The sequence below is a fragment of the Olsenella sp. An285 genome (assembly GCF_002159625.1).
GTDB lineage: Bacteria > Actinomycetota > Coriobacteriia > Coriobacteriales > Atopobiaceae > Thermophilibacter > Thermophilibacter avicola.
The window spans coordinates 56,663-252,214 of the sequence record NZ_NFIZ01000002.1 but is presented as its reverse complement, the minus strand read 5'-3'; the positions used below and the strand labels follow the sequence as shown (position 1 = coordinate 252,214).

Here is a 195,552-nt window from a genome sequence, read left to right as displayed (position 1 = left end):
CCCCCTGCTGCGCGTTGACGCGCATGTCCACCGTGGCGGCGTCGAGCTCGTCCGCCATCTCGGCGATGACGTCGGAGATTCGCTCGGCGCCGTCATCCGGGGAGGCGTCGTCACCATACGACAGGAGCTCCTCGCGCAGCTCGGTGGCAAGCGAGGCCAGGCGGTCCGCCCGCTGCGCCCTGAAGGCCGTGAAGGCCCCCGCAAGCTGAACGGAGAGGTAGTGGGCCACCGAGTCCAGGAGGCGCGCGTCCTCGCGCGAGAGCGGGTGCAGGCGGCGCCAGCCCACCTCGATGATGGAGATCACGTGCCCGCCAAACCACACGGGAACGGGGACGAAGCTCGTGAACGGCGGAAGCATCGAGCTCCTCATGCGCAGGACCTCGTGGGTGTCCTCGTTCACGACGTCGCGCATGGTGAGCCTGCCCTGGCGCAGGGCCTCGTTCGTGGGCGCACAGACGCGCAGCCGCACGGCGCGGCCCTCCCTGATGGCCAGGCGCTCGACGCTGCGCCCGAAGGGCATGAAGCGCGCGATCTTCTCGCCCACCAGACCGCTCGAGACGCCGCGCAGGTGAAAGCCGTCCGCCTCGGCGAGGTAGACGATGGTGCCGTCCGCCTCCATGGTGTCCGTGAGCTCCTCGAGCACGCGCTCGAAGAGGGCGGCGATGTCGGTCGAGTCCAGCGTGTCGAGGACGATCTTGAGCGTTCCGGAGAGTCGGTGGTTGGCGCGGCGCAGGTCGTCGAGGGCGCGCTCGCCCTCCCTGTCTATGCGCGTCTCGCGCTCGGCGGGAAGGGCCACGAGGAGATAGGTCTCGCCGGGCGCGTTGACCGCGTCGCAGCGAACGCGAACGGTGGCCTGGCGCCCTCCCGCCGCGACGCAGCTCACGAGCGAGACCGAGCCGTCGACGGCAAACGAGAGGCTCGCGGCCTGAAAGGGCCCGGATACCGCCGAGGGGTCGTCCGACGAGGGGAAGAGCAGGCGAACGTCCTCCCCCACCAGGGCGCGCTCGGAGCCAAAGAGCTCAGATGCCTCGTCGTTTGCCAGAAGGACCCTGCCCGCGCCGTCAAAGACGAGAACCGCCTCGCTGGTGAGCTGCAGGAGACGGGAGAGCGTCCCCACGAGGCTGCCCTCGCCGATACCCTCCACGCGTCTGACGCTGAGTGCGGACCTGGTCATGGCGCTCCCCCGTAGCAATGATCGGCATATATACGAAAAGCGGGTCCCCGTGGGGACCCGCGTCATTTCGTGGTGTCGGAGGCGGGACTTGAACCCGCACGACCTTTTAGTCAGTCACTAGCACCTCAAGCTAGCGCGTCTGCCAATTCCGCCACTCCGACTTGTCACTGCGCGCCTTTGCTCTCGCTCATTCGCGCAAGGAGTAGTATGCACCAGTCTCAGGGTCGACGCAACCCCCATTTTTGACTTTTTTCTCGCACCGCGACGCGACTCCTGCGGGCGGGCACAAGAAAGGCGGCCCCGGAGGGCCGCCAGGCAAAAGCGCGATGCGGGCGGAGCTAGTAGGTGACCAGGGTGCCCGTGGGGAACGTGATGGCCATCACGAAGATGCACGCCACAAAGACGAGGGAGGTGATGACCGTCAGACGGTTGAGGTTCTTCTCGAGAATGCCCGAGCCGGTGCCGGAGTTGTAGATCGAGGAGGCGATCATGTCAGAGACGCCCGTGCCCTTGCCGGAGTGCATGAGCACCAGGATGACGGTGAGGATTCCGGAGAGGAACAGGAGGACGGTGAGGACGATGTTGAGGGCGTTCACGAGATGGACTCCTTCTGGACAGATTCATAACAGCCTGTAATGGTAGCACAACGGGGCCCGCATCTCTGCGGGCCCCGCAAGCTACACATGCCGAGAAGAACCTCGGGCCGTATGGGGTCTTCCCTACGCCATCGCGCTCTTCACCATGGCGGCGAAGCTGTCGGCCTTGAGGGAGGCACCGCCGACGAGGGCGCCGTCGACGTCCTCCTTCTCCAGGAAGCCGGCGATGTTCTCGGGCTTGGCGGAGCCGCCGTAGAGGACGCGGATGCCGGAGGCGATCTCCTCGCCGAAGATCTCGACGAGGGTGGCGCGGATGGCGCCGCAGACCTCCTGAGCGTCATCGGCCGTGGCGGTCTTGCCGGTGCCGATGGCCCAGATGGGCTCGTAGGCGATTACGTACTTGGACGGATCGGTGATCTCGAGGCCCTCGGTGTCCTTCTTGATCTGGTCGACGACGAACTCGACGTGCTTGCCGGCCTCGCGGATCTCGAGGGACTCGCCGCAGCAGGAGATGGGCACGATGCCGTGAGCCATGAGGGCCTTGGCCTTCTTGTTCACGTCCTCGTCCGTCTCGCCGAAGTAGTCGCGGCGCTCGGAGTGACCGATGATGCAGTGGGTGGCGCCCACGGCCTCGAGCATGTTGGGAGCGGTCTCGCCGGTGTAGGCGCCGGACTCCTCCCAGTAGACGTTCTGGGCGCCGAGCGCGAACGGGGCGGACGTCTGGTCGATGACCTCGGAGACGCCCTTGAGGTCGACGGCGGGCGGGCAGACGACGACGTCGACGTCGCCGGTGCCGTCCTTGAGCTCGTCGGCCAGGCCCTGGGCCAGGACGACACCCTCGCCCCAGGTCTTGTTCATCTTCCAGTTGCCAGCGATCATCCTCTTACGCATCGAGAAGCGCCTCCACTCCAGGAAGGGCCTTGCCCTCGACGAGCTCCATGGAGGCGCCGCCGCCCGTGGAGATCCAGCTCATCTTGTCGGCAAGGTCAAACTTGTTGATGGCCGCGACGGAGTCGCCGCCGCCGATGATCGAGGTGCAGTCGGAGTCGGCAACGGCGCGGGCGACGGCCTCGGTGCCGGCGGCGAACTGATCCATCTCGAAGACGCCCATGGGGCCGTTCCAGAAGACGGTCTTGGCGCCCTTGATGGCCTCGCAGTAGAGCTCGCGGGTCTTGGGGCCGATGTCCATGCCCATGCGGTCGTCGGGGATGTTGTCGGAGTCGACGACCTCGCCCACGGCGTCCTCGCCAAAGTGGTCGGCGACGACGTTGTCGACCGGAAGGAGGATCTTGACGCCCTTCTCCTCGGCCTTCTTCAGCATCTCGCCAGCGCGCTCGACCCAGTCCTCCTCCTTGAGGGAGGTGCCCACGGTGTAGCCCTGGGCGAGGAAGAAGGTATAGGCCATGCCGCCACCGATGATGAGGGTGTCAGCGGAGTCGATCAGGTGATCGAGGACGCCGATCTTGGAGGACACCTTGGAGCCGCCGACGATGGCGACGAAGGGGCGCTCGGGCTCGGCGAAGATGGAGGTCAGGGTGTCGACCTCCTTCTCCAGCAGGAAGCCGGCGTAGGCGGGCAGGTACGCGGCGGGGCCCACGACGGAGCCCTGGGCGCGGTGCGCGGTGCCGAAGGCGTCGAGCACGAAGATGTCGCCGTAGGAGGCGAGGGTCTTGGCGATCTCCGGGTCGTTCTTCTTCTCGCGCTTGTCAAAGCGGACGTTCTCGAGAACGAGGATGTCGCCGTCCTGGAGGGCGTCGACGGCGGCCTTGGCCTTCTCGCCATAGGTGTCGTCAACGAACTTCACGTCGTAGCCGGTGAGCTCGGCAAGCTTGTCGGCAGCCGGCTTGAGGGAGAACGCGGGCTCGGGACCGTCGCCCTTGGGGCGGCCGAGGTGGCTCATGAGGATGATCTTGGCGCCCTTGTCCTTGAGGTACTCGATGGTGGGGATGGCGGCGCGCACGCGCGTGTCGTCGGTGACGACGCCGTCCTTCAGGGGCACGTTGAAGTCAACGCGCATGAGGACGCGCTTGCCCGCGACGTCCGCGTCGCGAACGGTCTTCTTGGTGAATGCCATGCTTTCACTCCTTGACTCGCTGCTAATGAAAGAGGGGCGCGGCCGCGGCCCTGTGAGCTGCGACCGCACCCCCTGCGAAAAGCCTCTGCGAAGCGTCTGCTACGCGACGAACTTCTCGAAGTACTTGATGGTGCGGACCATCTGGGAGGTGTAGGAGTTCTCGTTGTCGTACCAAGAGGTGACCTGAACGAGGCTCTGGCCGTTGCCGAGGTCGCAGACCATGGTCTGGGTGGCATCGAAGATGGAGCCGTGAGTCTCGCCGATGATGTCGGAGGAGACGATGTCGTCCTCGTTGTAGGCGAAGGTCTCGGGGATGGTCTCGGCATAGGCCTTCATGGCAGCGTTGACCTCGTCCTTGGTGACGACCTTGTCAACGACGCAGTAGAGGTTGGTGATGGAGCCGGTGGGCGTGGGAACGCGCTGGGCGGCACCGATCAGCTTGCCGTTGAGCTCGGGGAGAACGAGGCCGATGGCCTTGGCGGCACCGGTGGAGTTGGGGACGATGTTCTGCGCGCAGGCGCGGGAACGACGCTTGTTGCCCTTGCGCTGCGGGCCGTCGAGCGGCATCTGGTCGCCGGTGTAGGCGTGGATGGTGGTCATGATGCCGGAGACGATGGGCGCGAAGTCGTTGAGGCCCTTGGCCATCGGGGCGAGGCAGTTGGTGGTGCAGGAGGCAGCGGAGATGATGTTGTCATCAGCGGTCAGCTGCTCGTGGTTGACGTTGTAGACGATCGTGGGGAGGTCGTTGCCCGCGGGAGCGGAGATGACGACCTTCTTGGCGCCGGCGTCGATGTGAGCCTGGGCCTTGGCCTTGGAGGTGTAGAAGCCGGTGCACTCGAGGACGACGTCAACGCCGAGCTCGCCCCAGGGGAGCTTGGAGGCGTCGGCCTCCTTGTAGATGGTGATCTGCTTGCCGTCGACGGTGATGGAGTCCTCGCCGGCAACGACCTCGTGGTCGCGGGCGTAGTTGCCCTGCGTGGTGTCATACTTCAGGAGGTACGCGAGCATGTCGGGGGAGGTGAGGTCGTTGATAGCGACGATCTCGGAGCCCTCGTGACCGAACATCTGACGGAACGCCAGACGGCCGATGCGACCAAAGCCGTTGATAGCAACCTTTACTGCCATGCTTTCTCCTTTCACGGGGCCGTCGGGGACCCTCCCCGGCGGACCAAAGCACACACGGGCATGACGCCCTTGCCACCCGATAGTGTACCCCACACGCAACGCCGCATACCGCCAAAACTGAAACGCGGCCGGGATTTGAGCGGTGGGCGCTCAGATTTTGTCCGCCGACGCGAGATGCATCCCGGCGCGCATCGACATAACGCGTGCCGCGCAAGCTGGGAAGGAGCCCCCGATCCCGTTACTTCGCGGCCTGCTCGGCGATCTCCTGGAGGCGCAGGAGGCGATGGTACATGGCGGACTTGGAGACCGGGGGGTCGAGCTCGGCGCCCAGTGCGGCGAGGGAGAGCTCCGGGTGGGCCCGGCGCGCGCGACAGAAGGAGCGCAGCGCCGGCGAGAGCGCGGCGAGGCCGGGGTTCTTCTCGATGCGGTCTATGAGCTCGAGCTGCTCCGCCGCGGCGCCCGTGGAGCGGGCCTGGTTGGCCATCTCGGCGTTGACGCGGCGGTTGACGTCGTTCTTGACGGACTTCTTGGCGCGCGCGAGCTCCACGACGCGGGCCATGCGACCCGCGCCCATCGCGCGCAGAAGCGCAATGACGTCGTCGAAGCTCTTGAGGTAGATGGCATAGGCGCCACGGCGGCGGTTGAGGCGCGCGGAGACGCCAAAGGAGCCCACGATCGCCACGAGGCCGCGGGCGAAGTCCTCCCCCGTCACGGCTATCTCCAGGTGAAAGTCCCCGCGCGGATCGGCGATGAAGCCGCCCGCCATGAACGCTCCCCGGACGAAGGCTGCGCGTGCCGCGGGCGTCCCCAGGAGGCACGCGGGCACCCCGGTGGCCAGGCCGCGCCCCGGCACCAGGATGCCGAGCGTCACGAGGTCCTCCGCGAGCTCGTCTTGCTCTGGCATCTCTATGAGGTAGTTGCGCGTCTTGTGCAGGACCGAGCGGCGCACCGTGAGCGGGGTCTCCAGGTCGAAGAGCTTGTGCGTGAGCTTGATGATCGTGCGCGCCACGGCGCCCGTCTCGGTGGCTATGCGGATGGAGTAGCGCCCCGAGCCGCGGAAGGAGAGGGTGCCGCACACGCGGATGAGGGCGGAGAGCTGCGCGAGCTCGGCGGCGGGCGTGGGCCCGTCCACGCGCGCGAGCTCGTCTTTCACCTGCGCCGTGAAGGACATGCTAGCTCGTCCTCACGTTGGCGAGCGCGAGGTCGCGGTGCGAGAGGGTCACGTGGTAGCCGCTCTTCTCGAGGTAGGAGGCCGTTGCCGCGGCTATGGCCACGCTCCTGTGCTGGCCCCCCGTGCAGCCCACGGCGATGGAGAGGTGGCTCTTGCCCTCGGCCACGTAGCCAGGCATCGCGACGTCGAGCAGGCGGTACCACGCGTCGAGGAACTTCTCGGTGGTGGGGTTGTTGAGGACGAAGTCTGCCACCAGGCGGTCGTTGCCCGTGAGGGTGCGCATCTGGGGGTCGTAGAAGGGATTAGGCAGGAAGCGCACGTCTATCATGAGGTCCGCCTCGACGGGCATGCCGTGCTTGAACCCAAAGGAGAAGACCGACACCTCCATGAGCTGCTGGTCCGTGAGCTCGGAGTAGGCACGGCGCAGACGGGCGCGAAGCTCCTTGGTCTTGAGGCGACTCGTGTCTATCACAAGGTCAGCGGCGTCGCGCACGGTATCGAGCTGAGAGCGCTCGCGCGAGATGGCGCTCGTGAGCGCCTCTCCGGGGGCGGCGAGCGGATGACGGCGGCGATTCTCGTCGTAGCGGCGCATGAGGACGTCGTCTGCCGTGTCGAGGAAGACCACGCTCACCGTGAGCTCGTGCTCGCGCAGCTGCGTGACGGAGTCGGAGAACTCGTCAAAGAGCCCCTGGCTGCGCAGGTCGCAGGTGACGGCGAGGTGCCTCCCCACGCCCGAGTTGATGCCCACGAGCTCGGCGAGCTGCAGGAGCAGGCGCGGCGGGAGGTTGTCGATGCAGAAGTAGCCCATGTCCTCGAAGACGTGCAGGGCCTGCGTGCGCCCCGAGCCGGACATGCCCGTGATCACCACGACGTCCGGCACGCGCGCCGCGCTCTCCGCCGCCCTCATCTGCTGACCCGCGTCCGCCATGGGTCCTCCCTCCGTCGTTCTTCTCGCCAGTATACGGCAGGCGCCGGACAACAATCGCCGACGGGGTGCGAGGAACCGGAGGCGGGCTCAGGCTGCCGTTGCTACCCTCCCGGAAGGGGAGCAACGAGCAGATTCCAGCCGGTCTTGGATAGTTCGTCCAAGTTGCTACACCCTCGAGAGGGGAACAACGCGGCGGAGAGGACGCATGAGTCACCGATTCGCGAGTTGTTACACCCTCGAGAGTGTAGGGACGGCATCCAAATCAGCGAATCGGCCAAGTTTGCCCCCGTTGTTACACTCCCAACGGGGGAATCTCAGAGGGGGCCAAGGCGAGCAGCGCCTCCACCTCGGGCCTCGTGGCCAGGTGGTCGGAGAACGCGCTGGCAGAGCCGGCCGCGAGCGCCATGCGGAAGGCGTCCTCGTAGCTGCCGGTCTCCATGAGGCCCGCGAGGAATCCCGCCACGGAGGAGTCTCCTGCGCCCACGGAGTTCACCACGGTGCCGCGGGCGGCAGGGCTCTGGTGAACGGCGCCCGTCTCGTCCACGAGCACGCCGCCCTCCCCCGCCATGGAGACGAGCACGTTCGCGGCACCCATCTCCTGGAGGCGGCGCGCATAGGGCACGACCTCGCCGCGGGCGCGCAGCTCCACGCCGAAGATGTCCCCGAGCTCGTGGTTGTTGGGCTTCACGAGGAAGGGGCGGTACGGCAGGACGCGCGTGAGCAGGTCGCGCTCGGCGTCCACGACGATGCGGACGCCGCGGCCGGAAAGGCGTGCCATGATGCGCTCGTACAGGTCGTGCGGGAGCGTCGAGGGCACGGAGCCGGAGATGACGAGCGTGTCGCCGTCTCCCAGCGCGTCCAGCTTGGATAGAAGAACATCGACGTCCTTCTCGGCAATCTTGGGCCCCATGCCGTTGAGCTCGGTCTCCTCGGCGGACTTGACCTTGACGTTGATGCGGGTCATGCCCTCGGCAACGCGAATGAAGTCGGCGTCGACCCCTGCCTCGGAGCAGCGTCGGCAGAGCTCGTCGCCCGTGAAGCCGGCCACGAAGCCGAGCGCGCGGCTCTTGTGCCCGAGGTTTCCGAGCACGATGGAGACGTTCACGCCCTTGCCGCCCGGGAGCACCTGCTCGTAGGTGGTGCGGTTGATGGCGCCCAGGCGCATGTCGTCCACGCGGACGATGTAGTCGAGCGACGGGTTGAACGTGACAGTTGCGATCACAGCGACACCTCCGTGACGTTGTCGAAGCTCCGGTACTCCTCGGGGACGTCCCCGCAGGTGACGATCGTGGCGTCGCAGAAGTCCGCGAACGTGACGAGGCTCGTGCGGCCGAGCTTTGAGGCGTCGGCGAGCACGTAGCGCCGCGTGGCGCGCGCCATCGACTCCCGCTTGACCATGGCCTCGTTGGGCTCGGGCGTGGTGAGGCCCGCCTCCGGCGTGATGCCGTTGGAGCCCCAGAACCCCAGCGTGAAGTGGAGGCGCGCGAGGGCGTCGAGGGCGCCGGGCCCCACGAGCGCCTCGGTCGCGCTCTTGAGCTCCCCGCCGAGGACCATCACGGAGAGCCCGCGCGCCGCCAGGCGGATGGCATGGGAGACCGAGTCGGTCACGTAGCCGGCGCGCGTGGGGGGCAGCAGGTCGAGCAGGATCTCCGTGGTGGAGCCGGCGTCGAGGTAGACGAAGTCGTCAGGCTGGACCAGCGAGGCGGCGCGCGTGCAGACGGCACGCTTCTCCTCGTCGTGCAGGCCGTGGCGCTCCCCCAGCGTGAGGTCGCGCGTGAGGTGGGCGGACTCGCGGGTGGTGGCGCCGCCGTGAACCTTGACCAGCTGGTGGGCCTGGTCGAGCTTGTCGAGGTCACGACGGATGGTGGACTCGGAGGTCTCGAGCGCGGCGGCCAGCTCCGGCACGGTGACGGTCCCGCGCAGGCGCACCATCTCGACGATGCGCGCGTGGCGCTCTGCGGTCAGCATGGCGCTTACGCCTCCTCGGGGTAGGTGACGCCCCAGGAGCGGCGCACGTCGGTCATGAGGCGCATGACGTCGGAGGCCGTGTCGATGAGGCCCGCGGCCTGCGTGTCGCCGGCGACGGCGCACTCGAGGTCGGCCATCTCGTAGCAGAGCGCGTAGCCCTCCACGCCGGCGGTCACGGTCTCGCGGCGGCCGTCGGCGGTCCACACGATCGTGGCGGTGTCCGCGCGCGGGTACTCCATGATCTCGACGTAGCACTTGTCGAAGCTGAGCACGGCGCGCTTGGGCTGCTTGGAGTGGAGCGTGAGCGAGACCACGCCGATCTGGCCCTCCTGGTTGCGACAGACGATGCCGCCCGCCACGTCCACGCCCGTCTCGCAGAGGTTGCCGAGGGAGAGGACCTCGGTCGGCTGGCTCTCCATGAAGAGGCGCATAATCGTGAGCGCGTAGACGCCGATGTCGAGCATCGCGCCGCCCGCGAGGTTGATGTTGTAGAAGCGGTTGGTAAGGTCGCCGTACTCCTTGTAGGAGCCAAAGTTGACCTGCGCGAGGTTCATGCGACCGAACTCGCCCGCGTCCGCGCGGCGACGCAGCTCGCGGTAGAGCGGCATGTGCAGGATCGTAGTGGCGTCCATGAGCACGACGCCGTTGGCGTCCGCGAGGGCGCGGGCCTCGTCGAGCTCCTCGGAGTTGAGGGTGATGGACTTCTCGCAGAGCACGTGCTTGCCCGCCGCGAGCGCAGCGCGCAGGTAGGTGATGTGCGTGTTGTGCGGAGTGGTGATGTAGACGGCGTCGACGTCGGGGTCCGCGTAGAGCTCCTCGAAGCTGTCGTAGACGCGCGGCACGTGGTACTTCTCGGCAAAGGCGACGGCCTTCTCGCGGGTGCGGTTGGCAACGCCGTGCAGGTGGCGGCCCGCGAGCGCGAGCGAGGCGGCCATCTGGTTGGCGATGACGCCGCAGCCGATGACGGCCCAGCGGAGCTCGGGCGCGGTGAAGATGTCATCGGGGAACGGGCGGTTCTCGATGGCCTCGAAGGCGGCGGCCGCCGCGGCGGCGGAGTCGAGCGGGGTGCTCTTTTCGGTGTCTGACATTGGCTCCCTCCTTTGTGGGCTCTTGGCTGATCTCATTTTTACGCAGGTTCAGTCAGTTTTGCGCATGTATGCGCACTCTGCCGACGAACGGTAGCATATCACGCGTAAATGGTCATTTCTGCGCAATTTTACGCAGTTTTATGCAACCAGGTTCATGAGGGGTGCGAAACTGCGACAGTCTGACGTCCGGAAACGTCGAGATTCCGCACGCCAGTGGAATCGGTGCAAATTCGCGACAGTCCAGGGGCACATTCCGTCGAATTTCCGCACGCCAGGCGGTGAGGTGCGGCAACGCGACAGTCTGGGCGAGAAGAACGTCGAGTTCCCGCACGTCAAAAGGGCCGCAAGTCCCAGACGAGACCTGCGGCCCTGCATAACATGACAAAGTGACTGTCCCTCTGTCAAGAAGACTCCCCTACTCCTCGATCGCGGCCTTGAACCACTTGGTGAGCGAGGTGGGGTGGGTGATGCCGGTGCCCACCACGACGGCCCAGGCGCCGGCGTCAATGGCGGTCTTGCCGTCGGCGGGAGTGTGGACGTGGCCCTCGCAGATGATCGGGTAGTCGGGGAACTCCGAGGTTGCCTGCTTGAGCAGCGGCACGTCGGGGCCGTCGTCCATCGTGGTGTCGATGGCGGCCTTGTTGTGGGAGAGCGTGGTAGACACGAGGTCGCAGCCGCAGGCCACGGCGTTGCGGATGTCGTCGATGGTCATGCAGTCGGCCATGATGAGGACGTCGGACTGCTCGCGGATGGCCTTGACCGTCTCAGCGAAGGTGCGGCCGTCCGGGCGCGGGCGATCGGTGGCGTCGAGGGCCACCACGTCGGCGCCGGCATGGACGCACGCCATCGCGTGACGCAGGGTCGGGGTGATGTAGACGCCCTCGTGCCCCTCCTTCCATAGGCCGATGACGGGGATGTCCACGCGGCCCTTGATGGCTGCGATGTCGGAGAGGCCCTGGCAGCGGATGGCGGCCGCACCGCCGAGCTCGCAGGCGCGAGCCATCTGCGCCATGGTCTCGGGGTGACGGAGCGGCTCGCCGGGATAGGCCTGGACGGAGACGATGAGCTTGCCCTTGAGGGACTGGACGAGCGGTGAGATGGGCATGGGTGCCTCCTATTTCACGGGGAGCCGGCGGGGACGGGTCCCCGCCGGCCAGGAGTGACGAGAAGAACGGGCTAGTCCGCGACCTCGGCGTAGCCAGACTTCACGAAGTTCTCTGCGGCGCCGACGAGCGGGGCGTCGCCGCCGAGCTCGCCGCCCACGATGGGCGTGGTGGCGACCGGCGGCATGGCCTGGCCCTTGAAGGCCTCGGCCATGGCGTCGGACCAGTTGGGCCCGCACTGCGCGACGGAGCCGGAGAGGATCACGACGTCCGGGTCGAGCATGTTGCACATGCTGCCCAGGACCTCGCCCAGCGCGCGGCCCGCTCGGGCCTCGGCGGACTTGGCGGCCTCGTCGCCGGCGGCGGCGCGACGGTCGATCTCCGCACCGTCCATGGGGGTGCCGTCATCCTTGGTCTCGGCGCCGCCCAGGCGCACGTACTCGCGGATGATGCCCGGGCCCGCGGCGATGGGCTCGAGATGGCCGGTGGCTCCGCAGGAGCAGGGCACGCCCGCGGCAGCAGGGCAGCAGACGTGGCCGATGTGGCCTGCCTCGTCGTGCGCGCCGAGCATGATCTTGCCGTACTCGACGAAGGCGCCGCCGATGCCAGTGCCCACGGCCGCCACGAGGCAGCTCTTCTTGTCGCGGCCGCCGCCCCAGCGGGCCTCGCCCAGGGCATGGGCGTGAACGTCGTTGAGGACGCGGCACGGCAGGCCGGTGGCAGCGGTGACCTCGGCGCCCAGGTGGGTGCCGCCCCAGCCGGGCATGAGCTCGTTGGCGAAGGTGATGTCACCGTTCCTGGGGTTGACCACGCCGGCAGAGGAGATGCCCACGCCCACGGGCTTCTGGTCGGCGCGCTCGATGGCGGCCTTGACCTGAGTCAGGACGGTGGCAAGAACGTGCTCGCCGCCCTTCATGGCCTCGGTGGGGACCTTCTCGACCTTCTCGATGACGGGGCTCTCCCCTCCCAGGGTGACGAGCCCGCACGCGATCTTGGTGCCGCCGATGTCAACGGCGACGATGGTCTGGCTCATGTGGATCCCTCCTAGAGAAGGCCGGTGTCCTCGAGGACCTTCTTGATGGCCTCGACGTTGGCGCCCTCGAGGGCCTTGACCGGGCGCGGCATGGTATTGGAATCAAAGACGCCGAGCAGCATGAGGGCGGTCTTGAAGGCGCCCACGCCGCCAGCGTAGCCCTGCACGCCGGAGGTGACGTCGAAGATGTGGCTGATCTCGTTCAGGCGGTCCTGCTCGGCCTTGACGGTGGCCCAGTCACCGGCCTCGGCGGCCTTCCACATGCGGACGTAGCCCTCGGGCTCGACGTTGGCGAGGCCCGGGACGGAGCCGTCGGCGCCGGAGAGGTACGCACCGTCCACGACGATCTCGTGGCCGGTGAGCAGGGAGAGCGGGTGGCCCGCCTTCTCGTTCTCCTGGCAGAGGTAGCGGAAGGAGATGTCGTCGCCGGAGGAGTCCTTGACGCCGGCGAGGACGCCGTCCTTGCCGAGCTTCACGAGGAGCGGCCACGGGAGCTTGGTGTGCACGCACACCGGGATGTCATAGGCAAAGATGGGCAGGTCGAGCTCCTCGTGGAGGATGCGGAAGTGCTCCTCGACCTCAGTCATGCCGCCGAGGGCGTAGAAGGGCGCGGTGGCCACGAGGGCGTCGGCGCCGAGCTCCTGGGCGACCTTGCCGTGCTCGATCACGCGCTCGGTCTCGGTGTCGATGATGCCAACGAGCACCGGCACGCGGTGGTCGACGATGCGGATGGCCTCGGAGATGATCTGGCGACGGCGCTCGTCGGTGGAGAAGACGACCTCGCCGGAGGAGCCCAGGAAGAACAGGCCGTCGACGCCGGCGTCGATCATGCGGTTGATGAGGCGCTCGAAAGAGGGAACGTCGAGCTCGTGGTCGGGGGTGTCGGGGACGACGACGGGGGGAACGACGCCCTTGATCTTGAAGTCTGCCATGCTGATCCTTTCTCGTGGGCGGCGGGGGGTGTCCGCCACAGCTTGGATGGAGCACTCAGATGCTATGCCAGGGACGGCGAGAAGAACGCGCCGCTGGCCGATTCTGCAAAGCGGGCGCGCCCGGAGGCGCGCCCGCGGTCGAACGGGTGGGGCCTACTTGCCCAGGTTGGGGTGAAGCAGCGACGGGGCGGCGCCGAGGAGCGTCTTGGTGTAGGCGTCCTTGGGATCCTCGAAGATCTGCTGCGCCGGGCCCTGCTCCATGATCTGGCCGTGGTTCATGACGACGATGCGGTCGGAGATGTAGCGCTCCGTCTGGATGTCGTGGCTGATGAAGACCATGGCCAGGCCGAGCTCCTTCTTGAGGTCCGTGAGCAGGTTGAGGATCTGCGCGCGGACGGAGACGTCGAGGGCCGACGTGGGCTCGTCGGCGATGATGACGTCGGGCTGGAGGGAGAGGGCGCGGGCGATGGCGACGCGCTGGCGCTGGCCGCCGGAGAGCTGGCCGGGCAGGGCGTACATGGCCGAGGACGGCAGGCCCACGATGCCGAGGAGCTCGCGGACGCGCGCCTCGCGCTCGTCCTCGTTGCCCACCTTGTGCACGATCAGCGGATCGAGCAGCTGGTCGTGGACGGACATGCGCGGGTTCAGGGCCGTGGCGGGGTTCTGGAACACGACAGAGACCACGCGGCCGATCTTCTTGCGGAGCTCGGCGGTGCGCTTGGTGACGTCGTCGCCCTTGAAGTAGACGTGGCCGTCCGTGGGCGACTGCAGGCCGCACATGACGTTGGCGGTGGTGGACTTGCCGCAGCCGGACTCGCCCACGATGCCGATGGTCTCGCCCGGCATGAGCTTGAGCGTGAGGCCGTTCACGGCGTGCACGAGGTTGGGGTGGAAGAGAGAGCCCGTGCGAGACTTGAACGTGACCGAGATGTTGTCAAGGAAGATGATGGGGGTCTGCTCAGCCATCTACCTCACCTCCAGTCGAGAAACGAGACCGTTCTTCGCGAGCTCCTCGTCGGGGATCTCCGAGACGAGATGGTGGTCGGCGCCGGGAACGGGCTTGAGGATGGGATGGACATCGAGGCCCACCGTCGGGTGGCTCGAGCGCGGCGCGAAGCGGTCGCCCTTGGGGAAGTCCGCGGGGCTCGGGACGGAGCCGGGCACCTGGTGCAGGCGGCTGCCGTCGTGTGCCTCGATGGAGAGGACGGCACCGAGCAGGCCCTGGGTGTACTCGTGGATCGGGTTGGTGAGCAGCTCCTTGGTGGGGGCGGACTCGATGACCTGGCCGGCGTACATGACGGTGATCTCGGAGGCGACCTCGGCCACGAGCGCGAGGTCGTGGGACACGAAGATCATGGCAAAGCCGAGCTGCTTCTGAAGGTCGTTCAGGAGCTTGATGACCTGCTTCTGGACCGTCACGTCGAGGGCCGTAGTGGGCTCGTCGCAGATGACGAGGGACGGGTCCCTCGTGAGCGCCATGGCGATGATGACGCGCTGGCACTGGCCGCCGGAGAGCTCGTGCGGGTAGGACTCGAGCGTGCGCTTGGGGTCGAGGCCGACGAGCTCGAGGAGCTCCTCGGCGCTGCGGGTGCCGCCGCGGCTCGTGAGCTGCTTCATCTGCTCGGAGATGAGCATCGACGGGTTGAGCGAGGACAGGGAGTCCTGGTAGACCATCGCGAGCTCGTGGCCCAGCAGCTTGCGGTGCTCCTCCTTGGTGAGCTTGAGGAGGTCCTGGCCCTTGTAGAGGATCTGGCCCTCGATGCGGGCGCTGCTCGGCAGCAGGTTCATGATGGTCTTGGTGGTGATGGACTTGCCGCAGCCGGACTCGCCCACGAGGGCCATGCACTGGCCGGGGCGCACGTCGAAGGAGACGTTGTCCACCACGTGGACGTCACCGTGGCGCGGGAAGCCGATCGAGAGGTTCTTGACCTGGAGGATGGGCTCGACCGAGTAGTCGGGAACGCGACGGTCGGTGCGGGCGAGCTCGACCTCGCGCAGGGCGCCAAGGCGACGGGCGAGGGAGTCGGCCTGCTCCTTGTAGGCGCGCACGGGGTCGGCGACGAGGAGGTCGGCCTCGCGGCGGCTGTCGGCGTTCTCGTTGGAGACGGGGGCGGACGGAGCAGCCGCCATGGCGTCGGTCAGGCCCTCGGAGAGGATGTTGAGGGCGAGGCACGTGACCATGATCGCGATGCCCGGGAAGAGCGCCTGCCACCAGCGGCCCAGAAGGACGCCGTCGCGCGCGGAGGACAGGATGTTGCCCCACGTGGGCGTGGGCTCCGCGATGCCGGCGCCGATGAAGGTCAGGGACGCCTCGAAGATGATGGCGTCAGCCACGAGGGTGACCGTGAAGACCATGATCGGGGCGATGCAGTTGCGCAGGACGTGCTTCATGAGGATCCACGGGGCGCGGGCGCCGGAGACGATGACCGCGCGGACGTAGTCCTCGCCGTACTCGGACACCACGTTGGCGCGGACGATGCGCGCGATCTGCGGCGTGTACATGAAGCCGATCGAGAAGATGATGGCCGGGACGGAGTTGCCCAGGATGAGGACCAGGATGGCCGCGAGGGCGATGCCCGGGATGGACATGATGACGTCGAGGACGCGCATGATGACCTCGGAGACGGCCTTGCGCGCGACGGCGGCGATGGCACCGATGACCGAGCCGAGCACGAGCGCGAACGCGGTGGCGCCGAAGCCGATCACGAGCGAGTACTGGCCGCCGTAGAGCATGCGGGAGAGGATGTCTCGGCCGGCGTTGTCCGTACCAAAGAGGTAGGTCCCGTTGGGCGGCTGGTAGGCCTTCGTGATCTCGAGCGGGTCGTGCGGCGCGATGACGGGCGCCAGGATGGCGGAGAGCGCCACCAGGACGAGAAGGACGAGCGAGATCTTGCTCGGGGTGCTCATCTTCTTGAGGCCGCCGAGCTTCAGGCCCTTGGACGCGGCCTTCTCGAGCTGGGCGGTCTTGTTTTCCCTAATCTTAGTCATGGGGCCTACACCGTCCTAATGCGCGGGTTGATCAGCAGGTAGAGCATGTCAACCACGATGTTGATGATGACGAAGGCCAGAGCCACGACAACGACGACGCCCTGGACGAGCGTGATCTCGCCGCCGGTGATGCCCTGCTGGATGAGGGTGCCCATGCCGGGGAGGGCGAAGATGACCTCGATGACGACCGCGCCGCCCATGAGGTAGCCGATCTTGAGGCCGAGCGTGGTGACCGGGGTGATGAGGGCGTTGCGCAGGACGTTCTTGGCGATGACGACGTTCTCGGGGATGCCCGAGCCGCGGGCCGTCTGCACGTAGTCCTTGTCGAGCTCCTCGACCATGGCGGTACGCACGATACGCGTCATCTGACCGATGACCGGGAAGGCCAGGGCGATGGCGGGCATGATCATGCGGCCGAAGTAACCACCCGGGTTGGTGAAGAGGTTCGGAAGCGCGCCGGAGGACGGGAAGACGCGCGTGAGGCCGCCCAGGGTGACGGCGAGGATGAGCAGGACCGCCAGCCAGAAGGACGGCGTCGCGATTCCCGCGATTGATATCACTCGAATCAGTTGGTCCGGCCACTTGTCACGATACAGGGCCGAGATGACGCCGAGCGTAAACGAGAAGATCGCGGCCAGGAGCAGGCCGAAGAACGTGAGCTGCATCGTGATCGGCAGGGCCGAGGCGATGGCGTCGGAGACGGGGGTCTGGCGGCTGCCGTAGGTTCCCAGGTCGCCCTGGACGAGGCCGCCGATGTAGTCGACGTAGCGGACGGGCCACGGGTCGTTCATGCCATGCTCGTCCATGTACTCAGCGACCGCCTCCGGGGACGCGCCCTCGCCGAGGACGGTGCGCGCGGGGATGGAGGGGTCGGTGAAGGACATGAGGAAGAACACGAGCAGGGTGACGCCCAGGGCCATGATCGGCAGCGCGATGATGCGCCGGCCGACGAGGCGCAGAAGGTTGTTCATACCCTCTCCTCTCTCTAGGCCTTATGGATAAAGAGGGGCCCGAGCGATCCTTGCCCGGGCCCCTCGAACGTCTGTGTCCCCAGCCTTTCAGTGGGAAGCGAGAACGTGCTTGAGGCTACGCGCTGACCGTCTTGCAGCCGATGAAGTTCATGCCCGTGGTGCCGATGCCCGCGAAGCCCTCGATGGCGGTGCCGGTCGGGGAGGCGGAGGCGTCAGCCCAGGAGGCGGTCACGGTCTGGACGTGAATCAGCGGGTAGAGGACGGCGTTGTCGGCGATGATGTCGTAGACCTGCTTCCAGGTGGCCTGCTGCTCGTCACCGGACTGGCCGAGGGCGGCGGTCATGAGCTCGCGGATCTGAGCGAACTCGGCGGAGCTGCCCCAGCCGGTGCGGGTCTGCTGCCAGACGTTGTCGCCGTACCACCAGTTGAGGAGCAGGTCAGGGTCGGCGCCCCAGCAGGACGGATCGCCCGGGGCGATGAGGATGTCGAAGTCATCCGTGCCGCCGTCGATGGCAGCGTAGGTGGCAGCGGAGGTCTCCTCGGCAATCTCGCAGGTGAAGCCGAGGGCGTCGAGGTCCTGCTTGGCCTGGGTGGCCATGCCGGAGGCCTGGGTGTTGTCCGTGCAGCGGATCTTGAGGGCGCTCGGGGTCACGCCGGCCTCGTCGAGCAGGGACTTGGCCTTCTCCTGGTCGTAGGTGTAGACCGTGGCGGCCTCCTGGTAGTTCGGGAAGTCCTTGGGGATGTAGGAGGACGCGGTGGCGGCGAGGCCGTTGAAGATGTTGTCGATCATCTGGTCGGTGTTGATCGCGTACATCACGGCCTGGCGGGCGACCTTGTTGTCCCACGGAGCCTTGGCGGTGTTGAACATGATGAAGCGGGTGCCGAAGCCCTGGACCTGGTCGACCTTGCAGCCGGCGGACTCGATCATCTCGATGGCGTCGGCGGTGACGGACTCCATGACGAGCGTGGTGCCCTGCTGCTGAGCGGTCATGCGCGCGGTGGCGTCGACGAGGATGTCGTAGTGCAGGCCGGCGTCCTCGGCGGGATAGGAGCCGTTGTAGTTGGGGTTGGGCAGGAGGTCGACGGTGTTGTCCGTGATGGCGTCGTACATCCAGGGGCCGGAGCCAACCGGCTTGCTGGAGAGGCCCTCGTCGGAGGTGCCGGCGGGGAAGACGCGGACGAGCGCCAGGCGCTCCTTGAGGAGCGAGAAGTTGGCGATGGCCGTCTTGATGGTGACGGTGGTGTCGTCGGTGGCCTCGAGAGAGTCGATCGGGGCGAGGAAGGCGCCGTAGGTGGCGTCGGCCTTGGTGCGGTCGAAGGCCTCGACCACGTCGGCGGCGGTCACGGGGTTGCCGTCGGAGAAGGCAGCGCCATCGCGGATGGTGACGGTGAAGGTGGTGTCGTCAACCTGCTCCGGGTCGCCGGTGGCGAGCTCGGGGAAGGTGGAGTAGTCGTGCGGGTCGGTGCCGTAGAGGCCCTCGAGGACGTGCCAGTTGGAGCCCAGGCAGAAGGCCGAGGAGGTCTTCGTCGGGTTGTACTCGGACGGCGCGTACGCGGAGCCGGCGGTGATGGTTCCGCCGCCAGAGGTGGTCTCGCCGCCCTCGTCGCCAGTGGTCTCGCCGCCGGTGTCGCCGCCGCACGCGGCAAGCGCGAGCGCGGACGCCGCAGCGGTCCCACCAAGGAACGCACGACGAGACACGGCGCTGTTCATGAGCTTCTTCATAGTCTCTTCCTTTTCTCCTCCTGCGACCGCCTCGTGGCAGCGGTCGTCCCTTCTCTGTTTACATTACGAACATTCTTCTGAACTCCTCCTGACAAACAGGCAAACGGCACCAACGGGCACCCCAGACGGTTACCAACAGGTAAACTGAGACCCTAACTGGTATTCTGGTCATAGTTAGTTTTCGACCGACGTCGTGCCGGTAATCAAACTGGTCGTTTTGAATGAACTGCAGATAACTAACTTATTACCGCTTTAGCGCACTAATGTGAGATTGATTCCATTTCAGCCAGTGGTATTATCTTTCCGACACAAGATGGAACCAGTTCGCAGCCCGGCCAGCTCAGGACGAGGCCTTCTCGTCCCTCCAGGCGCGCAGTGCCTGCCACACCGCGGCTGCCACCTCGGCAGGGACGCCCGGGGTCTGCGCGATCTCCTCCTCGCTCGCCTCGCGCATGCGCCTGAGCGAGCCAAAGCGCCTCATGAGCGCGCGCTTGCGCTTGGGCCCCACGCCCGGCACGTCGTCCAGCACGGAGACCGTCATCGCCTTGTCGCGGAGCTCGCGGTGGAACGTGATGGCAAAGCGGTGGGACTCGTCGCGCACCTGCTTGATGAGGTAGAGGGAGGGCGAACCGGAGGGCAGCACGACAGGCGTGTCGTCCCAGGGGACGAAGATCTCCTCGTCGGACTTGGCGAGCCCGCAGACCGGAATGTCCAGCCCCAGGCTCTCCAGCTGCTCGATCGCCGCCGTGAGCTGGGGCTTTCCGCCGTCCACCACAAGGAGGTCCGGGCGCGAGCCAAAGCGGCCGTCGGCCATGCGCTCCGGGGAGTAGCGCCTGCCCAGGACCTCTGACATGGAGACGAAGTCGTTTGCCTCCTCGAGGGGAGTCTGGATCTTGAAGCGGCGGTACTGGGACTTGTCCGGCCGCCCGTTGGTGAAGACCACCATGGAGGCCACCGTGAAGTGGCCGTGCAGCGTGGAGATGTCGAAGCACTCTATGCGCATCGGCGGGGCGTCGAGCGCAAGGGCGCTCTCCAGCTGAAGGAGCGCCTTGTTCGTGCGGTCGTCCGCATAGCCCGTGCGCACCATGTAGCGCATGAGCGCGTGCCGGGCGTTCTCTGAGGCCATGTCCAGCAGATGGCGCTTCTCGCCGCGCTGCGGGCGGTGGAGGCGCACCACATGCCCGCGCTTCTCGGTGAGCCAGCCCTCCACCACCTCGGCGTCCGAGAGCCCGACCGGCAGGTCGACCTCGGCGGGAACGTCCGCCGTCTCGTCGTAGTAGCGCTTGACGAAGCCGCCCACGAGCTCCTCCTCGGAGACGTCGAGCCCCTTGTCCAGCACGAACTCAACCGAGCGGACGGTCCTACCCTCGCGCACGGCGAAGACGCAGGCGCAGCTGATGGTCTCCTCGCGGTAGACCCCCACGAGGTCGAGGCTCACGCTCGACGAGAAGACCACCTGCTGGCGGTCGTCCAGGGCGGAGATGCCGTCCAGGCGCGCCTTGATGCGCCCCGCCCGCTCGAAGTCGAGGTCGGCGGCGGCGGCGCGCATCTGCTCGGTGAGCTCCCCCACCACCTGCGAGCGATGCCCCTGCAGGAAGCTCTCCACCTGGCGCACGTGACGGGCGTACTCGACGGTGTCTATCATGCCGGCGCACACGCCCGGCCCGCGCCCCACGTGGTAGTCGAAGCACGGGCGGCACCTCTCGGCCAGCATGAGGTTGGCCACGGCCGCCTGGTCCGGGTTCTTCTCGAGCAGGCGCCGGGCGCGCTTCCACTCCACGCAGGTGGCCATGCAGATGGGGATGACCTTGCGCAGGGTGTCTATGGTCTCGCGGGCGGCACGAGCGTCGGTGTACGGGCCAAAGTAGCGCGTGCCCTTGCGGTGCTTCTCGCGCGTGTACTTTATGGCCGGAAAGACGTCGGACTCCGTGATGGCGATGTAGGGATAGGACTTGTCGTCCTTGAAGTCGACGTTGAAGTAGGGGTGATACTGCGCGATGAGGTTGCGCTCCAGCACCAGCGCCTCGTGCTCGGAGCCCACCACCACGTAGTCGAAGGACCTGACGACCTGCATCATGAGCGGGATCTTCTCGCGCTCGTCCTGCAGGGTCACGTACTGGCGCATGCGGGCGCGCAGGTTCTTGGCCTTGCCCACGTAGACCACCGTGCCCTGCCCGTCCTTCCAGAGGTAGCAGCCGGGATCGGTGGGGACCTTGGCAACCTGCTCGGCGAGCGTGGGCATGCGCTGGTGATCAGCCGGCCCCTGTTCGCGTCTGTCCACCAGTGCCCCCCTTCGACCGAACCCACCTTCAGACCGCTATCCCAGCATACCCAACAGATGGCCGCTCGGCACGACGTCAAGAAATCTTGCACGCCCGTCGCGCTCCGCATCGCGGGCTGCCCAACATCGCGTTGCAAGAATCGCGGCTGGGGCACGAGCGGGAGACGGAGAGTTGTGAAAAACAGAGCCAGGGCACAAGAGTAACTCGCAACGCACGTCATGCTCATCATGCAGCTTAATGCGGCTTGATAATTTTAACGTGGAGAATAATCTATGAGAGAGATGGACGGAAAGAGCGAGCCGCATACCGTCAGCCATCGTGCCCTCGCCCCGCTTTTCGAAGCGCTGCGAAGCAGACTTGTGCCCCAGCCCGCGATTGCGCAACGCGCAACCGCGTCAGCGGACCATCGCGAGCAAGAAAGTGCCGAGAAGAGCTACCGTCCCGCGACGCGGACCACGATGCCGGCGATGCGCTCCGCGTCCTCGGGCGAGACGTCCGTGGGAAGCATGACCGCGCCCGCGGAGCAGCGCTCCGTGAGCGGCAGCGCGCCCGCGGCGGGCAGCTCGTAGGCGCCGGCATCCAGCGCGCCGGGATAGAGCAGAGGCCGGTACCAGGGACGAGCATAGAATCCGGCAGCCAGGACCTCCGCCACCGCGCGGTCCGCCCCATCGGCGTCCGCGAGGAACACAGGATAGGTCAGGAGCGGCTGCGAGAACTCGGGCACGAGGGCGCGGGGGACCTCCAGGGGCGACGCGGCGCCCGTGCCCAGCGGCGAGGCTGCGAGTGCGCGGGTGTAGGCACGAACGGCCTCCGAGCGCTGGGCGAGCTGGGCGTCCTCCGAGGAGAGCGCCTCAAGGGCTCGCGAGCAGACCCACTCGTCCGGACGCGCCGGCGTGCCCGAGACCCTGCCCGAGCGCTCGGCGTCCGTGACGGCGGGCTCGAAGAGACCCGTACGCTCGAGGGCGCCGCGCAGCGCGCGGGCGGCGGGGCGCGGCAGGCGGTTGAGGACGCGAATCTCGTTTCTATAGAGGCGGGTTGCCCTCTGGCGCGAGGGCGTCATCTCGGGCAGGGCGTCGAGCGCGGACTCGAGGGCCGCGCGCAGCGAGGCGTCCGCCATGCGCGGGTTCACCCAGATGGCCCCGCCAAAGCTCGTGCGGAGCATCTTCTCCACGCCGAAGGAGTGCACCGAGACGTCCGCGAGGGGCTCGCCCGCGGCGTCGCGGGCCATGCGGCCCACGCAATGCGCGCAGTCCTCCACGAGGATCGCACCGGCCCCGTACGCCGCGAGCGCAAGGGCGGAGGCGTCCCCCTCGTGGATGATGCCGCAGGTGTTCTGGAGCACCACGGCCCGCACGTCCCCCGGGAGCGAGAGGCCCTCGGGATCCACGGCGAGCGAGCGGGGCGAGAGCTCGGCGTAGACGGGACGAAGGTCGGCAGAGACTATGGGGTCGACCGCCGTGCAGCAGGTGAAGGGCTGCGTGACCACGGAGCCCTCCCCTCCCCGCGCGCGCAGGACCTCGAAGGCCGCCAGCATTCCGTAGCGGGCCTTGAGGACGAGGTGCCACTCCCCCGCGCGCGTGCCCGTGCGACGCGCGAGCTCCGCGCGCAGCTCCTCGGCCGCGGGCCCGAGGTTCTTCTCGCCCGCGCCCATCAGGCGTCCAGCTCTCGGTCACCGAAGTAGCGGCGATAGTCGTCGACGTAGCGAAGCCAGAGCTTGCCCATGGCAACCAGGCGGCGCGGGTCGCGGTCCCCCGCCCCAAAGAGCGTGGTGCCCACCTTGCCCTGGGAGATGAGCTCGAGCGCGCGGCGCTTGTCGGCGGAGTCCGGCGTGTAGCGCCTGAAGACGCTCCGGGGGATGCCGAGCCAGAGCACCTCGTCGAAGGCGCGGACGGGCTCGAGGCGACCGCCGTCCACGAAGTCGTCCACCGCGTACTGGGAGAGGTTGTGCCCGGCAAGGGTGGCGAAGAAGCTGCTGCGCCCGGCGCGCGGGTTGACCTCGAAGAGGCGGTACGAGCCGTCGCGCTCGTCGTACTTCATGTCTATGTTGAAGAAGCCACGGTACGGGATGCCGCGCATGAACTTCTCCACCATGTCGTAGATGCCGTCGTCACCATAGGAGAGGATGGCGGCGTAGTTGCCGATGGCCATGGGCGAGTAGTCCTCGAGGAGCGGGTGGCCCAGGGCTATGAGCGTGACGGTGCCGTCCTCGCGAACGTAGCCGTTGACCACGCGCATGCGGTCGTCGTCGCCGGGGACGAAGTCCTGGACGATCATCTGCCCGGGGTAGCCGGCCTCGTACACGAGACGCGCCGTGCGCTCGAGCTGCGCGCGGTCGGAGAGGACGTAGGCCTTCTTCTGGCCCTCGAAGGGGTGGGCGCGGTAGGCAGCGGGATCGGCCGGCTTGAGCACGTACGGGGAGCCAAACGGCAGCTCGGGCACCTCGGGCCCGGAGATGGCCACCGTGGCGGGGTGGCTCACGCCGGTCTTCTCGCACTGTCGGTAGAAGGCCGCCTTGTCGAGAAGCGCCTCGATGACCTCGGGCTCGGGGCACACGCAGGCGTAGACGGGGTCGAGTCGGTGCTTCACGCGCGCAAGGAGCAGGGCGTAGTCGTCCCCGCAGGGCACCACGAGCGCAACCTTGCCGCGGTAGCGCTCGGCGTCGGCGTTGAGCACCTCGACGAAGCGGTCGGGGTCCGAGAACTCGGGGTCTATGCGGACCTCGATGAACTTGGAGTGCGAGGTGGGCGTGAGCGGGAAGGTGCCGTAGACCACGCTCCTTGCGCCGTAGCGCTCGTAGAAGGCGCGGGCCATGCCGTAGCCCGCGATCTCCGTGCCCAGGAGAATGGGCACGAAGGGACGGGAGGCGGGAGTCTTGGGGGCGTTCGCAGACATGCGGGTAACCTCTCTACTTTGAGAAGCGCCGGGTGACCGAGGAGATCATGGCCGCCTCGGGCAGGCGCAGTACGACGGCGGGCACGAAGGTGACCAGGAGCGAGACCGTGCCCGCAACGGCAACATAGGCAAAGGACTGGGCAAGCGACCCCGTCACGGGACCGATCACGGCCTCGAGCAGGGCGTAGACGCCACCGCCCGCGGCGGCGCCGAGGCCGCCGAGCAGAAGCCCGAAGAAGACGCCGTGCAGGATGGTCCTGAGCTGGATGCCGTGGAGCCGGCCGCGCATCCAGACGAGCGCGCCGATGTCCGAGGCGATGTAGGACACGGCGGTGGAGGCGGCGATGGCGGGCATGCCCGCTCCCAGCCCCACGCCCACGCCCAGGACCACGGCGATCTGCCCCACGGCTCCGAGGATGCACGCCACCGCGTAGGGCTTCATGTTCATGAGGGCAGAGCAGCTCTTCTGCATGAGGGCGAACATGCCGTAGAACGGCAGGGCCACCGCGAGGAAGCGCAGGTACTCGCTCACGAGCGCCACGCCCTCGAGGGAGAACTTGCCCGCGCAGTAGATCATGTTGAGCGGTGTGCTGAACACCATGAGGTAGAGGGCAAAGGGAATGAGGTAGAACATCATCTGGCCTATGCCCGTGGAGACCCCGCGGCGTACGGCCGGGAGGTCGTCGCGCGCGGCGTCGCGAGCGAGCTCGGTGTAGAGGGCCGTGGTGAGGGAGACGGCGAGAAGGGCGTAGGGCAGCGTGTACCACAGGCGCGCGTAGGAGATGACCGAGGCACCGGTCTCGGGCTGCACCACGAGGGCCGCGGCGTTCTGCACCGAGGTGGTGAGGAAGGTGCAGACGGTGGCAACGAGCGTGGGGATGCCCAGGGAGAGCGTCTGGCGCAGGGCGGGGTCGTGGAAGTCCACGTGCACGCGCGGGTGGATGCCGTGGCGGTGCAGCGCCGGTATCTGGCAGGCCATCTGCACGAACACGCCCAAAGTGGCGGACACGGCGAGCACGATGACGGCAAGGAGCTCGTTCACGTGCTCGAGCACCGGGAAGAGCGCGAACCCCGTGATGACAACGACGTTGTTGAGGATGGGCCCGAGGTTGCTCCAGAAGTAGTCGCGGTGCGCGTTGAGCACGCCCGAGAAGACCGAGGAGAGCCCGTAGAAGAGGATCTGGAACGCGAAGAAGCGGAAGAAGAGGACCGCCGTGTCCATGCCGTCTGCGTCGCCGCTCATGAACGACTGCGTCCAGATGAAGGCCGGGGCAAAGACCGAGGCGGCGAGCGAGAGCACCCCCAAGAGGAGGAGCAGGATGCCGAGGAGGTTGCCGATGTACTCCTCCGCCCCGCGCTTTCCGCGCCTGCGGCGCACGTCCATGTAGACGGGCAGGAAGGCGGTGACGAGCATGCCGCCCATCACGAGGTCGTAGAGCATCGCGGGAAGGTTCTGCGCCACCTGGTAGGAGGTGGAGAGGAGCGAGACGCCGAGCGCCACGCCCATGACCCACGTGCGCACGAAGCCCGTGACGCGGCTCACCACGATGAGGCCGGTCATCAGGCGCGCGGAGCGGCCCACGCTCTCGTAGTCGCCCGAGGAGGAGAAGTCATCGTCGTCGCTCGCGACCGGCTCGACGTCCTTATCAGCGTCCCCCTCGGCGCTCGCCGGGACCTCGTCGCCCCCCTTGGCGCCCTGAGCGGAGGCGGAGAAGTGCTTTCCCGAGCCGCCGTCGCGTCGCGCGCGCCCGGCCTCGCTCGCAAAGTGGGCGCCGCGCGGACCCTCCCCGCGGCTCACGCGTCCTTCTCCCCGCTCGCATGGGAGCGCGCCTTGGCGCGCAGCTTCTTGGCCGCGACGAGCGCGCCGTAGAAGCGCGGGCAGAGCGGGAGGTCTCGGTCCGGCGCGACGGGCGCCGTCTCCTTGGAGAACTTGGTCTTGAACTTGTTGAGCGTCAGCATCTCGGGGAAGCGGTCGGAGCCGATGCCCATGAGGTCGAAGGCGGTCACGCCCCTCTCGGCGAGGGCGCAGCACTCGAAGAACACGAGCTTGTCCGTGGCGTAGGCACGGACGGAACCGCTCTTGGAAGCGGCGTAGTAGTGCACGGAGACGCCCTCGTAGACGGTGTCGATGGCCCAGGTCACGAGCTCGCCGTCGATGCGGCCGGCAAAGACGCGGCAGTGCTCGGGCCCGAGGGTGCGAATCATGTTCTGGAAGTAGTCGACGGGCGCGCAGGAGAAGCCGTCGCGCTCCGCGGTCTCGCGCATGAGCGCGTGGTACTCCTCGAAGGACTCGGTGGCGCGCTCGGTCTCGTCCGCGCACTCCACGGGGCTCTCGCGCAGGGCCTTGCGCACGTCGCGGCGGCCGCGCGGCTTCATGCGGGCGAGGATCTCGTCCTCCCCTCCCGTGAGGTCCACCACGACGGTGGTGTCGTACGGCAGCGTGGAGAGGGTCTCGCAGCAGCGGTCGAGCTCAGCGGAAACGGCCAGGCGCACGAAGACCTGCTTCCTGTCGCGCGCGTGCAGGTGCGCCGCAAGGGCGGCGAGGGCCTCGTCCTCCTGCTCGGGGGAGGGCTCCCCCACCCAGACCGGCGCATGGTGCGCGCGCAGGTAGCGGTAGCCGTGGGTCTCGTACTCGATGAGCGAGACGAAGCCCATGGGGTCACCGTCCCTCACGATCTCGCAGGCGCCCCAGGGGGTGCGCCCGGGCACCGTGGCCTCGAAGCGCGACCAGAGCTCGGTCTGCTCGATGGGAAGGGTCGTCCCGGCCTCCCGGGCACGCTGCTCCATCTGCTCAAACGTTAGGTCGCGAACCTCGATCATTGGGCGCACGCTCCGTTTCCGCTCGTCACACATGACACATGCGTACCCCAAGCCGGGCGGGCTCGGGGTACGCATGCGAGTTCTCGCCGGCGCTCCGGCGAACGTCTTTGCTACAGGATCGACCCGCCGCCGATGAAGCCGGTGTCGTAGTACACGCCGGTGATGCACACGTCGATGCCGTTGGCGTGGATGACCTGGCCGCCGCCGATGTACATGGCAACGTGGTAGGTGGAGGCCCCGCCGTTGTAGGAGTAGAAGACGAGGTCGCCCACGGAGAGGCTGTACGGGTCGGTGGTCCAGGTGCCGCTGTTGAGGACGGTGGGATACATGCCGCTGCCCTGGGAGCGCGGGATGCTCACGCCCGCCTGCTGGTAGGCCCACCAGACCAGGCCGGAGCAGTCAAAGCCCTCGCTGGGGTAGCTGCCGTTGGTGACGTAGGGGTAGCCCAGGACCGTCATGGCGGCGCTCACGGCAGCCTGCTTGACGCTGCTCGGCTGGGAGGGGATGGAGGGGGTGCTGGGCTCGGGGTCGGGCTTGGCGACAGACCCGCCGGTGTTGCCGGTGTTGGAGCCGCCGTCGTTGGAGGTGGAGCCACCGTTGGAGGTGGACCCGCCGTTGGAGGCGCCGCCGTTGCTCGTGGACCCGCCGTCGTTGCCGGCGGCGTCATCGGAGCCGGACGCGGAGCCGTTGCTGCCGCCGTCGGAGGAGGTGGAGCCGCCCTGCTGCTGGTTCTCCATGGCCTCCTGCTCCTGGCGCAGGGCCTCCTCGGCCTCCTGGCGCTGGCGCTCGAGCTCGGCCTGGCGCTCCTGCTCGAGGGCGGCCTGAACGTCGGCGGAGAGCCCGTTCACGTAGCTGGCCTGCTGGTTGCGCGCGTCCTGGAAGGACTGGGCGTTCGCGGCGAGCTGCTGCGTCTGGGCCTCCTGGTCGGAGCGCTTCTGCTCGAGCTCGGCCTTCTCGCTGTCGAGCTGCGACTGGAGCGTCACGACCTCGCTGATGGCGCTGGAGAGCGTGTCGGACATCTTGTTGGCGTAGAAGACGCGGGAGACGAGCTCCTCGAAGTCGGTGGCGCCCAGGACGAACGAGAGGACGTTGTCCGCCGTCTTGTAGTTGTCGGACATCATGCCGGAGAGCGTGGAGCGCTTCTCGGCGAGCTTGGCCTCGTTCTCCTGGATGCTGGCGGTGACCGCCTCGATGTCCGCCTCGGTCTGCTCGAGGTCGGACTGCGCGATCTCGAGCTCGCGCGTGGCGGTCAAGATCTGGCTGTCGAGGACGTCGAGCTCGGCACGTGCGGAGTCGAGCTCGGACTGGAGCTCGGCGGAGGTGGCGGCGGAGGCCACCACGGGCGAGATCACCGGAGGGATGGCAAGAGCCGCCGTGAGCACGGCGGCGACGCCGAAGGAGAACCTCGGAAGAGTATGATTGCGATGCACCGCGTTCCTTCCTTCTGCTTACAGATTCGTCAGATAAAGCTGCTCGCCATTCTATTTGACTCGTAGGTGGGGCGCAAACGGGCGCGCTGGCACGTTCATCTGCCTTACACACTGCCAAAGGAGGCGCAGGAAGGCCGCTACCTGTTACCTGTGTCGGGCGTCGAGCTCCCCCGCGAGCTCGGCCACGGAGACCCCGTAGCGCTCGAGCGTGACCATGAGGTGATAGACGAGGTCGGCCGCCTCATAGCGGATGTGATCGTGATCGTTGTCCTTGCACGCCATGATGACCTCGGAGGCCTCCTCGGCGAGCTTCTTCAGGAGCTCGTCCTCGACGTCCGTGAGCAGGCGGGCCGTGTAGGAGCTCTCAGGAGACGCCTCGCGGCGGGAGTGAATCACCTCGGCGAGGCCCGTGAGGGTCCTCCCGATGTCCCCGTCCTGCACGTTTGCGGTGCGCACGCCCATGATCGCCCTCGCTTCCCTCTTCGCGGCCCTGCGTGACCACCCTATCACATGCCGGGCCCGGCCGCCGCGCCGGGTCGGGCCCACGTTCACAGGGCCTTGACACCCTCGGGGTATAGTGTCCCGTCAGCAGTAGGTGCGAGATCGGCAGAGGAGGCAGCATGGAGAGGCTCGGCGTGATCGGGGGAATGGGACCCGAGGCAACGTCATACTTCTATGACCAGGTCATCGCCCACACCGCCGCCGAGCGGGACCAGGACCACATAGACATGGTCGTTCTGAGCCACGCCTCCATGCCCGACCGCACCCGCGCCATCCTCACCGGCGAGACGGGCCCCCTGCTCGACGCCATGCGCGCGGACACCCATGCCCTCGAGGCGCTGGGGTGCGCGCACATCGCCATCCCGTGCAACACCTCCCACTACTTCTACGACACGATCCAGTCCTTCACCTCGGTCCCCATCATCCACATGCCCCGCGAGGCCGTGCTCGAGGCGGTCCGCGGGCGCGGCGCCCGGCGCGTGGGCATCATGGGGACGGACGGCACCGTGCGCGCGGGCGTCTATGCGCGCGAGTGCGAGGCGCTCGGCGTGGAGGCCGTGGCTCCCTCGCCCGAGCGCCAGGCAGACGTGATGTCGCTCATCTACGACGACGTCAAGGCCGGCCGCGAGGCGGACCTCTCCAAGTTCGGGCGCGTGGTGGACGAGCTCGCGGAACGTGGCTGCGACGCCGTCATCCTTGCCTGCACGGAGCTCTCCGTCGTCAAGCGCAACCACGGCGCCGGCGACATCTGCCTCGACGCCATGGACGTCCTCGTGCGCGAGTCCATCGTGCGCTCGGGCGCGCGCTACCAGGAGGTCGCCGCCGAGGGAGACATCAGCTCTCGGTAGAGAGCTCCCGGTAGAAGCAGCTGCGGTGCCCCGTGTGACACGCGGGTCCCGGGGAGTCCACCACCACGAGCAGCGTGTCGGCGTCACAGTCCACGAGCACGCGGCGCACGCGCTGGACGTTTCCGCTCGTGGCGCCCTTGTTCCAGAGCTCCTGGCGGCTGCGGCTCCAGAACCACGTGGTCCCGGTCTCGAGCGTGAGGCCGAGCGACTCCTCGCTCATCCACGCGACCATGAGGACCTCTCCCGTCCCCTCCTGCTGCACCACGGCCGGCACCAGGCCGCGCTCGTCAAAGCGGACGTTCGCGGCGGAGCGGCTCACGAGCTCCACCTGCTCTCCGGCATAGGTGCAATCGGCTACACTTTGCGTCATTCGGAACCTCCTTCATAGCCCCACCCAGTCTATCCCGCCCAGAGGAAGGGTTGACGCCATGTGCCAGACGCGTAACACCCGCCGGACGCACGGTCCCCAGGATTTCGACGTGCTGGTCGTGGGATCCGGCATCGCGGGCTGCGAGGCGGCGCTCGCGGCGGCCGAGTCGGGAGCGCGCGTTGCCCTGGCGAGCACGGGCGAGACGTTCTCCGGCTCGAGCTTCTTTCCCGGCACGTGGGGTCTCGGCCTCGTGGGCCCGGCAGACGAGAGGGACGTGGACGACTTCGTCTCCACGATTCTCGAGGTGGGCCGTGGGATGGCGCTGCCCAAGCTCGTGAAAGGGCTCGTTCGCGGAATCGCGCCCGCCGTGGCCAGGCTCGAGGGGCGCGGCGTGGGGCTCCGGGGGGCCGAGCGCCCTGACGAGCGCGACTTCATCCCCTGCTTCGACCGCCGCTGCCGCAGCTGGCACGGGCTCGAGCGCGCATCGTACCGCGCCGCGACCTCCGCCGCGCTCGAGCGAGCCGGCGTGACGGCGCTCCCCCGCCACGAGCTGCTCGACCTTCTCGAGAAGGACGGGCGGGTCTGCGGCGGCGAGCTCGCCAACCTGCGGTCGGGCGAGACGCTCCCCGTGACGGCAGGGGCCGTGGTCCTGGCGACGGGCGGCTTCGGCGGGCTCTTCTCGCGCACGCTCACGATGCCCGACGTCGCCGGCACCGCCGCCGCGGTGGCGCTGCGCCACGGGGCGCGCCTGGTGAACGTCGAGTTCATCCAGATCATGCCCGGGCTCGTGGAGCCGGTGAGAAACGTGGTCTTCAACGAGCGCACCTTCCGCTACGCGCACGTGGAGGGGCTCGACGTCCCAGACGCGGCCGAGCTCCTGGACGAGCGTGGCGGGCATGGGCCCTTCACCGCGAGCCTCCCGGACCGCGCGGTGGACTTCGCGTTTTCCGCAGCCGGCGCGCGCGGCGCCGCGGTGGCCTACGACCTGCCCGACGAGCTGCCCGAGTTCATGCAGACGTACTTCTCCTGGTTCGAGGGGGAGTTCGGGCGCAGCCCCGCGAGCGGCGTGCGCATCGCGCCCTACGCGCACGCCTCCAACGGCGGCATCCTCGTGGACGAGTGCGGCTGGACCGGGGTCGAGGGGCTCTACGCCTGCGGCGAGGCCACGGGCGGCATGCACGGGGCGGACCGCATCGGCGGGCTCTCGAGCGCAAACGGCCTGGTCTTCGGCCATGCCGCCGGAGAGGCGGCCGCCCCACGGCCGTGCCCAAGGTGGAGGCAGGCGACCGCGCGGCCCTTCTCGGCCTGCGGAGCGCCATGGACGAGCGCTGCCTGCTCGGGCGCACGGACGAGGGCCTGCGCGAGATGGGTTGCCTGCTCGATCAGCTGGACGAGAAGAACGCGCGGATCGGCTCCGCGCGCCTGGCAAACGCCACCCTCTCGGCACGGGCGCTCGTGACCGCGATGCTCGCGCGCACGGAGAGCCGCGGCGCGCACCACCGCGCCGACTTCCCGGACGAGGACCCGTCGCAGGCGCGCCCGCTCGCGGTGACGCTGGATGGCGACGGTAGCCCCCTGGCCGAGCCGCTCACGCTCGACTGACCCCGCGGCGTTGCGAAAAGCGGGGGCACGGCACGGGAGGGCGAGAGAGGAGTTGCGGCTTTTCCGTCCAGGGCACGCGACCGGTTGTCGCAGCAGTCCGATGCGCCGGCGCCGTTGCTGCTTTGGGGGCTGTGGCACGGGTTTCGCCGTTCTTCTCGCCCATGGGCGGCTCGGCGCGGGTCCGCACCGTGCCCTGGCTCGAATTGCCTCAACGCCGTTTCGCGAATCCGTGCCCTGGCCGGCTTTTTCACCACGCAGCACGGAGCGAGAGCGACGCCCGCCCCTAGAAGTCCAGCCTCACGGGGATGCCCTGGCTGGCCATGTACTCCTTGACCTGGCGGATGGTGAACGTGCCAAAGTGGAAGACGCTCGCGGCGAGCACGGCGTCGGCCTCGCCCTCGATGATGCCCTCGGCAAAGTGCTCGAGCGTGCCCACGCCGCCCGACGCGATCACCGGGATGGGCACGGCGCGCGCGACCGCGCGGGTGAGCGCGAGGTCGAAGCCGTCCTTGGTGCCGTCGCGGTCCATGCTCGTGAGGAGGATCTCCCCGGCGCCGCGGCGCGCGGCCTCCTCGGCCCAGGAGACGGCGTCGATGCCCGTGGCAACGCGTCCGCCCGCGAGATAGACCTCCCACTTGTCCGCCTCGCCCACGCGCTTGGCATCGATGGCGCAGATGACGGCCTGGGAGCCAAAGGCAGCCGCGGCGGCGGTGATGAGGCTCGGGTCCTTGACCGCGGCGGAGTTGAGCGAGACCTTGTCCGCGCCGGCGGCGATCATCTCGCGGCAGGACGCCACGTCACGGAAGCCCCCGCCCACCGTGTAGGGAATGCGAAGCTCGGCCGAGGCGCGGCTCGCGAGGTCGATCTTGGTGGCTCGGTCGTCCGAGGTGGCGGTGATGTCCAGGAAGACCACCTCGTCGGCGCCCTCCTTGTCGTAGCGGCGCGCGAGCTCGACCGGGTCGCCCGCGTCGCGCAGGCCCACGAAGTTGACGCCCTTCACCACGCGGCCGTCCTTCACGTCCAGGCACGGTATGACTCGCTTGGTCAGCATGGGGGTCCTTTCGACGCACGGGGTCCCGGCTCGCCGGGCCCGTCCCACGCGGCTCGGCGCTCGCTTCGCTCGCTCACCGCGTGACTCGCCGCGTGGGACGGGCCCGGCGAGCCTCGCACGAGCGAAGGACGCTGCAATCATAACGGCTCGCAGAGGCATCCCAGAGCTCGTGGTTCTTCTCGCCCTGAGGTGTTTACACTTCGTACGTGGCAAGGGCTTCGGAGCTCATGGTCATGCTCGGCGACGCCCCCCCAGATGCCACGTAGATTGGCGGGACGGTCTTTGTTGCCCCCTCCTTTGTTACCCCCCTAGAAGTGTAACGACGGGATGCAAGTCCTCAAAAAGCAGCTCGATGCATCGATTCCTACACCTTCGAGAGGGTAGCAAGGAGCTCCGGCACCACGAAGCCGCGCCCGCGGACCAGCGTCGCGGCGCCATCACCCCCGGTGCGACCACGCGCGCAGGGCCCAGCCCACGGGACCGGGCTGGAAGCGGCGCGCCACCTCCTCCAGGCGGGCCGGGATGTCGATGTGCTGGGGGCAGTGGCGCGCGCACGCCCCGCAGCGGACGCAGTTGCTCACGAGCTTGGGCTCGGACGTGCGGATGGCGCTCGCGGTGAAGTACTGCGAGAGGCCCGTGAACCAGCCGTGCGCGTAGCTCGCGTTGTAGGCCGAGAAGCACCCGGGGATGTTGATCCCCTGCGGGCAGGGCATGCAGTAGTTGCACCCCGTGCAGGGGACGCGGTTCGTGCGCTCGAACTCCTCCACCACGCGGGCGATGACCTCGTGCTGGGCGGGCGCGAGGGACCCCGGGAGCGCGCGCTCGGCCAGTGCGGCGTTCTCGTCTATCTGCTCGGGGGCGTTCATGCCGGAGAGGAGCATCGTCACCTCCGGGTGGTCCCACACCCAGGAGAGCCCCCAGGCGGCGGGTGTGGCCAGCTCGGGCGTGGCCGCGGCGTCGATGATGCGCCGCGCGCGGTCCGGCAGCCTGTCCGCCAGGCGCCCTCCCAGCAGGGGCTCCATCACAAAGACGGCGAGGCCGCGCGCGGCGGCCGCGCGAAGGCCCGCCGTACCCGCCTGGTACGTCTCTCCCGCGTAGTTGTACTGGATCTGGCAGAAGTCCCAGTCATAGGCGTCCAGCACCACGGGGAAGTCTCCCGCGCTGCCGTGGTAGGAGAACCCCATCTGCCGGATGCGCCCCGCCGCGCGCTGTCGGGCGATCCAGTCCTCGATGCCCAGCTCGCACAGGCGCTCCCACTGGGCGGGGCTCGTGACGTTGTGGACGAGGTAGTAGTCAACGTGGTCCGTGCGCAGGCGACGGAGCTGCTCGTCGAAGATGCGGTCGAGGTCCTGCCGGGCTCGAACGGAGCCGTGCGGGAGCTTGGTGGCAAGAAGCACCTGGTCGCGCAGGCCCAGCTCCTCGAGCGTGGCGCCCACGCAGGCCTCGTTCCCGGGATAGAGGTAGGCGGTGTCCAGGTAGTTTATGCCACGCTCCACAGCACGGGCGGTGAGCTCGCGCGCCCGCACGGGGTCGGGGCGACCGGGCGGGCCGGGAAAGCGCATGCACCCCAGGCCGAGCGCGGAGATGCGGTCCCCATTGCGCGGGTTGGTGCGGTACTGCATGTTCCCCTCCTCCTCGGCTGACATAACGTGACAAAGGGACTGTCCCTTTGTCATGTTACGCGCGGGCGGCGGCGAGCGCGTCCTCGAGCGAGAAGGACCCCTCGTAGAGGGCTCGCCCGGTGATGGCGCCCTCCACCACGCCCGGCCCCAGGGCGACCAGGGCGCGCAGGTCGTCCAGGCTCGCGATGCCGCCCGAGGCCACCACGGGAAAGCCCGCGACCTCTGCCACGTGACGGTACACCTCCGCGTCCACGCCGCAGCGCATGCCGTCGCGCGCCACATCCGTGAACACCAGGTGCCGGTAGCCCAGCCCCGCGAGGCGCGCCACGAGCTCGTCTGCGGAGAGCGAGGCGCCCTCGCGCCAGCCGTTCACGCGCACCTCTCCCCCGCGCGCCGCCACGTCCGCCACCACGAGCTCGCCAAAGCTGCGGGCGGCCTCAGCGGCGAACGCGGGGTCGCGCACGAGCGCCGTGCCGATGGCGATGCGGCGCACGCCCAGCTCCGCCAGGCGCTCCACCGCCGCGAGGTCGCGCACGCCGCCGCCGGCGTCCACGGAGATGCCGGGGACAGAGCAGATCGCACGGATGGCCGCAGCATTTGCGGCGCGGGCGGCGTCGTCCTCCTCCAGCGTGGCCGAGAGGTCGACCACGTGGACCCACTCCGCACCGGCGTCGCGGAAGGACTCCGCAACGGCGGCGGGGTCGTCGGAGTAGACGTCCATGTGGGCGCGCTCGCCGCGCGCGAGGCGCACCACGCGGCCGCCCACCAGGTCGATTGCGGGAAAGAGGATCATGCCGCACCTCCAGATAACACGCACAGATTGTTTTCACTTTATATAACAGCAGATACCCAGGCGGCAAAAGTCAAGCCGCGAGTGTTATCCCAACGCGCTCGGGTGTCCGCCGGCCGCGCCGCCGACCACCGCCACGAAACCCCGGAGCATGGCGAGCCCCACCGCGGAGGACTTCTCCGGGTGGAACTGCACGCCAAAGACGTTGTCGCGCCACACGGCGGAGGCAAAGCTGCGCACGTAGTGCGTGCGGGCCGCCACCACCTCGTCGGGAACGTCGTCCGCAAGGGCGAAGGAGTGCGTGAAGTAGACGTTGGCGCCCTCGGGCACGGCCGAGAAGAGCGGGCACGCGCGACCGCGCTCCGTCAGGTGGAGCTGGTCCCAGCCCACGTGCGGAACCTTGAGGCGGTCGGACTCCAGGCGCGTGGCAGAGCCGGGGAGCACGCCCAGGCCCTCGGCCCACGAGCCGTCGTCCGTCTCGTTGCCGCGCTCGAAGAGGAGCTGGAGGCCCAGGCAGATGCCGAGGAAGGGCACGCCGCGACCGATCGCGTCCAGCACGGCGTCCGCCTCTCCGCTCTTGCGAAGGTAGCCCATCGCGTCCCCGAAGCTCCCCACACCGGGCAGCACCACGCCGGAGGCGGCGCGGATCTCGTCGGGGACGTCGGAGACCGCCGCGGTGCCGCCCGCCTCCACCAGGCCGCGCACCACGGAGCTGATGTTGCCCTTGTGGTAGTCGACGACGACGATGCGGCCCGCGCCCGCGGGGCCCGTCATCACAGGCTCCCCTTGGTGGACGGCACGCCCTCGACGCGCGGGTCCGGCTCCACGGCCTCGCGCAGAGCCCGCGCCGCGGCCTTGAAGGTAGCCTCGAGGATGTGGTGGGCGTTCTCGCCGCACACGAGGCGCAGATGAAGCGTGACGCCCGCCTCGCGCGCCAGGCCGCAGAAGAACTCGTGGCCGAGCTCGGTGTCGAAGGTCCCCACCTTGGCGGGGCCGATCGGCACGTCCCAGTAGAGCTCGCCGCGGCCGGAGACGTCCACGGCGGCCATCACGAGCGCCTCGTCCAGCGGCACCATGACAGAGCCAAAGCGCCGGATGCCGCGCTTGTCCCCCAGCGCCTCGCGCAGGGCCTGGCCCAGCACGATGCCCGTGTCCTCCACGGTGTGGTGGTCGTCCACCTGGGTGTCGCCCTTCACGCGGACGGTGAGGTCCACGAGCGAGTGCCGGGAGAACGCGGCGAGCATGTGGTCGAAGAAGCCCACGCCGGTCTCGATGTCGTAGGCGCCCGTCCCGTCGAGGTCGACGGACAGTCCGATGTCGGTCTCTGCGGTGGCGCGGACGGCCTTGGCGGTCCTGGTCATGCTTCCTCCCTCAAAAGCGTCGCGAGCGCGTCGAGAAGAACGTCGTTCTCCTCGCGCGTGCCCACGGAGATCCTGAGACACCCCTCAAGCCCCGGCGCAGACGAGAAGTCGCGCACCAGGACGGAGTGCTCGTCGCGCAGACGCTCCCACACGCGGTGGGCGCCTGCCACCCGCACGAGCACGAAGTTGCCGGCGGATGGCCACGTGCGCACCCCGGGGAGCGCAGAGAGGCCGGCCGAGAGGCGCTCCCGCTCGGCCACCACGTCCGCCACGACGGGCGCGAGGGCGTCCCGGTGCGTGACCGCGGCGAGCGCGGCGGCCTGTGCGAGCACGTCAACGGAGTATATCTGACGCACGGCCCCCAGGACGTCCACGACCGTCGGGTCCGCCACGAGGTAGCCCGCGCGCACGCCTGCGAGACCAAAGGCCTTGGAGAGCGTGCGCAACACCACGAGGCGCGGCTCGGAGGCAACGAGGCCCACGACGCTCGTGCCCTCCGGGGCGAACTCCACGTATGCCTCGTCCACGAGCACGAGGGCGTCCGTCTCGTCCAGAAGGCGACGCAGGACAGCACGGTCGAGGAGGCCGCCCGTGGGGTTGTTGGGCGAGGTGAGGATCACGAGCGCCGCGCCCGCGGCGGCCGCCACGAGCGCGGCGGCGTCAACCGAGAAGTCCTCGGCGTCGCGCGGGACCGCCACGTGCGGGGTCTCGGTCATCTGCGCGAAGAGCGCGTACTCCGAGAAGTCCGGCGGGCAGGTGACGAGCGTGCGCCCCGGGCCTCCAAACGCCATCAGCAGGTTGAAGAGCACCTCATCGCCGCCGTTGCCCACCACAATGCTGCCGCGGGAGACGCCGTGGCGCTTTGCCAGGGCGTTGCGCAGGGCGTTGGCCATCGGGTCCGGATAGCGGTTGAGCGGCGTCGCGGCCAGCGCGGCGCGCACGGCGTCCGCGTACTCCTCCGGCATCTCGTGCGTGTTCTCGTTCGCCGAGAGGTTCACCCTGCACGGCGTGAAGGCGGGGTCGTAGGGCTCGAACGAGGCGAGCGAGGGACGCACCCTGCCCGCGAGGCCCCGGCCCTTCTCGCCACGCGCGCCGCGGCTCTCCCCGCCCATGTCAGGCCTCCTCGCGCGGCAGCCGCACGCCGGCGGGGGCGGGCAGGTCCTCCGGCCAGGCAACGCGACGCACGTCGTCCACGTCATAGGTGCCGCCCTCGGCAAGGCGCCGGCGCAGGCCCACGGAGAGCGCGTGCGCCCAGAGGCCCTCGGACTGCGCGAGCGTCTGGGCGGACGGGGCGTCCGCGAGAAGCCCCTCGGGCGTGTAGGAGATGACGCTCGAGCGCTTCTGGAAGTCGTAGACGCCCAGCGGGTTGGCCCAGCGCGCGGTTCCGCCCGTGGGCAGCGTGTGGTTGGGGCCGGCCACGTAGTCCCCCAGCGGCTCGGAGCTCCAGGCGCCCACGAAGATGGCGCCGGCGTTCCTGATCTTGCCCAGGAGCCCCATGGCGCCCTCGCAGTGGAGCTCCAGGTGCTCAGGGGCGACCACGTTCACGGCGTCGGCGGCGGCATCCAGGCCCTCGGCCACCACGATCACGCCGCGCTCGTCGAGGCTCGCGCGCGTGATGTCCTCGCGCGGGCTCTGGGAGACCAGGCGCTCCGCCGCGGCGAGCACGCGCCCCGGCAGGTCCGCGTCGCAGGTCACGAGGTAGCAGCTTGCCATGGGGTCGTGCTCGGCCTGGGCCATGAGGTCGGCGGCCACCACCACGGGGTCCGCCGTGGCGTCCGCCAGCACGCAGACCTCGGATGGGCCCGCCACCATGTCTATGCCCACGTCCCCCGAGACGTAGCGCTTGGCGGCCGCCACGTAGGCGTTGCCGGGGCCCACGATCTTCTCGACCGCGGGGATGGACTCGGTGCCGTACGCCACGGCTGCCACGGCCTGGGCGCCGCCCACGGCGTAGACCTCGTCCACGCCGGCGAGCGCCGCGGCGGCGAGCGTGTAGGCGGAGAGGGTGCCGTCCGCCTGCGGAGGGGTCACCATCACCACGCGCCCCACGCCCGCGACCTTGGCCGGGACCGTGTCCATGAGGACGGTCGAGGGGTACTGGGCGCGCCCGCCGGGCACGTAGACCGCCGCGGAGGCCACGGGCGTCACCTGCACGCCCAGGAGCGTCCCGTCCGGGCGCGTGGTGAACCAGGACTGCTCGCGCTCGCGCTCGTGAAACGCGAGGATCTGGTCGCGAGCGCGGGTGAGCGACGCCAGGAACTCGGGGCTCACGAGGTCGAGCGCGCCTCGCACCAGCTCGTCGGGCACGCGGAAGCTCTCCGGGCACGCGCGGTCGAAGCGCAGGCAGTACTCGCGCACGGCCTCGTCGCCGCGGGCGCGCACGTCGTCCACGATCTTCTCGGCCGCGGCGCACACGTCCGCGGGCAGGGCACCCGTGCGGTTGAGGTCCGCCTGCGTGAGGCGCCTCCCGCCCGTGAGCGTGACCGTCCTCATTGCCTTCCCCCTTCGTGCGAGACCTCGGCGAGCCTTCGCGCGAGGTCGCGGATCCTTCTGTCGCAGCGGTAGGCCGCCGGCCCCGCAAAGAACCGCGCGGTGCACGGCAGCACCTCGTCAACGATCACGAGGTCGTTCTCGGCGAGCGTGGTGCCCGTGGCCGTGATGTCCACGATGCGGTCGGCCATGCCCACGATGGGCCCGAGCTCGATGTTGCCGTGGAGCGTGACGATGTCCACCTGCTGCCCGATGGAATCGTAGTACTGCTGGGTGATGCGCGGATACTTGGTGGCCACGCGCACCGTGCCGCGCCACTCGTAGTTGCTCTCGGCCTCCCCGGCCTTATCGCGCGGCTCCGCCACCACGAAGCGGCACCCCCCAAAGCCCAGGTCGACGAGCTGCAGGAGGTCGAGGTCCGCCTCCACGAGCGAGTCGCGCCCGCAGATGCCGCAGTCGGCGCCGCCGTGCCCCACGAAGGCCGGCGCGTCCTGGGCGCGAACGATGACGTACTCCACGTCGCCGTCGCGCACGATGAGCTTGCGCCCCAGGTCGCGGAGCTCGGCGGTGGGCAGCCCCGCCGCCTCGAGCGCCGCCACGCACGGCTTGAAGAGCGAGCCCTTGGGAACGGCGATGCGGATGGGCCGCGCCGCCACGCGCACGCCGGGCGTCACCACGCCAGACTCGCCGGGCTCGCCCAGGACCTCCTGGAGGCGCTCGAGCGAGAGCGCAAAGCCGCAGGCGGCGAGCCCAGGCCGGCCCAGGTTGGCGAGCACCGCGTCGTAGCGGCCGCCCGAGGCGAGGCTCGCGGCGATGCCCTCGGCGTAGCCCTTGAAGATGATGCCCGTATAGTAGTCGAACGAGTTGATGATGGAGAAGTCGAAGGAGAGGCGCCCCGCCCTGAAGAGGTCCTCGAGGGCGCGCGCGAGCTCGGCGAGCTCGTCCGTTCCGCGCTCCCCCGCGGGCACGCCCGCCTCGGCGAGAAGAACGTCCAGCCTGTCGATGACCTCCGCGCCGCCGCAGAGGCGCGGCACCTCGCGCAGGGCGCGCGCCTGCTCCGGGGCGAGCGCGGGCTCGGAGGCGATGGCCTCGTTCAGGGTCACGAGGTCGGAGTCGTGCACGAGCGAGAGCACGCGCTCCCGGAACGCCGGCGTGGGGGCGCAGGCGTCGAGCAGCGCCTTGAGCGGGGTCACCGAGCCAAAGACGATGCGCCAGTCGGGCACCTCCAGCGCGGCGAGGGCGTCGCCGAGCAGGCGCACGACCTCCACCTCCGCCGCCGCGCCGTCCTCGCCCACGAGCTCCACGCCCAGCTGCGTGAACTGGCGCGGCTGGCCGCGCAGGCTCGGCTCCTCGCGCACGACGGGCGCCTCGTATCGAAAGCGCGCCGGGAGCCGGTCCGCTCCCACGCGCCCGGCCACGAGCCGCGCGACGGGCAGCGTGAGGTCCGGGCGGAGCATGAGGAGCGTGCCGTCCGAGTCAAAGAGCTGGAAGGCGGAGTCCTTGATGCGGGCCCCGCGCTCGAGGACTGAGCGGTCCTCGAGAAGTGGGGTCTCGACGGGAAGGTAGCCCGCGGCGGAGAAGCGCTCGCGCACGACGGCGGTGATCCGCTCGCGCGCGAGCGCCTCCCGCGGGAGGATGTCGCGAAAGCCCCGAGGGGTTCTTGCTATCACGTTCAGGTCCTTTCGGTTGGTGTCGCGGGCATGACTTTAGCACAGTAAAGTAGCTGCCGCGCCGGGGCCGGGGCGGCGTTGCAGAGGCGAAACATCGGACGCCGGCGACCAAGGGGAACGCCCGGGCGGCAGGGCCCTCGGATGGCCGCCGTCCGGGGGCGAGATCCGGCCGTCGACCGAACAAACTTTAAATCAGTCTTGCCGGACGCCGCCCCTGGCCAGCGCCGCAAGAACCGTGTCAGCGCCTGGGAAGACAACCCTCCCCACTCCCCTGCTAGGCTCTGTCCCCACACACGGCGACGGAAAGGAGAGCGAGATGGCACTGTACTGGTCTGGGGCAAGGGTGAAGGTGCGCTACGAGGACGAGTTCAGGGAGGACGAGAGGGACTGCCCGGAGGACACGATCGTCATCGTGATGAAGCCGGGGCAGGCGGACGACCCCTCCTTCGTGCGCGCGGTGAGGCACGTGGTCGCGCTTCGCACCCTCGAGAACGAGATGGACAGGGGCGAGGGGCGGGCGCACGACGAAAAAGCGGCGGGCGAGAAGGACACAGGGGACGCGCGCCGCGAGGACCAGGCCGCCTTCGAGGCGGAGCGGCGCTTTGTCGAAGCGTTCATGGCCGAGGAGGAGCGCGGCATGGACGAGGCGCTCTTTGGGCGCGCCGGCGACGGCGAGTACGAGGAGGACCCCTTCTCCCTGCGCGACCTCTTCGAGCGCGAGGCGTGCGGGGGCTGCGGCGACTGGCCTGCGCACCACCCGGTGCAGATCGTCATCGAGCACTGTGACGAGATGGTCATAGGAGGCTGATAACGGCGGGGGCACGCGCCCCCGCCCATCCCCTAGCCCCGGACGATGTCGGCGTAGGTGGCGTCGCAGAAGCGAACCAGGTCGTCCGGCGCGAGCACGAGGGAGAGGCCGCGCCGCCCGCCGGAGACGTGAATCTCCTCGAAGAGCTGCGCGGTCTCGTCCACGAGCGTGGGGAAGCGCCGCTTCATGCCCACCGGGGAGCAGCCACCGCGCACGTATCCCGTGGTGGGCTCGAGGTCGCGAACGTGCATGAGGCTGAGGCTCTTCTCGCCCGCCGCGGCTGCTGCCTTCTTGAGGTCGAGCTCGTCTGCCACCGGAATGCAGCAGACCACGTGCTCGCCTGCCGGCGTCACGCAGACGAGGGTCTTGAAGCTCGCCGCAGGGTCCTCGCCCAGGCGCAGCGCGATGTGCAGACCGAGCTCGTTGGAGGTGTCCGTCTCGTCCACCTCGTACGTCTCGTAGGAGAAGGGCACGCCGGCGGCCTCGAGCTCGCGCATGGCGTTGGTCTTCTGGAACTTCTCCCGCCGGGCCATCTCCTGCTACTCCCCCTCGTGGCGGGCGCGGTCGCGCGCCAGGATCTGCCTCAGGAACTGGCCGGTGTAGCTCTCGGGGACCTCGGCGACCTTCTCGGGCGTGCCGTAGGCCACCACCGTGCCGCCGCCGTCGCCCCCCTCGGGTCCCATGTCCAGCACGCGGTCGGCCATCTTGATGACGTCGAGGTTGTGCTCGATCACCAGCACCGTGTTGCCGGCGTCCACGAGCTTCTCGAGCACCTCCACGAGCTGGCGCACGTCCTCGAAGTGCAGGCCCGTGGTGGGCTCGTCCAGGATGTAGAAGGTCTTGCCGGTCTGCTGGCGGTGCAGCTCCTTGGCGAGCTTCACGCGCTGGGCCTCGCCGCCGGAGAGCGTGGTGGCGGGCTGCCCCAGGTGGATGTAGCCCAGGCCCACGTCATAGAGGGTCTGGAGCTTGTTCTTGATGCGCGGGATGTTGGAGAAGAACGCCAGGGCCTCGTGCACCGTCATATCCAGCACGTCCGAGATGGACTTGCCGTGGTAGAGGACCTCCAGGGTCTCGCGGTTGTAGCGCTTGCCGTGGCAGACCTCGCAGGGCACGTAGACGTCCGGCAGAAAGTTCATCTCGATCTTGATCTGGCCGTCGCCCTTGCAGGCCTCGCAGCGGCCGCCCGGCACGTTGAACGAGAAGCGCCCGGGGCTGTAGCCGCGCGCGCGGCTCTCCGGCAGCGACGCAAAGAGGGCGCGCAGGTCGTCCCAGAGCCCGATGTAGGTGGCGGGGTTGGAGCGCGGGGTGCGCCCGATGGGCGACTGGTCGATGTCGATGACCTTGTCCACGAGCTCCACGCCCTCGAGCTTCTTATACGGGCCCACGGGGCGCTTGGAGCGGTGCACGGCGTTGGTGAGCGCGGGCGCCAGCGTGTCCGTGACGAGCGAGCTCTTGCCCGAGCCGGAGACGCCCGTCACCACCGTGAGGGTTCCCAGCTCCACCTTGGCGGTGACGTTTCGCAGGTTGTTGGCGCTGGCGCCGGTGACCTTGATGGCACCCTTGCGCGGGTTGCGGCGCTTCTGGGGCAGGCGGATCTCGCGCTCTCCCGTGAGGTAGGCGCCGGTGACGGAATCCGGGCAGGCGGCTATCTCCTCCGGCGTGCCCGCGGCCACCACCTTGCCGCCCAGCTCTCCCGCACCGGGACCCATGTCTATGACGTAGTCCGCGGCACGGATGGTGTCCTCGTCGTGCTCGACCACGATGACGGTGTTGCCCTGGTCGCGCAGGCGCTTGAGGGTCTCTATCAGGCGGTTGTTGTCACGCTGGTGCAGGCCGATCGAGGGCTCGTCCAGGATGTAGAGCACGCCCATGAGGCCGGCGCCGATCTGCGTGGCCAGGCGGATGCGCTGGGCCTCGCCGCCGGAGAGCGTGGCGGCGGCACGGGAGAGCGTGAGGTAGTCCAGGCCCACGTTCACGAGGAAGCGCAGGCGCGCGAGGATCTCCTTCACCACGGCGCCGGCGATGAAGCGCTGCCGATCCGTGAGCTCCAGCCCCTCGAAGAAGCCCAGGCACTCGCGACAGGAGAGCTCGCAGACCTGCCAGATGTTCTTCTCGCCCACCGTGACGGCAAGGATCTCGGGCTTGAGGCGCGCGCCGTGACACGTGGTGCACGGGACCTCGCGGATGTACTTCTCGAGGTGCGTGCGCATGGTCTCGGACGTGGTCTCCTGGTACTTGTCAAAGAGGATCTTGCGCACGCCGGCGAAGGTGGTGAACCAGTGGGTGTTGCGGCCGTCCCGCGTGAGGTAGTCGACGCGCACCTTGGTGGTGCCCAGACCGTCCAGAAGCGCATCCTGGACCTTCTTGGGGAGCTCGCCCCAGGGCGTGTCCTCCGAGGCGCCGAGGTGGCGGCACACGGCCGCGAGCACCTGCGGGTAGTAGTTGGAGTGGCCGAAGAGGCTGCCAAAGACGCCGCCCGCCACGGAGAGCGACGGGTCCTCGATGAGCGCCTCGGCGTCCACGACCTTGCGAAAGCCCAGGCCGTCGCAGTCCGGGCAGGCGCCGTAGGGGGCGTTGAAGGAGAAGTCGCGCGGCTGGAGGTCGTCCATGGAGTGGCCGTGCTCGGGGCAGGCCAGCGCGAGCGAGTAGCTGAGGAGCTCCCCGGGGAAGCGCTCGGGGTCGTCCCTGTCGGGCATGAGCCAGAAGCCCACCTTGCCCTGCGCGAGGCGCGTCGCCTGCTCCACCGCCTCCGCGATGCGCCCGAGCGAGTTCTCGCGCACCACGATGCGATCGACCACCACCTCGACGTTGTGGCGGTTCTTCTTCTCCAGGCGAATCTCCTCGTCGCCGAGCTCGCGGACCTCGCCGTCTATGCGCACGCGCGAGAAGCCCTCGCGACGAAGGTCCTCGAAGAGCTTGGTGTACTCGCCCTTGCGGTCCAGCACCACCGGCGCCAGCACCAGGGCGCGGCGGCCCTGGGCGCGCTCGAGGACCTTGTCCGCCACCTGGTCCGTGGTCTGGCGCTCGATGACGCGGCCGCACTCGGGGCAGTGCGGCGTGCCTATGCGCGCGAAGAGCAGGCGAAGGTAGTCGTAGATCTCCGTCACGGTGCCCACCGTGGAGCGGGGGTTCCTGCTCGTGGTCTTCTGGTCTATGGAGACCGCCGGGGAGAGGCCGTCGATGGAGTCGAGGTCCGGCTTGTCCATCTGCCCCAGGAACTGGCGGGCGTAGCTGGAGAGGGACTCCACGTAGCGGCGCTGGCCCTCGGCGTAGATGGTGTCGAAGGCAAGGCTCGACTTGCCCGAGCCCGAGAGGCCGGTGATCACGACGAGCTTGTCGCGCGGGATGTCAACGTCCACGTCCGCGAGGTTGTGCTCGCGCGCGCCGCGGATGACGATTGCGTCCTGGGCCATGTGCCCTCCTGCATCTTGCGAGACGAGTTTTTAGCGTCTCTCAGTGTAGCCAAGCGGCAGGGTCTGGGCGGCAGGCGGTCGCAGCTTCATGGATACTGCAACGTGTGTTCGTGATTTGTCTCGACGGGTGCCGAGAAGGGCGCGTGGCCCGGGCCCTGCGCTCTTATCGGCAGGTCCCGGGCCACGCGGGAAATGGCTTTGCCGTGCGGTTGCCCTACAGGTCGGCCATGGTCTTGCCGACGCCGACGAGGCCCTCGAAGTCGGCGGTGAAGGCATCAACGGCGGCATCGATGGCGGCGTTCTTGACCAGGCCCTCAATCACGGAGGAGGCGGCCGTCACGGCGCCCACGCCGTAGCGGGCGAGCTCGAGGATCTGCTGGGAGTTCTTGAAGCTCGCGGCCAGGACCTCGCAGGGAAGGTCGTTGGCACGGAAGATGTCGTGGATCTCCATGGCAACGCCCACGCCGTCATAGCCCATGTTGTCGATGCGGTTGATGTAGGGCGCTGCGTAGGAGGCGCCGGCCTTGGCGGCGAGGAACGCCTGCATCGGGGTGTAGATGGCCGTGGCCGTGGTGCGGATGCCCTCGGCGGCGAGCATGCGGATGGCCTTGAAGCCCTCGGGGACGCTCGGGACCTTGGGGAAGGTGTTCTCGCCCAGCTCCGCCACGATGCGCTTGCCGTCGGCGACCATGCCCTCGGCGTCGCGGGCGACGACCTGGGCGTGGAGCTCCATGTCGGGGCCGATGATGTCGCGGATCTCGCGCAGGACCTCGAAGGGCTGGCGGCCGGATGCGGCCAGGATCGAGGGGTTGGTGGTCACGCCGTCGACCGGGTAGTACTCCACCAGGCGCTTGATGGCGTTGACGTCGGCATCGTCGATGATGAGCTTCATGAGCGCTTCCTTTCGCTTTGCTGGAACATAACGTGACGAAGGGACTGTCCCCCTGTCAAGGTTACAGGGTCTGCTCGGTGCGGGCGATGATGTCGTCCTGGGTGGCGCGAGAGAGCACGTTGAAGAAGGCGGAGTAGCCGGCCACGCGGACGATCAGGTCCTTGTGCTTCTCGGGGTGGGCCTGCGCGTCGAGCAGGGTCTCGCGGCTCACGATGTTGTACTGCACGTGATAGCCGTGCAGGCGGTCAAAGAACGTGGAGATGAGCATCTCGAGCTTCTGCTTGTTGCGCTCGGAGGCGAGCATCGTGGGCGCCATCTTCTGGTTGAGCAGAACGCCGCCCGTGATCTTCTCGGTGGGGAGCTTGGAGACGGACTTGAAGACGGCGGTGGGGCCGTGGGTGTCCGCGTTGTGCGCCGGGCTGCAGCCCTCGGCCAGCGGCTCGTGCGCGCGGCGGCCGTCGGGCGTGGCCATGGTGCCCATGCCCTGCCCCACGTTGGCGCTGATCGAGGAGGTGCCGGCGTAGCGGATGCCGCCGATGGGCCCGCGGCCGTGGCGCGTGTTGGGGTACTTGGCGATCTCGTCGATGTAGGAGTCGTAGGCGTCCACCACGAGCTGGTCCACGGAGTCGTCGTCGTTGCCGTACTTGGGGGCGTCGTTCACGAGCATGGACTGGATGCGCTGGCTCTCCGGGGACTGGAAGTCGTCCACGAGCGCGTCCCAGAGCTCTGCCGGCGTGATGCGCTTCTCGTCGAAGACGAGCTTCTTGATCGCGGCGAGCGAGTCCGCCATGTTGGCGATGCCCACCTGGAGGCCGGAGATGAAGTCGTAGACCGCGCCGCCCTCCTTGATGGTCTTGCCGCGGCCGATGCAGTCGTCCGTGAGCGCGGAGCAGAGGATGTCCGGAACGTCGCGCTCGGAGGCCAGGTCGATGGCGTTCTCCACGATGACGCTCGCGCGGGTGATCTCGCGGATGGTCTTGTCCCAGGCCTCCATGAGCTCGTCGTAGCTCTTCATGTCCTTGAAGTAGCCGTAGCCCTTGGCAAAGCGCTTGCCGGTGGTCATGTCCACGCCGTCGTTCATCACCACGAGGAGCATGCGCGGGAAGTTCACGTAGCTCATGCCCGTGCAGCGGTAGCCCCACTTGCCCGGCACCGCGGTCTCCACGCAGCCGATGGCGGAGTAGTTGTAGGCGTCCTCCTCGGCCACGCCCCAGTTGATGAAGGACGGGATGATGACCTCGTCGTTGTTGAGGGCGGGCATGCCAAAGCCGAGCTTCATGACCTCGATGCACTCGTCGTAGAACTTCTTGTTGAGGTTGGCGTGGTAGCGCACCGTGAGGTTGGGCTGGGTGAGGCGGGTCTGGGCCACGGACTGCAGCACGAGGAACGAGAGGTCGTTGACCGCGTCCTTCTTGTCCGTGGTCTGGCCGCCGATGGTGACGTTCTGGTACATGGGGCTGCCGGCGGAGGAGAAGGTGTGCGCCTGGCTGCGCACCTTGTTGACGGAGAGCGTCTTGATCCAGAGGCAGGTGAGGAGCTCGAGCGCCTCGTCGCGCGTGATGGCGCCGGACTCGATGTCCGCCTGGTAGTACGGGAACATGTACTGGTCGAAGCGGCCGTAGGAGAGGCTGTGGCCGTTGGACTCGATCTGCAGGATGAGCTGGATGAACCAGACGGACTGCACGGCCTCGCGGAAGGAGCGGGCGGGCTCGTAGGGCACGCGCTCGCAGGTCTCGGCGATCTGGCGCAGCTCGGCGGCGCGCGCCTCGTCCTTCTCGGCCTCCGCCATCTCGCGGGCGAGCGCGGCATAGCGAGCGGCAAAGCGGCGCACCGCGGCGATCACCACGAGGACGGCCTTGTAGAAGACGTTCTTGTCGATGGACTCGGGGTCGGTGAGGTCAAGGGCGTCGCGGCACGCGCGGACGCGCTCCTCGTAGCCGGCGAGGCCGTCCGAGAGCACGCGGGCGTAGTTGACCGCGAGGTGGGCGTCGCCGGCGTTGAGCTTGCCCTCCATGCCAAAGAGGCCGGTCTCCATGTAGACCTGGACCTCGTCGGGCAGCAGGGCCTCCCCGCGGGAGCGCAGGTTGTTGTTCTCCCAGAAGGGCGCGAGGTCGCGGAGCTGCTGCTTGGTCTCCTCCGTGATGTAGAAGACGTCGCCGTCGCGCTTCTCGAAGGTGTCGAGCTCGTTCAGGACGAACTCCATCGTGTACTCGGGGAAGACGGGGGCGTTCCTGTTCTTGGTGGCCTGGTTGCCCACGATGAGGGTCTTGTCCTCGATGTAGATGCTCATGTTGTCGAGGATCTTCTCGAGCATGAGGGCGCGCTTCATGACGTTGGGCTGGTTCTGGCATGCCTTGTAGGCCTCGGTGGCAAGAACCGCGCGCTCGGCGTCGACGTAGGGCTTCTCGTCGAGCATCTCCTCTCGAAACGCCCTCATGCGGGGCGTGAGCTCTCCGAAGTGACTCTCGTTGGCCTGGGACATCGTGTACTCCCCTTCTCCTGGGACGCCTTCCGCTTTGACATACTTATAGCAGCTCGCAGACGCAAGGTCAACGTTCGCAATGATATTTACTTTCGTTCGTAAGTTCACTACCATTGAGCTGCCAAGAAGAACCGTTCGCCCGCCAAATCGCCCAGAAGGAGCCCACCATGCAGTCCGCCACCGTCTTCAACGTCCAGAAGTTCAGCCTCGACGACGGTCCGGGCATCCGCACCGTGGTCTTCCTCAAGGGCTGCCCGCTGCGCTGCTACTGGTGCTCCAACCCCGAGAGCCAGGCCCGCGCGCCACAGCTTGAGTGGAACGAGAAGAGCTGCGTGGGCTGCCGGGCGTGCCTCACCGCGTGCCCGGGCGCGAGGGCCGCGGGTCCGGAGGACAGGCGCCACGTGGACGTGAGCTCCGTGGACGCGAGCTCGGCCGAGGCGGCGGCCGCGGTCGCGGGCTGCCCGGGCCGCGCGCTCACCGTGGCCGGCCGTACGCGCACGGTGGAGGACATCTTCGAGGAGTGCATGCAGGACGAGCCCTTCTACCAGCAGAGCGGGGGCGGCGTCACCCTCTCCGGCGGCGAGCCCCTCACCTGGCCCGACTTCTGCGTCGAGCTGCTGGGGCGCCTGCGCGAGGCGGGCGTGGACACCAACGTGGAGACCACGGCGCACGTGCCGGCGCGCGACTTCGAGCGCGTGACGGCGCTCCTCGATCACGCCTACATAGACATGAAGCACTGGGACGCGGCCGCGCACCGCGAGGGCACGGGCGTGGACAACGAGCTCATCCTCGCCAACACGCGCGGCGCCATCGAGCGCGGCGTGGACGTGCTCGTGCGCACGCCCGTCATCCCCGGGTTCAACGACGGGCTCGACGACGCGCGGCGCTTCGCCGAGCGCCTGCACGAGGTGGGTGCCGCGCGCGTTCAGCTCCTCCCCTTCCACAACCTGGGCGAGAGCAAGTACGACCTCCTGGGCCGCGACTACCGCCTCCACGGGCTCACCAACCTGCACGAGGAGGACCTCGAGGAGTTCCGCCAGGCCTACGTGGACGCCGGGATCGACGCGTTCTTCTAGGGAGTACGACGGGCGACCATACGCACCCGTCATTTTTAGGGGTCCAAGACGGCCTTAGATTACGGGTACGTATGGTTGGCCGATCCACCTTCGTCGTGTGACGCCACATCATCTTCGTTCGAAAGCGATGGAAGGCGCTATACTTTCGAATAGCCATTCGAAGGAGTTGCCATGCCGTCACGCACCAACCGAATCCTCGAAATCCTGACCGAGCGCGAGCGCGTGGAGGTCTCCGCCCTCGCCGAGGAGCTCGGCGTATCGCAGGTCACCATGCGCAAGGACCTCACCGAGCTCGAGCGGCGCGGCCTCATACGCCGCGAGCACGGCTTTGCGGTGCTTCGCAGCTCGGACAACGTGGAGGGCCGCCTCGCCTATCACTACGAGGAGAAGCGCCGCATCGCCCGACGCGCGGCGGACCTCGTGCGCGACGGGGACACCGTCATGGTGGAGAGCGGGAGCTGCTGCGCGCTTCTCGTGGCTGAGCTCGCCGCCGCGGAACGGGACGTGACCGTGGTCACCAACAGCGCCTTCATCGCCTCGTACGTGCGCGACTGCCCGAGCGTGCAGACCATCCTCCTGGGCGGCATCTACCAGAAGGACTCCCAGGTCATGGTGGGGCCCATGGTCAGGCAGTGCGCCGAGGGGTTCTTCGTGGACCTGCTCTTTGCAGGCACGGACGGCTACTCCGCGCGCACCGGCTTCACCAACAGCGACCAGATGCGCGCCCAGGCGGTGCGTGACATGGCGGAGCACGCCGAGCGCGTGGTGGTGCTCACGGAGAGCGAGAAGTTCAGCCGTCACGGAACCGTGCCGCTCTCCCTGGGAGACAAGAGCGTCACCGTGATCACCGACCCCCACGTGAGCGAAGAGGCGCGCGCCGAGCTGGAGCGCGCCGGCGTGGAGCTCGTCTGCGCGAGCTGACCCGCACCCCGGGCTATTCCGTCGCGGCGCCCTCGCCATCGCGGTTCATGCGCTCCGCATAGTCGCGAGCGCGCTCGAGCTGGTCGTTCAGCACGTCAATCGTCTTGGAGAAGGACTCGTTGGCCTGCTCGCGGAACTTGTCGATGCTGTCGAGCGTGGAGAAGACCGCGTCGTAGGCGCGCCGCAGAGTCTCCGGGGAGACGCCGCTCGAGACCGCCTGCTGCTGCGTGCGCAGGGAGTTTTCCTGCAGGAGCTTGCTCGTGCGGTCGATCATGGCGTCCGTGGTCCTGTTGACTGCGTCGATCTGGTCAAGCACGAGCTTCTGGTTCTCAAGCGACTGCGCCACGATTACGGCCGTGCGCAGTGCGGTCACCGTGGTGGTCTTGGCGCGCTCGACGCCTCGGACGAGCTGGTCGTTGTTCTGCTGGATAATGCCCATCGAGAGATACGCCTGTATGGTGACGGCGGCCTGCGTCTGCACGTCCTGCCTGCGCTGGCGCACGGCAAAGAGCGCGTCCCTCTCGAGGGAGGACGCAAGGTCGGCGTTACCCGCCGCGCGCTCCCTCCCTATGCGCGCCACGAGCTCGTCGTCAATGTTCGTAAGCAGCTCGTAGGCGCGCTTGAGGGTGCCGAGGTTTCCCCAGAGGCTGCGACGCTCCACGTTGAGCGCGGCGTTGTCCTTGCGCAGCAGGTCCTGACCCTTGTTGAGAGACACCAGGATGGAGTTGAGCTGCTGCTGGTTGGACTCGTAGCGCTTGAAGTAGCGCTTCACGCGATTGGAGAAGGGCAGCGCCCCCAGCAGGCGCTCGGCGAAGGTGTCCTCCCCCGGGGCGAGCTCGTCCACCTCGTTGCGCAGGTCAACGAGGCTCCTGGAGACCTGTTCCTGTGCGCCGCCGCTCTTGGACGTTGCCAGCGACTGCTCGAGGAAGCGGCTCGAGGTCGCCGACGTCTCGCGGAAGGCGTCGGACCCCACCTCAAAGATCGCGTCGACCTCCTGCTTGAACTCCAGGCTCTGAGGTGGCAGGGCTGCCACCTTGGAGACCCAGGAGCTGGCGTTGTTGCTCAGGCGCAGCAGCTCGTCGGAGCTTGGTGCGGGCACCTGCGCGAGGGCGCCCTCGGTCTTGACGGGCTCCGGCGCCGGCGCCACCTCGAGGTCGAAGCTGTCGTCGGGCGCGTCGAGAAGGTCATGTGCCATATGAGTTTCCTTTCGTCGTGGCGGCGGGGGCCTGACAAAGGTGCCAGGGTTGATCGTCAGGTCAGATCGAGTTCGCTCGGACGGTGCCCAAGGCGCTGGCGCAGGTAGTCGGAGCCCGTCTCGATCTGCGCGGAGGCCCCGTCGACGATGTTGGTCCGTATGCGGTCGAGCGCCCCGGCAACGTTTGCACACTGCCCGTCAAGCGCGGTCACGTTCTGCCGGGCGCGCGAGCTCGCTCGTCCGCCGAAGCCGAGGTAGCGCACATTGGTCACGAGCTGGTCCCAGGCGCCCGGCAGCCACGTGGTAGCAAGCGAGAGAACCAGGTGCCGGTCCTCCTCCGCTCCGGCCGAGGCAAACTCGGGCAGCTCCACAAGCTCGACCATCGATGCCACCACAGCACGCAGCCGCTCGGACTCCGCCGCGATGCCGTGAGGGCTGTCCTCTGCGCAGGCCTCGTCGATGCGACTTGCCATGCCGCTCACAGCCTCGGCGGACTCCTTGAGCGTGGGGTCGGCGCCGGCGAGCGCGTCCAGATCTATCGCCGCCACGTGACGCGGCATGTTGAGCGAGGTCAGCAGCAGCCACGAACCCGTCGACATGAGGGCGCCGGCCGCCACGAGCGCGGCCTGGGCCACGACCCCTACGGCAAGAACGACGGCCGCGCCGCAGAAGACCACGAACACCGCCCCGGATATGCCGAGCACGAGGCCCTTGTCGCCCTGCACCTGTCCTCCCCCCCAAACCGTTTCTGCAAATTGGGGACTGTCCCCAACTTGCAGAGCCCTACAGATAGCCGCGGATCTCCTTGAAGGCGGCGGTGAGGTCGCCGTCCGCGGCGTCGAAGACGCGCCCGCCCGTGAGCTCGGCAAGCTGCTCCATCTCGGTTCTGCTGGCCTCGCCAAAGAGAATCGCGTAGACGGGAATCCCCTGGACCTCGGGCGTTGCCTCGTACCAGGACGAGAACTCGACGATGCTCGGCCAGTCGGTGTTCTCGCCGTCCGAGAAGAGCACGACCGACGTCACGTTGTCACCCGAGCGGCTCTGCGCCGCCAGCTCGAGGGAGTGTTGGAGCGTGCCGTAGATCGCGGTGTTGCCGGCGGTGCTCAGACCCTCCACGTAGGAGCGCACCTCGGAGAGGTCGCCGTCCGCCGCAACCTCGAGGTCCTTCTCGCTCTTGACCTCGGAGGCAAACTCCACGAAGTGCACCGTCTCGCGCGGCTGGAACGTGAGGAGCGAGGTCGCGCCGTCTGCCCCGGTGTCCGTGAGGGAGACGAGCGCGGCCTTGAGCGCGTCGAGGCGCGCGCCCTCCATGGAGCCCGAGGTGTCTATCTGGAAGACCATGTTGGCGGGCTTGCGCACGTCGGAGACCCAGCTGGAGAGCAGGGCGCGGACCGTCTCGAGCCGGTTGGGGAAGGGGATCTCGAACGCCTCCACGGCGTCGTCTGCCGTGGTGGCGTCCGTGCGACGGAACGTCTCGTCTGCGATGCGCCGCTGCACGTCGTCGCGACGCAGGTAGTCCACGAGCGCCCGGTACGCCGCCCCGGCGTCCTCCCCCCGACCAGCGAGCAGCGTGAGCGGGTAGTCGGCCGTGATGACGCCGTCCTGCGGAATCACCTCGACGAGGTTCTCGTCCTGAAGGATGAGCGACTCGTAGTTGAAGACGCCGTCGACGGCGGACGCGTCCTTGTCGTAGGCCTCCATGAGCCAGCCCGAGGACCCGCTCGCAAGCGCCTGCCCCTGGGCGAACCGCGTGAGGTCGGCCGCCACGGCCGTGACGTCGTCGGCCGTGATGGCGGCGCCCGTGCCGGAGAGCGCCGTCGCGAGCTCGACCAGCGTCGAGAATCCGCTGTTGGAGGAGACCGGGCTCGACATGCCATAGGCAAACTCGCCCGATTCCGCCGCGTCCACGACCTCGGCCCATGTGGGGCTCTGCTCGTCCCAGCCGAGCTCGGCTGCGCGCTCGGCCTTGACGCCCAGGACGACGGGCGTCCGCATGATCGAGGTCTCCTGTGACACGAGCGAGCTCTTCTCGTCAAAGAGGCTCATGTAGGCGTTGGACGGGAACCACGTTGCGTCGTAGTCCCCCTCGCCCGCCATGACCGCCTCGGTGCCGTCGAGCGTGCCCATGTACTCGAGCTCCACCGAGATTCCGAGCTCGTCCTCGGCGTCCTCCAGGATGGGCAGCATGTCCTTGACCTCGGAGCCGGCGAGCACGTGCAGCGTCGCGCCCGAGACGTCGACCGCGGGCTCGGAGCCAGGGTCTTCGCCGGCGGGCTGCCCCTGGGGCTCGCTCGCCGCGGGCTCGCCGCCCCCGCATGCGGACAGGGCGACCGCCCCGCCGAGCGCGCAGCCCAGGGCGAGAAGAACGGCGAGCCATCGACGGCGGGTAACGGGTGCGTTCATCACGGTTCCTCTCCTCCCCGGCGCCTAGTAGAGCGCCTCGATGGTCTGGAGCATGGCGTCCGCCACCTCGTAGCTGGGAGCCTGGGCGGCGTCGATGAAGGTACCGTCGGCGGCGTAGCCCGTGAGCCCGGCCTGGCTGATCTGTTCCGAGAAGGCCCCGGAGTTGGCGCCGTTCACCCGAAAGCCGTGCCGAGCGATGACGCGCGCCATGTCAGGGTCGTTGTCCAGCACGTCCTGGACCCGCTGGCCTGCCTCCGAGAAGGCCACGACCACGTGGTCCGAGAAGATCGTGGGGTCGGGGTAGCAGATGCGCATCTCGTCGGTCACGCGCGTGGGCTCGTTCATCTGGGCCTCGAGGTACTGGCTCTCGTAGATGAGGGTGAGCGGCTGGTTCATGGGGCCCTTGGAGAGGAAGGACTCCCACGGCCCCGCGGAAGACGACTGCGAGTAGCCCTGGTCGAGGAAGAGGCGAGCGAGCGAGGCCATGGCCTGCTCGCGGGCGGCGTCCTCGCTCGTGACCACGGCGTTGCCGTTGAGGACGTAGCTCGCGAGGCTGAGGTACATGAGCGCGGAGTTGGAGGAGCGCACGTCGGTCGAGGTAATCATGACGTTTCTGCTGGAGGGGTAGGCCTCCGAGCCCGCGAGGTCCGTCCAACGTCGGCCGTTCGCGACAGCGTCGAGGTAGGCAGCCATGTCGAGGTACCAGACGCCGTCGCGCTGCTCGGCGAGGCCGTTGGCCGCGAGCACGTCGAGGACGGTGCTGCCGGTGGCAATAGCGAGCGGCGAGTAAAAGGGGCGCGTGGTGGAGAGGACGGCGTCGCCGTGGACGTCCGTGAGGTGCGCGGCGGCCACCTCGGACGAAGGCGAGGCGAAGTCCTCCTGCTCGATTCCCGCACGCTCCGCCATGGCCCAGGAGCCCGACGTCGTGACCTGGACGTCGAGGCCGTAGCGCGCGAAGATCTCCTTGGCCTCGGGGTCGGCGAAGAGCGACTCCTTCTCCGAGCCGATGACCCCGTGAACCGTTGTGAGCTCCTGAGACTGGTCGGCGGACTCGTTGTCTGCCGGCTCGCTCCCGGCGAGCAGCCCCGGGCCGAGCGCAATGCCACCCGCGACCACTATCGCTGCCAGGATGAGGACCACGCCCGCCACCAACGTCTTGGCTCTCGAGCCCACCTAACCCCCTTCGAACGTATCTATGGCACAACGATACGTCGACAGAAGGGCCCTCCCCCACCTGCGGGGGCCAGGCTTACGAAGAGCTTACGGTCACTGCGGCGCGCAGGCGGAGACGGGGGAGGACGTGGCGACGTCGAGAAAAACGGGGCCAGGGCACGGATTCTCGGAGACGCGTTGAGGAAATCGGACTCGGGGCACCACGCCTGCGTTCCGTAGCCGCGCGCGAGGGGTGCGGGACGTGCCCAGCTTCCAATTGTCGCAACACTTTGCCTGTCGCGGGCCCGCCGCAGCGCATCCGGACGACTTCCTCGCGCCACGCCCCGTGCCCCGACCGCAACTCCTGCAACGCGCTTCTCGAGAAGCGTGCCCTGGTCAAGAAATCCACGACGGTCCAGAGGCGCGGACACGGCGGGCGCCCGCCCAACGCCGGCAGCCTACCCCAGCAGTGCCATGACCTGGCGCTTGGCGGCGAGGTACTCGTCGGTGAGCTCGAAGCTCCGCTCGCCCGCGGGGCGCGTCACCGCCACCTCGCCGATGACGTGGCTCGGCTCGCCCACGGCGGGCACCCCCGCGAGCACGTAGATGCGGCTCGCCATGGAGACGGCCTCGTCCACGTCGTGCGTGATCACCAGCGCTGAGAGCCCGAGCTCCTTCGCCACGCCCACGAACCACTGGCGTACCTCCGTGCGCGTGAGGGCGTCGAGCGCCGAGAAGGGCTCGTCCAGCAGCGTCACGTCCGCGCCCATGAGGTAGGTGCGCAGGAAGGCCGCGCGCTGGCGCATGCCGCCGGAGAGCTCGCTCGGCCACTTGAGTTCCGAGCCCGCGAGGCCAAAGCGCTCGAAGAAGGGCGCCGCCTTGGCGCGCGCCTCGGCCTTCTTCGTGCCCGCGAGCACGAGCGGCAGGCACACGTTGTCGATGATGCGGCGGCTCGGCAGCAAGAGGTCCTTCTGGAGCATGTAGCTCACGCGGCCCGGCCTGCCGGTCACGTCCTCCCCGTGCAGGAGGACGCGACCGGCCATGGGGGTCGTGAGGCCGGCGAGCGCGTGCAGGATCGTGGTCTTGCCGCAGCCGGAACGTCCCACGAGGCAGCAGACCTCGCCGGGCGCGACGGTCACGTCAACGCCCTGGACGACGAGGTGCTCCCCGTCCCAGGACAGCGTGAGGTCGCGCGCCTCGAGCGCGGGCGCCACGTTCTTCTCGCCAGCCTGTGCCATGGGCTACTCCAGGAAGGAGAGGTCGTAGCCCGCGTTGACATCGAGCTTGTTGGCCACGAGGTCGTTGTCGTTGAGCCACTGGTAGAAGGCGGCCCAGCGCTCGGGGTCGATGACGCCCCAGCTCTCGGCGTCGGCGGTGTACTGGTCGGCCAGGAAGGTCTGGCTCTGGTGGACGAGGTCGGCGTCGAGCTCGGGCACCTGCTCGCAGAGGATGTCCGCGGCGGCGTCGGGGTTCTCCACGGCGTACTCGTAGCCCTTCTTGACCGCGCGCAGGAAGGCCTTCACGGCGTCGGGGTTCTCGGCCGCGAAGTCGTCGTTGGCGGCGATGACCGGGGTGTAGTAGTCGAAGACCGGGTCCACCGAGATGAAGCTGAAGTAGTTGTACGGGAAGTCCTGGACAACGGCGTTCTGCACGGCCCAGGCCTCGTAGACCCACACGGTGTCGAACATGTTGGCGCGCAGGCCGGAGACCTCGTCGTCCACCTCGTAGGGCACGAGCTCGACCTTGGAGAAGTCTCCGCCGTCGGCCTCCATCACGCGGGCGACCGTGGCCTGCTCGACGGGCATGTTCCAGGTGGCGTAGGTGTGGCCCTCCATGGCGGCGGGGTGCGTGATGCCGTCCTCCTCGCGGCTCATGATGCCGGAGGTGTTGTGCTGGATGACGGCGGCCACGGCGGAGTAGGGCATCGGCTGGTCGGAGGCCAGGTTGTTGGCGATGTAGTCCTGGTAGGAGACGCCCATCTGAGCGCCGCCGGCACCGATGAGGGCGTCCGCGCCGTCCGCGGGCGGCTGGACGATCTCGACCTCGAGGCCCTCGTCGGCAAAGTAGCCGTTGGCCAGCGCCACGTAGATGCCCGTGTGGTTGGTGTTGGGCGTGTAGTCCAGGACAAAGGAGATCTTGGTCTTGTCGGCGTCGCCGGCGTTGTCACTCGAGGAGGCCGTGCCGTCCGGGCCCTCGACGGTCCCGGAGCTGTTGTTGCACGCGGCGAGCGCCGCGGTGGCCGCGACGGCACCGGAGGCGGCGACAAACTGACGGCGGCTGAGGTTCTTGAAGAGACTCTGCGAGAGGTTCTTATCGCTCATTGCTGTTCCTTTCTGCCCACTTCCAGGGCATGCACAGGCGCTGGGCGAGCTCCACGAGCTTCATGAGGCCCAGCGAGAGCGCGGAGATGACGATGATCGCGGCAAACATGCGGTCGTACGAGAAGGACTTGCGGACGCGCGTCATGTAGACGCCCAGGCCCTCGTTGCCGCCCAGCCACTCGGCGATGACGGCGCCCACGATGGCGTAGGTGGCGGAGATCTTGAGGCCGCTGAAGAACTGGTCCGCGGCGGCGGGCAGCTTGGCGTACCAGAAGATCTGCCAGCGCGAGGCGTTCATCGTGCGCATGAGGTCGATGACGTCGCGGTCCACCGAGCGGAAGCCCGCCACCAGCGAGACCGTGATGGGAAAGAACGTCGAGACGATCACGAGCACGACCTTGGGCAGCGCGCCGTAGCCGAGCCACAGCACCAGAAGCGGTGCTATCGCCACCGTGGGGATGGTCTGCGAGATGGTCATGATGGGCTCGAAGGCCAGGTAGAAGCTCTCGAAGCGGCCCATGAGCACCGCAAAGGCAAAGCCCAGGGCAACGCCCGCCGCAAGGCCGGCGGCGGCCTCGGCGAGCGTGGTCACGCAGTGGCCGGCAAGAAGGGCGGCGTCCTGCGCCAGCGCCTCGACCACCTGCACCGGCGTCGGCAGCAGGAAATTGGGCACGATGCCCACCGTCACCACGGCCTGCCACAGGGCGAGCAGCGCCGCAATGGTCACGAGCGGCGTGATGACGCGCCGCGCGCGGCTGGGCTCGGGGCGGGCGGACACGCTAGGCCGCCGCAGCCGCGGACTTCTCGGCGAACTCGGGGTCGCCGGGGTGGTACTTGCCAACCTTGTGCTCCGTGGACATGACGTCGCCCTCGGGGCGGAAGTTGATCTTGGCGTAGGTCATCATGTGCTTGCACCCCGCCTTGGCACCCACGAGCTGGCAGTTCTTGAGGATCTCCATGCAGGTCTCGTAGTCGCCCTCGATGGCCGTCTCGAACGGCCCCACGAAGTAGTCCACGCCCGTGGAGTCGATGTAGGCGATCACCGCGTCAACGGCGTCGCAGGTGGCATCGTCGGTCGTGGCGTCCATGGGCAGGAACTGGATTGCGATCGAGCAGTTCACGCGCCCTCCCTTCCGGGTGCTCGAGGCACCCCGTCTCTCGTAGGTGCCTCGTTGCGCGCGAAGCTCTTCCCTACGCCGGCATTACCCGGATCAGGTTCCTGGGTCAGGGCCGCCCTCGGACGCGCGTCCGCTCTCCTGGGCCCAATCTCAGCCGGCGTGCGCCAGCCCCCCGTTGTCGTTAGGTAGTGTAGCACGCACGCAGGCAAGAGGGACGGGCGCGGGGGCTCTTCTCGTCATCCCGCCCCCTCGTTCATCGCGCTCATCCGACCGCTTATCGTCCGATTTGGCCCTCCGTTGTGGTCGTCTGGACGCGATGAACGCAAATGGAGGACGCGGGCGGAAGGGGCGGCGACACGAAAGGGCGTCAGAGCGCGAGAAGGGCAGCGCCAGCCACCACGACGAGCCCCGCCGCGGTGCAGCACGCGTCGACGATGCCGTCGGTCTTGCAGAGCCCCAGGCAAAAGCCGTGCCGAACGGGCCAGAGCAGCCGAATCGGCCGGTGGTTGAAGAGGTCGAGGACAAGGTGGGAGGCAAGGCCGGCCGCGAGCGCCGGGGCGAGCGGAGGGCAGGCTAGGCGGGTCGCGGCGGCAAATCCCACGAGCGCCAGAAGCGAGTGCGAGAAGGACCGGTGGGCTGAGAGCCGCGCCGCGCAGCAGAGCGCGGCAAAGGCCACAGCCCCGAGCGCGATGGACTCGAGCCCGGCCTGCGCGGCGCGCCGTGCGAGCGGCCAGCCCGCAGTCGCGTCCAAGCAGATGGCAAGGACAAGCAGCGCCACGGCCGCCACGCGCGCGAGCCGGTCACGCAGCGGATGCGCGCTGTCGCGAACGTCGAGGTCGGGAAGCGTTCCTCCGAGCGCCCCGCCCGCCGCGGCCGCTGCGAGCTCCGTCACCGCGACAGGTCCTCCGAGCGCCGACGCCGCGGCGACTCCCGCCGCCGCGCCCACAATGACGTGCGTCCTCCCGGTCACGTGCCCCCCGTTCTTCTCGCTGCTAGGCGCCTCGCCCTCATTCATCGCGCTCAGACGACCACAGCAGAGGGCCAAATCGGACGAGAAGTGGTCGGATAAGCGCGATGAGCGCCGCGAGGCAGATGCCAGGCAGAACCCGGCGCCCTACGCCTCCGCCCGCACCTCGAGCTCGCGGCAGAGGATCCGCGCCGCGACGCCCGCCGCGAGCGCGCAGTGGTCCTGGCAGCTGGCCACGCGCTCGGCGCTCCCCCACTCCATGCCGCGCGTGAGCACGCGGCAGCAGGGCGTGCGGTGCCCCGTGCCCGCGCAGAACGCGTCGTGCAGCTCGGCGGCAAGTGGCTTGGTGCGCTCCTTGGTCCCCGTCATGAGGCCGAGAAACGCAACGCCCCCGGCGAGCGCGCCGCAGATGCAGCCCGAGCCGCCGATGCCCGCGCCCATGCCGGCACCCACGGCCACCACGGAGCGCGGGAAGTCCGGCTCGAAGGCGTCCCAGAGTGCCGCGATGACGGACTCGCCGCAGTTCATGTGGTCCGGGCCGGGCTGGTTGTTGCTCCTTGCGGCGGCCTCGACGGCCGCAATGCTCACGCTGTCACGCATGGCTCCCCCTCACGTCGAAGTCACGTCGATTCTAGCAAGGGTGTAAATTGGGGACAGTCCCCAATTTACAGACCGAAGGAAAGGGGCGTCCCGTGAAGATCTTTGCCTATTCGCTGCGGCCGTACGACGAGCTGGGGTACCTCGACGCCCTGAGCCGGGAGCTCGGCTTCGAGTACGACTGGACGCCCGACTACCCCACGCTCGAGAACGCCGGGCTCGCCGCCGGGGCGGACGCGCTCTGCATCATCACCAACCCCATGACGGCCCCGCTGCTGGACCGCTACCACGAGCTGGGGATTCGCGGCATCGCCACGCGCTCGATCGGCTACGACCACATCGATGTGGCCCATGCCCGCGAGCTGGGCATCCGCGTGGCGCACGCGGCATATCCCCCCGAGGGAGTTGCCGACTACACGATCATGCTGATGCTCATGGCCCTGCGAAAGATCAAGCTCGTCCAGCGCCACGCGGCGGCTCAGGACTTCACCCTCGAGGGCAAGATCGGCCGCTCGCTCGGAAGCTGCACGGTGGGCGTGGTGGGCACGGGCGCCATCGGCGCCTGCGTGACACGGGAGCTCCAGGGCTTTGGCTGCCGCGTGCTCGCGTTCGACCCCGTCGAGAAGAACGAGCTCGCCGGGCTCGTCGAGTACGTGGCCCTGCCGGAGCTCCTCGCCGCGTCAGACGTGGTGACGCTCCACGCGCCGGGCCTGCCCGAGAACCACCACATGATCGGCGCGGCGGAGCTTGGTCTCATGAAACCGGGCGCCATCCTGGTGAACGCAGCGCGCGGCAGCCTCGTGGACACGGGGGCGCTGCTCGACGCGCTCGAGTCCGGACATCTGGGAGGCGCTGCGCTGGACACCATCGAGCACGAGGCCAACCTCTACTACCTGGACCGAAGCCGCGTCGTCCTGCCCAACCGGGACCGCGCCGCCCTCATGGCCCTGCCCAACGTCATCGTGACGCCCCATATGGCGTTCTACACCGCCGAGGACGTGGAGGGCATGGTCCGCAGCAACGTGGAGGCGCTGCTCGCGTTTGCCGCGGGCGGGGACACGACCTACGAGGTGCGCTAGGCGGACGAGCCGTTTTTGCCATAATCCCAGGCGATTGGGCAGAACCTTTGATGCCCGGAACGGGACCGGGGACCATCAGGTGCGCGAATTAATGCCCCGCTTGTCCTTCTCGCCAGATCTCATGAGCGATTGGGCAACACTCTTGATTACGCCCGCTATTTATATAAAAGGTGCTACCCAATCGCCAGGGAATATTGCGAGAGCAGAGCTCGGCGGCGCAAGGTTCGGCAAGAGCGGGGCTCGGCAGAGGCCCAACGGTTCCGCCCCACCTGGGCGATAAGAACGGGCGGGAAAGGCCCTGGCTCCACGGCGCGGGGCCGCGACGGACATGCGCCGCCGCGGCCCCGACGTCGGACTTCCTAAGCTTCAGGGCTACGTATCTAAGTTTCCGGGGACCTACTCGTCGTCCTCGGGGGCGTCCTTGGCGTCCTTCTCGTCCCTCTTGGAGGGGGCGGCCCTGCGCGAGCGCTGCTCGATCTCCTCGGGCGTGAGGACGTCCTCGATGCGCAGGTTGACGCCCGCGACCTCGAGGCCCGTCATGCCGGTGACCTGCTTCACCACGGCGCGCTTGACGTCCTCGAAGACCTGCGGGGCGTAGGCGCCGTACTCGATGAGCACGGAGATGTTCACGCGCACCGCGCTCTCGGGCGTCACCTCGACGGTCACGCCCTTGGTGGAGTCGCTCGCTCCAAAGGCGTCCTGGACGCGGTTGAACCAGCTGCCCTTCATCCCCACGACACCGGGGACCTCGCGCATGGCGATGGCCACGATCTTCTCGATCACGCCATTGGAGAAGGTGAGGGAGTCCTCGGAGTCGAAGTCCTCGTCGTCCGTCAGGGCCTCGATGTCCGTGCCGGCGTCGGACGCCCTCGCGAGGTCCGCCTCCTCGCTCGCGGCAACGATCTCGTCCTTCGTGACGACCTGCTCGGCCGCGGTGCTCTCGCTGTTGCTCATGTCTCGCTCCTCGCTGCCGGGCGCCGCCCGGCGGACGTCGACTACCCTACTGGCTGTTCCTGTTGAAGAGGTGCCTCAGCGTGTTCACGATCCTGGGATCACCGTCGAGCGCCTGGCCGGCGGCCACGCCCACAAAGACGAAGACGGCTATCACCACGAGCGGCCACGGCCCCACGGCCAGGAACACGATCGCGGCAACGAGCCCGATGATGGCACCCCAGAAGGCCTTCTCCTGCCCCGGGAAGCTGCGGCGCACCCAGGCGGAGATGCGGCCCACGCCGTCGCGGAGGGCGTCGCCCACGGTGTAGCGGGCGTCCCCCGCGGCCGGGGCCTTCTCCGGGGCGTCCGAGACGTCGGCGGCCTCGGGGGCCGCGTCCTTCTCCCCCACGGTGATCTTGGGCTTGTGGTTCTTCTCGTCCGCCATGGCTACGCCTCCTTCTCGGGCTCGCGCGGGGCGCTCATGGAGACCGTGATCTCGCTGGTGGTGGCGTCCTGCTTCCTTGCGGGAGCGACGGGCTCCTTGGCCTCCTTGACCGCGGGCTCCTTGGCTGCGGCGCCACCCTCGGCCTCGTCCTCGCCGCCGGCAAGGGTCACGGACTCGGGCTCCACGAACTCGAGGCTCACGTCCTCGACCTTGTCGCCGCACACGGCGGCAAGCCCGTCGATGAGCTCCTCGTGGAGCTCCGCGCCCTTGACCACCACGTCCACGGTCTCGTGCGGGAGCACGCGCACGTGCACGCGAATGTGCCCGCGCGCCTTGGCGTCCACGCGCACGCGCGAGGCGGTGCAGGTGCCGTCCGCCTCGACGATGTGCGAGGCCTGGGCGGCGATGGCGTCGCGCGTGACGGAGATGACGCCGCCGTCAACGGTGGCGATCTCCACCGTGCGCACCGTGCGGCGCGCAAAGAGGGCCCGGCCCAGCAGCACCAGCAACCCCAGCGCGCTCACCGCGAGGCTCGCCAGCACCGCCACGGTGTAGGGCTCCAGGTTGAAGAGCACCGAGGCCTCCTTGGTCCACGGGCCAAACCACGTGAGCGCCAGGGACGCCAGAGAGAAGGCGCAGGCAAGGACGAAGACCACCATGCACAGGCGCTTGAGTCCACTCATGCGAATCTCCAATCAGCCGGGGCTCGCGGGCTGCGCGGCGCCTCCCGCGGGTCACGTACCCTAGGATACCCCTTGGCCCGGACGAGAATCGCGCAGAGGCCGAGAAGGACGCTCGGCGCGCCGCTCCCCGCGGAGTTCGCGCCGCCCCGCGCCGCCGCGCCGCTCCCCGCCGCGGATGGCGAGGCAGGCGAAGAACGCCCCCAGCACCGCCGAGGTGACGGATCCCAGAAGAATCGCGCACTTGGCCGCAACCGCCTCCTCCGGGGAGGAGAAGGCGAGCCCGGTGATGAGGATCGACATCGTGAAGCCCACGCCGCCCATGATGCCCACGGCCACGACCTGCGGCCAGTCCATGCCGCGCGGCAGGCGGGCGAAGCCCAGCCGCACGAGGAGCCAGGTCACGAGGATGATGCCCACGGGCTTGCCCAGAACGGCGCCGAGGAAGGCACCGTGCGCCACGGGACTCGCCAGGAGGGCGCCGAAGTTCTCCCCCACCAGGTGAAGCTCCGCGTTCACGAAGGCAAAGAGCGGCAGCACGAGGAAGTTCACGAAGACCGAGACGTAACGCTCCATGCGCTGGAGGGGCGGCGTCACGTGGTGCATCACGCGCTCGGTGCGCCAGGCGCGTTCCGTGAAGTCATGCTGGCCGAGGACGTGGTGCTCGTCGTCATAGGTGTCGTCGAGGTCGTGGGCGCGGTGCTCGAGCCAGCTGCCGAGCTCGGAGAGCCTCACGTCCGAGCGGCTGGGCAGCGCGAAGGCGAGGATGACGCCGGCCAGCGTGGCGTGGATGCCCGAGTTGAACATGCACGCCCAGAGCACGAGCCCGAGCGCCACATACGGCGCCACGGAGTACACGCGGGCGCGGTTGAGGGCGAGAAGGGCCCCCACGAGCGCGAGCGACGCCGCGCACCAGGGGAGGTCCGGCGCCTGGCCGTAGAAGAGCGCGATCACCACGATGGCGAGGATGTCGTCCGCGATGGCGAGCGTCTGGAAGAACACCTTGGTCGCGGGCGAGATGCGGTCTCCCAGGAGGGACACCACGCCCAGCGCGAAGGCGATGTCCGTGGCGATGGGAACCGCCCAGCCGCGGGGCGAGCCGCCCTCGGCGAGGTTGACCGCGAGGTAGATGAGGGCGGGCACGCAGACGCCGCCCACGGCCGCAAGCATGGGGAGCATGGCCTGGCGGGGGCGCCGCAGCTGGCCCACCGTGGTCTCGTACTTGAGCTCGATGCCCACGAGCAGGAAGAAGACCGCCATGAGGAAGTCGTTCACGAACTGCTCCACGGTGAGCGAGACCGTGAGGCGGCCCACGCCCACCACGAGCGGCAGCTCGAGCAGGTACTCGATGCCCTCGTAGAGCGGCGTGTTGGCAACGATGAGGGCGAGGACGGCAGCCGCCACCATCACCGCCGCGGCAACGGTGCCGTTGCCCGTCACGGCAGAGAGCGCGGTCCTGCGCTCCAGGCGCCGGACGACCGCGGGCTCCTCGAAGATGGCCCCGGGGCGCGACATGCTCACATCCCCCTCTCGCCCAGGAGCAGCGTCTGCTCCACGGCAACCTTCGCGGCGAGCGCGTCGATCGCGGCCTGGAGCACGCGCGCGAGCTCGGGGGCGGCCGGGTCGCCCGAGCGGTCGAGGAGCTCGAGCACGGGAACGGGTGCCGGGGCGAGGTCCTTCTCGGCGTCCCCGCCCTGGGCGTCGTCATCCTGGGAGGCCTTGCCGTCCCCCTCCCCCGCCGCGTACGAGAAGCGCGCGGCCAGGGCGCGCTCCAACGCCTCGCAGGAGCGGTCGTAGAGGGACTCGAGGTCGAGCTCCGAGGTCCAGATCATGGCGGCGAGCGTGGTGACCTGCGCGATGGAGAAGACGCGCTTGAGCGCGCACACGAAGAGCAGGGCCGCGACGTGCCGGCGGGTGTAGCGCTTCTTGTGCGGCGCCGGAATCACGCCCTGCTTGACGTAGTTGTTCACCATCGACCCCGTGACGAGGGTCTCGCCGGGGACCTCCATGAACTCGAGCTCCTGCGAGACCAGCGTGAGGAGCTGGTCCAGGTAGAGCTCTATGCGGGGCATCTCGCGGATGCGCGAGAGGTGCACCGAGCGCATGCGCTCGGCGAGCTCGCGACGCTGGCCGTCCGTGACGCGCACGGGCGCCAGCGCCCTGTTCTTCTCGGCCACGCCGCCCACCTCCGTAGTATCTCCAGAAACGGATTACCTAGTATTCAAAACCATGTGAAAGGGCTATAGTCATCCCACCATGATACTGACCGGGGCGCCCAGCGTCACGTCACGAGGGGGACTCATGAACGAGCAGCGCATCGCCGTCATCACCGACTCCGGGACCGACACGCCAGCGGCCTTTGCCGCCGAGTACGACGTGCGCGTGATTCCGCTGCGCATCAACTACTCGGACGGCTCGACGTACGAGAACGGCGTGGACATCACGGCCGAGGAGGTCGTCGAGCGCTTTGCCGAGGAGATCCCCTCCACGTCGCTCCCCTCCCCCATGAAGATCCGCGACACGCTGGAGCAGGCGCGCCGCGACGGCTACACCGGCGCCGTGGTGGTGACCATCTCCTCAGGGCTCTCCGCCACCTTTGAGACCATCGGCATGGTGGCGCGCCAGATGGAGAACTTCCCCGTGGTCATGGTGGACACCAAGAGCATCGGCATCGCGGCCGGCTTCGTGGTGATGGAGGCCGTGCGCCAGATCGAGGCGGGCATGCCGCTCGAGCGCCTGGGCAGCGTGCTCACCGCGGTGAGCGAGCGGGTGCGCGTGTTCTTCTCTGTCCAGAAGCTGGACTTCCTGCGCAAGGGCGGCCGCATCAGCGAGGCCGTCTACCGCGTGGGCTCCGTCCTCAACATCAAGCCCGTCCTCACCTGCAGCCCCGAGGGCAAGTACGTCATCGAAAAGAAGGCGCGCGGGTGGCAGCGCGCGCTGGACACGCAGATCTCGCTCGTGGCCGAGCAGGCGGCGCGCTGGCCGCAGGTGCGCCTGGCGGTGTGCACGTACGACCCGGCGCTACGCGAGGAGCTCGTGCCGCGCCTGCGCGAGCGCGTGGGCAACGCGGTGGAGGTCCTGACGACCGGCCTCTCCGCCGACCTGCTGGTTCACACGGGCCCCACGCTCGTGGGCATGGGCGTGCAGGGGATCTAGCGGCGCTTGGGGGCGGGTCCGGGGCGGTCCGGCGGCGATCCGGCGGCGCGGGCAGAACGCGCTTGTCCGTTTTTTCCGAATCCCGAGTTGCGCGTGGCGAGAAGAGCGCGTAGCTCGGGATTTCTCGTCTTTTGGCGACAAATCCGGAGCTACGCGTCCGATAGTTCAACGTTTGCCACGCGCAGGTCGGGATTTCCGGAATCCCCACTTACGCGTGCGGCGGCGCGACGGTTCTGGCCGCGAATCTGTCGAACTTTCGCACCTCACGCGACGAGGTGCGGGAAAGCGACGTTCCGCGGCGCCATTCCGTCGAGCTGCCGCACACTCTCTGTCCCGCCCAGGCCTCGTCTCCCCCACCGCTCGCCGACGAGCGCCAACCCGAGCGGCGTGGCAAACCGGGTGCATACCGCTTTGCCACGATGTCCCGCAGCCGGGCGCCGTAGACTCTTGAGCAGGAGGTGCGGCCATGATACCCAGGGCATCAGAGCGGGCGGAGAGGGACTTTCTCGAGCACGGCCTCACCACGCGCGAGACGGACGCCGTCCGCTCGACGCTTGCCGGAATGACCGCCGCGGAGGCGGCAACGGAGATGGGAGTCGGCGCGTCGACCGTCGGGAGCCTCCGCAGAAACGCCTATCAGAAGCTCGGTGCCACCAGCGGTCGCGAGCTTGTCCAGCGCTACGCCGAGAAGAACGACGATGGGCCTGAATGGGGCGAGGCGCTGCGCAACCATGGGCTGAACAGGACGCAGGCGGATGTCCTCGCGCTCGTGGCCTCCGGGCTCTCGACAGCGCAGATCGCCGAGGAGCTTCACGTCGCCCCCGGGACCGTTCGCGCCGCCCGCGCCAACGGATACCGAATGCTGGGGGTGCACTCGCATCACGAGCTCGTAGAACTCCTCGACCAGACGGTCTCGGAGGGGGTCCCCCTCAATGAGCCTGGGATCAGTGCCACAAAGAAGGGCGCCGTCGAGAAAGACGCCAACGAGAGGCAGCCGCCCGCAACGAGACAAAGGCAGCTGAGCCGCAGAGGATTCCTGCTCGGCGGGGCTATTGTGGCATCGTTTGCGGTCATAGCTCTCGGTGTCGCCCATTTCGCGCCTGGAGATGCTGAGGTGCGAGCGAACGATACCGTCTCCACCCCATACGGCGATATGCCGCGAGTCGTTGGAATGAACGTTCACGACGCCTGGGGGACACTTGCCGAATCCGGCTTTCTCCCGCAGATAGCATCGGCCTCCGACGAGGATTCGCCACCCGGAACCGTCATCTCCCAAGAGGCTCTTGAACTGCCCGTCGGTACGGTGGCCAGCGCGATGGATGCCGGAGGCGTAACGCACGAGGAGTATTCCTCGGGCCACTGGGTGGCTGCTGCGCGCATAACAGTGGCAGACGTGATCCAGATTCCACAGTACGTGACACATCGCCAAACCATCGCTGAGATCACGCAGGCCCTAAGGGAGCTGGGAATCAAGCACGTCTCGATATCCTACGAGGACGACTCCACTGGGAGCTCGCGTATCGTCAAGGAGCTCTCCCCGCCCCCCGGAGCATGGGTCACCCCTGATGAGGAGGTGAGACTCACCGCCACGAACACTGTAGAGATGCCGAATATTTTGGGCATGGGTCCCGTCGAGGCGTCTGCGACCTTGCTTAACGTTGGTCTGGCCCCCTCCGAAAACGTCATTGGCTACAAGACATCAGAGGAAACCGGGTGGAGCAGGCCGCTCGTCGTCTCGTGCTCGGTTCCTGTGGGCGAGATGGTGGAAGTGGGGACCCTCGTCCGGGTGGAGTACTCCGAACCGCTTGTCGGAGCAACGTTTGGATAAGAACGACGTTAGGAGGAATCAAACGAAGAATGGTTAGATATACTATCTAAGGTAATCTGTTCAGTAATCCTGAACTATCGGGAGCGTGAGGCGTCATGGTAAACGCACGGCACAAGCTCGCCATTCTTGGTGCAATCGTGACGGGCCTCTTTCTTGCTGGATGCACCGCCAACGCACCGGCGCCGGCACCTGAGACCACTCAGGAGGAGACGCCTGCCGAGGTTACCGATCGAGTCGAAGACTCCGAGCCAAAGGACAAGACCGTCGAGCCCGACGAGGAGGTCATGTCGTCGATGACCTGCGTTCCGCTCGATGACGCACAGCTCGAGAAACTGAGGCTCTTTGGCCTGTTCGAGCGCGGCGTCACCGTCGAGGTGCTCCAGGAGGAAAACGAGACCTGGTGGGTTCTTGTCGCCGACAGCGCCGGCGAGGATGGAGATTCCTGGACACGCAGCGCGTACCTGACCAACGGACTCGACCAGGCACCTGCCGAGGAGCGGTACCGCAGCGGAACCTGGATCGAGCTCGACGAGAGGGACCCCTGGGAGAACGTCGACTGGGACGAGGAGCGGTTGGTGCGGGCCCAATCGGCGCTCACGCTGGCAGAGCAGACGCTTGGGGAGCTCCCGTAGGGGCGTTCCCCAGCAGATGCTTAGCAAGAAGAACGTCGCGCCACCGCACCCCTGCGACTGGGGTGCGGCGGCGCGACGGTTCTGGCCGCGAATCCGTCGAGCTTTCGCACCTCACGCGACGAGGTGCGGGAAAGCGACGTTCCGCGGCGCCATTCCGTCGAGCTGCCGCACCTAGAGCTGTCGCACCTACAGCGCGGCCACCATGCGCTCGACGATCTTCGCGCAGCGCTCGGCGGAGGCGCGCTCGAAGGTGGCGTAGTCCATGGCCTGGCCCTCGGTTCCGGGCTTGTCCGATATGGCGCGCACCACGACGAAGGGCACGCCGTTGGCCTCGGCCGCCTGGGCAATGGCCGCCCCCTCCATCTCGCAGCACAGGGCGCCGAACTGCCCCACGATGCGCGTGCGCGTGGACTCGAGGCAGACGAACTGGTCGCCCGACGCCACGCGCCCGGGCAGCGCACTCACCTCGGGCGCCACCTCCGCCGCGGCGGCGAGCGCCGCCTCGCGCAGGGTCGCGTCCGCAACGAACTCCACGCGCTCCCGACCGGGAATGAGGCCCGGCGTGTAGCCGAGCTCCTCCACCGTGAAGTCGTGCTGGACGCAGTCCGTGGCCACCACGAGGTCGCCGATGTCCAGCCGCTCCGGGTCGAGCGAGCCCGCGATGCCGGTGTTGATGAGGTGCGTGCAGCCAAAATGGTCGGCCAGCACCTGGGCGCAGATGCCGGCGTTGACCTTGCCCACGCCGCACTTGACAACAACCACGTCCTTCTCGCCCAGGCGCCCCGAGCAGTAGTCCTGCCCGGCCACGCGCTCCGCGCGAGCGTCCGCGAGCTCGTTCTTGAGGTGCTCGACCTCGACGTCCATGGCGCCGATGATTCCGATCTTCATGCCTGCCTCCTCACTTCGAAGCTGTCGCGCTCTCGCTCAGGTGCGCGGGCGCGACATCTTGTGTATCAAAAGCGTCCGACTGCCGCACCTCAGCCAAAAAAGGTGCAATTATCCGACGTTTTCCGCGCTGAAAGTGTCGCTTCTCCGCACACCAACAGGAAAGGTGCGAGTACGCGACACTATCGGCAGGAAAAACGTCGTACTGCCGCACATGTCGCACGTCGGTCACAAAATCTCAGTCCTGAGGATAGACGAGATGCGCCTCGTCGATGTGCTCGAGCGTGCCCTCCAGGTAGCGGCGGGCCCACCACTTGGCCTGCACGAGGTCGGCGTCGTGCCAGTTGCCGCACTCCTCCGGGCGCGCGCCGGGAATCTCGCCCTCGAAGTCGCGCACGAACTCGAAGGTCTCGCGCACGAGCGGTGCCACCTCGGCGGAGGTGTGTGACCCAAAGAGGATGAGGTAGAAGCCCGTGCGGCAGCCCATCGGGCCAAAGTAGACCACGCGGTCTCGCCACTCCGGGCTGTTGCGCAGGTAGGTGGCGCCCAGGTGCTCGATGGCGTGGACGGCCGCGGTGTCCATCACGGGCTCGCGGTTAGGCGCGGTGAGGCGCAGGTCAAAGGTGGTGACCACGGCGCCCGTCGCCGGGTCGGCGTCCACGCGGGACACGTAGACGCCCGGCTCGAGCGCAAGGTGGTTGACGGTGAAGCTGGCGATCTTCTCCATGGGGCTCCTTCACGAGCAGAGGTTCTTCTCGGCGGTTCTTCATTCACCCAAGTGTAGCGAGTCGGGCGCCCCGACTATTTTGGGACAGACGGGACGCAGCCTCGTGTTATAGACAGAGGCCCCGAGAGAAGGAGACACGATGCCCCAGCGGGTGGTGAGAGACGACGCGTTCCTGCGGCGGACGATGCGCGACCACGGCGCCAGCGTGCTGCGCCTGGCACTCGCGCAGACCGGATCGCGCGCCGACGCCGAGGACGTCTACCAGGACGTCTTCGTGGCGCTGGCCTGCAGCGACACAGAGTTCGCCGACGCCGACCACCTGCGCGCGTGGCTGCTGCGCGCCACGGTCAACCGCTGTCGGGACCTCGCGCGCTCGTGGTGGCGCCGGCACGCGCAGTCCTTCGACGCGCTGGGCATCGAGGTGGCGCAGGGCGAGAAGGACGAGGGCGCCCGGGACCCCGCCGAGCTCTGGTCGGCCGTCCAGCGCCTGCCCGAGCGCTACCGCACCGTCGTGCACCTGCGCTATGTGGAGCAGCTGCCCGTCGACGCCATCGCCGCAGCGTGCGGCATCTCCGAGTCCGCCGTGCGCACGCGACTCTCGCGCGCCACGAACAAGCTGCGAGTCTATCTGGGAGGCATGTCATGAGCGAGAAGAGCCCTGTGGAGAAGAACCTGCGCCATCTCTACGAGGGAGTCCGGCCCGGCAAGGAGCTCGACGACGCCGTGATCGAGCGCGTGCACGAGCTGCGGCGCCACGAGCGGGAGACGACGGTCGCGCGCGCACCCGTCACGCGCCGGGCCGTGCTCGTGGGGGCGGCGGGATGCGCCGTCGCGGCGGGGCTCGCCCTGGGTCTGCCCGTCCTCCTGGGCCCTGGTGACAAGGGCGCCTTTGGACTCGTCATCGCCCAGGCCGCGGAGGAGGGCAATGCCGTGGCAGTGAGCGCGGGGCCCGAGGGACTCATGCCCTGCGACGGCACGTACGGGCCTTACATCCGCCTCTCCCTCAACCTCAGCGTCACCGGCAGCAGAGTGGAGTCGGTGACGTACCGGGTGACGGACAGTCCCGTGGCGACGATCGATCGCCCCTCAGTCCACAATCCGGCGACCGAGTATCCCGTCGTTGAGATCTACACGGAGGCGCCAGGAGACTATGGCGACGAGATGCCTCCGGGAGATGCCCCCGAGACAGTGACCATCGACCCGGCGGCATCGGGCGACGCGCCCTGTCTCGATGTCAACGGCAACGTGCCCTACCTCACGGTCAACAACCGCGATGCCTTCTGGGCAAGTGACGAGACCCTCCAGCTGCTCCGCGCCTGGCTGGACCTGGAGTCACGTCCGTGGAGCAACACGGGCGAGTATGCCTGGCGGGAGGGAGAGACGGACGAGGAGCACCTCGAGCGCGTGCAGCGCCTCACCGAGGAGGCGTATGCGGAGTACGAAGCGCTGCAGCCCCAGATCCAGGCCGCGCGCGAGGCCTACCTCGAGAGCTTCCGCGCGCACGCCGCGACGCGGGAGTCCTTCGAGGAGTGGCAGCGCACGCTCTACGTGAACAGCTTCACCTGCGCAGCGGACGCGCTCGGCGAGGCCCGACTCGAGGCCACGGCCGCGTTCGCAAACAGGGACGCGCAGACGCGCCGCTATCGAATCACGCTGGTGGACGGCTACGAGGAGGTGCTCTCCGAGCGCTTCGACGCGCTGCTCGCCCTGGACGACGACTTCTCCCAGTGCCTTGAGGAGGAGCTCCCTTGGCACGACTTCCCCACCCCCACGGAGGAGGAGATCGCGGCAGACCTGCGCCTCTCCACGCCGATCTTCCAGATCGAGGACGTGACGGAGGCGTAGCGAGGCTCTTCTCGCCCGGCGCCCTGGCCCCGCGCCCTACACGCAGCTCGCGAGCCAGGGCATGCCGGAGAGGGCGCGCGCCAGGCGGTCCTGCGCGGAGGAGAAGACCACGTCGGACTTGACGTGCAGGCGGACCTCCCCCTGCGTGCCGTAGGCGGTGAACGCGGTGAAGATGACGTCGGTCTCGAAGGCGGGGTCGAGCAGGTCGGCGAGCTCGCGCGCCGCCACGCGGCAGCACTCGTCCGCCACGGCGGTGAGGTCCGCGCCCGGCACCACGGCGATTGCCACGCCGCAGTAGCCCGCGGTCCAGGGCGTGATGCGCGTGAGGGCGGTCTTGGAGAGCACCGAGTTGGGGATGACCTCCTGGGCGCCGCCGCGCATGAGAACGGTGGTGCTGCGCCAGGTGACGTCCGTGACCTCGCCCGTGACGTCACCCACCGAGATGTAGTCCCCGGGCTGGACGGCCTTGCTCAGCATGAGGCTGATGCCGCCGATGATGTTGGAGATCGTGTCCTGCATGCCCAGGGAGACGGCGATGGAGACCACGCCGAGGGCGGCGACGAAGCCCGCGGGGTCCACGCCAAAGACCGGGCGCATGACGCTCATCAGCGCCAGCACCCAGATGATGGCGCGGGCGATGTTGATGAAGAGCGAGGCGCTCGGGAGGTTCGAGGCGTCGAGCAGCTTGTGCATGAGCCGCAGGACCACCCGCTCGATCAGCACCGCAACGACCACCGCAACAGCCAGCGTCACGCACTTGTCGAGCCAGCCGCCCGCGTCTATGCCCAGAAGATGCTCCATCCTCGCCTCCCCACGACATCGAACCTGTTTTATGCGTACGCATAAATCAACGGTCTCTCCCCTGAAACTTATGCGAACGCATAAATCTCTGCAACCAGCCTACCCCTCGATCTTGACCAGCGGGGCAAAGCCCTTGAGGAGCTTCTTGGTCTTGCCCGTGCGCGTGAACTTGACCTCGATGGTGTCCCCCGTGACGGCGAGCACCTTGCCGGGGCCGAAGGTCTTGTGGGAGACGGAGTCGCCGGGCGAGAAGGACGCGGCGGGCGCGGGGCGCGCGGGCGCGGTCGCGCGCGAGGGCTTGAACTCCGACGCGCGGGGCGCTCCGCCCGTGGAGCGCGTGCGCGAGCCGAAGACGTTGCCGCCGTAGACCGCAGATCCGCGGCCGCTGCCGAAGGTGCCGTGACGGTCCCCGCGCTTCTCCCAGCCCACGCCGGAGAAGCCGGAGGAGCCCACGCCCACGCGCTCCACGTCCGTGGAGGGGATCTCGTTCAGGAAGCGGCTCGGCGGGTTGGCCTGCACCGACCCGTACGTGCGCCGCGTTGCCGCGTGCGTGAGGTAGAGCTTCTTGCGGGCGCGCGTGATGGCCACGTAGGCCAGGCGGCGCTCCTCCTCCACCGCGGCAGGGTCCCCCTCGTAGGAGGTGTGCGGGAAGATGCCCTCCTCCATGCCGGCCACGAAGACCACCGGGAACTCGAGACCCTTGGCCGAGTGTATGGTCATCATCGTGATGGCGTGCGTCTGCCCGGCGAGGGAGTCGAGGTCGGAGCGCAGGGCCAGCCACTCCATGAGCGCGGGAAGCTTCTCCGAGGCGACCGGGGGCCTAGACGGGGCAGGCTCCGGGGAGACGTCCCCAGAGGGCGACTCGCCTTGGCGAGCGAGCGAAGCGAGCGCGGAGCCCGTCGGGGATGTCTCCCCGGAGCCGTCGGGCTCGATCGCGCCCGCGGCACGGAGCTGCTCCAGGCTCTCGAGGGTCTCCACGGCGTCGTGCGTCTCGTCGAACTCGGCGGCGACGCCCAGGAACTCCCTGATGTTCTCGATGCGGCCGTCCGCCTCCACGCTGTGCTCTGCCTCGAGCGCTCTGATGAGACCCGAGCGCTCCACGATGGCCTCCACCACGTCCGCGAGCTCGCCCGTGAAGTGGCGGCCCGCCTCGATGGCGCCCGTGAACTCCGCGAGGGCCGAGCGCACCTTCGCGCCCAGAAGGCCCTCCTCCGCAATGGCCATCTCGCAGGCGGCGAAGAACGAAATCCCCTCGTCCGCGGCGAGCGAGCGAATCTTGTTGATGGAGGTGGTGCCGATGCCACGGCGCGGCGTGTTGACCACGCGCAGGGCCGCCACGTCGTCGTCCGGGTTCACCACGACCTTGAGGTAGGCCATGACGTCGCGCACCTCGGCGCGGTCGAAGAAGCGCGTACCGCCCACGATCTTGTAGGGCACGCCTGCGCGCAGGAACATGTCCTCGAGGATGCGCGACTGCGCGTTGGTGCGGTAGAAGACGGCCATGTCGTCGTAGCTCGTGCCGCCGTCGTGGAGCTTCTCGATCTCCGAGCCTATCCAGCGGCCCTCGTCGCGCTCGTCGGAGGCCTGGAACACGCGGATCTTCTCGCCGTCGCCGGAGTCCGTGAACAGGCGCTTGGGCTTGCGGCGCGAGTTGTTGGCCACCACGGCGTTGGCCGCCGCCAGGATGTGCCCCGTGGAGCGGTAGTTCTGCTCGAGGCGCACCACGTGGGCGTCCGGGTAGTCCTTCTCGAAGTCGAGGATGTTCTGGATGTCCGCGCCGCGCCAGCTGTAGATGGACTGGTCGTCGTCACCCACGACCATGAGGTTGCGGTGACGGGCGGCAAGGAGGTTGGTGATCGCGTACTGGACGTGGTTGGTGTCCTGGTACTCGTCCACGCTGATCTGGCGGAAGCGGTCCTGGTAGCGCGCGAGCACCTCGGGACGGCGGGAGAGCAGCTCGAAGGTCTTGACCAGGAGATCGTCGAAGTCCATCGCGTTGGCGCGCGCGAGGCGGGCGTCGAGCTCGCGGTAGACGCGCGCGGCCGCGCGGTCGGCCGGGTTGGAGGAGCTCGCCATCTCGTCAGGGCCCACGAGCGCGTTCTTGGCCGAGGAGATCTTGGCGCGAATCGAGTTCATCGGGAACTGCTTCTGGTCTATGTCGAGGTCCGCCATGATGGACTTGACCAGGCGCTTTGAGTCATCGTCATCGTAGATGGTGAAGTTGGGGCGGTAGCCCACGAGCTCGGGGTCCTCACGCAGCATGCGCACGCACATGGCATGGAAGGTGCAGACCCACATGCCGCGCGTGCCGCCCGGGAGCAGCGCGTCCAGGCGCTCGCGCATCTCGGCCGCGGCCTTGTTGGTGAACGTGATGGCCAGAACCTGCCAGGGGCGAACGCCCTCGTCCGCGATCATGTGGGCGATGCGCACCGTGAGCACGCGCGTCTTGCCCGAGCCCGCGCCGGCGAGCACGAGCAGCGGGCCGCGCGTGCACTCAACAGCCTCGCGCTGGGCGGGGTTGAGCCCGTCGAGGTCTATGGTCGGGGCCTGGTTCTGGGTAAACAGTGACGTCTGCTCAATCGCCATGCTGCGTGGTTCCTCTCGCCGTTTTTCTTGCCCTACGAGTGTAACGGCACGACCGGACAAGATTGTCGGATATGGAGAAACCCACACGCGGCAGCACGAAGATGGGCTCGAGGCCCCCACCGCATACGGCAATCGCGTGGCAGCAGTCGTAACCCGCCCGCGTCCCCGCATCGCCTGCAAAATCGCCCTTCGGGTCAGCAAACAAAGCGCTCGGCTGCAAAAGTCGCCTTCGGGTCAGTGGTTTTCTCGTAATCTCGGGCGCCCAAAACAGGAATCCCCAGTTGAGCACATCATTATTTTAATCGATATTACCGAAGTCGACGGATTTGACCGCTTTTCCACTGACCCGAAGGCCGATTTTGCAGGCGAAGAGCGCACTTACCGACCCGAACGCGTTATGTGCAGCAAATCGTGGCTGGCACTGATCCGGAAGCAAGCCGGAGTTCCAAGCGCCTCATCGCAGGCTCTCCTGGCAACGCCACGAACGCTGCTGACACTCAGCGAGTCCGCGCCACGTCCCACGCAGCCGCAGCCACCGCTGCCAGCACCGCCGGAACGACCCAGGCTAGGCCCAGGTCCGCAAGGGGCAGCACGTCGATTGGCAGCCACGCGCCCGGCGCCAGCGCGTCGCGCGCCGCCGTAGCCACGCCCACCACGGCCGTCACCGCGACGACCCAGCGCCACACGCTGGGCACGCGGTCGCACGCGCGGTGCAGGAGCCCCATCGCCACCAGCACGATGGCCACGGGGTAGAGCGCGGAGAGCAGCGGCACGGAGAACGCGAGGATCGCGGTGAGTCCCAGGTTGGAGACCGCGCACGCAAATACGGCAAAGGCGACGGCCCACGCGCAGTAGCCCAGGCGTGGGAAGGTCTCCGAGAAGTAGGTGGCGCAGCAGCTGATGAGCCCCGTGCACACGTTGAGGCAGGCGATGAAGAAGATGGCGGCCACGATGGCCGCTCCCGCCACGCCAAAGTGGCCGGTCGCGGCGGCGGTGAGGAGCTGCGCCCCGTTCTCCGCCCCCGGGGCCGCGGCGAGCGTGACCACGCCCACGTAGCCAAGGCCGCAGTAGATGAGCAGCATGAGGACGCCGGCAACCACGCCCGCGCGCGAGATCTCGAGGGCCACGGCACCGGGGCGCCCCACGCCCATGTCGCGGATGTTGAGCGCGATGACGATGCCAAAGTTGAGCGCGGCGAGGAGGTCCATGGTCTGGTAGCCGTCCAGAAACCCGTTCACGAGGGGCTCCGCGTCGTAGGGAGCCATGGCAGGCTGCGCGCCGCCGAGCGGAGCCACGAGCGAGGACCCCACCACCACGACGATGAGCGCAATCAGCGCCGGCGCGCACACGCGCCCGAGCACCTGCGTGAGCCGGTTGGGCCGCATGGCGAGCCCCAGCGCCACGGCGAAGAACGCCACGGAGAAGACGACCGAGGCCGCGCCCAGCGGCACCCCCTCGGGCAAAAGCGGCGCCAGCATCTCGAAGGAGGTGGACGCCGTGCGGGGAATCGCGAGGCAGGGGCCTATGGAGAGGTAGACGAGCACCGTGAACGCCAGCGCAAAGCGGGCGCCCACGCGTCCCGCGAGGCGCGGGAGGTCCCCCGCAAGAGCCACGGAGACGATTCCCAGCACCGGCAGGCCGATGGCGGACACGAGAAAGCCCACGAGCGCCGGCACCGCGAGCTCGCCCGCCCGGGCGCCCAGGAGCGGCGGCAGAATGAGGTTGCCCGCGCCAAAGAACATCGAGAAGAGCGTGGCGCCCACGAGCAGGCTCTGCCGCGGCGAAAGGCGAACACCGCCCGCCCGGTCGAAACTCTCCTGCTCAGGGCTCCCCGTCACTTCTGGTCACGACCGCCCAGGATGTTGTCCTTGTTGTAGGTGATGCTGTACGCGGTCTCGAGCGCGCGCAGAAGCTCGCGGACGTCGTGCTCGCCCATGCCGCTCAGCGTCTTGGCGAGGTTGGACACGCCGCCGGAGCTGTGGTCGTGGGCGTGCTCCCTGCCTGCCTCGGTGCAGCGAACGATCACGCGGCGCCGGTCGTTGGCGTCCGGCTCGCGCACGACGAAGCCCTTGTTCTCCAGCGAGTCCAGGATGCGCGTCATGCGCGGGCGCGTGTAGCCCAGCGCGTCGGCCAGCTCGGAGGGGTTCATCCCGCTCTCCTGGCGAGACAGGTACTCGAGCACCGGGTCCTCCCCCATCGACATGCCGTACGCAGTGCCGACGGAGCCCTTGGCAACACCACGGGAGTACATGATGAGCTTCTTGGCTGCGTCCTCGTAGTCCATCCTCGCGCTACTCGTCCCTTCCAGCGAGCACCCCGAGCCCGCCGTCCCATCAAACTGAAGTTCGTTAATGGTAGCAACTTTCTCCAGAGTTTGCATGAGATGACACCCCCCAAGAAGTAACGAGAAGAACGCCCGGCGCGCAAGATCAGGCGACGCCCAGGAGCGCGAGCACCGTCTCGGCCAGGCCGTCGTGATCGTTGTCGAGCGCGGTCACGTACGCCGCCGCCGCGCGCACCTCCGCCGGCGCGTTCGCCATCGCCCAGCTCCGCGGGACGGCGCGCAGCATGTCGATGTCGTTGCGGCCGTCGCCAAACGCCACGGCGTCCTCCAGAGACGTCCCCAGGCGCTCGCACACGACGCCTATGCCCTCCGTCTTGCTCACGCGACCGTCCATGACCTCGCAGAGGATGGGCGAGGAGCGCACCACGGAGAGCCCTGGGAAGGCGCGACCCACCTCGCGCTCCGCGCGCTCGATGGCATCGGGCTCGCCCACGAGCAGGAACTTGTGGAGCCCGCGCTCCGAGAAGTGCTCCTCGAGCGCCCCCTCGACGGACTCCACGCCCACGATCCGCTCCTCGCGCGCCACGCGCGGGTCACGGCGGTCCGTCGTCACCCATGTGTGGTAGCCATACGCCATGCAGCAGAGCTCGGGAAACTCGCAGGCAACGTGGTCACGGACCTCGAGCGCGCACCCGAGCGCTATGGGCCTGCTCAGAAGCTCCTCGCCGGCGGCATCGATGACGTAGGCCCCGCTGTAGCACACCGTGGGACCGGAGCACCCCAGCTCACGCCGTATCTCCTCCAGCGCCTCCGGCATGCGGGCGGAGACCAGCACGAGCGGCACGCCGCGCGCAGCGAGCTCGCGCGCCGCCGCGGCGGTCCGCGGGCTCACCCGATGCGCCGCGTTGAGGACGGTCCCGTCAACGTCCGAGAACACCACCGAGGGCAGGGCTCCGTCATCCGGCGCCCCGCAAAGCGCGTCAGCCATCATCTCTCCTCCGTACCGCGCACGTGCGCGCGCATCAGCATCGCAGTCGATCGTCCGTCGTTTCTTATCGCGAAGGCGCCCGTCGCCGCCGGGACCACGAACGTCTCCGCGTAGTGCACCCTCATCGGCTCGAAGGCGCCCTCGGGGCTCTCCACGAGAACCTCCTCGCCCTCCACCAGGTTGAACACGTTGACGGTGCCCGCTGTGTCGAGAAGGGCGCGCCCGCCGGGCCCCACCGTGTAGCGCCTGGTCTCCAGCGGCTCCAGCGCGTGGAGCCCGGTGCGCTCCACCCGCGCCGCACCGCAGGGCTCGTCGACGTCCGCCGCCTGGTCCACGAGGTTCTTCTCGACCCACCCCGTGGTGCGGTCCCACCGGATGACCTCGCGGCCGTGTGTCAGGTGCACCGGGCGCGGCCGACCGTCCAGGCCCGTGCGCCCCCAGTCCCAGAGCTTGAACGTGAAGATGTAGGGAGTGGCGCTGATCTCCAGGACCATCGTGTTGGCACCGGAGCAGTGGACCGTCCCCGCGGGAATGAGAAAGTGGTCGTGGCGGCGGGCGGAGATGCGGTTCACGTAGCGCTCGGCATCGAAGGGGGCGCCTCCCGCATTGGCCTCCTCCAGGGCGCCCATCATCTCACTGGTGTCCACGCCCTCGCGAAGCCCCAGGTAGACGCACGCGTCCTCTCCCGCGTCCAGGATGTAGTAGCTCTCGTCCTGCGTGTAGGCCATGCCAAATGCGCGCCGGATGTAGTCCGTGGTGGGGTGCACCTGCAGCGAGAGGTTCTGCCCGCCCATGGTGTCCAGGAGGTCAAAGCGGATGGGGAACTCCGCCCCGTAGCGCGCGTAGACGCCCTCGCCCAGGAGCGGCCGCGGACGCAGGAGCACGAGGTCTGTCGCCGGCACGCGCACCACGGCGTTGCCAAAGGCCAGGGCGAGCGCGTTCTCCTCGGGCACGCCGTCGAAGGACCAGGCGTAGTTGGGCGTGCCGCCGGGCAGGTCAAAGCGCTCGCGCATCCACTGGCCGCCCCACACGCCGGGGTCGAAGTACGGAACCGTGCGGAAGGGGCGGCTCGCAGCAACGTCCAACGCGTCCTGGAGCGCCTCCCCCGTGACGGCGCGGGGCGCACCCGCCTCCACGGTGTCCACCACGAGGTCCGCCCGGGGCAGCACGCGGGCCTTCACGCGGTCCGCCAGGCGCCACTCCACGAAGTAGCCGCGCTTGACCTTGCGCAGGACGTCATCACTCGTGTTGTCGCAGCCGTAGTTGGGCATGCCGGCACGGTAGCGCAGCTGGATCTCCCAGCGCGTCACGTCCGCGTAGACGAGCGCGTCGCCCGGGTGAACGAGCGTCGCGCCAAAGCCGCAGACCACCACGAGCCCCTCGGCACGCGCCACCTGCTCGCGAGCGGCGGCAAGAGCGTCGGCGTCCATGAAGTCCTCGAGCTCGCCGAAGCACATCCGCCCGAAGACGCGGTCGTCCGTGAGGAAGGGCGCCATGCGGCGCGTGAGCTCCGCGGGCGCGGGAAAGAGCTCCCGCGTGGCGAGAAGAACGTCCGGTCTCAGCTCGCGCAGGGCACCCAGCAGCTCGTCCTCCCGCACGCCCGGATAGCACTCGCACGTGAGAACGACGCGCGACGGGCCCGCCGCACGGAGCTCGTCCACGCGGCGGGCCAGCGCTGCCAGCAGGGCGCTATAGCCAAGAAGAGCCTCGTGCCCAGGAACGGGAACGGTGGGGAAGCGATCGTACGAGCCCATGGGGAGGCGTCACCCCCGCCCGTTCTTCTCGGCACGCTCGCCCTTCTTGCCCCGCGCGTCCAGGTCCACCCCCGCGGCGTCGAGGATCGCGCGGACGTTTCTCTTGGCGTTTGTGGTGCCCACCTTGAGCACCACGGCAAGGGCGGCTCCGAGCACCAGCACGGCGACGCCCAGCACGCCGAAGCCCGTCCCTCCCCCGCCGTAGAAGCCCCAGTAGCCCACGATGAAGCCGGCGGCCACGAGCGAGTAGCCCAGGCGCAGCCAGACGTTGAGGCGCTGGATGGCGTCGGTCTGGAGCTTGGCCTCGCGGACGAGGTCCTCGCGAGTCCAGTTGGAGGTGTCGAGTGCCATGCGGGCGCTCCTCTCTCTAGCGGGACGCCCGGGCCGTGCAAGGGGAGTTGCGGCCCGGGCGAGAAGGAGGTATGCGTGAATCAGCGGTACGGTGAGGCTACGCGGTGGGCGCGGCGATCGTGGCGGCTCCGAAGAAGCCCACGGCTGCGCCGACGAAGGCGATGACCAGCAGGATCAGCATCGTGACGATGGGGCTGACCTTCTTCTTGGTCATGAGCCACCAGCAGAGGATGGTGAAGCCCAGGGGCAGGAGCTTGGGGTAGATGCCGTCGAGCGTGCCCTGGAGCGTGCCGCCGCCGGGGAGCTGGAGCGACGTGGAGATGGAGACCCAGGTGGCGGCCACGGCGCCGATGACCATGGTGCCCACCATCACGATGGCGTCGCGAAGCGCGGTGGCGTTGGGGCCCACGAGCGCCTCGACCGCGGCGCCGCCGAGGTCGTAGCCGCGGTAGTACGCCAGGCGCATGCCAAAGTAGGCGAGCAGGTTCCACACCACGATGTAGAAGATGGCGCCGAGCGGGCTGCCGCCCTCGGAGAGGCCCATGGCGATGCCCAGGAGGATGGGGATGAGCGTGCCCACGATGAGGGAGTCGCCGATGCCGGCGAGCGGGCCCATGAGGCCGGCGCGGATGCCGTTGATGGTCTCGTCGTCGATGGCCTCGCCGTTGGCACGGGCCTCCTCGAGGCCAACCGTGACGCCCACGATCATGGAGCCGATCTGGGGCTCGGTGTTGAAGAACGCGGAGTAGGTGGTGAGGGCCTTCTGCTGGTCCTCCTTCTTGTCGTAGAGGTCCTCGACGATGGGGAGCATCGAGACCAGGTAGCCGAAGGTCTGCATGTGCTCCTGCGAGAAGCAGGTGAGGTTGCCGTAGTACCAGTTGTGGAAGGACTTGGCGAGGGCCTTCTTGGAGACCTTCCTGCCTCCCTTGGCGGTGGTGTCAGCCATTAGATGTCCTCCTCTTCCTCGTCGTCGGCCGAGGTGAGCTCACCGGAGGCGGCGGCGACCACGGGACGGTTCTTGAGCGTGGAGATCTGGAAGTTGATGAGCGCGAAGAAGCACGCGATGGCGGAGCAGGCGATGAGGTTGCAGCCCATGACCGCGGCGAGCGTGAAGCCGAAGAAGAAGGTCAGGAAGTCGGTGGGCTTGGCGATGACCTGCTTGAGCAGGATGGCGATACCGACGCAGGGCAGAAGCGAGCCGAGCGCGAACAGCGTCTTCATGGGCAGGCCGTCCATCGGCAGGCTGTTCATGATGAACGTGACCATGTCCTGGCCAAAGTAGACGATCACGAACGTGGGGATGAAGGAGCAGACGATGTGGGAGATCCAGGGAAGGACCATGTCCACGAGGTAGAGCTTGTGGGTGTCACCCTTCTCGAGCCACTTCCAGCCCATGCCCTGCCAGGCGAGGTTGATGGTGGCGGTGCCGTAGAAGAGGATGGCGCCGAGGGTGCCGCAGGTGGCGCCGAGGGTCGTGGCGAGGGCCGCGGCGTCGGCGCTGTTGGGGTCGAGGCCCTGGGCCTTGACGGCCATCATGGCCAGGGGGATGCCGATGTAGCACGCGGCGCGGACGTCGGCGGAGACGGTGCCGCCGGGGGTGACGAGCGCGATGTAGACGACCTGGATGGCCATGCCCACGATGATGCCGAGGGCCATGTCGCCCAGGATGAGGCCGACGATCAGGCCGGCGACGAGCGGGCGTCCGAGCGTGTAGTTGCCGATGGACGTGCCGCCGAGGCCCGGCATCGACGCCAGGCAGGCGAACAGTCCAAGCAGCGCCGCCTGGAACACGTTGATTACCATACGTACCACCTTTCCTAGAGTGGTGTCCCCGTGGGGACGGATTGCTTGCCGGAGCGGCGGCCTCCCGGGTTGCCGCCGCGAAAGCAACGAGCTCGCATAACGTGACAAAGGGACTGTCCCTTTGTCACGTTATGTTAGAAGCCGAACTGACCGCGGAACTTGTCCCAGGTGCCGGTCTCCTTGTCGGGGATCAGGCGGAAGTCCACGGTGTAGCCCTTCTTGGAGATGGCCTCGAGAGCCTCGGCCTCCTCCTGGGTGATGGACTGGTTGTTGCCAATCTTAACGGTGCCGGGGCGGTCGTTGCAGGGACCCACGATGACCGTCTTGACGTCGTCCGGCACGAAGCCAAAGTTCACGAGGATCTCGGCCATGTCCACCGGGTTCTTGGTGATGAGGAAGTAGCGGGTCTTGGAGTCGCGGACGGTCTGGGCCTTCTCCTTGAAGTGCTCCATGGTCCACACGAAGGTCTTCTTGTCCGGCGCGGCGCTCTTGTAGGCGCTCTTGAGGACGGGGTTGGACGCCGCGGCGTCGTTGACGGCGATGATGCCGTCGCACGGGTACTCGAGAGCCCAGCGAGTGACGGTCTGGCCGTGGATCATGCGGTCGTCGATGCGGACAAACGAAACTGCCATGTTCTTCTCCCTACTCTTTCTATCCTTGCGGCGGGGCGCTCCCGCCGTTCCTGACGCGTGTCGCACGTGCCCTAGAGGTCCTCGTCCTCGTCGTCCGTGCCCAGGTCGAGCTCCATCTGGGCGAGGGCGGCGCGGCCCTCGGAGACCATCGACTCGCAGAGGGCGTTCTCGTCCTCGGCCTGGAGGTCAAAGGCGGCGGTGAGCGCCATCGGTAGGTTCATGCCGCCGAAGGCGCGGGTCCTGGGCAGAAGACCGCGGGCGGAGAGCGTGTTGAGCGCGTTGGTGAGGGGCGAGCCGCCGATGATGTCGCCGAGCAGGATGACCTCGTCCTCCGCCGTGATGGGGGCGATGGTGGCCTCGAGCTCGCTCACGTACTCGTCCGCGCCCTCGCCGTCGCGCAGGCTGCAGCTCAGGATGTCGTCGCGCTTGCCGGCCAGCATGTCCAGCACACTGTGCAGGCCGGGGGCAAACGTCCCGTGGCTCACCAGAAGCAGATACCTCATGTGGTTCTCCTCTCCGTCTTGACCTCGTGACCTCGGTCTTTCTCGGGCGCCACCCGCGCCCTCCGTTGCTGATATTGATTGTCATCGTTAACTATTAACTGACAACTAAAATAGTTGCCAGCGGCAACTTTCCGTCGGTTAACGGTAGCAACTATTTCACGCAAGTAACTATCTAGGCGCCCCGCCGCCCCTCTTGCGACGCCACGGACGCCAAGAAGAACGGACGAGAAGAACGGCGCATTGTGCGCGTTCCTCGAACGCGGCGGGCGCCGGTCTCGAGGTCGTGGGAATTCGCTACACTGTGACGGCCCAAAACGAGAGGATTCCCATGTCACAGGCACTAGCCGCCCGCGCCCGCGAGCTCGTAAGAACCGACCCCGTCCTCACCATCGCCACCGTGCTGGCCGTGGCCTCGTGCGCGCTCGTCCCGCCGGACGCCGGGTACGCCGACTACGTCGACCTGCGGACGCTGGGCCTGCTCTTCTCGCTCATGACCATCATGGCCGCGCTCTCGCGCGCCGGCGTCTTCCGCGCGGCGGGAGAGGCCCTCATCTCGCGCCTGCGCTCCGGCACCTCAGCGATCCTGGGGCTCGTGCTTCTGCCCTTCGCGGCGAGCATGCTCGTCACCAACGACGTGGCGCTCATCGCCTTCGTGCCGTTTGCCCTGCTCGTCCTGCGCATGCTGGGGCTCGAGCGGTCCTCGGTCTTCACGGTGGTCATGATGACCATCGCCGCCAACCTGGGCAGCATGCTCACGCCCATCGGCAACCCCCAGAACCTCTACCTCTACTCCGCCTCCGGCATGGGGTTCGGTGAGTTCGTGGCCCTGATGCTCCCCTACGCGCTGCTCTCCGCCACGCTGCTCGTGGCATCCGTCCTCGCCTACGGAGCGCTCCATGACGGACTTCCCATGACGGGCGAGCGCCCGACCCTGCCCGAGGCGCCCGCCGTGCGCAAGCGCTCCGTCGCGCCCTGGGCGGCGCTCTTTGCCCTCGCGCTGGCCGCGGTGGCCCACGTGGTGCCGGTGCCGGCGCTCGTGGCGGCAACCGTGGCGGTGGCCCTTGCCTTCGACCGGCGCGCGCTCGCCGAGGTCGACTTTGGCCTTCTCCTCACCTTCGTGGCGTTCTTCGTCTTCGTGGGCAACGTCGGGAGGATCGGCGCGGTGGACGGGCTGCTCTCGTCGCTCGTGAGCGGCAACGAGCTCGCCGTCTCCGTCGCGGCGAGTCAGGTGGTCTCCAACGTGCCCGCGGCGCTGCTGCTCTCCGGGTTCTCCTCGGCGTGGGACGCCCTCATCGTGGGCACCAACATCGGCGGGCTGGGCACGCTCATCGCCTCGATGGCGAGCCTCATCTCATACAAGCAGATCGTGTCCGAGCGCCCGGGCGCCGCGGGAGGCTACCTCCTGCGCTTCACCGCGGCCAACGCGGCCTTCCTCGGCGCGCTCGTGCTGCTCGCCCTGCTCCTCATGCGCTAGCAGGAAGAACCTCCGGTTGCGGCGCCTCCCGGGCGGCCCCGCGGCAGGGAGCCCTACGCCCGGCACCCCAGGAAGCCCAGCACCGCTCCCCAGTAGCGGCCCGGGTCCGCAAAGACGGAGCAGCAGTGCCCAGCGCCGGAAAAGGCGTGCAACTCGTGGCCCGTGCCGGCGGCGGCGAGCTCTCGAGCCATGTGGGGAGGCACCACGCAGTCGCCCTCCCCCTGGAGCAGAAGAACGGGGACCCGCGCGTGCGCGAGGGCGTCGACGGGGCGCGCGAGCCTGAGGTCAAAGCCGCCGGGAGCGCGCATGAGGCGGCGGCGAGCCACGTCAAGCAGCGGGTGCGCGGGCACGGGCGGCGTGCCGAGCGAGCCCGTCTCCACCACGTTCTCCGCGGCGAGCCAGAAGTCCGTATAGCCGGAGTCCGCCACGCAGGCGCGGACCTGCTGCGGGAGGTCCTGCTCGGCCGTGGCCATGAGGCAGGAGGCGGCGCCCATGGAGATGCCCATGAGGGCGACGCTCGCGCCCTCACCCTCGCGGGCCACCACCCAGCGCGCCCAGGCCACGAGGTCGCGGCGGTCGAGCCAGCCGCAGCCCACCCAGTCCCCGCCGCTCGCGCCATGCGCGCGCAGGTCAACGAGGAGCAGGTTGAAGCCGGCCTGGGCGAGGCGCCGCGCGTAGGCGAGGCCCGCGCGCCAGTTGTCGTGGTAGCCGTGGACAAAGACGAGCCAGCGGGCAGACCCGGGGCAGCACGCGAGCGCGTGTCCCGCGAGGCGCGTGCCGTCGTCGGAGGCGGTCCAGACGTCCTCGAAGCGCACGCCGAGCCCCTGGAGCCAGCGCCAGGTGCGGCTGGCCTCCTCGGCGCGGTCCCACTCGATGATCTCCCCCTCGTGCGGGGTGAGTCCGGGGGACATGTCGCGCACGCGGGCGTCCCCGCCGCCGCCCAGGTAGGGCCCGAGCGGGTCGTCGCCGAGGTCGCGCTGGGGGCCCAGCACCGCCGGCAGGATCTTGGGCGCCAGCGCCGCTGCCGCCAGGCCGCGCGCCGCCGCGGGAAGGCGCAGCGAGCGCAGCCAGTCGAGCAGCCCGTTCTTCTCGCCGCTTCTCTCTCCCATCGGGCCTCCTCCTTCGTAGCCTCCGCCTAAACTGATCTCGCGTCGTCGACGCCGACCCGCCCTCTGAGGGTATGCGCACCGCGCATACCGGGTATGTACACTCGCCTCCGAAGCCCCTCTCGCAAATTGGCAGCTCAAGGGCCTAGGCGAGAAGAACGGCGAGGCCGGGAACTGTACATACCCTCAAGGGCGAGTGCGCATACCCTCACGACGGCGGAACGGCGCCCGAAAGGCCGCCCCTACAGGGCCGCCAGGAGGGCCTGGCAGCCGGCGAGGACGTCGCGGTAGGTGGCGTCGAAGTCCCCGGTGTACCAGGGGTCGGCGACGTCGCCGGGACGCGAGGTCCAGTCCAGAAGGCGGCTCACCTTGCCGTCAGGGTCTCCCCTGAGGATGCGCGAGATCCCCCAGGCGTTCTCGGCGTCCATGTAGACGATGTGGTCCCAGTCCCCGTACTCTGCCGCGCTCAGGCGACGGGCGCGGTGGCTCCCCACGGGAAAGCCCTCCTCCCGCAGCTTGCGCACGGTACCGTGGTGCGGCGGGTTGCCGAGCTCCTCGGTGCTCGTGGCGGCGGAGTCGATCCGGAACTCCCCCTCGCGGCCGGCACGGCGCACGAGCTCCTCCATGACGAACTGCGCCATCGTGGAGCGGCAGATGTTGCCGTGGCAGATAAAGAGGATGCGGGTCATGCGGCCTCCCGGCTACTTGGCATGCTTGCCGTGCTTGGGCTCCGCGCCGCCGGCGGCATGGCTCGGCACGTGCCCGGGCACGCCCGGCTCGATGGTCACCTGGGCGGCGTCTCGGTCCTTCCTGCGGGTGCGGGAGGCCAGGGCGGCGATGGTGCCCACGAGCACGAAGAGCACGGCCACGCCACCCGCCACGATGCCCATGTGCACCGGGTCGGACGTCACCCACCAGATGGCGAAGTCGGGGATGGAGAGCTCCATCTCGCTGGCGGTCCTCACGCCCACGGTCCCGAGGGTGCGACCGTCCAGGGAGACAGAGACCCTGCCGAGGTTGGTGTCCTCCTTGACGGGGGCCTGGAGCGGCTCGGTGCCCTCCCACGGCACCGCGACGGTGAGGTCCGCCACGGTGGTCCCACGCGGCACGGTGGCAAAGATCGAGCCCGTGGCCACCGCGTCGACGGCGTCGCCGTCCTTGGAGAGCGTGACCTCGCGCGAGGCGAGGACGTCGCCCGCGGAGACCACGTTGCCCGTCACCCACGCGCCGAAGCCCCACTCAAAGAGGTCGCGCAGGTCGTAGAAGTTGGGGGTGATGCCGTCCTCGTCCGTCTCGTCGGAGGCGCCCATGACGATGCCCACGAGGCTCATGCCGTCGCGCTCGGCGGCGGCCAGCAGGCACTTGCCGGCATCGTTGGTGAAGCCGGTCTTGCTGGCGATGACGGTCTCGCCCATGTAGACGGGACTGTCGGAGACGATGAGGGCGTCCGTGGTCTCCAGCGTGCGGGCGGGGTTCTTCTCGGTGGCGGGGAGGTCCCACGTGGCGCTGCCGGCGATCTCGAGGAACTCGGGGTGCTCGAGCGCCGCCTCGAAGATGGTCACGAGGTCGCGCGCCGTGGTCACGATGTCCGAGGAGAGGCCGCACGGGTCCGCGAAGCTCGTGGAGGCGCAGCCCAGGGAGGTCGCGCGCTCGTTCATCATGCCCACGAACGTCTGCCAGTCGCCGCCCACGTGGCGGGCGAGCACGTACGCGGCATCGTTGCCGGACGGGATGAGCAGGCAGGCGAGAAGGTCGCGCACGGTGAGGGTCTCCCCCGCCTTGAGGCCCGCGACGGAGCTCTCGGGCGTGAGGTTGTCGAGGTCCGCCTGCTCCACGGTCACGACGTCGTCCAGGTTGGCGCGCTCGAGCGTCACGAGGGCCGTCATGACCTTGGTGAGCGAGGCGGGGGTGCGCAGGGCGTCCGCCTCGCGCTCGTAGAGAACGGTGCCGGTGGTGCGGTCCACGAGAAGGGCCACGGGGGCAGAGACCTCGGGCGGGGCGTCGGCGGACCAGGTGGCCCCGGCCTCCGCGGCGGCGCCCTCGGCGGGCGCGGCGGCCTCGGCGTCGGGCGTCGTCTCCGTCGCGGCGGCGGCCTCCCCCTCCACGGCAAGAGCCGCGCGCGGGACGGCGCCGCAGACCACGCCGGTCATCAGGGCCAGCGCGAGCGCCAGGGCGGGGAGGCGGCGGGCGGATGACGTCACGTGGTTCTTCTCCATGGGCGGTCCTGCCCTCCTATCCCATGAGCGCGAACCATGCGATCACGGCCGCGCCAAGAACGATCCTGTACCAGCCGAAGGGCTTGAAGTCGTGCTTGCGCACGAAGCCCATGAGGAAGCGGATGACGGCCACGGACACGACGAACGCCACGCCGCAGCCCACGCCCAGGATGGCCGCCTCGGGCGAGCTGAGGGCGTTGCCCGCGAGGAAGAACTTCACCAGGCGCAGCGCGCTCGCGCCAAACATGACCGGGATGGCGAGGAAGAACGTGAACTCGGCCACCACCGTGCGCGAGCAGCCCAGGATGAGGCCGCCGATGATGGTGGAGCCGGAGCGCGAGGTTCCCGGGACGATGGAGAGCACCTGGAAGAGGCCGATGCCCAGCGCCGTCTTCCAGTCGATGTCGTCGACCGTCTGGATGCGCGCCTCCGCGTCGGCGAGCTCCGTGCTCGAGGGGCGCTCGGGCTCGGCGCCCGCGGCAAAGTGCCTTCCGCGGGAGGGCTCGGGAAGGGCGGCCGCCCGGCGCTCGCGCACCGTCTCGATCACGATGAACGCGATACCGTAGACGATGAGCGCCGCGGCGATGACGAAGGGGCTGCCCAGGTGCTCCTCCATCCAGTCGTCGATGGGGATGCCCACCGCAGCGGCCGGCACGCAGGCGACGATCGTCTTTGCCCAGAGTGACCACGTGGCGCGGCGGCCCGCCTTGCCCTTCCTGGGCGAGAACGGGTTGAGCTTGCCAAAGAAGACCACGCAGACGGCCAGGATGGCGCCAAGCTGGATGACCACCAGGAACATGTTCCAGAAGTCCTCGGAGACGTCCAGCGTCAGAAACTGGTTGAGCAGCAGCATGTGGCCGGTCGAGGAGATGGGCAGCCATTCGGTCACGCCCTCCACGAGGCCAAAGACGGCCGCCTTGGCGAGTTCTATGAGATTCACGGTCCCTCCCTTGCGAGTGTAGCCGCCCTATATTGTCGCTTGCCCGCGGCAAAGCCGGACCCGCCCGCCGACCGCCACCGAAAAACTACGCCGCTGGGCGAGAAGAACGGCCCGCCCGCAGACCTCGGGGGCATAAGTAACCCAACCCGCAGGAACCGCCCGCGGATCACGAAGGGAGCCATCATGGCCGACACCGCCACGCAAACCTATCAAGACCTCGGCTACGACAAGATCTTCGTCTCCCTGGACGGCTCCGACCAGCAGGACAAGGTCCTCGACCGCGCCATCGTCATGGCCGCAAACGACAACGCGGAGCTCTACATCGGCTACGTCATCGACTCCACGGCGCTCGAGGCGGCGGGCACCTTCCCGGTGGACATCATCCCGTCCCTCGAGAAGACCTTCCGCGACTCCATCGACGCCAAGGTCAAGGTGGCCGAGGCCAATCCCGACATCAAGAAGGTCGAGGTCATCGTCCGCGCCGGCCGCATCCGCGAGACCCTCAAGGACGAGATGCTCGACGTCATCCAGCCAGACCTCGTGATCTGCGGCGCGCGCGGCCTCTCCTCCATCAAGTACGCGATCCTGGGCTCCATCTCCACGTTCCTCACGCGCAACACGGACTGCGACACCCTCATCATCAAGTAGCTTTGGTCGGCGCCTCCCGGCGCAACGCGACGGCGCGTCATCCCCCAGGCGCGCCGCCCGACCTCCCTGCCCCGCGGCCCATGGACGGGCCGCGGGGCCATTTTGTTGCCTCGGCGGCCTGCACCCCGACGCCCTGACAAGAGGTGAGGCCCCGCGCGTAACCCCATTACCCTCAACCTGCGGTCTAGAGTCATGTAGAAGCGGTGTATCCCTGGTGTGCGGAATAAAATCAAAAAGATTGTTTGTCGGAGCGGGCCGTTCCAGGTCCCGCCGTTCGTGGAGGTCAACGCTCTTGAGGTCCGAGACTACACCCCGCCTAGGCCGTGCCGTCAAGGCCGTGACGTGCGGTTTTGCCGTCACCGTAGCCGCTCTTCTCGCCAGCCCGCACGCCGCCGTCGCAGATCCCGCAGAGGAGCTCCAGGCGGTCCAGCAGCAGATCCAGCAGGGCAACCAGGACTACGAGGAGGCCACGAAGCGCGTCGAGGAGCTTCAAGGGCAGATTGACGAGAACCAGGAGCGCATAGACGAGATCGAAGGCAAGCTGCCCGAGCAGCGCGAGCTCGCGGAGAACTCCGTGCGCACGCTCTACAAGATGCAGCAGGGCTCCGGAGGGCTCGTTGAGCTCCTGCTTGGCGCCGACGACTTCTACGACCTTCTCTCCACGATTCAGTACCTCGACGTCATCCAGGCCAAGAACACCGACGCCCTGAACGAGCTCGTTGCCATGGAGAACGAGCTCACGCAGGCGCGCATCGCCCTCGACGCCCAGCAGCAGGAGGCCGAGGAGGAGGAGCAGCGCGCCGAGGACGCCCTCGCCGAGGCCGAGGAGGCGCGCGGTGAGCTCGAGGCCAAGATCGCGGCGCAGGCCGCGGCCGAGGAGGCCCAGCGCCGCGCGGCGCTCGAGGCCGCCCAGCGCGCCCTCGAGGAGGCCCAGAAGGCCGCCGCCGAGGCCGAGCAGAAGGCTGCCGAGACGGAGGGGTCCCAGACCGAGACCACGGTCGAGAACCCCACCTTCACCACCGAGTCCGGCTCCGAAGCGCCGGTCGAGGTCCCCGAGAGCCCCGACGCCGGAAACGTCGACTGGTCGAGCGACAAGCAGGCCTTCGTCTCAGAGTGGAGCGCCCGCATCGACGCCTACCTCGCCGGCTCCCCCCTCGCGGGCCAGGGCGCCACGTTCGCCGAGGCCGCCTGGGAGTTTGGCGTTGACCCGCGCTTCTCCCCCGCCATCTCCACCGTGGAGAGCTCCACGGGCCGCGTGTGCTTCCGCCCCCACAACGCCTGGGGCTGGGGCAGCTCGAGCTGGGGCAGCTGGGAGGAGGCCATCTGGGCCCATGTCGAGGGCCTCGCGATCGGCTACGGTGGCCAGCTCACCTACGCCTGCGCCCAGAAGTACTGCCCGCCCAACGCGGACCACTGGTACTCGAGCGTGCTGGCCAACATGGAGATGATCTAGCGGCGGACTCCACGCCAGAGCGAACTGACGCGGGACGGGCGCCCATCGGCGCCCGTCCCGCTTTTTTCGCGTCGTCGTCTCCGGGCTTCTCGGTCCTGGGCCCCTGGATTCCGCGCTTCTCGATCTCGCACTTCTCGATCCCGCACTTCTGGGCAATCCCCAAGAGAAAGGCCGCACTCATGAGTGCGGCCAAGGAGTGCGGTCAATTATGCGCCTCTGATGCGTCAGGTGCGAGGAGCATCTCGGCAGATGGCGAGAAGTGCGGGCAAAGAGTGCGACCCGAACCGCACTTGACGGCGGGTGCCCAGGGGTGCGGCGGAGCGCCGAGAAGTGCGGGCACGTTGGGGCCGGCCGTTCGTCGCAGAGCCGGGGCTACTCGGCGAGGCCGCCGCCCGAACCACCCTCGGAGCCGGTGCCGCCCTTTCCGCGGCCGCCGCGACGGCGCCTGCGGCGCGGCTTGGGCGCTCCGGGCTCGGAGCCCTGCTGGCCGCCCGCCATGTGCTGCGGGGCTCGGCGCTGCTGGCCCTTCTCGCCCTGGGCGCCGCCCTGCTGGGACGTGCGCTTCCTGCGCGAGGGCTGCATGCCGCGGGGCGCGCTGCCCTGCGCGGCCTGGCCGCCCTTGTCGCCGGGCCGGCGGGTGCGCTTGACGGGCTGCTGAGGGGCCTGCGCGGCCTGTCCGCCGTCGGTCGCCGCGGCGTCGGCCGCCTGGTGGTGGCGACGGCGACGCGTGACCGCGGGCTGGGCCTCGGGGGCGGGCTGCGCGGGAGCGCCACCATCACCGGGACGGCGCTTGCGGCGACGGCGCGTCCCCGTCTCCTCGGTAGACGCGGTGGCCGCGGGGCGCTCGCCCTTCTCGGGAGCGGGGGCGCCGGAGGACGCTCGGCGGCGCTTGCGCTTGGTCTCCACGAAGATGTCAGAGGCATCGGGCGCCGGCTCGGGGACGACGCCGTTCTTGCGGTCGAGCTCGGCCAGGGCCATCTGGACGTCCGGGGAGTCCAGCCTGTCCAGGACCTCGCGCGTCACGGTGTCCGGACGGCAGGGGCAGCCAAGCTCCTCGGACTTCTTGTGCGCCGCCTCGGACGCGGTCATGTCCGCGAGCGCGACGCGCAGCTGCTTGCCGCTCTCCAGGCGCAGGGTGAGGCGCTCCTTGGGGGTGTCGTACTCGATGATCTTGGCCTTGCCGAGCGGCGTGTCTATGACGGCGTTGCGCTTGGGCGCGCGGCTCTTGAAGTCGCGGTAGGCCTCGAACTCGTAGCGCAGGCAGCACATGAGGCGGCCGCACGCGCCGGAGATCTTGGTTGAGTTGAGGGGCAGGTCCTGCTCCTTGGCCATGCGGATGGACACCGGGTCGAAGCTCATGGCAAAGCGGCGGCAGCAGAGCTCCTGGCCGCAGTGCCCGTAGCCGCCCACGATGGCGGCCTCCTCGCGCACGCCGATCTGGCGCATGTCTATGCGCACGTGGAACTCGCGCGAGAGGTCGCGCACGAGCTGGCGGAAGTCGACGCGCTCCTCGGCGGCGAAGTAGCAGACGGCCTTCTCGCCGTCGAAGAGGTACTCCACGCCCACGGGCTTCATGTCCAGGCCGGACGCCTCGACGTGACGGCGGAAGGCGGGCATGGACTCCTCGCCGCGACGGGCGAGCTCGTCGGCGCGGTCGAGGTCCTCGTCCGTGGCGATGCGCACCACGTCGCGCAGGGTGGCGTGGCCGATGGTCTGCTCGAGCTCCTCGGGGGAGACCTCGCGGGCGTCCTCTGTGACGAGGCCTATCTCCTGGCCGCGCTCCGTGCGGCAGATGACGTGGTCCCCCTCCTGGGCCCCGGTGCCCGCCGGGTCGAACCAGAGATCGCGCGCGGCGTAGGTGAACTTCACCGGGATGACGGTGGGCATGTGAGCGCCTCCTTGATGGAAAGCAGCATGACCTCGAGGGTCAGCTGGGGCGATACGTTGTGCGCGAGGTCGTCCGCGGCGCGCGCGCTCGCCTCGAGGGCGCGCAGCACGCCGGCGGTGTCCGACGCCGCGGCGATGCGGTCGACGGTTGCCGCCGCGTCCTCGTTCACGAGCTCCGACGAGACGTCCTCGCAGCGCAGGAGCACGTCGCGCAGGAGCGAGTCGACGGCAGCCAGGGCTTCCATCATACCCGAACGCTCACGGGCGGTGAGCTCGCGCTTGTTGGCGTCCTCCACCTGCTTGAGCGCGGCGGAGGTGAGGAAGTCCTGGCTCTCGCGCAGCGCGTCCTCCTGCGCCTGCCTGACGTCCGCGAGGGGCACGGCCACCGCCGCCACGATCTCGCGCGCGGCAAGGAGGACGTCCCACGAGTCGTCGCGGGCGAGCGAGTCCAGCGTGTCCACCACGAGGCGCCTGACCTGCTGTCGGGCGGTGGAGCGCAGGTAGTCCGCGGCACGCGCGGGGGTGCCCGCCACCGCGAGCGCCACCTGGGCCTCCGCGCGGCTCGCCGCGCAGGAGCGCATGACGGACTCGAGGCCGGACGCGGGTGAGACCACGCGGAAGGGGACCTGCTGGCAGCGTGAGACGATGGTGGGGAGCATGGCGGCGACGCTGCGGCCGCAGAGGACGAACATCACGTTCTCGGGCGGCTCCTCGAGAGTCTTGAGCAGGGCGTTTGCCGCCGTTCCGCGAAGCAGCTCGCAGCGCTGGAGCACGTAGACCTTGGTCTTGGCCCGCACGGGCGCGAGACTGACGTCGGCGATGAGGTCGCGGATCTGGGCGGCGAGGTAGCCCGTGGCGCTCCCAGGCTCGAGCCAGTGTACGTCCGGGTGCGTGCGGTGCGCCACGCGGCGGCACTCGTCGCAGGTGGCGTCCCCGCCGGACGGGCACACCACGCACTTGGCCAGCGCCTCAGCTGCCTCGTGCTTGCCGGACCCCGGCACGCCCACGAAGAGGTAGGCGTGGGAGAGGCGTCCCTCCGCGAGGGCGGATGCCAGAAAGTCGCGGACGCGCGGCTGGTCGGACAGGGCGTCCAGGGCGGCGGGCAGGGCGGTGCGTCGGGTCACGGCGCTCACCTCTCCGCCCCGGGGACCAGGTCCTCCAGGGAGCCCAGCAGCCGAGCCGTGACCTCGCCCTCCGCACCCGAGGCGTCCACGACGCGCACACGCGTGGGCTCCTCGTTGGCAAGGCGAAGGTACGCGGCGCGAACGCGCTCCTGAAACGCGAGGCCCTCCGCCTCCATGCGATCCGCCCCGCCCGACGTGGCGCGCGCGAAGGCGGTCGCCGGGTCGAGGTCGAGCACGAGGGTGCGGTCCGGGACGCGGCCGCAGCTTCCCAGGACGTTGGACTGACGGACGAGCGTCTCGTCCAGGCCTCGTCCGCCCGCCTGGTAGGCGTAGGTGGAGTCGTAGTAGCGGTCGCACAGCACCACGGCCCCGCGAGCGAGCGCGGGCTCGATCACCTGACGCGTGAGCTGGGCGCGGCTGGCCTCGTAGAGCAGCAGCTCGCACTCCGGGGACATCTCCTCGTTGGCGGGGTCCAGGAGCAGGGCGCGGACCTTCTCGGAGATGGCGGTGCCACCGGGCTCGCGCAGACGCACGACCTCGCGGCCGAGCGCAGCGAGCCTCGTCTCGAGCAGCGCCGCCTGCGTGGACTTTCCGCAGCCGTCCGCCCCCTCGAGCGTGATGAACACACCGCGCGCGCCCATGAGCCTCCCTCCGGGTCTACTACCAGACTCTTCATGGTAGCGCGCGGGGGCCCGCCGACGTCGCGTCTCGCAGGAAAACCATGCGGCTGCGCCCGTTTGCCCCCTCGGCGTGGGCGAACGGAGGCCGCGACCCCACATTCGAGCACGCTGCTCATTTGTTGGGTGTTTTGAGAGCGGCCTTCGAGATACCCAACAAACTGAGCGGTCAATCTACCTGCAGTTCATCAGATTTCTAATCTTTTCCTACTCTTGGGGGCGCCCGTGAAACACCCTACAAATGAGGCTGGGGACGAAATCGTGCCCTCAGTGGCGGACGCGAGACATGACGTCGTCCACCTTACTCCTCGGCGGCCAGCTTGTTGACCCGCCGATCATAGGTGAGGAGGCCGTTGGTCTCCTCCTCGACATCGCTGAGCTGCGTGTACACGTACCCGGCCAGCCCTCTCTCACGCAGCGCGAGCGCCCGGTCCAGAAGCCCGCGCGCCTCGCGCGCGAACTCCGGTCCGTCTCCCGCCGCCTCGTAGCCGTAGGACGTCTCGAGGCTCACGTGACCGGGAACCGACCAGCTCACGCCGCCGAACTCCGATATCACGAACGCACGGGGCTCGCGGGCGGGATCCCGCCAGACCGCGAGCGGGCGGAAGTAGTTGTGGACGCTTTGGACGTCCCCGCAGAGTCGGTCGTACCACCCGCTCGACGCGGTGACGAGCCGCGTGGGGTCGAGCGCGCGCACGTCCTCGCAGGCCCCTCGGGCGTCGAACTGGCCCCAACCCTCGTTGAAGAGCGTCCAGCCAACCACGCAGGGGTGGCCCCGGAGCAGCCGGATCGTCCCCTCGCAGGCCTCGCGCCACTCGCGGCGGTAGCGCGGGTCGTCCGCGGAGAGCCGGCGCGCGGAGCTCGGGCCCTCGTCGGACACCAGGCCCCAGCTCGCGCGCAGGAGCGTGGGCAGGTAGCTCGTGTGCCAGGGGTCGTAGGCGCCGCCGCCCGAGACCATGTCCTGCCACACGAGGATGCCCAGGCGGTCGCAGAGCGCGTAGAAGCGGCGCGACTCGACCTTCAGGTGCATGCGCAGCAGGTTGAAGGCCATCTCGCGCGCGGCGAGGATGTCGCGGACGAAGGCCGCCTCGGAGGGGGCGGTCATGAGGCCGTCCGGCCAGTACCCCTGGTCGAGCACCCCGCGCAGAAAGAGGGCCTTGCCGTTGAGGTGGACGCGCCGGACGCCGGCGCCGTCGGGCCGAACCTCCACGCTGCGAAAGCCGCAGTAGCTGCGCACGAGGTCGGTGCCAAAGGCGAGCTCGATGTCGTAGAGGTGCGGGTCGATCGGGCGCCAGAGGTGAGGCTCGGCAACGTCGAGCCTCAGGCGAAGCTCGCGGCCCCCGGCGGTGCGCACGGAGGCGCGCGCCACCTCCCGGCCCCCGTCGAGCAGCCTCGCGATGAGCGTGCCCCCGCCCGTGACGCGGGCCCCGAGCACGAGCTCCCCCTCGCCCCCGCGGATGCGCGCGTCCACCTCGAGCGACGTCACGCGGACCGCGGGCACGACCTCGTACCACACGTCCTGCCAGATGCCGCTCTGGGCCGTGTACCAGATGCCGCCGCGCTCCAGGCGCTGCTTGCCGCGCAGCTGGGTGCCCGCGTCGCTGGGGTCGAAGACGCAGAGCGCGAGGTGGTTTGCCCCCGGACGCAGCGCGTCGGTGACGTCAGCCGAGAAGGGCAGGTAGCCGCCCACGTGCTCGCATACGGGGACGCCGTTCACGTAGACCGCGCTCGCCCAGTCCACGGCCTCGAAGTGCAGCACGAGGCGCTCGCTCGCGGAGAGCTCGGGGGCCTCGAAGGTCCTGCGATACCAGAGCAGCTCGCTCGGCTGGAGCTGCCGGCCCACGCCGGAGAGCGGCGCCTCGGGCGAGAAGGGCACGCGTATGGGCAGCCAGCCGTCCGCCGGGGGCGTTGCCAGGCGCCAAGTGTCACCGGCGTCCTCAGCGTGCACGAACGCGCACTCCCACCAGCCGTCGAGCGAGGTCCAGGCGTCGCGCTCGAGCTGGGGGCGCGGGTGCGAGGCGGGAGGGAGGTCCCCCTGACCCGCCGCGATCTTCTCGCCCCACGGGGTCCAGAGCGTCGCGAGCTCAACGTGCTCCGGCTTTCTGGGCTTGCTCGCAAGAACGCGCTTGAGGTCCAGCATCGGACGGCTCCCAACATGGATACGGGGGACAGTTCCTTATGCCATGATACGGCGAACCGCCCAGATGCCGGGGACTAGGACTTCTTGCGGGTAGAAGCCCTCTTTGACGTGGGCTTCTTCGAGCCGCCGGCGCGTCCGCGCCCTCGCGAGGACCGCGCGGCCTCCTTCTTCTCGCGCCCGGGGCAGCTCATGTTGGGACAGAGCTTCCAGGGGCCGCGGGCGGTGGTCACCACCACGAGCGGCGCGCCGCAGTCCGGGCACGTCTCGCCGGTGGCCTCCAGGGCGCCGCGGGCGGGCAGCGGGTAGCTCGTGCCGCAGTCGTCGTAGTTGGTGCAGCGGATGAAGCGCTTGCCGCTCTTCTCGGACTTGTGCGCCACCAGGCGCCCCTCGCGTCCGGCCTCCGCGCACGCGGGGCAGGCACCCACGTCCACGTCCGGCTCGCGGTTGGTTGGGCAGGCCGGGTTGATGCAGGTCTCGTACGCGCGGCTGCGGAACGGCTGCACCTTCACGCGGGGCGCGCCGCACTCCGGGCACACCGCGCCCTCGCCCTCGAGCGCGGAGATCTTGCCCTGGGGCAGCGGGTAGGTGACGTCGCACTCCGGCCAGCCCATGCAGCCGGCGAAGCTGCCGCGGGTCTTGGCGGAGGTCTTCACCACGAGGTCCTTGCCGCACTTGGGGCACGTGCCAATCTTGGCGTCCGCGGTGACGGCGTCCGCGATCTGCTCGGAGAGGTCGTCCGTGTGCTCCACGAGCGCGTCCATGAGGCCGGCGAGAAGGGCGCGGGAGTGGTTCACGACCTGCTCCTGCGTCTCGGCGCCGTCCGCCACGCGCGTCATGTCGTCCTCGAGCTCGGCCGTCATGTCGGCCGAGGTGATGCGCGGGGCGTACGTATGCAGCGCGTCGATGATGGCCATGCCCAGCTGGCTCGGCTCGATCGGGTCGTTCTTGAAGTACTTGCGCTCGTAGAGCGTGTCGATGATGCTCGCGCGCGTGGACTTGGTGCCGAGGCCCCGCTTCTCCATCTCCTGGATGAGCTTGCCCTGGCTGTAGCGCGCGGGCGGCTCGGTCTGCTTGGCCAGGAGCTCCATGTCCCAGACCCCAACGACGTCGCCCTCGGCAAGCGCCGGGAGCTGGTCGTCCTTCTTGAGGCCGTAGGGGTAGATCGCTCGGAAGCCCGGGTTCGCGAGCACGCTGCCAGAGACGGTGAAGGGCTCGCCCTCCACGTCGATCGTGACCTTGGTGCCCTCGATCGTGGCGGGCCCCATGAGCGTGGCCAGGAAGCGCCGTGCGATGAGGTTGTAGAGCTTCCACGCCGCCGGCTGCAGCGAGTCCGGGTTGGCCGCCGCAGTGGGGTAGATGGGCGGGTGGTCCGTGGTCTCCTGCTTGCCGCGGGTGGCCGTGAGCTTGCCCTGCGAGAGGAGCGCCTGGCAGGTGCCGGCGTACTGCGGGACCTTGGCGAGGGTGCGCACGCAGTCGCGCAGGTCGAGCGAGCTGGGATAGACGGTGTTGTCCACGCGCGGGTACGAGATGAGGCCGTCCATGTAGAGGCTCTCGGCAAGGCGCATGGTGCGCGCGGGAGAGATGCCCTCCGCGGCGGCGGCCGCCTGGAGCGAGGTGGTGTTGAACGGCGCGGGCGGGCGCTGCGTGCGGCTCTTGCGCTCCACCGCCGTGACGCGGCCCTCCGTTGCGTCCTTCACGTGAGAGAGCGCGGCGTCCGCGGCGTCCTTCTCCCAGAAGCGCGCCGTGGCGTGCGTCATGCGGAAGTCCTCGCCGTCCTTCTCGCCCTGGCCCTGGATGACCCAGTAGTCCTCGGGCCTGAAGGCAAGGCGCTCGCGCTCGCGCTCGACCACCAGGGCGAGCGTGGGCGTCTGCACGCGGCCGGCGGAGCGCACGTTGCCCAGGCCGCTCCAGCGCGCGGCGGTGAGGTAGCGCGTGAGGACGGCGCCCCAGATGAGGTCGATGTACTGGCGGGACTCGCCGGCGTCGGCGAGGTCCTGGTCCAGCTCCACGAGGTTGGCGAAGGCGTGGTCGATCTCTGCCTTGGTGAAGGCGGAGTAGCGGGCGCGCGCCACGGGGACGTCCGGCGCGACCTCGCGGATCTGGCGCAGGGCGTCCGAGCCTATGAGCTCGCCCTCGCGGTCGAAGTCCGTGCCTATGACCACGGAGTCTGCCTTCTTGGCGAGGTTCTTGAGCGCGCGGATGATCTCCTTCTCGGCGGGGAGCTTCTCGATGGGGGCCCACACCAGGTACGGCAGGCTCGCGATCTTCCAGCCCTTGAGGTCGATGCCGTTGGAGAGGTAGGGCTTGCGTCGGGACTTGTAGGGCGGGCGCTCGAGCCCGTCGGGCACGTCCGCGGGGAGGAGCTCCCCGTCCGCCGTGAGGCCCTGCCAGCCGCTCTCCGGGTCAAAGGTCAGCTGCACGGGGAAGTCCACCTTGAGGATGTGGCCGCGCAGGCCGATGGTCACGCAGTCCTCCCCTCCCATGCGGAAGCGGTAGACCGGCGTGTTGTAGACCTTGTCCGCCTGGGGCTTGCCGGACTCGGAGAGGAGCCGCGCGATCTGCTGCGCGGCGTCGTTCTTCTCGGTGACGATGAGCCTCACGCCATCACCTGCCTAGAGCTTGTCGAATTCGCGCTGCTCGTAGTCCTCGCGGCCCCACTTGAGCGCCTCCTTGCCGTCGCGCGCGATGATGACGTAGCGCGAGATGGCCAGGGCGACCTCGTAGAGGGCGATGAGGACGGCGAACATGAGAACCATCGTAACGGGCGAGGCGTCGGGCGTGACCACGGCGGAGAGCACCATGAAGGCCACGTAGACGATGCGCCACTGCTGACGGAAGGTGCGGTACGGCACCAGGTGGAGGATCGAGAGGTAGAAGATCACGAGCGGCAGCTGGAACGCGAGGCCAAAGCCGATCTCCAGCAGCATGTAGATGTCGAGGTAGTCCTCGGCGCTCGGCATGATGGTGCCGATCTCGAAGGACTGGTCGAGCAGCCAGCCAAAGGCGGCGGACTGCACCACGAAGAAGCAGAAGAGCATGCCCAGGAAGAAGAGGAACACCATCGCCGCCACCGTGGGGACGACCCACTTGCGCTCGTTGGGCTTGAGCGCCGGCAGGAAGAACGCGAGGACCTCCCAGATGATGATCGGGCTGCATATGATCACCGAGAAGAACAGGGCGACCTTGAATCGTATGGTGAAGCCGCCGAGCACCGTGGTGACCACGAGCGTGGCGCCGCGCATGGCGGCCTCGATCTGGCCGATCATGAGCTCGATGAGCGCGGGCGTGGCGAAGTAGACGATGAGGGCGCAGACGATCACGGAGACCACGATGATGGTGACGCGGCGGCGCAGCTCGCCGAGGTGATCCATGATGGGCATGCGTGCGGGTCCGATCGGCATGGGTTACGCCTCCTTCTCGTCGGTCGCGGGGGCACCGTCGGAAGCTCCGATGCTTCCCTCGGCCGCTCGGCGCTCGTCGCTTTGCTCCTCGCTCACTTCGTGACTCGCGTCGAGGGAAGCATCGGAGCTTCCGGCGGCGCTCGCCGGGCGGGAGGGGCGCTTCATCGAGTAGAGGTCGGCCGCGGAGGGCTTGCCGGCGGGCTTGGAGGCCTTTGCGCCGGCGGGCTGCGGCTTCGCTGCGGCGCCCTTGGCGATGGCGGCATCCGCATCGGTGTCCGCGTCGAGGTCGGCGTCGGAGTCGGCGGCGTCGAGGCTCTTCTCGGCGTCCCCCGCGGCGGCCGCGGCCTGCTTGGCCTCGGCCTCGCGGGCGGCCTTCTCGGCGGCGAGGCGCTTCTTGCGCTCGGCGAAGGTCTCGGTCCTCTTGGGCCTGGGGGCATCCTCGCCCTCGGGGAGGTCGAGGTCGGCGTCCTCCTCGAGCTCAGCCGCGCGGTTGCGGTTGGGCTTCTTGGGGTTGTCGCTGATCACCTCGGCGGCGGGGTCCACGATGTTGGTCTGCACGACCTCGGTGAAGCCCTCCTGAGCGTTCCTGAACTGGCGGAGCGCCCGGCCGAGCGTCCTGCCCATGCCGGGGAGCTTGTCGGGCCCAAAGATCATGAACGCGAACAGCACGATGAGTACGAGCTCGCCCTCTCCGATTCCTAGCACCTGCGAATCCCTTCTCCTGGTTCTCTGGCGGCCCGAACTAGGCCTCGCGGATGTTGAGGTCGGCGCCGACCCCAAGGAGCCCGAGCACGCGGGCGACGTTTCTCTGCGGGCGGGCGACCTCGAAGCGCGCGCCCTTCTCGGCGGCGCGGTGGGCGACGCCCACGAGGACCCCGATGCCCGTCGAGTCGATGTAGGGGACCTCGGAGATGTCGGCGACGAGGCTCGTGGCCCCGCCCTCGAGGCAGCCGTCGAGCGCGGCGCGCAGCTCGTCCGCGTTGGATACGTCCACCTCGCCGCTCACGAGGACGACGCTCCTGGCGTCGCCGTCCGCTGCGGCGTCGTTGCTGACGGTGATGGAAAGGCTCATTGGTCCTCCTCTGGACTGAGCTAGTTGTTCTCGGTGGTCGAGTCGTCGGAGCCGGCGTCGGTCTGGGCGGCGTCGTCGGTCTCCCCCGCGTCGTCGGCGGAGTCCTCCTCGGCGCTCTCCGCCGCCTCGTCCAGCGCGGAGATGCGCTGCTGGGCGTAGCTGTAGGCGCCGTACTCGTCGCTCGGGTCGAGCTCGGCCGCCTTCTCGTAGGCAGCGCGCGCCTCGTCGGTGAGGCCCTGGGTCTCGTAGAGCATGCCCAGGTTGGCCCAGGCCGGCGCGTAGTCGGGCGAGTTCGTGGTGACCTCGGTGAGCTCCGTGGCCGCGGCCTCGGCATCTCCCTTGTAGTACTGGCAGAGCGCGCGGTCGACGCGGGCCGCAGGCGAGTCCTCGAGCTCGAGGTACTGGTCGTAGTAGCCGATGGCCTTGTCAAAGAGCTCGTTGGCGTGCGAGGTCTCCTCGTCGGTGGTGGCGAGCGAGCTCACGTTGGCGCCCCACGAGAAGCAGTAGCGGCCGAGGCTCAGCAGAGACGCCTTGTCCTCGGGGTTCTCCGCCACCTTGGACTCGAGGTCCTGGACGATGCCCTCGTAGTTGCCATCGACGGTCTCGACGGTGGTCTCCTGCGACTCCTCCGAGGCGTCCTCGGCGGTCTGGGTCTGCATCACGGACGCCAGGGCGCCCGCGAGCGTGGAGAGGGCGAAGATCACGATGAACGCCACGATGACGATCTTCTGGAAGCGCGAGAGCTCGCCGGGCTTGCGCTTCTTGGCGGCCTCGTCGCCCTTCTTGCTGGACTGCTTCCTGTCCTTCTTCGCGTTGCTCGCCATGCCGAAGACACCTTTCAGGTAGTGCGTTACGTACGTGCGTTTGACCGCAAACCATAAGAATATGCCACGTCGCGCCGCCCCGTCACGAGGCGACACATGCGCGCCGATAATAACAGAACTTTGCCAAAGCCGGATGACGGGCGCGTGACGTGACAGGGGGACAGGGCGTGGCAAAGCACCCTGTCCCCCTGTCACGTCACGCGCCCTGCCCCCTTGTCAGGCTAGGCGCGCTCGGCCTTTGCGAGACGCGCGGCAACGAGCTTCACCGCTACCACGAAGACGTCGAGCGCCTGGCCGAGCTCCTCGAGACTCGGGTACGTGGGGGCGATGCGGATGTTGGTGTCGCGCGGGTCCTTGCCGTACGGCCAGGGGGCGCCGGCGCCGGTGAGCTTGACGCCGAGCTCCGCCGTGAGGGCCACGATGGCCTTGGCCGAGCCCTCCGGCCCCTCGAAGCTCACGAAGTAGCCGCCGTTGGGATCGGTCCAGGTGGCCACGTCGAGCCCGCCCAGCCCCTCGGAGAGCTTCTGCTGCACCAGAGCGAAGCGCGGGGCAACAATCTCCGCGTGCTTCTCCATGTGGGCGCGCACGCCGGCGGCGTCCTTCAGGAAGCGCACGTGCGCGAGCTGGGAGATCTTCTCCGGAGAGACGCGCATGGCCGAGAAGGACCGGCGAAGCTCCGCCATGTCCGCGGGGGACGCCGTGACCCAGGCCATGCCGGAGCTGGGGAAGGTCACCTTGGCCGTGGACGCGAACTCGTAGACGAGGTTCTTCTCGCCCCCCTGCTCTGCCAGCGCGTCGAAGATGTTCATGAGGGGGTCACCCTCGCCTCGGAAGGTGTGCACGGCGTAGGCGTTGTCCCAGAAGATGCGGAAGTCGGGGGCCGCGGGCCTGAGGGCCGCAAAGGCGCGCACCACGTCGTCGGAGTAGGTCACGCCGGTGGGGTTGGCGTAGCGCGGCACGCACCAGATGCCCTTGACCGTGGCGTCCTTCTCGACGTACTCGCGGACCACGTCCATGTCCGGGCCGTCCTCACGCATGGGCACGGGCACGTTCTGGATGCCAAAGCTCTCCGTCACGGTGAAGTGGCGGTCGTAGCCGGGCGCGGGGCAGAGAAACTTGACGGTCCCCTGCTGGCACCAGGGCTTCTCCCCGCCGATGCCGTGAACGTAACCGTTCTCCACGCAGTCGTACATGAGGTTGAGGCTGGAGGACCCCATAACGGAGACGTTGGCCGGGTCCACGCCGAGGAGCTCGGCCGCGAGGGCGCGAGCCGAGGGCAGGCCTTCGGGCGCGCCGTAGTTGTCCGCGTCCGCGCCGTTGTCCGTAAGGTCGCTCTGGGAGGTCAGGAGGTCGAGCATGGGCCTGGAGAGCGCGGTCTGCTCGGGGCTCGGCTTTCCGCGGGCCATGTCGAGCTTGAGGTCAAGGGCGCGCAGCTCGTCTGCCTGGCGCTCGAGGTCTGCGAGGGCGGCGTCGAGCTCGGCGTCGGTCATCTTCTGAAACGCGGAAGTCATGGGTCCTCCTCTGGGTCTCCCACCTCACGGCAGCGTTCTTTGGTCCCGCCTAGTATAGATGCAAACCGCACGGCGGCTGCTACCATGTTCCAGACGAAAAGAAGCGCTTACAGGGAGGGACCGTGTTCGAGTTTCGCTCAGATGACTACGGTGAGCTGCAGCGCCTGGTGGACGCCCTCTTTGCGCCGGGGGTCTCGAGCCGCGCCACCGTGAGCAAGATCGACGTTCTCGTGCGCGCCGAGGCGTACGACCTCTGCGACGACCTCGCCGAGGTGGTGGACCTGCTCCCCTCCGGGAGCTTCACCCGCGCGCGCCTCTGCGACCAGCTCAACTCCATCCTCGTGGGCCACGGCTGGGCCGGGGTCTACGGCACCGTGGAGTAGGGACAGGCAGCGCCGCGGCCCCATTTTCCGGTCGGCGACCTTTCGGCTCCTACGACACGGCCCGCCCGCCCTTCTCGGCCGGCGATTTCCGAGCGAAGCTCGGCTGAGCCGGCGAGAAGGGCGGGCGGGCCCTTCAGGTGCGTATGAGACGAGCGCTGCCTACTCCTCGTCGAGAGCGGCCACGATCTCGTCGGTCATGTCCATGGTGTGGTAGACGTTCTGGACGTCCTCCAGCTCGTCGAGACGGTCGACGAGGCGCTGGACCTTCTTGGCGTCGGCCACGGAGACCTGCGTCGGGGTGGTGGGGACCATGGTGAGCTCGGAGCCCTTGACCTCGATGCCCTGCTCCTCAAGGGACTTCTGGACGTCCTGCATCTTGTCGTAGGCGGTCCAGACGATCCACTCGTCGCCGGCGTCCTCGTAGTCCTCGCCGCCGGCCTCGGCCACGGCCATCATGAACTCGTCCTCGTCGACGGCGTTCTCCTTGTCGGCGATCTTCTTGTCCTCGGACTTGATGATCTTCTCGACGGCGATGGAACCCTTGCGCTCGAACTGGAACGCGACGGAGCCGGAGGTGCCGAGCGAGCCGCCGGAGTGGGAGAAGGCGGAGCGCACGTCGGCGGCGGTGCGGTTCTTGTTGTCGGTCAGGCAGTCAACGTAGACGGCCACGCCGGCGGGACCGTAGCCCTCGTAGGTGATCTCAGCGTAGTTGGCGGCGTCGGCGCCGGAGCCAAAGGCCTTGTCAATGGCGGCCTTGATCTTGGCGTTGGGCATGGAGACCATGCGGGCGCGGGCAACGGCGGCCGCGAGGGTGGCGTTGTTGTCCGGGTTGGGGTCGCCGCCGAGCTTGGCCGCAACGGTGATGTTGCGGGAGAGCTTGGAGAAGAGCGACGAGCGCTTGGCGTCGATGGCGGCCTTCTTGTGCTTGGTGGTTGCCCACTTAGAGTGTCCGGACATGTACATCTCCTTCTTGCCCCGCTCGCGGCGCTCTGCGTGCCGCTCGGGAGCCCTCGACTCACGGCATGAAACATGCCTACGATAGCCAAGTGCCGCCACGTTGTAAAGGGCGGGCGAGAAGAACGCGGGGCCGGCGCCGGGGCAGGGGCCACGAACTCCCGAATTTCTGTACACTGTGCACCCCATCGTCCGGACGAGAAGAACGAGCGACTCGTCTACCAGCTCAAACGCGACGCTCCCATGTTGGGTCGCCGCGCAGTGTGCAGAAAAGTCAGAGTTCGTCCGAGCGCTCGGGGAAAGGTCGCGCCACGCGGCCCTCACAGGTCGTACTTGGCCACCACGCGACGGATGGCGCGGCCCCACGGCAGCCAGATCGCAGCCAGGAACGCGACCGTCGCCAAGCCGTGCGTCACGTCGAGCGGCAGGCTCGCCGCGCAGGCCGCGAGCACCGCCGGCCAGGTGAGGGGCTGCACGTAGCCGAGCACGTGGTAGCCGTTGAGGATGAGGCCGTAGACGATCCCGGAGAAAAGGCCCCAGCCGTAGAGGACGGGGGCGCGGGAGAGCAGGTTCTTCTCCCCCAGCACGCCGGCGACGTAGCCAACGAGGCCCCACGCGTACATCTGCCAGGGCGTCCAGGGCCCCTGCCCGAAGAAGAGGTTGGAGAGCAGCGCCGCGAGCGCGCCCACCACAAAGCCGCTCCTCCGTCCGAGCGCGGCGCCCGCCACGATGGCAATGGCCGAGACCGGCTTGACGTCGGGCAGCGGCGCAAAGAGCACGCGGCCGGCCGCCGCCAGTGCGGCGAGGACGGCGGTGGGCATGAGCTGGCGCAGCGCCGGTCGAGAGCGCTCGAAGCCCGCAAGGAGGAGGGCTACGGCAAGCAGCGCCACCACGAGCGAGACGCCCGCCGTGGCGCGCACCCCCGCCAGCGCGAGGCATACCATCGCCGCTGGAACCGCCGCAAGCGCGAGCGGCTCGGCGGCCGCCAAAACGCGGGCGAGCGGCCGGCGTGTTTGCTTCTCTCCAATCATGGGTACCAGTTTGCCATACCGCCGGCGAAGCGCGAGGAGGACACCATGCTGTACATCGGCAACTTCAGCTACAACGACGACTCGGACAGCAAGGACAACTACTGCCTCATGCCCTGCATCGTCGAGGCGGAGGACGCGGACGAGGCGATGCAGAAGTTCGCCGACCACTTCCAGCAGATTCGCAAGAACTCCGACCTCCTGGACGGAGCGCACGAGATCTTCCTCGACTCCCTCTGCGAGCTCGAGGGCGTTCCCGAGGAGCCGGTCATCTGCCAGTGGCAGAAGATCGTGCCCGCGATGGACGGCCTCTGCAGCATCACGAGCGCGCTTCCCGTCGTGGACGAGGACAGCGACTTTGCCAACGCCTACTCCTGGGGCGACGAGGAGGAGGACGAGCACGACCACGCCGAGGACATCGACTTCGAGGAGCTCGACGACCTCGATGACGACGACCTCGTGTCCCAGGAGCCGTTCCTGCTGTTCTAACGGAGAGCGGTGACCCAAAGGGGGACAGGACCAAATTGGGACACGCGGACTGTGTCCCAATTTGGTCCTGTCCCCCTTTGGGTCACCAGAGCCACGAGCTGGCGAAGTACTCGTCGGTAGGTTCGGTGACGGCCATGCCGCCGTCGAACATGAGCGAGACGCTGTCCGCCGCCGCGCGGACGAACCCCATGTCATGCGTGGCAACAAGGATCGTCGTCCCCTCGCTGCGCGCGGAGACCAGGCGCCGGGCCATCCGCTCGCGCGCCGCGCGGTCGAGCCCCTTGGTGGGCTCGTCCAAGAGGAGCAGCCGCGGACGCACGAGCAGCAGCTTCTCAAGCGCGAGCAGCTGCTGCTGGCCTCCCGAGAGGTCGTACGGGTGACGCCCCGCGGCGTCGGCGAGGCCCATCCGCCCCAGGGCAAGGTCAGCCTCCGCGCGCCCGTAGCCCCCCGCTCGCGACCAATCCATGAGCTCGTCGGCCACGGTCTCCCGAGAGAGCAGCGCCCTAGGCGTCTGCGGCAGAAGCGCCTGGCTCTCGCGAAGCGCATTCGTCACGCGGCCCCGCGCCGGCCACAGCGCGCCCGCGAGCACGGAGAGCAGCGTCGACTTGCCGCAGCCGTTGGACCCCACGATCGCCCGGACCTCGCCCTCCCCCACCGAGAGGTCAAGCTGGCGCAGCACCCAGCTGCCATCCCTGCCGTAGCGGTACCAGACGTCATCCGCGACCAGCACGTTCTTCTCGGCTTTGGGGTGTGCGAGCGATGCGTCGGGCGCCGGCACGCGGGCAGGGCCCGCGTCCTCAGTCATTGACCGCGCTTTTTCGACCACTTTTCTGAGAAAAACGGGGCTTTGTTGGTCGTTTGAGCGCGATGAACGCACGGAAGGCGGACGTCGCGCAACATCGCGTGCCCGACCTCGATCCGGCACGCGCAAGGGGGCCTCCGCCTCGACGGCCAGCTCGGCCAGCGGGACCTCGCGCACCGCACCGCCCTCGAGCGCAAGCGCGCACGTCGCGTAGTCGAGCATCGTCTCCGGCGCGTGCGTGGCCACCACCACGGTGACGCCGAGCTCGCGGTTGGCACGAAAGAGCAGGCTGAGGAAGCGCTTCTCGGCAAGCGGGTCGAGCATGCTCGTGGGCTCGTCCAGCAGGAGGATCCGCGGGCGCATCACGAGCGCCGAGGCAAGCGCGAGCACCTGCCGCTGGCCGCCGGAGAGATCCGCCGTGCGCATGCGGAACCACGGCTCAATGCCCAGGAAGTTGCAGCACTCCGCCACGCGGCGACGCATCTCCCGCTCCGGGACGCCGAGGTTCTCGAGCCCAAAGGCCATCTCGTGCCAGACCGTGTCGCATACCACCTGGGCGTCGGGGTCCTGGAAGACGTATCCCACCGCTCGCGCTGAGGCAAGCGGGTCGAGCGAGCGGACGGACTCCCCAAGGGCGCGGACGACCCCGTCGAGCGTTCCAGCGGGGGCAATCTCGGGCTTCGCAAGGCGCAGGAGCGTGGACTTGCCCGACCCCGTGGCGCCCACGAGCAGGACGAACGCCCCCTCGGGAACCTCGAGGGACGCGTCGAGAAGAACGGGCGAGGACGCCCCGGCGTACGTAAAGGACACGCGGTCGAACTCAAGCGCGCTCATGGCCGCCCCCGTCCGGTTGACAGTTTGACCCGGGGAATCTGTCAACCGCCGACGCAAGACTGGGCAGCGCCACGAGGACGCCCCACGGGAGGTAGGCCAACCAGGGGCCCGAGCCGGACATCGTGGGGTAGAACCGCCAGCTCGCACAGGTCAGCCACGCGCACGCGGCACAGAGGGCGAGCAGCGCCACGACCCCCGCCAGCGCTGCGGCGTCCCGGCCGCGAAAGCGCTCGGGCCGGTAGGAGGTGCGAGGCATGCCGGACTCCCAGCCGCGGGCCCTCATGGCGTCCGCGCGCTCGACGGAGTCCTCGAGCGACCAGGCAAGCAGCATCGTTGAGGTGCGGACGAGCTGGTCGCGCAGGCCCCCGCGCTCCCCCGCCGCCGTGCACGCCCCGAGCGTCGTGCGAACGGTCCGCGCCCGTCCGAGCATCTGCGGCACGAGCTGCGACGCCATGGAGACGACCACCGGGAGCGACCTCGCGCGCCTGGGCGAGAGGGCGAGCAGGCGGTCCTGCGTGAGGACGGTCGCGGCGCCCTCGAACCACAGGACCACGGCCACCATGAGCGCGCCCATCGTCGCGCCGTACGCGAGGCTCTCCGCATAGACGCTGCGAGGACCCACCTTGAGGAGCAGCGTGGAGCCCGAGGCCGAGAAGAACGGGTTGAGCACGCACACGAGCGCGAGCAGCGGGAGCTGCCAGGCGAGCCCCCGCACCGTCGCGCGCGCACCGCGCACGAGTAGCGAGAACGAGAGCGCGCCCACGAGCGAGAGCGTCACATGGACGGGCTGGACCGCCAGCATCGAGAGCAGGGTCGTCCCCGCGAGGAGCGTCGCGGGGACGACCGCATGGAGCGCGTCGAACGCTGTGGGGCGCCCGGAGGCCACGTTCTTCTCGCCTCTTCCCCGGGCTACTCGGTGAACTCGGTCACGTAGGTCCAGGTGATGGCGTCGCCGTCAGCGACCTCGAGCTGGGAGCAGCCGACCTCGGCCATCTTTCCGTTGACCTCGAACATCCAGCCGCTCATGTCGCCGAAGTCGCCACCGGCGAGGCCGTTGATGCCAGCCACGTACATGCCGTAGTCGGAGTCGCTCGCGTTGACGTCGGCGCCGGTCGCGACCAGCGCGTCGTAGACCGTGGAGCCCTCCGGGACGTCGACGTCCACGGTGGAGGACTCGCCCTCGCCCGCCGTGGCGTCGATGGTCACGCTCACGGCAACCGTGGCCTGCTGCTCCTGGCCGGCATCGGCAGACGCGCCCTCGCCGGTCGCTGCCGGCGTGCCGCCGCAGGCCGCGACGGTCAGCGCCAGCGCGAACGCCGCGACGCCCGCGGCGAGCCTCGTGAGCAGGTTCTTCTCGATAGGGTTGCGCTTGGTCATGGTGCCTCGCTCTCTCCCGGAATCCGGGCGTCGGGAGGGCAAGGCAGGGCGGACGACCGCGCGGTCGCCGTCCCAAGACACAGCCGTGTGCTGATCCGGAGTCAAACCGGAGCCGTTTTCAACATGACGTAGCAGCTGCTCGAACCGTGCCCTCTATTCAAATGGAGACCCCAGTGTAGCAGTCTGTGAATTGGGGACAGTCCCCAATTCACAGAAGCGCGGGACGCATGAGGTTGGCCAGGCGGCGGAAGCCCTCCTCGTTCAGGTGCAGGCCGTCGGCATAGAGCTCGGCGCGCGCGCGACCGCTCTCGTCGAGAAACGCATCGAAGACGTCCAGGAAGCTCACGCGGTCGTCGCGAATGAGCTCGCGCTCCTGGGGCAAGATCATGCGCAACAGGTCGTTGCTGCGCGCGCACGGCTTGACGCGGTAGCCGTCGAGCTCCTCCACGCACGGCAGGGGGCTCCACAGCAGCACGCGCGCCCTAGGTAGGTTGCCCAGGATGAGGTCCACGAGGTCGCGCACATTGCAGGCCACGTCACGAGGACTCGCCATGACGGTGTTGCCAAGGTCGTTGGTGCCAACCATGAGCACGACCAGGCGCGGGCGACGCTTGATGACGGCCTCGTCCGCGAGCCAGAGCAGCTCCTCGGAGACCGCGCCCGCCACGCCGCAGTTCTGGACGCCCGGCAACTCCGGGAAGAGCCGCCCCACGGGAAAGAGCTGCGTGAGCGAGTCGCCGTAGAAGACCACGCCGCCCGGCTCCGCCGACTCGGTGGCGCGCACGATGTCGAGCATGCGCTCCAGCTGCGGACGTCGAAGCTGAAAGAAGTGCGGGTTGTAGGCCATGCTCTCGCGCACGTCCTTCTCCCTCCGAAGGGTGCGGTCTGTTAATTGGGGACTGTCCCCAATTCACAGACCCGGTGGTTACAGCTCGCGCGCGAGGGCGTAGGCGGCGGCCATCGCGTCCTTGATGTTGCCGGGCTTCTCGGCGTCGCCGATCACGTGGACGCTCGCGCCGGCGGCCGCAAGCTCCTCGGCGAGCGAGCCGTCCGGGCGGTACCCGAGCGCCAAGATCATGGTGTCGGCGCCGGCAAGCCCGACGCGCTCGCCGTTCTTCTCGCACACGATCGTGTCCTCGGTGACGTCGGTGACCGTGGTGTCCGTGAGCACGCGCACGCCCTTGCCGAGCATGCGGGTGATGAGCGCGGCGCGACCCGCGGCACCCTCGGTCGGGGCGAGCGTGGAGCTCATCTCCACGAGCGTGATGTCGCGGTTGCCCTTAGCGAGGTCGTTCACCAGCGGCGCAAGGTAGTCGGCCACCTCGCAGCCCACCGAGCCGCCGCCCACGACCACGATCTTCTTGCCGGGGAAGGCGCGACCGGCGAGGATGTCGTCGGCCGTCACCGCCTGCTTGAAGCCGGCCGCCCACGCGGGGACGATCGGCTCGGCGCCCGTGGCCAGAACCACGTCATAGCCCGGGAAGTCTCGCGTCACGTCCGCGGCGGTCAGGCGCACGCCCAGGCGCACGTCCACCCCCGCGGCGGCGAGGCGACGCGCCTGGAACTTGATCACACGCGTGAGGTCCTGCTTGGCTATGGGCACCGCGGCGACGCGCATGGTGCCGCCCGGCTCGTCGTCCGCGTCCACGAGGACCACGTGATGCCCGCGGCGCGCCGCCACGAAGGCGGCCTCCATGCCGGCCGGACCCGCGCCGACGACCAGCACGTCGCGCTTCTCGGCAGCCGGCTCCACCGCGCCGTCGTCGTGCTCCACGTCCGGGTTCACCGTGCAGGCGATGGGCTTGCCGAACATGATGCCCGTGAGGCAGCGAAGGCACCCGATGCACGGGCGGATGTCGTCCGTGGCGCCCGCCGCGGCCTTGTTGCAGAACTCGGCGTCGCAGAGGTTGGCGCGACCCATCATGCAGGCGTCCGCCACGCCCTCCTCCAGCAGCTCCTCGGCGATCCAGGCCTCGTTGATGCGGCCGACCGTTGCCACCGGGATGCTCACGCAGCGCTTAATCTGACGCGCCACGTCCGCGTGGCTGCCCTGGCGCGTGCCAGCCGCGGGAATGGCGCTTCCGCGCTTGATCGTGGTGCCACCGGAGACGTGCAGCAGGTCCACGCCCGCGCGCTCGAGCTCGCGCGCCACGTGGCACATGTCCGTGATGGTGAGGCCGCCGTCGGAGTACTCAGCGCCGGAGATGCGCACGTCGATGATGAAGTCCTCGCCGCAGCGCTCGCGCACCTCGCGGACCACCTCAAGCGTGAGGCGCAGGCGGGCGTCGATGTCCCCGCCGTACTCGTCCGTGCGCTTGTTGTAGAGGGGGCTCAGGAAGCCGCCCAAAAGGCCGTGCGCATGCGCCGCGTGAATCTCGACGCCGTCCGTGCCGGCGCGCTTCATGCGCTCGGCGGCGTCGCCGAACTGCCGGACGAGCACGGCCAGCTCCTCGCGCGTGACCGGGCGCGGCGCCTCGCGCGCATAGTAGGGCCCCACGTTGGACGGGGCGATGAGCTGCGGCGTGCCGGGAATCGGGAACGCCATGTACGCCGGGTGGAAGAGCTGCGGCAGGATCTTGGCACCGTGCTCGTGGACCGCGGAGGCAAGACGCGTCCACCCCTCCACATAGGAGTCGTCTGCCACGCACATGTCTCCGGGCAGGTAGACGTAGGTGGGCTCCACGGTAACGACCTCGGTGACGATGAGGCCCACGCCGCCCCTGGCGCGCGACGCGTAGTGGTCGATGAGCGCGTCCGTCACGTAGCCGTGGTCGGCCAGGTTGGTGGAGACGGGCGGCATGAAGACGCGGTTGCGCACCTCCTGGGTACCGACCTTAAGGGGCGAGAACAGCAGCGGGTACTTCTCGGACATCATGTCGTCTCCTCTCCTTGGTTGTTGCGTCAACTATACGCCGACGAGCGCGCGCTCCCCGTGCCCCCGACAGGCGGGCGGTTCTTACACCCCGGAGAGTGTAAGAACGGAGGCCTGAGACGCAGATTCCGGACTTTTGATTGCGTTATTTCACCCTCCAGGGTGTAACAACGGAAGGGGCGCCGGCAGGCAGGCGGGCGAGAAGGACGCGCGTTCAGCCGCCAGCCAGCGATGCGCGGTTATCGTGCGCGCCGCATGGAGGAGAGATGTGCGGGTACATCAGTGGCATTTGTCCCCATGCCCCCGTCCCGGAATCGAGGCCATCATGCGCCGCCAGCCGTCACGCCCGTCCGTCCTTCTCGCCGTCTTTCTTGCCGTGCTGCTCGCCCTCTCCCCGCTCGCGGCGAGCGCGGGGGAGGTCGGGAAGCTGGTGGACCCGGACACCTCGGGCAGTTGGGAGGAGCTCTTTGGGTCGGAATCCGGCAGCTACTCGACCGCTCAGGCCGGGCGCATCTGGGCGGACAAGTCCGTCTACGCCACCGCCGACGAGGCGCGCGCGGCCGGACTCCCCGTGAAGCTCGACGTGCCCGACCACGGGTTCTTCGTGGGCCTCTCCGCCCTCTCATCCGCCGCGTCCGTGCGCCAGGAGGGCGGGCCCGCCCACGACGTGGTCTTTGTGGTGAGCACCAACCGCCTGCTCACGGACATGACCTACGGGGGCAGACCCCAGGGGGCCTACCTCGCCGACGCCCTCAACTCCGCCATCGCGCGCCTCATGGCGGAGAACGACGGCGACGGCGCGACCACGCGCGTGGGCGTCATAGGCTACGACTCCCAGGTGGTCACCATGATGCCGCTCGCCGCGTACGAGCCGGACGCCGAGGGGCGCTTCGTCAGCTTCACCGGGAGCTCGCTCGAGGTCGTCGCCACCGCCGCGGACGGCTCGAGCACGGCCGCCGCGGCGCTTGGCAGTGGCTCCTACCTGCAGCGGGCCGTAAGCGTGGCCGGGGACGAGCTCGAGGCGGCCGCAGGCGACGCCGGCTCCGAGGGACGCCTGCCCGTGCTCTGCGTGATGGGCCGCTCGATCCCGTCCATGGCAAACGTGGCCTTCTCTGACCCGCCCGCCTACACGGGGTCCGCAGACGGCTTCTTGGGCCCCCTGCCCGGGAGCCGCGAGAACGGCTACGGCACGGACGCGATGCTGGCCACCATGCTCACCATGCGCGACGTCGTCTCTCGCGTGGACGCCGCCTGGGGAGCGGACCGCGAGCTCACGTTCTTCTCAACCGGTCTGGACACGAGCGACGCCGCGGCCTACCTACTGGAGACCGCGCACGAGCAGGCACACCATCCGCTCGTGACCTCGGGGGTCAACCTGAGCGACAACCTGGCCGCGGCCGCGCGGGCCTTCGAGGACGCCTCGGCGCGGGGCGAGAAGGACGTGACGCTTGCGCTCTACGGCTCCGGCAGCTACGGGATCGTACCCGAGGACGTGACCTTCCCCACCGCCGCCGGGCTGCTCGACGCCGGCGACCCCGCGCAGCTCAGCGTCGTGGACGACTACCTCTCCGCCCACAGCGCCTCCGCGCTCTCGTGGGCCTTTGGAACCGTGGTGGACCGCTCCCTGGGCATCGTCTACACCGCGCCCGCCTCGGGCGGGCCGGGGGACGAGCGGCCGGGCGGCAGCCGCGTCACGGTGTCCGACCCGGTGGGCGCAGGCATGGAGGTGTCGCGCGTGAGCGGCATCGTCTATGGGAATCGGCTGCTGGACGGGGCCCTCGCGGCACAGGCCGTGAAGATAAGCCTGGAAGACCCGGGGGACATCGAGGCCACGCACGAGTTCGACTATCTGGTCGAGGCCATGAACTCACGCTACGACCTGGGCTATGCCGCCTACGACCTCTTCTACGACGCCCTCCGGGACGGGCAATTCTCCTACACGGACGACGCGACGTTCTCAAACCACGCGAGCTGGTACGTGAACCCCGAGCACGAGATGGTGCCGATCGACGGACGCCCGTACGCCTTTGCCACGCAGGCAGAGGTCGATGCCGCGGCGGACGGCGACTGGCGGGAGCGTGCGCCAGAGGACGTACGAGCCAAAATCGAGGCGGCGCAGGCAGCGGGCGCCACCGCGGCGTGCGAGACGTACTTCTACATCGGCAACCTGCCCAACCAGTACACGGGCGGCGACGTCACGCTCTACGACTTTGTGGTGATGGTCGAGACGGACCTCTCCTCCGGGCGGCAGACGCTCCTGCTCTCCGTCCCCGTGGAGGCGGTGCCCGCGCGGCGGGTGGACGTCTCTGTGGCGGCCGACGGCTCGGCCACGATGGCGCTCGACGGCGGGGAGGACGTGAGCCCGCTCAGGTTTGCCTACGAGGTCTCCCCCACCCCGGACGTCGAGGCGCTGCTCGAGCGCATGGACGCGGGCGAGCTGGTGAGCGACGAGGAGCTCTCCGCGGCAACGGGCGCCCCGGTGAGTGCCGGTGCGGACGGGAGGAGGCTCCTCTATGCGAGCGCGTTCTCGGGCTCCGGGGACGGCGCCGCGGCGGGGGCCGTGGCGAGTGCCTGGGCGGCGCAGACCAACTCCTACTACGCCTTCTCGCGAGACACCCCGCTCTACGTGCGCGGCGCGAGCGGCTACGAGCCTCTGACGAGCCTGCCCGAGCCCGGCGGCACGTACTACTTCCAGCGGATCGTCTACTCGGCGAGCCTCCCCTCCGCGGACGCGACGGCGCCGGCGAGCGTGGAGCAGAGCTGGGAGCCCTACGTCGTGGCGCTCGATGCAGACCAGATAGGCGCGCGCTTCGTTGTGCGCGACGGCCAGTGCGTGGCGCTCGCGGGGACGCCTCGCTACGTGCGGCCCGTTGAGCTGGGAACGCTCGAGAAGGACCCCAACGCCACGGGCAGCGCGCCCTACGTGGAGCGCCTGGGCGTGACGGACGTGGAGGGCGGTGGCGTGCGGCTCGCCTCGCGCCTGGGCAACAACGGCGTGCTCGTGCTGCCGGCGGGAACCGAGGAGCCGCCCGTGGTGGACCCGAGTCCGGACCCCGACCCCACGCCAGATCCCGACCCGAATCCGGAGCCCACGCCGGATCCCGACCCCACGCCGGATCCCGACCCCACGCCGGATCCCGATCCGAATCCGGATCCCGAGCCCACGCCCGATCCCGAGCCCGACCCCGATCCGAATCCGGATCCCGAGCCCCCGCCGGATCCCGAGCCCGCCCCTGACCCAGAACCGGAACCGGAGCCCACACCCAATCCCGACCCAGCACCGGACCAAACGCCTGATCCCGAGCCCAGCCCCGGTCAGGACCAGGCACCGGGCGACGAGCCCGCCGACGAATCTGGTGGCTCAGGCGTCACAGACAACAAACCCACCGGCAGCGCACAGGACGCAGCGACGGAAAGCCCCGCGCTCCCCAATGCCGGGGACGACTCCCTCGTCACCGGCGTCCTTCTCGCCATGACGGGCGTGGGCATCGCCCTCGTGGCATACGCGGTCTTCGTCTCGAGGCGCCGACCGTAGCCTCCGGCGTTCTGTACCAAGGCCGACCATACAACACCGCCCTCTCCATCGCGATTCTTGCCCCAAGCGCCGGGTGTTGTATGGTCGGCCGATTTATGAATTCGCTTGGGAGTCGGTCCGCGACCCGGAATGGAGCGATATCGGCCCATGGAATACTGAATGTGGCATCAGCCCCAGCCCAGAAAGGACCGACGTGCTCCTCAGCCTCCTCGTCATCGCAATCGGATTCGCCCTTCTCGTCTTTGGCGCCAACTTCCTCGTTGACGGCGCGTGCAGCATCGCGCGGCGCCTCGGCGTCCCGGACCGCGTGGCGGGTCTCACCATCGTGGCCGTAGGCACGTCGCTCCCCGAGCTCGTCGTGAGCGTGACCTCCGCCGTGGGCGGCCACGCGGACATGGCCTTTGGCAACGTGGTGGGCAGCTGTCTTGCCAACCTGCTGCTCATCCTGGGCCTCTCTGCCGTAATCGCACCGGTGACGCTCTCGCGCAGCACCCAGCGCTTCGAGATTCCCGTGAGCGTGGCGGCATGCGGGCTGCTCGCGCTCCTCGCCAACACGGGAGGTCAGGTAACGATGCTCGAGGGCGTGGTCCTCCTCGTTGCCTTCGCCGCCTTCGTGGCGCGGACCGTGAGAGTGGGCCTCGCCGAGGGCGCGGGCGAGAAGGACGAGGGGGCGGCGAGCGAGGACGTTGAGCCCCAGCCCGTCTTCTTCCGCAGCCTCGTGATGGTTGCCGTGGGCATCGCCATGCTCAAGTTTGGCGCGGACCTCGTGGTGGACAACGCGACCGCCATAGCCTCCGCGATGGGCATCTCCGAGCGCATCATCGGCATCACCGTGGTGGCGCTGGGCACGTGCCTTCCCGAGCTCGTGACGAGCGTGGTCGCCGCCTTTCGCGGCAACTCGGACATCGCCGTGGGCAACGTGGTGGGCTCCAACATCTCCAACCTGCTGCTCGTCATGGGTGGGCCGGCACTCTTCGCCAGAATTCCCTACGACACCGCGTACAACGTGGACCTGGCACTGCTCGCGATCTTCTCGCTCGTGCTCGTGGGGTTTGCCTTCATCGGACGTCGCCACGAGATGAGCCGTGCCAACGGCGTGGTCTTCGTGGTGCTCTACGCGGCCTACATCGCCACGTCCGTCCTGCGATGATTCTGTAAATTGGGGACAGTCCCCAATTAACACAAATGATTGATATCAAACGTTTCTGTGAATTGGGGACTGTCCCCAATTCACACATTTCCGAAGCCGGCCTCGAGCTCGCGGATGCGCTCGTAGAGCCAGCGGTTGGTGGGCACGAGCAGGCCGTGCCTCTGAGCGAGCCGAATCACGGTGCCGGAGAACTCCTCGACCTCGGTGGGCTTCTCATTGATGCGGTCCTGCGCCATCGAGGGCATGCCATCAGGGTCGAGCGAGGCGATGAGCGCGGCCATCTGAGCGAGGTCCGCCTCGGTCACGTCCACGCCCTCGGCGCGCGCCACGGCAAGGGCCTCGCGCATGGCGGCCACGAAGCAGCGGTTCTGCTCGCTCCCCGGCTCGGAGGCGGTGCCGTAGGTTCCGCCAAAGACCATGCAGACCTGGTTGATGCCCACGTTGAGCATGAGCTTCGTCCACATGCGGTGGCGGATGTCGGCCTCCACCACGTGCGGGATGCCCGCGCGGGCGTAGAGGTCGGCCACGTCCTCGACCACGCCCGGGGCCGTCCCCGGCGCCGCGCCAAAGCGAATCTCGCCGGGATGGCTGTAGGTCATGCCCGACCCGATGAAGACGGCGTCCATGCCCTGCGCCACGGAGAGCACGGTGCGCCCCCAGCCAAAGCGCTCCGCCACGCGCTCCTCGCTCGTGACGCCGTTGACCAGCGACGCGATGGCCGTATGCGGCCCCACGAGCCGCTCCATGGTGTCGAGCGCCACCGGCAGACCGGGTGCCTTGATGGCAAGGATCACCAGGTCGACTGGCTCGGCCTCGCTCGCGGGGACGGTGCGCACGCGGCACGGCTCGCCGTTCACGGTCACGGACTCGCCGGCGTGGCGCGCGTAGCGCGCGTCGTCCATCACGTACTGGACGGCTCCTGGCCCGAGGTTCTTCTCGGCAATGGTCCCGTAGAGCAGGCCCACCGCGCCCCTACCCAGAATCGCCACGCGCTCGATTGCCATGATGGTCTCCCTTCGCCGCTCTGGCGGCATTGTAGCGTGCCCGAGGCCAATGTATACTCTCTGCCCCATCGCAACTGGAAGAGGAGGCACCTTGAGACGCGTCGCCATCATAGGGAGCCCGGGCTCGGGCAAGTCGACGCTCGCGCGCGGCCTTCGCAACCTCACGGGCCTGCCGCTCCACTACCTCGACATGCTCTGGCACCTTCCCGACGGCGGCCACGTGACGAGGGCCGCGTTTGATGCCGCGCACGAGGAGCTCGTGTCCCAGGAGCGCTGGATCATTGACGGGACCTACCTCCGGACGCTTCCCTCGCGCCTCGAGCGTGCCGACGCCGTCGTTCTTCTTGACCTGCCGCTCGAGACGTGCCTCGAGGGAATCCGGGCGCGCATCGGCAAGGCGCGCGAGGACCTGCCCTGGCAGGAGACAAAGCTCGATCCCGAGTTCGTCAGCTACGTGCGGCGCTTCCCGGACGAGCAGCTGCCCCGGATCCGCGAGCTTCTTGACGCTCGCCCCTCGGGATGCCGGCTCGTCGAGCTGCGCTCCCGGGAAGAGGCCGAGCACGCCCTCGTGCCAGGAGGGCTCCTTTGGAAGCTCGTCAACCCCGTTAGCCAACTCGACACCTAGGGGAAGAGGCGCATGGACGAGAAGAACGACTGGCGCGTGGCCGAGAACCGCGCCAACTGGGACGACCGGGCGGCGGTGCACGCCGCCTCGCCGTTCTACGAGGTCGAGCGGCTGGTGGCGGACCGGTCGTACGTCTCGCCCGTCGCGCGGCGCGACTTCGAGGTCCTGCGCCCCCACCTGGGGCCGGACGGACTCGCGGACCGCGCCGTCCTGCACCTTCAGTGCCACATCGGGACGGACACGCTCTGCTGGGAGCGCCTGGGCGCGGCCGAGGTCTGGGGGCTGGACTTCTCTCCCGCCTCGCTCGAGCAGGCGCGGGTCATCGCGGGGCGGGCCGGGGCGAGCGTCACCTACGTCGAGGGGGACGCGCGGCTTGCCGCCGACGCCATCGACCGGACCTTCGACGTCGTGGTCACGGGCACGGGTGCGCTCCAGTGGCTACCGGAGCTCTCGAGCTGGGCGCATTCGATCGCGCGGCTCCTCAGACCCGGCGGCCTTCTCGTCGTCCGCGACGACCACCCGCTGCTGGGCGCCCTGCTCTACGAGTCACTCGAGGTGCACGCCGACTACCTCTCGGGCTTCTGCGACGACTACGAGGACGACGGCAGCTACGTGCCCGGATCGGCCGGCGCCATCGCGCACACGAGCGCGCACAACTGGAACCACGACTTTCAGGAGATCCTGGGCAGCCTGCTTGCCGCCGGCCTTGCGATCGAGGACTTCCGCGAGAGCGCCTTTGCCGAGTGGCGGTCGCTCCCCTGCCTCGAGGAGACGCCGGAGGGCTGGACCATGCCCGCGGGCGCTCCGCGCATCCCGCTTACCTTTGCCGTCGTGGCGCGGAAGCCGGCGTAGGATCGGACGTCGCGGGCGAGGGCGCCGGCGCGTCGAGCCCGGCGCGACGGCGCAGCTCCGTCACTAGGTGGTCGTTGCCGAGGACAGAGACCACGGCGTCGCCGTCCATCGGCGCATCGATGAAGACCGCGTCCGTCGAGGCGGCCGCCACGTGTCCGGTGAACTCTTCCGGTACGAGCGCGCCGGCGGAGCGGCGCACGTCGCGCACGTGGTCATAGGGGATGATCGTGCGGCCCCAGCCAGAGACGATCTCCAGGCGGTTGGCGTAGAGCTCCACACGGTTGCGGACCACGATGGGCCAGAGGAAGATCGCGGCGGCCACCAGCACGATGGCCGGCACGACGGCCGGCATCCCCGGCTGCAGCGCCAGCACCGCCGCCGCAGCGGCGACCACGCCGGAGAGGACGCCGTACCACGGGGCGACCCTGCCGCGGAAGACCAGCTCCGGATTGCCCTTGTAGATGCGCATGGCCCACCGCCCTTCTCGCCTGCTCGCCCAGCCCGCCTGATGGAAACGGTAGCACAGCGCCACGCAGGCGGAGCGCCGCGAGGGGCAGCAGAGGGCGGGCGGCGCGGCTATCCCCTGCTCCTGCGCGCGAGGCGCTCGGCCGCGCGGCGCGGCTCCCAGCCCTTGAGGACCATGAGCGCGACGAAGGCGGCAACCACCACGAGGGTCAGCACGAGCAGCGCCACGGGGAAGAGCCAGAACCCGAAGGCCTCCCCCACCACGCCAAAGAGCGGCGCGAGCGCGAGCGATCCCACGTAGGACGCGGCCATCTGCACGCCGATGACCGACTGCGAGAGCTCGCGGCCAAAGAGGCGCGGCGTGAGATGCAGCATGTTGGGGTAGAGCGGGCTGTTGCCAAACCCCACGAGGAAGAGGCCCACCGGCGCGGCGGAGAGCGGCAGCGGCGCCAGCAGCACGAGCACGGCAGTGAGGGTGACCAGCTGCCCCAGCCCCACGAGCTGCTTGCTCGAGAGGCGGTTGGCGAGCACGCCGGAGAGAAAGCGCCCGGCCGTCACGCCCACGTAGTAGACCGTGATCATGCCCGCAGCGTCCCCGGCCCCCATGCCGCGCGCGTTGACGAGGTAGCTCGTGCCCCAGGAGTTGCAGATGCCCTCGATGGCAACGGACGCCAGGAAGATCAGACAGGCAAGGCGCACGTCGCGCCGGCGGACCAGCGTGAGCGGGCTCTCCGTGCGGGGCTCCACGTCCTTCTCGCCCTGTTCCTCGTGAACGTGGGCGACCTTGCCCCAGAGCGGCAGGATGGCAATGGTGAGAAGGGCGATCGCCGCCTGGCAGGCCGCGGCACCGAGGTAGCCCTCGCGCCAGGTGCCGGAGGAGAGCGCGACGGACATGATGAACGGGCTGATGGTCACGCCCACACCGTACGCACAGTGCAGGAAGTTCATGTGCGTGGCGTGGTAGTGGAGCGCAACGTAGTTGTTGAGCGCCGTGTCGATGGAGCCCGCGCCCAGGCCAAGCGGGATGGCGAGCAGACACAGCCACACGAGGCTCGGCGCAAGTGCAAAGCCCAGGAGGGCGAGCGCGGTGAGCGTGGTGGAGACCGCCGTCACGCGTCCGGTCCCAAAGCGGTTGATCACGGCGGCGGAGGCAAGGCTGGAGACGATGGTCCCGCAGCTCACGATCATGGTGATGACGCTGCCCAGGGAGACCGGGAGGCCAAGGTCCGCGTAGATGGCGGGCCACGCCGCGCCAAAGAGCGAGTCGGGAATGCCCAGGCCGACAAATGCCACGTAGATGACGACGAGAAGAACGAGGGTCATGTGCGGGGCCTCCCTTCCTGCTATCGGCGCTCACTGCTGGAGTGGAAACGTTTCCAATACATGATAGCGCGCCATTTTGGAGATGTCACCCCCGCATTGGCGCTGTGATGAGGGTATGTGCACCACCCCTCGAGGGTATGTGCACTTCCCGACCCGCTCGTTCTTCTCGGCCGTGGCGCTGACCTGCGACTTCGCGAGAAGAACCTCGAGGCGCGGTGTACATACCCCAAGGCTGGGTGCACATGCCCTCAGGACGAGTCCGACCCTTGCGAAACCGTAAGCCATTTCGATGGCGGCGAGCACGCCTCTGGGAGACAATGAGGCCGCGCGAAGAGACGAGAAGAACGGACAACATGAACCTCATCAGGCGTTTCCTCTCCGGGTACACCGAGAACTTCCTCGCGGCGCTGGCGCTCTGGCCGCTGGCGTCCGCCGCGCTCACGCTGCCGATTCTGGCGTGGCTCTACCACCGCGACGGCAGGCTGCGGTTTGGCTCGGCGCTCACCACCTACCTCGCGGTGCTCTACGTGCTGGGCCTGGGGTGCTTCACGCTCTACCCGCTGCCGAGCGGGAGCTCCGGCCTCGGCATCACCTACGGGGTGCCGTGGCAGCTGGACCCCCTTGCCTTCGTGGACGACTTCCGGCGCGAGGGCGTGAGCACGCTGCCGCAGATAGCGTTCAACGTGGTGCTGTTCATGCCGTTGGGCTTCATCGCGGGTCGGCTGCTGCGCTGGGGATTCTGGTGCTCTGTCCTCGTGGGGCTCCTAGCGTCGCTTTGCATCGAGGCCGCGCAGGGCACGGGGCTCTTTGGCATCTACGACTACGCCTATCGCACGGCAGACGTGGATGACCTCATCTACAACACCTCCGGTGCGGCGCTGGGCTGGATGTGCGCGGCGGCGCTCGGCCGCGTCCTGCCTCCCGGCGCCCTTGCCCAGGAGGGAGAGGTCACGCGCTCGCCGGGCTTCGTGCGCCGCGGCGTGGCGCTCTGGCTGGACACGACGCTCGTCTCGATCGTGGCGGTGACGGCCGCCGCTGCCATCGCGCTGGCGCTGCGAAACGTCCCCGGCGGAGAGCGCTGGGCGGACGAACCGTGGGTGCTCTGGCTCACCGCCGCCGCGTTCGTCTGGGTGGAGGGCGTGCGCCCCTGGCTGCACGGCGGCTCCACGCCGGGTGGCTCGTTCGTGCGCATGAGCTGCGAGACGCGCGAGCGCACGGGGGCTCGGCGCCTGGCGTTCTACGCCCTGCGCCTGGCGGTCCTGGGGGCGGCGTACCTCTACCTGCCGATTCTCTGGCCCGCGCTCGCGCTCTTCTACCTCTTCGCGCGCGAGATGCCGTACGACCTGGTGTGAGACGGGCGAGCGACGGCCCTGCTCCTCGCGCCCCCTTTGAGGGTATGCTCAGTGTACATACCTGGTATGTACGGTCCTCGACCCGCGTGCTCTTCTCGCCTATGCCCCCGACCTGCGGTTATGCGAGAAGGACCTCAGACGGACTGTACACACCCGGTATGCGCAGTGTACATAGCCTCAAAGGGGACGCGGACACGAAACGTGATTCGAGGGGGCAGGCCCTTTTGCCCTATTTCGAGAAGAACGCGGCGTCCGCGGCACGGTACGGGCGCAGGCGCGCGGGGTCGACCTCGGTGTGAGCGTGCTCGGGAACGTCGTACCACTTGACGGTGTGGCCGGCGCCGTGGCTGCAGAACACGGAGTCCGGCGTGTTGGGAAGATCGGCCTCGGGGTCGTAGGCCGCGGCGGCGATGACCTCGTCGGCGTTGTGGCAGGGCAGGTAGCCCGCGAGCTCGAGCGAGATGCGCCCGCGCCCTCCCGTGTAGCGCGCGACCTCGAGCGCGTACTCCCCCACCTCGGAGGCAGGCACCTCACCCGTGATGCGCGCCGTCTCGCCGGACGCAGCGGGGGCCTCAAAGACGGCGGCCATGCGCGTGAGGTCCGTGAGCGCGCGGCCCACGCGGTCCGCCGGTACCGTCAGGCGGAAGCGATACCACGGCTCAAGGAGCAGGCACTCCCCGCGCTCGCGGGCACCCATGAGCGCCTGACGGACGGCGCGGTAGGTGGCCTGGCGGAAGTCGCCGCCCTCGGTGTGCTTGGGGTGCGCGCGACCCGCGAGCAGCGTGATGCGCACGTCCGTGAGCGGCGCGCCCGCGAGGGGCCCCAGGTGATCGCGCTCCATGGCATTGGTGAGGACGAGGCGCTGCCAGTTGAGGTCGAGGTCGTCGGTGGAGCAGCGCGTGCCAAACTCCACGCCGGCGCCGCGCGGGAGCGGCTCCACCGAGAGGCGCGCCTCGGCGTAGTGGCGCAGCGGCTCGAAGTGCCCCACGCCCTCGGCGGGCGCGGTCACGGTCTCCTTGTAGAGGATGCCGCCCGGGCCAAAGGTGACGCTCATGCCGTAGCGCTCCCGCAGCAGCTCCGCAATCACGTCCTGCTGGACCTCGCCCATGAGCTGGACGTGCGCCTCCTGAAGCTGCTCCTGCCAGGTCACGCCGAGCAGCGGGTCCTCGTCCGCGAGCTCGCGCAGCGCCCGCACGAGCGCGGAGACGTCCGACCCGGGCTCGGGGATCACCTGGTAGGACAGAACGGGCGCGAGCACCGGGCGCTCGCCGGCGGGCTCGGCGCCGAGGGCGCTCCCGGGGACGACGTGCGTGAGGCCCGTGACGGCACAGATTCGCCCCGCGGGCACCTCGGGGACGGTCTCGAAGCTCGCACCCTGGTAGAGACGCACCTCGTTGACCTTCTCCTGCCACGGGGCTCCCCGGTCGCTGCCCGCAAGCTGCATCTTGGCACGCAGGTCACCGCCCGTCACCTTCACCCAGGCGAGCCGCTCGCCGCGGGCCGAGCGCGAGACGCGGTAGACGCGGGCAGAAAACTCCGTGGGCCAGTCCTTCTCGACAATGAGATCGGAGAGCCCGTCGAGCAGCTCCCGCACGCCGTCGTCGCGCAGCGCCGCGCCAAAGAAGCACGGGAAGACGGCACGCTCTGCAATCAGGCGCCGCAGCGTACCGGACGCGAGCGCCCCGCTCTCCAGGTACTCCTCCAAAGCTGCCTCGTCGCTCGCCGCCGCCTCCTCCAGGGCCTCCGCGTCGCCGGCGAGCAGCGCCGCCGCGTCGACGCAGCCCATCGAGAGGCGGGCGGAGAGCTCTGCGAGAAGTTCTTCTCGCCCCGCGTTCTCCAGGTCGCACTTGTTCACGAAGACAAAGGTCGGAATCGCATGGCGCTCGAGCAGGTCCCAGAGCGTCTCGGTGTGGCCCTGGACGCCGTCGTTTGCGCCCACCACAAGGATCGCGTAGTCGAGCGCCTGCAGCGTGCGCTCGGCCTCCGCGGAGAAGTCCACGTGGCCGGGCGCGTCCACGAGCATGAGGTGGGCGCCGTCCCAGTCGAGCGCCGCGCTGGATGAGAAGATCGTGATGCCGCGCTCGCGCTCCATGGCGTCGGTGTCCAGGTGCGAGTCGCCGCTGTCCACGCGCCCCGCCGCACGGATGGCGCCCGCCGTGGCGAGCATCGCCTCCGCGAGCGTGGTCTTGCCCGCGTCGACGTGCGCCAGCAACCCCACGACCGCCTGCCTCACGCGTCAACCTCCTCGTCCTTCTCGCACTCTCTTCAATCACCATGTTTTTCCGGACATAATCTAGGCTACCAGAACGCCATTTTGTCCGGAGAAACATGGTGATTGGAAGGCTTGACGGTAATGCGCCGCCACGGCATACTAACGGCGACGTAACCCCGTCGAAAGGACCCGGAGCCGTGCGCATCCGCTAGACATCCTCGGCCAAGAAACCACCGATGGCAGCATAACGTGACAAAGGGACTGTCCCCTTGTCAAGTTGCCAGAGAAGAGATGTCTATGCAGCTTGTGCTCTCCGGCGTCACGTACGCCTACCCCGCGGCCCGCGAGGCCGTCATCAGCAACCTCACCATCACCTTCCCCGCCGGCTGGACCGCGCTTCTGGGCGACAACGGCTGCGGCAAGACCACGCTGGCCAAGATCGCGTGCGGGCTCATCGAGCCGGACGCGGGCTCGGTCACGCGCAACCTGGTCTGCTCCTACGTCGCACAGGACGCGGACGAGCCGCCCGAGGGACTCGCTGACTTCGCGCTTGACTACGGTCGCGATGCCCGAGAGCTGCGCGAGAGCTTTCGGATAGAGGACGACATGCCCTGGCGCTGGGGCGAGCTCTCCTTTGGCGAGCGCAAGAAGCTGCAGGTGGCGACGGCCCTCTGGGGCAGACCGGACGTCCTCGTGGCGGACGAGCCCACCAACCATCTGGACGCGGACGCCCGCGAGCAGCTGGGCGCGGCGCTCGCGCGCTTCCGCGGAATCGGGATCCTCGTGAGCCACGACCGCGAGCTCGTGGACCTTCTCGCCACGCGCTGCGCGTCCTTCGAGCCCGGGGGCATCGTCGTGCGCCCGGGAGGCTACAGCGCCGCGCACGACCAGGCAGAGCTCGAGCGCAGCTCCGCGGCAGCCGAGCGACAGAACGCAAAGCGCGAGCTCGCGCGGCTGGCTGCCGAGAAGGACAAGCGGGCCCACGAGGCGGCGCGGGCCGACGCGCGGCGCAGCAAGCGCAACCTGGACCCACGCGACCACGACGCACGCGGCAAGATTGACCTCGCCGTGTTCACCGGCAAGGACGGGCAGGCAGGGCGCCTCTCGTCCCAGATGGACGCGCGCCTTGTCGCCGCGCGGGAGCGCCTGGCGGCCGTCCGAGTGACCAAGCGCTACGACGGCGACCTCTGGATGGATGCCGAGCCCGCCCGCCGCCGCACCGTGCTGCACGTGCCGCCCGCAACCATCCCCTGCGGCCCGGAGGGCACGCTCGAGATTCCCGAGCTCTGGGTGGGGAACACCGACCACGTTGGCGTCGTCGGGCCCAACGGCGCCGGAAAGTCCACGCTTCTTTCGCACCTGCGGGTTCTTCTCGCCCAGGCGGCGGACGCGGGGCTGGGCCTGGAGGTGCTGGACATCCCGCAGGAGCTACCGGCGGAGGCGCGCGACGCCGTGGTGGGGCGCGTGACGAGCCTGACGCCGGCTGACCGTGGCCGCGTGCTCTCAACCGTGGCACAGCTCAACTCGGACCCGGACCGCATCCTCGAGGGCGGGCGCACGAGCCCCGGGGAGCTTCGCAAGCTCATGCTCGCGGAGGGCATCCTGCGCCATCCCGCGCTCATCGTCATGGACGAGCCCACCAACCACCTTGACCTGCACTCCACCGAGGCGCTCGAGCGCGCGCTCGCCGCCTATCCCGGCGCGCTCCTGCTGGTGAGCCACGACCGGCGGTTCCTCGATGCCTGCACCGCTCGCACCTGGGAGGTCCGCGACGGTCGCGTGCGCGAGCTGTGATTGGGGCCGTTGCCGGGGACGAGAAGGGCCAGAGGCTGCGACGTTTTTCACTCATCGCGCTCAAACGACCAGATTCGTCCGCCGCGACGGCGGTGTTGTGGTCGTCCGAGCGCGACGAATGCGGCAGCGTCCCCAAGTGACAGTCCTAGTGGATGACACCCCTCCAAAACAGGAAGCTGTAGAGCGCGACGAGCGCCGTGCCGCCGAGAAGGGCCACGAGCAGCACGACCAGCGTGAGCTCGGGCGCCGTGGAGGAGAGAAGCGCAGACGCGAGCGCGGCCACGCCCATGACCACGAAGACCGGACCGGCGAAGCGGTGCGTGCGCCGCCAGTTCTCAGGATCCGCGAGCGTCCACGGCACGCGCACGCCAAAGGTGTAGTTGGGTTCGATGTGCGGCATCGCGACGCCAAGACCCACGAGCAGAAGCCCCAGAAAACCGAACGCGACGACGTTGACGATCGAGCTGCCCGCTGTCGGGAGGGCGCCGAGCGCCGTCAGCGGCGTGATCCACGCCATGACGACCATGAATACCGTGAAGGCCGCAGAGAATCCCTGATAGATGCCCTTGAAGCGGTTGAAGCTCTCGCCGCGCGGGTCGAAGTGCGGGACCGCGAAGAGCAGCGCCAGGATCAGGAACGGCATGACGACGCCCATGAAGATCGTGGAGCCCTTGCTGTCCCAGCCGTCAGCCGTGCCGTCGACGCCCCAGTGCGTGGGCACCGTCTCCGGCATCGCGGGCAGCGCCCAGAGGACGTAGGCCGCCGCGTTCGCCACGCACAGGGCGAGAAGCGCGATCCACAGGGCCTTGTCGCGCGTCGTGTAGTCCAAGCCAGCCATTTCAGCCTCCTCAGACGAGAACGTTGCGCGATGTTATACCCCTCCCGCAGACGCTTATCAATCCCGCCGTCTGCCGTCCTTACGACGCCGCTCACGCCGCTCACCAAAGCTCAGCCAGCCCTGGTGCCAGAAGAACGCCACCTCAACGGCCACGATTACGACGCACACCGCAACCACCGCGGCATAGCCCCACGGCACGTCAAAGAGCGCCATGTGCGGGAAGTTCATGCCGTACCACCCGGTAACAAAGGTGAGCGGCATCACGATCGTGGTCACCACCGTGAGCCACTGCATGACGTTGTTCTGCCGCACGTCGATGGACTCCTGGTAGAGGCTGTGAACCTGCAGGCTGTAGTCCTGCAGTGACTCCAGGCGCGTGGCGAGCCGGCTCAGGAGGCGTGCGAGCGAGCGGAGCCGCGCGCCGTCCGCAGGCGTCACAAGGCCGGAATCGTCCTCGGCGAGTTCGCCGGCAAGATCCGACATGCCCTGGTAAAACGTGTCGAGCCCGAGCATGCGACGCGAGTCCGCCATCATCTTGCGCCGGTCCGGACGCTCGCGCCCCTCGAGGACCTGCTGCTCCATCAGCTCGAAGTCCTCGCGCATGCGAGAGAGACGCGCCGGGTGATCGCGCAAGAGCTCGCGGAGGAGGGCGCAGAGGGCGCCTGCCGGTCCCTCGACGCGCGCCCGGTCCTCCACGGCGCGGCCGAGCGCGGTGGCGCAAGCGTCTCCGTCATCAATGAGCACCAGCTCGTTGGGAGTGAGGATGAAGCCAAAGCGGCGCCGTCCGCTCGGAGTGACCACGAGCCCCGCCGCACCGGTGGACGTGCGCTCCAGAAAGGGCATCGCGGCGTGCTCGAGCTGGTCGAGGACCTCGCGCTGCGTGTGAGAGAGCTGGCGCGACCGCGCCTCCTCAAGGCGCAGGAGGATGGTGACATGCTCGCCGTCCTTCTCGCCCGTCGCGAGGTGCCCGTTTGCGATGTGCCAAGCCCGTGCCATTGTGCGCCTCCGCCCGCTGCTGCCAACTGTCCTCGCTGGAGGTTCTACCCGTTGTCGTGTGAGACAATAGCCATGTCCGACCGCAATCAAAGGAGGCAGCATGGACTGGATCATGGAGCGCGACCGCGTGCAGGTGCTGGACGAGCAGTGGAACGTTCTGGCCGAGGTGACCTTCCCGCAGGTCGAGCCGGGCATCGTAGAGATCAACCACACCTTCGTGGACGAGAGCCTCCGCGGTCGGGGCGTTGCGGGAGAGCTCCTGGGCCGCGCCGTGGCAAGCATCGCCGCGAGCGGGTTCTACGCGCGCCCCACGTGCTCGTATGCGGTCAGCTGGTTCGAGAAGCACCCGGAGCACGCCGCGCTGCTGGCGTAGCGGGTACGTGGAGGGCGCGGCCGCACGCACTTCTCGGCATCACCCGAGAGCGCGCCCGCACTTCTCGCCCTGCGCAAGAAGTGCGGGCTGGAGCGCACTCGATGCCCGCACTTGAGAAGAGACGCCGAGAGTCTTCCCGCACTTGTTCGTCAAAACGGCCAAAACTGCCCGCACTCGATGCCCGCACTCATAAGTGCGGGCATCGCCTTGAACAATGCCGAGAAGTACGGGCACCCGCAAAGTTGCCCTACAGGACAACCGGCTCGCCGGGCAGCGGGGCGAGCACGCGCTCAGGATTGACCACCTGCGCGGAGAGCACCCGCGGGTCGCCGTTGAAGGTAGACCAGTCCGGAGCGTCGACCGTGCCCCAGTGGATGCACAGCAGCCGCGCGCTCGGGTAGGTGTTGGCAAGGCGCACCGCCCCGTCGAAGGTGATGTGCCACTCGTTGTCGGAGAAGTCCAAGAGGATGAGGCCGGGCTCGGGCATCTCCAGGTGCTCCGGCAGCAGCCTTGAGTCACCGGGCAGCCAGACCGAGCCGTCCGGCGTATCGAGCCAGTAGCCGCAGTAGTCCTCGCGCGCCCACGTGCGATAGGACCATTTTGCCGACTCGTTCTGCCAGGTGTGCCACGCGGGTGTGAGGCGCGCCGTCACCGCGCCCACCGAGAAGGACTCTCCGATGTCGTGGCCGACACCGGGCAGGCCCTCCTCGCGCGCAACCTGGGCCACGTAGCGTGGCGCGTGGTAGGCGGGGCACACGTCCGCGAGGTCATGACAGGTGGAACGACTGAAGTGATCGTTGTCGATGTGCGTGATCAGGACGGCGTCGAGCGCGGGCACGCTCGCGGGCGCCACCGGCGCGTCAAAGAGCACGGGCATGTCAAAGCCCTCGAGCACGGGGTCGATCATGACGCGCGTGCCCCGGGCGTTGAGCAGTATGCCCGCGCCGCCGAGCCACGTCACCGCCGTGTCCGCGCGGGGGACGAATGCCTCTGGGCCCAGGGGCACGACGCCGGCGGGCATAGCCTGGTTCTTCTCGTTGGTGATGACGCCCTTCAGGTCCATGGTGCGCCCCTTCTGTAAATTGGGGACTGTCCCCAATTTACATACCCTACTTTGCGTTGGGGTTCGTGGTGCCCGCGAGGGGCTTCTCGCCGGGACGGGCCGCCGGACCCACGAGCTCGTGCGCGACGTACGGCTCCTCGAGGTAGGCGACCTCCTCGGGCGCGAGCGCCACGTCGAGGGCCGCCACCGCATCATCCACGCGCTCGGGCTTGGAGCAGCCCACGATGGGCGCCTCCACGCCGCGCGCCCAGTGCCAGGCGAGCGCGATGCGCGACATGGGCACGCCGCGGCGCTCGCCCAGCTCTGCCACGCGCGCGACGATGGGCATGTCGCGCTCGCGGTCGGCGTCGTACTTGTTGCGCATCGTGGCGTCGGTCGTGGAGCGCTTGGACGCGGAGTCCCACGTGGGGCGGCACAGGTGCCCGGACGCCAGCGGGCTGTAGGGCGTCAGCGCCATGTCATACTGGCGGCAGACGGGAATCATCTCGCGCTCGTCCTCGCGGTAGAGCAGGTTGTAGTGGCACTGCATGCTCGTAAACGGAGTCCAGCCGTTCTGGACGGCCGCGACCTGCATGTTGTGAAGCTGGTAGGCGTACATCGCGCTCGCGCCGAGGGCGCGCACCTTGCCCGCGCGCACGAGGCCGTCGAGCGCCTCCATGGTCTCCTCGATGGGCGTGGCGTAGTCGAAGCGGTGGATGATGTAGAGGTCCAGGTAGTCCGTGCCCAGGCGCGCGAGCGTGCCGTCGATCTCGCGGTTGATCGCCTCGCGTGAGAGACCACCCTCGTTGAAGAAGACTTTGCTGGCGAGGACCACCTGGTCGCGCCGCACGCCCAGCTCGCGCAGGGCGGCGCCGATGAACTCCTCGCTCGTGCCGTGCGCGTAGCAGTTTGCCGTGTCGATGAAGTTCACGCCCAGCTCGAGGGCACGCTTGATGACGGAGCGCGTCTCGTCCGGGCCGATCGTCCACTGATGGAAGTCCGCCGAGGGCGCGCCGAAGCTCATTCCGCCCAGGCACAGGCGCGGGATCCGGATTCCGGAGTGTCCAAGTGTCGTGTAGGTCATGTCTGCCATAGAGCTCACCTACGCCGGGTACTGCTCGTCCGTGACGGGCTCGAGCCACTCGTTGCTGCAGTTCTCGCCCGGCGCCTCAAAGGCGATGTGGGAGAACCAGCTGTCGCGCGCGGCACCGTGCCAGTGCTTGACGCCAGCCGGAATCACCACGACGGTGCCCGGCGTGAGCTCCTGCGGGTCCTTGCCCCACTCTTGGTACCAGCCGCGACCGTCGGTGCAGATGAGAATCTGCCCGCCGCCCTTGTCGGCGTGGTGGACGTGCCAGTTGTTGCGGCAGCCCGGTTCGAAGGTGACGTTGGCAAGCCCCACCCCGCACTCCGCGGCGCTGGTCAGCGGGTTGAGGTACGAGTGGCCGATGAAGTACTGGGCGTAGCCGTCGTTGGGGTTGCCCAGGCCGAACATGGGCGAGAAGGACGTGCCCTCGCTAGCGTCCGCCTCGTCACCGTAGACCTTGAGCGCCACGCGGAATGCCGCCCACGCATTGGGCCAACCGGCATAGAACGCCTCGTGGGTGAGAATCTCCGCCATCTCCTCGCGCGTGACGCCGTTCGTGCGCGCCGCGAGCATGTGGTACTCGAACGAGCTGTCCACCATGCCCTTGGCCACCAGCGTCACCACGGTCACGATCGAGCGAATCTTAAGGCTGAGCTGATCCTCACGGCTCCATACCTCGCCAAAGAGGACATCATCGTTGAGCTGCGCGAACTTGGGCGCGAGCCCACCCAGCTGATCTCGTCCCGCCGTCTGCTTGACTGCCATGATGATCTCCTTTCACCGGACCTTGTCCGCTTGGTTACTTGCGAATGAGTGCCTGGTCACGAGTGACGCCAGCCCCGACCGTGTAATACAGGTTCACCGAAAATGCCATGTCTCCTCCCCACAGACAACGTCCGTAGGATGCGCTTCCTTCACGAATCCCAGGAATTAGTTCGCATTGGATAGCTGAAAACCATGTACCCAGCAACGTTTGCCCAGATGATTCTTTGACGAGCCGATTCGAATGCGAACTAATTTCACGACCCCTCATACAGAGCTTCGATCTTCGCCCTGCACGTCCGCTCCAAACCCCGCAGCGCGTCGAGCGGGCCCACCACGTGGCCCAGCGTGACCTGGCCGCCGTAGCGTGCGGAGTTCTTCTCGTCGTCGAAGAAGAGCGCGAGCCAGTCGCCCTCGGGCTTGTAGTTGAGGTCGCCGTCGGACCAGCCGGGGTGGATGTCGGCCTCGTCGTGCGGAAGCGAGAAGGGCAGCTGCCCGCAGCACCCCACGCTCGAGACGCTCATGGAGAGCTCCAGCGGCACGCGGCTGGCAAGCGCGCGGGCGGCGGCGGACCCGTTCAGCTCCACCGGCACCGTAACCTCGCCTATCCGCAGCTCAACCCTCACGTCCGCCTCCCATGTGACAAAGGGACTGTCCCTTTGTCACATTCTCCGTCGTGGGATGCTGAGCTACAATTACTTATATCGTATATCGTGATATTCCGTATTCTCATGGGAGCACGCATGGAACTCCGCACGCTTCGCTACTTCCTCGCCGTCTGCGAGCACGGCACCATGTCGCGCGCGGCCGAGGCGCTGCACGTGACGCAGCCCGCGCTCTCGCGCCAGATCGCAGCGCTGGAGCGCGAGCTCGGCACCCCGCTCCTCGAGCGCCACAGCCGCAGCGTCACGCCCACCGAGAAGGGCCTCTACCTGCGACGACGTGCGCAGGAGATCGTGAGCCTCGCGGACCAGGCCACGGCGGACCTCGCGCACGGCGAGGACATCGTGGAGGGCGACGTCTTCATCGGCGCCGGCGAGTCAGAGGGCCTGCGCGTGATCGCCCGCCACGTGCACGCCTTTCGCGAGAAGTACCCCGGCGTGCGCTTCCACCTGCACAGCGGCAACGCGCCGGACCTCATCGAGCGCCTGGAGCACGGCGTCGACGACTTCTCCGTGCTCATGAGCTACCCCGACGTGGACCGCTACGCGCACCTGCGCCTCTCCCCCACCGACGCCTGGGGCGTGCTCATGCGTGACGACGACCCGCTGGTCGCGCGCGAGGCCGCGAGCCCCGCCGACCTTCTCGACGTGCCGCTCATTGTGCCGGAGCGCCATGTCAGGGGCGACAAGCTCACCGGGCTTCTCGCCACGTGGTTTGGCGAGCGGGCAGCCGAAGCCAACGTCGCCGCGACGTACAACCTCGCCTACAACGGCGCGCTGCTCGTGGGCGAGGGCGTGGGCCGCATGCTCTCCTTTGACGGGCTCACGACGGCGGGCACGGGCACGGAGCTGGAGTTTCGCCTGCTCTTCCCACCGCTCGTCTCGGTCATCGACCTCGCCTGGAAGCGCGACGTCCCCCTCGGCGACGCCGCGCGGCGGTTCCTTGAGCTCGTTCGCGAGGGCGATGCTCCCTCTCTTGACACGCACCGGCGCAATCCGAGCGAAGCCGAGTATGCGGAGAAAATGGACGCTCGCTATCGCGCCATGAGGAACGGTAACGAAACTGAGCATGGCCTTATCGAGACCTAGTAGTATTTGCTTACGAGAACAATCGAATCTTGGTGGGCTAGCAGCATTTTGTTAACAACATTGCATCGTCGTAAGAGGAGAAACCCATGAAGGTCATGCTCGTTAACGGAAGCCCGCACAAGACGGGGAGCACCAACCGCGCGCTCGAGGAGGTGGCGCGCACGCTGGAGTCAGAGGGCGTCGAGGCGGAGATCTTCTGGATCGGCGCGCGGCCCGTGGGCGGCTGCGTAGCCTGCGGCGGATGCTCCAAGCTCGGCCGTTGCGCGTTCGACGACGTGGTGAACGAGTTCCGCCCCAAGGCCGCCGAGGCCGACGGCTTCATCTTTGGCGCGCCGGTCCACTACGCGCACGCCGCGGCGTCGCTTCTGGGCTTCATGGACCGCCTCTTCTACAGCAACGGCCGCGCGAGCGAGAAGAACGTACTCGCATACAAGCCGGCGGCTGCCGTGGCGAGCGCCCGGCGCGGCGGCACCACCTCGGCCTTCGACGACATCAACAAGTTCTTCACCATCGCTCAGATGCCGGTCGTGAGCTCCCGCTACTGGAACAACGTCCACGGCAACGTGGCGGCAGAGACCGAGCATGACGCCGAGGGCCTCTGGACCATGCGCCAGCTCGGCCGCAACATGGCCTGGATGCTCAAGTGCCTGGAGGCGGGTCGCGCGGCGGGCGTTGCGCTGCCCGCGCAGGAGGCCGGTCAGACAACGAACTTCATCCGTTAGGGACAGCCGCGACGACGGCCAGAGCCCTTCACGCCTGCATCTCGCAGGCGGCTTACCGGGAGCTGACGCCGACCCCGTACACTGGCGAGAAGAACGTGGATAATCCGTCCTCCGTCGAAAGGGGTTATCATGGCCGCGGTCGTCGCATACTGCTCGCAGACGGGCTCTGCCAAGAGATACGCCGACTGGCTCGCGGAGGAGCTCGGATGCCAGGCGGCCCCGCTCGAACGAATCGAGGTCGCCGCCGCAGACGCGGACCTCGTGGTCCTCTGCAGCTGGTTCCACGCGGCATCGCTCAAGGGGGCAAAACGGTTCAGGACCTATATCGCAGCGCACAGCGAGAAGCGCTATGCCGTGGTTGCCGTGGGCGCCACGCCCATGCCCTGCGAGCTCTGGCCCGCAAGCGAGCACGAGGAGGCGTTCCGACGCTCCTTCCCCACAGACGCCTACCCCGACCTGCCATGGTGCTACTGCCAGGGCGGCTTTCACTTCGAGCGGCTCGGCGCGGTTGACAAAGTCATGATGCGCATCTACTTCAAGATGCTCGAAGGCGAGGTGCGCAAGGGCGACCAGCGCTCGGCCACGGCCCTCGCCCAGATGCGCGAGGGCTACGACGGCTGCGAGCGCAGCTACCTCGATCCGCTGGTCACCGAACTCCGAGCACGCGGTTGGGCGTAGGGACGACCCACGAGTTTCTTCTCGACTACGCTGTGTGCATCTTGTCTACGAACTCCCTAAAGAACGGCATATCATAGCCAATCCGACCGCGCCCGCGCTCTCCAATGACGCCCTGTTCAATGAGGCGCGCACGATACTTGGACGCATAGTTGCTGCTCACACCCATGCGCTTCGCGACATTTGAAATGGAGCTCACGTCCCCGCTATCGGGCAGCCTCGCCTCAAGAAACTGAACATCCTGTTCGAAGAGCTCGCGATAAATGATGCTGGACGCAGCGGCGCAGGAAAGAAACGGACTCGTCCCGCAACAACGCTGACACCTGCTGGAGAAGGCCCGCCATGAGCAGTCCCGCTCGTTTGCCCTCACGGACGAAGAGTTGGTACGTAGAGGCGAAAGCGATCATCTCGTCGAGCGTGACGCGAATCTCGTCGATGGTTATCAGGAGGCCTATGTCGTACTTCTCCAGCGACTTGAACAGGCGATTCATGCGCGTGCGCCAGTTCTCGGTATCTTTCACTTGTTTTGCAAGTTTTCCCGTCTTTTCCCGAGTTTTCCCTTCTTTTCCCGTTTGGCGAAAGCCTTCCGGCGATGAAACATGCTCTGCCCACGACATGATGGAGCGCAGATGCTGATAAGGCTTTACAGCGAGCGGCCCAACTCGAAGGCGCGCTGCGGGGCGTCCGTGGCACGCGTCATGGACGGCGTGCCGCAGCCGTGGCCGAGCACGCGGCCGCAGTCACGCAGGTCGAGATAGCGGACCAGTGTGTCGTAGTGCGCCTCAAGGGCGTCGAAGGTCCAGCTGTCCGCGTTCCACGCCACGGCGAGAAGGACGGAGCGCAGCCGCCGCGCCGTGATGGCGGAGTTCTCGGAGCAGAAGCGGTCGATCACGGCTTTGAGCTGGGCCGTCATACCGTAGTAGTAGAGCGGGGTCGCCAGGACCAGCACGTCGGCGGCGAGGACCTTCTCGAGTATCGCCGCCATGTCGTCGCGCTGGACGCACGGGCGTACGCCGTAGCCGCAGGCCACGCAGCCCGTGCAGGGCCTCACGTCCGCCTGCGCCACGTCGACGCGCTCGACCGTGTGTCCCGCCTGGCGCGCGCCGCGAGCGAACTCCTCGCAGAGGATGGCGGTGGAGCCGTCGCGGTTGGGACTTCCCTGCAAGATGACGATGTTCATGTTCTTCTCCTACAGCCCCAGTCCCGCTGCCCAGTCCGCAGCCTCGTCACCTGCGCCGGCAGAGAAGCGCTCGCCCTCGAGCCAGTCACCAGAGCCGGCGAGCTCCGCAAGGCCATCGGCGCTGCCCCCGATGCCCGAGGAGCCTGACGTGCAGAACGGCACCACTGCCTTGCCGGCAAAGTCGTTGCCCGTCATGAACGTGCGCAGCGGCCACGCCGCCTCGCCCCACCAGATCGGGTAGCCGAGAAGGACCGTGTCGTAGTCGGCCCAGCCGTCGGGCATGACCTGGGCGAGTTCGGGGCTGGTCCCGTCCGCGCGCTCGACGCTCGTGCGGGAGGCGCCGTCGTTGTAGTTGAGGTCCGCCTCCGTGTAGGGCTGCGCCGCCTCGATGACGAAGACGTCCGCACCCAGACGCTCCGCGATCGCGGTAGCCACGCCCTCCGTGTTTCCGGTGGCGGAGAAGTACGCGACGAGCACGTTGCCCGCCGGTGCGGCGTCCGCCGCGGGAGCGTCCTCGGCCGGCTCCGTTGCCGGAGCCGCCGCGGGTGCCTCGCCCTTCTCGTCAGAGCAACCGGCCAGAAGCGAGGTCGCGCCCGCAACGCCAACTGCCAGGAAGTTTCTTCTCGACAGCATGTTCTTCTCCGTTCTCTCGTCCTGTTTGAAAACGCACATTTTGTTAGCTGCTATTCGTATAACCGCAGGATTCCGTCTGAGTCCGATCGTCAAAAGTACGTTTTCCGGTGCACCCCGGAAAAACACGCACGCGGCGCTATGCGCGCGTCACTTCGATGGTCCCCGCCATGCCCGCCACGTTCTCCGCGCCTGCCACCGCGCGCCCCAGCTCGTAGAGGCCGCCGTTACCGGAGAAGCCGTCGTAGAACATCACGACGTCTCCCCACGGCTCGTAGTAGGCGAGCACGCCGGCGCCTCCCTCGGCGAGCGGGGCGTCCGAGCAGTCGAGCGCCTCGGGCGGGTAGAAGGTCTGCTCGTTGCTGCCGAAGGGCTCCACATCAAGCGTCAGTGGCAGCTGCCCCACGAGCCCGCGCGCGGCGGCGCTGTCATTGAGCTCGTAGGTCACCGTCCGCCCGTTGCAGGTCACGTTGATGGTCATGGGCTCCTCCTCTGTCGTTCCGGCGTCCAGGTCAACCAGCTCGTAGGTCTGGCTGCCCAGGCCGATCGCCTCCGCGTGGTCGAGCGTGTGGGCGCCGTTTCTGCTCTCGATGCGCTCAACGAGCGCCGCGCCGTCCGGAGCCGAGTAGACGAGGTCCACGCACGCCCGGTCGAGCGCCACTGGGTCGAGCGAGGCCAGGATGCCGATGTCGGCCATCTCGGGCTCGGCGGGATGCGAGTCGCAATCGCAGTCCACCGACAGGCGGTTCATCACGTTGACGTACGCCATGGCGCCGCCCACGCCGCCGAAGTGGTCCGAGACCGCCTTGGCAGCCTCGGCCATGGACTCGAGAAAGTCATCCTGCGCGGGACTGCCCCAGCTCGTGGTGGAGGTGCCCGCGCTGTGGATGAGCATCTTGCCCTCTCGGCTGGCGATGCCGATCGAGCAGTTCTTGATGGCGCCGCCGAAGCCGCCCATCGCGTGTCCCTTGAAGTGCGCGAGCGAGACCACGGAGTCGTAGCTCGCCAGGTGGGCGCCCACGAGGTCCTCGGTGAGGTGCGTGCCGCCCTCGACGGGCAGGCTCATCGAGCCGTCGGCGTCCATAATGTCCACGTTAGCGATGGCAGTAAAGCCGTGATCGGCGGCGGCCCGGAGGTGACTCTCCGTGGTTCCGCGCGCCCCTCCGTAGGCGGTGTTGCACTCCACGATAGTGGCGCCGAGGCTGCGCACGAAATCGCCGATGAGGTCGGGAGAGAGGAAGTTGTGCCCGCCCGGCTCGCCGGTCGAGAGCTTCACGGCCACGTTTCCGGCGGGCGAGAAGCCCAGGGCGTCGAAGGCGCGGGCGAGGCCCTCCGGCGAGATTTCACGCGTGAAGTAGACGGGCGCAGTCGAGATCGCCGGGACGGCAGGGGACTCAGGCTCCTGCAACGTGGGCTCCGGCACAGCTGTCTCTGGCATGTTCTCCGTGGTGTCACAACCCGCGAGTACCGCCGTCGCCGCGGTCGCAGCCAGCGCATTCACGAACGTCCTTCTCGTCAGCATGTTCTTCTCCGTCCTTCCCAAGCGAGAGAACCGCGAGCTTGCGGTTCTTCTCGCCAGCTTGGGCTAGTCCGTGACGGCCTATGCCTTGCTCGCCTTGGCGAAGCTCAGGCAGTCAGCGATCTTCTCGCCCGTGGCCAGATAGGTGTAGGTGGGCATCTCAAAGAGCACAGGCTTGAGCGCCGCGACGTCGACCTTGCCGGCCTCGGTCACGATCGCGTCGTCCGCATAGGCGCCGGCCACCGAGCAGATGAAGTTCTCGAAGTGGTCGACCTCGTAGACGTCCTCAACGCGGCACTCCAAGGAGAGCTTGGCGTCGTCGACGAGCGGGGAGCCGGCCTCGCCCGCGGTCCAAGCGAAGACGTCGGCCTTGCTCTCGCGCGCGCCGCTCACGCTGCCGCAGAAGTCCGCGCGGTCGAGCCAGGACTCGTCGACCACGTTCACGGAGAGCACGCCGGTCTGCTTGATGCAGCCGTTGATGAAGTGCGCAGCCGCCAGGCTCACCATGATCTTGCTGTGGCTAGGAATGCCCGTGTGGGCGATGGCGTCCAGGTAGGCTCGTCACCGTTCATGGCGCCCACCACGATCACGGGCATGGGATAGAGTGCGGGCTTGGACCCGATGTTCCTTTTCATGCGTTCTCCTCCATATCAAACGTTTGTGTGAATTGGGGACTGTCCCCAATTCACAGGCTGGCGCGAAGGACGGAGATGATCTCGTCGCGCGTGAGCACGTGATAACCGCCCTGCATGACGAGGGTGGAGTCGGCAAGATCCTCGAGCATGTCCTCGGTGGCGCCGAGCTCGGAGATGCTCATGACGCAGCCGATCTCGCGCATCCAGGCCTCCATCGCGTCGAGGCCGGCAGACGCGAGCTCCTCGGTCGTGCGGCCCTCGGGCGAGATGCCCCACACGTTGGTCGCAAACCGCGCGAACTTCTCCACGCCGTACGGCATGACCAGGCGGTAGTACGGCAATGCCACTGCGGCGAGGGTCATGCCGTGCGTGGCGTCGGTGTGGGCGCCCACGGCCTGGCCGAGCATGTGGACCTCCCAATCCGTGGACTTGCCGCAGGCAACGAGCGTGTTGAGCGCCCACGTGGCGCACCACATGATGTTGGAACGAGCCTCATAGTCCTCCGGGTTGGCCACGGCGGCGCGGCTAGCGGTGACCAGGGAGCGCATGAGGCCCTCGGACAGATAATCGCTCGTGTTGTCATCCTCACCTGAGAAGTACTGCTCGGTGATGTGGTTCATGATGTCGAAGATGCCGGCTACCATCTGATACTTGGGCAGCGTAAAGGTGAACTCGGGGTTCAGCACGGCAAACTTGGGGAACACGCGCGCATCCGCGAAGACGTGACCGACCTTCATCTTTGTCTCGTGGTTGGTGATGACCGAGCCACAGTTCATCTCGGAGCCGGTGCCCACCATCGTGAGGACCGAGCCCACGGGGATGACGTCGAGGTCGGCCGCCGGCTCATCAAAGTCCACCCAGTACTTCTGCCAGGGGTCCACATCTGCCGGCAGGTTGGCAGAGACGGCCACGGCCTTGGCGTAGTCGATGCAGGAGCCGCCGCCCACCGCCAGGATGAGGTCCACGCGGTTCTCGCGCGCGATACACACGCCCTCGCGGAGCTTCTCGACCGTGGGGTTGGGCATGACGCCCGCATCCTCGACGACGGTCTTGCCCGCCATCTCGAGCGCAGCGACCACCTGTTCGTAGATGCCGTTCCTCTTGATGGAGCCGCCACCGTAGACGAGCTGGACGTTCTTACCGTAGTCAGCAAGCTCACCAACCAGGGTGCCCATGGCGTCCTTACCAAAGATGAGCTTGGTGGGGTTGTGATAGCTGAAATTGCCGAGCATGGGCAATCCTTTCGACGAGAGGTTCTTCTCTACAAATAAGTTACGTGGCGTTGCGTATCTTGTCAATGGTTAAGCGACGTCTTTTTTCTTATTTTCTCGATAAGCTGCGGTATACTTTCCTCGTAAACAGTTTGGAGGAGTCATGGCAGAGTTCATCCGGGCGCGCAGCCCCGAGCAGAAGGGTCAGCGCCTCGAGGAGATAAAGGGTGCCGTACGCAGGCAGTTTGCCGAGCGCCCCTATCACGAGATCACGCTCACCACCATCGCCGACGAGCTCGGCTGGTCGCGCGCCAACCTCTACAAGTACGTCAGCACCAAGGAGGAGGTCTTCCTGCTCCTGACGGCGGACGAGATGGGCGCATACTTCAACGCGCTGCTCACCGCCCTGCCCGAGGGCTGCGGCCTCTCTCCGGAAACCGTGGCCGAGGTCTGGGCCGGCATCGCCAACGCGCACCAGGAGTACTTCCGCCTGGGTGACCTGCTCACCACCATCGTGGAGACCAACGTCACCGTCGAGCGCCTCATGGCCTTCAAGCGCGCATACTACGACCACGTCGCCCGTATGCGCGAACACCTGCCCCTCATCCTCGACATCGAGCCCGAGCGTGTGGAGCCGCTGCTCGTGGCGATCTACTATCACGCGACCGGCCTGGTCAGCGGCTGCTGGAGCAACCCGCTCATCGCCGAGGCGCTCGAGCGGCTCGAGATCGCGCGCCCCGAGACGGACTTCCGCGCCGAGATGCGCGACTTCATAGGGATGTGCCTCGACCACTACGCGCGGTAGTCCCGTCCAACTCACGCCTTTGGCATCACCACCAAGACCGCGAGGCGTCAGAAGGTGGCGGTCTCTGCAAAATCGAGCTTCGGGCAGTGATTGACAGCGGCCTCCATGCAAAACTGCCCTTCGGGTAGTGCTATTTTCTCCTTCGAACGACTTTCCAAAATGGAAATGACAGCGTTATCCCAGCTTGTAATATCATCAGTTTAATCGATTTTTCGATAACGGAGAAAAAACCACCGGCCCGAAGCGGGATTTTGCATCGACACCCAACTGCAAGGCACCTTCAAACCCAGTTTTGCAGACAGATCCACCGCCAACAGCTCGCACTCGGAGCGATTCTGACGTCGCGGTGCACGTAACAGCTTCGGACCACTTTCCTCCCTCGCCTCCCTCACGAAAAACCGAGGGCGTATCCTTGTCTGGCTCGTCGGAGATACGGAGTCACCATGTCAGCAACCCATGACAACGCGTCGCGCGGCACCGCCGTCGCCGCCCTCAGGGCCGCCTTCCCCCACACCATTCCCATCTTCGCGGGATTCTGGTTCCTGGGCATGGCCTATGGCATCTACATGCACGCCGCGGGCTTTGGCTTTGCCTACCCCATGCTGATGTCGCTCCTCATCTTTGGCGGCTCGCTCGAGTTCGTGGCGGTGAGCCTCCTGCTCGCCCCGTTCAACCCGCTGGCGGCGCTGCTCGTCTCGCTCATGGTTCAGGCGCGCCACCTCTTCTACGGCATCGCCATGCTGGAGCGCTACCGTGACATGGGCTGGAAGAAGCCCTACCTCATCTTTGGCCTCTGCGACGAGACCTTCTCCATCAACTACTCCGCCGAGGTCCCGGCGGGCGTCGACCGCGGCTGGTTCATGTTCTTCGTCACGCTGCTGAACCAGCTCTACTGGGTGTCGGGCGCCACCATCGGAGGCGTTCTGGGAGAGGTGGTGCCCTTTGACACCGAGGGCCTCTCCTTTGTGATGACGGCGCTCTTCGTGGTCATCTTCCTCGATCAGTGGCAGAAGGACCCGGAGCACCGCTGGAGCGCCGTCGTGGGCGGGGCTTGCGCGGCGGGGTGCCTCGCCGTGTTTGGGGCGGACAGCTTCATGGTGCCCACCATGGTCTGCATGGTCCTCGCCCTCCTGGTCGTCCGCGAGGCGCGGGCGAGAGGAGCAGCCATGCCGCCGGCCGCACCTCGGGAGGAAGACGCATCATGACGCTCGTCCAGCAGGTCGTCACCATAGGTGCGTGCGTCCTGGGCACCCAGCTCACGCGTTGGCTCCCCTTCCTCGTCTTCTCCGGCCGCCGCGGGACGCCTCGCGTCATCACCTACCTCGGGCAGGTGCTGCCGCTCGCGCTCTTTGCCATGCTCGTGGTCTACTGCCTCAAGGACGTGAGCTGGCTCTCGGGCTCCCACGGCGTGCCCGAGCTCATCGGCATCGCCGTCACCGCCGGACTCCACCTCTGGCGCCGGCAGATGCTGCTCTCCATCGCAGGCGGCACCATCTGCTACATGGCGCTCGTGCAGCTCGTGTTCTGAGCGCCGCGCGCCTCGTCCGGCGCGCACCCGCCTCGGTTCTTCTCGCCGTCCGTTAGTGCTAGCCAGATTGGGGTACGATGCCCTCATTGGCCCCTCCCCCAAGGAGAAGAACATGAACGAAGCCACCGCCCCCGCCGAGTCGCGAAAGATCGGGCCGCTGCTCAAGCTCTACGGCATCTACTGCCTGGTCACCGCTGCGGCGGTGCTGGTGCTCATAGCCCTCATAGCCGTCCCCCTCGCGCAGTACGGCGTCGACCTCTTCCGCGAGCGCCACGACGTCACGCTCACGATGACGCTTGTCATCGTGCAGATGGTGACGATGTTCGTGGGCGCAGTGGGATACGTCGCCTTTGGCGTCCTCATGCTGCGCAACCGCCGGCGTCACGTGGCGCAGATCGCCTACGCGCTCCTGGGCGTGGGCATCGTCAACCTCGTGCTCGAGATCATGCTCAACGGATTTGGCGACAACCTCATCTACGACGGCGTGCGCCTCGTGGTGCTGCTCGTCATCTCCGCGACCATCGACCCCACGCTCGTCACCGAGCGCCAGCTCCAGCGCAAGCTCCGCGACATGGAGACCGAGGAGGCCGCCGAGGCCGGCACGCTCGGCCGCGCCAAGGGCGACCGCGGCTTCATAGAGCTGGACTTCTTCAACCTGTTCTGGGTCTTCGTGGTCTGCTGCGTCCTCGGCCTCGTGATCGAGACCGTCTACCACATGGTCGTGGTTGACCCGGGCGTCTACCAGGACCGCGCCGGCATGCTCTACGGGCCCTTCTCTCCCATCTACGGATTTGGCGCCGTGCTCATGACGGTGGCGCTCAACCGCTTCTATCGCGCGAACCCCGTCATCATCTTCCTCGTCTCCGCGGTGATCGGAGGCCTCTTCGAGGCGGCGGTCTCCTGGTTCATGCAGGTCGGCTTTGGCGCCGTGGCATGGGACTACTCGGGCTCCACCATCCTTGGGCTCTTCCCGGACCCCATCGCCCTGCTCTTCGACGGGCGCACGTCCACCCTCTTCATGTGCATGTGGGGCGCGCTGGGCTTCGTCTGGATCAAGGTCTGCCTGCCGTGGCTGCTCAAGCTCATCAACCTCATCCCGTGGCAGGCGCGCTACTCCGTGACCGCGCTCTGCGCCGCGCTCATGCTCGTGAACGGCGTCATGACGCTTCAGTCCCTTGAGTGCTGGTACCAGCGCGAGAGCGGCCTTCCGCCGTCGTCCCCCGTGGAGGAGTTCTACGCCGAGCACTACGACGACGCCTACATGGCGCACCGCTTCCAGTCCATGACCATCACGCCCGAGGACTCCGCCCGCTCGTAGGACCGGGACCGGGTGCCGGAGCCGAGGTGCGGGAATCCGACGATCCTGGAGCCAAAAACGTCGTTCTCCCGCACCTGAGCGATTGAGGTGCGGGAGAACGACGCTCTGAGCCGGAAAACTGTCGCGACGCCGCACGCCAACGGCTGAGGTGCGGGAGAACGACGCCACTGCCGAGAAGAACGAGCTGCAGCGGCCGCCCCGCTCACGCCACGGCGGCGCGGCGGACCCGCTCGAGACGGGCGGCCACGCTGCGCGGGCTCTCGCCCAGGACCTCCGCCACGCGCCCCACCATCCAGAGGTGACGCTCGTGCACGAAGGCCATCGAGGCGCGTCGCTTGGAGTCGGAGGAGCGGCCCGCACGCGACAGCATGCCCACCGTGCCGCCCACGGCGTACTCGAGCTGGGCGACCACCTCGTCGGGCAGGAGCTCTCCCTCGGGGCAGAGCGCCTTGGTCCACAGGGCGAGCTGCGCGTCGAGCGCGACGTCAAAGACGGCCCCCATTCCGCCCCTGTCGAGCAGGAGGCACACGCGCGAGAGGCTGCGCGAGACGGTCTCGCTCTCCGCCGGGGGCTCGACCTGCGCGGCGAGCGCCATGAAGGAGTTGCCCCTGCGGTCGGAGTTCAGCATCTCCTGGGAGAGCGCCCATGCGATGAGGTGGTCGAGGTCGGAGAAGTGGTAGTAGAAGGATCCCCTGCTCACGCCCGCCTCCTGGATGACGTCGCCCACGGAGACCTCGGTGAGCCGGCGCGTCTCGAGGCAGCCCCAGAGGGCATCCGCCAGGCGCGCCTTCATGCGCTCCGCCGCGCGCGCGGACGTTCCGCGGGGCTCGGGGCCAGACGTGGCCGTCATCGGGCGTCACCTCCCGCGGCGGGCGCCGCGCCGCCGCGCGTGGTTCCCACGGCGACGATGTCCCTGCCCCAGCGCGCGGGCTCGGGGCGCGGCGCGGCTGCCGGGTCCTCGGGCTCCACGTCCGCCCGAGCGTCCATGACGAGCATCTGGAGGCGGTTCTCTATGTTGGCCTGGCTCACGTCCGGGTCGTAGTCCAGCGGCAGCACCTGGGCGTCGGGGTAGAGCTCTTTCACGCGCTTGATGATGCCGCGCCCCACCACGTGGTTGGGAAGGCACCCAAAGGGCTGCAGGATGACGAAGTTGCGCACGCCGCGGGCCGCCTGCTCGAGGATCTCCGCCGGGATGAGGATGCCCTCGCCGGCGTCGAAGGTGCGGTGCACGATCGAGTCGCTCAGGTCGGCGAGCTCCGCCATGCTCGCGGGGCGCTCGTAGAGGGGGAATTCTCGCGCCACGCGGTCCGTGAGCGCAAGGGACGCCGAGAAGAGCTGGTCAACGAGGGCGTTCCATGCGCGCTCCTGCGCCGGGATGCCCGCGTGGTAGTCGCTCGCCTGGGCGTGCTTGTAGGAGTAGCTCTTGCGGATGACGTCGGTCATGCGGGCCTCGACGATCTCGAGGCCGTTTGCCTCCAGGTAGCGCTCTATCTCGTGGTTGGCGCCGGGGTGGAAGTTGAGCAGGTACTCGCCCACGATGAGCACGCGCGGGCGCGGGTTGGAGCGGTCGTGCGGCACGGCGGAGAGGAGCTCGAGCCCCCGGCGAAACGCGCCCGCCGCCGCCCGGGCGCCGTGCGCGGAGATGGCGTCCACGAGCAGGTCCATGGCGCGGTCGAAGGCCTCGTCCGCCGAGCCGGGCCGCAGCTCGTAGGGGCGGATCTTGCGCAGCAGCGCCTCGTAGACGTCCACCATGGGAAGGCCGCACGCAAAGTCGATGGACGCCCCCACGCCCAGGCGGAAGCCCGGGTGCAGGTCGTGCGAGTCCGCACCGTCGTTGGTGATGATGGGCACCTGCGAGAAGCCCGCGTCGTCAAGGGCCTTGCGCAGGAGGGCGCCGTAGTGCGTGAGGCGGCAGTCGCCCACGTACTTGGCCATCATGACGGCCGTGCGGTCGGGGTCGTGCCGACCGCTCCCCAGCTCGGCGAGGATCTCGCCGATGACGATCTGCGCCGGGAAGCAGATGTCGTTGTGCACGTAGCGCTTGCCCAGGCGGATGGCCTCCTCGCGCCCCACCTCCAGCGGCACCGCCCGCACGCCCTGGCGGCACACCGCCGCGGCCATGAGACGCGAGAACGCGTGGCTGGTGTTGGGGACGATCACCTCGTAGTGGGTCTCGTCCCCGCGGTCGAACTTGACGGGGTACGGGTCGGCGAGCGGACGCGGCTCCGGCGCGACGCCCGACGCGCGCTCGGTGGCGCGGCGCTCGCGCACCGTCTCCACGAAGGAGCGCACGCGGATGCCGAGGGGCCCCGTGGCGTCGGACTCGTCGAGCTTGAGGACGAGCGGGGCCTTCTCCCCCGTCTCGTGCATGAGGCGCACGATCTCGTCCGAGAGGTAGGCGTCGTGCCCGCAGCCAAAGCTCACGAGCTGCACGTACTCCAGGCGCGGGTCGCGCGCGGCGATGACGGCCGAGCCGAGCATGCGCTCGTGGAAGTTGTTGACCACGTCTATGCGGCTGCGCGTGAGGTCGACCTCGCGGACGCCGGGCACGCTGTCCGCCGTGAGCACGGGCACGCCCGCACGCACGAACATGTCGGGCAGGTCGTGGTTCACGAGCGAGTCCGTCTGATAGGGGCGCGCCGCCAGGACCACCGCGCAGCCGCCGTCGCTGCCCACCTGCTCGAGCACCTCGCGCCCGCGGCGCTCCAGCTCCTCGCGGAAGGAGCGCTGGGCGGCCGCTGCCTGGCGGATGGCCGAGCGCGCCTGGACGCGCGTGAGGCCCGCCCACGCGCGGAGCCACTCCATGAGCTGGGACTCGCGGTCCGCCTCCGTGTACCAGTGGAAGAGCGGCGCGTCAAAGGGGATGCCCCAGCGCCTCTCGGGATTGTCCGAGTTGGCCACCACCAGCGGGTAGCCCTTGACCACGGCGCACATGGACTGGCTCGTGGGCGAGGCGTTGTCGGAGGGGACGGTGGTGATCGAGGGCATGAGGATGCGGTCCACACCGGCGTCGCGCAGGTCGCGCAGGTGCCCGTGGACGAGCTTGGCCGGGAAGCACACCGTGTCCGACGTCACCGCCGGGAGGCCGCGCTCGTACATCGCGCGCGAGCTCCTGCGCGAGAGCCTCACGCGGTAGCCGACGGCGCGCACGAGCGTGGTCCAGAAGGGCGCCCACTCCCAGAGGCCCAGCACGCGCGGCAGGCCGATCACCGGGGCGGCATCGCCGAGGTCGCGCACGGGCGTGACGGGGTACTCGCGAAAGAGCGCCCGCTCGCGCTCCGCAAAGAGGTTGGGCACGCGGGAGGTGCGCTCGCGGACCTTGCGCTCCCGGGCGCGGACCTCGGCGTCGCGCGGGTCCCCCACGACCTCGCCGCGCGGGCAGCGGTTGCCCGTCACCCAGGAGGCCCCGCTCGAGAACGTGATGCGCGTGCGGCTGCAGTGGTTCTGGCAGAAGGGACACGCGAGTCCCGCCTCGGTCTCATACGAGAAGCCCTCGAGCGCGGGAAAGCCCACGAACGAGCTCTCCGCCAGGTGACCCGTCGCACGCAGGGCCTCCTCCGCCCGCTCGCGCACGAGCTGGGCCACGCCGATGGCGCCCATGAGCCCCGCGTGCGGGGAGCGCGTGACGGGGCGGCCCACGCGCTGCTCGAAGGCGCGCAGCACGGCGTCGTTCAGGAACGTCCCGCCCTGCACCACGATCTTCTCGCCCAGGGCGTCCATGCTGGGCACGCGCACGACCTTGGTGAACACGTTCTCTATGATGGAGCGGCAGAGGCCGGCCATGATGTCGTCCGGGGACTTGCCGTTGCGCTGCTCGGTCACGATGGAGCTCGTCATGAAGACGGTGCAGCGGCTGCCCAGCTCGGCCGGTGCGTCCGAGCGAAAGGCCGCCTCGGCGATCCCGGTCACGGGGATGCCCAGGTTGCGCGCGAAGGTCTCCAGGAACGAGCCGCAGCCGCTCGAGCAGGCCTCGTTCACCACCACGTTGGTGATGATGCCGTGGTCGAGCCAGATCGCCTTCATGTCCTGACCGCCTATGTCCAGCACGAAGCTCGCGTCCGGCACCAGGTCGCGGACCGCACGGGCGTGCGCGACGGTCTCCACCACGTGGTAGTCGGCACCAAACGCCCGGGCAAACATGAGCTCTCCGTAGCCGGTGGTGCCCATGCCCAGGACCTGGAGCTCATGCCCCCGCGCGCGATGGCGCCGGTCGAGCTCGCGCAGCGCCGCCGCGGCAACGTCGAGCGGCGCCCCCTCGTTGGAGGCGTAGAAGGAGTCCACGAGGGTGCCGTCCTCGTCTACCAGAGCGAACTTGGTGGTGGTGCTGCCCGAGTCTATGCCCAGGTAGACCTTGAGGACGCCGTCCTCGGGCTCGCGGGGCGCGGGGTCTGCCGGCGCCGCGTGGCGCCGCTCGAAGGCCGCGCGCTCCTCCGGTGACGAGAAGAACGGCGGGGCCGCGTCCGCGTGCGTCACGGGCGGGCGGGCGTCCAGCTCCTCGAGGACGGCCACCGCCGAGGCGACGTCGAGCTCGGTCGCCCGGTCCGAGAAGAGCTGGTCGACGGCGAGCGCCGTGCCCAGCGCCATGATGGTCTCGGCGTGCTCGGGGACGATGGCCTCCCCCGGCGCGAGCCCCAGACGCTCGGAGAACACGCGCACGAGCGTGGGGTCAAAGGTGAGCGGCCCGCCCTCGAAGACCACGGGCGCCACCACGTCGAGCCCCTGCGCCAGGCCACCGATGGTCTGCTTGGCTATGGCGTGCAGCGCGGAGAGCGCGAGGTCCTCCTTGGGCACGCCCTGGTTCACGAGCGGCTGGATGTCCGTCTTGGCGTAGACGCCGCAGCGGCCCGATATGTCGTAGACGGTGGTGCCCGCGGCGGCGAGGGCGTCGTAGTCCTCGGGCGCCACCTTGAGAAGCGAGGCGATCTCGTCCAGGAAGGCGCCCGTGCCGCCCGCGCAGGAGCCGTTCATGCGCATGTTGGAGACCGTGAGCTCCCCCGTGCGCGGGTCGGGCTCGAAGAAGACGATCTTGGCGTCCTGGCCGCCCAGCTCGATGGCCGTGCGCGCGTGCGGGTAGAGGGTGCGCACGGCGATGGAGTTGGCAACGACCTCCTGCACGTATGGCAGGCCGAGGGCATCTGCCAGCGTGGAGGCGCCAGATCCCGTGAGCGCGACGTCGAGGCACGCGGCCGGGAAGGCGCGGCCCAGCTCGTCGAGGGTCCGAGCGGCCGTAGCAGCCTGACGGGCGCCGTGGCGCACGTAGCGCGAGAAGACCGTGCGCCCCTCGCGGTCGAGCGCCACGACCTTGACCGTCGTGGACCCGACGTCGATGCCGACCCTGAGTTCTTCTCGCTCGCCCACGCGCACTCCCGTCCCGCAGTCTTTCCTGTAGGTGACTGTACCAACGCGAGGCGCTTTTTAGACACGCTGTCTAAAAAACCACAGGGCTTGGGACGACGGCACGGGACGGATGCGCGCGGGAGCAATCGAGACCTCGAAGCGCGGCGGCACAGCGGGTGTCAGCGCGCTCTCGGCGGATGCGCGCAGGTGCCCCCGCACTCGATGACCTGAGGCAGGAGTGCGGGCAAAATCGGCTCTCATAGATGTCAGGTGCGGGCCAGCTCTTGGCGTATGCGCGCAGATGCGGGCAAGGGGTGCGCTGCGGCGCGCACCCCTCCGTCGGAGCGAGAAGTGCGGGCAGACACCCGAGGAATAGCGAGAGGTGCGAGACCGCGGCCAGCCAAACGCGGACCGCAGGGCACACAGCGGCTAGCCGCGCTCGACGTAGCCCACCTGCGGGCGCGCAAGGCGGTGCGCCACCACCAGGACGACCACGCCCAGAAGGACGAGCGGAAGGCTCAGGAGCTGGCCCATCGTGATGGGGCCAAGGAGGTAGCCGAGCTGCTCGTCGGGCACGCGGACGAACTCAACGAGGAAGCGGAACACGCCGTAGAGCGTGAGGAACCAACCCATGAAGGTGCCCTGCGGACGCGCCGGCACGCGTCGGGAGAGCGCGTAGAGCACCGCGAAGATCACGAGCCCCTCGAGGATGGCCTCGTAGAGCTGGGAAGGGTGGCGGTAGACGTTGCCGCCCGTCTCGAACATGACGCCCCAGGGAAGGTCGGTCTCCTTGCCCCAGAGCTCGCCGTTCACGAAGTTGGCGCAGCGGCCGAAGAAGAGCCCGAGCGGCGCGCCTATCACGCCAAGGTCGCAGACTGATGCGACGGAGATGCCGTAGTGGCGGCACACCAGGCTTCCGCCGATGACGGCTCCCACGAGGCCGCCGTGGAAGCTCATGCCGCCCTCCCAGGTGGCGAAGATCTCCAGCGGGCTCGAGAGGCTCAGCCCCGCGCCCCAGATGTAGAAGACCACGTAGAAGAGGCGCGCGCCGATGATGATGCCAAAGACCACGCCTATCACGATGGAGAAGACGTCGTCGACGGTGAGCCCGAGCTTCCAGCGGCGCGCCGTCCGGTACATCACGATGCCGGCGCAGATGAATCCGAGCAGGTAGGCGATGCCGTACCAGCGCACCGTGAGCGGACCCAGCGTGAAGGCCACCGGGTCGAGCATGTGATAGAGGTCGTCGAGAAACACGTTCTTCTCCGCCCGTTCTTCTTGCCCGCGCTAGAAGGCGGCGGGCTGGACGCGCGTCACGCCGGGGACGTGCTCCATGAGGATGCGCTCGATGCCCTCGGACATGTCCAGGCTCGAGAGCGGGCAGCCGGCGCAGGCGCCCTGCATCTCCAGGGTGACCACGCCGTCGTCGGTGCAGTCGATGAGGGCGACGTCGCCGCCGTCGGCCTGGAGGCTCTGGCGGATGACGTCGAGGGTGGCGTCGAGAAGGGCGCGATCAACGGCCATGTGAGTTCCTTTCCGCGGGCCCCGCGGCTGCGGGGCGCTTTGTACCGTGAATCATGTTACCCAATGCCCGAGAAAAGATGCCCGGAAGTGGCGCCGTTCATGCGCGGGGCCGGGCGGCGCCCGGCGCGGGCGGCCTCGACCGCGCGCACCGTGCGCTCCACGGCCGAGCGCGTCTCCGTCGCGCCCATGAGCTGCGCGTCCACCATGAGGCGGGACACGCCGGCGGCGAGGAGCTCGGCCGCCTGGGGCGTGGCGTCGAGCGGGCGGGCGGACCAGATGCGCGAGCGGCCGTTGACGTCCGTGCGCACGGGCAGCTCGCGGCCGTCGATGTCGCGCAGAGAGAGCCGGCGGCGGCGCAGCCCGCAGCGGCGGCAGTCGTGGACGCAGCGCCCGAGCGCCTGCAGCACGCAGTGCTCGCTCGTCATCACGCGCTCGCGGCCGATGACGGAGAGGCCCACGGGCACGCTGGCCTCGCGGGCGAGCGCGCAGACCTCGTCCAGCGTGAGCTCCGGGGAGAGCCAGACGCCCTGAGCGCCCGCCGCCTCCAGCGCGCGCAGGGCGGAGACGTTGTGCACGGGCACGCAGGAGCGCACCTCCGCGGCAGCCCCGCGCTCCGCGGCGAGGGCGAGCTCGGAGACGTTGCCCACGGCCACGGGCTCGCCCTCGCGAACCCACGGGTCCAGGCGGGCGTGGTCGGCCTCGCGGCAGACCTCGTCGAGCCAGGGCACGACGCCCTCTGGCCAGGCTCCCTCGGAGAGCTCGTCCGCCGGGGCGTAGACGCGCGTCGCCCCCGCGGCGAGCGCCGCCTCGGCGCACTCCGGCGTCACCACCAGCGCGCATACCTCGGGACTTGACAGGGGGACAGTCCCTTTGTCAAGTTCGCCGCTTGACAAAGGGACTGTCCCCCTGTCAAGTCGTCGGGAGAAGTACGGCGCGAGAAGGGCCTCCTCCAGCAGGCGGCACGCCTCGGCGCGGACCCTGTGCACCGCCGAGAAGCCCATGCCGCAGCCGGGGTCAAGCTCCACGTCCCATTCCACGGGCGCAAACGGACTCTGGCCCATGCGCCCCACGTGCTCCATGAGGTCCTCCGCCGTGACCGCCTTCGTGCGCGCGGCCTCCACGACGAAGCCCTCCGCGCGCGCCGAGGCCGAGCCGTCGGCGCACGAGAGCTCCACAGAGAACGGCTTGCCCAGCTGCGCGACCACGCGCACGCGCACCGGGCGGCGGCGCACGACGTCCTTGTCCGCAACGCGCGCCGCCTCGTCGAGCGCCCGCTGTGAGCGGATGACGCGCACGAGCGAGCCCGCGGGCATCGGGCGCGCCGCGCGGCAGGTCACGGTCTCCCCCGCCGCCGCGTCCGCAGGTGCGTTCACGGTCAGGAACTGCGTGGGGTCGTCCGAGGGGCGCACCTCGAGCAGGTCGCCCGCGCCCACGGGCGCGCTCAGGAGCACGTCGACGTCCGCGCGCGTGTGGCGGCGCATGCGCTCGCGGCCGCCGTTGCCGCCACCGCGGCGCACCACGCTGTCCTCGAGCGCGCGCGAGCCGGTGACCTCGCCCACGATCTCCCCGCGGTTGTTGGACCGCTCGTAGCTCATCATGTCGTTGTCGGAGCGACCCCAGAGGTAGCTCTCCGTGAAGTCGCGGTTGAAGGCGCGCTTGAGCCTGCGCCGGCGCGCGGCGACGGCACCTTCGTCGTCCGAGCCGCTCGCCAGCGCGTCGAGCGCCTCGCGATAGGCGCCCACCACCGAGAGCACGTAGTCGGGCGCCTTCATGCGGCCCTCCACCTTGAGCGAGCCCACGCCGGCGTCGCGCATCTCGGCGAGGCGGTCCACGGTGCAGTAGTCCTTGGGGCAGAGCAGGCGCGTGCCGCCCACGCCGCGGTTCTTCTCGGGAAGGCCCTGCGTTGCCACGCCCGGGATCTCCATGACGCGACCGTCCTCGTCCACGAGGTCGTAGGGAAGACGGCACGGCTGGGCGCAGAGCCCGCGGTTGGCGGAGCGCCCGCCGGCGAGCGAGCTCATGAGGCACACGCCGGAGTAGCAGAAGCAGAGCGCCCCGTGGCCGAAGCACTCCAGCTCGACGCCCTCCCGCGAGATGCGGGAGATCTCCTCGAGCGAGAGCTCGCGGGAGAGGGTCACGCGGTCGACGCCCCACACGTCGCGGCACCACGCCACGCCGCGCGCGTCATGCACGTTTGCCTGGGTGGAGACGTGCGTCTCGACCTCGGGCCACCTGCGACGGATCTCCGCCATGAGGCCCCAGTCCTGGATGATGAAGGCGTCGGCACCGAGCTCCCACGCCCGGCGCACCAGCTCCAGCACGCGTGGCATCTCCTCGGTGGCTATGGCCACGTTGACGGTCACGTAGACGCGCGTGCCCGCCAGATGCGCCCTGCGGCACGCGGCGGAGAAGGACTCGTCGTCGAAGTTGTGGGCGCCGCGGCGGGCGTTGAAGTCGTTGCCCAGGCCGCAGTAGATGGCGTCGGCCCCCGCGGCGAGCGCCGCGTTGAAGGGCTCCGGGCCGCCCGCCGGCGCCAGCAGCTCCGGCACGCCGTGGACCTCAAGAAACGTGGTTCCGTGCATATGGGCTTCCTTCCAAACGTGCCGCGACCGGATGGTTCTTCTCGCCAGTTCGTCGTTTTGCCGCACCTCAGCGATTGGCGTGCAAGAGATGGACGGTCTATCGGACGAGAACGTCGTTTCCCCGCACCTCAAACAGAGAAGTGCGGGGAAACGACACTCTGACGGTCAGTTTCGTCGTTTTGCCGCACCTCATCGACGGGCGTGCGGCGCGAGGCGTTACACCAGGCGAGCCCAGCGCTTCTTGCCGGACTGGACCATGGTGCCGGCGGAGAAGAGCGCGGCGTCCACGTTGTAGCACTTGGGCGCCACGGCCTCGCCGTTGATCTTGACGCCACCGCCGTCCACGAGGCGGCGCGCCTCGCCGGCGGACTTGGCGATGCCCACCTCGACGAGCAGCTTGCCCAGGTAGACCTTGCCCTCGTCGTTGACCTCGGCCACGCTCACGGGGAACTCCGGCATGTCCGCAGGCGCCTCGGCGCGCTTGAACTGCGCGTCAAAGGCCGCGCTCGCAGCGGCGCCGGCGCCCTCGCCGTGGTAGAGGTCCACGATGTTGGCGGCGAGCTCGCGCTTGAGCGCGTACGGGTCCGCGGAGCCGTCCGCGAAGGCCGCGTCGATCGCGTCGAGCTTGTCCATGCCCGCGGTGGAGCAGAGGCGCCAGTAGAGCGGCACCAGCTCGTCGGTGATGGACATGACCTTGCCGTACATGTCCGCCGGCTCGTCGGTGAGGCCCACGTAGTTGCCGTAGCTCTTGGACATCTTCTTGTGGCCGTCGGTACCCACCAGGAGCGGCATCGTGAGGGCCACCTGCGGCTCCATCCCCATGGCGCGCATGAGGTCGCGGCCGGCGAGGAGGTTGAAGATCTGGTCGTTGCCGCCCATCTCGAGGTCGGCCTTGATCACCACGGAGTCGTAGGCCTGCAGCACCGGGTAGATGAACTCGTGCAGGGCGATGGACTTGCCCTCGGTGTAGCGGTTGTGGAAGTCCTCGCGCTCGAGGATGCGAGCCACGTTGAACTGGCTCATGAGCTTGAGCATCTCCGCCAGGTTGAGGCCCTTCAGCCAGTCGCCGTTGTGGACGATCTGGGTCTTCTCGGGATCGAGGACCTTCATGGCCTGCTCGACGTAGGTCTTGGCGTTGGCCTCGACCTGCTCCTCGGTGAGGGGCGGGCGGGTGGAGTCGCGACCGGACGGGTCGCCGATGAGGGCGGTGCCGTTGCCGATGATGAGGGTCACGTTGTGGCCGAGGTCCTGGAACTGGCGCATCTTGCGCAGCGGCACGGCGTGGCCGAGGTGCAGGTCAGGGCTGGTGGGGTCCACGCCCAGCTTGATGTTGAGGGGCACGCCCTTCTCGAGCTTCTTCTTGAGCTCGTCCAGCGGCACGATCTGCATGGTGCCGGACGTGATGACCTTGAGCTGTTCGTCAACGGGAAGCAACGATCTCTCCTCCATAGGTTCTTCGCTTAGCCAAGCCGCCCGCCGGACGGCCATACGGGGTACTAGGATAGCGCAGCCGCAGCACGGAGGGGCAGGGCGGTGGCGATTCCCCACATCCGCCGCACGTAGCTCCGGGTAGGCGGCGCAGGCGAGAAGAACGTGTTACGGTGGGGCCTCCCCCACCAATGGGGCCCTCGCACGGGTCGCGTCCACGGTCTCAACACGTGACGGGGCCCGCGCGGCGCAATCCGCCGCCACCACCTATAATGTTGGGCAGTTGTGGACCGATCTCCCAGACAGGAGGACCAGATGGGGATCAGAACCCGCAGGGCCCATCAGCACTCCAGGACCCACTTCGTGGGATTTGGCATAGCAGGCGTCTTTGGCTTCTTGGCGCTTCTCATGGTCACGCTCGCGCTCTCCCTGGGCGGCGTGGTGAGCTCGTGGCTCGAGGACCTGCCCGACTACACCTCGGCAGACGCCTACCTCCTTGCCGAGCCCACGCGCGTCTATGACGCGGACGGCAACGAGATTGCCTCGTACTACCTGCAGAACCGCCGCTCCGTCACGCTCGACGAGGTCTCCGACTACGTGAAGAAGGGCGTGGTCGACACCGAGGACAAGCGCTTCTACGACCACAACGGCGTTGACCCGCAGGGCGTCCTGCGCGCGGTCTGGGGCCAGATCACCGGGTCGGGCGACGCCGGCGGCGGCTCCACCATCACCCAGCAGCTCGTGCGCAACACCGTTCTCTCCGACGAGCAGTTCGAGCAGTCGCTCAAGCGCAAGGTCCGCGAGGCCTACATCGCCATCCAGCTGGAGAAGGAGTACACGAAGGACCAGATCCTCAACATGTACCTCAACACCATCTTCTACGGCAACGGGGCATGGGGCATCGAGGCCGCCAGCATCACCTACTTCAACAAGCACGCGAGCGAGCTCACCCTGGCCGAGTCGGCCACCCTCGTGGGCCTGCCCAACGCGCCCTCGCTCTACGACCCCTTCCAGAACCCCGACGCCTGCAAGGAGCGCCGCAACCTCGTCCTCTACCGCATGCTCGAGGCCGGCGACATCTCGCAGGAGGAGTACGAGTCCGCCTGCGCCGAGGACCTCGTCCTCAACCCCGGCGAGCTCGGCGACTCCGTGGGCACCTACCCCTACTTCACGGACTACGTGAGGAACCTCCTGCTCCAGGACTTCTCGTCCGAGACCATCATGCAGGGCGGCCTCAAGGTCTACACCACGCTCGACCCCACGCTCCAGGCCGCAGCCGAGACGGCGGTGAACGAGCGCATCGCCGCCTCCAACGACCCCGACCTGCGCGGCGCCCTCGTCTCCGTTGACAACTCCAACGGTCACATCGTGGCCATGGTGGGCGGCCAGAGCTACGGCAACGACGCCGCGGCGGGCCAGAACGTCATCAACCTGGCCACCAACCCGCGCCAGCCGGGCTCGAGCTTCAAGCCCATCACCCTCACGGCGGCCATGCTCGAGGGCATGAGCCCCACGGTGCAGCTCTACGCCAACTCGCCGCTGCAGGTGACGCCCACCTGGCCCGTCCAGAACGTCGACAACGCGCAGTACGGCATCATCTCGCTGGCCGAGGCCACGACGGTCTCCTCCAACGTGGCCTACGCGCAGGTGGTCCTGGCCATCGGTCCCGAGAAGGTCGTCGACGCGGCGCACCTCCTGGGCGTTGACTCCACCCTCAACCCCGTGAACTCCATCACGCTGGGAACCCAGGCCGCGTCCCCGCTCGAGATGGCCGAGGTCTACTCCACCTTCGCCAACTGCGGCCTGCACCGCGACGCCATCGCCATCACGCGCATCGAGGACCGCAACGGCAACCTTGTCTATGAGCACCAGGAGAGCTCCGAGCAGGTGGTGGACTCCGCCATCATGGAGGAGGTGACGGAAATCCTCGAGACCGTCGTCTCCCGCGGCTCCGCCTCCTACTACGTGGGCATCTACTTCGAGCCCGACCAGCCCGTGGCGGGCAAGACCGGCACGACCGAGAACTACGGCGACCTCTGGTTCTGCGGCTACACCCCGCAGCTCACCACCACCGTCTGGACCGGTCACCTGAGCGATAACTCCACGGTCTACTATCAGGGCGGCCACGGCACCACGCAGAACCTGCCGCAGCCCATCTGGACCGCGTACATGAACGCCGCCCTCGAGGGCGTGCCGCGCGCCGAGTTCCCCACCTCCGACCACGAGGCGACGTTCAAGTCCAACGACTCCTGGACCTTCGTGGGCACCGAGAAGTACGTCAACGGCGGCGGCTACTACGACGATGACTACAGCGGCTGGTACGACGACGACTACGGCGACGACTACTACGAGCCCACCTACGAGGAGCCCGAGACCGGCACCCCCACCGAGCCCACGACGCCCATCGTGCCCACCGTCCCCGACGGCGGCAGCACGGGCGGCGGGACCGGCGGGTCCGGCGGCGGTGGCACTGGTGGCGGAACCGGCGGCGGGACCTCCGGCGGCGGCCAGACCGGCGGAGAGACCGGCGGCGGCACCGGCGGAGGCGGAGCCGGAGGTGACGTCGGCGGAGGAGGCTCCGGCACCGGCGGCGGCACCGGCGGCGGGTCCGAGTCCGGCGGCGACACCGGTGGCGGCGGGGAGCTCGCACCCGCGGCATAACAAGTTCGCTCACACGAGGAGGGGGCAGCGGATTATCCGCCGCCCCCTCCCCTCATGTGCCGAGCGCGCGCTGCCGCACGGTGCTCCGAAGTGGCCCTTCCTGCCAGCCGCTCAGCCCCGCTCCCCGAAAAGATACAACGTACGGAGGAGGCACACGTCCCCCGCTGCCGTATCATGCCTAACAGGACTGTGCAACGAGCCGCCAGGCTCTTTCACCTCATACGCACCTACGGAGGGACCATGGCATATCAGGACCAGGGAAGGCGCCCGCGCTCGGGCTCCTCAAGAACGGGATCTTCCTCGCGCCAGTACACGGGCGCCGCGAGGGCGCGCGTCCCCAGCAGCGGCGTCTATCACGGTCCCACCGGCACGCGCACGCGTCCCAAGTCCAGCCTCAGGGGCAGCAGCCGCGGCGGCTACCCCCTGCGCTCCCGCAGCATCAACTTCCAGGGCAACCGCAACAGAATCCTCGGCATCGACCGCAGGCTCGTCATCCTGGGGGCGCTCGCCATCGTCCTTGCCGTTCTCGTGATCGTGGGCGTCTCCACCTGCGTGCGCAGCTGCTCGGGCGGCGAGGGCACCGACACCCAGACCAGCCAGAGCGACGTGCGCGTTGCCGCAGGGCTCTCCGAGGAGCTCACGAACGACTTCACGAGCGAGCTCGACCAGAACGAGAAGCTCGCCACCATCGCCGCCAATGCGGACCAGTACGGCGACCAGGGCCTCCTCGAGCTCGCCCTCAACGTGCCCGAGGCCATCGACTTCGTCGCCGCCTACCCCACCGCCGAGAAGACCGCCCAGCCCTATGACGAGGCCGTGACCAAGGGCACCGCCCCGCAGCTCTGGTGCTGGGACTCCCGCTGGGGCAACGTCGACTACGCCGGGCGCGCGCTCGCCATCACTGGCTCCGGCCCCACCGCCCTCTCCATGGCCTACATGGGCCTCACCGGCGCCACCGACAGCACGCCGGCCGAGATCGCCCAGTCCGCCACCGATGACGAGGCCGCCACGGGAGACTCCGCCATGACGGCGGACTTCCTCGTGTCCGAGGCGGAGAAGCTCGGGCTCACCTGCGAGTCCTTCGCCTCCAACGCGGACAACCTCTCCCAGATGCTCGACTCAGGAACCTACGTCCTCATGGAGACCAAGGCGGGCTCCCTCACGAGCGCCGCGCACTGGGTCCTCGTGGTGACGGAGAACGAGGACGGCTCCATGCAGGTCTACGACCCCACCTCGCCCGACGTGAGCGCCCACCCCTGGGCCCCCGCCACGCTGGCCTCCACCTGCACGGACTTCTACGTCCTCAGCGTCCCTGGCTCCGATGACGACAACGCGGACGGCACGGACGACGGCGCCTCTGACTCCACCTCCGACTCCGACGCCTCCTACGAGTAGGACCCCGCCCCATAGCAGCACAAGGGCCGAGAAGAACATGGTTCTTCTCGGCCCTTTTCCATCTCCCTCGGCAGCAAGTAGCCGATCGACAGACGGAGGCCCCACCGACTTCCTAAGCAGGATCTTCCGCGAAGCGCAGTCCTGCGTGGAAGTCGGCGGGGCCTCCCCTACGGCTGAGAGCGAACTACGACAGAATCTCCTTGCTCGCGGCCTCGAGCTTGGCGCGCACGGCCTCGGAGTCGGCGCGAGTGGCACCCTTGGAGAAGAGGTACGCCTTGACCTTGGGCTCGGTGCCGGACGGACGGAAGATGACCTTGTTGTCGTCCTCGAGGCGGAACTCGATGACGTTGGCCGGCGGCAGCACCTGCGCGGCCTCCTTCTGCAGGCCGGAGACGCGCGGCATCTCGGGGCCGGTGGCGTAGTCGGTCATGCCGAGGACCTTGTAGCCGGCGATCTCGGCGGGCGGGTTCTTGCGCAGGCCGTCCATGATGCCGGCCATCTTCTCGGCGCCCGCGGCGCCCGGGAAGGACGCGTTGACGGTGCCGTTGAGGTAGTAGCCGTACTTCTGGTAGAGGGCGTCCATGGCCTCGTAGAGGTCCATGCCCTTCTCGGCGTAGTAGGAGGCCATCTCGACGCAGAGCATCGTGGCGACGATGGCGTCCTTGTCGCGGGCGTGCGTGCCCACGAGGTAGCCGTAGGACTCCTCGAAGCCCATGAGGAAGCGGTCCTCCTCGCCCTCGTCCTTGAGCTGGTCGATCTGGTCGCCGATGTACTTGAAGCCGGTGAGCACGCGCCTCATCTCAAAGCCCCAGTCGCGCGCGAGGGCATCGGGCATGGAGGAGGAGACGATCGTGGAGACGGCAACCTTGGAGGCGACGTCCTCGCCGCGGTCCTTGGCCATCGTGGCGAGCCAGTCCATGAGCAGGACGCCCATCTCGTTGCCGGAGAGCAGCACGTAGTCGCCGTCGTGCGGGATGGCGGTGCCCATGCGGTCGGCGTCCGGGTCGGTGGCCACGACGAGGTTGGGCTTGACCTCCTCGGCGAGCTTGAGGGCGAGCTCGAGGGCCTCGCGGAACTCGGGGTTGGGATAGGTGCAGGTGGGGAAGTTGCCGTCCGGGTTGGCCTGCTCGGGCACCACGGAGACCTTCTCGACGCCGATCTCCTTGAGGATGCGGGTCACGAGCTCCATGCCGGTGCCGTTGAGCGGGGTGTAGACCACGGAGTAGTCGTCGGAGGCCTTGAAGCCCGGGACGGAGACCTTCTTGATGTTCTCGATGAAGCCGTCGAGGACCTCCTCGGGGGTCCACTCGATGAGACCCTTCTCGATGCCTTCGTCAAAGTCCATGATCTTCACGTTGAACGGGTCGGCCTTGGCGATGTTGGCCGAGATCTCCGCCGCGGCCTCGTCCGTGATCTGACCGCCGTTGTCGTTGTAGACCTTGTAGCCGTTGTACGGGGCGGGGTTGTGGGAGGCCGTGAGCACGATGCCCGCCGAGGTGTGCAGGTAGCGCACGGCAAAGGACAGCGTGGGGACGGGCTCGATGCGCGGGTACACGTAGACGTGCACGCCGTTGGCCGCGAGCACGCCGGCGGCGACCTTCTGGAAGTCCTCTCCCTTGTTGCGCGAGTCGCGCGCGAGGGCGAGCGTCGGGTTCTCGTAGTGCGCGTTCAGATAGTCCGCGACGCCCTGGGTGGCCTGCGCGACCACGTAGACGTTCATGCGGTTGGTGCCCACGCCCAGCGTGCCGCGCAGGCCCGCGGTGCCGAAGGCGAGGTCACGATAGAAGGCGTCGAAGAGCTTGTCCTCGTTGCCCTCCTTCGTGAGCTCCGCGAGCTCGTCCGCGAGGTCGGGCTCCTTGACGTTGTCCTGCCAGGTCTTGACCGTGGCCTCGATGCTAGGGTCCATTGCGTGTTCCCCCAATTGCTCGGGGCGCGAGCCGCTGCCCGCGCCAAACCCACACGTATAGGGAAATATTACTAGCACGTGCGGGCGGCCCGGCCGTCGCTTGCGCAGGCGGACGCCGACAGGCGGCGGATGGCATCGTCCGCGCTCCACCTGAGCGTCCAAACTGACCAAAATGAGGCGCGCTGTGACCGAGAGCTCATTTGTAGGGTATTTTGCGGACGTCAAATCAAATACACTACAAATAATCCAAGCCATCTACCTGCTCTTTTACGAAAGTTAACCCTTGGTCATACTTGGGGTTGCCTCCGTGAAATACCCTACAAACGAAACTCCCTGGGACTACGCCCGCTCGACACGCTCCACCAGATAGGCGTGGTGAATCTTGCGGTTGCGCGAGAAGTCCTCGGGGATGGTCTCGTCCGTGATGTCCGTGAGGCGCACGCCCGCGCGCTCGAGCTTCTCCACGTCCGGCTTGAAGTTGCGCAGGTTGCACGAGAAGATCGCGCGCCCCCCGCGCACCAGCAGACGGGACACGCCAATGACGAGCTCCGCGTGGTCGCGCTGCACGTCGAAGGACGCCTTCTTCATGCGCGCCGAGTTGGAGAACGTGGGCACGTCGCAGAAGATGAGGTCCCAGCGGTTGCGCGTGTGGCGCTGCTCCATCACCCACGCGAGGACGTCCGCCTGCACGAACTCGTGCTCGGGACCGTCAAAGCCGTTGCGCGCCATGTTGCGGCGCGCCCAGTCCAGGCTCGGGCGCGAGAGGTCCACCGTCGTGGTGTGCTTGGCACCGCCGTCCGCCGCGTAGCAGGTGGCGGTACCGGTGTAGGCAAAGAGGTTGAGGAAGCGCTTGGACCCCTTGGTCTCCTTCATCATCTCGCGGATGCGCGAGCGGGTCTCCCGGTGGTCCAGGAAGATGCCGCAGTCATGCCGCGCGTCAAAGTTGACCTCGAAGGTGAGTCCTCCCTCGTCCACCAGGTGCGAGCCCGCCGGGAGCTCCACGCGCCTGGCCGGGCGAGAAGAACCGGGCAGCTGGGGGCCGCGGCGGCCGCGCGGGGGGCGCATCTGCGGGGAGCGGGCCTCGTCGGCGTACTGGGAGCCGCCGCGCGCCCGCGTGCGCACCCGTACGCTCACGTCGCGCCAGGCCACGCCCATCACGCGCGGCGCGATGGCCAGCACGTCGAGCAGGCGGCGGCGCGCGAGCTCGGGGTCCACCGCGCGCGGGGCGGCGTACTCGGAGATCTGGAGCCAGCGGCCCGGCGTCTCCGAACCCTCGTAGAGCTCAATGGCAACCGAGTAGTCCGGCAGGTCGGCGTCGTAGACGCGGTAGCACGTCACGTCCTCGCGGCGTGCCCACTTGGCGCGCAGGCGCGCCACCTTGGCAAGGCGCCGGGCAAACTGCTCCGAGGCGGGAACGAGCACGGGCACGCGCTCGCCGGCAACCTCCACGGTCGCGGGGGACTCGACGGCGTCGCCTCCCCCGTAGACGCGGATGCTCGCGGGGTCGCGCCCCACGATGACCTCGGTCGCGGACTCGGGCTCCTGGCGCAAGGCGGCGTCGAGGGAGGCGTCGCGGGCAAGGGCCGCGGCGCGAAGGCCGGAGGCAGCGGACGCCGCGGCGAGGGCGGCCGCCTCAGTGGCGAGGGCGGTCTCGCCGATCCACGAGAGGTCGCAGGTCACGAGCGCGGCCTCGGCCTCGCGGGCGGCGTCGGCAGCGGCAGCGGGCGAGCAGAACGTGGGCTCGAGGGGGATGCCCGCCGCCCGGAGGGCCTGGCGACACGCCGAGGCGACGCCCGGGCGGTCGTCCGCCACGAGCAGCGAGCAGGCGTTCTTCTCGCCAGCGCCCGCGCGGGCGTCCGCCTCTGCAAGGAGCCTCTCCCAGGCGGCGCGGTCGTGCCCCGCCCATCCCTGGAAGCCCCACCGGGAGCGCAGGAGGCCGGGCGCACGGTCAAGGGCCTGGCCGGCGGCCTCCACGAGCACGCTCCCCTGACCCGCCCACAGGGCGGAGAGCACGGGAGAGCCCGAGCGGGCGACGTCGCCCCACCCGCCCGCGGCAAGAAGGGCCGCGGCGTAGTCCGGGCGCAGCGGCGCGGCGGCCGCCTCGGTGCGCGAGTCGTAGCCGCGCCGGAAGAGCGGCTCCCCGGCAAGGTCGAGGGAGACCGTGGCGTGCCCGCCCGAGAGGCGCACGTCAACGGTGAGGTCGGGATGCGCGGTGTCCGTGACCGGGCGGACGCCGCCCACCTCGAAGACGCGGTCCACCACGGCGTCCTTCACGCGAAGGGCCACGAACTGGGTGTTTCTGAGCTCGGCGTTAGTGCCGTGGGCGTCCACCGCAAAGGTGGCGCCGGGCGCGAGCTGCGTCTCCCACGAGAGCGCGCGAACGCCCTCGTAGAGCGCGTCGGAGTTCGCCGCGTCCACGCGCGCGAGCACGAGCAGCACGCGCGACGCCAGGCGCGACCACAGGCAGACCCGATACGCGTCCGCGAGCTCCCCGCCAAAGGAGACCTGTCCCCTCAGCGGGCGCAGGCGGCGCGCGCCCAGTCCGGCCAGCTCGTCCGCCAGCAGTCGCTCGAAGCCCTTGGGGCACGTTGCAACAAACTCCATCGGGTCACCTCTCGCCCGTCACTCTCTCCTGCCCGCCCATTCTACCGGGCGCGCGGCTCCCCCTTCGCCTGCCCACGAATCGTCCATCTCACGCACCGCTCCCGTTGGGGTGCGGGAGATGGACGTTCTTCTCGACCAGATTGTCGTTTTCCCGCACGTCAAAACGTGAGGTGCGGTGGAACGACAGTCCGGACGTGGAAACTGTCGTTTTCGCGCACGCGTCCCGTTGGGGTGCGAAAGAACGACGCTCCCGCCCAAGAAGCCGTCGCGCCCCCGCACCTCAACAAGGGGTGCGGGGGCGCGACGTCCGACAGGGCGAGAAGAACCTCGGCCCCTAGCGCCTCTCGTAGAACTCGTGCAGGTCGCGACCCATGGCCTCGAGGGTGGGAACGTCCACGTAGGACATGTGGCCGCAGCCGTAGAGATACCAGCTCACGCGGCTCTTGAGCTCGGGGGAGAGGAACTGGCAGCTCATGTCGTGGACGACGTTCCACCAGGTGGTGGCGGCGTCGTAGCGCCCGCCGATGAGGGCGAGCTTCATCGTGGGATTGCGACGCAGCGCCACGGCCACGTCGAGCGAGACGTTGGGCGTGGCCACGCGACCCAGGCCAGGCTCCTCGTGTCCCCAGTCCCAGCCGGCGTTGACCTTGTCGTAGTTGTTGGAGAGGTAGCGCGCGGGGCCCTGGTACCCCAGCTCGTCCGCGCAGAAGCGCCTGAACGCGCGCACCCAGGCGCCCTCGACGGCGTCGTCCGCGGCGTCCTCGCCGGCGAGCCACATGTCGTGGCTCTGCATGGGAGACGGCGCGTCGGAGGAGAAGCGCGTGTCCAGCCTGCCGCACACCCGTCCCTCGTTCGCGAGCAGGTGCGTGCGGAAGTCGAGCAGGTCGATCCTCAGGTGGTGCGCCAGGATGTGCTCGGCGGGAAGCCCGATGAAGGTGGCCATGCGCTCGGCCACGGCGCGCTCGTCCGCCTCTCCCAGGCGGTCGCCGCGCAGGAGCGCGGGGGCGAGCTCGTCCTCGGCAAAGGCCATGGCGCGCTCGAACCACTCCTCTTCGCCCACGCCGGCGCCGGCGCGGCCGAAGAACTGCGCCGTGGCCGCAAAGGTGGGCATCATGCCAAGGTAGTAGAGGTCGTCGCCGGGGTTGAGGAGCCCCGCGATGTTGAAGACGGCCGAGAGCATGACCACGCCGGTGAGCTGCACGCCCCGCTCGCCCAGAAGGCGCATGAGCGCGGCGTTGCGCACGGTGCCGTAGGACTCGCCAAAGAGGTAGAGCGGGCTCGACCAGCGGCCGTTCTCCGTGAGCCACGCGCAGATGGCGCGCGCGAAGGCGTCCGCGTCACCGTCCGTGCAGAAGATCTTCTTGGGGTCGGCGTCCTCCGCGAGCACGGACCAGCCGGTGCCCAGGGCGTCCAGGAACACCACGTCCGAGTCAACCAGGAGCGTATGCGGGTTGTCCTCAACCGGGGCGTCCGCGCGCACGTGACGCACACCGTCCGTGGCAACGCGACGCGGCCCGATGCCGCCAAAGTTGATGGGCACGGAGCTTGAGCCCGGGCCACCGTTGTAGGCAAAGGTCACGGGCCGGGAGACGTCCGGCATGCCCTCGGCGTCCACCGCGACGTAGGAGAGCGAGAACATGCGGCCGAGAAGAACGCCCGCGTCGTCACGCACCTCCAGGTGAGCGGCCCGCGCCTCGTACTCGAGGCTGCGCTCGCCGTCCGTCCACGCGAGGCGCGCCGAGGCCGCCTCGGGAACGCCCGTCGCGCGGTCCGCCGGGACGCTCGCGTAGACGCCCCTCACGGCGCCGCCGGCCTCGGCCGGGGCCTTTGCCTCGTTCTTCTCGTCAGCCATGCTCTTCCTCCCTTGTCGCGAGCTGCCTGCCACGCCCCATTCTAGCCCTCTCCCCGAGCCTGCCCGCGCGGCATGCCCAGCGCTCGTCATTGGCGTCCGCGGCAAGCGCTAAACTAGTGCGGCAAACGCGGGAAACCCCACGTGTCCACTGTCCCCAAGTTTTGGAGTCACATGAACGCTACGACCGTGCCCTCCCCCGCCCCGTCGGGACGCCCGAGGGCAAAATACACCGGCATCCCGCTCTCCGCGGCAATGCTCCTCGTCACGCTCGGCGTGGTGTACGGAGACATCGGCACGAGCCCGATGTACACCCTCAAGGCCATCATCGCCGGCAACGGCGGCCTCGCCACGATGTCCGAGGACGTGGTGCTGGGCGCCCTCTCCCTCATCATCTGGACGCTCACCCTCATCACCACCGTCAAGTACGTGCTCGTGGCGATGAAGGCCGACAACCACAACGAGGGCGGCATCTTCGCGCTCTACAGCCTCGTCAAGCGGTGCGGGCGCTGGCTCATCATCCCCGCCATGATCGGCGGCGCGGCGCTCCTGGCAGACGGCATCCTCACGCCGGCCGTCACCGTGACCACCGCGATCGAGGGCCTTCGGACGGTGGACTTCCTCTACCGGCTCATAGGCGACAGCCAGCAGATCGTCATCGTGATCGTGGTGTGCATCATCAGCGTGCTCTTCTTCCTGCAGAAGGCCGGAACCTCCAAGATCGGCAAGGCCTTTGGCCCCATCATGACCCTGTGGTTCCTCTTCCTCGCCGTGGCCGGCCTGCCGCACATCTTCGAGAACTTCGGCGTGCTGCGCGCCCTCAACCCCGTGCGCGGCATCACGTTCCTCTTTAGCGGCAACCTCAACGCCGCCGGCGTCATGGTCCTGGGCAACGTCTTCCTCTGCACCACCGGCGCCGAGGCCCTCTACTCGGACATGGGCCACGTGGGCAAGCCCAACATCTACGCCACCTGGCCGTTCGTGAAGGTCTGCCTCATCCTCAACTACCTGGGCCAGGGCGCCTGGATCATCGCCAACAGCGGCTCGGCCGAGCTCGGCTCCATCGCCGACCTCAACCCGTTCTTCCAGATGCTCCCCGAGCAGGTGCGCGTCTTCGCCGTCCTGCTCTCCACGCTGGCGGCCATCATCGCGTCCCAGGCGCTCATCACCGGCTCGTTCTCCATCGTCTCCGAGGCGGTGCGCCTGGACCTCATGCCCCACATGCGCATCAACTACCCGTCCGAGACCAAGGGCCAGATCTACATCCCCATGATCAACAACGTCATGTGGGTCGCCTGCATCTGCGTGGTGCTCTTCTTCCAGACCTCCGCGCACATGGAGGCCGCCTACGGCCTGGCCATCACCGTGACGATGCTCATGACCACGGTGCTGCTCTTCACGTACCTCTCGCGCATCCGCCGCAAGCCCGCGCTGGCCGTGCCCTTTGCCATCTTCTTCGGGGCCATCGAGTTCATGTTCTTCTTCTCGAGCCTCACCAAGTTCTTCCACGGCGGCTACGTCACCGTGGTCATGGCCTCCGCGATCTTCCTGGTCATGTACGTGTGGCGCCGCGGCACCGCCATCGAGCGCACGCAGACCATGTACCTGCCCGTGGTGAAGTACCTCGACCAGCTCTTTGACCTCAGCCACGACGACGCCTACCCGTACCTGGCGGACAACCTGGTCTTCCTCACCAACGACTCGTCCTTCGACAAGCTCGACCGCGACATCCTCTACTCGATCCTGGACAAGCGCCCCAAGCGCGCCAAGGCGTACTACTTCCTCAACGTCCAGGTGACGGACGAGCCCTACACCCACGAGTACATCGTCGACACGTTTGACACGGACTTCCTCTTCAAGGTCCAGCTGCGCCTGGGCTTTCGCGTGAACCAGCGCGTCAACACCTATCTCTACCAGATCGTCGACGACCTGGTGAAGCGCGGCCAGATGGCCCCGCAGGAGCACAAGTACTCGATCTACCTCGAGCCGAGCGAGGTGGGCGACTTCAAGTTCTGCCTCATCCGCAAGACCGTCTCCCCCGAGACCGACCTCTCCGGCATCAACCGCCGCACCATGGAGATCAAGTACTTCATCCGCAGCCTCTGCGGCTCGGCGGACCGCTGGTACGGCCTCGAGAACTCGAGCGTCATCTACGAGTACGTGCCCCTCTTCTCCAAGACCAAGCGCCAGCACAAGCTCGAGCGCCTCGACCACGAGCCCACGCACGTCGTGCTCGACCACTCCAGGGTGGTCGCGGACAAGGCGCGCGAGGCCGAGCGCGCCCACGGAGACGAGGACGAGGACATCTTCTCCGTGCGCATGAAGACCGAGCGCGAGGAGGTGGCCGAGGAGGCGAGCAAGAGCCTGCTCGGAGGCGACACGGCGAGCTTCCGCCCGCTGCGCCTCGACGAGGAGGAAGAGAAGGACGAGAAGGACGAGGGCTAGGCCCCTCCCCCAGCCTCCCCGCGAGACCCGCGCATGAGACGAGGGCCCGGCGCAGATCGAACTGCGCCGGGCCCTCGTGCGTGCGTAGCGAATCTGGTGCGCGACGTCGCTAGCGCTCGCCCATGGGCACGTAGCCGTCGGAGTTGGGCATGATGGAGTTGTAGGCGGGACGGATGATGCGCCCGGCGCCGTAGAGCTCCTCCATGCGGTGCGCGGTCCAGCCCGCGAGGCGCGCCATCGCGAAGATGGGCGTGTAGAGGTCCTGCGGGATGCCGAGCATCGAGTACACGAAGCCCGTGTACATGTCGATGTTGGTGCTGATGGGCTTGGTGATGCCGCGAACGTCGCGCATGACCTGGGGGCCCAGCCGCTCGATGCTGGCGATGAGGTCGAGCTTCTCCACCTGGCCCTTCTGCTCGGCGAGGCGGCGCGCGTACTCGCGGATGATCTCCGCGCGCGGGTCGGTCTTGGTGTAGACGGCGTGGCCCAGGCCGTAGAGCAGGCCCGCCTTGTCGAAGGCCTCCTTGCGCAGGATCTTGGCCAGGTAGTCGGCCACCTCGTCATCGTTGGACCAGTCGCGCACGTGCGCGGCCACGTCCTCGATCATGTCCCCGGCCTTGAAGTTGGCGCCGCCGTGCTTGGGGCCCTTGAGCGAGCCGATGGCGGCGGCGTAGGCGGAGTAGGCGTCCGTCCCGGAGGAGGAGAGGACGCGCGTGGTGAACGTGGAGTTGTTGCCGCCGCCGTGCTCGGCGTGCAGGATGAGCATGACGTCGAGGAGCATGGCCTCCTCGTGCGTGAAGCCCTCGTCGCTGCGCAGGACGTCGAGCACGGTCTCTGCCATGGAGTAGCCCTCGCGTATGGGCGGGACCATGAGCTTGGTGTCATTCTGCTCGGCCACGTGCGCGGCATGCGCCACGGCGGCCGTGCGCGGCCAGCGCCCGAGCAGCGAGAGCGCCACGTCGATCTCGTGCGTGGGCGAGGTGTCGTCCGGCGTGGGGTCAAACGCGTAGAGCAGCAGCGTCGCGCGCTGGAGGACGTTCATGATGCTGTGGCTGTACGTCGCGCGCGGGAAGATGCCGAGGTAGCCCTCGGGGAGCTGCTTGCGCGCGTCGATGCGGGCGCGGAAGTCGCCCAGCTCCTCGCGCGTGGGAAGCCGCCCGGAGATGAGCAGGTACGCGACCTCCTCGTAGCCAAATCGGTCCTCGGCCTGGGCGGCGTTGATGAGCTGGTCCACGCCGTAGCCGCGGTAGATCAGCTGTCCGTCGTCCGGCTCGATGCCGTGCTCGGTCCTGTTGTAGCCGTGCACGTTGGAGATGGTGGTGAGGCCCACGAGGACGCCCGATCCGTCCGCGTTGCGCAGGCCGCGCTTGACGTCGTACTTCTCGTACAGCTCCTGCGGGACCACGTCGACTTCCTCGAAGCCGTGGTAGAGCCCGTCAGAGACGGGAGGGAGCCCCAGCCCCACGGAGGGCATGGGATAGGCGTCCGCCACGTGCTCGAAGGCGGGCGTCTCGCGCGGTGTGAGGATGGGCCAGCCGGCCCCCTTGGAAAGCTTGATCATGGGCGAGTCCTCTCTGTGAGCCGGGCGCGTGCACACCCGGGGAATGTCGCCGCTACAGGCGGTACATGAACTTGAAGACCTCCTCGCGCTGCAGGTTGATCTGCACGCCGAGCTGCTCGGCGAGGGCGTCGAGGGCGCTCTTGAGCTCGGAGAACTCGGCTGAGGCCAGGTCCACGAGCATCGTCATGGTGAAGGTGCCCTGCAGGATGGTCTGGGAGATGTCCAGGATGTTGGCCTCGCGCTCGGAGAGGGCCCCCGCCACGGCGGCGACGATGCCGGGACGGTCGCTGCCGAGAACGGTGATGATCGCGCGGCCGGAGGCGGTCTCCTCGGCGGCGTTGGTGACGTTCGTCATGGTTTCCTCCTAGGACTGGACACTGACAGGTGCTCCAATTCTAGTTGGTCGGCGCCGAGTCTCACAGCACCAACATGACTATGTCCGCAAACTGAAACCCGGAGAGGTGCTGGAGGGCCGGCTAGTTGTTCTCCGGAACCTCCCCCTCGCGAGCGCGGAAGAGCAGCTCGACGTCCTCGGGCGTGCTGTCGAGCGCCACCGCGAGCTCAAGGAGGGAGCGCTCGCGCGCCTGCTTGAGGATGCGCTCATAGGCCACGGGCGGCTTCTTGTTGCGCTGGGAGAGGTCCTGTATGCGCACGCGGAACGTCTTTGCTATGCGCACCGAGTCCCGGCAGCTCCCCGCGCGAATCTCCTTGCGGAAGTGCTCCTCCTCGAGGGAGATGTTCCTCGCGGCAAAGTCATCGAGCTGCATCACCGGGTAGTCCTCGATGATCTTCTCGGCCTCGACGCGGGAGAGCACGGGGCGAAGACGGCCCTCGCTCGCAACGGGGAAGCTGATGTGCACGGGATGGCGCTGGCCGACGGGCATGAGCTGGTAGACAGCATCGGGGCTTTCCGTCACATCCTTCACCTGACAGACTCCCTGACCCGGATGGACGACGTACTCCCCAATGGCATACATATGCATGCTCCTTTCCTTTTGTGCAGTATAGCACGGAAAAGAGTGAATTCATGCCGTTTACGGAAAGGTTATTGCAACCTAACACGTGTACCGCTATTTTTTTGCGTTTATCTCTGTTGGCACCATCTACGTCTGCGACGTGAAGGCGCCCGCGGGCCGCGACCGACCCGCGGGCCGCGGCTAGTCCACGATGGAGATCTTGGTGATGACGGGCTGGTTCTCCGCGGCGACGGTGCCGTTGGAGTCCTCGACCGGCACGGCCTCGCAGATGGCGTCCACGACCTCGATGCCCGAGGTCACGTTGCCAAAGGCGGCGTACTCCCCGTCCAGGTGCTCGGCGGTCTCCTGCATGATGAAGAACTGCGAGCTCGCAGAGTCCGGGTCCTGGGAGCGCGCCATGGAGATCGTCCCGCGGACGTGCGGGATGTTGTTCTCCACGCCGTTGGAGGAGAACTCGCCCTTGATGTTCTTCTCGGAGCCGCCCGTGCCGTTGCCCAGGGGGTCGCCGCCCTGGATCATGAAGCCCTCGATGATGCGATGGAACGTGAGCCCGTCGTAGAAGCCCTCCTCCGCCAGGTTGCAGAAGTTGGAGACGGTGATGGGCGCCACGTTGGCGTTGAGCGCCACCTCGATGGTGCCGTAGCCCTCCACCTCTATGGTGGCGTGGTGCACGCCCGTCGCGTACGGATCGTCCTCTGCGGGAACGTACAGGGAGTCGTCCGTCTGCCCGTCCGAGGCGGCGTCCTCGCCAGAGGAGGCGTCGGCCGCGGGCTCGCCGGACTCGCAGCCCGAGAGCGAGAAGAGCGAGGTGCCGAGAAGGGCGGCGAGGCCCAGGGCCTCTCTCCTGTCAAAGGTTCTCATGGTTCTCCTAACGCTTGGCACGTTGCCCCCGCCGGGTGCGGGGGCTCGGGCCGGGCTACGCCGTGCAGCAGGCGATGACCCAGTCAATGAGGTTCGATGTGGCCGAGCCCGAGCGCTCGGCGAGGACGTGGCCCTGGCCCCAGACGGGCGTGTGGGAGACGTCCGCGACGCCGTCGTACTTGCGCAGCGCCAGAACGACGTTGATGGCGCTGGTGAGGGGCGCGTCGGTGTCAAAGAGGCCCTCGTTGATGCGCCAGTGGGGGGCCACCTTGGCCTGGCCGTAGCCCTCGTAGTGGCCGCTCAGCCAGAAGAGCGGATTCATCATGGCCACGCGCGTGGCCATGTCCGTCTCGAGGGAGTCGACCTTCTCGAGGTCCTCGGCCCACTCGAGCTCGTAGTCGTCCTCCCAGCCCTCGAGGGCGGCGTAGTCCCCCGCCCTGCTCTGCACGAGCTCGCCGGCGACGGCGTCGAAGTGCAGCGTGGACTCCTCGCCGATGCCAAAGAGCTGGTTCGTGCGGGAGCTGCGGTCCGGCAGGTCGAAGGGCGAGGTCGCGCGCTCGGCCGGGCGCATGTGGAGCGAGAAGTCCCGCAGGCTGGAGACGGAGACGCTCTGGGAGCGAAGGCTGTAGTTGATCCACCAGCCCTCGTTGTTGAGGGCGGCGAAGTAGTTCTGAGCGGAGTCGTAGATCGTCGAGGGCACCTGGGTCACGCCCGCGAGGGGTGCGGCCGCCTCGGCGGCATCCGTGGCGGCGCCGTCGGTGGCCTCCGCGGCCTCTCCGGCTGCCCCCGTGGCAGCTTCGCCCTCCACGGGCTCGGAACCGGTGCCGTCGGCCGCAGCCTCGCCGGTTCCGTCCGCCTGAACGCCCGCGGCGGGCGACTGCGCGGCCTCGGAGGCGCGCGTGGCGGCGAGGTTGGGGTCCCCGGGGAAGGAGGGCTCGTCCAGGCGCTGCGGGGTGTAGGTGTACGGGAACGGCGTGTTCTGGACGAAGTACGTGGCGGCCTCGTCGATGCTTCCCAGCACCGCGGAGGCATAGGAGCCCATCGAGTAGGCGCCCGCCTCGGTCTCGTCCAGGGTGAGCTGCTCGTCGTCGGCGTTGCGCAGGTCCATCTCGTTCACCCACGCGCCGTAGGCGGCGGCGAGGTCCTGGGAGAGGGCGCGCGTCCAGGTGCCCTCGGCACGCGTGCCATCGCTCGCATACTGCCCGGATCCCCACTCGTACGCGGCGTCCGCCATGTCGAACGAGGTGACCGGGCACCACGAGGCGCTGCCGGCGATGGCGTCGGAGACCGACTCGCCCTCGGCGTCATGGGTCACGGCGCCGATGGACTCGAGGTAGGGCTCGTAGAGCGCGGAGTCGCCCGAGACGCCCATGACGGCGCTCACGCCGCCGCCCGCGGAGAAGCCAAAGACAAAGACGCGGCTCGTGTCGCACGGAAGGCAGGAGCGGTTGTAGCGCAGGTAGCGCACCGCGGCCTTGAGGTCAACCACGGGCCAGGGGGAGCCCCCCGGGAAGAGCTCGTCGGAGCCCGAGGCGGTGTCGTAGCCCGCAGAGCGGCCGCGGAAGCCGGCGTACACGTAGACGCAGCCCGCCTCCAGGTAGGGGGCGAGGCCCTCGTAGCCGTAGACCGTGGGGCTCATCTGGGCAGAGAGCGTACCCGTGTTGATGGGCATGAGGACGGGAGCGGTCGACGCCGTGAAGTTGCCCACGACGGCCTTCTCGTTGACGGTGCAGGTGTAGGTGTCGCCGTTCTTCTCGGCCGTGAAGAAGGGCCCGGGCACGAAGACCGCGAGGGACTCGTAGGTGGTCGTCGCGGGGCTCTTGCAGTAGGTGAGACCAAGCTGGTAGTAGACGTCGTTGTCCTCGTCGTAGCGCCAGGCCGACTGGTCGAGCGCGAGGCTCTTGAACTCCTCGAGGTCGAAGTCCGGGTTGGTGGGCTCCTGATCGTCCGGGGCGGGGTCGGGCTGCTGGGCGGGCGTGCAGGCCGCCAGACCGCCAACCGCGCCTACGGAGGCAAGTGCGAGAAACTCTCTTCTTGTGCAGCCCATCGTTCCTCCTCGTGAACTGAGCCTTCGACGCGGCTACTATTGTACGCAACGGGTCGCGGGCGCACCCCGGCGTACCCTCCCGACCATCATTTCCGTATTCCAGGGCCATTGCGAGGAGGCACCGATGACGCTGTTCGATCGCTGGCGAGAGGGACGCGAGGCAGACGAGGCCCCCGAGCTGCCGGACGATGCCAAGAGGCTCCACCTGCGCTTCACCGGGCAGGTCCAGGGCGTGGGCTTTCGCTGGACGTCCTCGCTCGTGGCGCGCGAGCTGGGCCTCACCGGCTGGGTGAGAAACGAGAGCGACGGCTCCGTCACCGCGGAGATCCAGGGCGGCACGTCGCACGTGGGAGCCTTCTTCCCGCGGATGCTCGACGAGTACCGCCGCCATCCCATACGCTACGTGGTCTCCGAGCGGGAGGAGATCCCCCTGGTGAGAGACGAGCGCCGCTTTGAGGTGCGCTACTAGGGCGGGCCGCACTTCCGGAGCGCATTTCTCGGCACCTGCCAAGAAGTAGCCCCGCACTCCCGCGCCCCCATACTCAGGTGCGGCCCCACCCGCACTCCTGGAGCGCACCTGGGCACGTCGCGCGAGATGACGCCCGCACTCCCGGCTTCCCCAAATACAGGTGCGGCCCCGCCCGCACTCCTAGGCCGCACCCGTGCACATCACACGAGAAGCAGCCCGCACCTGATGCAAAGAACCCCCATAATCGACCGCACTCCTGGCCCGCACTCATATGTGCGGGCGCGCTCTCGCGAGATGCAGAGAGGTGCGGAGCAGCAGGCACCCGAAGACGCAGGGGCAAGAAGAACGTGCTGTCGCAATCGCGGCGAGAACGCCCTCCGGCAGCCCAGCAATAAAGGAGCACCGCTTCTTGCACCGATTTGGGGACGCACATGGTACCGATAGCAAAGCAGGCCGGAGACACATGGCCTCCGACCTGCGAAAGTTCTGGTGGCGGGGAAGGGAGTCGAACCCCTGACACGGGGATTTTCAGTCCCCTGCTCTACCAACTGAGCTACCCAGCCATTTGGTGCGGGAATTACTATAGCAAACTCATCGCCGCTGTCAAAGACTTTTTTCCCATTTTGCCGAGAAGAACGTCCGGCAGCGGGTTTGTCGGGCTGCCGCTCGCATCACCCCAGCGTTGGCTCCGGCCCCGTCATGGTGAGGACGCATCCGCAGACCTCCACGGAGTCCCCGTAGGGCACGACGACGCTCCCGCGCACCTCCTCGCCGCGATACGTTGCGGGGTTGGTGGCCCCGAGGTCGCTCACCTCCATGCCGTCCGGCGTGGGCACGAGCCCCAGATGCCTGCGGGAGACCGTGGGGGCGTGCAGCACGACGTCGTTTGCCGGGTCGCGGCCGATGACGCACCCCGCGTCCGGCGAGACGGGAACCCAGAGATCCACCGTGGGTGTCCTCAAGAGCATGCCAACCTCATCCGCACGCAGCAGCGCCTCGGGCGGGATCGAGAGGTCCTGGGTGTCCCCCGGGCCGAGAGACTCGCCGGCATCAAGGGGCCTGACGACGGCGGGAGGCTCCGGAAGAGCCTCCTCGCATCGGCCCCTCTCCCCCTCTTCGTCATCCCCATCCGAGGAGCCGTCGCGAGAGAAGTCGTACAGGCAGTCGTAACAGATGTTCATGTCCTCGTAGAGCCTCGCCCCGCAGCGCGGGCACACCTTCGTCGCGTACCGCGCGCGATGCCGTCCAGCCACTTCCATGTCGCATACCTTCCTTCCCAGCTTCCTTCCTAGGCCCCCGCGGCGTTGGCGCCGACGGAGACGATCCACAGGTGCTCCCCCTCCACGAGCCACTCGTCCTCACCCGCCGGCCGCTCCGCCACGCACTCGGCCCCCGGGCACGAGCAGAGGCAGCCGGGCGCGACGGAGCGCCGCACGCGCAGCACCTCCCCGCGCTCGCCGATGAACGCGACGTCGATGGGATAGCGCATGCCAAAGGTGTGAACGGACCCGCAGCGCGCGAGAAGGACGGGGCGCGCGCCGCGTCCCGTGCCCAGCAGGCCGCGGAGCCGCTCGAGCCAGCTCGAGAGGACCACGAGCTCGTGCGTCACCCACGGCCTCTCGTCCGACCTGAGCCTCGCCGTGACCACCTCAGACCACCACCCCGGGCCGGTAGCGGTCGACCACCAGCTGCCGCTCGTGACGCAGCGAGAGAGGGGCCTCGAAGGTGATTCCCGGCATGCGGAGAAGGCGCGGCCAGGGATGGTAGTAGAGCGTGCAGGTGTAGCGCGTGAGCAGGGGCGATATGACGAACGAGCCGCCGCTTGCGCCAGGGGAGACCCCCTCTGCGCTCACCTCGACCTCGCACGTGTCCTCCCTGCCGAGCCCCTCGGCAAGGGCCGCGCGAACCTCCTCCACCGAGGCCACCTGGGTCTGCTCCCCCGCCGGCGCCACCCCGTGGGCGACGACGGCGTCCAGCGCCACCTGATCGAAGGCGGCGCACGCCTCGATGAAGCCCATCAGGTTGAGCACCACCAGCGCCACCACGATAGCCACCGGCACCACGACGGCGAGCTCCACCACCATCTGCCCCGAGCGGTCCCTGGCAAGGCCGCCCGCCTCGACGCTCATGACCCCGCCCCCAACGCCTCGAGATCGATGGTGAGCGGTATGGATATCTCCGTGCCGGGGATGGCGAGCTCGGCGACCGTGAACTCGCCGCCCGTCTCATCCGAGAGCCAGTATCCCACCGACCGGGCGAAGTCCTCGGCGGAGGTGCCGGAGGCGGGCAGCGCGCGAACGAGCGACCTCACCGTTGAGAGCTGCTCGAAGCCGCTCTGCTCGAGCACGTCCTGCGTGTTCGTGAGCACGGGCTTTCTCAGTCGCATGTCAACGGGCTCGAAGCCCATGTCCTGCATGACCTGCTTGAGCCTGCCCCTGAGCCAGGACCCCACCGTCCCGCCGAGAACCCCGTCCAGCCCGTCGAGAAACTCCCCTCCGGCCTCCGCCACGCTCCCGTACGCCGAGCCATAGCCCACGAGAAGGCTTCCCCAGAGGTCCATGACCCCGTCAAGGACGCCGCCCATCACGGACCCGCTCGCGGTGAGCGAGTCGAAGAACCTCGAGAGCACGTTGTTCTCTGCGGTGGACTCGTCCGGGGCGAGAGCGGCGGCAGATACGGCAGCTCCCTCGGGAAGCTCCGCGGACGAGAGGAACGAGCTCGTGAGCTCGGCCGGGACCGCATGCGCCTCCCCCCTGGCGACCACCGAGACGCAGCCCCACGCCCCGGGCGGGCAGAGCTCGGGGCGCTCCGCGGCGAGTCGCTCCATCTCCTCGCCAAACGCGTCCTCCCCCTCCTCGGCAAGCTCCTGGGCGCGCCTTTTGGCCTCCGCCTCCTCGCGCTTCGCCTGCTCGTAGTCCTCCGACGCCTCGACCACGTCGCGCCAATGGTGCTCGAAGCCGTTGGCTATCGAGGTGGAGGCGGAGGCGACCCTACCCATGTCCCCGATGTCCATGCGGCACTCCTTGCAGGGGGAGAGCGCGCCCGCCTCCAGCTCCGCGAGCGAGGCGGTGCCCGACCCCGCGCCGGTGGCGCCCGGGCACAGGAGGGAGGAGTGGAGCGTCCTTGCCCCGTCCTCCACGGTACACGGCCACATGGAGCGGGTGTAGAGCTCGGTCGCGCGCGTCTGGTCCGCGTTGCGAGGAAGGCTCGGCAGGTCGATGCTCACGCTCCCGTCGGCGTTCTCCACGTAGGATCCTCCCCGCACCTGGTCGAGGGCGTACTCGTAGAAGGCTCGCCTGCAGGCCGAGTCCGTGATCTCCTCGGCGGTAGACCCTCCCACCGTCGCCGAGGAGAGGCGCGCCGCGTAGTAGTTCCGCGCCCGGAGAAGGGGCGCCGCAAACGTCCATCCGTCCACCGAGGGGTAGTCCGGATTCGCCGCGCCCGAGAGGCCCGCGAGAGAGGCGGCGCGCTCGCGCATGCAGTACGGCGAGGGGACGCAGTCCGCCCTCCACCCGCGCTCCTTGGCCTCGTCCGCGCGCTCCTGGGCTCTTGCCTGCTCGTCCGACGCCTCCCGCATCTTCTCGGAGAGGTCCTCGAGGCGCTCGTCGTCGACGTCCGCCCGAAGCGCCGAGAAGTCAGAGGCGGACTCCGCGGGAAACGGGAGCGCGCACCCCGTGTATGAGATCCCGCCCTGGGAGTTTGCTGCCACGCAGGACGCCGAGTTGGCGACTATCAGCAGCGGGAGCGTGGCCTCCAGCTTCTCGACCCCATCCGCGGCGCTTCTCACGAAGCTCCTCCGCGCCTCGAGGATCCTGCCTCCCGCGCCCGTGATCTGCGCCCCCACCGCAGAGAGGCCCGGCACGCAGGAGACCACCAGGCCCGCCCCGAATACGATCACCCCGGTGAGACCCATGCTGAGCGCGCACGCGTCGAGCACTTGCACCACCGTCGAGAAGGCGGACACGGCGTTCTGGCCGGCCATGGCGCTCGCGTCTGCGACGCGCTGGACCTCGGAGGACCTCCCTCCCACCCACAGGACGCTCGCCGAGGCAAACACCAGCGTCAGGCTCAGCACCAGCGAGACCGCAACGGCCACGGTGGTGAAGCCGTCCTCGCTGTCCCTGAAGATCGAGAGCACCGGGGCGCGCGGCGCGCGCCCCTCACCCCCATATTCCGATCCACTCCTCATAGCTCCCCCTCACCCATTCCGACCGCGCGTCGAGCGTCGCCTCCGCGCGCAGGGTCACGCACCCGTCACCCGAGGGCCCGAGCGCAGAGACGAGGGCCCCGAGCAGCGGCAGGGGCCTCACGCTCCCCTCAATGCGCACCGTCACCCTCCCGTCGTCCCCCGGGCCCTCCGCTTCCACGTCCCACGCCTCGGGCCCTCCCTCGTGGAAGACCGAGACGTCCGGCACCGCGGCGAGGCGCCTGAGCGCGTAGTCGCGCACGTCCCCATCCGACCCCCGCGCCGTCGCCACCAGCCGTGCCACCTCAGCCGCGGTCCCCGCCATGACGGACCTCGTGTAGAGCGCGCACGCGGGCTGCACGAGGAGCGCCACGAGCGTGAGGACCACGGGCACGAGCAGCGCCGCCTCAACCGTCGCCTGCCCGGAGCAGTTGTCCGCGCGCTCCGCCATCAGTACTCCACCACGTCCTGGAGCAGCGTGAGGCCGCCCCTCCCCGAGCCGTGCGAGGCCACCTCGATCGCGATCCCCAGGAGGCGCCCGTCCCGCGCGGCATGCCAGATGAAGCCGAGCGCCACGACCATCGCCACGAAGGCGACGAGCGTGAGCAGGTACTCCAGGGTCGACTGGCCCGCCTCATCCGCCACGGTGCGCGTCACGGCGCGCCCACGTCGCCTGAGTCCATGCGCCACGTGGCGACGGAGCATCCCCCTCCGTCGGGCGCCTCCCGAACGATGCATATCTCGACCCACCCCGCTCCCTGCGTCACGCATCCCCACGTCCGTCCCGTCAGGTCCAGGTACCCTGCGCGCGCGAGGACGCAGTCCCCACGCGAGCGATACCCCTCGAGCACCGCCTCGCCCTCCTCGACGAGCGTGCGATCGCTCTCGTAGCCCCCCGCCTCCGCCGCGGACAGCGCATCCGAGAGGGGACTCGCGGCCTCGTCCGAGACAATCCCGCCAAGCGCCCCGACATCACCCTCGGAACCTGCGTGCGATTCCCCGTCCTTGTCGCCCCCTCCCATGGCAATCAGGACGGCGACAAGGAGGGCGGCGAGCGCGCCCGCCGCCCAGCGGGGCCTCACAGCGAGTTGATGCCGTTCGCGATGGCGTCCCACAGTTCCGCCACCTTGTCCCTGAAGGCGATGATCGCCAGGATGGCTATCACCACGAGCACGCCCACGAGAATCGCGTACTCGGTGGTGCCCTGCCCGGACTCGTCCCTCGCCAGCCTTCTCGCGGCATGCGCCGCTCCTCCCACAACGCACGTCAGGTCCATCGGGTCTCCCTTCTCTCACGGGCTCGCGCCCTCATCCGACCACCAGCGCGGACCCCAGGAGGGGGCCCAGGATGGCAAGAAACATCGCGGGGACAATGAGCGTCCCCAGCGGAACGAGCATCTTCACCGGCACCTTCTCGATCTCCTCCTCGACCTGCGAGCGCTGCTCCTCTCGAATGGCCTGCGCCTGCTGCTCCAGCGCCTCGGCGAGGGGCGTGCCAAACGCCAGCGCCTCGGACACCACGGCGGCGAACCTCCCCAGGGCCGAGACCCCGACCTCGTCCGCCACCCGCGAGAGCGCCTCCTCCCTGCTGCGCGCGCCGATGCGCCAGCTGAGCATCGACTCCGAGAAGAGCCTCGAGAGCTCGCTCCCGTAGCGCTCGCAGTAGAGCTCGAGCGACGAGTCGAACGAGAGGCCTGCGGAGAGGCCGAGCGTCACCACGTCGAGCATGACGGGCAGCTCGGAGAGGCACTCCGCCCGTCTGCGCGCCCTCACCTCCGCCTCCTGCGCCCGCCTCACCGGCCCCAGCGACGCAACCGTCCCGAGCACGTCCGCCAGCATCGGGTGGACGGGCGCCGCCCGCAGCCGCCATCGCTCGCCGGAGAGGACGAACGTCCCCAGGAGCGCCAGCACGGAGACGGACGCCACGAGCACGACCGACGCCTCGTCCATCTCACATCACCCCCCTCATGATCTTTCGAATGAGCAGCAGGGCCACCCCGTCGAGAAGGAGCGCGCCGGCGACGCATCCCACCCCGGAGGGAGTGAGCAGCCCCTTCTGAAAGTCAGGAGAGACGAGCGTGAGGACCCCCACCATCACCACGGGCAGCAGGCAGACGATCCTCACGGAAAGCCTCACCTGTGCCGTCTTGACCGTGAGGAGCCTCTCGAACTCCCCCTGTCGCTCGGCCAGGCGCGCGGAGCGCAGCAGGAGGTCCCGAAGGGGGCTCCCGGTCCGGTGCGAAATCACGAGCGCGGCGGCGAGGAGCTCCGCCCCGGGCACGTCGAGCTCGTCCGCGAGCAGCCTCACCGCCTCCTCCGTGCCCACGCCGCACCGCAGGCGAAGGGACATCCTCGCAAAGACCGACGCCGCCGGACCCCGCTCGTGCGACCCCACGTACTCGACCGCCTGTGCCAGCGTCTGGCCGGAGGCCATTGCCATCGAGAGGGCCCGGTACACCCCGGGCATCTCCCCCAGGACCTCGCGCCTCAGGCGCTGCCGCGCCGAGGCGTCCCGGGCGACGACAAGCGCCACGAGCGCGGCGGCGCTCACGAGGCCGGCCAGCGGCGAGCCGAGAAGGACGCCGCTCGCAAGGGACGCGAGGAGGACGCCGCACGACACCGCGGCGGCAGACTCCGACGGCCCCAGCCCCAGGACCGTCGGGACCGGCGCGGACGCGACCTCCGCGGCGAGCCTGCCTCCGGGCCCCGTGGAGAGCACCCACCCGACGAGGCGCGTCTGGCCGATGCGCCTCAGCGCCGTCGTGCCGCGCCTCACTGCCGCGCGCGTGAGGAGGCCGGGCGAGCGCACCGCCACGTCACCGGAGAGCGCGACGAACGCGGATGCCCCGGCGAGGGCGCCCGTCCCTACAGCGAGAAGAACTCCCTCCACTCCCGCACCTCCTCCCCCGCAAGGACGCCGTCCGCGACGGAGCGCCCCACGAACTCGGGTTCCCTCCGCAGATGCCAGGAGAGCGACCCCCTGTCGAACGAGACGCACTCGTCCAGCCGGGCAGACCCGTCCGGGGCGCGCGAGACCTCGGTCATGGAGGTCACCACGCGCCTCCCGCTCGCCAGGCGCCGCGTCACCACGATGAGGTTGATGGCGGTGGCTATCTGCTCCTCGATGAGCTCCGTGGGAAGGTCCATGCCAAAGCGCGCCATGAGGATCAGGCGCAGGACCGCCTCCTCGGCGCTGCCCGCGTGGAGCGTCGTGAGCGACCCGTCGTGTCCGGTGTTGAGCGCGTTGAGCATGTCCACCGCCTCCTCCCCGCGAACCTCGCCCACGACGATGCGGTCCGGCCGCATGCGCAGCGCGTTCTTCACGAGATCGCGAATCGTGATCTCCCCCGACCCCTCGATGGAGGTCCCGCGCGCCTCGAGGCGCACGACGTTGGGGTGCGCGTCAAAGCGCAGCTCGGCCGAGTCCTCGATGGTCACGATCCTCTCGCCCAGCGGAATCTCGCACGAGAGCGCGTTGAGCAGCGTGGTCTTTCCGGAGCCCGTCCCGCCCGCAACGGCCATGGACCTCCGCGAGCGGACCGCCCAGGAGAGGAGGCGCGCGTACCATGCGGGCAGCGACCCGAGCTCCACGAGCCGGGCGAGGGTCCGGATGCTGTCCGAGAACTTGCGTATCGTGACGGCGGGACCGTCAATCGCTATGGGCGCCGCCACGGCGTTCACTCGGTCGCCATTGGCGAGGCGCGCGCTCACGATGGGGCTCGACCTGTCGAGCCTGCGCCCCAGCGGGGCCAGAATCCGGTCCATGACGATCATGATCTGCTCGGGAGAGTCGAAGACGGTGTCCGCGGCAAAGAGCTCGCCGTCCTTCTCGTAGAAGAGCGCCTGGCACCCGTTGATCATGACCTCGGTAATCTCGGCGTCCTCGAGCAGGGGCTGGATGGGCCCGAGCCCGCAGACCTCGTCGAGCACCTGGCGCACGAGCGTGCCCCGCTCCCCCGGGAGCACGGACTCGAACCCCTGGGAGTTGAGAATCGCCTCGAGGGCCACGCCCAGCTCCGACCTCACGCGGGCGGCCTCGTCGCCGGAGAGCATCCCGGCGATGACGGGGAGACCCAAGCGCTCCACCAGCGCCGCCTTGAGGCGCTCCCGCAGCGCCCTCAGGTCTCGCCCTCCCGCGGGGGACGTCCCGGAGGTCGTCTCCGCCTCCCTCACGCGCTCGAGGACCGACATCCTACCTCGCCCCCCATCTGCCCCCGAAGAGGGACCGCCTGCGCGGCGCGGCGCCGGAGAGCGCCCGCTCCGCCTCCTCGCACTCCGGAAGCCCGCCCAGCTCCGAGAGAATCTGCGCCACCAGGGTCGCGACCGACTCGGCAAACGGGGAGGCGGAGCCCACGAGCTCGCACACCTGCCCCGACCCAAGAAGGTCGGGCACCTCGGTCCCGCCGTCGAGGACGCGCTGGGTCCTCGCCGCCTCCAGACCCTCGCCGGCGGGCGCCCGGACCTCGTCGCGCCGTGCGCGGGGGCTCACCCCGTTCTCCAGGCGAACCATCCTCGTCCGCTCGACGCCCAGCCGGGCGGCAAGACCGCTCGTGCGAGCGAGGGACGAAGTGGCGCCGGGCCTCCCGTCGCAGACGAGCACGAGCCTGTCCGCGAGCTGCGCCGCCTGCGCGACGGCGTCCGTGAAGCACGCCGAGGTGTCCACCAGAACGAGGTCGAACTCGACCGACGCATGCGAGAGGAGCTCGCCGGCGTACGGGGCAACGAGCTCCGCCGCCTCGGGAAGCTCGCAGGGGCCCAGAACCTGCACGCCCGGGTCCGCCAGGGCCCCGGGGAGCTCGCGGGACATCGACTCCCCGCCCGCCTGCCCCACGACCCGCGCAAGGTCAACGCCGTTGCCAAGGCCGAAGCAGCTGTAGAGGTTCCCACACGAGAGGTCGAGGTCGATGGCGCACACCCGCATTCCCCACGAGGCCGCGGTTGCCGCCGCCATTGCCACGACGGAGGTCTTTCCCACGCCCCCGCGCCCGGAGCAGAAGACGATGACGGGCGCCCGCTCGGAGACGTCGCCCACGAGCGCGGGGGCGCTCCGCGCCGCCCTGAGGAGCGGGGGCTCGGCGGAGCGGCGACCCCCATCGCTCTCCGCCCGAGCCTCCGCCGGGAGAACCCCGTCGAGGTCCGCCACGAGGTCAACGCCCGCCCGCTCCGCACGGGAGCGAAGCGACCCGGTCGCCCCTCCCCGCGCGAGCACCACGCAGCGCGCGTTGCCGTCCTGCGCCACGGCAGCGGCGAGGTTCACCTCAGAGACGCCCCCGGAGAGAGGCCCCACCACCACGCCAAGCTCGCCCGGCGCAGACTCGAAGACCATGCGCCGCGCGGCGTCTGCCGTTGCGGCGAACTCGAGGGACCCCGTGGGGTCGAGGGAGCGGACGAGCGCGCGGACTGCCCTGCGGTCCCCCTGGTCGCAGGCCGCCAGCCAGTCGCTCATGGCTCGTCAACCCCCTCCGAGCCCTCGTCCCCGCCTTCCTCGGGCGCCACCTGGTTGGGCGCCGTGCCCAGGCCGGCGGAGAGGTCCTCCGCGTCGTCCGCGGGGAGCGCGAGGCGCAGGCTCCCCTCGGCGCTCGCGGAGAGGACGCTCGCGACGCTCTCCGGCCGAGCCGCGATCGTCACGTCCCCGCGGGACCCTATGCCGGACTGGTCCGCCGGTGCCCGGAGGACGAGGAGGTCGGAGGCTACGAGGCTCACCCCCGAGTCCTCGACCTCGTATGCGGCGAGCGTGGTCCCCGCGGCTGTCGCCGCAGGAAGCCCCAGGTCCTGCGTCACGGGAACCGTGAGCGCCACGCATCCGGACGGGACCTCGACGGCGTCCTCGTTGTCGCGGAAGTTGAGGGAGGTCAGCGGCGTGCCCGCGGCAGCGGGAATGGTGACCTCCGCCCCCAGCACCTCGTCCATCCCCACGATGGCGTCGCGCGGCGCGAGGTCGGAGAGCCAGTCGCGCTCGGTCACGTTGCGGCGGTCCACCACGTCCCCCGCCTCGAGACCCTCCGGCGCCACGACGAGGCTCACCACCTCGCCCCCGTAGCGCTCGAGCGCCTCCGCGCGCACGCGGTCCGCCTCGTCGCGGACGTGCTGCCCGTAGAGCCCGCAGAGCACCGCCGCCAGCAGCGCACAGGCGCCCGAAACCACAAGCCTGAAGCGACGCGTCATCTGCCAATGCCTCCCCTCGTGCCCGCCGCCCGCGGGCGGCGACTTCCGTGAGCGCATTGTCCGCCCGCGTCCCGGCAAAACCCGGGTCGTCGCGGCATTGCTCGCCACGGGGCGTGCGCGAATCTTCCCGCGCGCTTGCACAGGAGGGCGAAACACCAGCTCGAGGTTCTTCTCGCTATCGAGAAGAACCTCGAGGGCACCGCACGGCCGCCACAGGGCCGTCACAGGGCAGAATCTTCGCGAGGGTCTATGTGATTTGTAATTTGATGCTGTCTAGGCCCCGGTCACAGAACGACGTCGGGGTCGAGCTGGGACGCGCTCTCCCGCATCTCGTTCGCCAGCGCCACGTAGCACGCGAGCCTCTCCTCTGAGTAGTCCCCCCGGGCAAGCCCGGCGCGCACCTCGCACCCGGGCTCGTGCGTGTGCGTGCAGTCCCTGAACCGGCACCCCCGCGCGGCCTCCGCGACGTCCGGGAAGACCTTGGCGAGCCCGCGCTCGTGCCCCACGATGGGCAGCGACCTGAGCCCCGGCTCGTCCACGATGATGCCGGCGCCGGGCAGGGACACCATGCGACGGGCCACGGTGGTGTGCCGACCCGTGTCGTCCGAGGCGCGCACCTCGCCCGTCTCCAGCGCCTCGCGGCCCAGAAGGGCGTTGAGCAGCGTGGACTTGCCCGCACCGGACTCCCCCAGCACGATGGCCACCACGCCCGCGGGCACGAGCGCGCGGACGGCATCCGTCCCCCACGGCACTCCCAGGCGCTCGGCGCACGCGCGGACGCGCTCCTCCTCCGCGCCGGTGGCGGCAGACGACGTCAGCGCGAGCGGGCAGGCCTCCCCCAGGATCTCCCGGATGGCGGCGACGTCGCGGGCGAGGACGTCGTCGGAGGCGCGATCGGCCTTGGTGAGGACCACGGCCACGCCCGCCCCGCAGTCGCGGGCGATGACGGCCGAGCGGGCGATGCGCTCGCAGGACACGGCTCGCTCCCCGAGCTGCTGCACCACGAGCACCACGTCCACGTTGGCCGCGAGCGTCTGGCGCTCGCCGCGCGCCCCCCCGCGCCAGCGCGCGATGTCGCTCTCGCGCGGGACGATCTCCTCGATGAGGCCCATGTCGTGGCCGTGGGGACGCCGGGCGCACACCCAGTCGCCCACCGCCACGCGCGCGTCCGCTCGTCCGGCGAGGCCGCCCTTGGTGAGGCGGGCGGAGAACTCGGCGCGGAAGGTGGAGTCCTCGCAGAGGACGGCCGGGAAGCCCCGGTCGAGGCGCACGACGCAGCCAAGGACGAGCTCGGACGCACCCGCCCCGGAGGAGACGGCTCGCGCGCAGGCCTCGCGATAGGCGTCGAGCTGGCGCTCGCTCGGAGCAAGCTCCTCGAAGGAGGGGAGCTCCGTCAGCGCGGAGAGCGCGGGAAGCGCCGCCTGATCCAGGTTCTTCTCGCCGCCGCGTCTTCTCTTCTGGGTACGCCTTGCCACTCGGCCTCCGTCGTTCGGGAACCTGCACAGTATAGCGCCTTGACGTGCGCCCCGACGCTCCCCCGCCACGAAGGGGGCCCGGACCGTGGGGGTTGCGGTCCGGGCCCATAACTTGACAAAGGGACTGTCCCCCTGTCAGGTCTAGTGAATGGACCAGGCGTGATGGTCCGTGTGGAGGAGCTCCTCCGCGCGCTCGGAGAGCGGCTCGCCCAGGTACTCCTTGTAGAGCGTCTGGATGGCCGGGTTCTCATAGGAGTTGCGCAGCTTGGACTTGCGGTCGAGGCCCCAGAGGACGTCGCCGCGAACGCTCGCGAGCTCCTCGCCGTCGTGGATGGGCTGGCCGCCGCCGCCCGCGCAGCCGCCCGGGCAGGCCATGACCTCGACGAAGTCATACTCGACCGCGCCCTCGGCGATGGCGTCGAGCAGGAAGGCCGTGTTGGCGAGGCCGTGGACCACCGCCACGCGCACCGGGGTGCCGGCGAGGTCGAAGGTGGCCTCCTTCCAGCCGTCGAGACCGCGAACCTCGGAGAAGGCGTCCGGGCGCGGGGTCTCGCCGGTGACCACGTGGTAGGCGGTGCGAAGGGCCGCCTCCATGACGCCGCCGGTGGCGCCGAAGATGACGCCGGCGCCCGTGGAGGTGCCCAGCGGGTCGTCGAACTTCTCCTCGGGGAGCGTGGTGGCGTCGATGTGCTCGGCGCGGATCATGCGGTCGATCTCGCGCGTGGTGAGCGAGACGTCGACGTCGGGGTCTCCGCAGGCGTCGTTCATGACGGGGATGGCCACCTCGTGCTTCTTGGCCACGCACGGCATGATCTCCACGCAGAAGATGTTCTTGGGGTCGATGCCCTTGAGCTCGGCGAAGTAGCTCTTGGTGATGGCGCCGAACATCTGGCCCGGGGACTTGGAGGTGGAGAGCTGGTCGGTGAGCTCGGGGCGCACGGCCTTGACGTAGCGCACCCAGCCCGGGCAGCAGGAGGTGAACATCGGGAAGGTGTTCTCCTCGCGGTGCGCGAGCTTGTGCAGCAGCTCGGTGCCCTCCTCCATGATGGTGAGGTCAGCCGAGAAGTTGGTGTCAAAGACGTAGTCCACGCCCATGCGGCGCAGCGCCGCAACCAGGCGGCCCACCGTGGCGTCCTGGCGGTCGAGGCCGAGGCTCTCGCCCCATGCCGCGCGCACCGCCGGCGCGATCTGCACCACGACGACCTTCTCGGGGTCGGCCAGCGCGTCGAAGACCTTCTGCGTGTCGTCGCGCTCGCGCAGGGCCCCCGTCGGGCAGTGCGTGATGCACTGGCCGCAGAGGGTGCAGTCGGACTCCTGGATCGTCATGCCGCCGCGGACGTTCACGCTCGTGTGCGTGGCGCGGTTGGCGAGGTCCCAGACGCCCAGGCCCTGGATCTTCTCGCACACCTGGATGCAGCGCAGGCAGTTGATGCACTTGTCGTTGTTGCGGATGAGCGGGAAGGACTTGTCCCACGGGTCGTGCATGAGGCGCTTCTCGTAGGGCAGGTCGGAGATGCCAAGATCGTTGGCGAGCGACTGCAGGGTGCAGTTGCCGGAGCGAACGCAGCTCGTGCACTCGGAGTCGTGCGTCGCCAGCAGGAGCTCCATGTTCATGCGGCGCGCCACGCGAACCTTGGGGCTGTTGGTGCGCACGACCATGCCCTCGAGCACGGTGTTGTTGCACGCGGCGACGAGCTGGTCTATGCCCTCGACCTCGACCACGCAGACGCGGCAGGCGCCGATCTCGTTGAGGTCCTTGAGGTAGCACAGCGTCGGGATCTTGATGCCCAGCTGGGCGGCGGCGTCGAGGATGGACGTACCCTCGGGAACGCTGACGGCGCGGCCGTCGATAGTGAGGTTTACCACTGCTCGATCCTCCCCCCGCGGAACGCACCGAAGCCAAAGTGGTCGCAGCGCAGGCAGCGGGACGCCTCCTGGTGCGCCTCCTGGTCGGTGAGGCCGTTCTCGACGATGTCAAAGTCATGGATGCGGTCAGACGCCTCGCGCTCGCGCATCTCGCAGCGCGCGCAGCTGATCTTGCCCTTGAACTGCACGGGCGGCAGCTCGACGTCGAGCTCGATCTTGTGGTTGTAGCCGAGGTAGTTGTCGATGTTGCCCGCGGCGACCTTGCCCGCGTTGATGGCGCGGATGACGGTGGCCGGGCCGCTCTGGCAGTCGCCGCCGGAGAAGAGGCCGTCCTGGCCGGGCACGGCGCCGTCCGGGTCCGTCACGATGCGGCCCCACTTGGTGGGGACGCCCTGCTCCTCGAAGGTGCCGGAGTCGATGTCCTGGCCGATGGCCACGATGACGCGGTCGCACGGGACCACGACGTCGCCGCCCTCCGCGGTGCGCGGCGCGGGGCGCCCGCGCTTGAGCCCGCCGATGATCTGCGGCTCGACCTTGAGCCCGCAGACGCGGCCGGACTCGTCCACCACGACCTCCTTGGGCGCGTGCAGGTCCATGACCTCGCAGCCCTCGGCCTCGGCGCCGGCGATCTCCTCGTCCTGCGCCGTCATGTCCGCCACGCGGCGACGGTACGCGATGACGACCTTCTTGGCGCCCAGGCGCACGGAGGTGCGGGCCACGTCCATGGCCACGTTGCCGCCGCCCACGACGGCGACCGTGAGGCCCTCGAAGTCGGGCGGGTTGTTGTCGCCCATGTCCCTCAGGAGCTGGACGGCGGACATGACGCCCTCGGCGTCCTCGCCCGGAAGCCCGAGCTTCTTGTCCGAGTGCGCACCGATGGCCAGGTAGACGGCGTCGTACTCCTTGCGCAGGCGGTTGAGCTCGTCGCCGTCGACGCTGTGGTTCCTCTCGACCTCGATGCCGCAGTCGAGAATCCACTGAATCTCGGAGTCAAGCTGCTCGCGCGGCAAGCGGTAGTTGGGGATGCCGTAGCGGAGCATGCCGCCGAGGTGCTGACGCTGCTCGAAGATCTTGACGCTGTGGCCCATGAGGGTGAGGTAGTACGCGCACGAGAGGCCCGCCGGGCCGCCGCCGATGACGGCGACGCGCTTCTTGGTGGGGGCCTTGATGATGGGCTTGTAGTCGCCCGCGTGCTCCACGGCGTAGCGCTTGAGGCCGCGGATGTTCATCGGGTCGTCCACCATGCCGCGGCGGCAGTGCATCTCGCACGGGTGCTCGCACACGAGGCCGCAGACCAGCGGCAGCGGGTTGTCCTTGCGGATGAGGCGCACGGCCTCGGTGTAGCGGCCGGCCTCCACCAGGGCGATGTAGCCCGGGATGTCCACGCCGGCCGGGCAGCCGGAGACGCACGGCACCGTCTGGTGCTGCGCGAAGCCGCACGCGTGCTTCTGCACGTGGTGCTCGAAGTCGTCGCGGAAGCCGCGGATGGCCATGAGCGCGACCTCGCCGGCCTCGTAGCCGATCGCGCAGTCGCTCGACAGGTAGACGGTGCGCGCGGTGGACTCGATGAGGTCGAGCGTCTCCATCGTGGCGCGGTTGTTGAGCACGTCGTTGAACAGGTGACGCAGCATGCGCAGACCGTTCCTGCACGGCGTGCACTTGCCACAGCTCTGCGTGGCGCACATCGCCACGTAGGAGGCCGTGAACTCGACGGGGCATGGGGCGAGTGAGCTCACCGAGAGGCGCTTCTCGAGCATCTCGTGCATGCTCGACATGATCGCCTGGGACTCGCTCTGCTCCATGACGTGCATTCTTGCCATAGGCCCTCTCCTTGCACTTCTGGAGTCTATTGCGCACCGCGGCCCCCTCGGCCACGGCATAGTCAGTTCAGCGTATCCAACAGATTTCCGGAATGTGTCGGGCAATCGGCGAGAAGAACGTCTGGCCGGCGAGCGGTCTTGGCACGGCACGGGCATTGGGCTCCCCGCCCCCGATGTGGGCCCGCCGGCCGAAAGCTTGAAGCAGTCTGAAAGCCCTGCCTCATACTTGAGGGACCAACGACGCAAGGAGGACCTGATGAACAAGCACCTCAGCCGGATAATCTCGGGGCTGGCCGCCCTCGCGCTCGCGCTGACCTGCTGCATTGGCGTGACGGCCTGCGGCACGCAGGAGCCGAACCCCGAGGAGGTCATCCGGGAGCTCATCGCGTCGGAGCTCGAGCCCTTCAAGGAGCTCGACGAGGAGACGATGGGTACGCTGACGGAGAGCCTGGGGGCGGCGACGGAGACCCTCGAGAGTTTCGGCATCACCGGGGAGGACATGGTACGGGCGGTGCTCGGAGGATTCGACTACGAGATCGGAAATGTGACGGTGAACGGCGACTCAGCCACGGCGGAGACCAGCCTCACGTTCAAGGATGTTGAGGCCATCCCCGGCGAGATCGAGTCCGCAATGACCGAGCTGGCATCGGACCCGGAGATTCTCGCGCTCGCCACCGACGAGGAGGCGCTCTACGCCCGCCTGGGCGAGGAGATGCTGAGCGTGCTCGAGGGCATCGGCACCAAGACCTCGACCGTCCAGCTCGACTTCACGAAGACCGACGACGGCTGGGTTCCCGACGAGGGCGTCGAGAACGCCATCACGAGCGCCCTCGCCGGCAACCTCGCGGCATACCAGCCGACGGAAGAGCCTGAGACGAACGACGAGGACCCTACCCCAACAGCATCTGACACGGCTGAAGAGCCTGCCCCGATTGCTCCCGACACTTCCGCCGCTTCCGTAAGCCAGCAGAATGCGTTGGAAAGCGCAGCGAGCTATCTGAACTACTCGCACTTCTCCTACACCGGCCTCATCGACCAGCTCGAGTTCGAGGGGTTCTCCACCGAGGATGCGACGTGGGCGGTCGACCGCTGCGGGGCAGACTGGAATGCGCAGGCGCTCGGCCAGGCCGGAGACTATCTCGATTACTCGGCCTTCTCCTACACTGGCCTCATCGACCAGCTCGAGTTCGAGGGGTTTACAACTGAGCAGGCCACTTACGCAGTCGACTCCTGCGGAGCCGACTGGAACGAGCAGGCAGCAAAGTCGGCGCAGCAATACCTCGACTACAGCTCCTTCTCAAGAGACGAGCTCATCGGCCAGCTCGAGTTCGAGGGGTTTACACATGACCAGGCAGTCTTCGGCGTGGACTCGGTAGGCCTATAGAACCGGGTAAGGCGAACGACGCCAGACGGGGCGGCGGGCAGCTCAACGGCCCGCCGCCCCGCTGCGCTCTACGAGAAGAGCTCGGAGGCTATGCGCGCGGTCTCGGTGGCGTCCTTGGCGTAGTAGTCCGCCCCCACCATCTGCGCGTACTCCGGCGTGAGCACGGCGCCGCCCACGACGACCTTGCACCACGGCGCGCGCTTGCGCAGAAGCTCGATCGTCTCCGCCATGGCGGGAACCGTTGTGGTCATGAGGGCCGAGAGCCCGGCCAGGCGCACGTGGCGCTCCTCAACGGCGCGCGCCACGACCTCGGGGTCCACGTCGCGCCCGAGGTCGATGACCTCGAAGCCGTAGTTCTCGAGCAGCATGCGCACGATGTTCTTGCCTATGTCGTGGATGTCCCCGCGCACGGTGCACACCACGATCGGACCCTTGCCCGCCGAGGCCTCGCCCGCGGGCACGCTCGCGCGTATTGCCTCGAAGCCCGCCTTGGCCGCCTCGGCAGAGGCCATGAGCTGCGGCAGGAAGAAGGACCCCGCCTCAAAGCGCCGCCCCACCTCGTCAAGAGCCGGCACGAGGACCTCGTTGATGGCGAAGAGCGCGTCGCGCTCCCGGAGGATCTCGGACATCGCGTCTGCCATGGGCCCGCCGCGCCCGTCTATCACGAGGGCACGTGCGCGCTCGACGGGGTCGTCCGGCAGCCCGGCGGGCGCGGGCGCGCCGTTCTTCTCGCCCGTCGCGGGAGCGCCCGCCGCGGGGACGGCGTCGCTGCGGTCCGCGTAGTGCTCCACGTAGAAGCGGGCCTGCTCGTCCTCCCCTGAGAGCACGCGCCAGGAGTCGACCACGTCCATCATGCGCCGCACGCCCGGGTTGATGATCGCGAGGTCGAGCCCCGCGCCCAGGGCCGCCGCAAGGAAGGTGGCGTTGAGCAGGGGGCGGAAGGGCAGGCCAAAGCTGATGTTGGAGACGCCGAGGACGGTGCGCACGCCCGGGAGCTCCTCCTTCACCGCCCGGATGGCGGAGAGGATGGTGCCCGGGGCGGTCTGGTCCGTGGAGGCCGCCATGGCGAGGCAGTCTATCGCCACGTCGTGCCGCGGGATGCCGGCGGCATCCGTCGCGGCCACGATCTTGCGCGCAACGGCGAGGCGGCCCTCCGCCGTGTCGGGAATCCCGTCCTCGTCCAGCGTGAGGCCCACGAGGGCGCACCCGTAGCGGGCAGCCAGGGGCACCACCGCGGCAAGCGACTCCGCCTTGCCGTTGACCGAGTTGATGAGGGGCTTTCCGGGATAGCTGCGCACCGCCGCCTCCACGACCGCGGGGTCCGAGGAGTCGATCTGCAGCGGCAGCGTGGTCACGGAGAGAAGCTCGGAGACCAGGCGGCACATGACCGCCCGCTCGTCTATCTCCGGCAGACCGGCGTTGACGTCAAGGATCTGCGCCCCGGCGCGCTCCTGGGCTATGGCCTCGGCTATGACGTGGTCGTGGTTGCCGGTGCGCAGGGCCTCCTTCATGAGGCGCTTGCCCGTGGGGTTGATGCGCTCGCCGATGACGCCCACCTGGCCCGCCTCGAGCGCGACGACGCGCTGGGGGCCGGCAACGGCAAAGCTGTCCCGAGGCCGGCGCCCAAAGGGGGCGCGCCCGGCAAGGAGCGCCCGCTCGGCGGCTATGTGCCCAGGCGTGGTGCCGCAGCAGCCGCCCACGACGGTGACGCCGGCGTCGAGCATGCCCGCCACTGCGGCGGCGTACTCCTCCGGTCCCACGTCATAGACCGTGACCTCCCCCTCCACGCGCGGCAGGCCGGCGTTGGCCTGCACCATGACGGGGCAGTCCGCCCAGGGCAGCATGCGCCCCACGAGCGGCGCCACCTCGGCCGGGCCGAGCGAGCAGTTGATTCCCACGGCGTCCGCCCCGAGCGATGAGAGCGTGAGCGCCGCCGCCTCCGGCGTGGTGCCGAGGAAGGTGCGGCCGTCCTCCTGGAAGGTCATGGTGACGAAGGCGGGGAGGTCCGAGTTCTCGCGCACGGCGAGAAGTGCGGCCTTTGCCTCGGCGAGGTCCGCCATGGTCTCTATGACGAAGAGGTCCGCCCCGGCCGCGTCCGCCGCGCGCACCTGCCGCGCGAAGAGCTCGTAGGCGTCCTCGAAGGCGAGCGTGCCCATGGGCTCCAGGAGCTGCCCCGTGGGGCCGAGGTCGGCCGCCACGTAGCGCGGGGCAGCGGCGCGGGCGCAGGCCACGGCAGCGGAGAACACGTCCTCCACGGTGGCCGCGTCACCCAGCTTTGCGGCGTTGGCGCCAAAGGTGTTGGTGGTCACCACGTCCGCCCCTGCGGTCACGTACGCTGCGTGGACCTCGGTGACGGTCTCGGGGTGCGTGAGGCAGAGAAGCTCCGGCAGCTCCCCGGCGGCAAGGCCGCGCTCCTGGAGCTGGGTCCCCATGGCCCCGTCAAGGAGCAGGAACTCCTCCCCGCGCAGGACTGCGGCAAGGCGGTCGTCGCGCACGCGGCGCTCGCGGTTCTTCTCACGTGTCATGGCTGCTCCCGAGGTCGAGGTTCTTCTCGACCCATCGTAGCAGTGCCGGGTTTCCTGCGCGTGACGGGTGGCCCGTTTGGCGTGCGAGATCGCGACGGTTTCGGGCCCAGAACTGTCGCGCTGCCGCACCTCAACGTTTGGCGTGCGGATTCTCGACGTTCTTCTCGGCCAAACAGTCGAGTTGCCGCACCTCAAAGTTTGGCGTGCGAGATCTCGACGGTTTCGGGCCCAGAACTGTCGCGCCGCCGCACCTCAACCGGCGGGGAGGCGCAGAGGGGCCTATCCCCGGCAGGTGCTGCCGGCACGCAGGAGCACGCAGAAGTCGCGGCAGGGGCAGCCCGCGCAGCTGGTGCGCACGCCCGGGCGCGGGCGCTCGAAGAGGCCGACCACGGCGGTGACGCTCTTGGTGGGCGACATGAGGAGCGCGGGCGAGAGCGTGATGCCCAGGAGGCGCCCCGCGTCCAGCGCCCCCAGAAGGACCGGCTGCGTGGAGAGCGGTAGGTCGCCGTAGCCTGGCGAGAAGCGCGTCCCGCAGTGGAGCCCGCGCGCCGCCGCCTCGGCGACGACGTCGGCCTCCGCCGCGTCCGCCGCCCGCTCGACCGCCGCCGTGCCCGCCGCGTCAAAGATCACCTGCGCCAGACGGTCCGTGAGAGAGAGGCGCCGGAGCTCCGCCTCCACGCCCATGCCCGCCGTGACGGCGAGCACGCCCACCGCCACGGCGCCGTCCAGATGCTCGGCGATGGAGCGCCCCTCGAGCGAGAGGGCGGTGCCGGCGAGCTCGATCACGGGCGCGCCGTCCCTCTCGCCATGCCCGGCGACGTCGAAGACGCGCGTGGCGCCGCACGGGCGGCACGTGGCCAGGCAGCTCGCGACCACCTCGTCTATGCGGGCGTCGAGCTCCGGCGTGACGGGCTGGCCGGCGTAGCCCAGGTAGCGCAGGACCTCCGCGCGCTCGACGGAGCGGACGTCGTAGTCCCGGCGGACGGGAGGCACGCTATGCCTCCAGGTAGCCGCAGGCGAGAAGGGCCTCGTGGGCAGCGTGGGCCACGGACGGCTTGTTCATGCTGTAGACGTGCAGGCCGTCCACACCGTTGGCGGCGAGGTCGCAGAGCTGCTCGCACGCGTACTCCACGCCGGCGCGCGCCTGGTCCGCCGGGTCGTCGCCGGCGAGGACGAGGCACTTGACCACCTTTGCGGGGATGGACGCGCCGCAGGTGAAGGCCATGCGCTGGATCTGCTTCACGCTCGTGAAGGGCATGATGCCCGCCACGATGGGCAGGCGCACGCGATGGCGCAGGCACTTCTCGCGGAAGCGATAGAAGTCCTCGTTGTCAAAGAAGAGCTGGGAGACGAGGTAGTCCGCACCGGCCTCCTGCTTGAGGTAGAGCGAGCGGAAGCTCTCCTCCTCCGAGGGCGACTCGACGTGTCCCTCCGGGTAGCACGCGGCGCCTATGCAGAGGTCCGCGCCCGAGGAGCGCAGGTACGCGATGAGGTCCGAGGCGTGCGCGAAGTCCTTGGCCTCGCGGCCGGGCGCCCGGTCGCCGCGCAGGGCGAGCACGTTCTCCACGCCCGCCGAGGCGAGCTCGGCCACGTAGGCGTCGACGTCCTCGCGCGCGGAGCCGAGGCAGGTGAGGTGCGCGAGCGCGGTCACGCCAAGGTCGTGCTCGATCTGCCCGGCAATGGGGACCGTGTTGGCCGAGTTGCCCGAGCCCCCGGCGGAGTAGGTGACGGATATCCAGTCCGGGCGATCGGCCGCCATCTCGCTGGCCACGGCGTACGCGGTCTCGAGCGGCATGTCCCCCTTGGGCGGGAAAATCTCGAACGAGAACGTCTGATGCCCCGCGAGCTTGTCTGCGATCCTCATGCCAGCCCCTCTCCTCGAAACCCTGGGGCTATCTTACTCGCCGCAGGGACGGGAGAAGGCGGCGGCTCGGTACCCGTAACAGCCCGGACCTACGGGCGCGGTGGCACGGGCGAGGGTCATGGCGCACGAGGCGAGAAGGACAACGAGAGCCCGGGCGCTTTGGTCG

At 68.7% G+C, this 195,552-nt stretch carries 171 protein-coding genes and 2 tRNA genes; 36 read left to right on the top strand and 137 right to left on the bottom strand.

Going from position 1 to position 195,552, the window contains the following annotated elements; all coding sequences use genetic code 11:
- The 25 genes from B5F79_RS02645 to hisE all read right to left on the bottom strand — a co-directional run.
- Window positions 1–1,174: GAF domain-containing protein (locus B5F79_RS02645; protein ID WP_158094821.1), on the bottom strand; the 1,174-nt coding region annotated here is incomplete at its 3' end.
- A gap of 70 nt (window positions 1,175–1,244) precedes the next feature.
- Window positions 1,245–1,335 (bottom strand) — tRNA-Leu (locus B5F79_RS02640).
- Window positions 1,336–1,512: 177 nt separating this feature from the next.
- On the bottom strand, window positions 1,513–1,770 hold the full coding sequence (gene secG / locus B5F79_RS02635) for a preprotein translocase subunit SecG (protein WP_087217348.1): 258 nt from the start codon (window positions 1,768–1,770) through the stop codon (window positions 1,513–1,515).
- Window positions 1,771–1,893: 123 nt separating this feature from the next.
- Window positions 1,894–2,661 carry a triose-phosphate isomerase gene (gene tpiA, locus B5F79_RS02630; RefSeq protein WP_087217347.1) on the bottom strand — a complete coding sequence of 256 codons (768 nt, stop codon included), beginning with the start codon at window positions 2,659–2,661 and terminating at the stop codon, window positions 1,894–1,896.
- Complete coding sequence (locus tag B5F79_RS02625; RefSeq protein WP_087217346.1) at window positions 2,654–3,844, bottom strand: phosphoglycerate kinase; 1,191 nt, start codon at window positions 3,842–3,844, stop codon at window positions 2,654–2,656. The genes tpiA and B5F79_RS02625 overlap by 8 nt, the downstream gene beginning before the upstream one ends.
- Window positions 3,845–3,943: 99 nt before the next feature.
- Entirely contained in the window at window positions 3,944–4,969 is a 1,026-nt protein-coding gene (gene gap, locus B5F79_RS02620; RefSeq protein WP_087217345.1) for a type I glyceraldehyde-3-phosphate dehydrogenase, read from the bottom strand.
- Between the two features lie 238 nt (window positions 4,970–5,207).
- Window positions 5,208–6,140, bottom strand: a complete 933-nt coding sequence (gene whiA / locus B5F79_RS02615) for a DNA-binding protein WhiA (protein WP_087217344.1) — start codon at window positions 6,138–6,140, stop codon at window positions 5,208–5,210.
- A 1-nt stretch (window position 6,141) separates the two neighbouring features.
- A complete protein-coding gene (gene rapZ / locus B5F79_RS02610) occupies window positions 6,142–7,068 on the bottom strand; it encodes an RNase adapter RapZ (RefSeq protein ID WP_087217343.1) in 927 nt (308 codons plus the stop codon).
- 292 nt (window positions 7,069–7,360) lie between these two features.
- On the bottom strand, window positions 7,361–8,290 hold the full coding sequence (gene pfkB, locus B5F79_RS02605) for a 1-phosphofructokinase (RefSeq protein WP_087217342.1): 930 nt from the start codon (window positions 8,288–8,290) through the stop codon (window positions 7,361–7,363).
- A complete protein-coding gene (locus B5F79_RS02600; RefSeq protein WP_087217341.1) occupies window positions 8,287–9,036 on the bottom strand; it encodes a DeoR/GlpR family DNA-binding transcription regulator in 750 nt (249 codons plus the stop codon). The genes pfkB and B5F79_RS02600 overlap by 4 nt, the downstream gene beginning before the upstream one ends.
- Before the next feature lie 5 nt (window positions 9,037–9,041).
- Window positions 9,042–10,124, bottom strand: a complete 1,083-nt coding sequence (locus B5F79_RS02595; RefSeq protein WP_087217340.1) for a Gfo/Idh/MocA family protein — start codon at window positions 10,122–10,124, stop codon at window positions 9,042–9,044.
- Window positions 10,125–10,539: 415 nt separating this feature from the next.
- Window positions 10,540–11,229 carry an N-acetylmannosamine-6-phosphate 2-epimerase gene (locus B5F79_RS02590; RefSeq protein WP_087217339.1) on the bottom strand — a complete coding sequence of 230 codons (690 nt, stop codon included), beginning with the start codon at window positions 11,227–11,229 and terminating at the stop codon, window positions 10,540–10,542.
- A 71-nt stretch (window positions 11,230–11,300) separates the two neighbouring features.
- On the bottom strand, window positions 11,301–12,260 hold the full coding sequence (locus B5F79_RS02585) for an ROK family protein (RefSeq protein ID WP_087217338.1): 960 nt from the start codon (window positions 12,258–12,260) through the stop codon (window positions 11,301–11,303).
- A gap of 11 nt (window positions 12,261–12,271) precedes the next feature.
- Window positions 12,272–13,192 (bottom strand): dihydrodipicolinate synthase family protein, encoded by a 921-nt coding sequence (locus B5F79_RS02580; RefSeq protein WP_087217337.1) that lies wholly within the window; start codon window positions 13,190–13,192, stop codon window positions 12,272–12,274.
- Window positions 13,193–13,345: 153 nt separating this feature from the next.
- On the bottom strand, window positions 13,346–14,158 hold the full coding sequence (locus tag B5F79_RS02575) for an ABC transporter ATP-binding protein (protein WP_087217336.1): 813 nt from the start codon (window positions 14,156–14,158) through the stop codon (window positions 13,346–13,348).
- Window positions 14,159–16,180: a dipeptide/oligopeptide/nickel ABC transporter permease/ATP-binding protein gene (locus tag B5F79_RS02570; protein WP_087217335.1), complete on the bottom strand. Its 2,022-nt coding sequence runs from the start codon at window positions 16,178–16,180 to the stop codon at window positions 14,159–14,161. It lies immediately after the preceding gene.
- A 5-nt stretch (window positions 16,181–16,185) separates the two neighbouring features.
- Window positions 16,186–17,151 carry an ABC transporter permease gene (locus tag B5F79_RS02565; protein WP_087217334.1) on the bottom strand — a complete coding sequence of 322 codons (966 nt, stop codon included), beginning with the start codon at window positions 17,149–17,151 and terminating at the stop codon, window positions 16,186–16,188.
- Window positions 17,152–17,266: 115 nt separating this feature from the next.
- A complete protein-coding gene (locus B5F79_RS02560) occupies window positions 17,267–18,874 on the bottom strand; it encodes an ABC transporter substrate-binding protein (protein ID WP_087217333.1) in 1,608 nt (535 codons plus the stop codon).
- A 340-nt stretch (window positions 18,875–19,214) separates the two neighbouring features.
- The gene (gene uvrC / locus B5F79_RS02555; protein WP_087217332.1) at window positions 19,215–21,116 is read right to left on the bottom strand and encodes an excinuclease ABC subunit UvrC; all 1,902 of its coding nucleotides are present in this window, start codon (window positions 21,114–21,116) and stop codon (window positions 19,215–19,217) included.
- 473 nt (window positions 21,117–21,589) lie between these two features.
- Window positions 21,590–22,807: a DegT/DnrJ/EryC1/StrS family aminotransferase gene (locus tag B5F79_RS02550; RefSeq protein WP_087217331.1), complete on the bottom strand. Its 1,218-nt coding sequence runs from the start codon at window positions 22,805–22,807 to the stop codon at window positions 21,590–21,592.
- Window positions 22,807–24,048: a carboxylate--amine ligase gene (locus tag B5F79_RS02545; RefSeq protein WP_087217330.1), complete on the bottom strand. Its 1,242-nt coding sequence runs from the start codon at window positions 24,046–24,048 to the stop codon at window positions 22,807–22,809. Before B5F79_RS02545 ends, B5F79_RS02550 begins: the two co-directional genes overlap by 1 nt.
- Window positions 24,049–24,061: 13 nt before the next feature.
- A complete protein-coding gene (murJ, locus tag B5F79_RS02540; RefSeq protein WP_241147235.1) occupies window positions 24,062–25,846 on the bottom strand; it encodes a murein biosynthesis integral membrane protein MurJ in 1,785 nt (594 codons plus the stop codon).
- Window positions 25,843–26,868 carry a lipid II:glycine glycyltransferase FemX gene (locus B5F79_RS02535; RefSeq protein WP_087217329.1) on the bottom strand — a complete coding sequence of 342 codons (1,026 nt, stop codon included), beginning with the start codon at window positions 26,866–26,868 and terminating at the stop codon, window positions 25,843–25,845. The genes murJ and B5F79_RS02535 overlap by 4 nt, the downstream gene beginning before the upstream one ends.
- A gap of 110 nt (window positions 26,869–26,978) precedes the next feature.
- Window positions 26,979–28,298, bottom strand: coding sequence for a coiled-coil domain-containing protein (locus B5F79_RS11250; RefSeq protein ID WP_087217328.1), 1,320 nt, complete (start codon window positions 28,296–28,298; stop codon window positions 26,979–26,981).
- Window positions 28,299–28,442: 144 nt separating this feature from the next.
- Entirely contained in the window at window positions 28,443–28,760 is a 318-nt protein-coding gene (hisE, locus tag B5F79_RS02525) for a phosphoribosyl-ATP diphosphatase (protein ID WP_087217327.1), read from the bottom strand.
- A 158-nt stretch (window positions 28,761–28,918) separates the two neighbouring features.
- Here hisE and B5F79_RS02520 point away from each other — a divergent pair, with 158 nt between their 5' ends.
- On the top strand, window positions 28,919–29,647 hold the full coding sequence (locus B5F79_RS02520; protein ID WP_087217326.1) for an aspartate/glutamate racemase family protein: 729 nt from the start codon (window positions 28,919–28,921) through the stop codon (window positions 29,645–29,647).
- Here B5F79_RS02520 and hisI read toward each other — a convergent pair.
- Complete coding sequence (gene hisI, locus B5F79_RS02515; RefSeq protein WP_087217325.1) at window positions 29,634–30,017, bottom strand: phosphoribosyl-AMP cyclohydrolase; 384 nt, start codon at window positions 30,015–30,017, stop codon at window positions 29,634–29,636. The genes B5F79_RS02520 and hisI overlap by 14 nt on opposite strands.
- A 58-nt stretch (window positions 30,018–30,075) precedes the next feature.
- Here hisI and B5F79_RS02510 point away from each other — a divergent pair, with 58 nt between their 5' ends.
- Together B5F79_RS02510 and B5F79_RS11100 are read left to right on the top strand one after the other, a co-directional pair.
- On the top strand, window positions 30,076–31,476 hold the full coding sequence (locus B5F79_RS02510) for an FAD-binding protein (protein ID WP_143786218.1): 1,401 nt from the start codon (window positions 30,076–30,078) through the stop codon (window positions 31,474–31,476).
- Between the two features lie 5 nt (window positions 31,477–31,481).
- Entirely contained in the window at window positions 31,482–31,619 is a 138-nt protein-coding gene (locus tag B5F79_RS11100; RefSeq protein ID WP_241147236.1) for a hypothetical protein, read from the top strand.
- A 283-nt stretch (window positions 31,620–31,902) separates the two neighbouring features.
- On the opposite strand, the gene hisF is transcribed toward B5F79_RS11100, so the two are convergent.
- The 8 genes from hisF to hisG form a co-directional block, all read right to left on the bottom strand.
- On the bottom strand, window positions 31,903–32,670 hold the full coding sequence (gene hisF, locus B5F79_RS02505; protein WP_087217324.1) for an imidazole glycerol phosphate synthase subunit HisF: 768 nt from the start codon (window positions 32,668–32,670) through the stop codon (window positions 31,903–31,905).
- Window positions 32,671–33,107: 437 nt separating this feature from the next.
- A complete protein-coding gene (locus B5F79_RS02500) occupies window positions 33,108–34,292 on the bottom strand; it encodes an aldo/keto reductase (protein ID WP_087217323.1) in 1,185 nt (394 codons plus the stop codon).
- 55 nt (window positions 34,293–34,347) lie between these two features.
- Window positions 34,348–35,085 (bottom strand): 1-(5-phosphoribosyl)-5-[(5-phosphoribosylamino)methylideneamino]imidazole-4-carboxamide isomerase, encoded by a 738-nt coding sequence (locus tag B5F79_RS02495; protein WP_087217322.1) that lies wholly within the window; start codon window positions 35,083–35,085, stop codon window positions 34,348–34,350.
- Between the two features lie 84 nt (window positions 35,086–35,169).
- A complete protein-coding gene (hisH, locus tag B5F79_RS02490) occupies window positions 35,170–35,856 on the bottom strand; it encodes an imidazole glycerol phosphate synthase subunit HisH (RefSeq protein WP_087217321.1) in 687 nt (228 codons plus the stop codon).
- Window positions 35,856–36,443: an imidazoleglycerol-phosphate dehydratase HisB gene (hisB, locus tag B5F79_RS02485; RefSeq protein WP_087217320.1), complete on the bottom strand. Its 588-nt coding sequence runs from the start codon at window positions 36,441–36,443 to the stop codon at window positions 35,856–35,858. The genes hisH and hisB overlap by 1 nt, the downstream gene beginning before the upstream one ends.
- Window positions 36,440–37,555, bottom strand: a complete 1,116-nt coding sequence (gene hisC, locus B5F79_RS02480; protein WP_087217319.1) for a histidinol-phosphate transaminase — start codon at window positions 37,553–37,555, stop codon at window positions 36,440–36,442. The genes hisB and hisC overlap by 4 nt, the downstream gene beginning before the upstream one ends.
- Before the next feature lies 1 nt (window position 37,556).
- Window positions 37,557–38,936, bottom strand: a complete 1,380-nt coding sequence (hisD, locus tag B5F79_RS02475; RefSeq protein WP_087217318.1) for a histidinol dehydrogenase — start codon at window positions 38,934–38,936, stop codon at window positions 37,557–37,559.
- Entirely contained in the window at window positions 38,933–40,603 is a 1,671-nt protein-coding gene (gene hisG / locus B5F79_RS02470) for an ATP phosphoribosyltransferase (RefSeq protein WP_241147234.1), read from the bottom strand. Before hisG ends, hisD begins: the two co-directional genes overlap by 4 nt.
- Window positions 40,604–40,919: 316 nt before the next feature.
- Between hisG and B5F79_RS02465 the strand changes: the two genes are divergently transcribed.
- Window positions 40,920–41,411 carry a hypothetical protein gene (locus B5F79_RS02465; protein ID WP_143786217.1) on the top strand — a complete coding sequence of 164 codons (492 nt, stop codon included), beginning with the start codon at window positions 40,920–40,922 and terminating at the stop codon, window positions 41,409–41,411.
- A 32-nt stretch (window positions 41,412–41,443) separates the two neighbouring features.
- Here B5F79_RS02465 and ybaK read toward each other — a convergent pair whose 3' ends face one another.
- The 4 genes from ybaK to B5F79_RS02445 all read right to left on the bottom strand — a co-directional run bounded on the left by ybaK (window position 41,444) and on the right by B5F79_RS02445 (window position 48,198).
- On the bottom strand, window positions 41,444–41,944 hold the full coding sequence (gene ybaK / locus B5F79_RS02460; protein ID WP_087217316.1) for a Cys-tRNA(Pro) deacylase: 501 nt from the start codon (window positions 41,942–41,944) through the stop codon (window positions 41,444–41,446).
- Window positions 41,945–41,950: 6 nt separating this feature from the next.
- A complete protein-coding gene (gene uvrA, locus B5F79_RS02455) occupies window positions 41,951–44,824 on the bottom strand; it encodes an excinuclease ABC subunit UvrA (RefSeq protein WP_087217315.1) in 2,874 nt (957 codons plus the stop codon).
- A gap of 214 nt (window positions 44,825–45,038) precedes the next feature.
- The gene (locus B5F79_RS02450; protein ID WP_087217314.1) at window positions 45,039–45,716 is read right to left on the bottom strand and encodes a transaldolase family protein; all 678 of its coding nucleotides are present in this window, start codon (window positions 45,714–45,716) and stop codon (window positions 45,039–45,041) included.
- Window positions 45,717–45,777: 61 nt separating this feature from the next.
- Window positions 45,778–48,198 (bottom strand): glycyl radical protein, encoded by a 2,421-nt coding sequence (locus tag B5F79_RS02445; RefSeq protein ID WP_087217313.1) that lies wholly within the window; start codon window positions 48,196–48,198, stop codon window positions 45,778–45,780.
- 167 nt (window positions 48,199–48,365) lie between these two features.
- Between B5F79_RS02445 and B5F79_RS02440 the strand changes: the two genes are divergently transcribed.
- Together B5F79_RS02440 and B5F79_RS02435 are read left to right on the top strand one after the other, a co-directional pair.
- Window positions 48,366–49,274: a glycyl-radical enzyme activating protein gene (locus B5F79_RS02440; RefSeq protein WP_087217312.1), complete on the top strand. Its 909-nt coding sequence runs from the start codon at window positions 48,366–48,368 to the stop codon at window positions 49,272–49,274.
- Between the two features lie 171 nt (window positions 49,275–49,445).
- On the top strand, window positions 49,446–50,195 hold the full coding sequence (locus tag B5F79_RS02435) for a DeoR/GlpR family DNA-binding transcription regulator (RefSeq protein WP_087217311.1): 750 nt from the start codon (window positions 49,446–49,448) through the stop codon (window positions 50,193–50,195).
- Between the two features lie 13 nt (window positions 50,196–50,208).
- On the opposite strand, the gene B5F79_RS02430 is transcribed toward B5F79_RS02435, so the two are convergent.
- From B5F79_RS02430 to B5F79_RS02385, 10 genes are all read right to left on the bottom strand, one after another.
- Entirely contained in the window at window positions 50,209–51,390 is a 1,182-nt protein-coding gene (locus B5F79_RS02430; RefSeq protein ID WP_087217310.1) for a toxic anion resistance protein, read from the bottom strand.
- 56 nt (window positions 51,391–51,446) lie between these two features.
- Window positions 51,447–52,115, bottom strand: coding sequence for a hypothetical protein (locus B5F79_RS02425; protein ID WP_087217309.1), 669 nt, complete (start codon window positions 52,113–52,115; stop codon window positions 51,447–51,449).
- Between the two features lie 58 nt (window positions 52,116–52,173).
- Entirely contained in the window at window positions 52,174–53,793 is a 1,620-nt protein-coding gene (locus B5F79_RS02420) for a vWA domain-containing protein (RefSeq protein ID WP_087217308.1), read from the bottom strand.
- Between the two features lie 24 nt (window positions 53,794–53,817).
- On the bottom strand, window positions 53,818–54,966 hold the full coding sequence (locus tag B5F79_RS02415) for a hypothetical protein (protein ID WP_087217307.1): 1,149 nt from the start codon (window positions 54,964–54,966) through the stop codon (window positions 53,818–53,820).
- A gap of 437 nt (window positions 54,967–55,403) precedes the next feature.
- Window positions 55,404–56,183, bottom strand: coding sequence for an ABC transporter ATP-binding protein (locus B5F79_RS02410; protein WP_087217306.1), 780 nt, complete (start codon window positions 56,181–56,183; stop codon window positions 55,404–55,406).
- Window positions 56,184–56,186: 3 nt separating this feature from the next.
- Window positions 56,187–57,266 (bottom strand): ABC transporter substrate-binding protein, encoded by a 1,080-nt coding sequence (locus tag B5F79_RS02405; protein ID WP_087217305.1) that lies wholly within the window; start codon window positions 57,264–57,266, stop codon window positions 56,187–56,189.
- Window positions 57,256–58,044 (bottom strand): ABC transporter permease, encoded by a 789-nt coding sequence (locus B5F79_RS02400; RefSeq protein ID WP_241147233.1) that lies wholly within the window; start codon window positions 58,042–58,044, stop codon window positions 57,256–57,258. Before B5F79_RS02400 ends, B5F79_RS02405 begins: the two co-directional genes overlap by 11 nt.
- A gap of 1 nt (window position 58,045) precedes the next feature.
- Window positions 58,046–58,387 (bottom strand): thiamine-binding protein, encoded by a 342-nt coding sequence (locus B5F79_RS02395; protein ID WP_087217304.1) that lies wholly within the window; start codon window positions 58,385–58,387, stop codon window positions 58,046–58,048.
- 364 nt (window positions 58,388–58,751) lie between these two features.
- Window positions 58,752–59,354, bottom strand: coding sequence for a metal-dependent hydrolase (locus B5F79_RS02390; protein WP_158094820.1), 603 nt, complete (start codon window positions 59,352–59,354; stop codon window positions 58,752–58,754).
- A gap of 144 nt (window positions 59,355–59,498) precedes the next feature.
- The gene (locus B5F79_RS02385; RefSeq protein ID WP_087217302.1) at window positions 59,499–59,951 is read right to left on the bottom strand and encodes a C-GCAxxG-C-C family (seleno)protein; all 453 of its coding nucleotides are present in this window, start codon (window positions 59,949–59,951) and stop codon (window positions 59,499–59,501) included.
- A 92-nt stretch (window positions 59,952–60,043) separates the two neighbouring features.
- Between B5F79_RS02385 and B5F79_RS02380 the strand changes: the two genes are divergently transcribed.
- Window positions 60,044–61,027, top strand: a complete 984-nt coding sequence (locus B5F79_RS02380) for an NAD(P)-dependent oxidoreductase (RefSeq protein ID WP_087217301.1) — start codon at window positions 60,044–60,046, stop codon at window positions 61,025–61,027.
- A 396-nt stretch (window positions 61,028–61,423) separates the two neighbouring features.
- Here B5F79_RS02380 and B5F79_RS02375 read toward each other — a convergent pair whose 3' ends face one another.
- Genes B5F79_RS02375 through B5F79_RS02355 form a run of 5 tightly spaced genes read right to left on the bottom strand, consistent with a single transcriptional unit; the run spans window position 61,424 to window position 65,262 of the window.
- Entirely contained in the window at window positions 61,424–61,981 is a 558-nt protein-coding gene (locus B5F79_RS02375) for an Asp23/Gls24 family envelope stress response protein (protein WP_087217300.1), read from the bottom strand.
- 46 nt (window positions 61,982–62,027) lie between these two features.
- A complete protein-coding gene (locus tag B5F79_RS02370) occupies window positions 62,028–62,405 on the bottom strand; it encodes a DUF2273 domain-containing protein (protein ID WP_087217299.1) in 378 nt (125 codons plus the stop codon).
- A 2-nt stretch (window positions 62,406–62,407) separates the two neighbouring features.
- Window positions 62,408–63,088 (bottom strand): alkaline shock response membrane anchor protein AmaP, encoded by a 681-nt coding sequence (amaP, locus tag B5F79_RS02365; RefSeq protein ID WP_087217298.1) that lies wholly within the window; start codon window positions 63,086–63,088, stop codon window positions 62,408–62,410.
- 60 nt (window positions 63,089–63,148) lie between these two features.
- Window positions 63,149–64,600 (bottom strand): Na+/H+ antiporter NhaA, encoded by a 1,452-nt coding sequence (nhaA, locus tag B5F79_RS02360; protein WP_087217297.1) that lies wholly within the window; start codon window positions 64,598–64,600, stop codon window positions 63,149–63,151.
- A 2-nt stretch (window positions 64,601–64,602) separates the two neighbouring features.
- Window positions 64,603–65,262, bottom strand: a complete 660-nt coding sequence (locus B5F79_RS02355; protein ID WP_143786216.1) for a DUF1836 domain-containing protein — start codon at window positions 65,260–65,262, stop codon at window positions 64,603–64,605.
- A 124-nt stretch (window positions 65,263–65,386) separates the two neighbouring features.
- Between B5F79_RS02355 and B5F79_RS02350 the strand changes: the two genes are divergently transcribed.
- From B5F79_RS02350 to B5F79_RS02340, 3 genes are all read left to right on the top strand, one after another.
- Window positions 65,387–66,241 (top strand): DegV family protein, encoded by an 855-nt coding sequence (locus B5F79_RS02350; RefSeq protein ID WP_087217295.1) that lies wholly within the window; start codon window positions 65,387–65,389, stop codon window positions 66,239–66,241.
- A gap of 466 nt (window positions 66,242–66,707) precedes the next feature.
- Entirely contained in the window at window positions 66,708–68,069 is a 1,362-nt protein-coding gene (locus B5F79_RS02345; protein WP_087217294.1) for a PASTA domain-containing protein, read from the top strand.
- Between the two features lie 95 nt (window positions 68,070–68,164).
- Window positions 68,165–68,701 carry a hypothetical protein gene (locus tag B5F79_RS02340; RefSeq protein WP_087217293.1) on the top strand — a complete coding sequence of 179 codons (537 nt, stop codon included), beginning with the start codon at window positions 68,165–68,167 and terminating at the stop codon, window positions 68,699–68,701.
- 186 nt (window positions 68,702–68,887) lie between these two features.
- Here B5F79_RS02340 and B5F79_RS02335 read toward each other — a convergent pair whose 3' ends face one another.
- Window positions 68,888–69,589 carry a 5'-methylthioadenosine/adenosylhomocysteine nucleosidase gene (locus tag B5F79_RS02335; RefSeq protein WP_087217292.1) on the bottom strand — a complete coding sequence of 234 codons (702 nt, stop codon included), beginning with the start codon at window positions 69,587–69,589 and terminating at the stop codon, window positions 68,888–68,890.
- 235 nt (window positions 69,590–69,824) lie between these two features.
- Window positions 69,825–70,313, bottom strand: a complete 489-nt coding sequence (locus B5F79_RS02330) for an S-ribosylhomocysteine lyase (protein WP_087217291.1) — start codon at window positions 70,311–70,313, stop codon at window positions 69,825–69,827.
- 139 nt (window positions 70,314–70,452) lie between these two features.
- On the opposite strand from B5F79_RS02330, the gene B5F79_RS02325 reads away from it, so the two are divergent.
- Together B5F79_RS02325 and B5F79_RS02320 are read left to right on the top strand one after the other, a co-directional pair.
- The gene (locus B5F79_RS02325) at window positions 70,453–70,959 is read left to right on the top strand and encodes an RNA polymerase sigma factor (RefSeq protein WP_087217290.1); all 507 of its coding nucleotides are present in this window, start codon (window positions 70,453–70,455) and stop codon (window positions 70,957–70,959) included.
- Window positions 70,956–72,158 (top strand): hypothetical protein, encoded by a 1,203-nt coding sequence (locus B5F79_RS02320; RefSeq protein WP_087217289.1) that lies wholly within the window; start codon window positions 70,956–70,958, stop codon window positions 72,156–72,158. The genes B5F79_RS02325 and B5F79_RS02320 overlap by 4 nt, the downstream gene beginning before the upstream one ends.
- Before the next feature lie 36 nt (window positions 72,159–72,194).
- Here B5F79_RS02320 and B5F79_RS02315 read toward each other — a convergent pair whose 3' ends face one another.
- The 11 genes from B5F79_RS02315 to B5F79_RS02265 all read right to left on the bottom strand — a co-directional run bounded on the left by B5F79_RS02315 (window position 72,195) and on the right by B5F79_RS02265 (window position 83,860).
- Window positions 72,195–72,959 (bottom strand): mechanosensitive ion channel family protein, encoded by a 765-nt coding sequence (locus tag B5F79_RS02315; protein WP_087217288.1) that lies wholly within the window; start codon window positions 72,957–72,959, stop codon window positions 72,195–72,197.
- A gap of 99 nt (window positions 72,960–73,058) precedes the next feature.
- Window positions 73,059–75,545, bottom strand: a complete 2,487-nt coding sequence (locus B5F79_RS02310; RefSeq protein WP_087217287.1) for an ATP-dependent helicase — start codon at window positions 75,543–75,545, stop codon at window positions 73,059–73,061.
- A 497-nt stretch (window positions 75,546–76,042) separates the two neighbouring features.
- Complete coding sequence (gene brnQ / locus B5F79_RS02305) at window positions 76,043–77,308, bottom strand: branched-chain amino acid transport system II carrier protein (RefSeq protein ID WP_241147232.1); 1,266 nt, start codon at window positions 77,306–77,308, stop codon at window positions 76,043–76,045.
- 71 nt (window positions 77,309–77,379) lie between these two features.
- The gene (locus tag B5F79_RS02300) at window positions 77,380–77,829 is read right to left on the bottom strand and encodes a MarR family winged helix-turn-helix transcriptional regulator (protein WP_158094819.1); all 450 of its coding nucleotides are present in this window, start codon (window positions 77,827–77,829) and stop codon (window positions 77,380–77,382) included.
- A gap of 145 nt (window positions 77,830–77,974) precedes the next feature.
- The gene (locus B5F79_RS02295) at window positions 77,975–78,817 is read right to left on the bottom strand and encodes a Cof-type HAD-IIB family hydrolase (RefSeq protein ID WP_158094818.1); all 843 of its coding nucleotides are present in this window, start codon (window positions 78,815–78,817) and stop codon (window positions 77,975–77,977) included.
- Window positions 78,817–80,571, bottom strand: coding sequence for a class I mannose-6-phosphate isomerase (locus B5F79_RS02290; RefSeq protein WP_087217284.1), 1,755 nt, complete (start codon window positions 80,569–80,571; stop codon window positions 78,817–78,819). Before B5F79_RS02290 ends, B5F79_RS02295 begins: the two co-directional genes overlap by 1 nt.
- Window positions 80,572–80,580: 9 nt before the next feature.
- Window positions 80,581–80,922, bottom strand: a complete 342-nt coding sequence (locus B5F79_RS02285) for a hypothetical protein (RefSeq protein WP_087217283.1) — start codon at window positions 80,920–80,922, stop codon at window positions 80,581–80,583.
- 97 nt (window positions 80,923–81,019) lie between these two features.
- Window positions 81,020–81,868 carry a PTS system mannose/fructose/sorbose family transporter subunit IID gene (locus B5F79_RS02280; protein WP_087217282.1) on the bottom strand — a complete coding sequence of 283 codons (849 nt, stop codon included), beginning with the start codon at window positions 81,866–81,868 and terminating at the stop codon, window positions 81,020–81,022.
- On the bottom strand, window positions 81,868–82,725 hold the full coding sequence (locus tag B5F79_RS02275) for a PTS mannose/fructose/sorbose/N-acetylgalactosamine transporter subunit IIC (protein WP_087217281.1): 858 nt from the start codon (window positions 82,723–82,725) through the stop codon (window positions 81,868–81,870). The genes B5F79_RS02280 and B5F79_RS02275 overlap by 1 nt, the downstream gene beginning before the upstream one ends.
- Before the next feature lie 134 nt (window positions 82,726–82,859).
- The gene (locus B5F79_RS02270) at window positions 82,860–83,357 is read right to left on the bottom strand and encodes a PTS system mannose/fructose/N-acetylgalactosamine-transporter subunit IIB (protein ID WP_087217280.1); all 498 of its coding nucleotides are present in this window, start codon (window positions 83,355–83,357) and stop codon (window positions 82,860–82,862) included.
- A gap of 71 nt (window positions 83,358–83,428) precedes the next feature.
- Window positions 83,429–83,860 (bottom strand): PTS sugar transporter subunit IIA, encoded by a 432-nt coding sequence (locus B5F79_RS02265; protein WP_087217279.1) that lies wholly within the window; start codon window positions 83,858–83,860, stop codon window positions 83,429–83,431.
- Window positions 83,861–84,188: 328 nt separating this feature from the next.
- Between B5F79_RS02265 and B5F79_RS02260 the strand changes: the two genes are divergently transcribed.
- Window positions 84,189–85,334 carry an SLC13 family permease gene (locus B5F79_RS02260; RefSeq protein ID WP_087217278.1) on the top strand — a complete coding sequence of 382 codons (1,146 nt, stop codon included), beginning with the start codon at window positions 84,189–84,191 and terminating at the stop codon, window positions 85,332–85,334.
- A 53-nt stretch (window positions 85,335–85,387) separates the two neighbouring features.
- Here the strand turns inward: B5F79_RS02260 and B5F79_RS02255 are convergent, their stop codons facing one another.
- From B5F79_RS02255 to B5F79_RS02240, 4 genes are all read right to left on the bottom strand, one after another.
- The gene (locus B5F79_RS02255; protein WP_087217277.1) at window positions 85,388–86,443 is read right to left on the bottom strand and encodes an alpha/beta hydrolase; all 1,056 of its coding nucleotides are present in this window, start codon (window positions 86,441–86,443) and stop codon (window positions 85,388–85,390) included.
- Window positions 86,444–86,682: 239 nt separating this feature from the next.
- Window positions 86,683–87,129 (bottom strand): low molecular weight protein-tyrosine-phosphatase, encoded by a 447-nt coding sequence (locus B5F79_RS02250; protein WP_087217276.1) that lies wholly within the window; start codon window positions 87,127–87,129, stop codon window positions 86,683–86,685.
- 12 nt (window positions 87,130–87,141) lie between these two features.
- Window positions 87,142–88,656, bottom strand: a complete 1,515-nt coding sequence (locus B5F79_RS02245) for a D-alanyl-D-alanine carboxypeptidase family protein (protein WP_087217275.1) — start codon at window positions 88,654–88,656, stop codon at window positions 87,142–87,144.
- Between the two features lie 16 nt (window positions 88,657–88,672).
- The gene (locus B5F79_RS02240) at window positions 88,673–89,596 is read right to left on the bottom strand and encodes an undecaprenyl-diphosphate phosphatase (RefSeq protein WP_087217274.1); all 924 of its coding nucleotides are present in this window, start codon (window positions 89,594–89,596) and stop codon (window positions 88,673–88,675) included.
- Window positions 89,597–89,779: 183 nt separating this feature from the next.
- Here B5F79_RS02240 and B5F79_RS02235 point away from each other — a divergent pair, with 183 nt between their 5' ends.
- Window positions 89,780–90,244 (top strand): universal stress protein, encoded by a 465-nt coding sequence (locus B5F79_RS02235; RefSeq protein ID WP_087217273.1) that lies wholly within the window; start codon window positions 89,780–89,782, stop codon window positions 90,242–90,244.
- Between the two features lie 292 nt (window positions 90,245–90,536).
- Window positions 90,537–91,697: a coiled-coil domain-containing protein gene (locus B5F79_RS02230; RefSeq protein WP_241147231.1), complete on the top strand. Its 1,161-nt coding sequence runs from the start codon at window positions 90,537–90,539 to the stop codon at window positions 91,695–91,697.
- A 372-nt stretch (window positions 91,698–92,069) separates the two neighbouring features.
- Here B5F79_RS02230 and ricT read toward each other — a convergent pair whose 3' ends face one another.
- The 10 genes from ricT to B5F79_RS02180 all read right to left on the bottom strand — a co-directional run bounded on the left by ricT (window position 92,070) and on the right by B5F79_RS02180 (window position 104,333).
- A complete protein-coding gene (gene ricT / locus B5F79_RS02225; RefSeq protein ID WP_087217272.1) occupies window positions 92,070–93,584 on the bottom strand; it encodes a regulatory iron-sulfur-containing complex subunit RicT in 1,515 nt (504 codons plus the stop codon).
- A complete protein-coding gene (locus tag B5F79_RS02220; protein ID WP_087217271.1) occupies window positions 93,563–94,708 on the bottom strand; it encodes a DNA polymerase III subunit in 1,146 nt (381 codons plus the stop codon). The genes ricT and B5F79_RS02220 overlap by 22 nt, the downstream gene beginning before the upstream one ends.
- Before the next feature lie 5 nt (window positions 94,709–94,713).
- Complete coding sequence (gene tmk / locus B5F79_RS02215) at window positions 94,714–95,349, bottom strand: dTMP kinase (RefSeq protein WP_087217270.1); 636 nt, start codon at window positions 95,347–95,349, stop codon at window positions 94,714–94,716.
- A 337-nt stretch (window positions 95,350–95,686) separates the two neighbouring features.
- The gene (locus B5F79_RS02210) at window positions 95,687–97,525 is read right to left on the bottom strand and encodes a glycoside hydrolase family 2 protein (RefSeq protein WP_087217269.1); all 1,839 of its coding nucleotides are present in this window, start codon (window positions 97,523–97,525) and stop codon (window positions 95,687–95,689) included.
- A 74-nt stretch (window positions 97,526–97,599) separates the two neighbouring features.
- Complete coding sequence (locus B5F79_RS02205) at window positions 97,600–100,125, bottom strand: DNA topoisomerase I (protein ID WP_087217268.1); 2,526 nt, start codon at window positions 100,123–100,125, stop codon at window positions 97,600–97,602.
- Between the two features lie 12 nt (window positions 100,126–100,137).
- Window positions 100,138–100,926 carry a twin-arginine translocase subunit TatC gene (gene tatC / locus B5F79_RS02200; RefSeq protein ID WP_087217267.1) on the bottom strand — a complete coding sequence of 263 codons (789 nt, stop codon included), beginning with the start codon at window positions 100,924–100,926 and terminating at the stop codon, window positions 100,138–100,140.
- 3 nt (window positions 100,927–100,929) lie between these two features.
- A complete protein-coding gene (locus B5F79_RS02195) occupies window positions 100,930–101,631 on the bottom strand; it encodes a Sec-independent protein translocase subunit TatA/TatB (protein WP_087217266.1) in 702 nt (233 codons plus the stop codon).
- Between the two features lie 37 nt (window positions 101,632–101,668).
- Window positions 101,669–101,998: an STAS domain-containing protein gene (locus B5F79_RS02190; protein WP_087217265.1), complete on the bottom strand. Its 330-nt coding sequence runs from the start codon at window positions 101,996–101,998 to the stop codon at window positions 101,669–101,671.
- Between the two features lie 20 nt (window positions 101,999–102,018).
- The gene (locus B5F79_RS10940; RefSeq protein WP_087217264.1) at window positions 102,019–102,822 is read right to left on the bottom strand and encodes a tetratricopeptide repeat protein; all 804 of its coding nucleotides are present in this window, start codon (window positions 102,820–102,822) and stop codon (window positions 102,019–102,021) included.
- A 221-nt stretch (window positions 102,823–103,043) separates the two neighbouring features.
- The gene (locus tag B5F79_RS02180; RefSeq protein WP_087217263.1) at window positions 103,044–104,333 is read right to left on the bottom strand and encodes an aminotransferase; all 1,290 of its coding nucleotides are present in this window, start codon (window positions 104,331–104,333) and stop codon (window positions 103,044–103,046) included.
- A gap of 122 nt (window positions 104,334–104,455) precedes the next feature.
- Here B5F79_RS02180 and B5F79_RS02175 point away from each other — a divergent pair, with 122 nt between their 5' ends.
- Window positions 104,456–104,716: a hypothetical protein gene (locus B5F79_RS02175; protein ID WP_087217262.1), complete on the top strand. Its 261-nt coding sequence runs from the start codon at window positions 104,456–104,458 to the stop codon at window positions 104,714–104,716.
- Between the two features lie 159 nt (window positions 104,717–104,875).
- Here the strand turns inward: B5F79_RS02175 and B5F79_RS02170 are convergent, their stop codons facing one another.
- Both B5F79_RS02170 and B5F79_RS02165 read right to left on the bottom strand, forming a co-directional pair.
- Window positions 104,876–105,673: a YebC/PmpR family DNA-binding transcriptional regulator gene (locus B5F79_RS02170; RefSeq protein ID WP_087217261.1), complete on the bottom strand. Its 798-nt coding sequence runs from the start codon at window positions 105,671–105,673 to the stop codon at window positions 104,876–104,878.
- Between the two features lie 317 nt (window positions 105,674–105,990).
- Window positions 105,991–106,701: an ECF transporter S component gene (locus B5F79_RS02165; RefSeq protein WP_087217260.1), complete on the bottom strand. Its 711-nt coding sequence runs from the start codon at window positions 106,699–106,701 to the stop codon at window positions 105,991–105,993.
- A 45-nt stretch (window positions 106,702–106,746) separates the two neighbouring features.
- Between B5F79_RS02165 and B5F79_RS02160 the strand changes: the two genes are divergently transcribed.
- Window positions 106,747–107,187 carry a hypothetical protein gene (locus B5F79_RS02160; RefSeq protein WP_087217259.1) on the top strand — a complete coding sequence of 147 codons (441 nt, stop codon included), beginning with the start codon at window positions 106,747–106,749 and terminating at the stop codon, window positions 107,185–107,187.
- Window positions 107,188–107,269: 82 nt separating this feature from the next.
- Here the strand turns inward: B5F79_RS02160 and B5F79_RS02155 are convergent, their stop codons facing one another.
- The 5 genes from B5F79_RS02155 to B5F79_RS02135 all read right to left on the bottom strand — a co-directional run bounded on the left by B5F79_RS02155 (window position 107,270) and on the right by B5F79_RS02135 (window position 113,075).
- On the bottom strand, window positions 107,270–108,823 hold the full coding sequence (locus tag B5F79_RS02155) for an ABC transporter ATP-binding protein (protein WP_087217258.1): 1,554 nt from the start codon (window positions 108,821–108,823) through the stop codon (window positions 107,270–107,272).
- Entirely contained in the window at window positions 108,810–109,709 is a 900-nt protein-coding gene (locus tag B5F79_RS02150) for an energy-coupling factor transporter transmembrane component T (protein WP_087217257.1), read from the bottom strand. The genes B5F79_RS02155 and B5F79_RS02150 overlap by 14 nt, the downstream gene beginning before the upstream one ends.
- Window positions 109,710–109,732: 23 nt before the next feature.
- Entirely contained in the window at window positions 109,733–110,200 is a 468-nt protein-coding gene (locus B5F79_RS02145; protein ID WP_087217256.1) for a DUF4430 domain-containing protein, read from the bottom strand.
- A gap of 208 nt (window positions 110,201–110,408) precedes the next feature.
- A complete protein-coding gene (locus B5F79_RS02140; protein ID WP_087217255.1) occupies window positions 110,409–111,059 on the bottom strand; it encodes an SGNH/GDSL hydrolase family protein in 651 nt (216 codons plus the stop codon).
- A 66-nt stretch (window positions 111,060–111,125) separates the two neighbouring features.
- Entirely contained in the window at window positions 111,126–113,075 is a 1,950-nt protein-coding gene (locus B5F79_RS02135; RefSeq protein WP_087217254.1) for an FAD-dependent oxidoreductase, read from the bottom strand.
- A gap of 322 nt (window positions 113,076–113,397) precedes the next feature.
- On the opposite strand from B5F79_RS02135, the gene B5F79_RS11095 reads away from it, so the two are divergent.
- Both B5F79_RS11095 and B5F79_RS02125 read left to right on the top strand, forming a co-directional pair.
- Window positions 113,398–116,607 carry a hypothetical protein gene (locus B5F79_RS11095; protein WP_206390976.1) on the top strand — a complete coding sequence of 1,070 codons (3,210 nt, stop codon included), beginning with the start codon at window positions 113,398–113,400 and terminating at the stop codon, window positions 116,605–116,607.
- Between the two features lie 193 nt (window positions 116,608–116,800).
- Window positions 116,801–117,757, top strand: a complete 957-nt coding sequence (locus B5F79_RS02125) for a calcium/sodium antiporter (RefSeq protein WP_087217253.1) — start codon at window positions 116,801–116,803, stop codon at window positions 117,755–117,757.
- Window positions 117,758–117,837: 80 nt separating this feature from the next.
- Here the strand turns inward: B5F79_RS02125 and B5F79_RS02120 are convergent, their stop codons facing one another.
- Window positions 117,838–118,761, bottom strand: coding sequence for a ketopantoate reductase family protein (locus tag B5F79_RS02120; RefSeq protein WP_087217252.1), 924 nt, complete (start codon window positions 118,759–118,761; stop codon window positions 117,838–117,840).
- A gap of 91 nt (window positions 118,762–118,852) precedes the next feature.
- Between B5F79_RS02120 and B5F79_RS02115 the strand changes: the two genes are divergently transcribed.
- Window positions 118,853–119,386 (top strand): adenylate kinase, encoded by a 534-nt coding sequence (locus B5F79_RS02115; protein WP_206390974.1) that lies wholly within the window; start codon window positions 118,853–118,855, stop codon window positions 119,384–119,386.
- 12 nt (window positions 119,387–119,398) lie between these two features.
- Window positions 119,399–120,238, top strand: coding sequence for a class I SAM-dependent methyltransferase (locus tag B5F79_RS02110; RefSeq protein ID WP_087217251.1), 840 nt, complete (start codon window positions 119,399–119,401; stop codon window positions 120,236–120,238).
- Here B5F79_RS02110 and B5F79_RS02105 read toward each other — a convergent pair.
- Together B5F79_RS02105 and B5F79_RS02100 are read right to left on the bottom strand one after the other, a co-directional pair.
- A complete protein-coding gene (locus tag B5F79_RS02105) occupies window positions 120,204–120,707 on the bottom strand; it encodes a hypothetical protein (protein WP_087217250.1) in 504 nt (167 codons plus the stop codon). The genes B5F79_RS02110 and B5F79_RS02105 overlap by 35 nt on opposite strands.
- 107 nt (window positions 120,708–120,814) lie before the next feature.
- Window positions 120,815–122,026 carry an MFS transporter gene (locus B5F79_RS02100; RefSeq protein WP_087217249.1) on the bottom strand — a complete coding sequence of 404 codons (1,212 nt, stop codon included), beginning with the start codon at window positions 122,024–122,026 and terminating at the stop codon, window positions 120,815–120,817.
- Between the two features lie 353 nt (window positions 122,027–122,379).
- Between B5F79_RS02100 and B5F79_RS02095 the strand changes: the two genes are divergently transcribed.
- The gene (locus B5F79_RS02095) at window positions 122,380–123,378 is read left to right on the top strand and encodes a VanZ family protein (RefSeq protein ID WP_087217248.1); all 999 of its coding nucleotides are present in this window, start codon (window positions 122,380–122,382) and stop codon (window positions 123,376–123,378) included.
- A 229-nt stretch (window positions 123,379–123,607) separates the two neighbouring features.
- Here the strand turns inward: B5F79_RS02095 and B5F79_RS02090 are convergent, their stop codons facing one another.
- Window positions 123,608–125,611 carry an elongation factor G gene (locus tag B5F79_RS02090; RefSeq protein ID WP_087217247.1) on the bottom strand — a complete coding sequence of 668 codons (2,004 nt, stop codon included), beginning with the start codon at window positions 125,609–125,611 and terminating at the stop codon, window positions 123,608–123,610.
- A 276-nt stretch (window positions 125,612–125,887) separates the two neighbouring features.
- Here B5F79_RS02090 and B5F79_RS02085 point away from each other — a divergent pair, with 276 nt between their 5' ends.
- Window positions 125,888–127,384 (top strand): ATP-binding cassette domain-containing protein, encoded by a 1,497-nt coding sequence (locus B5F79_RS02085; RefSeq protein ID WP_087217246.1) that lies wholly within the window; start codon window positions 125,888–125,890, stop codon window positions 127,382–127,384.
- Between the two features lie 145 nt (window positions 127,385–127,529).
- Here the strand turns inward: B5F79_RS02085 and B5F79_RS02080 are convergent, their stop codons facing one another.
- Both B5F79_RS02080 and B5F79_RS02075 read right to left on the bottom strand, forming a co-directional pair.
- On the bottom strand, window positions 127,530–128,222 hold the full coding sequence (locus B5F79_RS02080) for an SdpI family protein (RefSeq protein ID WP_087217245.1): 693 nt from the start codon (window positions 128,220–128,222) through the stop codon (window positions 127,530–127,532).
- 57 nt (window positions 128,223–128,279) lie between these two features.
- The gene (locus B5F79_RS02075) at window positions 128,280–129,218 is read right to left on the bottom strand and encodes a CorA family divalent cation transporter (protein WP_087217244.1); all 939 of its coding nucleotides are present in this window, start codon (window positions 129,216–129,218) and stop codon (window positions 128,280–128,282) included.
- Between the two features lie 100 nt (window positions 129,219–129,318).
- Here B5F79_RS02075 and B5F79_RS02070 point away from each other — a divergent pair, with 100 nt between their 5' ends.
- Window positions 129,319–129,591 carry a GNAT family N-acetyltransferase gene (locus tag B5F79_RS02070; protein WP_087217243.1) on the top strand — a complete coding sequence of 91 codons (273 nt, stop codon included), beginning with the start codon at window positions 129,319–129,321 and terminating at the stop codon, window positions 129,589–129,591.
- 247 nt (window positions 129,592–129,838) lie between these two features.
- Here the strand turns inward: B5F79_RS02070 and B5F79_RS02065 are convergent, their stop codons facing one another.
- From B5F79_RS02065 to B5F79_RS02050, 4 genes are all read right to left on the bottom strand, one after another.
- On the bottom strand, window positions 129,839–130,654 hold the full coding sequence (locus tag B5F79_RS02065; protein ID WP_206390972.1) for an MBL fold metallo-hydrolase: 816 nt from the start codon (window positions 130,652–130,654) through the stop codon (window positions 129,839–129,841).
- A 46-nt stretch (window positions 130,655–130,700) separates the two neighbouring features.
- Entirely contained in the window at window positions 130,701–131,726 is a 1,026-nt protein-coding gene (locus B5F79_RS02060) for an aldo/keto reductase (RefSeq protein ID WP_087217242.1), read from the bottom strand.
- 9 nt (window positions 131,727–131,735) lie between these two features.
- Window positions 131,736–132,485, bottom strand: a complete 750-nt coding sequence (locus tag B5F79_RS02055) for a carboxymuconolactone decarboxylase family protein (RefSeq protein ID WP_087217241.1) — start codon at window positions 132,483–132,485, stop codon at window positions 131,736–131,738.
- Between the two features lie 254 nt (window positions 132,486–132,739).
- On the bottom strand, window positions 132,740–133,108 hold the full coding sequence (locus B5F79_RS02050) for a cyclophilin-like fold protein (protein WP_087217240.1): 369 nt from the start codon (window positions 133,106–133,108) through the stop codon (window positions 132,740–132,742).
- A gap of 117 nt (window positions 133,109–133,225) precedes the next feature.
- Here B5F79_RS02050 and B5F79_RS02045 point away from each other — a divergent pair, with 117 nt between their 5' ends.
- The 3 genes from B5F79_RS02045 (at window position 133,226) to B5F79_RS02035 (ending at window position 135,633) form a co-directional block, all read left to right on the top strand.
- Window positions 133,226–134,233 carry a LysR family transcriptional regulator gene (locus tag B5F79_RS02045; RefSeq protein WP_158094817.1) on the top strand — a complete coding sequence of 336 codons (1,008 nt, stop codon included), beginning with the start codon at window positions 133,226–133,228 and terminating at the stop codon, window positions 134,231–134,233.
- A gap of 86 nt (window positions 134,234–134,319) precedes the next feature.
- Window positions 134,320–134,955, top strand: coding sequence for a flavodoxin family protein (locus B5F79_RS02040; RefSeq protein ID WP_087217238.1), 636 nt, complete (start codon window positions 134,320–134,322; stop codon window positions 134,953–134,955).
- 129 nt (window positions 134,956–135,084) lie between these two features.
- On the top strand, window positions 135,085–135,633 hold the full coding sequence (locus B5F79_RS02035) for a flavodoxin domain-containing protein (protein WP_087217237.1): 549 nt from the start codon (window positions 135,085–135,087) through the stop codon (window positions 135,631–135,633).
- 221 nt (window positions 135,634–135,854) lie between these two features.
- On the opposite strand, the gene B5F79_RS02030 is transcribed toward B5F79_RS02035, so the two are convergent.
- From B5F79_RS02030 to B5F79_RS02005, 6 genes are all read right to left on the bottom strand, one after another.
- Entirely contained in the window at window positions 135,855–136,247 is a 393-nt protein-coding gene (locus tag B5F79_RS02030) for a hypothetical protein (protein WP_143786215.1), read from the bottom strand.
- Window positions 136,248–136,273: 26 nt separating this feature from the next.
- Complete coding sequence (locus tag B5F79_RS02025; protein ID WP_087217235.1) at window positions 136,274–136,810, bottom strand: flavodoxin family protein; 537 nt, start codon at window positions 136,808–136,810, stop codon at window positions 136,274–136,276.
- A 9-nt stretch (window positions 136,811–136,819) separates the two neighbouring features.
- The gene (locus B5F79_RS02020) at window positions 136,820–137,443 is read right to left on the bottom strand and encodes a flavodoxin (RefSeq protein ID WP_206390969.1); all 624 of its coding nucleotides are present in this window, start codon (window positions 137,441–137,443) and stop codon (window positions 136,820–136,822) included.
- Between the two features lie 136 nt (window positions 137,444–137,579).
- Window positions 137,580–138,878, bottom strand: coding sequence for a cyclophilin-like fold protein (locus B5F79_RS02015; protein ID WP_206390966.1), 1,299 nt, complete (start codon window positions 138,876–138,878; stop codon window positions 137,580–137,582).
- Window positions 138,879–139,040: 162 nt separating this feature from the next.
- Window positions 139,041–139,466, bottom strand: coding sequence for a flavin reductase family protein (locus tag B5F79_RS02010; protein ID WP_206390965.1), 426 nt, complete (start codon window positions 139,464–139,466; stop codon window positions 139,041–139,043).
- A gap of 178 nt (window positions 139,467–139,644) precedes the next feature.
- Window positions 139,645–140,826: an iron-containing alcohol dehydrogenase gene (locus B5F79_RS02005; protein WP_087217232.1), complete on the bottom strand. Its 1,182-nt coding sequence runs from the start codon at window positions 140,824–140,826 to the stop codon at window positions 139,645–139,647.
- A 142-nt stretch (window positions 140,827–140,968) separates the two neighbouring features.
- On the opposite strand from B5F79_RS02005, the gene B5F79_RS02000 reads away from it, so the two are divergent.
- From B5F79_RS02000 to B5F79_RS01985, 4 genes are all read left to right on the top strand, one after another.
- Entirely contained in the window at window positions 140,969–141,610 is a 642-nt protein-coding gene (locus B5F79_RS02000; RefSeq protein WP_087217231.1) for a TetR family transcriptional regulator, read from the top strand.
- 443 nt (window positions 141,611–142,053) lie between these two features.
- Window positions 142,054–142,815 (top strand): AzlC family ABC transporter permease, encoded by a 762-nt coding sequence (locus B5F79_RS01995; protein ID WP_087217230.1) that lies wholly within the window; start codon window positions 142,054–142,056, stop codon window positions 142,813–142,815.
- Window positions 142,812–143,138 carry a branched-chain amino acid transporter permease gene (locus tag B5F79_RS01990; protein WP_087217229.1) on the top strand — a complete coding sequence of 109 codons (327 nt, stop codon included), beginning with the start codon at window positions 142,812–142,814 and terminating at the stop codon, window positions 143,136–143,138. The genes B5F79_RS01995 and B5F79_RS01990 overlap by 4 nt, the downstream gene beginning before the upstream one ends.
- A 112-nt stretch (window positions 143,139–143,250) precedes the next feature.
- Complete coding sequence (locus tag B5F79_RS01985) at window positions 143,251–144,456, top strand: putative ABC transporter permease (protein WP_087217228.1); 1,206 nt, start codon at window positions 143,251–143,253, stop codon at window positions 144,454–144,456.
- Between the two features lie 202 nt (window positions 144,457–144,658).
- On the opposite strand, the gene B5F79_RS01980 is transcribed toward B5F79_RS01985, so the two are convergent.
- The 6 genes from B5F79_RS01980 to tyrS all read right to left on the bottom strand — a co-directional run bounded on the left by B5F79_RS01980 (window position 144,659) and on the right by tyrS (window position 155,333).
- Window positions 144,659–145,306 (bottom strand): TetR/AcrR family transcriptional regulator, encoded by a 648-nt coding sequence (locus B5F79_RS01980; RefSeq protein ID WP_087217227.1) that lies wholly within the window; start codon window positions 145,304–145,306, stop codon window positions 144,659–144,661.
- A complete protein-coding gene (locus B5F79_RS01975; protein WP_206390962.1) occupies window positions 145,303–149,814 on the bottom strand; it encodes an acyl-CoA dehydratase activase in 4,512 nt (1,503 codons plus the stop codon). Before B5F79_RS01975 ends, B5F79_RS01980 begins: the two co-directional genes overlap by 4 nt.
- 408 nt (window positions 149,815–150,222) lie before the next feature.
- On the bottom strand, window positions 150,223–151,050 hold the full coding sequence (gene lgt / locus B5F79_RS01970) for a prolipoprotein diacylglyceryl transferase (protein WP_087217225.1): 828 nt from the start codon (window positions 151,048–151,050) through the stop codon (window positions 150,223–150,225).
- Between the two features lie 30 nt (window positions 151,051–151,080).
- The gene (locus B5F79_RS01965) at window positions 151,081–151,317 is read right to left on the bottom strand and encodes a NifU family protein (RefSeq protein WP_072372575.1); all 237 of its coding nucleotides are present in this window, start codon (window positions 151,315–151,317) and stop codon (window positions 151,081–151,083) included.
- 56 nt (window positions 151,318–151,373) lie between these two features.
- Window positions 151,374–153,899, bottom strand: coding sequence for a U32 family peptidase (locus B5F79_RS01960; protein WP_087217224.1), 2,526 nt, complete (start codon window positions 153,897–153,899; stop codon window positions 151,374–151,376).
- Window positions 153,900–154,115: 216 nt separating this feature from the next.
- Window positions 154,116–155,333 carry a tyrosine--tRNA ligase gene (gene tyrS, locus B5F79_RS01955; RefSeq protein ID WP_087217356.1) on the bottom strand — a complete coding sequence of 406 codons (1,218 nt, stop codon included), beginning with the start codon at window positions 155,331–155,333 and terminating at the stop codon, window positions 154,116–154,118.
- A gap of 309 nt (window positions 155,334–155,642) precedes the next feature.
- Here tyrS and B5F79_RS01950 point away from each other — a divergent pair, with 309 nt between their 5' ends.
- Together B5F79_RS01950 and B5F79_RS01945 are read left to right on the top strand one after the other, a co-directional pair.
- Window positions 155,643–157,988 carry a transglycosylase domain-containing protein gene (locus tag B5F79_RS01950; RefSeq protein ID WP_087217223.1) on the top strand — a complete coding sequence of 782 codons (2,346 nt, stop codon included), beginning with the start codon at window positions 155,643–155,645 and terminating at the stop codon, window positions 157,986–157,988.
- Window positions 157,989–158,228: 240 nt separating this feature from the next.
- The gene (locus B5F79_RS01945) at window positions 158,229–159,383 is read left to right on the top strand and encodes a hypothetical protein (protein ID WP_143786214.1); all 1,155 of its coding nucleotides are present in this window, start codon (window positions 158,229–158,231) and stop codon (window positions 159,381–159,383) included.
- A 184-nt stretch (window positions 159,384–159,567) separates the two neighbouring features.
- On the opposite strand, the gene B5F79_RS01940 is transcribed toward B5F79_RS01945, so the two are convergent.
- From B5F79_RS01940 to B5F79_RS01930, 3 genes are all read right to left on the bottom strand, one after another.
- On the bottom strand, window positions 159,568–161,289 hold the full coding sequence (locus B5F79_RS01940; RefSeq protein ID WP_087217222.1) for a phospho-sugar mutase: 1,722 nt from the start codon (window positions 161,287–161,289) through the stop codon (window positions 159,568–159,570).
- A 339-nt stretch (window positions 161,290–161,628) separates the two neighbouring features.
- Window positions 161,629–163,893, bottom strand: coding sequence for a bifunctional 23S rRNA (guanine(2069)-N(7))-methyltransferase RlmK/23S rRNA (guanine(2445)-N(2))-methyltransferase RlmL (rlmKL, locus tag B5F79_RS01935; RefSeq protein WP_087217221.1), 2,265 nt, complete (start codon window positions 163,891–163,893; stop codon window positions 161,629–161,631).
- A gap of 334 nt (window positions 163,894–164,227) precedes the next feature.
- The gene (locus tag B5F79_RS01930) at window positions 164,228–165,745 is read right to left on the bottom strand and encodes a S10 family peptidase (RefSeq protein WP_087217220.1); all 1,518 of its coding nucleotides are present in this window, start codon (window positions 165,743–165,745) and stop codon (window positions 164,228–164,230) included.
- Window positions 165,746–165,916: 171 nt separating this feature from the next.
- Here B5F79_RS01930 and B5F79_RS01925 point away from each other — a divergent pair, with 171 nt between their 5' ends.
- Window positions 165,917–168,187: a KUP/HAK/KT family potassium transporter gene (locus B5F79_RS01925; protein WP_087217219.1), complete on the top strand. Its 2,271-nt coding sequence runs from the start codon at window positions 165,917–165,919 to the stop codon at window positions 168,185–168,187.
- Between the two features lie 109 nt (window positions 168,188–168,296).
- Here B5F79_RS01925 and B5F79_RS01920 read toward each other — a convergent pair whose 3' ends face one another.
- From B5F79_RS01920 to B5F79_RS01900, 5 genes are all read right to left on the bottom strand, one after another.
- On the bottom strand, window positions 168,297–169,748 hold the full coding sequence (locus B5F79_RS01920; protein ID WP_206390960.1) for a citrate synthase: 1,452 nt from the start codon (window positions 169,746–169,748) through the stop codon (window positions 168,297–168,299).
- 52 nt (window positions 169,749–169,800) lie between these two features.
- On the bottom strand, window positions 169,801–170,103 hold the full coding sequence (locus B5F79_RS01915; RefSeq protein ID WP_087217218.1) for an ACT domain-containing protein: 303 nt from the start codon (window positions 170,101–170,103) through the stop codon (window positions 169,801–169,803).
- Window positions 170,104–170,224: 121 nt separating this feature from the next.
- Window positions 170,225–170,725 carry a CarD family transcriptional regulator gene (locus tag B5F79_RS01910; protein WP_087217217.1) on the bottom strand — a complete coding sequence of 167 codons (501 nt, stop codon included), beginning with the start codon at window positions 170,723–170,725 and terminating at the stop codon, window positions 170,225–170,227.
- 180 nt (window positions 170,726–170,905) lie between these two features.
- Window positions 170,906–171,586, bottom strand: coding sequence for a peptidylprolyl isomerase (locus B5F79_RS01905; protein ID WP_087217216.1), 681 nt, complete (start codon window positions 171,584–171,586; stop codon window positions 170,906–170,908).
- A 55-nt stretch (window positions 171,587–171,641) separates the two neighbouring features.
- Window positions 171,642–173,633 (bottom strand): subtype A tannase, encoded by a 1,992-nt coding sequence (locus tag B5F79_RS01900; RefSeq protein WP_087217215.1) that lies wholly within the window; start codon window positions 173,631–173,633, stop codon window positions 171,642–171,644.
- Between the two features lie 124 nt (window positions 173,634–173,757).
- Between B5F79_RS01900 and B5F79_RS01895 the strand changes: the two genes are divergently transcribed.
- Entirely contained in the window at window positions 173,758–174,102 is a 345-nt protein-coding gene (locus B5F79_RS01895) for an acylphosphatase (RefSeq protein WP_087217214.1), read from the top strand.
- Between the two features lie 487 nt (window positions 174,103–174,589).
- Here B5F79_RS01895 and B5F79_RS01890 read toward each other — a convergent pair.
- The 17 genes from B5F79_RS01890 to B5F79_RS01810 form a co-directional block, all read right to left on the bottom strand.
- Window positions 174,590–174,665 (bottom strand) — tRNA-Phe (locus B5F79_RS01890).
- 108 nt (window positions 174,666–174,773) lie between these two features.
- Window positions 174,774–175,361 carry an FHA domain-containing protein gene (locus B5F79_RS01885; RefSeq protein WP_087217213.1) on the bottom strand — a complete coding sequence of 196 codons (588 nt, stop codon included), beginning with the start codon at window positions 175,359–175,361 and terminating at the stop codon, window positions 174,774–174,776.
- Between the two features lie 29 nt (window positions 175,362–175,390).
- Window positions 175,391–175,750 carry a DUF192 domain-containing protein gene (locus B5F79_RS01880; protein WP_087217212.1) on the bottom strand — a complete coding sequence of 120 codons (360 nt, stop codon included), beginning with the start codon at window positions 175,748–175,750 and terminating at the stop codon, window positions 175,391–175,393.
- A 1-nt stretch (window position 175,751) separates the two neighbouring features.
- Window positions 175,752–176,231 (bottom strand): hypothetical protein, encoded by a 480-nt coding sequence (locus tag B5F79_RS01875; RefSeq protein ID WP_241147230.1) that lies wholly within the window; start codon window positions 176,229–176,231, stop codon window positions 175,752–175,754.
- Window positions 176,228–178,291 (bottom strand): hypothetical protein, encoded by a 2,064-nt coding sequence (locus B5F79_RS01870; RefSeq protein WP_087217211.1) that lies wholly within the window; start codon window positions 178,289–178,291, stop codon window positions 176,228–176,230. Before B5F79_RS01870 ends, B5F79_RS01875 begins: the two co-directional genes overlap by 4 nt.
- Complete coding sequence (locus B5F79_RS01865) at window positions 178,263–178,739, bottom strand: TadE/TadG family type IV pilus assembly protein (RefSeq protein ID WP_087217210.1); 477 nt, start codon at window positions 178,737–178,739, stop codon at window positions 178,263–178,265. Before B5F79_RS01865 ends, B5F79_RS01870 begins: the two co-directional genes overlap by 29 nt.
- Complete coding sequence (locus B5F79_RS01860) at window positions 178,739–178,945, bottom strand: hypothetical protein (protein ID WP_087217209.1); 207 nt, start codon at window positions 178,943–178,945, stop codon at window positions 178,739–178,741. Before B5F79_RS01860 ends, B5F79_RS01865 begins: the two co-directional genes overlap by 1 nt.
- Window positions 178,942–179,370, bottom strand: a complete 429-nt coding sequence (locus B5F79_RS01855) for a hypothetical protein (RefSeq protein ID WP_087217208.1) — start codon at window positions 179,368–179,370, stop codon at window positions 178,942–178,944. Before B5F79_RS01855 ends, B5F79_RS01860 begins: the two co-directional genes overlap by 4 nt.
- Entirely contained in the window at window positions 179,367–179,564 is a 198-nt protein-coding gene (locus tag B5F79_RS01850) for a Flp family type IVb pilin (RefSeq protein WP_087217207.1), read from the bottom strand. Before B5F79_RS01850 ends, B5F79_RS01855 begins: the two co-directional genes overlap by 4 nt.
- A gap of 31 nt (window positions 179,565–179,595) precedes the next feature.
- Window positions 179,596–180,237, bottom strand: coding sequence for a type II secretion system F family protein (locus B5F79_RS01845; RefSeq protein WP_087217206.1), 642 nt, complete (start codon window positions 180,235–180,237; stop codon window positions 179,596–179,598).
- A gap of 1 nt (window position 180,238) precedes the next feature.
- Entirely contained in the window at window positions 180,239–181,177 is a 939-nt protein-coding gene (locus B5F79_RS01840) for a type II secretion system F family protein (protein WP_087217205.1), read from the bottom strand.
- Entirely contained in the window at window positions 181,153–182,478 is a 1,326-nt protein-coding gene (locus tag B5F79_RS01835) for a CpaF family protein (RefSeq protein WP_087217204.1), read from the bottom strand. Before B5F79_RS01835 ends, B5F79_RS01840 begins: the two co-directional genes overlap by 25 nt.
- Window position 182,479: 1 nt before the next feature.
- The gene (locus B5F79_RS01830) at window positions 182,480–183,733 is read right to left on the bottom strand and encodes a nucleotide-binding protein (protein WP_087217203.1); all 1,254 of its coding nucleotides are present in this window, start codon (window positions 183,731–183,733) and stop codon (window positions 182,480–182,482) included.
- Window positions 183,730–184,452, bottom strand: coding sequence for an SAF domain-containing protein (locus B5F79_RS01825; RefSeq protein ID WP_087217202.1), 723 nt, complete (start codon window positions 184,450–184,452; stop codon window positions 183,730–183,732). Before B5F79_RS01825 ends, B5F79_RS01830 begins: the two co-directional genes overlap by 4 nt.
- Window positions 184,453–184,736: 284 nt before the next feature.
- A complete protein-coding gene (gene rsgA / locus B5F79_RS01820; protein ID WP_087217201.1) occupies window positions 184,737–185,927 on the bottom strand; it encodes a ribosome small subunit-dependent GTPase A in 1,191 nt (396 codons plus the stop codon).
- 141 nt (window positions 185,928–186,068) lie between these two features.
- Entirely contained in the window at window positions 186,069–187,793 is a 1,725-nt protein-coding gene (locus B5F79_RS01815; RefSeq protein ID WP_087217200.1) for an NADH-dependent [FeFe] hydrogenase, group A6, read from the bottom strand.
- Window positions 187,787–189,613 (bottom strand): NAD(P)-binding protein, encoded by a 1,827-nt coding sequence (locus B5F79_RS01810; protein WP_087217199.1) that lies wholly within the window; start codon window positions 189,611–189,613, stop codon window positions 187,787–187,789. The genes B5F79_RS01815 and B5F79_RS01810 overlap by 7 nt, the downstream gene beginning before the upstream one ends.
- A 256-nt stretch (window positions 189,614–189,869) precedes the next feature.
- Here B5F79_RS01810 and B5F79_RS01805 point away from each other — a divergent pair, with 256 nt between their 5' ends.
- A complete protein-coding gene (locus B5F79_RS01805) occupies window positions 189,870–190,997 on the top strand; it encodes an Ltp family lipoprotein (RefSeq protein ID WP_206390958.1) in 1,128 nt (375 codons plus the stop codon).
- A gap of 68 nt (window positions 190,998–191,065) precedes the next feature.
- Here the strand turns inward: B5F79_RS01805 and B5F79_RS01800 are convergent, their stop codons facing one another.
- From B5F79_RS01800 to B5F79_RS01790, 3 genes are all read right to left on the bottom strand, one after another.
- Entirely contained in the window at window positions 191,066–193,522 is a 2,457-nt protein-coding gene (locus B5F79_RS01800; RefSeq protein WP_087217198.1) for a homocysteine S-methyltransferase family protein, read from the bottom strand.
- 279 nt (window positions 193,523–193,801) lie between these two features.
- Window positions 193,802–194,515, bottom strand: a complete 714-nt coding sequence (locus tag B5F79_RS10935; RefSeq protein WP_087217197.1) for a hypothetical protein — start codon at window positions 194,513–194,515, stop codon at window positions 193,802–193,804.
- Window position 194,516: 1 nt separating this feature from the next.
- Entirely contained in the window at window positions 194,517–195,386 is an 870-nt protein-coding gene (locus B5F79_RS01790; protein WP_087217196.1) for a methylenetetrahydrofolate reductase, read from the bottom strand.
- Window positions 195,387–195,552 lie beyond the last annotated feature (166 nt).

Coding starts and splice junctions, on each gene's coding strand:
- tpiA (WP_087217347.1), bottom strand. CDS start 2,661: ATGCGTAAGAGGATGATCGCTGGCAACTGGAAGATGAACAAGACCTGG.
- B5F79_RS02625 (WP_087217346.1), bottom strand. CDS start 3,844: ATGGCATTCACCAAGAAGACCGTTCGCGACGCGGACGTCGCGGGCAAG.
- gap (WP_087217345.1), bottom strand. CDS start 4,969: ATGGCAGTAAAGGTTGCTATCAACGGCTTTGGTCGCATCGGCCGTCTG.
- whiA (WP_087217344.1), bottom strand. CDS start 6,140: ATGTCCTTCACGGCGCAGGTGAAAGACGAGCTCGCGCGCGTGGACGGG.
- rapZ (WP_087217343.1), bottom strand. CDS start 7,068: ATGGCGGACGCGGGTCAGCAGATGAGGGCGGCGGAGAGCGCGGCGCGC.
- B5F79_RS02600 (WP_087217341.1), bottom strand. CDS start 9,036: ATGCTGACCGCAGAGCGCCACGCGCGCATCGTCGAGATGGTGCGCCTG.
- B5F79_RS02595 (WP_087217340.1), bottom strand. CDS start 10,124: ATGTCAGACACCGAAAAGAGCACCCCGCTCGACTCCGCCGCCGCGGCG.
- B5F79_RS02590 (WP_087217339.1), bottom strand. CDS start 11,229: ATGCCCATCTCACCGCTCGTCCAGTCCCTCAAGGGCAAGCTCATCGTC.
- B5F79_RS02585 (WP_087217338.1), bottom strand. CDS start 12,260: ATGAGCCAGACCATCGTCGCCGTTGACATCGGCGGCACCAAGATCGCG.
- B5F79_RS02580 (WP_087217337.1), bottom strand. CDS start 13,192: ATGGCAGACTTCAAGATCAAGGGCGTCGTTCCCCCCGTCGTCGTCCCC.
- B5F79_RS02575 (WP_087217336.1), bottom strand. CDS start 14,158: ATGGCTGAGCAGACCCCCATCATCTTCCTTGACAACATCTCGGTCACG.
- B5F79_RS02570 (WP_087217335.1), bottom strand. CDS start 16,180: ATGACTAAGATTAGGGAAAACAAGACCGCCCAGCTCGAGAAGGCCGCG.
- B5F79_RS02565 (WP_087217334.1), bottom strand. CDS start 17,151: ATGAACAACCTTCTGCGCCTCGTCGGCCGGCGCATCATCGCGCTGCCG.
- B5F79_RS02560 (WP_087217333.1), bottom strand. CDS start 18,874: ATGAAGAAGCTCATGAACAGCGCCGTGTCTCGTCGTGCGTTCCTTGGT.
- uvrC (WP_087217332.1), bottom strand. CDS start 21,116: ATGCCCACGCTCGCCGAGCAGGTTGCCAAGGTCCCCACCGATCCCGGC.
- B5F79_RS02550 (WP_087217331.1), bottom strand. CDS start 22,807: ATGGGCGCGGGCGAGAAGAACCTCGGGCCCGCGGCCGAGGAGCTGCGC.
- B5F79_RS02545 (WP_087217330.1), bottom strand. CDS start 24,048: ATGTCTGCGAACGCCCCCAAGACTCCCGCCTCCCGTCCCTTCGTGCCC.
- B5F79_RS02535 (WP_087217329.1), bottom strand. CDS start 26,868: ATGATCGAGGTTCGCGACCTAACGTTTGAGCAGATGGAGCAGCGTGCC.
- hisE (WP_087217327.1), bottom strand. CDS start 28,760: ATGGGCGTGCGCACCGCAAACGTGCAGGACGGGGACATCGGGAGGACC.
- B5F79_RS02520 (WP_087217326.1), top strand. CDS start 28,919: ATGGAGAGGCTCGGCGTGATCGGGGGAATGGGACCCGAGGCAACGTCA.
- hisI (WP_087217325.1), bottom strand. CDS start 30,017: ATGACGCAAAGTGTAGCCGATTGCACCTATGCCGGAGAGCAGGTGGAG.
- B5F79_RS02510 (WP_143786218.1), top strand. CDS start 30,076: ATGTGCCAGACGCGTAACACCCGCCGGACGCACGGTCCCCAGGATTTC.
- B5F79_RS11100 (WP_241147236.1), top strand. CDS start 31,482: ATGCTCGCGCGCACGGAGAGCCGCGGCGCGCACCACCGCGCCGACTTC.
- hisF (WP_087217324.1), bottom strand. CDS start 32,670: ATGCTGACCAAGCGAGTCATACCGTGCCTGGACGTGAAGGACGGCCGC.
- B5F79_RS02500 (WP_087217323.1), bottom strand. CDS start 34,292: ATGCAGTACCGCACCAACCCGCGCAATGGGGACCGCATCTCCGCGCTC.
- B5F79_RS02495 (WP_087217322.1), bottom strand. CDS start 35,085: ATGATCCTCTTTCCCGCAATCGACCTGGTGGGCGGCCGCGTGGTGCGC.
- hisH (WP_087217321.1), bottom strand. CDS start 35,856: ATGACGGGCCCCGCGGGCGCGGGCCGCATCGTCGTCGTCGACTACCAC.
- hisB (WP_087217320.1), bottom strand. CDS start 36,443: ATGACCAGGACCGCCAAGGCCGTCCGCGCCACCGCAGAGACCGACATC.
- hisC (WP_087217319.1), bottom strand. CDS start 37,555: ATGGGCGGGGAGAGCCGCGGCGCGCGTGGCGAGAAGGGCCGGGGCCTC.
- hisD (WP_087217318.1), bottom strand. CDS start 38,936: ATGAGGACGGTCACGCTCACGGGCGGGAGGCGCCTCACGCAGGCGGAC.
- B5F79_RS02465 (WP_143786217.1), top strand. CDS start 40,920: ATGGCACTGTACTGGTCTGGGGCAAGGGTGAAGGTGCGCTACGAGGAC.
- ybaK (WP_087217316.1), bottom strand. CDS start 41,944: ATGGCCCGGCGGGAGAAGTTCCAGAAGACCAACGCCATGCGCGAGCTC.
- uvrA (WP_087217315.1), bottom strand. CDS start 44,824: ATGGCCCAGGACGCAATCGTCATCCGCGGCGCGCGCGAGCACAACCTC.
- B5F79_RS02450 (WP_087217314.1), bottom strand. CDS start 45,716: ATGAAGCTCATCATCGACGATGCCGACGTCAACGCCATCAAGCGCCTG.
- B5F79_RS02445 (WP_087217313.1), bottom strand. CDS start 48,198: ATGTCCCAGGCCAACGAGAGTCACTTCGGAGAGCTCACGCCCCGCATG.
- B5F79_RS02440 (WP_087217312.1), top strand. CDS start 48,366: ATGCAGTCCGCCACCGTCTTCAACGTCCAGAAGTTCAGCCTCGACGAC.
- B5F79_RS02435 (WP_087217311.1), top strand. CDS start 49,446: ATGCCGTCACGCACCAACCGAATCCTCGAAATCCTGACCGAGCGCGAG.
- B5F79_RS02430 (WP_087217310.1), bottom strand. CDS start 51,390: ATGGCACATGACCTTCTCGACGCGCCCGACGACAGCTTCGACCTCGAG.
- B5F79_RS02420 (WP_087217308.1), bottom strand. CDS start 53,793: ATGAACGCACCCGTTACCCGCCGTCGATGGCTCGCCGTTCTTCTCGCC.
- B5F79_RS02410 (WP_087217306.1), bottom strand. CDS start 56,183: ATGGCACAGGCTGGCGAGAAGAACGTGGCGCCCGCGCTCGAGGCGCGC.
- B5F79_RS02405 (WP_087217305.1), bottom strand. CDS start 57,266: ATGAGCGATAAGAACCTCTCGCAGAGTCTCTTCAAGAACCTCAGCCGC.
- B5F79_RS02385 (WP_087217302.1), bottom strand. CDS start 59,951: ATGCGTGACAGCGTGAGCATTGCGGCCGTCGAGGCCGCCGCAAGGAGC.
- B5F79_RS02375 (WP_087217300.1), bottom strand. CDS start 61,981: ATGAGCAACAGCGAGAGCACCGCGGCCGAGCAGGTCGTCACGAAGGAC.
- B5F79_RS02370 (WP_087217299.1), bottom strand. CDS start 62,405: ATGGCGGACGAGAAGAACCACAAGCCCAAGATCACCGTGGGGGAGAAG.
- amaP (WP_087217298.1), bottom strand. CDS start 63,088: ATGAGTGGACTCAAGCGCCTGTGCATGGTGGTCTTCGTCCTTGCCTGC.
- nhaA (WP_087217297.1), bottom strand. CDS start 64,600: ATGTCGCGCCCCGGGGCCATCTTCGAGGAGCCCGCGGTCGTCCGGCGC.
- B5F79_RS02350 (WP_087217295.1), top strand. CDS start 65,387: ATGAACGAGCAGCGCATCGCCGTCATCACCGACTCCGGGACCGACACG.
- B5F79_RS02345 (WP_087217294.1), top strand. CDS start 66,708: ATGATACCCAGGGCATCAGAGCGGGCGGAGAGGGACTTTCTCGAGCAC.
- B5F79_RS02340 (WP_087217293.1), top strand. CDS start 68,165: ATGGTAAACGCACGGCACAAGCTCGCCATTCTTGGTGCAATCGTGACG.
- B5F79_RS02335 (WP_087217292.1), bottom strand. CDS start 69,589: ATGAAGATCGGAATCATCGGCGCCATGGACGTCGAGGTCGAGCACCTC.
- B5F79_RS02330 (WP_087217291.1), bottom strand. CDS start 70,313: ATGGAGAAGATCGCCAGCTTCACCGTCAACCACCTTGCGCTCGAGCCG.
- B5F79_RS02325 (WP_087217290.1), top strand. CDS start 70,453: ATGCCCCAGCGGGTGGTGAGAGACGACGCGTTCCTGCGGCGGACGATG.
- B5F79_RS02320 (WP_087217289.1), top strand. CDS start 70,956: ATGAGCGAGAAGAGCCCTGTGGAGAAGAACCTGCGCCATCTCTACGAG.
- B5F79_RS02315 (WP_087217288.1), bottom strand. CDS start 72,959: ATGGAGCATCTTCTGGGCATAGACGCGGGCGGCTGGCTCGACAAGTGC.
- B5F79_RS02310 (WP_087217287.1), bottom strand. CDS start 75,545: ATGGCGATTGAGCAGACGTCACTGTTTACCCAGAACCAGGCCCCGACC.
- B5F79_RS02300 (WP_158094819.1), bottom strand. CDS start 77,829: ATGGACTACGAGGACGCAGCCAAGAAGCTCATCATGTACTCCCGTGGT.
- B5F79_RS02295 (WP_158094818.1), bottom strand. CDS start 78,817: ATGGCTGACGCGCTTTGCGGGGCGCCGGATGACGGAGCCCTGCCCTCG.
- B5F79_RS02290 (WP_087217284.1), bottom strand. CDS start 80,571: ATGGGCTCGTACGATCGCTTCCCCACCGTTCCCGTTCCTGGGCACGAG.
- B5F79_RS02285 (WP_087217283.1), bottom strand. CDS start 80,922: ATGGCACTCGACACCTCCAACTGGACTCGCGAGGACCTCGTCCGCGAG.
- B5F79_RS02280 (WP_087217282.1), bottom strand. CDS start 81,868: ATGGCTGACACCACCGCCAAGGGAGGCAGGAAGGTCTCCAAGAAGGCC.
- B5F79_RS02275 (WP_087217281.1), bottom strand. CDS start 82,725: ATGGTAATCAACGTGTTCCAGGCGGCGCTGCTTGGACTGTTCGCCTGC.
- B5F79_RS02270 (WP_087217280.1), bottom strand. CDS start 83,357: ATGGCAGTTTCGTTTGTCCGCATCGACGACCGCATGATCCACGGCCAG.
- B5F79_RS02265 (WP_087217279.1), bottom strand. CDS start 83,860: ATGAGGTATCTGCTTCTGGTGAGCCACGGGACGTTTGCCCCCGGCCTG.
- B5F79_RS02260 (WP_087217278.1), top strand. CDS start 84,189: ATGTCACAGGCACTAGCCGCCCGCGCCCGCGAGCTCGTAAGAACCGAC.
- B5F79_RS02255 (WP_087217277.1), bottom strand. CDS start 86,443: ATGGGAGAGAGAAGCGGCGAGAAGAACGGGCTGCTCGACTGGCTGCGC.
- B5F79_RS02250 (WP_087217276.1), bottom strand. CDS start 87,129: ATGACCCGCATCCTCTTTATCTGCCACGGCAACATCTGCCGCTCCACG.
- B5F79_RS02245 (WP_087217275.1), bottom strand. CDS start 88,656: ATGGAGAAGAACCACGTGACGTCATCCGCCCGCCGCCTCCCCGCCCTG.
- B5F79_RS02235 (WP_087217273.1), top strand. CDS start 89,780: ATGGCCGACACCGCCACGCAAACCTATCAAGACCTCGGCTACGACAAG.
- ricT (WP_087217272.1), bottom strand. CDS start 93,584: ATGCCCACCGTCATCCCGGTGAAGTTCACCTACGCCGCGCGCGATCTC.
- tmk (WP_087217270.1), bottom strand. CDS start 95,349: ATGGGCGCGCGCGGTGTGTTCATCACGCTCGAGGGGGCGGACGGCTGC.
- B5F79_RS02210 (WP_087217269.1), bottom strand. CDS start 97,525: ATGCTGGACCTCAAGCGCGTTCTTGCGAGCAAGCCCAGAAAGCCGGAG.
- tatC (WP_087217267.1), bottom strand. CDS start 100,926: ATGCCGATCGGACCCGCACGCATGCCCATCATGGATCACCTCGGCGAG.
- B5F79_RS02190 (WP_087217265.1), bottom strand. CDS start 101,998: ATGAGCCTTTCCATCACCGTCAGCAACGACGCCGCAGCGGACGGCGAC.
- B5F79_RS10940 (WP_087217264.1), bottom strand. CDS start 102,822: ATGGCGAGCAACGCGAAGAAGGACAGGAAGCAGTCCAGCAAGAAGGGC.
- B5F79_RS02180 (WP_087217263.1), bottom strand. CDS start 104,333: ATGACTTCCGCGTTTCAGAAGATGACCGACGCCGAGCTCGACGCCGCC.
- B5F79_RS02170 (WP_087217261.1), bottom strand. CDS start 105,673: ATGTCCGGACACTCTAAGTGGGCAACCACCAAGCACAAGAAGGCCGCC.
- B5F79_RS02165 (WP_087217260.1), bottom strand. CDS start 106,701: ATGATTGGAGAGAAGCAAACACGCCGGCCGCTCGCCCGCGTTTTGGCG.
- B5F79_RS02160 (WP_087217259.1), top strand. CDS start 106,747: ATGCTGTACATCGGCAACTTCAGCTACAACGACGACTCGGACAGCAAG.
- B5F79_RS02155 (WP_087217258.1), bottom strand. CDS start 108,823: ATGAGCGCGCTTGAGTTCGACCGCGTGTCCTTTACGTACGCCGGGGCG.
- B5F79_RS02145 (WP_087217256.1), bottom strand. CDS start 110,200: ATGACCAAGCGCAACCCTATCGAGAAGAACCTGCTCACGAGGCTCGCC.
- B5F79_RS02135 (WP_087217254.1), bottom strand. CDS start 113,075: ATGATGTCCGAGAAGTACCCGCTGCTGTTCTCGCCCCTTAAGGTCGGT.
- B5F79_RS11095 (WP_206390976.1), top strand. CDS start 113,398: ATGCGCCGCCAGCCGTCACGCCCGTCCGTCCTTCTCGCCGTCTTTCTT.
- B5F79_RS02120 (WP_087217252.1), bottom strand. CDS start 118,761: ATGGCAATCGAGCGCGTGGCGATTCTGGGTAGGGGCGCGGTGGGCCTG.
- B5F79_RS02110 (WP_087217251.1), top strand. CDS start 119,399: ATGGACGAGAAGAACGACTGGCGCGTGGCCGAGAACCGCGCCAACTGG.
- B5F79_RS02105 (WP_087217250.1), bottom strand. CDS start 120,707: ATGCGCATCTACAAGGGCAATCCGGAGCTGGTCTTCCGCGGCAGGGTC.
- B5F79_RS02100 (WP_087217249.1), bottom strand. CDS start 122,026: ATGACCCTCGTTCTTCTCGTCGTCATCTACGTGGCATTTGTCGGCCTG.
- B5F79_RS02095 (WP_087217248.1), top strand. CDS start 122,380: ATGAACCTCATCAGGCGTTTCCTCTCCGGGTACACCGAGAACTTCCTC.
- B5F79_RS02085 (WP_087217246.1), top strand. CDS start 125,888: ATGCAGCTTGTGCTCTCCGGCGTCACGTACGCCTACCCCGCGGCCCGC.
- B5F79_RS02080 (WP_087217245.1), bottom strand. CDS start 128,222: ATGGCTGGCTTGGACTACACGACGCGCGACAAGGCCCTGTGGATCGCG.
- B5F79_RS02075 (WP_087217244.1), bottom strand. CDS start 129,218: ATGGCACGGGCTTGGCACATCGCAAACGGGCACCTCGCGACGGGCGAG.
- B5F79_RS02070 (WP_087217243.1), top strand. CDS start 129,319: ATGGACTGGATCATGGAGCGCGACCGCGTGCAGGTGCTGGACGAGCAG.
- B5F79_RS02065 (WP_206390972.1), bottom strand. CDS start 130,654: ATGGACCTGAAGGGCGTCATCACCAACGAGAAGAACCAGGCTATGCCC.
- B5F79_RS02060 (WP_087217242.1), bottom strand. CDS start 131,726: ATGGCAGACATGACCTACACGACACTTGGACACTCCGGAATCCGGATC.
- B5F79_RS02055 (WP_087217241.1), bottom strand. CDS start 132,485: ATGGCAGTCAAGCAGACGGCGGGACGAGATCAGCTGGGTGGGCTCGCG.
- B5F79_RS02045 (WP_158094817.1), top strand. CDS start 133,226: ATGGAACTCCGCACGCTTCGCTACTTCCTCGCCGTCTGCGAGCACGGC.
- B5F79_RS02040 (WP_087217238.1), top strand. CDS start 134,320: ATGAAGGTCATGCTCGTTAACGGAAGCCCGCACAAGACGGGGAGCACC.
- B5F79_RS02035 (WP_087217237.1), top strand. CDS start 135,085: ATGGCCGCGGTCGTCGCATACTGCTCGCAGACGGGCTCTGCCAAGAGA.
- B5F79_RS02030 (WP_143786215.1), bottom strand. CDS start 136,247: ATGTCGTGGGCAGAGCATGTTTCATCGCCGGAAGGCTTTCGCCAAACG.
- B5F79_RS02025 (WP_087217235.1), bottom strand. CDS start 136,810: ATGAACATCGTCATCTTGCAGGGAAGTCCCAACCGCGACGGCTCCACC.
- B5F79_RS02020 (WP_206390969.1), bottom strand. CDS start 137,443: ATGCTGTCGAGAAGAAACTTCCTGGCAGTTGGCGTTGCGGGCGCGACC.
- B5F79_RS02015 (WP_206390966.1), bottom strand. CDS start 138,878: ATGCCAGAGACAGCTGTGCCGGAGCCCACGTTGCAGGAGCCTGAGTCC.
- B5F79_RS02010 (WP_206390965.1), bottom strand. CDS start 139,466: ATGGTGAGCCTGGCGGCTGCGCACTTCATCAACGGCTGCATCAAGCAG.
- B5F79_RS02005 (WP_087217232.1), bottom strand. CDS start 140,826: ATGCTCGGCAATTTCAGCTATCACAACCCCACCAAGCTCATCTTTGGT.
- B5F79_RS02000 (WP_087217231.1), top strand. CDS start 140,969: ATGGCAGAGTTCATCCGGGCGCGCAGCCCCGAGCAGAAGGGTCAGCGC.
- B5F79_RS01995 (WP_087217230.1), top strand. CDS start 142,054: ATGTCAGCAACCCATGACAACGCGTCGCGCGGCACCGCCGTCGCCGCC.
- B5F79_RS01990 (WP_087217229.1), top strand. CDS start 142,812: ATGACGCTCGTCCAGCAGGTCGTCACCATAGGTGCGTGCGTCCTGGGC.
- B5F79_RS01985 (WP_087217228.1), top strand. CDS start 143,251: ATGAACGAAGCCACCGCCCCCGCCGAGTCGCGAAAGATCGGGCCGCTG.
- B5F79_RS01980 (WP_087217227.1), bottom strand. CDS start 145,306: ATGACGGCCACGTCTGGCCCCGAGCCCCGCGGAACGTCCGCGCGCGCG.
- B5F79_RS01965 (WP_072372575.1), bottom strand. CDS start 151,317: ATGGCCGTTGATCGCGCCCTTCTCGACGCCACCCTCGACGTCATCCGC.
- B5F79_RS01960 (WP_087217224.1), bottom strand. CDS start 153,899: ATGCACGGAACCACGTTTCTTGAGGTCCACGGCGTGCCGGAGCTGCTG.
- B5F79_RS01950 (WP_087217223.1), top strand. CDS start 155,643: ATGGGGATCAGAACCCGCAGGGCCCATCAGCACTCCAGGACCCACTTC.
- B5F79_RS01945 (WP_143786214.1), top strand. CDS start 158,229: ATGGCATATCAGGACCAGGGAAGGCGCCCGCGCTCGGGCTCCTCAAGA.
- B5F79_RS01940 (WP_087217222.1), bottom strand. CDS start 161,289: ATGGACCCTAGCATCGAGGCCACGGTCAAGACCTGGCAGGACAACGTC.
- rlmKL (WP_087217221.1), bottom strand. CDS start 163,893: ATGGAGTTTGTTGCAACGTGCCCCAAGGGCTTCGAGCGACTGCTGGCG.
- B5F79_RS01930 (WP_087217220.1), bottom strand. CDS start 165,745: ATGGCTGACGAGAAGAACGAGGCAAAGGCCCCGGCCGAGGCCGGCGGC.
- B5F79_RS01925 (WP_087217219.1), top strand. CDS start 165,917: ATGAACGCTACGACCGTGCCCTCCCCCGCCCCGTCGGGACGCCCGAGG.
- B5F79_RS01920 (WP_206390960.1), bottom strand. CDS start 169,748: ATGATCAAGCTTTCCAAGGGGGCCGGCTGGCCCATCCTCACACCGCGC.
- B5F79_RS01915 (WP_087217218.1), bottom strand. CDS start 170,103: ATGACGAACGTCACCAACGCCGCCGAGGAGACCGCCTCCGGCCGCGCG.
- B5F79_RS01910 (WP_087217217.1), bottom strand. CDS start 170,725: ATGTATGCCATTGGGGAGTACGTCGTCCATCCGGGTCAGGGAGTCTGT.
- B5F79_RS01905 (WP_087217216.1), bottom strand. CDS start 171,586: ATGAGAACCTTTGACAGGAGAGAGGCCCTGGGCCTCGCCGCCCTTCTC.
- B5F79_RS01900 (WP_087217215.1), bottom strand. CDS start 173,633: ATGGGCTGCACAAGAAGAGAGTTTCTCGCACTTGCCTCCGTAGGCGCG.
- B5F79_RS01895 (WP_087217214.1), top strand. CDS start 173,758: ATGACGCTGTTCGATCGCTGGCGAGAGGGACGCGAGGCAGACGAGGCC.
- B5F79_RS01885 (WP_087217213.1), bottom strand. CDS start 175,361: ATGGAAGTGGCTGGACGGCATCGCGCGCGGTACGCGACGAAGGTGTGC.
- B5F79_RS01875 (WP_241147230.1), bottom strand. CDS start 176,231: ATGAGCGTCGAGGCGGGCGGCCTTGCCAGGGACCGCTCGGGGCAGATG.
- B5F79_RS01870 (WP_087217211.1), bottom strand. CDS start 178,291: ATGAGGAGTGGATCGGAATATGGGGGTGAGGGGCGCGCGCCGCGCGCC.
- B5F79_RS01865 (WP_087217210.1), bottom strand. CDS start 178,739: ATGGCGGAGCGCGCGGACAACTGCTCCGGGCAGGCGACGGTTGAGGCG.
- B5F79_RS01850 (WP_087217207.1), bottom strand. CDS start 179,564: ATGGACCTGACGTGCGTTGTGGGAGGAGCGGCGCATGCCGCGAGAAGG.
- B5F79_RS01845 (WP_087217206.1), bottom strand. CDS start 180,237: ATGGACGAGGCGTCGGTCGTGCTCGTGGCGTCCGTCTCCGTGCTGGCG.
- B5F79_RS01835 (WP_087217204.1), bottom strand. CDS start 182,478: ATGTCGGTCCTCGAGCGCGTGAGGGAGGCGGAGACGACCTCCGGGACG.
- B5F79_RS01830 (WP_087217203.1), bottom strand. CDS start 183,733: ATGAGCGACTGGCTGGCGGCCTGCGACCAGGGGGACCGCAGGGCAGTC.
- B5F79_RS01825 (WP_087217202.1), bottom strand. CDS start 184,452: ATGACGCGTCGCTTCAGGCTTGTGGTTTCGGGCGCCTGTGCGCTGCTG.
- B5F79_RS01810 (WP_087217199.1), bottom strand. CDS start 189,613: ATGGCAAGAATGCACGTCATGGAGCAGAGCGAGTCCCAGGCGATCATG.
- B5F79_RS01805 (WP_206390958.1), top strand. CDS start 189,870: ATGAACAAGCACCTCAGCCGGATAATCTCGGGGCTGGCCGCCCTCGCG.
- B5F79_RS01800 (WP_087217198.1), bottom strand. CDS start 193,522: ATGACACGTGAGAAGAACCGCGAGCGCCGCGTGCGCGACGACCGCCTT.
- B5F79_RS01790 (WP_087217196.1), bottom strand. CDS start 195,386: ATGAGGATCGCAGACAAGCTCGCGGGGCATCAGACGTTCTCGTTCGAG.